Below are 230,686 nucleotides of genomic sequence, written 5' to 3'. Positions count from 1 at the left end.
GTAGGTTTCCAGCTTCAGGCCCAGCTGCTGCTGATAGGCCGCCTGCATGGCAGCCACGAAGCCTGCCACCTGCTCCGGCGCTACCAGGTTGATGGTGCAGCCCCCAAAGCCGCCGCCCATCATGCGGGCGCCGTACACCCCTGGTAGGGCCCGGGCGGCTTCAACCAGTACATCCAGCTCCGAGCAGCTAACGGCGTAATCGTCGCGGAGGCCGGCGTGGGAGGCGTACATGGCCTGCCCGAATGCTACCAGGTTGCCAGCTGCCAGGTGCTGGCAGGCTAGTTCCACGCGCTGGTTTTCTTCTACCACGTAGCGGCAGCGGCGGTATACTACCGCGCTCATCTCGGCTTGGTGGGTTTCCAGCTGGGACAGGGTAGCGTCGCGCAGGCTGGTTACCTCGGGGTAGTACTGCTGCAGTACGCTCACGCCCTGTTCACACTCCTGGCGGCGGGTGTTGTACTCCGAGCTGGCCAGGCTGTGCTTCACCCCGGAGTTGCACAACACAATATGGCAGGCCTGGGTATCGAAAGGGAAGTACGCATACTCCAGGGAGCGGCAATCCAGCCGCACTACCTGGTTGGGCTGGCCAAACAAACTGGCAAACTGATCCATGATACCGCACTGCACGCCGGCAAACTTGTGCTCGGCTAGCTGGGCCATGCGCGCCAGCTCCATGCGGCTCAGCGCGGTGCCCAGCAGCTCATTTAGCGCAAACGCCAGCCCGCACTCCACCGCCGCCGACGACGACATGCCCGCACCGATGGGCACATTGCCCCCAAACACGCAGTCGAAGCCCGGTACCGTAATACCGCGCTGCTGAAACTGGGCCACCACGCCCTTCAGGTAGTTGGCCCAGTGCGGTTTGCCCGGCTGCAGGCCTGTTAGCTCAACGGTGCAATGCGCCTTGTTGTCGTATGAATACAGCCGGGCCTTGCTGGTGTTGTTCAGGGCCACGGCAAACACAATTTCCTTATCAATGGCGGCGGGTAGCACAAAGCCATTGTTATAGTCGGTGTGTTCCCCGATGAGGTTTACGCGCCCTGGAGCGCGCACGAGCAGGGGAGTAGCCGAAAAGTGTTCCTGAAAAGCAGCGAGGATGCGAGTAGACAGCATGAGGCAGAAAGTGGAGCAGGGGTGAAGTGCGTCCGCAACGAGCAATCATATCAGGGGCTCATGCAAACGTTTGCAAATCTACATCAAAATTTCAGAACATATAGTACGGTCGAGCTTGATTTGGGTAGCAGAAATGAGATGTAGCAGGGAGAAATTTGCACTATGGTAGCTGTAAGTGAAGGCAAGATTTTTTTAATTTCTTGACAATTGAGTGAATACTCACTATTCTTACGCAGTCAAATGAGCCCCTGGTTGCTTAATTCGGCGGCTGGTAGCTACTTAGAATACCTTGGCAGGCCGAATTAACGCACTTTTTCTCCCATAGCCGCAAACGTTTGCATTTATTTTCCATGCGCAAACGTTTGCAATTCCCACTTCTTCAACCACCTTTCTACTCCCCATGAAGAACTCCTTACAACGCATGCGTCGGCAAACAGTACCGGCGCTGGTAGCCTGTCTGCCCCTGCTGGCTCCCGTGGCCGGGCAGGCCAGTGAGCTGCCCACCCCGGCCGCCCACCGGGACGCGGTGCTGGCTACTACTATATCCGGCCGCGTGCTGGACGAAAAAGGCCAGGGCATGCCCGGCGTAACGGTGCTGGAACGAGGAACCTCCAATGGCGTTACCACTGACAGTGACGGACGCTACACCTTAGCAGTGGCCGATAACGCTACCCTGGTTTTCTCCTTTGTGGGCTACACTACCCAGGAAGTGCCGGTGAACGGCCGCAGCAGCGTGGATGTGCGCCTGGATGTGGACAGCAAGGTGCTGAACGATGTAGTAGTGGTGGGCTACCTGACCCAGAAGCGGGAGGACGTAACCGGCTCAGTAGCCAGCGTAAGTGCCCGCGAAGCCCAAAAAGCCCCCGTAGCCACCATTGCGGAGGGCATTCAGGGCCGCCTGCCTGGTGTGCAGGTTATCAACTCCGGCGTGCCGGGCCAGGCTCCCCTCGTCAATATCCGGGGCCTGGGCTCCATCAACGGGGGTAGCGGGCCGCTCTACATCATTGATGGGCTGTGGGTAGATAATATCCGCGACTTCAACCCCGCCGATGCCGAATCCATTCAAGTCCTCAAGGACGGGGCTTCCTTGGCGCCGTATGGTTCGCGGGGTGCCAATGGAGTCATCATTATCACCACGAAGAAAGGAAAGGCGGGGCCGCCGGCTATTAGCTTCAATGCCTACCGTGGGGTACAGAAAATTAATAAGACCTACGATTTGATGAATGCCCAGGAGTGGGCCGTTATCAACCGCCAAGCCTACGAAAACGCCGGCCTCTCGGTGCAGCCCTACGTGGCTAACCCCACCGGCGTGAACACCGACTGGCAGAAGGAGCTTATCCAGAAGGGCTCTGTGGAGGATTACAGCCTGGGTTTCTCGGGCGGAGGTCCCAACTCCAATTACCTGGTGTCAGGCGAGTATTTCAACCAGAAAGGCACCGTGGTGGGCCCCAAGTTTGAGCGCTATAGCATACGAATCAATACGGGTTTTAACCGGGGGCGTTTGCGGGTAGGCCAGAACCTGCAAGTGGCCCGCACCAACCAAACGCTGCTCAACGGCCTGCCTTTCCTGGACGTGCTGCGCATGCTGCCCGTTACGCCGGTGTATGACTCGACCAACATCGGGGGCTTCGGGTACGGAAATAACAACGCCAGCACCTTCGGTACCAACCCTATTGCCCTGCAGAAACTGCTCAGCAACACCCGGGTGAACAACCGCCTGCAGGGCAACGTGTACGGGGAAATAGATATTTTCAGCTTCCTGCGCTACCGCCTCAATATGGGCATTGAGTACCTGGGCTACCACGACCGGGAAAAGCGTCAGTACGGTCTCTGGCGTCAAAACGACCCGCTGAACCCCTCGTACTATGCCGAAAACCAGGGAAATAACCTATTTACGCAGGTTGAAAATACTTTGTCTTTTGATAAGAGCTTTGGTGAGCACAACCTGACAGCAGTTGCTGGCTACACGGAGCAGCATCAGCGCTTTGAGTTCACGCGCGGCCGCAACAACGGCTACGGTGTGGGGCCTGTATACTACTGGGCCTTAGACGCGGGCAGCGGCTCGCCCCAGGCATTGGGCTCTACGGTTGTATACAACAAACGCTCTTACTTAGGGCAAATCACGTACGACTACGACCAGCGCTACCTGCTGACCGGGGCTATTCGCCGCGACGGATCTTCCCGGTTTAGTCCCCAGAATCGCTACGGTACCTTTTATGCCGCCTCGGCTGGCTGGCGAGTTTCGCAGGAGCAATTCTTCCAGAACCTGACCGACAAGGTGAGCAACCTGAAGCTGCGTGCCAGCTACGGGGTATTGGGCAATGATTTGCTGGATGGCCCCTACAACGGAGCCTATCTGGGGCAGGGGGTTATCAATCTCAACGTTAACTATCCCTTCGGGGGTGACAATATTCAGACCGGTAGTATCCAGACGCAGCTTGTAAGCCGCGACATTGCCTGGGAAGAGCGCCACACGGCCAACTATGGGTTTGATCTGGGCCTGCTGGAAGACCGGATTACGCTCTCAGCCGATTATTACCGCTCGGAAACACGGAACGCCCTGGTGAACCCGCTGCCGCCGCTGGTGCTGGGCAACGCAGGTACCTACCCCTACCAGCGCGTAGGCCGCATTGCTAACCGGGGGCTTGAATTGTCCTTGGGCTACAACGAGAACCGTAAGGATTTCAAGTACAGCGTTACCGGTAATCTGACCACGCTTACCAACCGCGTAAATGCCCTTAGTGCCGATGGCGGAAACAACCTCTTCCCCGGCGGCCCCGGTGAATCTACCCGCACGGAGGTTGGCTATGAGCTGGGCTCGTTTTTCCTGTACCAATTCGACGGTATCTTCCAGACGGGCGACAATATCGCCAGCAGCGCCCAGCCGAATGCCAAACCCGGCGACGTGCGCTACAAAGACGTGAATGGAGACGGACAGATTACGGCCGCCGACCGGGCCCATGTTGGTCGTGTGTTTCCTAAGCTACAGTACGGGTTAAATCTGTCAGCCAGCTACAAAGGCATTGACTTCTCGGCCTTCTTTCAGGGTGTGCAAGGCAATGATATTCTGAATACCGGCCGGTACTGGCTGGACCGCACCGACGACAACGGCAACTACCGTAAGGGTTTTAGCCCTTGGACGCCCACCAATCCCTCCACTACCACACCCCGCGCCATCATTTCTGGTGCACCTGCGGGCCGGCAGGAAGCCACCGCTGCCGGTGACAACGCCCGTATTAACTCTACCCGCTGGTTGGAGGATGGCTCCTACCTGCGTCTGAAAAATCTGCAGATTGGGTATACCATTCCCAAGTCTTTAACGGAGCAGGTGAAAGGGCTGGGCAGCCTACGCTTCTATGTAACGGGCCAGAACCTGTTCACGGTGACCGACTACACCGGCTACGACCCTGAAGTAGTGGGTGGCGTGCTGAGCCGGGGCGTAGACGAGGGCAGTTACCCCAACATTCGTACGGTTTCCATTGGCGCTCAATTGGGCTTCTAGACCTGGCCGCGTTTCTGCTCATCCTTCCCATCCGACTACGACGACATTCTCATGAAACCACATACTCTCCGCTTGGCCGCCCTAGCTAGCACTCTGCTGCTGACAACGGCCTGCGACAAAGATTTTCTTGACCAGATCAACCCAAACCAAGCCACCACCGAGTCGTTCTGGAAAACGGAGGACGATGCTGTAAAGGGCATTACGGCCTGCTACAGCGGCTTGCAGCAGTTGGGCACTTACCGGCGCTGGCTGCACTTTGCTTATGATCTGCGTTCTGACGACAGCTTTAGCCAGAGCCCGTGGGGTGAGTTGGCTGATTTTACCCGCTTTACGCAGGTAAACTATGACTTTGAGGTGTCGCGGGACCTGTGGCGAGACCATTATCGGGCCATCTGGCGCACCAATCAAGTACTGGCCAATGTACCCGCCATACAGATGGGTGAAACCCAGAAAAAGCGAATTGTGGCCGAAGCCAAGTTTTTGCGGGCCCTGTACTACTACAACTTAGTAACGCTCTACGGGCGGGTGCCGCTGGCCCTTACGCCCTCCGATGCCACCGCTTTGCCGGCCCAGGCTACTTCGGAAGGGCAGGTGTGGGAGCAGATTGTGAAAGACCTGCTGGAAGCTAAGCCCGACCTGGACGTGTCTTACGGGGGCGGCAACGACACTGGCCGCGCTACCCGAGGTGCCGCCACTACGCTGCTGGGCAAAGCCTACATGCAGCAGCGGCTGTGGACGCAGGCCTCGGCGCAGTTTGCCGAAGTTATTAGCTCCAACCGCTACCGGCTCACGGCCAACTTCACCGATAACTTCCGCCATACCACGGAAAACAACTCCGAGTCCATCTTTGAAGTCCAGTTCTCGGATGCCAAGCTGGGCGGTAACGACGGCGACGATGCTACTTCCTCGGAAGGTGGGCAACGCTCCCAATTCTGGGGGGTACCCGGCGCGGGCTTCGTAGATGGCGAGGTGCGGCCCTGGGTGGTAAACGAGTTTCTGCGGGAGCCAACCGCCACCGGAGCCCGCGACCCGCGCCTGGCCTCCACGGTATTCTATAACCGCCGCCAGTTTACCTCCTCGCTGCCCGTGGATGGCGATACGCTGGTGTACGGCAACGGTTTCCTGCGCCGCTTCCGGGGCAACGCCCGCGACCTGAGCCGCGTGTACTGGCGCAAGTACCAAACCGATTACTTCCGCACCTTCGAGAACTTCGACTCGCCCATCAACCACCGCGTGATGCGCTACGCCGATGTGCTGCTGCTGCAGGCCGAGGCGCTTAACGAGCAGGGCGTGACCAGTGATGCTATTCCGTTGATTAACCAGGTGCGCAGCCGCTCTGGCCTGGCCCCGCTTACGGCCGGCAGCTTCACGCGTGAAACGCTTCGGGCCCAGCTTATGCACGAGCGGGTAACGGAGCTGACGGGGGAGGGCCTGCGCTTCTTCGACCTCAAGCGCTGGGGCCTGCTGGATAACCAGGCCGGCATCGACCAGCTAAAAGCGCGGGACACCGATTTTAATGGTTTTCGCCTCGACCGTTCCCGCCTGCTGCCCATTCCGCAAACCGAAATTGACCTGGCCCGCTACCAGCAAAACCCCGGCTGGTAATTGCCAAGTAAATGCCTGAGAATAGAGCCGTTCCGGCCTGGTGCCGGAACGGCTCTATTTTGCTGACGGGGAGCCGGCAGCTTGCGTTCCGCTGCCGGCCTTTTGCGAGTATCTTCCTTACGGCCCTTATCTACTCTGCTAAGCATTTTCCTTTCCAGTTTTTACCTTCCGCATGACCTGGTATCCCGCCCGATTACTGTCTTTGGCGCTGCTGGCCCTGACGTTTTCCTGCAACAGTGGCTCTTCACCCACCCCCGCGCCGCCTACGCCCCCGCCGCCCGCGCCGCCCACCTCTACCACCTTCACTAACCCGCTGCTGAGTGTGGGCCCCGACCCCTGGGTATACCAGAAAGATGGCACGTACTACTACATGAGCACCACCGGCGGCAACATCGTTATCCGGAAAACGGCCAAGATGACCGACCTGGGCTCGTCCGTGAGTACGGTGGTCTGGACACCCCAGCAGGCCGGCATCAACCAGCGCGACCTGTGGGCTCCGGAGCTGTTTTTCCTCGATGGGAAGTGGTACATCTACTACTCCGCCGACCCGCTTTGCTGCGCCGGCCACCGCGTACACGTGCTGGAAAACGCCTCCGCCGACCCCACTACCGGCACCTGGACCTACAAAGGCCGCATTGCCAACCCCACCGCCGATTTGTGGGCCATTGACGGCACCGTGCTGGAGCAGAACGGCAAACGGTACCTGATCTGGTCGGGCCACCAGACGGAGGGCGCCGGCACCCAGCGCCTGTATATCTCGGAGATGAGCAACCCCTGGACGCTGGTGGGCCCCCGGGTAGAACTCTCGCGCCCCGAGTACAACTGGGAAACCATTGGGGAACCCGACGTGAACGAGGGTCCGGAAATTCTGAAACACGGCAACAAAACTTTCCTGGTGTACTCGGGCAGCCACTGCAGCACCGATGACTACGCCCTAGGTATGCTCACGGCCTCCTCCACCGCCGACCCCATGCAGCTCTCTTCCTGGACCAAGTCCAGCACGCCGGTATTTACCAAGAACACCAGCGGGCAGGCATTCGGGCCGGGTCATAACGGCTTCTTTAAGTCCAAGGACGGTACCGAAGACTGGATGATTTACCACGCCAACCCGCTAACGGGCCAGGGCTGCGGCGACAACCGCAGCCCCCGTATCCAGAAAATCACCTGGAAGGCTGATGGTACCCCCGATTTCGGCACGCCCGTGGCCCTGGGTACTGCGCTGACCAAGCCGGCCGGCGAGTAAGGCTGCCCTGATTTCTCGTTTAACGCCTTCACTACCTTGCAACAAAACTCTCTGCGTACTTCCGTGCGGCGGTTTAGCGGCCCGGTGCTGCTGAGCCTGGGCTTGCTGGCGGCCTGCCAGCGGCCGGTTTCTACCTCCACTCGTCCTGCTGAGGCGGGCAGCACCAGCAGCCCAGCCGCTGCAATGGCGCCGGCCGTTATTGCCAACCCCGTGCTGCCCGGCGACTTCCCCGACCCCTCCGTGGTGAAAGTCGGTGACACGTACTGGGCCACGGCTACCAGCTCCAACTGGGGCCCTACATTTCCGCTGCTTAAGTCCAAGGATTTGATGAAGTGGGAGCTGGTGGGCCACGTATTCCCGGGCGAGCGGCCGGCCTGGGCCGACTACTACTTCTGGGCCCCAGAAATCAGTGAGGAAGGCGGCAAAATTTACGTGTACTATACGGCCCACAAGCGTGGCGGCAACCTGGCCGTGGGCGTGGCCAGCGCCCCCAGCCCCGCCGGCCCCTACACCGACCACGGCCCCCTGGTAGGTCAGCCCCACGGCTCCATCGACGGGTTTCCCATGCGCGACGAAAACGGCCAGCTCTACCTCATCTGGAAGGAGGACGGCAACAGCGTGCAACAGCCTACGCCCATCTGGGCCCAGCGCATCAATGAGGCCCGCACGGCCCTGGTAGGGGAGAAGCAGGAGCTGTTCCGCAACGACCCCGCCACCTGGGAGGGCAACCTGGTGGAGGGCGTGTCGATAGTGCGCCGCGAGGGATATTTCTACGCTTTTTACGCCGCCAACGGCTGCTGCGGCTCCGGCTGCACCTACGCCACCGGCGTGGCCCGGGCCAAAACCTTGCTGGGGCCCTGGGAGAAGTACGCCAAAAACCCCATCCTCATCAACAACGACGCCTGGAAGTGCCCCGGCCACGGTACGGCCGTGCAGCACCAGGGCCGCTGGTTTATGCTCCACCATGCCTACGCGACCAACAGCCAGCAGTTTGTGGGCCGGCAAGGTGTGCTAACCGAGTTTACCTGGGCGGCCACCGGCTGGCCCGAGTTCCGGGGGGGCAGTACGGCCATAGCGCCCACGCCCGTGCCCGCCGTGAGCTTCACGGATGAGTACACCAGCAAAACCTTGGCTCCTTCCTGGCAGTGGCCCGTGGAGGAGCGCCCCACTTTCGCGTTGCGCGGCGGCCAGCTTTACCTCACTGCCCGCCCCGAGCACGCCGGGGCTGCCCTGGGCCAGTCGACTACGGCTCCGGCCTACACGGCTACGACCACCCTACTCAACCCCGCCGCCCTGCCTGCTGGCAGCCGCGCCGGCCTAGCCGCCCACGGCGACCCGGACAATACCCTGGCCGTGGTAGCTGGTGGGGGCAAAGTACAGCTGCTGCAAACCGAAAAAGGTCAGACCAAAACCCTGGCCGAAACTCCATTGCCCGCCGCCAAAACCCTGCAACTGCGCCTCCAGGCCCAACAAGGTAGCCAGTTCACCTTCGGGTGGAGCACGGACGGCGGAGCCACCTGGCAGCCGCTGCCCGCTGGCGGCGCGGCCGTAAACGGTAGCTACCTGCCGCCCTGGGACCGGGGCATTCGGGTGGGGCCCCTGGCCCACGGCCCGGCTTCGGCAGTAGCCGTGTTCGAGAACTTCAAGCTGGAGCCCCAGCAGTAAGCTCTTATGCCGGGCGAAGCGATGAAGCTGGATCAATCGTCAAGAGCCACCCCAACTTCTTCGCTTCGTCCGGCCGCTTGCTGCCAACAACCAACAACTACCAACCAACAACCAATATGACTTCATCTTCCCGCGCGGGCTTGGTGGCCAGCGGGCTGGCCAGCCTGTTGCTCACGGCCGCCTGCCAGCAGTCTGACAAGGCTACTACCGCCGAAACTGGTGCTACATCTGCCGCCGCTTCTTCCGATTCCACCCAGTCTTCTTCCGCAACCATGCCTACTTCCAGCGCCTTTGGCAAACTGGCCGATGGTACCGAGGTGCAACTCTACACCCTCACCAACGCCCACGGCCTGAAGGCCACCATCACCCCCTACGGGGGCACGCTCACCAGCCTGCTCGTACCCGACAAGGATGGCAAGATGGGGGATGTCGTGCTGGGTTTCGATGATCTGGCGGGCTATCTGGCCCCGGTGTACAAGCAGGAAGGCCCCTACTTTGGGGCATTGATTGGGCGCTACGGCAACCGCATTGCCCGGGGCAAGTTCACCCTCGACGATAAACAGTATTCCATCCCTACTAACAACGCGCCCAACACCCTTCACGGCGGCAAAGCAGGTTTCGACAAAAAGCTGTGGACGGCCACGCCCGGCACTTCGGCCGAGGGGCAAACGCTCACGCTCACCTACCAGAGCAAGGATGGGGAGGAGGGATACCCCGGCACGCTCGACGTGAAAGTGGTGTACACCCTCACCTCGGACGACGTGCTCCGCCTCGACTACACCGCTACCACCGACAAGCCCACGGTGCTCAACCTCACCAACCACAGCTACTTCAACCTGAACGCGGCCTCCGGTAAGGGCATCCTGGACCACGAGCTGACCCTGAACGCCGACCGGTTTACGCCCGTGGATAACACCCTGATTCCGACGGGCGAGCTGCAGCCAGTGCAGGACACGCCCATGGATTTCCGCCAGCCCCACCGCATTGGGGAGCGGATCAAGCAGGTGCCCGGCGCGGCCCCCGGTGGCTACGACCACAACTGGGTGCTGGCCGATACGCAGCGCCGCAGCCCGGAAAAGGCCGCCACCGTGTACGAGCCCACCACCGGCCGCGTGATGGACGTGTACACCGACCAGCCGGGCGTGCAGTTCTACTCCTCCAACTTCCTGAAGGGCAACCTGAAAGGCAAGGGCGGCATCACCTACAACCAGTACGCCGGCCTCTGCCTGGAAACCCAGCACTTTCCCGACTCGCCTAACCGGCCCAACTTCCCCAGCACCACGCTCAAGCCCGGCGAAACTTTCCGCTCCACCACCGAATACCGCTTCAGCACCCGCAAATAAGCTGTAGCGGCGTCAGATTATCAACAGCCCGTCATTCCGAGCCTCCGAGGAATGACGGGCTGTTTTTCAGCTGGGCCGCGGGGCTTTTTTACCTACTCTTCTTTTCCGATTTTCCTTCATGCGCAACGCATTCAATACGCTGGACCTGGCGGTTTTTCTGTTTTACCTGGTGGTCGTATCGGCTTACGGCTTTTACGTGTACCGCAGCAAGCAGAAAGCCCAGGTTGATTCCAAAGACTATTTCCTGGCCGAAGGCTCGCTGACGTGGTGGGCCATCGGGGCCAGCATGATTGCCTCCAACATTTCGGCCGAGCAGTTCATCGGCATGTCAGGCTCGGGCTTCACGGTGGGCGTGGCCGTGGCCGCTTACGAGTGGGTGGCAGCCATTGTGCTGATTCTGGTGGCCGTGTTCTTCATGCCCATTTACCTGCGCCAGAAGATTTACACCATGCCCCAGTTTCTGGAGCAGCGCTACAACTCCACGCTGAGCCTGGTAATGAGCATTTTCTGGCTGTTTCTGTACGTACTGGTTAATCTCACGGCCATTCTCTACCTGGGCGCGCTGGCCATCAGCAACCTCATTGGGGGCGGGGAGAGTTTCCACCTGATTCTGGTGGCCCTGGCCGTGTTTGCCCTCATCATCACGCTGGGCGGCATGAAAGTAGTGGGCTACACCGATGTAATTCAAGTAACGGTGCTGCTCATCGGGGGACTGGCGACCAGCTACCTGGCCCTCACGCTGGTTAGCCAGAAATTCGGCCTCGGCAACGATGTAGTGGCGGGCTTCAACGTGATGATGCGCGACGCGGGCGACCATTTTCACATGATGTTCGAGAAGCCTGCGCCCGACTCCAACCAAGCCTACATCAACAAGTACCTGGCCCTGCCCGGCCTAGCCATGTACGCCGCCGGCCAGTGGGTAGCCAACCTCAACTACTGGGGCTGCAACCAGTACATCACCCAGCGCGCCCTCGGGGCCGATTTGCCCACGGCCCGCACCGGTATTCTGTTCGCCGCGTTCCTGAAGCTGATCATGCCGGTGATTGTGATGCTGCCCGGCATTGCCGCCTACGTGCTGCACAAAAACGGCTCCTTGCAGGCCGAAATGGCCTCCACCGGCGCCTTCAACCCCGATAATGCCTACTCCGCCATCCTCACCTTTCTGCCCAACGGCCTGAAGGGCTTGTCGTTGGCGGCGCTTACGGCGGCTATTGTGGCCTCGCTGGCCGGTAAGGCCAACTCCATTTCCACCATCTTCACCCTCGACATCTACCACCGCTACCTCAACAAGGAAGCCACCGAACAGAAGCTGGTGTGGGTGGGCCGCGTTACCATCTTCGCCGCTATGTTTATGGCTGTTTTGCTGACCTGGAAAGACCTATTGGGCATCAGCGGGGAAGGCGGATTCCAGTTTATCCAGAAGTATACGGGGTTCATTTCGCCCGGTATTGTGGCCGTGTTCCTGCTGGGCATGTTCTGGAAGCGCACCACTGGCACGGCGGCCGTAGCCGGCATTCTGTCGGGCTTTATCCTGTCGGTGTTCTTCAATAACTACGCCCCGGCAGTATTCGGCCCCGAAACCCTGCTCTACACGGCCTTCCCTAACGGCCAGGGTAGCTACGAAATTCCCTTCCTGATTTGCATGGGCTGGTCGTTCTTCTTCACCGTGCTGCTGATGGTGGCCCTGAGCCTGGCCGGCCCCGCCATCAACCCTAAAGGCCTCAACCTGGATGCCCGCATGTTCCGGGTAGCCCCGCGCCAGCTGGTGCTCATCGTGGTTATCCTGCTGCTGATTTCGGCCCTGTACGTGAAGTTCTGGTAACCGAAACTTGCCTGCGTAACAGAAAAGGGGCCACTCATCTGAGCGGCCCCTTTTCTGTTACGCCCACAGCCAGTGCCCGTTGTTTTTGTGGTGGTACGGGAAGTGGACCTCTGTTTCTTCGGCACCTTGCCGCAACTGAGCCAGGGCGGTGCGCGTCTGGCTGCGGTGCCGAACCCATAGCAGGCGGGTAAATGCTTTGTCAGGGTGATAGTGCTGGTAGGAGAAGCTGCTGTAGAGCCGGGTGCGGCCACGTTGGCGGGGCGTCCAGGCCCAGCGCTTTTTGGGTTGTTTCATGCAAGCTGTAGGTTGAGTACCTACAGCTCATGACAGGTTGCGAAAAAACGAATCATAAGAAAATGACCTGGATATACCAGCCCACCAATATGCTGAAAAGCGGCTAAAACTACTACTGAAGCGTGGCACGCAAGTGCGCACCGCAAGCATAACTCAGGCATAACGCAATAGAAATCAGTTGGCTATTGCGCAAGCGGTGGGCAATCAGTAACTTGATTTCCCCGCAACCTAAAGGCCCGCCGTTATGAAACCAAGCTCTACTGCCGTCCTCTTGATTGAGTTTCAGAACGATTTCACGACCCCGGGCGGCTCCCTGCACGACGCGGTAAAAACCGTTATGAAATCAACCGACATGCTGGCCAACGCCGAGGAACTGGCCCGGCAAGCGCGCAATGCTGGGGCCCTTATTGTGCACGTGCCCATCAGCTTCACCGAAAATTACCGGGAGCTGCACCCCCGGCCCTACGGCATCCTCAAAGGCGTGGTCGAGAGCAACTCCTTCCGCAAAGGCTCCTGGGGTGCCGATATTGTGGACGTGCTCAAACCCCAGCCCGAGGATATTATCATCGAAGGCAAGCGGGGATTGGATGGCTTCGTGAGCACCAACCTGGATTTTGTGCTGCGCCAGCGGGGCATTACTCATCTGGCTTTGGCCGGTTTCCTCACCAACTGCTGCGTGGAGTCGACCATGCGCACGGCCTACGAGTACGGCTACCAGGTATACACCCTCACCGACTGCACCGCCACCGTGAGCGAGGAAGAGCAGCGTCTGGCCTGCGAAAAGAACTTCCCCATGTTCTCCCGGCCCGTTACGCACCGGCAGTTTCTGGAGCAGCTCTCCGCCCTGGAGCAACCCGAAACGATAGACGAAGGGCGGAGCTATTACTAGGAATACTAGTAGTCACCACACAAACTGTCATTCCGAGCAAAGCGAGGAATCTGGATCAACCGCAAGGAGGTTCAACCCAGATTCCTCGTTTTGCTCGGAATGACAATTTATAGCCAGTTACTGCCCGCCGGCGCGGCGCTTTTCATCCTCGGCCCCGCCGCCCCGGCGCTTGGCGGGGGCCAGCTTATCGTTGCCGAAGCGGTAGGTGAAGGCCAGCGTGCCCTGCCGCGAATCTTGGCGCTGGTAAAACCGTTCCACGTACGTATCATACTCCGACACGGCGTGGATGGGGCTGGTGAAGAAAATATCGGCCATGCTCAACTTCAACGTGGCTTTGCGGTTCCAGAAGGTTTTCTGCACGCCGGCGTTTACCTCCCCGTTGGGCCGCACTTTCAGGAAGCCGTAAATGTCGCGGGCCTGGTAGTCGGCGTTCAGCTCGGCGCTCCAGCCCTTGCCCAGCGTGAAGGTGTGGTTGGTGGTGAGGGTAAAGGAGCCCCGGCCCCGGTTCAGGTCGGTACCGGCCAGGCTGCCCTCGAAACGGCTGTAGTAGAACACGGCGTTGTTGTACATCGTCCACCACTTGGCCACTTCCACCGGTACCGTGAGCGTGAGGGCGTAGTAGTGCTGGCGACGCAGGTTTTGGGTAGTGGATAGAACCGTGCTGTCCGTTTCGGGCTGCACTACGCTGATGAGGGGCAAGTTGGTAAGGCTGTAGCTCAGGCCCAGGTTGTATTTCTGCCGGAAGGTGTGGGTGAGTTCCAGGTTGTAGCTGGTTTGGGGCCGCAGGTTGGGGTTGCCACCGCCGGAAGTCGTTTTGTCGATAATCACCCGAAACGGATTTAGCTGCCCGTAGGAAGGCCGGTCGATGCGGCGACTCAGCGAGAGGCTGGTTTCGTGCTTCTCGGAAAACACCCGCTTCAGGGCCGCACTCGGAAACAGCTGGAAATAATGGCGGATAAAATCGGACAGCTGGCCCGCTTGCACCACGTCTTGCCGGCCCTCGGCGTTGGTTTGCTCCCCGCGCAGGCCGGCTTGCAGCGTGTACGTAGGCTGGGTATAATTCAGGTTAATGTAGCCCGCGTTGATGTTCTCATCATAGCGGAAGCGGTTGGAGCGGTTTTGGTCCAGCGTTCCATTCGTGAAAAACTGCACGTCGTTATCCGCCGATACCAGGCTGGTTTTAGCCCCGGCATCCAGCCGGAGCTGCTTGCTCAGAAACTGGGTGTAGTCCACCTTTGCCGATTGGATGGTGAGCGTGCCCTGCTGGTCGCCGGTGATGACCTCGCCCACCTGCTCGGCCCCGTTGAAGCGGGTTTCCAGGCGCTGGTCCCGGCTGGTGCGGTAGCGGGCGTAGTCGGCATCGGCCGTCAGCTCCCGGGTGCCCATTGTATCCTTAAAAGTATGGCGTAGACTGAGGTTGCCGGCTACGTTGGGCGTGCGGCTTACGCGCAGGTTGTTGGAGTTGTACTGCTGGGTCTGGTTGCGCAGTAAGTCGTTGATGGTAGTGCTGTTGCGGCCATTCTGTACGTTGCGGTTAGCCAGCCCGTTCAGGCCCGCACCCAGCACCGTACGCTCCGTGAGGTTATAGTCAATGCCCGCTTTCCAGGTGTGGGCGCGGAGCTGGTAAGGGGACCTGTTGTCCTGGTCCGTCACCTGAATCAGCTGACGGCCGGCCTCCCCGCTAGCGCCGGGTCGGTAAAAGTCTCGGTGAATGGTCAGGCGCGGCTCTCCGGCGCGGTCGGTGTAGTTATAAGAGCCGAACAGGTTGTACTTCTGCTGGCGGTGGTTCAGGCTCAGGCCGGCGTTGTACTTGTTGTATTGCGTGCGGCCGTAGCTGGTATTCAAGCTGCCATTGGTGCCCACCCGCTGGTCTTTCTTGAGGTTAATGGCAATGATGCCGGCCCCGCCCTGGGCGTCGTACTTAGCCGGTGGGTTGGTAATCAGCTCAATGTTCTTAATCTGCTCCGCTGGCAAAGCCCGCAGATAATCGGCTAGCTCGGTACCCGTCATGGGTTGGCGCTTACCATCAATGAGCACCAGCAAGCCTTGTTTGCCGCGCAAAGCCAGGTTGTCGTTGCCATCAATTGTCACGCCCGGGGAGCGGCGCAGCACATCCAGGGAGGTATTGCCGGCCGCCAGGGTCGAGCCCTCCACATTCACAATGGTACGGTCGGCTTCCCGCTCAAAGGTGGGGCGCTGGCCCGTAATAGTGACCTCCTTGAGGGCAGTAGCCGCGTTGGGCTGCAGCGTGAGCTCTACCGGCCGCCCTGCGCCACCCGCCACCAATTCCAGCGGACCGGCCCAGGCGCGCCCAAAACCCACCTGCGAAGCCGAAATCAGGTAGCGGCCCGCGCCCTGCTCAAAACGAAAGTTGCCTTTCGCGTCGCTGAATTCGGTTTTGATGGCTACGGAGTCGGTGGTGCGGTGCAGCACTACTGTGGCGAATTCCACTGGCGCACCTGCCACCGACTTTACCTGCCCATCAATGCTTTGTGCTATTACCGGTGTGCTGCCCAGTAGGCTCAGGCCCACCAGCCACCGTGCCACGTGCCGGTAGTTGCTGCTGCGTATCGTGCTCATAGTTGTAAGGAGGAGAGGGTGAAGCATATGGGCAAAGCTGCGCCAGCGTCCCCGGAGGGTCGTTTTTTGTTCTGCGGGAACAGGCGCTATAAGTACTACGAACTATTTCGTAGTAAACGTACGAAATAGTTCGTATATAAAAATAGTGTTATCAATATTTTATCCGCCGCTGACCTCATCAGGTGCGGAGGTGCAATTTCCGGCAATCTGTTCCAGCAGAAAACGGAGGGTATTCAGGTCGTTTTCGCTCAGGCCTTGCAGGGCTTTGGCCCGGTTGTTAAGTACCACTGGTTCCACGGCTTCCAGCGTCCGTAGGCCTTCGGGGGTTACGCGCAGCTGGGTGCGGCGGCCATCGTGGGGGAGGGGCTCGGCACTCAGCAGCCCCCGCTCCAGTAGCAACCGGATAATGCGCGCCACCGAAGCCTGGTCCTTGAAAACCCGCTCTGCAATTTCAGTTTGGGTTAGGTCGTCGGTTTCCTGAATTACCCGCAGCACCAGCCATTGGTCGATGGTAATGGCAACGCCTGCCTGGTCGATGTTGGCTTGAGCCATGCGGCGGTATTGCCGAATGGCTTTGTCCAGGGAGTAGAATAGAATGGAAGAAAGCATCTTCGATGATATATCATATAGATGCATGATATATCATAATGGTTGCCTGCGCATCAAAATTTGGTGTAAAAACTGGTAGTTCTCAGAGCCGGCTTTGCTTAAAAGTAGCGGAGGGAAGCAGCCTGCAATCAAGCTGCTTCCCTCCGCTACTGGTTACGGTGTGGCCCTTGGGTTATTGTACGCCGGCGGCCCGGCGTTTTTCATCGTCGGCGCTGCCGGCGCGTTTGCGGGCTGCCGCTACCTTGTCGTTGCCGAAGCGGTAACTAACGGAGGCTGTAACTACCCGCGAATCCTGGGCTGAGCGGAAGGTTTCGGTGAGGGGCTGGTAGCGGGAGGTCACGCGCAGGGGCGTGGTGTAGAGGATATCCGTGGCATTCAGCTTCAGCGTAGCCCGCCCCACCGATTTCTGCACGCCCAGGCTTAATTGCCCAAAGGAGCGCACCAGCTGGTAGCCGTAGCGCTCCAAGGAGTTGTAGCTGCCGCTCAACTCGGCGCTCCAGCCCTTGGGCAAGTTAAAGGAGTTGCTCAGGCTCAGAATAGCGCCGGGCTGGCTGGCCGGTAGCTCGGAGCCATTGACCTCACCCTGAAACCGGATATAAAACACCTCGGCATTGGCGTAGAGCTTCCACCACTTGGCGGCCTCCAGCGGCGAGGAAACCGTGAAGCCCCAATAGTCTTGGGCGGCCAGGTTTACGTCGGTAGCGGCCAGCAGGCCCTCCACATCCAGCAGGTACACGCTCAGGATGGGGCGGCGGGTGCGGGTGTAGCGTAGGGCGGTGCTGGTTTTGTGCTGGAATGTGTGGGTAACTTCCACTTGGCTGCTGACTTGGGGCCAGAGGGCCGGGTTGCCCACGCGGTAAGAGGTAGGATCAACGTAGGAGCGGAAGGGGTTGAGCTGGTTGTAGGTGGGGCGGTCTAAGCGGCGACTCAGGGACAGGGCTACCTCGTGCGCCTCGTTTAAAGGCCGCCGCAGCGTAAGGGAGGGGAACAGCTGAAAATAGGTGCGCTCAAACTGCCCTGCGCCCACATCCTGCCGGCCAAAGGTGCTGGTGTGTTCCGCCCGCAGGCCGGCGTTTATGCTCAAGTGGGCCTGGCTGCGGCTCAGGCTTACATACCCAGCCCGGATGTCTTCTGCGTACCGGAACCGGTTGGTCAGGTTGGCATCCACCTGCCGGGGGCGGCCGTTTGTTTCCCGCTCAAACAGCACGTCGTTGTCCGACGTCACCCGGCTCACTTTCACCCCGGCCTCCAGGCGCAAACCGTGGCGCAGAGCCCGGAGGTAATCCATTTTGCCGCTAAGCAAAATCAGCTGCCCGCTTTGGTGGCCGAGCAGGCGGTTGGCCAGGGCAGTGGGGCGTAGCACTGAAGTGGTGCTCAAATCGAGGGTGCGGGTCAGGTTGTAGCGGGCAAGGTCTACATCGGCCGCCAGCTCCGGAGTGCCCAGCGAGTCTTTGGGAAACAGGTGGCGCAGCAGCGCGGTGGCCGTGAGGTTGGGCGTGAGCAGGTTGCGCTGGTTCTGGGCCAGGGCCACCTCCGTGAGTTGGTATTGGGCATCATAGAACCGGGATTCGTTTAACCCTTCCGAGGGCAGCCGGCTGGTTAGGCCACTCAGCACGAGGCCCAAAGTGGTGCGGGCGCTAACCGTTACATCGGCCCCGGTGCGCCAGGTATGGGCCTGCAAGTGGCCGCGGGGGGTATTGTACTGCTCCAGAAACCGCGCCGGGCGGCCATCCTGCAGGTAAGTGCGGCTAATAGCCAGTTCCTGGAAAGTCTGGCGGTCGGCGTAGGCGTAGGTGCCGTAAAGGTTCAGCTTTTTGCGGCGGTAGTTCAGGCTCAGGCCGCTGGTGAATTTGCCGTAGCGCCCCCGGCCGTAAGCGGCATTGGCGCTGCCATTCAGACCCAGGCGCTGGTCTTTTTTCAGGTTGATGCTGATAACTCCGGCCCCGCCCTGGGCATCGTATTTGGCCGGCGGGTTAGTAATCAGCTCCACAGTACTTACTTGTTCGGCCGGAAGAGCCCGCAGCAGCGCCGCCAGCTCCGGGCCGGTAAGGGGCTGACGCTTGCCATCTATCAGCACCAACAAGCCCTGGCGGCCGCGCAGGGCTAGGTTATCGGTGGCATCCAGGGTAACACCGGGGGCGCGGCCCAGCACATCAAGGGTGGTGTTGCCGGCGCTCAGCACGTTGCCTTCCACATTCACCACGGTGCGGTCGGGCAGGCGCTCATACAGGGGGCGCTGCCCAGCCACCGTTACCTCCCTGAGTTGGGTAGCAGCTCCGGCCACCAGCTGAAACTCCAAGGGGGGCAGGGGCTGCGTGCTTACGGCCAGCGGGCCTCGCCAGCTGCGGCCGTACCCAAGCTGACTCACCGACACCAAGTAGCGCCCCTCAGCCGGAACTAGCAATACAAAATGGCCCGCCGCGTCACTAAACTCCGTTTTAACTACCACCGAGTCGGTGGTGCGGTGCAGGGTAACGGTGGCAAACTCCAGGGGGCCCGTCGTGGCACTTACGGTGCCCGAAAGCGGTGCCGGCTGGTTCTGGGCCTGAACCAATCCGGAAACCAGCGTCAGTACTGAGCAAATGGCAAAACCGGCTACTGGCCGGGTAAAGAAACATCGCATGGATACACGTTCCGGGTGGTTGTGAAAATCGGAAAGTGCAATAGGGGTAGGGCAGGATGGCAGTGCAGGTACCATCCAGAAGAGAGCAGTAACTCCTCAAAACCGGTTAAGGCCCTGAACAGTCAACGAAATATAGCAAAGAATACCTGAGAGTTGGGCAAAACAGGCCGCATCTGTCAGGGGGCAGGTTACGGACCAGCGTACCAGCAAAAAGTACTGGCTGACCGAGGTATAATGCCCCGATCAGCCAGTAACAGCAGGATAACCTGTAGCAGAAATTACTGCAACGCTTCCAGGGCCGTGCGCAGTCGGGGCAGAGCTGCCTCAATAGACTCCAGAGAAGCACCCCCCACCGACATGCGGAACCAAGGCGAATTCTCATCGGTGCCGAACGCGCTGAAGGGCACCAGCGCCAGTCGGGCTTCGCTAATCAGATAAGAGGTCAGCTCCTTGGTAGAAGTCAGCACCTGCCCCGCGGGTGTGCGGCGACCCAGCACATCCAGCTTAGCCGTGAGGTAAATGGCCCCCATCGGAACCATCGAATCCACGGGTAGGCCGTCGGCTTTCATGGTTTGCAGGCCTTGGTGCAGTGCTTCCAGACTGTACTGCACTTTCTGCTTGAACGAGCCCAGAAAATCATCTACGGCAGTGGCTTGGGGGAGGTAGTGAGCCGTGGCTACCTGCTCGGCTTTGGGGGCCCAGGCCCCCACGTGGCCCAGAATAGCCTTCATCTTGTCAATCACTGCCGCCGGCCCAAAGGCGTAGCCCACCCGCACGCCGGTGGCGGCCAGGCACTTGGAAATACCGTCGATGTACACGGTGTAGTCGCGCAATTCAGGGCGCAGGTTGACCGGGTCGTAGTGCTCGGTGTTGCCGAAGGTCAGCAGCCAGTAAATCTGGTCGTAGAGCAGGTAGAGCGGCTTTTCCTCCGGGCCCCGGCGCTTGTTTTCGGCCAGCACCAGGTCGCAGATGGCTTCCAGATCTTCGCGGCTGAACACGGTGCCGGTGGGGTTGAGCGGGGAGCATAGGGCCAGCAGCGTAGCCCCGGCCAGGTGGGGGGCCAGCTCGGCGGCCGTGGGCATAAAGTTGTTCTCGGGGCGGGTTTCTACCATCACGGCCTCGGCCGAGGATAGGTGGCAGTAGTGGTTGTTGTTCCAGCTGGGCACCGGAAATACCACCTTGTCGCCGGGGTCAACCAGCGCCAGGTAGGTGGCGTAGATGAGCGGGCGGGAGCCGCCGGCCACCAAAAAGTCGTTGGGCGAGTAGGAGAGGCCCAGCCGGGTTTCGGTGAAGGCCGCGGCGGCCTCGCGCAGGGCGGCCATGCCGTTGGCGGGTGGGTAGTTGGTGTGCCCGGCCTGGTAGGCCGTGGTGATTTCGGCCTCCAGCTCCGCCGGAATGGGGAAAATGGACGGGTCAAAGTCGCCGATGGTGAGGTTGCAGATTTGCTCCCCCTTGCGAATCATGTCGTTTACTTCGTTCCCGATTTTGATGATTTCGGAGCCAATCAGGCTGCCGGCCATTCTCGAAACTTGCATGGGTCGTCGTGGTTTGGATCGGCCAAATATAGAAGGCTGTAGTTGCCGGGCCCGGTATATCCGCCAAAAACCCCGAAAATCGGCGTTTTCAGCGAGGTACTACTTGCACGTTGCGGGGAGCCTCCGGCCAGAAGCGTACCGTTGTAGAGTCGCCGGGGCGGAGCTGTTTCACCCGGTTCCGGTGGTTCTCCGTGTACTGAGCCAGCAGTGTATCGGGGCCGTAGACATAGCGTAGCGTTAGCAGGTGCGCGCTCCGCTCCCGGCGGTTGTGCACGACCAAGGCGGGCCGCGCCAGGCCGTGCAGCCGCTGCCGAGCCTGCTGGTACAACCCGAAAATAAGGAGCCCAAACATCAGGATAGTGCCCACCACCCAAAGGGTAGCCCTGCGGGTATGGATTGCGGATGGAGCCGAAGTAGCAACTATCGGTACGGACATAGTAAAGCCATCTATTCTGCGGCAGATTAACCAAATTTGCGGGCCCAGGTTATTCGGGCGTACTCATACGGCCTTCTTTCAGATGACTAGCCAGACCATCGAAATACCTTCCCTCGACGCTCTGCCCGCCGCGGCGGAGCAGGTGCGAGCCGCCATTCAGGGCCATACCATTCTCTGCTTTGAAGGGGAAATGGGCGCCGGCAAGACCACGTTCATTAAAGCGTTGTGCCGGGCCCTGGGGGTAGCGGAGGAGGTCAGCAGCCCCACCTTCTCGCTGGTGAATGAGTACCGGGACGGGCAGAACCGGCCCGTGTACCACTTTGATTTCTACCGCCTCGACCACCCCCGTGAGGCCGAAGGCATTGGGGCCTTGGAGTACTTTGATTCTGGCTATCTTTGCCTGATAGAGTGGCCCAGCCGCATCGAAAGCCTGCTACCATCGGATCGGCTGCTCATCACCATCACCGTTACCGGACCCTCCTCCAGGGAATTAAGAATTGAGAATTAAGAATTAAAAATGGTTGGTTCTGCTTCCTGCGAAATCAGTCATGTGCTCAATTCATAATTTTTAATTCATAATTTTTAATTCAAGAAAATGCCCGACGCAGTACCCCCCGGATTTGAGCAGCTAGCCACCAGCCGCGCGTATTTCACCCAGGAATCTATGCTGGCCGTGGAAACGCGCAAGCGCAAGCTGTTCATTGGGCTGCCCCGGGAAACCTCCCTGCAGGAAAACCGCATCTGCCTCACGCCCGAGGCCGTGAAGCACCTGGTAGAATCGGGCCACGAAATTCTGCTGGAAAGTGGCGCCGGGGAGCCCAGCAAGTACTCCGACCACGACTACTCCGAAGCCGGCGCCACAGTGGCCTACTCGCAAAAGGAGGTATTTGAGGCCGATATTATTCTGAAAGTGGCCCCGCCCACCTATGATGAAATAGAGTACATGCGGGCCGGCCAGACCCTGATTTCGGCCCTGCAGTTTGGCTCCCTTACGGCCGAGTACATCACAGCCCTGCTGCGCAAGAAGATCAACGCCATCAGCTTTGAGCTGATCAAGGACCCCTCGGGGGCGCGGCCGGTGGTACGGGCCATGTCAGAAATTGCCGGCTCCACCGTCATGCTCATTGCCGCCGAGTACCTGGCCCGCTCCAACGAGGGCAAGGGCATTATTCTGGGCGGCATTACCGGCGTGCCGCCTTCCCAGGTAGTGATTCTGGGAGCGGGCACGGTAGCGGAGTACGCCACCCGGGCCGCCATTGGGCTGGGGGCCGAGGTGAAAGTGTTTGATAATCATCTCTATAAGCTGCGTCGGCTCAAACAACACCTGGGCCAGCCCCAGCTCTACACCAGCACCCTCGACACCTTCGCCCTCAACCAGCAAATCCGCCGCGCCGACGTGGTAATTGGGGCCTTGAATGCCGAAGAGGGCCGCATTCCGTTCATGGTGTCGGAGGATGCCGTGTCGATGATGGCGCCGGGCTCCGTAATTATCGACGTGAGCATTGACCAGGGCGGCTGCTTCGTCACCAGCGAAATGACCAGCCACAGTAAGCCCGTCTTCCGCAAGTACGACGTGATTCACTACTGCGTGCCCAATATTGCCTCGCGGGTACCGCGCACCGCTACCAACGCGCTGAGCAACATTTTCACGCCCATTTTGCAGGAAATCAGCCAGCACGGCGGCATTAACGAGGTGCTGTTCACCAACGAGCATTTCCGCTCGGGCGTGTACGTGTACAAAGGCTCCCTCACCAACGCCAGCATTGCCCGCAAGTTCAACATGCGCTACAAGGAGCTGGCCCTGATGATTGCCGTGCGGAATTAAGGGGGTAGTTTACAGTAAACTTACCGAAGACAGGGTAGAGGTTTTGGCAGATATTACGCTCTATAAACTTCATTTTATACTGGCTAACCGAACGGGGAAGCCTACAAACTGTACTCTTGACCTTATTATGTTCTGCGAATGAAACTATTTGTCTTTGCCTTTCGGTCCGGGCTGCTGGGTTTTAGCTTATTAATAAGCAGTTGCTCCTTATTCGGCACCGGTGGTCATACCACGGCAGAAGGTGTTGTGGTTGATTCCGTTACAGGTGAGCCGATTGGTCAGGCCCAGGTATGCCTGTTCAGCAACAAGCGCAGTAGTTCTTCCTCTGCTTTCAATAAAGTAGGAGACTGTCACGATACAGATGCACAAGGGAAATACTCATTCTCCTTTGAAGCGGACGAAGATCTTGAGTATATCCTGCGCGCTGACTCTAAGAGTGGATACACGGACTTCGTAACAGCGCCCAAGCTCAAGGGTGGCCGCAAAAACAAGGATATTCGGGTACCCATTAATGCTCTCGCCTGGGTTGCAGTACATCTGTTAGATGTACCACCGCGAGCAACTGCGTTAAATGTCACTGTCTGGGGGTTTTATGAACCAGTTATGATCCGTCCCCCACTGGACACAGTATTTTATAGAGAAGTGCCAGTCGGAGACTCGAATATCGTTACCTGGCAATTGAACGGTAGCGTTACGGTGCCTAATCTTAATACAGAGCATCGCATTCCTTTTACAGTGAAGGGTTTAGATACTGCTCGGATAGAAATTCGATATTAATCGCGCCAACAAGCTGGCTCTATACGTCGCGTCTGTAGGCCTTTCGGTTTATGCTGTGTGGACAGGGGCAGGCGAAGTAAATTTCAAGCATAGAAACCTACCCGTCCGCCATCAGCAGCACCTTCCAGGCGTCCAGCAGCCGACCGTCTTCCAGCAGCTGCTTACCCAGTTGCATCAGGGCGTCCTTCTGCTTAACGGCCTCGGGGTGCTTGCTGAGGGTGTAGCTGACAATGGGTTCCTGGCGGAATTGCTGCACCTCGGCGGGCGTTGGGATGGACTGCACCTCGATGTTGGCGAGGCGGCCCAGGTTGTTGCCAGTCAGGATGTCGGAGGTGCGGATGTGCGCCGGGAGCTGGTCGATGCCGATGCCGAGGTTGCGGTTGGGCTTGGGTACCTCGAACAGCGTTTCGGCGGAGCGGCTGTACCAGTCGCCACCGAGACGGGCCACGGCATCCAGCTTCCGTGGGTCGATGCCGATGCCGGAGGGCAGGATGATGTCTTCGCGGAAGTGCGCCAGCACCACCCGGCACAGCACCAGGTTGCCGGCGCCGTTGTTCTGGCCCAGCTCAATCACCTGCTCCACCACGCACTCAAAAGCGGCCGGGGCCTCCAGCACCCGGGGCGGACGCACCTGCTGGCTGGGCACGGCGGTAAACCCGGCTTTCACAAACTCATCCACGCCCTTGGCGTACTCGGTGCTGGCCAACGACATCTGCTCCACCATATCGTAGCTGCAGATGTGCACCACGCACTCGGCCACCTCACGCACGTTTTGCAGGGTGTGTTTCTGGGAGTTGTCGCGCACCCGGTTGGCGGGGGAGAAGGCCAGAATGGGTGGGTTGGAGCCGAAGCAGTTGAAGAAGCTGTAGGGGCTCAGGTTCACGCTGCCATCGGCCGCCACGGTGCTCACGAAGGCCACCGGGCGCGGGGCCACGGCCCCCACCATAAACGGGTGCCAGTCGGTGGGTGAGAGGTCGGAGGGGACGATGCTGCGGAACGGGGTGGAAGTAGGCATGGGGGCGAAGTTCGGCGTTGGCCGGCAAATTAGTCATCGTAGGTCCAGCGGCGGGTATGACTGTTGTAGGTGGCATCTACCAACATTCCTGTGGCATAGCTCAACCCGTAGCTTGTACTGTCCGCCGTGATGCGTGAAGAATAATACAAAAACGGCGCTGGGCTGAGCGTTCCAAAACCTGTAACCGGCACCTTTGGCAGGTATCGAGGTACCAACTGCATCAGGGAATCTGGGTAGTGGTGCTGCTCCTGGTGGTAGGCAGCCAGGGCCCCAATCAGGGTGGCTGCCCGTTGCTTGGAAGTATGATTCTGCCACTGGTGTAGCAGTTGATATTCCGGCACCTGCAAGGCCAGCACGGCTATGCCCACCAACCAGTACTGCCGCCGGGTTGCAGACAGCAAGGTGACGTGGCTTACTCCTAACGGTAGAGCTATCAGGGCAGCTACCCCGCGTACTACCACCGCCAGAAGCGCCAAAAAACCCAGTAGCGGAATGGGCGGAAACAGCCAGGTACTGGTTTCCAGTTGCAGCAGAAATAACAGCGCCAACAGGACCAACCCGTAATACCACAGATGCTTGCGTTGGGAAAGAGGCATAATAGAACAGGATAATTACCGATTCCTGTAGCAGTATAGAGAGTTGATGCGGCCAGTTGATGGGAACGCCTCGCCCGGGTTTGGTAGGGTACAACGTTGGGCCGCGCTCAAAAATACAATTCAGCGCTGATATGGTCTAACGCCTGGATATCGTTGCTATTTTACCGGGCCGTTGCCTGCCCACGCTCGATATTTCTTATACGCTAAGCCTTTCTCTTTCCAATGCAGAATATAGACCTAAGCAAGCTCCTGAGTTATGCCCTGCGCCATAACCCCACCGAGCTAGGCCTCACGCTCGATGCCCAGGGCTGGGTGCCGGTTACGGAACTGCTAACCGCGCTGCAAGCCCGGGACACCAGCATCAGCGCGCAACAGTTGCAGGCGGTAGTGGCCTCCAACGACAAAAAACGGTTTGCCTTCTCCGAAGATGGTCGCCTACTGCGCGCCAGTCAGGGTCACTCCGTGGAAGTTGACTTAGGCCTGACACCGGTACCGCCCCCCGAAACCCTCTACCACGGCACCGCTACCCGGTTTCTTAATGGTATCCTGTTCGAGGGGTTGCGGCCTGGGAGCCGTCAGCATGTGCATCTCTCGCCCGACCAGCCCACGGCCGATGCAGTTGGCCGGCGCCATGGTAAACCCGTAATTCTGCTGGTGAAGGCGGGTGAGTTGCACCGGGCGGGCGGGCAGTTCTTCCTGTCGGCCAACGGGGTGTGGCTGACGGCCGCCGTGCCCCCGCAGTATGTGGCGCTTGAAAATAGTCACTCGGCAGCCCTGTGAGCAGGACGCTGTACTGTGTGGGCCTGTTGGCGCTGCTGGCAGGGGAGCTGCGCGCCCAGCCGCTACCCGCCGATACAGCCCGCCTGCGCCGCCATATCCTGGCCCTCACCACTACGCCCGAGCCCCGCAACTACCTCCACGAAGCCAGCCTCAACCAGGCCGCCGACTACATCAGGGCGGAGCTGGCAGCGGCCGGGGCCCGGCCTACCGAGCAGCCCTACGAAGTACAGGGCCGCGCCTACCGCAACATTCTCGGGCATTTCGGGCCGGAGAATGGGCCGCGTATTGTCATTGGGGCGCACTATGATGTGTGCGGGGAGCAGCCCGGGGCCGACGATAACGGCAGTGGCGTGGCCGCTCTGCTGGAGCTGGCGCGGCTGCTGGGCCGGGAAAAAGCCTTGCCCTACCGCATTGATGTAGTGGCCTACACGCTGGAGGAACCGCCGTTTTTTCGCACCCGGCACATGGGCAGCTACGTGCACGCGCAGTCCTTGCACAAAGCCGGAACAGCCGTGCGCGGCATGGTGGCTCTGGAAACGCTGGGCTATTTTGACGACCGGAAACACACCCAGGACTACCCATTGGGACCATTGAAATGGGTGTATGGCAGCCGGGGCAACTACGTGACGGTGGCCCAGAAATTTGGCAACGGCCACTTCGGGCGGCAGTTTGCCCGGCGCTACCGCACGGCGGCCCACCTGCCAGTAAAGCGGTTCAAAGCGCCCGCCTGGCTGCCCGGAATCGACTTTTCGGACCACCTCAACTACTGGCACTTCGGCTACCCGGCCGTGCTGCTTACCGATACCGCCTTCTACCGCAACCACCACTACCACGAGCCCACCGACACCCTGAACCGCCTGGATATGCGCCGCCTGGGGCTGGCCGTGGATGCGCTACTGGCTACCGTGCTGCAGCCCTGACCCGGCCAACCCGCGCCCAGACACCGGCGTACTGCAGAGCGGCCCCGCTACCACGGGGCCGTTATTGCATGAAGAAATACCTGTGTTTGCTGGGCTGCGGCCTGTTGCCCGTAGTCGGTTTCGGCCAGATACCCCGCCTCCTCGACCACAACACGCTGGCTTGGTTTGTGTACTCCGGCGACAATCAGCTAACTAAAAAGTGGGCCCTGCACACCGAATATCAGTGGCGGCGCATCAACTGGGTGCGGGCTCCGCAGCAGCAGCTGGCCCGGCTGGGCCTGGTGCGCCAGTTGTCGGAGCGGGTGAAGGCTTCGGGCGGATACACCTACTTTCAAACGCACCGCTACGGCGAGTACCCCACGGTGCCCAACCGCCCGGAGCCGGAAAACCGCCTCTACGAAGACCTTTCCCTGAACGACCAGTTGGGCCGCCTGACGCTCACGCACCGGCTGCGGCTGGAGCAACGCTGGCTGGGCACCCGCGCCGAGCAGGGGCAGGGCGAGGTAGAGAAATGGGAGTTCCAAAACCGCATCCGCTACCAGCTCTCGGGGCAGTGGCCGTTGCAGGGCCCCTCGGTAGATGACCGGGAGTGGTACCTGAACGCGTTTGATGAGCTGTTCATCGGCTTCGGGCGCAATGTAGGTGACAACGTATTCAACCAGAACCGCCTATCCGGGGGGCTGGGCTACCAGTTCACGGACAAGGCCAAGGTCGAGCTGAACTACCTCTACCAAGTCAGCCAGCACGCCGAGCCGGAACCGGTTTCGGGGCGGCCGGTATTCGAGATTAACCACGGTTTCCGCCTGAATGTGCTCTACGACCTGGATTTTGCGGGGCGGGAGTAGGTGGTCAGTGCTGGCGGAAGTGTGCCCACCCACACCCAGCCGGTTTGCACCAGTAGGTACTCATCGTTGTCTTCGGGCTGACAGAGGAAATGCGGTTTTTCGAGAGCCCACGCTGGCCAGCCGTTGGGGTAATTGAACGAGTCGACCAGGATGTGCCAGGGGTGCGTCTGCCACGTCAGCTTATTGGCGTTGGGCAGCTCCCGATATTCCGCCGGCAGGGGTGGGCCATCGGGGTCTGCCTCCCCGAAAATAGTCCGGTAGTAAGCGGTTCGTTCGCCGATTCCTGCTACTACCTGGGAGCTATGCGCAAACTCCGGCCCCACCAGCCACACGGCGGCGTAAACGGGGTCGGGTAAGGCGGTCAGAGCCGGTTGCCACGCGAAGAAGGTAGTGAGCAGATGCTGAGCAGCTACCTGCCGTACCAGCTTCGGCGGCTGCCGGTGGTGCCAGTGCCACGGATGCAGGCCCAGCTTGGCGTAGTAATACTGCCGTTCCAGTACAGCATCTATGGAGAGCAGAGCAGCACAAGTACTTTCTGCTTGGAGCCTGCGCAGATGCCGCTTACCGCCGCGTACTCTCTGGTTAGCCCAGTAGCAAATGCCACGACGATGTTTGAGTTGTTGCACGGAAATAAGTAAGTAACGAAACCTATTTTTGTTGCTAAAATACTATATCTTTACTAATTAGCTATAGATTATCTGTAAGTCCTTACTCACCCCAGTATGTCTCAGTTGCGTTGCCCCAAGTGCGAATCGATAGAAGCTACCAAAAGTGGGGTAGTAGGAGGGCGGCAGCGGTTCAAGTGCAAGAACTGCGGCTACCACTACTCGGTGGCCAAAACGGGCAAGGAAACCAGCCCATATTACGTAATAAAGGCCTTGCAGCTGTACGTGGAGGGCGTGAGCTACCGGGAAATTGAGCGGCTGCTGGGCGTGAGTCACGTATCGGTAATGAACTGGGTGAAGAAGTACGGCGTGAAGGCCCCCCGCCAGACGGACTATCACCCCACCTATAAAATCCTCAATCAAAAGGAACTGGCGGAGTTCTTTCAGCACCCCGAAAACCTGAAGGAGGCTGGGTTGATGGTAACCGAGCTAGGGGATAAGTACATGATGATCAAATGGGAGCGGTTTAAACAAGCCTAGTACTATAGGTGATTAGCATTACTATAGCTCCGGTGTGGCTTCTTGGGCAGGATTGCTCTACTTGGGTTACCCCTCCGGCGCCCTGGCAGCGGCGGGTGGGTGCCGCTAACCTATCCCCCTCCCAACATCCACCCAACTCATGCAAAAAGCCCGTTACGCCATCACGCTAAGCGCGCTACTGGCGGCAGCCGGGGCCTCCGCCCAGGTTACCCCGCCGCCACCCGCCGAGGTCCCGGCTCCACCGCCGGCCGCGCCGGTTCCGGTGGTAGCAGCCCCCGCTCCGCCGCCCACCGAGTCGGCACCCTACGGGCCGGGCATGAAGGTGAACATCTCGGCCGACGGCTCCAAGTACATCCGTTTCATTACCTGGCACCAGATCTGGACGCGCTACACGGAGAACAACACGGGCACGCTACGCGCGCCCGGCAAGCCCCAGTCCGACCAGATTGATTTCTCCCTGCGCCGCTCCCGCCTGATTGTATTGTCGCAGCTGAACCCGCGGTTTTTGGTGTACACCCACATCGGCATCAACAACCAGACGGCCGTGAGTGGGGGCACAGCCCCCACCGTGGACGGCAAGAAGCCCCAGCTGTTCGTGCACGAGGCGGTGGTGGAGTACAAGGTGAATAAGTACCTGAACCTGGGGGCCGGGATGCACTACCAGAACGGCCTCTCGCGCATGACGCGCTCCAGCACCATCAACTACCTCACCCTGGACGCGCCGCTCACAAACTGGCCCGTTATTGAGGCCATCGACCAGTTTGTACGGGGCATTGGGGTGTACGGCAAGGGGCGCGTGGGCAAGCTGGACTACGTGCTGTCGGTGAATGAGTCATTCCTGACCAACCAGACCGGCGCATTCAGCACCCCGCTGGGCCTGGGCACTACCACCGGCACCGGCACGGCGCGGGTGAACACGGGCACCAACACGGCCCAGTACAACCCCCAGGGCACCAACCACATCTACCAGGGCTATTTCAGCTACGAGTTCCTGGATCAGGAAGCCAACCTGCTGCCCTTTAACGTGGGTACCTATCTGGGCTCGAAACGAGTGTTCAACATCGGGGCCGGCTTCTTCTACAATAAGGACGGCATGTACTCCCGCTCCACGGGCAGCGTGCTGAATGCGGCCGCCATTGATGCCGCCACTGCCGCCGGCACCGGCTCCCTGAACACCATTGGCACCAACAAGCACGATATTGCCCTGTTCTCGGCCGACGTGTTTTTTGATACGCCCATCAACAAGGAAACCGGCACGGCTTTCACCGCCTACGCCGTGTACTACAACTACAATATGGGCCCCAACCACGTGCGCTTTATTGGGGCGGCCAACCCGGGCTGGGGCACCGATGCCCGCCGCGGCAACGCCGTGCCGCACTCCGGCACCGGCAACGTGGGCTATGTGCAGGCCGGCTATCTGCTGCCCAAAAGCCTGCTGGGCCCCAAGCTGCGGGTGCAGCCCTACGCCTCCCACCTGCTGGCCGGCTACGAGGGCCTGCGCACCAGCGGCGGCGAGCAGAAAAACGTGAACATCTTCGATGCGGGAGCCAACTTCTACATCGATGGGCACAACGCCAAGTTCACGCTCAACTACCGCGCCCGTCCCGATTTTACGAACGTGAACAACGTGAACTACAAGCCGGAAATCACGCTCCAGACGCAGGTAGCCCTGTAACAAAACCCTTAATCCAGGCGGTGGCAACGTAGGAATCGGCGGCTGAAAAGCGGCTGATTCCGGCGCCGTACGTGGTTTGCACGCTTCCTCTGACATCTTCCCACTTTACTGCTCACCCTCTTATGCACCAGAACCTACCGCAGCGCGACGCCTACGCCGGTGCCGCACCCCTGGGCGGCTCGGCTCCCGCCGATGATGCCGTTACCCACGACAACAACGCGGTTTCCTCCAGCAAAATCTGGCAGGTAATTACCGCCTCCTCCGTTGGCACCGTCATTGAGTGGTACGACTTCTACATTTTTGGCTCCTTGGCCGCCATTATCGGGCCGGTGCTGTTCGGCTCCACGGGCAAGCTGGAAGATTCCTTGCTCGGGGCGTTGGCCGTGTTTGGGGCGGGCTTTGTAGTGCGGCCGTTCGGGGCGCTCTTTTTTGGCCGTATCGGCGACATGATTGGCCGCAAGTACACCTTCCTGGTTACGCTGCTTATTATGGGCGGGGCTACCTTCGTAACGGGCCTGGTGCCCAGCTACGATACCATTGGCATTGCCGCCCCCCTGATTGTGGTGGTGCTGCGCCTGTTGCAGGGCCTGGCCCTGGGTGGGGAGTACGGCGGGGCCGCCACCTACGTGGCCGAGCACGCCCCCGATAAAAAACGGGGCTACTTCACCAGCTTTATCCAGATTACGGCTACTGGCGGATTGATTCTGAGCATTTCGGTGATTGTAATTACCCGCAAAATTCTGGGCGAGGATGCCTTCAAGGAGTGGGGCTGGCGCGTGCCGTTCCTGCTGTCGGGTTTGCTGGTAATTGCTTCGTACTACATCCGTCGGAAGCTACATGAGTCGCCGTTGTTTGCCAAGGCCAAAGCCACTGGTACCACCAGCACCAACCCCCTGCGCGACTCCTTCGTGAACCCCGTAAACCGCCGCTTGGTGCTTATTGCCCTGTTCGGGGTGACGATGGGCCAGGGCGTTATCTTCTACACCAGCCAGTTCCAGGCGTATTCGTTTATGAATAACACCCTGAAAATGGACCTCGTGGATTCCAGTACCATTTTGGTTGTGGCCATGCTGCTGGCTACCCCGCTGTTCGTGTACTTCGGGGCCCTCTCGGACCGCATCGGCCGCAAGCGCATCATTATGACGGGCATGATTTGCGGGGCGTTGTTCACCATCCCGCTGTTCTACGGCATCAAAGCGTTTGCCGGCCCGCTCACCGAAATTACTCCCGCTACCGTAGATGCCGCCGGCAAAGCCGTACCGGCCGTCATGAAAGCCCTCACGCCCAACATCCCGGCCATGATTGCGCTGACCTTCATTCTGGTGCTATTCGTGACGATGGTGTACGGACCCATTGCGGCTTACCTGGTAGAACTGTTCCCTACCAAAGTGCGCTACACCAGCCTCTCGGTGCCCTACCACATTGGCAACGGTGTATTCGGGGGCTTCGTGCCGCTGGTGGCTACCTGGATAGGGGTGTGGGCTACCACGCAGCCGGAAGGCACCTTCGCCAAAGACCATAGCAGCCTCATTGGTCTGGCTTACCCCTGTATCATTGCTCTAATTTGCTTCTTTATTGGGGTAGCCTACATGCGTGACGTGCGCAATGTGCGCATTATGGACTAACAGCCAGTTGCTTACCGACGGAAGTCCGCCGCGCCGCTGGTTCGGCGGACTTCTGCGCGAAATAGTTATTCCGTCCACTCTCCAAACGGGTGGAAAAACCGGGTTGCTTGTGTAAACTGGCACTACTTTTCACCTTTCCGAATGGCTGCACCTTCCTCCCCTGAGCGTACTGAGCAGCGCCGCGGGCAGCGGCTGTTGTTTGTGGCCGTACTGTTTGCCGTGTTGCTTAATTTTCCCTTCCTGGGCGTCTTCAACCACGATGCCCGCCTGGCCGGCATTCCGGTGCTCTACCTCTATGTGCTGCTCATCTGGGCACTGTTGGTACTGCTCACCGGCTGGCTGGTTAAGGCGAAGTTGTGAAGTGGTGAAATTGTGAGTTGACGTTCTGTCGGCGCCAACCGCACGGAAAACACATATTACACGACTCCACTGCCTCACCACTTCACGCTTCACAAATTCACCTTCCCCCACGTGCCCACGCTGCTTGTCATCGGCTTTTCCTTCGGCTACCTCGTGCTGCTGTTCGGGGTGGCGTATGCGGCGGAGCGTCGGTCGGCGGAGCGGCGCAGCTTGGTGAGCAACCCCTACGTGTACGCCCTGAGCATGGCCGTGTACTGCACCGCCTGGACGTACTACGGCTCGGTGGGACGGGCCGCGCACTTCGGGCTGGAGTTCATTGGGATTTACCTGGGGCCTACGCTCATGGCCCCGGCCTCGTGGCTGGTGCTGCGCAAAATCATCCGCATCTGCCGCGGGCAGTGCCTCACCTCCATTGCCGATTTCATTTCGGCCCGCTACGGCAAAAGTGCCGGGCTGGGTGCCTTAGTTACGGTAGTATGCGTGCTGGGCGTGGTGCCCTACATTTCCCTGCAAATCAAAGCCATTGCCGCTTCCTTCGACATCCTGACCCGGGATGTGGCTACCCTGAACTTGCCGGTGCAGGATGCTTCGGCGGCGGCGGGCTCGGCCTTTTACACCACGGTGGCGCTGGCGTTTTTTACCATCGTGTTTGGGGTGCGCTCCATTGAAGCCACCGAGCGGCACGAGGGCATGGTGCTGGCCGTAGCCCTGGAAAGTCTGGTGAAGCTGGTGGCGTTTCTGGCCGCCGGCCTGTTCGTCACCTACGGCCTGTTCAACGGCTTTGCCGACGTGTTTGAGCGGGCCGCCGCCCTGCCCGAGTTGCGCCGCCTGTTTACGCTGGAAGGGGCCGGCACCATGCCGGGACAGTGGTTTACGCTGCTGCTACTGAGCATGGCCGCCATTCTGCTGCTGCCCCGGCAGTTTCAGGTGGCCGTGGTGGAAAACGTGAACGAGGACCACCTGCGCAAGGCCATGTGGCTGTTTCCGCTCTACCTCATCGTTATCAACCTGCTGGTGCTGCCCCTGGCCTTCGGGGGCCGCCTGCTTGACCCCACCGGCCGCTTCGATGCCGATACGTTTGTGCTGGCCCTGCCGCTGCAGGCGGGGCATCCGTGGCTGGCGCTGCTCATTTACCTGGGCGGGCTGTCGGCGGCCAGCAGCATGATTATCGTGGAAACCATTGCCCTGAGCGTGATGATGAGCAACCACCTGCTTATGCCTTTGCTGGTGCGCATTCCGGCGGCCCGGGGGCAGGCGGCGCACTGGTTTGCCCGCTTGGGGCAGGTGGCCCTCAACAGCCGCCGCATAGCGGTGGTGCTGGTGCTGCTGCTGGCGTTTGGCTACTACGTGGCGGTGGGCCACCTGCTGCCGCTGGTGAACATCGGACTGGTGTCGTTTGCGGCGGTGGCGCAGTTTGTGCCGGTGGTGCTGGGCGGACTCTACTGGAAAGGCGGCACCCGCCAGGGTGCCACGGCCGGTATTTCGGCTGGCTTTCTGGTGTGGTTTTTCACGCTGGTGCTGCCCACCATGGTCGGGCCCGACATGCTGCCCGATGCGCTGCTGACCAACGGGTTGTTTGGCCAAAGCTGGCTGCGGCCGTTTGCCTTGTTCGGGTTGGAGGGGCTGGATTATCTCTCACACGGCTTGTTCTGGAGCTGGTTTTTCAACCTGGGGCTGTACGTGGGCGTGTCGCTGCGGCGGCAGCCCTCGGTGCTGGAACAGCGTCAAGCCGAGCTGTTCGTAGATGTGTTCCGCCACGGTACCGGCTTCGAGGGACCTACCGGCTGGCACAGCGCCGCCGCCCTGCCCGATGTGCGGACCCTGCTGGTGGGATTCCTCGGAAAAAAACGCACCAACCAGGCCCTGCGGGTATTCGAGACGCGCTTCCCCGATGCCCACGTAACCGATGCCATAGCCCCGCCCCAGGCCGACCCGCGCCTGCTGGCCTACGCCGAAAAGCTGCTGGCCGGCTCCATTGGCCCCGCTTCGGCCCGGCTGCTGCTGCGCTCCTCAGTAGGGGTGGAGGATATCAGCTTCGACAACGTGGTGGGCATTTTGCGCGAAAGTCAACAGCTGCTGGAAGCCAACCGCCAGCTCCAGAAGCAGCAGCGCCAGCTACAGCGCCTCACCCAGGAGTTGCAGCAGGCCTACGACCAACTCCAGGAGCTCGACCACCATAAGGATGAATTCCTTTACACCGTCACCCACGAGCTGCGCACCCCCCTCACCAGCATCCGGGCTCTGGCCGAAATCCTCTCCGACAACCCCGACATTGAGGAAGAGGAACGCCAACGTTTTCTGCTCACCATCACCAAAGAATCGGAAAGGCTGAGCCGGCTGATTACGCTGGTGCTGGATCTGGAAAAGTACGAATCGGGCAAGGCCAGGCTGGAAGTGGAGGCCGTGGATGTGGCCGACGTGGTAACCGATGCCCTGGAGGCGGTGGGCCAGCTGATGCGCGACAAGCAGATTCAGCTGGACCTGGCCGTGCCGCCCGCTCTGCCCCCGCTGCCCGGCGACCGGGACCGGCTGATGCAGGTGCTGGTGAACCTGCTCAGCAACGCCGTAAAATCGTGCCGCCCCGATGGTTCGGGGCGCATTGCGGTGGGCGTGGAAGTGCTGCCGGAGGCCCTGCGCGTCACGGTGCAGGACAACGGCAAAGGCATTGCCCCCGAATTTCACCAGCTCATCTTCGACAAGTTCTTCCAGGCCCGCCACCAAACCATCCGCAAGCCCGAGGGCTCGGGGCTGGGCCTGGCCATCACCCGCAAAATCGTGGAGCTACACGCCGGCCGCATCTGGGTGGAAAGCCAGCCCGAGCAAGGGGCCCGGTTTTCAGTGGAACTGCCTTTCTTAATCGATAATGAAAAATAGAATGAACGTCATGCTGAGCCTGCCGAAGCATCTCTACCGCTTCGTTACAATACTATTTATCTACTCCTGGTAGAGATGCTTCGACAAGCTCAGCATGACGTTCATCCTGCCCAAACTGCCTCATAACTCGCCTTTGCTCAGAATACCGCTCTTTTCCCCGAAAACAAACCCTTCCCATGTCAACGACGCCCCACATTCTCATTGTCGATGACGAACCCAACATCGTCATGTCCCTGGAGTTTCTGATGCGCAAAAGTGGCTACCAGGTCAGCATTGCCCGCAACGGCACCGAGGCCCTGGCCGCCGTGAACGAAACGGCCTTCGACGTAGTGCTGCTGGACGTGATGATGCCCGACGTGGACGGCTACCAGGTGTGCCGCCATCTGCGCCAGCGCCCCGACCGGGCCGGTACCCGCGTCATTTTCCTGTCGGCCAAGAGCAAGGAGGCCGACATTCAGAAGGGCTACGACGCCGGGGCTGACCTGTATATTCCCAAGCCTTTCAGCACCCGCCAACTCATGACCACGGTAAAAAACCTGCTGAATACGCCCGCCTAAGGGCCGCCAGCCATTCCAAACCCGTATCTTTTGCCAACTCAAGCCCCCATCATAACCCCCGTGCCACCCATGCCCGACCACGCCCGCATCCGTAGCATCGAAGGCTACCACGAAGCCTACCACCTCAGTATCAACCATCCCGAAGAGTTTTGGGCCTCAGTGGCCGCCCCCTTCACTTGGCGCCGCAAGTGGGACAAGGTCCTCAGCTCCGACATGCCCGCCGGCCGCAACGAGTGGTTTCAGGGTGCCCGCCTCAACATCACCGAGAACTGCCTGGACCGCCACTTGGCTACGCGCGGTAACAAGCTGGCCCTCATCTGGGAGCCCAACGACCCCAAGCAGCGCCACCTGCGCCTGACCTACCGCGAGCTGCACCAGCAGGTGTGCCAGTTTGCCAATGTGCTGCACAACAACGGCGTGGAGAAAGGCGACCGGGTGTGCATCTACATGCCCATGATTCCGCAGTTGGCCGTGGCCGTGCTGGCCTGCGCCCGCATTGGGGCGGTACACTCGGTGATTTTCGCCGGCTTCTCGGCCACCGCCATTGCCGACCGGGTGAATGATGCCCAGGCCAGCGTGGTGCTGACTGCCGACGGCCTCAACCGCGGCCCCAAGCAGATTCCGGTGAAGCGCGTGGTGGATGAGGCCCTGGAAACCTGCCCCTCGGTGCGCCGCGTGATTGTGGTGGAGCACCTGGGCTGGCCCGTGCAGATGGAGGAAGGCCGCGACGTGTGGTATCACGAGGAAGTGGAGGGCGTGGCCAAAACCTGTCCCGCCGAGGAAATGGACGCCGAAGACCCGCTGTTTATCCTGTACACCTCCGGTAGCACCGGCAAACCCAAAGGCGTCGTGCACAGCACCGCCGGCTACATGGTGTGGGCCGATTACACCTTCCGCAACGTGTTTCAGGTGGAGGAAAACGACATCTACTGGTGCACCGCCGACGTGGGCTGGGTAACGGGCCACAGCTACTTGCTCTATGGCCCGCTGCTGGCCGGCAGCACCTCGCTCATGTTCGAGGGCGTGCCCACCTACCCCGATGCCGGCCGCTTTTGGGAGGTGATTGACAAGCACTCGGTTAGCATTTTTTACACGGCGCCTACGGCCATCCGCAGCCTCATGGCCTCGCCCCTGGATAACGTGCTCAGCTACTCGCTTGATTCGTTGCGGGTGCTGGGCTCGGTGGGGGAGCCCATCAACGAGGAGGCCTGGCACTGGTACCACACCCACGTGGGCAAGGAGCGGTGCCCCATTGTGGATACCTGGTGGCAGACGGAAACTGGCGGCATCATGATTTCGGCGCTGGCTGGCATCACGCCCTCGGTACCCGCTCGGGCCGGCTTGCCGCTGCCTGGCGTACACCCCGTGCTGCTCACTCAAGAAGGCCAGGAAATCGCAGGCAACGACCAGGAAGGTTACCTCGCCATCAAGCAAAGCTGGCCGGCCATCATCCGCACTACCTACGGCGACCATGAGCGGGCCGTGCAGACCTACTTCAGCACCTACCCCGGCTACTACTTCACCGGCGACGGGGCCCGCCGCGACGAAAACGGCCTCTACCGCATCATAGGCCGCGTGGATGATGTGATAAACGTATCGGGCCACCGCTTCGGCACGGCCGAAATCGAAAACGCCATTAACCAGAATTCCCACGTTGTCGAATCGGCTGTGGTGGGTTACCCGCACGATGTGAAGGGCCAGGGCATTTACGCCTACGTTATCTGCCCCGAGGGTGTACCCGAGCGGGAGGCTGACCGCCAGCACATCGAAGCCAGCATTATCGAAACCGTGGTAGCGGAAATCGGCAAGATTGCCAAGCCGGACAAGATTCAGATTGTATCGGGTCTGCCCAAAACCCGCTCCGGCAAAATCATGCGCCGCATCCTGCGCAAAGTAGCCGAAGGCGAAACCGGCTCCTTAGGCGACACCACGACCCTGCTCGACCCCGCTGTAGTAGACGAAATCATCAAGGGCAAGAAGTAACCCTAGTCGGTCTATTGTACAATTACTGCGTCAATAATGGCTAGATAACAACAAAGCCTCAGCTGACAAGCTGAGGCTTTGTTGTTTAAAACACAGCTAAAAGAGCGGTTAGGGCCAACTGTTAAAACCGGCTCAAATAATCTCTTTTATTACGTTTTTTCTTCTTGCCATCCGAGGCCAGCCACACAACTACACCGGCCGTCACGGCCCCAATGATAGACATTTTGGTAATGAAGGCAGTGCGGTTGTGTTTCCACTCCACATCGTAGCCTTTTTCGGCCCAGATGTTGGGTACTTTACCATGGGCTAAGTCTCCTACAATGCCTTCCACCACATTTACCCGGTCGGCCACGATGAGCGGCAGCCAGTGGCGGTAGCGGTTTTCGCTGTAGTGGAAAGCTGCCCGCCGAATCAGGCCACTGAGGCCGCGCGGCGGGGCTGGCGTACCAAACACGGCCGACACGTTGGGCCGCTCGATGGACCGCAGCACTTCCGTTTCTACCGGCTGCAGATGGTCGGGGCGGTGCTTGCTGTCGGGGTCTTCACCCACGTTCATCCGGTCCCGCATGGGGTAAGTGGGGTCGTTTTTGGGGTCGGCATCTATGCCCCAGCCTTTAATCTGGGTGGGGTCGATTCGCTTGTTTTCCATGATAAGGGCAGCGTTACTGGTTAGCGGTGGGAGGGAGCAACACGGTTTTGATGTTGTTGTCCAGCTTAGCGGAGAACATACGGTAGCCGTCGGCCACTTCTTCCAGTGGCAGGCGGTGCGTAATCAGGCCTTTGGGGTTCAACACACCATTCTGCACGTGGTCAATGAGGCGCGGCAGCAGGCGCTTCACCGAGGCTTGGTTGGCCCGGATGGTGAGGCCCTTATTGAGCACGTTACCAATCGGAATCAGGTTGTCGGTGGGGCCGTACACACCCACAATGCTCACTACGCCCCCTTTCTTCACGGAGTTGATGGCCCAGTGCAGGGCCGTGGCCGAACCCGCCTGCAGCAGCAGCTTGCGGCCCGTAATGGTTTGCATGACATTGCCGGCCGCCTCAGCACCCACGGCGTCAATCACGCAGTCGGCCCCCATCCAGTCGGTAATCTTCTTGATGAACACCACCGGGTCGTTCATTTCCCGGAAGTTATAGGCCTCGCAGTAGGAGTAATTGCGGGCAAACTCCAGGCGGTAATCTTCCTGGTCGATGATGATCACGCGGCCGGCCCCGAACAGCCAGGCGCAGCGGGCCGCCATAATGCCAATCGGCCCGGCTCCAAACACCACCACCGTGTCGCCGGTCTGGATACCTGCCATTTCGGCGGCCTGGTAGCCGGTGGGCACCACGTCGGTGAGCAGCACGGCATCATCCAGGTCCATACCTTCCGGAATTACGGTGGGTCCCACGTTGGCATAGGGCACCCGGGTGTATTCGGCCTGGCCACCATCAAAACCACCCGCTGTGTGCGAGTAGCCGAAAATAGCGCCCACGGCCGTGGCCTCCGTGTTGGACTCGTGGCAGTTGCCAAACATGCCCTGACGGCAGAAGTGACACTCACCGCAGGCAATGTTGAAGGGCACAATTACCCGGTCGCCGGTTTTGAGCTTGGTCACTTCGGAGCCAATTTCCACTACCTCGCCCACAAACTCGTGGCCGAAGGTGGAGCCCACGCGGGTATCAGGTACGTTGCCATTATACAGGTGCAAGTCGGAGCCGCAGATGCAGGTGCGCAGCACCCGCACAATGGCATCCTGCGGGTGCTTGATTTCGGGCATGGGCTTTTGCACGGCGCGGACCCTCTTGGGGCCCCGGTATTCCATTGCGAGCATAGAATTGTATTTTAGGGACGGATGGGTTTTTGTTTTCGCCGACTCCACACTTGTCCAAAAGAGCAGGCGCCTTCTGGCCAAGTAGGTAGTCGGTAAGAGAAGTAAAGTGTACTTGCCTCTGCCGGTAAAGTTGTAAATAGGGCAATACGCGAGTTTAAATGGGTATTTATACTAGGTGTTCTGCTATAAATACGTAGTGCAGATGGAAGCTTAATGGTAGGGTAAAGGGCAAAAACAAACTACCCGGCCTCCTGATGGAAACCGGGTAGTTAAGCTGGACTATAAAAAGGTTTTGTACTAGAGTGAGGGGGCTGGCAGCACCTTGCCCGTGACCTCCCCGAAGCCAATCCGCAGCCCATCCTTTTCGCAGTAGCCGCGCATAGTCACGGTGTCGCCGTCGAGCAGAAATTTGCGCTCCGAGCCATCGGCCAGCGGCACCGGGCGGGTGCCGCGCCAGGCCAGCTCCAGCATGGAGCCCAAAGAGTCGGGCGTAGCGCCCGAGATGGTGCCCGAGGCGTATAGGTCGCCGACTTGCAGGTTGCAGCCGTTGGAAGCTTGGTGGGTGAGCTGCTGGGCCATACTCCAGTACATCAGCCCAAAGTTGGAGCGCGACACGGTGGTTTCCGGTCCGCCTTCAGGCTGGATGGCTACCTCCAGGTTCACGTCGAAGTTGTGCTTGTCCAGTTGGCGCAGGTACAGCAGCGGCTCGGGCTCCTGCACCGGCCCGGCCACCCGGAAGGGCTCCAGCGCATCCAGCGTAACCACCCACGGCGACACGCTGCTGCCGAAGCTCTTACCCAGAAACGGCCCCAGCGGCACGTATTCCCAGCTCTGAATATCCCGGGCGCTCCAGTCATTAAACAGCACCAGCCCGAAGATGTGCTCCTCGGCGTACTGAATCGGCACCGTCTCGCCCAGGTTGGTCCCCTTGCCCACGATAAAGCCCACTTCCAGCTCAAAATCCAGCTGCTGCGACGGCCCGAAAGTCGGTGCGGCAGCATCAGGGGCCGTACGCTGCCCGTTGGGCCGGCGGATATCGGTGCCACTCACCACAATGGAGCTGGCCCGGCCGTGGTACCCAATGGGAATGTGGCGCCAGTTGGGCAGCAGCGCATTAGCCGGGTCCCGGAACATGATGCCCACGTTGGTAGCGTGCTCGATGCTGCTGTAAAAATCAGTGTAGTTGTGGGGCTTCACGGGGCGCAGCATCCGCACCTCGCTCTGGCGCAGCAGACACTCGCGCATCACCTCATCGGAGCGCAGCGCGGCGTTGTCGTGGCGCAGCAGTTCCGACACGCGCTGGCGCACGGCCCGCCACGCCGGCCGGCCCAGGGCAATGAACTGGTTGAGGGAGCGGCGGCGGAACACCTTGGGCATCTTGGCGCCCAGTTCCACATCCTCAAAAAAGCCGAACTGCGACACGGCGTACAGATCCAGCACATACTCGCCGATGGCCACGCCCAGCCGGGGGCCCCGCTCCTCCGTCTCAAACACGCCAAACGGCAGGTTTTGAATGGGGAAGTCGCTGCCGGGGGCAATATCAATCCAGGAGTGCAGGGTGGGGTCGTTCGGGTTAGCCATGCGGGCGGGGTGGTTGGTGGTAGGAGCGGCAAAGGTAACGGCGGTGGGCGGAATGCGGCTGGTGGGGTGGAACGGATGAACGAACAGAAGCTGCTATCTTTATGCAAGTGGCTGACAGCTACATTCCGTGGCTTACATCTGAACAGTAACTGATAGAGCGTCGTTGAGGGAGTAAATACTGTAATTTTCAATAGGCTTTTCACTCATGGAAAAACTGACCCGACATACTAGTTTTCTGGCTTTAAAGACAGAAGATAATATGGATACTTCTGCTGCGCCAAGTGAGAAGATGCTTCAGTTTGAGCAACTCATGGCTGCGTTGAGAACTGGCGTTTCGACGAAGAATAAGCGTGTTGGGAGTGGAAAGTAATCTGCTGAAGTCTATTGCAAGAGTCTGTTTAGCATTACAGGAAAATTCTGTAGACTACATGATTGTTGGTGGTGCCGCTGTTGCGTTGCACGGATATTTTAGACATTCCATGCTTCCATCCGGCGCAGTTGCTGCTAAGCCGGACTTGGATTTCTGGTACAATCCATCCTATACAAACTATTTCAATCTGCTGAATGCTCTGGAGGTACTTGGCCAAGATGTTTCAAGCTTCAGAAATGAACAGGAACCTAATCCTAGAAAGTCATTTTTCAAGTATGAATTCGAGGATTTTACACTCGACCTACTACCTGAGCTAAAATCCTTAATGCGGTTTTCCGCCGCTTTTGCGAAGCGAGAAATAGTAGATTTGGGCGGAGTGGAAGTTGCTTTTATCGGTTATGAGGATTTGCTGACTGACAAAGCAACGAGTGCCCGCCCCAAAGACTTAACGGATATTGAAGAGCTAAAGAACAAGCGGGGGAAGGAAGCCGAGTAATACCAGATTCAGCTCCTTTAAACCCACAGCGCCCCGCCCCAACCGGAAAGCCGGCAGGAGCGGGGCGCTGCTGTGTGTAACCTGAAAAGCTTAGAACTGCGGCGTGGGTACCGGCGCGGGCGACTGGGGGTGGCCAGTCTGGCCGGCGGGCTGGGCCGACATGGGCGTGAGGTTGATGGCCTCCACGGCGCGGATTTCGGGCACGGCTTTCTTTACCGATTCCTCCACGCCGGCTTTCAGCGTCATCGGCGACATGGGGCAGGTACCGCAGGCACCGAGCAGCTCCAGGCGCAGCACCATGTCCGGGGTGATATCCAGCACGCGCACGTTGCCCCCGTCGGCGGCCAGGTAAGGCCGGATAGTGTCCAGGGCCTGTTCGATGCGGGGCAGGAGCGGATGGGTTTCCACGGCAGCTGATACGGTCATAACGGGAATTTCACGGGTTGTACGCTGGGTGGGCGGCAAAACGCCTGCCAGCGTCGGCAATACGAAAGCAAAGGTAGAACATTCAGCCGACGCTACGGTAAACCGGCCGAAGCAGGCAGAAGTTCAGGGGAAAGGTGGCTGTGAAGAACGTAAGGGATAGGCCGTCATGCTGAGCGAAGCCGAAGCATCTCTACCTCTGGCTAATTACTAGCATTGCAACGAAGCGGTAGAGATGCTTCGACTGCGGCTCCGCCTTCGCTCAGCATGACGGTCTGACTATTCCGTGTTCAGCCAATTACGACTTCATCTCCACGATGTTCGTTTTGGGGGCCATGGCGTTACGGATGCTTACCTGCCGGGCCAAATCTTCGGCCAGTTGGGCAAAGACTGCGGCGGCCGGGGTGTTCTCCTGCAGGATGGCGGGCGTGCCCAGGTCACCGTTTTCGCGGATGCTCTGCACCAGCGGAATCTGGCCCAGCAGCGGCACCTCGTGCTTGGCTGCTAGTCCTACGCCGCCACTTTCCCCGAAGATGAAGTACTTATTATCGGGCAGCTCGGCGGGCGTAAACCAGGCCATATTCTCCACTATGCCCAGCACCGGCACGTTGATTTGCGGCAAGCGGAACATCTGCAGGCCCTTCTCGGCGTCGGCCAAAGCTACTTTCTGGGGCGTGGTCACGATGAGGGAGCCGGTTACGGGCACCGTCTGCACCATGGTCAGGTGGATGTCGGAGGTTCCGGGGGGCATATCGAGGAGCAGGTAGTCCAGTTCGCCCCAGTCTACTTCCGTGATGAACTGCTTGAGGGCCGAGGACGCCATCGGGCCGCGCCACACAATGGCCGACTCAGCCGGGGCCAGGAAGCCGATGCTCATCAGCTTCACGCCGTGGGCCACTACCGGCTGGATGAGGTTTTTGCCATCGGGGCCCTGGAATACGTGGGGGCGGGCGTCCATCACGCCAAACATCAGCGGCATGCTGGGGCCGGAAATATCGGCGTCCACGAGGCCCACTTTCGCGCCGGTTTTGGCCAGGGCAATGGCCAGGTTGGCCGTGACGGTGCTTTTGCCCACGCCGCCCTTGCCCGAGGCAATGGCAATGATGTTCTTCACGCCGGGCAGCAGGTCACGGTTCTGGCGCATGGTGGTCACGCGCGAAGTCATGACAATCACCACTTCGGCGTCCTTGTCCACCATCGTGTGGATGGCCCGCTCGCAGGCGTCGTGGATAAGCTGCTTGAGGGGGCAGGCGGGCGTGGTAAGAACTACCGTGAACGAGACGCGGCGGCCGTCAATCTGCACGTCCTCAATCATGTTGAGCGTCACGAGGTCTTTGCCCAGGTCGGGTTCCTCCACGTAGCTCAGGGCCTTGAGGACGGCTTCTTTGGTGATGGGTTCCATTATAGTCGGCGAGGAAAATCGGTAAGCAAAGTGCAAAGATAACCCGGAAACCGGGGCGGTGGTTGCGGGTCGTTGGCTTTTGGTAGGGGTGCCACTTCAGTCTGCAATCATGATTTTGTAGCAACTGTCTGTACCTTGCAGCACACAGCGTTTCTTGATTTATGGCTGATAAAGCACTTCCATTTCGGCTCACCCGTTTGCGCATCAAGAACTTCCGCAGTATTGGGGAGGTCGATATTGCTCTGGGGCCACTCACGGTCCTTATCGGGCCAAACGGTTCAGGCAAAAGCAATGTGGTAGACGCTCTGCGCTTCTTGCGGGACTGTTTCACTCGTGGACTGGATCAGGCTATTCTAGACAGAGAGGGCATGACCGTACTGCGCCGTTGGACTTCTGGAAGTAAAACAACTGATATCAGCTTAGGAATAACTGTATCTAATGATGCTGGAAATGAGATGAGCTATGATTTTGTCTTATCATCTCATGCACAGCAAGCTTTTTATGTTAAAAAGGAGGAATTATTATTAGAAGGAAAAACAAGTATACTTATTAGTGTTAGTAAGAATGGAGATAATGTTGCTATCATAAATGGTGGTAAAAAACAAGTGGTTAAGTCAAAATCACCTGTTCGTGCTACATTAACTAGTAAATTGCATGGTCCCTCAGGAATGATGTTCCTTATGGATAATATTGAAAGAAATTCAAGAAAGCCTGAAAAGCAACTTGATTTATTAGACGATAGATTACATGTTAGACGTTATGGATGGACTTTTCAACGATTGATCGATGACTCTTTATTTTATATACTAAATCCTATTCAACTTCGTGCGCCGCAGCGAATGGTCCAAGAAACACCCTTCGACGAGAGTGGCCAAAATTTATCTGCTGTATTGCAGTATCTGCATCGTCATAGGAGGTCAGCTGATGATATGCGTCAAACACTTGCCAGATTAGTGGCTGGTATTACGGATTTTTCCGTTGAGACGACGGGAAGCTACCTCGTAACCTATCTACATTATAAAAACAATGCAGGGTACGTAAGGAAAGCGGATTTAGGCCAAGAATCAGATGGAACTTTAAGAGTTTTGGGGATTTTAGCGGCTCTTAATCAACGAAAAATTGGTAATGCAATCATGCCATTATATCCATTCTTGACTATCGAAGAGCCTGAAGTGAATATTCATCCGGGAATGCTGGCAGTGTTGGCGGAGTTGTTTCAGGAAGCTAGCATTCGTCAACAATTATTGTTGACAACACATAGCCCTGATCTGCTTGATTTTCTGCCGCCTGAATCATTTGTGGTAGTGGAGAAAATAGATGGTGAAACTAAAGCCGGTGAACTGGCTGCTGATCAAGCTGAGATTATTCGGCAGCGACTATTCTCACCCGGTGAGCTACTTCGCTCTGAGGGCCTTCACCGCCAGCCCGAGGCTACTACTGATTCTTCAGCGGCTGTATGAAGCGACTGATTGCACTCGTGGAAGGTCCCGGTGATGTGACAGCCGTGCCCGTGTTACTTCGAAAACTGTTTCAGCAAAATCACGACTTTGATTGGATGCCGGGTGATCCAATGAAAGTAGGGGAGTTGCCCGCCTTGCGTAAGAAGCTGAGGAACTTTGCCGAAGCTCTACGCATCAAAATGAATGATGGTAAATGCCACGGCGTGCTGGTACTGCTTGATATGGAGGATGGATGCCCCCGTGATGAAGCTTGGGCGCTAGCCTCCGACTTTGCAGCTTTTGGACTTCCGTATCCAGTGGCTGTAGTATTTGCTTACCGTGAATATGAAGAGTGGCTCGTGGCTAGTTTGCCTACCATTGCCCCAAACGTGGCCTCCTTGCCTAACGTGTTGGTACGCGACTACCCGATTGAGGGGAAACGTGGCGTGAAAGAATGGCTAACCCGTCAGATGCCAGCAGGCACGATTTACAAGGAAACAACTGACCAAGCTAGTTTCACGGCCTATCTGAATGCTGAACTGGCTTTGGAATGCCGTTCGTTTCAACGACTGACTAAGGCTGTAGCTGAAATTACAAGGGGAAACGTTGCGACTTCAAGAGGTGTGGTAAGTCCAACAGACCCGCAACAAAAATAGCGGCAAGCTTTACGCACTGCCTACCTTTGCGGCCCTATGGCCCGCATCCCCAAGGAAACCGTTGATCAGATTATTCACCACGCCGACATTGTGGAGGTGGTGGGCGACTTTGTTTCCCTGAAGCGCAAGGGCCAGAATATGTGGGCCTGCTGCCCGTTTCACCACGAAAAGTCACCGAGCTTCTCGGTGGCGCCGGCCAAGGGCCTGTACAAGTGCTTTGGCTGCGGCAAGGCGGGCGGGGTGGTGCAGTTCATCATGGATATTGAGGGCACCAGCTACGTGGAAGCCCTGAAATATCTGGCCAAAAAATACGGTATTGATGTGGAGGAGGAAGAAAAAACTCCCGAGCAGCAGCTGGCCCAGAACGAAAAGGACTCCCAGTACATCGTATCCAACTGGGCCAAGGACCACTACCACCGCCTGCTGCTGAATACCGACGAGGGCCAGGGCATCGGGCTGAGCTACCTGCGCCAGCGGGGCCTCAACCAGACCACCATCAAAACCTTTGAGCTGGGCTACTCCCTGGACCAGTGGGATGATTTGCTGAAGTCGGCCACGGCGGCGGGCTTCGAGCAGAAGTACCTGGAGAAAACCGGCCTCGTCATCCGCCGCGAAGACGACCAAGGCCAGGATACCGGCCGGCGCTACGACCGGTTCCGGGGCCGGGTGATGTTCCCGATTCACAACGTATCGGGCCGCGTCATCGGCTTCGGGGCGCGCACGCTCAAGCCCAACGACAAAACGGCCAAGTACCTGAACTCGCCCGAGTCGGATATTTATCATAAGTCGGATGTGCTCTACGGGCTCTACCAGGGGCGGCAGGCCATTCGGACGGAGGAGCTGTGCTACCTGGTGGAGGGCTACCTGGACGTGCTGAGCCTGCACCAGGGCGACATCAAGAACGTGGTGGCCTCCTCGGGAACCTCCCTCACCGATGGGCAAATCCGGCTGCTGAAGCGCTATACCGATAACGTAACGGTGCTCTACGACGGCGACGCGGCGGGTATCCGGGCCTCATTGCGCGGGATTGACATGCTGCTGGAAGGCGGCCTAAACGTGCGCGTGGTGCTGTTTCCGGACGGTGACGACCCCGACAGCTACATCCGTAAAGTGGGCGACCAGCGTTTCCGGGAGCACCTGGAAAACGCCAGCCAGGACTTCATCCAGTTCAAAACTGACCTGGTAAGCCGGGAAGCCGCCCACGATCCGGTGAAGAAGGCCGAGGCCATCCGGGAGGTGCTGCAGAGCATCAGCAAAGTGCCCGATCCAATCAAGCGGCAGGTGTTTCTGCAGCAGACCTCCCAGGCGTTCGGCATTGATGAGCAGGTGCTCATTACGGAGTACAACAAGCTGGTGCGCAACACCACCCAGAAAGCGCCCGGCGGCCAGGGCAGCGGCGGGGCGGCCACCAGTTCTGGCAGCAGCTCCGCTTCAAAACCCAGCTCCCAGTCCTCAGCCCCCAGCAACCGCCAGCTCACCCCCGAGGAAGAAGCCGAAGCCCTGATGTACGGCGCGTCGCCGGAGGATTTGATGGGCGGGGGCGGCGACCTGCAAACGCTCACCCGGGAGGAACTGGAGCCGGTGCCCGACGTGCTGGAGCAGTGTGAGCGGGAGGTGGTGCGCCTGCTGCTGCTGTACTCGCCCCAGCCCCTGGCTCCGGAGGTTTCGGTGGCTCAGTACCTGCTGGAGCAACTGGAGGATACGGCCTTCAAAACCGGCCTCTACGCCGATTTGCTGCACCTGTGCCGGGAGGAACTGGAGCAGGGCCGCTGGCCCGAAGTGCGCACCCTCATCCAGCACGGCCGCTCCGATATCCGCAGTTTAGTGGCCGAGCTGGCTACCGAGAAGTACGAACTCAGCCCCAACTGGACTACCCACCAGATTTACGTGCCCCGGGAGCTGGACTTGCTACAAACCGCCTGCGACAACGCCATTCTGCGCCTGAACAAGGTAAATGTGGAGCGCGCCCTGGCAGAACAGATGAGCGCCTTACAAAAGTCTACTGTGTATGAGGAGATGGTGGAGATAATGAAAACCATCAAGCTACTAAAGCAGATGGACGACCAACTAGGCAACATGCTGGGCACCGTTATTCCGCGCGCTTCCCTATAGCAGGGGCCAGAGTTGCAGGCTGGCCGGCGCGGAATTAGGTTCACGGCCGGCGCTTCGTAGTTTTGTGGGCCTACCAGCTTGCTTTCAGCCCGTGCATATTCTGCAGCTTTGTCCGCGCGTACCGTACCCGCCCCACGACGGGGGCGCCATTGCCATGTACGACGTGGCCGCCGGACTGGCCCGGGCCGGGCACCGCGTAACGGTGCTGGCCCTCAATACGCCCAAGCACCACCAGCCCGCTACCGCCCTCGACCACCTGGGCCCCAACGTGCGCCTGGTTACGGTAGAAGTAGATACCAACCTCTCGCCGGTGAAGGCCCTGCGCAATTTGCTGCTGGGCAAGCTGCCCTACAACGTGGAGCGGTTTGTAAACCCCGCCGTGGAGGCCAAACTAGCCGAGTTGCTGAAGGCGGAGCCGTTTGACGCCGTGCAGGTAGAGGGCACCTTTGTGGCTTGGTACGTGGATACGATAAAGCAGTTGGCCCCTGCGCTGCCGGTGGTGCTGCGGGCTCATAACGTGGAGTACACCATCTGGCAAATGCTGGCCGAGAGGGAAAACAACGTGCTCAAGCGGGTGTATCTGCGCCACCTGGCGCGGCGGCTCCGCCAATTTGAGCACGCCGTATTGCCCCGTTTTAGCGCCGTAGCGGCCATTACCGAGCCCGATCAGAAGCGCCTGCGCCAGTTGGGGTGCCAGGAGCCGGTGGTGTTTGTGCCCGCCGGCGTAGACCTGGGTCGGTTCCAGCGCGACGCCCGTATCCGGCCCCGGCCGCGTACCCTGTTCATGATTGGCTCCTTGAACTGGCTGCCCAACCTGGAAGGCCTCGATTGGTTTTTGCGGGAAGTATGGCCCCAGGCCAAGGCGAACTACCCCGAGCTGGAACTGCACATTGCCGGCAAAGACACGCCGGAGCGCATCCGGCAGCTGCAGTTGCCCGGCGTGACGGTGCACGGCTTCGTGGAGTCAGCCCAGCAGTTTATGCAGGAGTACGAGCTAATGCTGGTACCCTTGCTGAGTGGGGGCGGTATGCGCATCAAAATTATTGAAGGCATGGCCCTAGGCAAGTGCATCATGAGCACGGGCCTGGGCTCGGAGGGTATTCACGTGCGCGACGGCTTTGATATTGTGCTCTGCGACGAGCCCTCGGAGTGGGTAGAGCGCCTGGGCCGCTACTACCGGGGCGAGCTGGACCAGCAGGCCATTGGGGAGGAAGCCGCCCGCACCATTGCCCGCCTCTATGACAACCGGCGCGTGGTGGAGAGCTTTCAGGATTTGTACACTATTCTTCAGCCCGCGCCCCGTGCTACCGCTCGTTGAGGCCGTAGCGGCGGCAGGCCTCTGGGGCGGGCTGGGGCTGGTAGCGCACACTTACGTGCTATTTCCAGTGCTGCTGAGCCGTTTGGCCCGGGGCCGCCGCCAAAATCAGCAGATATATGTGCCCGGCAGCCCCGAGCTACCCCGGGTAGATATTCTGCTGGCCGTGTACAATGAGGAGCAGGTGATAGAGGAGAAAATTCGCTCCACGTTCTCCACCACCTATCCGCTGGAAAAACTCACCTTCTACATCGGCTCCGATAACTCCTCGGACCGCACCAACGCATTGGTGGAGCAACTGGCCCGGCAGTACCCGCAACTGCAGTTTCGCCCGTTTGGGCAGCGCACCGGCAAGCCCGGCGTAATGGAGGCCCTATCTAGGGAGGCAACGGCCCCGGTGCTGGTGCTTACCGATGCCAACGTGTTCTTCACGCCCGATACACTCTACGAGCTAGTGAAGCATTTCCGCAACCCGGCTATTGGGCAGGTGGGCGGCAACATCCTCAACCCCGACCACCGCAAAGAAGGTATTTCGGGGCAGGAAAAGGCCTATCTGGAGCGTGAAAACCTGATTAAGTACCAGGAGGGCATGGTATGGGGCAGCATGATTGGGGCTTTTGGGGGCTGCTTTGCCGTGCGGCGCAGCTGCTACCACCCGGCCCCGGCCTCCTTCATCGTCGATGACTTCTTCATCTCCATGGCCGTGCTGCAGGATGGGTTTCAGGCCATTAATGAGCTGGCGGCCGTCTGCCACGAGGATGTTTCGGACAAGCTGCCGGAAGAATTCCGGCGTAAGGCGCGCATTTCAACGGGCAACTTCCAGAACCTGGTGGCCTTCCGGCGCCTGCTCTGGCCACCCTGGCGGGGCGTGAGTTTTGCCTACTGGTCGCACAAGGTGCTACGTTGGCTTACGCCGCTGCTATTGCTACTTATGCTGCTCTGCAACGCAGTGCTGGTAGTGCGCGGGTCCGGCTGGTTCTACCAACTGCTACTGGCTGGGCAACTGGCCGCACCAGCTTTGCTGCTGTTTGACGGGGCCTTGCACCGGCTGGGTATTCACCTGCGGCCACTGCGCTTCATCACGCACTTCTACAGCATGAATGGGGCCTTGCTGCTGGGACTATGGCGCTTCCTGGGCGGCGTAAAAACCACGGTCTGGGAGCCTACCCAACGCTTTCAGCACAAGCAGTGAAGAGGGAGAGTTGAGAACTGAGAAAGTAGAACCAAGAGGTCAGGGCCAAGCGCTGAACCGTCATTCTGAGCGCAGAAGGACCTTATTACGAAAGCCGTTCATTCGCAATAAGGTCCTTCGCTGCGCTCAGGATGACAGTTCGTCTTTCGGCTCTTAGCTCTAAGTTCTTACTTACAGTTCTGCCAGTTTTTCCAGCTGCATTTGCTTGGCTACCGATTCTACCAGCTTCGTATCTGGCTGCTTATCGGCGGTTACTTTGATGAGAAAGCGGCCCCCTACGGCTAGCATGAGCTCGGCCTGGCGGTCTTTCTTGCGGTAAGTTTCCATGCCGGAGGCTCCGTCGATGCCCAGGGAAGCCGACTTGGTGAGTTGTTCATCATCCTCGCTTTCCAGGCCCAGGCCCAGCATAGCCGAGGCACCCTGGTACAGCTGGTTGGCTCCGTTGTAGTCAATGATTTCCGTTTTCACTGTTACGCTGTCCTTGGTGAACTCGCGGCCGACGGTGGAGAAGGCAATGCCGCTCATTTTCATCGACTGGCCGGTGGGGTTGGCTGCCGTGTAGCCGCTTACATCGGTGGGCAAATAGGCTTGCAACTCTTTGTAAGGCATGGAAAGGGTGTCGCCGCGCTTCACGCGCTCCTCCCGCTGGCTTTTGGCCGCGTCCATGGAAGCTTCCATCTTCTCGCCCGCATCTTTTAGCTTGGAAATGGCCGAGTATGATTCTTTGACTTTCTGCGCCTGGTCGCAGGCGGTGGTGAGTAGGGCGGTGCCAAGCACTGCCAATACCAGTTTGTTCATAGCGTGTGGAAAGAGTGAATATGCGAACCGAAATATATAGGGAAAAACCCGTTGGATTAGTAGCCAATACTCGGGGGTGGGTGCGCAAATCACCATTTTTCAGGGCCTGAGCTGAGCTGGTTACGCTGGTTTTGCCGGATTCCTGCTTATGTTGGGCTGGCTGCCGGGCTCTATTCCAGGTGGCCGCTGCTGCTATGAAACCACTGCGCATTGCTATTCTGGGCTGCGGAAATATGGGCATGGCTTTCGCCAAAGCCTTTCTGCACTACAACCTGGTAGCCCGCCCCGACCTGCTGCTGCTGGGCCGTCACCCCGACCATTGTCAGCGCCTCACCGACACGCACCCGGGCCTACCCGTAGCCGAGCTCAGCCCCGCCGTGGGCGACTACGACGTGGTATTTGTGGCCGTGAAACCCCAGGACTTCGGCAAAGTAGCTCCTAGGCTTCAACCCGTGCTGCGGCCCGGGCAGGTGGTGGTATCCATTATGGCTGGTATTCCTATTGCCCGGCTGCAGCGCGAGCTTGGGCACCGACAGGTGCTGCGGGCTATGCCCAACACGCCGGCACTGCTGGGTATGGGTATCACCGGGTTTTCGGCCTCGCCGGAGGTGGAGCGCAGCCGCCTGCACCAAGTTGAGAACCTGTTGAATGCCACCGGCCGCTCCATTTTTCTGGAAGACGAAAGCCTGCTGGATGCCGTGACGGCCGTGAGCGGCAGCGGCCCGGCCTATTTCTACTACATCGTGCAGGCCATGATGCGGGCCGGGCAGGAACTGGGCTTCTCCGAGTCGGTGGCCGGACTGCTGGTCAAGCAAACCATGCTGGGGGCCTACCACCTGCTCAACACCTCCGATAAAACTCCCGACGAGCTGATTGCCGCCGTGGCCTCCAAAGGCGGCACCACCGAAGCTGCCCTGCGCGAGTTTCGGGCCGGCGGCCTGGCCGAAACCCTCACCGCCGGTATCAAGGCCGCCCAGCACCGCGCCACTGAGCTGGCGAAGGAGTGAAATGGTGATTTAGCGACTGAGTGATTTAGTGAGTTTGATGTTCTAACGGCGCGTAAGGCTCAACAAGAGCGTCAAACTCACTAAATCACTCAGTCGCTAAATCACACTTCGTAACTTCGCGGCACCGCTGCTGGTTGTAGCGGCATTAAGGCGCGGATTCCTGCCCAGGAAATCTGAAATCCGCGCCCTCCACACTCCATCCGTTTAATCCGCGCTCCATGCTGGATTCTATTGAAGACGCCATTGCCGACATCCGCGCCGGCAAAGTTGTAGTAGTCGTTGACGACGAAGACCGTGAAAACGAAGGCGACTTTATCTGCGCCGCCCGCTGCGCCACGCCCGAGGTTATCAACTTTATGGCCACCCACGGCCGCGGCCTCGTATGCGCCCCGCTCATTGAGCAGCGCTGCGAGGAGCTGGGCCTGGAGCTGATGGTGGGCCGCAACACGGCCCTGCACTCCACGCCCTTCACCGTGAGCATTGACTTGCTGAAAAACGGTGTTACCACCGGTATTTCGGCCTCCGACCGGAGCAAAACCATCCTAGCCCTCATCGACCCCGACACCAAACCGGAAGAGCTGGGCAAGCCGGGCCATATTTTTCCGCTCAAAGCCCGTAAGGAAGGCGTGCTGCGCCGCGCCGGCCACACCGAAGCCGCCATCGACCTTTCCCGCCTGGCGGGGTTTGAGCCGGCCGGGGTGCTGGTAGAAATCCTCAGGGAAGATGGGGAAATGGCCCGTTTGCCCGAGTTGCGCGAAATTGCCGACAAGTGGAATCTGAAGTTGATTTCGGTGCAGGACCTGATCAAGTACCGCCTCGAAAAGGAAAGCCTGATTACCCGCGAAATTTCGGTGAAGCTGCCCACCGACTACGGCGACTTCGACCTGATTGCCTACACCCAGCGCACCACTAGTGCTCAGCACCTGGCTCTGGTGAAAGGCGATATTTCGGGCCCCGAGCCGGTGCTGGTGCGCGTGCACAGTTCCTGCGTTACCGGCGACATTTTTGGCTCCTGCCGTTGCGACTGTGGCCCCCAGCTGCACCGCGCCATGCAGCAGATTGAGCGCGAAGGCCGCGGCGTGATTGTGTACATGAACCAGGAGGGTCGCGGAATTGGTCTGCTCAACAAGCTGCGGGCCTACAAGCTGCAGGAGCAGGGCCGCGACACGGTAGAAGCCAACCTGGAGCTGGGCTTTGGTATGGACGAGCGGGACTACGGCGTAGGTGCCCAAATTCTGCGTGACCTGGGCATTAGTAAGATGCGCCTGCTCTCCAACAACCCCCGCAAGCGCACTGGCCTCATCGGCTACGGCCTCGAAATTGTGGACTCCGTAGCCATTGAGGTGGAGCCCAACCAGCACAACGAGCGGTACCTCACCACCAAGCGCGACAAGCTGGGCCACACCATTCTGCACAAGGACCGCACCCCGCACCCGGATACCGCTGCAGCTGAGTAAGACGCCGCCGTAGTGCTACCTCTCTGGGCCCCTGCCGAATGTATTGTTTGGCAGGGGCCTTTTCTTGTGCGGAATAAACAGTAACTATCAGCATTTATTCCACAACCCTACTAAATGTATTTTCCCCTGAAGCGGTACCTCCGTGCCGGGTTATTGCTGCAAGCCGGGCTCCTGCTGTGTTGGGGCGGCCAGGCCCAAGCCCAAACCCACAAAACACCCACCGCCAGTGAGGTAAAAAAAGCAGTGAAGCACTTGGCCAGCTTCCACCAGGGAGAAGCCGATGATGGAGAGATGGCCGGCCGGGTGGCCCGGAAAATAGTAGCGTATTTGAAAACGCACCAGCTGAGCACCGCGGAGGTCACCAAGTTGGGCCTCACGCTGGGGCCGGCTGCCCAAGATGCCGCTCAACTGCGGGTCGGCAGCTTTTCGCATGAATCGGGCGGTACGCGGGGCACAGTGGATAACGTGGTGGTGCAGTGGCGGAATGCGGAAGGGGAGCTATTTGCGTACCACTTACCCATAGAGTGTGCCTTCACCGAATTGTATCCGCTTAGGGCGGTGGGCCGCAACATGTATCTGCTGCTGGGCAACGAAAAAGGCAGCGGCATCTGTCTGGGCTACACGGCTTATGTGCTGGAGCTGAAGGGCAATTATCTGATTCTGGACAACCAGGTCTTCAGCGTCAAAGACCACAGCAACAAGAACGAGCTGACCATCTGTAACGTGGCCATGACGTTCGACACGGGCCGGCAGGTTTTATCCCTGGAGGCAGACGGCGGCCCGGAAAGAGCTGATGTGTATTCGGATGAGCCCTTCACGCCGTTTAAGCTGGCGTTCCGGCAGGGGCGGTTTGTGCGGTTGCCGTAGTCGTTGTTCCATCGAATTTCGTATTCTTCCGATATGAAAAAAATGCTCGGCTGCCTTCTGTTGCTCCTGCTACCCCTGGCTACGCGGGCCCAGCGTGGGGGCGAGGGGTTCACCCAGCAATTCAACCGGGCCACGGTGCTGCTGAGTACCGGCGATACGCTGGTAGGGCCTATTATGCTGCACCGCGCCGAGGAAACCCTCACCATGAGCCTGGCCGACAATACCGTGCGTACCCTGCCGGCCGTGAGTGTGCAGAGCTTTGCCGTGCAGGGTGAGCGGTACGACCGGAGTCGGGAGCGGTTTTACTACGACGATTTTTACGCTATGCGCCAGGGCTACTATTCGGGCAATTCGCTCTATACCATGCCCGTACCCCGCCGCCGGGAGCGACCCGATACAACGCTGGTGCGGGTGTTTCGGGTGTACCGCTGGAACCGGAACAACGACTACAGCGACTTTCGAGCCCCGGGCTTCTTTGAGCAGCTGAGCGGCGGGCCGGTTATTCTGCTGCGGCGGGAGCGGCTGGTGCAGCGGCCTATTTCGGCGGGGGCGAGCCCATACGGTTATGGCTACGGCTACGGCGGGCCCGGACGCACCGTCGGTTTCTATACCGATGTGCAGGATTCCTTTTTCCTGGGCTTGCCCACCGGCACGGTGCTGGCCCTGCGCAGTCCTAAAAAGGATGTGTTGGCCTACTTTCAGGGCCACTCCCGCCGCATTGAGCAGTACGCCAAAGACAATAAGCTGAATTACACGGATGCCCGGGAGCTAGCTTATATCGTGAACTACGCCAACTCATTGGGCGCAGGAAAGAAGTAGATAGGTTTGAGAAGAACGTGATGCAGAGCCGGAGGGGAAGCATCTCATGTGCTGCTGTTGTAACGCTAACCCATCGTCAGCACGCGAGATGCTTCGCCTCCGGCTCTGCATGACAGGTAGCCTTCAGATATCAGCCGAGCGAGACATTCCGCTTCCGCACGCTGCTTTCTTCCGTTAAGAGACACAATCCTATAGCACCCGCAGCACGGGGTAGCGCAGGTGGCTGGCTTCGTAGTGCTCCGACTGGCGGTATACCCAATCCAGCTGGGCGGCCGCGCTGGCGGCAAAGGCGGGGTCGGTTTTCTTCTTCTCCTCTAGCTGGGCACGCAGTTCGGGCTTGCGGCGCAGCAGCTCGGCGGCCACATCCTCAAACACGTAATCCGAGAAATACTCCTTCTGCTGCAGAATGCTGTCAAAAAATCCCCAGGCAAAAAACGAGTCGGTGGCCTGGGGCTCCAGGGTTTCGATGAGGTAGCGCGCGGCCGGCTGGTTCAGGGAAATGACGTAGTCGCCGCGCAGAAAGGGCCGGGGCTGGCGCACGGTGCGCACCTGCACCTGGTTGTGCAGGTAGTGGCCTTCGTAGGGCCGGGCGCCGGTTTTGTAGTCCTGGATGTAATAGGCTTCGCCGTTGATGACGGTATCGGCGGAAAGGGCCCGCATCTGCACGCCCGACAGACGCAGGCGCTCCACCACCTCGCCCCAGGCTTGCGGAATTACGTAGGCGCGGGGCCGCTGCACGGTAGCGGTGGGCCGAAAGGTATTGTAGTAGGGAACAGACTTGGTGTAGGGCGCTTGCCGGTTGTAGGAGAGGCGGGGCAAGCCGCTTACCTCACTGGGCTTCAGGTTGCCCGCGTAGCCCCGAAAGCTGAACCGCTCGGCCTGGGTGGTATCCAGCTTCCAGCCTAGGGTAAATTGCTGCTGAGTGCGGGTTTGTTCGGTGGCGGCGGCCCGGGCTTGGGACAGAGCGGCCCCATCCTGGTGCACCTGGCGGATAAGCAAGTCCAGAAAATCGTAGGTGGCGCGCACCCGGGGCGTGTAGGTTTTGAGCATGTGCGTTTCCGTCACAAACCCAATGGTATTGAACAGGGTGGTGTAGCCGGTAGAGTAGCGGGGCGTTTCCAGGAACCCCACCAGGCCCCGCGCATCGGGCGTGCGACCCTCAAAATCTACGTAGGGCGTCAGATACCACTTCTTTTTATCCATGCCACCGTAGAGGGCTGGTAGCAGCCGCTGCTGCATGTACTGGCTGAGAGCCGGGTGCAGCTTGTCTTTCTGGGTGGCAATGAGCGTCATGGTGTACTGGTAGTCGGCTCCGTTGGAGGTGTGGGTGTCCACGTACACATCGGGCTGCCAGCGCTGAAACAGCTGGGCAAAGCTGCGGGCATTGCGGGAGTCCTGCTTGATGTAGTCCCGGTTTAGGTCGAGGTTGCGGGCGTTGCCCCGGAAGCCGTAGCTTTCGGGGCCATTCTGGTTGGTACGGGTGGTGGAGTTGCGGTTCAGGGAGCCATCCACGTTATAGATGGGAATGAACACCAGCACCACGTCGGCCAACTGGCGGCGCAACTCCTTTTTCTGCACGTAGTCGCGGGCCAGCATCATACTGGCATCAATGCCCTCCGGCTCGCCGGGATGAATGCCATTCTGAATAAACACCACCCGCCGACCTTTGGCCCGCAAGGAAGCCGGGTCAAAATCCCCATCCAATGATACAACTACCTCGTGCAAAGGCCGGCCGCTGTCGGTGAGGCCGGCTTCGCGCAGTTGAATTTCGGGGTAGGCCGCGTCCAGCTGCTGATAGTAGGCAATGCACTCGGCGTGGGTAGTGGTAGTGTTGCCGTTGCCTTTCTCGAAGGGCGTGCGCCAGTCGGGGGCAGGGGCAGCAACAGCGGCGGTAAGGAAAAGAGCGGAGAGGAGAGTAGCCGGCATAGAAACAGGGTTAAGCAGCGCAAAGACGCGGCCAGGGCGCAAAGGTGGCCTAAAAAACAAATGCCACTCCATGCGGCGCACAGAATGGCTTGCTTTTAAGGCTTCAGAAAACCAGGTGGCGCGAACTAGTACAGGCGGCGGGGAGCGGGAAACAGCATCTGGTCGAGGCTGTACTTACCCGGGCCAATAAAGGCCAGGCTCAGAAATAGAATGGCCGATTCCAGGGCGTGGGAGTACTGGTTAAATCCGTCGCCGCTGTGCAGGTGCACGAAGGTGGCCACCAGCATGGTAGCCAGCAGCAGCAGGCAGGTTACCCGGAAAAACAGCCCTATGGCCAGCAACTGGCCGCCTATTGCCTCGGCCGCCGCCGCCATAAATCCCCAGAAAGCCGGCGCAAACTTGATACCCAGCAGGCCCATGGAGCCGCCTATCTGCGTCCAGGCCTCCACGCCGCCCGTAAGCTTGGGGTAGCCATGAATGGTAAACATCACGCCTATTCCAATCCGCAACAGGAGCAAGCCTACATCGTGCGTACGGTAGCGGTTTTCAAACAGGGCCATAGACAGGCAGAATTTCGGACCAGGGGCAACTACAGAAACAAATCCGGCGCCAAACGCACCAGCTTCGCCAAAGTACAATATTTGCAGCTAAATGCAACCCGTAGGTATCAGGCCCTAGCGGTAAAGTAATACCCCGGTGATGCGGGCGGCTGGCGGAATCTCGCTGGATTGAATCTGTTCTGCGGGCTTGTTGGGCAGGGAGTTGGGGTCGACAACCCAGGCCATCTGCACTTGCCCCGATACGGCGGCCAGCCCGGCGGGCGTGTTTCGGATGCGGGTGAGGCCCAGATTCTGGCGGGCGGCCCCGAACGGGGAGCCAACCCCAATGCCCTCGGCCGTGCGGTAGCGGGAGGAGTAAATGCGGATTCGGCGCAGCCGGAAGCCGCCCTTGCCATCCTCTATCATGTGCAGGGTGGAAGCTGGGTCATCGGGGTACTGGGCATCCCGGAGCTGGTAGGCCGGCAGGGTGCGGCCCTGGTCCTGGTAGGTGGTGTCGGTGAGCAGTTGGGCCGGCACCACTCGCTTCAGGCGGCTTTCCGACATGCCCAGCCGCAGGCGGCCAGCCTGGCCGGGGCTTATCAGGTGCAAGGAGTCGGGTAGGGGTGCCCCGCTTTCGGCAGGGGGCAGGGAGGCCGTCCGCGCCACCGAAGCGGAGCCGGGAGTAGTGGGCCCCGGCTTACCGTTGGCGGTGGCAAACGGCGGCGTGCCAGGGTCGGTGGCTGAGCGGGCAGCCGGAGTGGAGTCGCAGCCGGTGAGGCCCGCGCACAAACAAGCCGTAACCGGCAATACAACGGACAAAAAACGGAATTGCATGCAGGCTATACGGGTGTAGTGCCCTGCTTGTTAACAACTCTGGTCCGGCTGCGGGCGTTAGCACAGTTGGCGCTGGCTGCGTACGTAGGCCGTAAGCTTACCTACCTTTGCCCGTACCCATTTGTGCATTTAACTTCCTGTTGCCCGTGACTACAACTGCCCGCAAACCCCTGATTCTGATTTCCAACGACGACGGCATTACCGCTCCCGGTATCGCCATGCTGGTGCGCGTGATGCGCCGCATTGGTGAGGTAGTGGTAGTGGCGCCCAACTCGCCTCAATCGGGCATGGGCCACGCCATAACCATTGGTCACCCCCTGCGCCTGGATGAAAGCCGGATTTTTGAGGGCGTGGAAGCCTATGAGTGCAGCGGCACCCCCGCCGACTGCGTGAAGCTAGCCAAGCACCAGGTACTGAAAAACCGCCGGCCCGACCTGGTAGTGTCCGGCATCAACCACGGCTCCAACTCGGCCGTGAACGTGCTGTACTCCGGTACCATGTCGGCGGCCATTGAGGCAGCCATTGAGGGCCTGCCCGCCATTGGGTTTTCCCTCTGCGACTATGGCCACAACGCCGACTTCTCCCACACGGAGGAGTGGATTGAGCACCTTACCCGCCAGGCGCTGGAGCACGGCATACCGCAGGGTACGGCCCTGAACATCAATATTCCTAAAAACTCGGCTGAGCCCATTGCCGGGGCCCGCTTATGCCGCCAGGCCCGGGCCAAGTGGCAGGAGGAGTTCGACCTGCGCCACGACCCCCACAACCGGCCCTATTACTGGCTGATAGGCTCTTTTGTGAACGAAGACCAGGGCCAGGATACCGATGAATATGCCTTGGCCAATAACTACATTTCCATTGTGCCCTGTCAGTTTGATCTGACGGCTCAGCACGGGCTGCGCGAGATGAACGCCAGTTGGCAGCTGAGTCCCACGCCCAGCGGCCAGCAGGCCCCGGCCCCCAGCCTGGGCAGTGCTGAGCCAGTGCCCGGCGAATCGGCCGAGGGTTTGGGCTAAACCAAGCGGCCTGCTCATGAAACGCGCCCCCGACTGCCTAAAGCGGCCGGGGGCGCGGTGGTTACGGGGTGTTTCCTACCGGCTGGGCAAGGAAACGTGCTTGGGATGAGCGGGCACAGAGTGGCCGGGCTTCTTGACGACTGGCACGGCGGCCAAATGCGGGGTCCTGGGCAGAGCCGGCGGGAGCAGGTAGCCTAGCAGCCATGCCAGCCCCAGCAAAACCATCACCAATAATAGGAGCTTCTTCATAAACGAGGCAGGCAGGTACAAGCCAAACCTACCAGCCCCGGCATGAAGAGCGCGTGAACCTAGCGTTGTGTGGTAGTGGTACGGCGGGCGTTATTCCGCTTCACCACGGCAGTTTTGCGGCTTGCAGCCGGAGCAGGTGTGGTTACGGTGCGGGTTTTATTGGTGGTGTGGTAGTTGCCGCTGGGCGTGGCTACATCGTGGGTGCGCGTGGTGGTGCGTGTGGTGCCGCTGGGGGTAGTTTGCGTGCTGGTGGCAGTGGTTTTCTGCTGCACAGCCTGGGCATGCGCGGTAGTGGCAGCACCAGCCAGTACCAGTAGGGTCAGAAGCTTTTTCATGGGGAATGGAAGAGTGGGAAGTGAATGATAGGCTAAATACGCAGCCTCGTTTCCGGAGTTTAAACTCCACCTTACTACTTCCTCAACGGTGGCCCAGGCCATTACTATGCTGATTAAACCCGTCCTGGAAGGTGCTGCTTCCGAGCCTAGCGGCCCTCGTTCAATTCCGTCATAATCTCGGCAAACAGCCGAGCGGATTTCAGCCGGTCTTCGGGCGCATACATAGTGGAGGCGGTAATAAGCTCATTGGCACCAGTTTCGGCCAGGAAGGCTTGCAGTTGCCGCTTCACAGTCTGTTTGCTGCCCACGAAGGAATATTTCAGCATTTGCTGCACGGCCGGGTGCTGCCACATTTCCTGTAGCTCCTCGCTCATGGCCGTAGGTGGCTGGATGGGTGCCCGCGTGTTGCCAGTCAACAGCCCCACAAACATGCGGATGAGGCTGGTAAACAGCTGCTGGGCCTCCTCATCGGTATCGGCCACGAAGGCATTGAGGGCCACGATGACGTAAGGCTGTTGCAGCACATCCGACGGCGTAAACTCGGCCCGGTAAATCCGCAGAGCGTTGAGCAGGTGAGTAGAGGCAAAGTGGCTGGCAAATGCGTAGGGCAAACCCTGCTGGGCCGCCAGGTGGGCGCTGTCGGTGCTGGAACCCAGGATATAGAGGGGCACGTCGGTACCCTCGGCCACGGGCGCGCGCACAGCCGCCTGCCGATTGGCGGATGAGAAATACGTCTGAATTTTGCCGATTTCCTGAGGAAACGAGTGGGCCGCCTGCATAAAGTCCGAGCGGATGGCCTGCGCGGTTTGCCCATCGGTACCGGCCGCCCGGCCCAGCCCCAAATCAATGCGGCCGGGGTAAAGCTGCGCCAGGGTGCCAAACTGCTCGGCCACAATCAGGGGTGAGTGGTTGGGGAGCATGATGCCCCCGGAGCCCACCCGAATCCGGGTCGTATTCTCGGCTACGTACCCAATGAGCAGGGAGGTGGCGCTGCTGCCCACGTTGTCGGAGTTGTGGTGCTCGGCCAGCCAGAAGCGTTTATAGCCAAGCTCTTCGGCTGCCTGGGCGAGGGCCAGCGAGTGGTGCAGCGTCTGCTGCAGCGTGGTACCCTGCGACACGATGGCCAGCTCCAGCATGGAATACGCCACTGGCTGCGGCTGGCGGCTAGTGTTATTGACGGACGAGGACATGGTTCTGTTTGAAAAGAGAAAGTAAAAATTAGTCGCCTCGGCTGCTTGCATAAAGCGGAAGGCTGCTAGGACAGCTCCAAGCTGCCGCGTAGGGTGTCAGCCGGGTGGTCGTCCTGCAGAACAGGCACCACCAGCTCAATAAGTAGCGCAGGTTATAAAGGTGACTTCCTGCGCCGGCTACACTTGCGGCATGTAAAAGGCTGGGCTCTGGCTAGCGTTGGCGGCTATTGCCGGGTGGTGCCAGCAAGAGTGATTTCACCCCATGCTTTCACTAGTGACGGCCCGCCTCAGCGGCTTTTTTTGCCATATTGGGTGGCTATTGAAGTGTGCAGCGAAGGAATTCTGGCATGAACGGCTTCCCAGGCAGACCCCTGGGAACTAGGGTGTGATGGAGGTGAAATAGCATAAACACATAAGCAATGCCCAATGTTTTGCGTGGCAAAAAAGCCAATCAGACATCGGGGCTGACTGGCGGCTAGAAGGTTTACGTCGTTTTAAGTAGCTGCAGAAAGCTTTCCAGCTCCTGCAGCTTGGCCGGGTTGATGGATAGGTGCTTGGTGCGCCCTTCCTTGGCCGACTCAATCAGCCCTGACTCGACTAAGGCCTTGAGGTGCTGCGACATGGAGGGCTGGCTGATAGGCACGAATTCAAACAAGTCGGCGCACCCCCTGTTCGTTCCTTTGGCAATTTCCTGCAGGATGCGCAGCCGCGTCGGGTCGCTCAGGGCCTTTGCCAATTTAACGAGGGAGTTGGTGTCTACCGGAGCATTTTTTGTATTCATGCGCATGTGCTTATGTGTTGTCAACTGCCGGGGGCACAGAAAAGTTTGGCCTGCTCTGTCGGTCTAATTTGCCAGGCCCGCCAGCTGCCAGGATACCCCGGTTTCTGCAGGGCTAAGCACCCCCTCCAGAATTTACGGCTTCTACGCTCTGTTCGACGACAGCCCGAGCAACTGTTCAACCTGCCTGATTCGACCAACTGATACCGAAACGCATTCTTACAGTGTTGGCTCCAGCTTAACTACAACGGCCAGCCCGTAGGTGGGGCCTAGCTGTCGTGGTTAAGCTGGAGCCAGTACCACAAGGGCGCACGATTATGAACATTGCTGTTACCCTCCGCGTAAACCTGCGCTACTAGGAGGGGACCAGGTGGGTGCAATGCAACCGGAATCAGTAGGGAGGTTACCAGGGAATAATCCAAAGTGGCAACCAGCATTTCCGAGCGGGCACTATTTCCGTTTTTTGCGAGGAAACTCTACGCGAAGTGCAGGGCAAACGTGGTGCCTTGGCCTTCCGAGGAGGTGACAGTAAGCGGGGCCCCATGAAACTCGGCAATGGTTTTGGCAATGGGCAAGCCCAACCCGTAGCCCTCCGGGGCCGAAGCTCCGGCCTGAAACCGCCGAAACCGGTCGAAGAGGTGAGGCAGGTGCTGGGCCGCAATACCCGGTCCCGTGTCCGTTACGGAAAGCCGGTAGCCGCCGTCCGCCATCTTACCCTCAATCAGGATGCTGCCGCCCCAGCGGTTGTACTTCACGGCGTTGCTCACGAGGTTGAACAGCAGCGTGAACAGCAGGGTCCGGTTGGCTTGCGGCACCACGTAATCAGGCTGCAGGTCTTCCAGCAGCTTGATGTCGCGCTGGGCCAGGCGGTCTTCCAGCTCATTCGTCACGTCGGCCAGCACTGAGGCCAGGGATACAGCCTCGTCGCGCAGGTACTGCTCGTTTTCGATGTTGGCAATGAGCAGCAGGGTTTTAACGGTGTTGCGCAGGCGGTACAGAGTCTTCTGCGACTCCACAATTTTGAGGGAGTGGGCGTGGCCCAGGTCCGGGTCCTGGAGCATATTCTCAAACCGGGTTTGCAGAATGCTCACCGGCGTCAGCAGCTCGTGCGAGACGTTGGACATAAACTCCCGCTCCTTTTCAAAGGCCGACTGAATCAGGTGCATCATGTCGCTGAGGCTGTCGTCGAGGCGGCGAAAGTCGGTGGTGCTGGTTTCCAGGGGGGCGAAGGAGAAGCCCGAGGGGTGATGCACGCCCTGGAGCTTGCGCACAATAAGCTGGCGCAGGGGCCGCAGTAGCGCGTGGGCAAACGCCGCATCGGTGAAGATGGTCAGCGCGGCCCCAATCACCAGCACCCACAGGGCCATGCGGCGCAGCGTATCCGTGAGCAGCTCCACGGTGGCCAGGGAGGAGCCGATTTCCAGCCGGTAGTTGCGGCCGGCGGTGGTAAACTGCTGGCTCAGAATGCGAAAATCCTCCACCTGGTTGTCTACCTGCCGGGGCTCGTCGAAGATGCGGGGCGGGTGGGGAGCATGGCGGCCATCGGGGCTGGGCGGCAGGGCCGTAAGGGTAATGTACTCCTGCTTAAGAATGTTGTAGTCGGCGTACTGCTCGCCCTGCACGAAGGCGGAAATACCATTGCGCTCAATCAGCTCCAGCACCTCGGTGCGCTTCTCGTGCAGGCGCTGGTCGGTGTGGGCCACGGCCACCCGGCTCACAATGGGCGGAATCACTACGGCCCCCAGCAGCACCAACAGCAGCTTGGACAGCGCATTGAACAGGGCCAGCTTGGCTTCGAGGCGCATGTAGTTGAAGTGAGAATTATGAAAGAAGCTGGTGAGAAAGACAAAAACCTTATCATCCTGCGCCCGGCTCAGAATGGCAGATTTGCAACCTGAATAGACTTTCCAAGCAGCCGTAAGATGACGCCGTTACAGTAGTCTGCCCGAAGGCAGGTACCAAAGTAAAGTACCCGCAGCTTTAGATTCTCAACAATTAATTGTCTCCGATTACTCGATAGCCAATGCCGCGCACGGTTTCTAGAAAATCGGTGGGGGCGAACTGGGCCAGCTTCTTGCGAATGTTCTTGATGTGCACGTCGATGTAGTTGGAATCCGAATCATCTTCCAGCACATTGCCCCAGAGGTGTTCCCCCAGCTGCAGGCGAGTGAGTACCCGGTTCTTGTGCAGCAGCAGGTAGTGCAGCAGGTCAAACTCTTTCTTGGTGAGGGTTACATTCTGGTCGTGGAAGCGCAGGGTACGGCCGGTGGCATCCAGCTGAAAGCCGCTGCTAAATAGCAGTTCCTGGCGCTTCAGGCCAAACTTGCGGCGGGTAATGGCTTGCATTCGGCTTTGCAGCTCCAGCAATGAAAATGGCTTGGGCAGGTAATCATCGGCCCCCAAATCCAAGCCCTTCACCCGGTCGTCGATGGCGCCGCGGGCCGTAAGAATGATGAAGGATGCCTCCTGCCGCTCGTTGCGGCGGGCCTCCCGCAGCAAATCGAGGCCGTCGCCGCCGGGCAGGCCCAGGTCCAGCAGCACAAAGTCGTAGCTGTTCACGAAAATTTTCTCCGAAGCCTCGGCGTAAGTGTAAGCCGAATCAACGAGGTACTGGGACTGCAGCAGAAACTGCCGGATTTCCTGGTGGAGGCTTTTCTCGTCTTCGACAATGAGCACGTGCATAACAGGGCAGAATGGGCTGATAGATGCTGCAACATACGCACCGGCGCCATGAAGGGCCAATGAAGTTGGCGCGGCAGCTGCGTGGGCCTGGGCACCAGCGGGCCACCTCAGGGCAGGCAAATCAGCGCAGGTAACGGCTTAAATCGGAAATGCTGGCAATGCCCAGCTGCCGGGCCTGCTGGCGGCGCATGAGCAGGGCATACGTATTGTTGAAGCCCAGCGGGGCCAGCCACTCCAGCTGGTAGCGGCGTCGGTACTGCGCCCGTACGTACTGCAGCACTTTCTCCGGATCAGGGCCCAGGGAGTCGAGGACGGCGGCCGAGGGTTGCAGCACTACCAGCAGGCCGGTGCCAGTGTACTCGGGGTACATATCAATGGCGCCGGTGCGTAGGGCTTCGGCGCAGATGGTGGTACCGCCTAGGCCGGTTTTGGCCTCCACGCCCAGGTTGGTGTACCCCCGAATCAGGGCCGTGTACAGCTCCAGCAGAATGTACTGCTCGGCAAAGATTTTGGAGCCCAGCCGGATGGTGGGGCCCTGCACCGGCTGGGCTGGCCGCCACAAGCCGCGCTGCCTGAGGAACCGCAGCGCCACCGCCCGGGGTGTTTCGTGCAGGTAGTCAACCCGGTAATTCAGTTCCGTCATTACTGAGTCGGAAAGCTGCCCGGTAAGCCGGGCCAGGGCGGCACCGAGTTCGGGGTGGGCCCGCAGTACCTGCCGCCGGATAACCGGCACGGCCTGGTAGGGCGGAAATACGTGCTTGTCGTCGCGCAGGGTGAGCAGGTTGTAAGCCCGGATGCGGCCGTCGGTGGAGTAGCCGTCGATAACATCCACGTTGCCGTGGCGGGCCGCCTCGTACACCAATGCGGGGGCCAGCACCACCGAAGCCGGCTGCAGGCCGTAGCGCTGCTGCAGGCCCGGCAGCCCGTCGGAGCGCCCCACGAACTCGGGGCTGAAGCCCGCCAGCAGCCTACTGCCGGCCTGGGGCAGAAAATACAGGCCCACCAGCAGCACCAGCGCCAGCAACCCAACCCGGCCGGCTACCTGCAGGCGGCGGCCCCGCAGGCTCTGGAGGCGGGCCAGCACCACGTCAAACACCAGGGCCAGCAAGGCGGCCGGAATGGCCCCGGCCAGAATCATTGCCGGGTTATTGAGCGCAATGCCCCCGAAAATAAACTCGCCTAAGCCACCCGCCGCAATGTAAGCCGCCAGCGTGGCCACGCCCACGTTAATGACGGCCGCCGTCCGGATGCCGGCCAGCAGCACCGGCAGAGCCAGGGGTAGCTCCACCTGCCGCAGCACCTGCCCATCGGTGAGGCCCAGGCCGCGGGCGGCATCCACCACGGCCGCATCCACGCCCTGAATGCCGGTAAGCGTGTTGCGCACGATGGGCAGCAGGGAGTACAGGAACAGCGCCAGAATAGCCGGGCCCGGCCCAATGCCCAGGGCCGGAATCAGGAACCCGAGCAGGGCAATGCTGGGAATGGTTTGCAGGATGCCGGCCACGCCCAGCACCCAGGGCGCCAGCCGGGGCCGGCGCGTGAGCAGCAGCCCCAGCGGTACACCCACCAGCACACCCAGTACCAGGGAAGCCGCCGTGAGGCCGATGTGCTGGAGCGTCTGCTGCCCCAGCTTATCGGCCTGCGCCTGCCAGAAAGTAAGGAGTTCGGTGAGGATATTCATGCGGCCGAAAGCTGTTGCACCGCCCGGCCGAAAGCCGCCATGAGCGTAGCGTAGGTGAGCGGAATTGGCGGAGTATCCGGTCCGTTTTCCGGGGAGCTTACCCACACCGTTGGCTCCGGCAACGGCCGAGCCGCCGGCGCCGAAATCCGGCTAAGCAGCTCCAAAGCTTCTTGAACTGTTGCAGTAGATGGTAGAATGTTTGTGTCTGAATTATAACTGCTTATGCTATTTGAGTGCGCAGCTGAAAGCTCGGCTGCCAATACGTCAGCCAGCCGTAGCGTGCGGAGCTGCAGGCCCAGGCGTTCCGCCTCGAAGAACTCCCGCACAAACTGGGCGGCCGGCCGGAACAGTAGCTCCCGGGGCGTGCCCAACTGCTGCACCTGCCCGTGGTTGAGCAGCAGAATCCGGTCGGCCAGCTCGAAGGCTTCGGTTACGTCGTGCGTGACCAGCACCACCGTTTTGCGGCGCAGCTCCGGCAACTCCCGAAACTCGCGGCGGATGCTGCTGCGCGTGAGCGGGTCGAGGGCCCCGAAAGGTTCATCCAGCAGCACAATGGGCGGGTCGGCGGCCAGGGCGCGGGCCAGGCCCACCCGCTGCTGCTGCCCCCCCGAGAGCTGGTGGGGATACTGCCCGGCGTAACGGGCCGGCGGCAGGTGCAGGCGCGTGAGCAGCTCCGTGGTACGGCGGCTGATGTGGTCGGCCGTTTGGCCCAGTAGCCGGGGCACAATGGCCACGTTTTCGGCCACGGTGTAGTGGGGCAATAGGCCCACCTGCTGAATCACGTAGCCAATACCCCGGCGCAGCTGCTCGGGTTGCTGCTCGCGCACATCCAGGCCGTTGATGATTACGGTACCACCATCGGGTTCCACCAGGCGGTTGAGCATGCGCAGCAGAGTAGTTTTGCCGCAGCCGCTGGGGCCCAGCAGCACCAGGGTTTCGCCGGCCCCGAGGGTAAAGGAAATATCCTGCACCACGGCCAGGGAGCCGTAGCGGCGGGTGAGGTTGCGGGCCTCAATAACGGGCGGCGGCTGGGTCATCAACGGGTCAGGATAGACGTACATAAACGCAAAAGGCCCTCCCGGGCGGGAGGGCCTTCAAGATACTACCCGCCGAGGGGCCGGATGTTTATTCCTTCACTACTTTCAACACCACCGGCTGACCATCGACCTCTACTTTGGCCAGGTACAAGCCAGCGGGGAGGGCCGATACGTCGGTCAGCTCCAGCACGCCGGCCTGAGTAAGCTGCGCGCCGAAATTCCGGGTGTACACTACGCGGCCGGCCAGGGTAATCAGCTGCACGCTGGCCTGGGAGGGGGCCGGGCCGGTGCTGCTGACCAGTAGCTGCAGCTGCTCCCGGAACGGATTGGGGGCCGCCGTTACGCTGATGCTGCGCGCGGCACTACGGCCGGGGCTCAACGACAACACAGCGCTGTAAGAGCTGGTACCATCCTGGTCGACTTGCCGGAGGCGGTAGTAGCGGATGCCGCTTTGCGTGGTGGCGTGGCGGTAGGTGTAGCGGTGCGCTTGGCTGGAAGTACCGGCCGCGGCCACCTGGCCCACCGGCCGGAAAGTACGCCCGTCCTGGCTGGCCTCTACCTCAAAAGCGGCCGAGTTCAGCTCCTGGGCCGTGTGCCAGGTCAGGTCGGTGTACGTGGCCGCGGCCTGCCCCCCGAAGGACGTGAGCGTAACCGGGAGGGGCGGGTTGGAGAAGCTGGCCGTCTGGGTGTTGTAGGCCACAAACGCCAGGTCACTGTTGCCGCTCAGTAGCACCCGAAACTTGCGGATGGCGCCCACGTTGGCGCTGGTAATGCCGAAAGCACTCAGGTCGGCGGCCCAGAGGCGCAGGTCCCGGTCGGTTTGCCGAAACCCGGCCGTCAGGGACATGGGCCGCTCCGAGGCCTCGTAAAAGTCAGCTGTCCAGCTGCCTACCGGGGTTATACTGGTGAAGGTAACTGTTACCGTACTCCCAATTACCTGGTTGTTGGCATCCAGAAACTGGTACTGGTCCTGGGAACCGGCGGGGTCGGCAATCTGGGTTACCAGAATATCGGGCGTTCCGTCACCCAGGGCCGAGGTTACCACTTCCGAAATAGAGAAATCGAGGGTGCCGCTGGGCACGTTGGCCGCGCCTGTGCCCAGGTTCAGGCCGTTGCGGCCGTCCCGCAGGTAAAACGGAATATCGTTGGCCGGGGCCGGAGAGCTGGCGCCGTTGGCTACCTTGTCGTACAGTTCTCCCAGGCCTACTTTGGTGTTGCCGCCAACGTTGCCGCTGATGGCCAGCACCGGCAGGGCTTTAAACTGGCTGGGCGTAAATGCCAGCTTCTGAGCTTCCAGCAGAGCATCATCTACCCCGGTTGAGTACCGCACGTTGTTCAGCGAAAAAGCCAGTAAGTCGTGCGAGTTATTGGGTTTGGTGGCGTTTTTGGCGGTAGTCGAACTTTGCCAGAAGCCCCCGAAGCTGGTGACGACTTCCGTTACATTGTTGACGGATTGGGCGCGGGCGGTGAGGGCTCCCCCCAGAAGGGCAGCCACCAAAAAAGTACAGTTTCTTAACATAGGAAAAGGTAGAGGCAGGCGTGTAATCAGAGCGTAATTGGTTGCCACACAGAATAGTGGTGGCCGGGCAGGAGTAGGAGTGTGCAAAACTGGGTATTACTGCGGCGCCATCCAACCGGGCAGCTGAAATAACCCGGGAAATTTTTGCCCCACTTTCTGCGGGCGCCGCAAGCCGATATGTGCGGAAAGTCAGTTGCTTTGTAATCAGCCAAGGGTTGTCATGCTTTGGTGTAGAACCAACCATTTTCTGCTTATGAATACGCGTAGCCGTCTGTTGCTCGGTTTATTATCGTTGGTTGTGCTGCTGGTCAGTAGTAACTGCGGCCGTCAGGCCTGGCAGCGGCACTATGCCCAGGGCCTGGATACCCGCGTGTACATTGTGCGCCACGGCGAAAAGGAGCTGACGCCCGGCCTGGCCGACCCGCCCCTGACGGCGGCCGGCCAGCAACGCGCCCTGGCCCTGCGCGACTCGCTGAAGGACAACAGCATGCTGAGCGGCATTTTCAGCACGGCTACCACCCGCACGCGCAGCACCGCCCAGCCCCTGGCCGATAAGCTTAAGCTGCCGGTACAAACCTATGATGCCCGGCAACTGGCCGCCCTGGTCCGCCGCATCCGCCAGGAGTACCAGGGCCGCGCCGTGCTGGTGGTGGGCCACTCCAATACTATTCTGGAAACGGTGGAGGCCTTTGGGGCCGCCCGGCCCCTGGCCATCGTCGGGGACGGAGAATACAACTATCTGCTGGAGGTGCGTATCCCCCGCGACTCCACCCAGCAGCCTGCGGCCACGGCCCGCCGCTATGGCCCGGCTAACCCCTAGCACTCCTTCCTGGGCCGCTTAGCTGCAACCCAACCGCCATTTTTGCCTCTATGAGGCACTCTCGAGTCCCGCTATATTTTCTCTTTCTATGCGTTTTTCTTCCCTTGGCCGGGCACTTGGTCTGGCTACGGTCCTGGTGGCCACTGCGCCCCTGGCCGCCACTGCCCAAACCACCGCCGACTCCGTGGCCATCCGTAAGCTCTATGATGAGGCTCTGAGCCGCGGGCAGAGCTACGAAAACCTGCGTTACCTCACCGGCCAGATTGGGGGCCGCCTCAGTGGCTCACCCCAGGCCGAGCAAGCCGTGCAGTGGGGCAAGGTGGTGATGGAGAAAATGGGCCTCGACCGGGTGTATTTGCAGGAGGTGATGGTGCCGCGCTGGGTGCGCGGGGCCCCGGAAAAGGCGCAGGTGAAAGGCTCCAAAGGCAAAGGCCTGGCCCTGAACGTGTGCGCCCTGGGCGGCTCGGTGGGTACCAACGGCAAGCTGAAGGCTGAGGTAGTAGAAGTGCAAAGTATGCAGGAACTGGCCGCCTTGCCCGCCGAAAAAGTGAAGGGCAAGCTGGTGTTCTTCAACCGCCCCATGAACCCGCTTTATATCGAAACCGGCCGGGCCTACGGGGAGGCCGGTGACCAGCGCCGCAGCGGAGCCGTGGAAGCGGCCAAGCGCGGGGCCGTGGGGGCTTTGGTGCGCAGCCTGTCCCTGGCCCACGACGATTTCCCGCACACCGGCACCATGCGCTACGATGAGCAGGTAGCCAAGGTGCCCGCCGCAGCCCTCAGCACCAACGACGCCGACCGGCTTAGTCAGCTGCTCAAAGCCGATTCTAACCTGACCGTGGAGTTGGAAATGAGCTGCCAGCAGCTGCCCGAAACCAAAAGCTACAACGTGATAGGCGAAATCAAGGGCTCAAAATACCCCGAGCAGATCATCAGTGTGGGCGGCCACCTCGACTCCTGGGACCTGGGCCAGGGTGCCCACGACGATGGAACCGGCTGCACCCAAAGCATGGAAGTATTGCGCCTGCTAAAGGCTACGGGCCTGCGGCCTGAGCGCACGGTGCGTGCCGTGCTGTTTATGAACGAGGAAAACGGCGTGCGGGGCGGCAATAAGTACGCCGAGCAGGCCAAGGTCCTCGGCGAGAAGCACCTGGCCGCTATGGAGTCGGATGGGGGCGGGTTTACGCCGCGCGGCTTCTCCATTGAGGCGGAGCCCGCCGTGGTGCGCAAAATCCAGACCTGGCAGCCACTGTTCCGGCCCTACGGCAGTGGGGAGTTTGTGGCCGGCCACTCTGGCACCGACATTGAACCCCTCAAGGGGCAGGTGAAAGCCCTTATCGGCTACCACTGCGACTCCCAGCGCTACTTCGATATTCACCACACCGCCGCCGATACTTTTGATAAGGTGAATCGCCGGGAGCTGGAGTTAGGTGGAGCCAGTATGGCCGCCCTTATCTACCTGATCAGCAAGTACGGCCTCTAGCCCTACACGCCCCCGCCCTGAGTACCAACGCCCTGCCGCGTGGTGCCGTACTACTGCACGTACGGGTGCTACGCGGCAGGGCGTTGCTGTGGGGCACCCTAGAAACTCTCAACTGCCCACTACATGGAGCTTTACTTGGTTGCGCTGCTACTGCCCGAGCAGGTAAGCCAGCAGGTGTGGGCGCTAAAGCAGGAAGTGCATCAGCTCACCGGTAGCCGCAATGCCATCCGGTTGCCCCCGCACATCACCCTGATTCCGCCGCTGCGGCAGCCCCCTGAGTTTGCCGCGCAGGTTACCCGCCTCCTGGCGTCTTTCGCGGCTGCTCATCACGCCTGCCGCGTTCAGCTTCAGGATTTCAGGTGGTTTCAGCAGCGTACCTTATACGTGGCGGTTACGGAGGCGACGGAACTGCACGAACTACACGGGGCTCTGTACCAGCAATGCCAGCAGCAGCTACCGGTGCCCCAGCCGACTCGCCCGTTCGTGCCGCACGTTACCCTGGCTACCCGCGACCTGCCACCCGCCCAGGTACCCGCCTTGCGGGCGGTTTTCGAGGAGCGCCGGTTACATGCTCCGGCCGTACTGCAGCAGCTGGTGCTATTTCGCCACGATGGACGGGTGTGGCAGCGCGCGGCCGAATTCTACCTTCAGCCTATTGTAGCGTAACCCCTTACAACAGAACCGCCCGACTGCGAGCAGCCGGGCGGTTCTGTTGTATATAGGCGTAGCCGAATTACTCGGCGCTGGCGTTCTTTTTAGGGCGGCCGGGGCGCTTACCGGTAGTGCTTACGGCGCGAGGCTTACGCTCTTTCTTAACAATCTTATATTCGGGGTCCAGCATTTCATTGAGCTCCGTGAGCAACTCATTTACTTTTCCTACTTGCTTCCGAATTTGGGTGAGTAGGGCATCGTTATCCTCGGCGTTTGCCAGAATTTGTTGCAGTTTGTTTAAATCAGCAGTTGCCATGGGCGAGAAATTTATTTAGGGAGAAAAGTAAAGCTCAAATTTGAATATTTTTTTCTGTGATGACAAGCTTGTTTTCCGCTTATTCTTACTATCATCAACAATTAACGGCCAAAAAAGCCGCTGCAAAAGCAGTTGCGTTAAAGAGCACGTAGTTCTTAAAAAGAGTGATTTCGCATACGAGACTATGCGCCAGAAGTTGTAAACGGAGAAATTTTAGTTGCGCAATTATGCATAAGTAAAAAAGGAAGCAGCTACCTGAATCTACGGGCAGCTGCTTCCTTTTTTACTTACGCGTTAACTGTTCTTAATTCTGTTCCAGAATCTGGAATAGCTCATCCAGCTTTGGCGTAAGAATAATTTCGGTCCTTCGGTTAAGTGCCTTATTCATAGCGCCGTCGTTAGTGGCTATTGGGGCATATTCGGCCCGGCCAGAGGGGGTTACCTGCGCCGCTGGTAATCCGGCCTGGGTTAAAATCCGGGTAATTTCCGTCGCGCGTAACACACTCAAGTCCCAGTTGTCGCGCATGCCGGCCGTGCCTTTTGCAATGGGGACATTGTCCGTGTGGCCTTCTACCAGCACATTTACATCCTGATTTCCTTTCAGAGCAATGGCCAGCTTTGTGAGGGCCTCATGGCCTTTGGGGTCAACCTTGGTAGAGCCGGATTTAAACAGCAGCTGTTCGGAAAGCGAAACGTATACCTTTCCATTTCGCACGTTCACCTGTAAATCCTGGGCAGTAAAACCTAATAGCGCATCGCCAACTTTTTGCCGGAGTGCTTTCACGGCCGCATCTTTTTGATCAAGAATACGCTGCATATCCGCAATTCGCTGCTCCTTTCCCCGCAAATCGGCCGAGAGCTGGGAATTTTCTTGCTGGGCTCCGCTTAGGTTGGCATTCAGCTGGTTTACCTGCTGGCTTTTAGATAACAAACTCGTGCGAAGCGCCTCTTCATTCTGACTTTTTTCCTGCTGAAGTGCGGTTTTCTCGACCTGTAACTGGTCGCGCGAACGAGCTGCGTCGGTATATTGGGTTTGCAGCGCGGCGTATTTTTTCTGTGATACGCAGTTGGTAGCTCCAAGAAGCAGACCTACGCCGCACACTGCGTGTAAAAAGTGAGCTGAGAGGAAATATTTCATAGCAGAAATTAAAAGTGTACTGCTTGTAAGCGGGCAGTATAAGTTCAACGCTTGATTTGCCGGCGTAGTTACGGTATCGGTGTCAGAGGTTTAGAACGAGTTAAGAATCAATTTGCCGGGGGAGTTGAATGGTTTGTCGTATTTTGGTGCCCGCCCTATACTTCTTCAATTCTATTCGCTTGCGCTTTTACTACCTCGGTTTATTTTGGCTGTTCTCGTTGGCTGCTCAGGCTCAGGACTCGCCCGCTACGGCGCGCTACTGGGTGAGCTTCCGCAACAAAGCCGGCCAAACCTTCCGGCCGGCTGCCTATTTCAGCGCCCCGGCTCAGGCCCGGCGCCGGCGTCAGCACCTGCCCGCCGCCGACAGCACTGATTTTCCGGTGCGGCCCGATTTTCTGGCCCAGGTGCGCGCCACCACTGATACTATGACGCTGGTAAGCCGCTGGTTTAACGCGGTATCCTGCCGGGCCACGCCGGGCCAGGCCGAGCGGTTGCGCCACCTGCCGGGGGTGCGGAGTGTAGTAGCCTGGCCCGTTATGCCCATGCTGCCGGCTGGTAAAGCCGCCGCCCCGGCCCGCCCGCTCACGGCCGCCGACCGCTCGTTGGCCCGGCGGCAAACAGCTTCCTTGGGAGCCAAGGATTTTCAGAAAGCCAACCTCAGTGGGAAAGGCCTGCGCATTGCCATTTTTGACGTGGGCTTTAACGGAACTGACCAACACGCTGCGTTTGCGCACTTGCGGCGGCGGCAGGCTATTGTGGGTACCTACGATTTTTTGCGCCGCGCTCCCTTCGTGTACCAGGGCGGCAACCACGGCACGGAGGTATTGTCTTGCATTGCCGGGCAGCTGCCGGATAGCACCTACCTGGGGCTGGCACCCGGAGCCGAGTTTCTGCTGGCCCGCACCGAGCAGATGTACCGGGAGCGGTACGCCGAGGAGGAGGCGTGGCTGGCCGCCGCCGAGTGGGCCGACCGCAACGGAGCCGATATCATTAACTCTTCCCTGGGCTATACCGACCGGCGCTATTTTCCGGAGCAGATGAACGGCCGTACCAGCCTGGTGGCCCGCGCCGCCGAAATGGCGGTTCGTAAAGGCATACTGGTGGTAAACGCGGCCGGCAACGACGGCGACGACTCTAAGTGGCGCACGGTAGGTACCCCCGCCGACGGGGACTCGGTACTGGCCGTGGGCGGCCTCGACCCCGATACGTACCTGCACATTGACTTCAGCAGCTACGGGCCGGCTCCGGGCAAGCGCCTCAAGCCTAATGTAGCCGCGTTTGGGGCGGCGGTAGTGGCGTTGCCCGGTGGCTACACCCGCACCCAGGGCACTTCCTTCGCCAGCCCTCTGGTGGCGGGCTTTGCAGCCTGTGTCTGGGAAAAGCAGCGTAGCCTCACGGCTATGGAGCTGTTCCGGCAAATTCAGCAGGCCGGGCAGCTGTACCCGTATTTCGACTACGCCCACGGCTACGGGCTGCCCCAGGCCCGGGCCGTTCTGCAGGCGCGGCCACCGGCCGCCCCAACCTTCGATTTCGTCCGTCAGGATTCCACTCTGCGGGTTGTCATTCGGCCAGAGGCGGCGTTTGTGCCGGCTCGTACCTTGCCTCTCTTCGCCGATTCGGTGCAGGCAACCACTCCGGCCGGCGTGAAATCCGTCGCGCCAGTAGGGCAGGAGCAGGCCCAGGGCCCCCACCTTACGGAGCCAGATGAAGTAGTGGCCCCAGAGCTTCCCCACTACCTGTACTGGCAGGTACTGGACGCCGCCGGTCATCCGCTGCGCTACGAAGTGCTGGAAGTAACCCAGCGCGTGGTTTTGCAGGTGCCTCCGTACCAGTTTGAAGGTGAAAAAGCAGTTCGGGTGCATTACCGGGGCTATACCGCAACGTATCCGGCCAAATGAAGAGGACGCTACTATTAGGTGCATTAGCCACCGGCTGCCTGCTGCTACCCCAGGTGCAGGCCCAACGGGTGCTGCTGCGCGCCACTCCGGCCACCGACTCCATGGAGGTTGGGTACGGACCGAACCGGGCATTTTTTCAGCACCTGTTCCTGGGGTATGCGGCCGTAGCCGGCCGTCCCGCCGGCCCCGGCGCCGACTTACGGTACTGGGCATCCTCTGAGCCATTTGCCGGGGTGCGATATAAGTTTAAGCTCAGCAAGGCACTGGCCACGGGGTTCGATGTGCGCTATGCCCGGCTGGTATATTCGCTGGAGCAAAATAGCCGCAAGCAGCTGCCTACCGCCCAGCTTCACCAACAGGAGTCCATCGTACTTTCGCAGCTGCACTTGGAGCCGTACGTACGGCTTGGTTTCGGGCGTCGGGGCAATGTAATTGGGCGCTACCTGGATGTTAGCGGCTGGGGAGGCTGGGTAATGGCCTCCACGCACCGCACCCAAGACCAGCCCGGCCCAACGGGTAGCAAGCGGATAAACACCGTGGAACACGGCCTGGGCTACGTGCGCCGCTGGCCCTACGGGGTAGGGGCCCGGCTGGGGGCGGGGCGCTATGCTCTGCTGGGCCGCTACCGCCTCTCCGATACCTTTACGGCCTCAGCAAACCCTGCGTATGCGGAACTTCCGCGCTGGTTGGTGGGGTTTGAGCTGGGATTGTTTTAAATACAGTGAAAAAAGTGTGGTAAGTGCATCCCAAGGGGTAGTTCATCCCGTAAAAAGCCGCAGAGGCTATAGTGCCTAAGGCCTCTGCTCTGCTTCCCCACCGGCTAGTCGAGGCTCCTCCCTTCCACTCCTGATTTTGCAGGAAAATACGCTGATTCCGGCTACCACTGGTTTTTGTATTTTGCCGAACTGATTTGATGATGGCTCACTCCCCTTTTATGAAAAAGCTTGTACTCCCTGCCGTGGGGGCCTTGTTTCTGCTCCAGCTTGCTTCCTGTATCAATACCGAGCGGGAGGTAGGGACATCCAAGAACGCTGACCGGGTCTTCACGCCTTCGCCCGAGGCCAACCGGGGCCGTGTGTCGGAGCGCACCGTGTTGCGGACGGTGAATGCGGCGCATACCTTTTCCTCTACCAAAGCCAAGGACAATTTTGTGTTGCAGCTGCGCGGGCCCAAAATTGCTACTTCGCAGGCCTACTTCATGATCATCAGCCCCACCGGGGATACGCTCCGTAAGGAAGTGATGCCGGCCACCGCCCTCATCAACGAGCGGGACCTGGATGACCCCCAGGCGGCCACTTTGCGCGACAAGGAAATTGCCATTCTGCAGGGGATGAACAGCTTCTTCCGCGACGACCGGTTTGTGCAGCCCGCCGTGCCCCGCGCTGCCCCCCAGCCCCAGAATGTAGATGCTCAATCCTGGACTTCAGTGAAGGACGACGCCCGTGCTGTGGGTTTCGATTACCCCTCGGCCGATGGCCGGGAGCGGCGAGTGGCCTACTCTAAAAAGCTGGGCCGCGCCGTAGTTATTGCTGAGTAGGTACTTCGTTTAAGCGCTACAAAAAGCCCCGCCCGATACAGTATCGGGCGGGGCTTTTCGCTGCTTGGTGGGGCTGCCGCTACGGCATAGTAAAAGCCACATCGAAGCTGACCACGCTGGCGTGAAAGTCGATGTTGCGCTGGTAATAAGCGTAGCGCACGTCCAGGGACTTAAACTTGGCCACCTTGCGGCCACCAGCCCCGTTGCCGAACGGCGTTTTAAAGCGCGAAATGCCATACACCGGTGAGTAGCGCAGCCCCAGCCCGTACTTATTGGCCGAGAACTCCGACAGGTCGTAGTCGGAGGTGTAGAACTCGTCGGTGAGGCTGTGCTGGGCGTAGGGGGCGAAATACCGGGCGGCCGTTTGGGTGTGGTAGCGGTAGAAGGGGTACACCACAAAAAAGGGCGTCATCTTTAGGGGAGCTTCCAGCTCCAGAGTATGGGCCGTAATGCCGAAGTTGTCGTTGTAGAAACGGTAGAAGCCGCGTAGCTGCACTAGGTCGGAGGCGTAGTAGCTCACGCGCAGGCCCACTGGGTACTTGAAGCGGCGCTGGGGCAACTGCTCCACTTTCGGCGTGCTGGAGCCCTGAAAGTACACCCGATGGAAAGGGGTGCTCAGCAGCCCGTTCTGGTACACCAGCTCGGTGCTTACAGCTACCTGCAGCCGCTGGCTAATCACCTGCGAGTACACCAGGTTTAGGTTGTAGCTCTGGCGCGTATCGGTGGGCACCAGCATCTGGCCGGTGCGCAGCTCGGTGGGGTAAATCAACTTAGCCTTATCAAAAAACGCCTGCCCGGCCACGCTCAACTCCCGGTTGCCATCCCGGGAGCTTTTGGCCCACGAGGCGGCCACGTTCACCGAGAAGTAGTCGTACTCCTTCGACACGCCGCCGCCCACCCCAATAATGCGGTGTTTGGCCTTGTTCTCACGAGAATAGCCCAGGTCCACGTGGTAGCGGGCATCGTGGGAGGACGGCGTGGAGAGGTACAGCCCTTCTATGCCGTCAATCCGGTCGGTAGAAGCGGAGGCGTAGAAGTCGGCCCCGATGTTGGCCGTCAGGCGGCTGACGGTATCGAGGGGGATATTGAGGATGATGGTGGGCGTCACGTCGGTGAGCTGCTCGGTGCCCTGCCCGCCCTGCACAGCCCCGTGGGAGCCATCCTGCTGGTAGTAGCTACCGAGAATGTTCACCTCCGTCTCGCCAGGCGAGGCCGTGCTGATGTTAGTAGTGATAGGCGTAGCGGGCACGCCGGAGCCATCAATCCGGTTGGGCGTGGGGCCGCCCTGGGCCAGGGCCAGCCCAGGCAGTAGCAGCCCGGCGGCCGCCAGTAGCATCCGGCCACCACGGAAAATCGAGGAGAAGTATATCACAAAATAAGGGGAGTTGTGTAGAAAGGGGGCTTTAGGCTGTCATGCTTCGGCTCTGCTCAGCATGACGTTCTATAAAGCTTTTGGGTAGCTAATTGCAGCCGCAGCCACCTCCAACTTTGCCACCGTTAGCGCCGCCGGCTCCTTCCCGGTAGCTTTCAAAGTTGGTTTCGTACACTTCTACCCGCTTATTGACAAGCTTCATGTCCTCGTCGTTGAGGTAGATTTTCTGGTAAGCGGCCACCGATACGCAGCCCGAAAGGCTGGCCGCCGCGGCCAGTAGCCCGGCCAGCCCCAGCAAAGGGCGGCGTAGGCGCAAAAAAACAAGGGTTCGGTTCACGGGTGAGGGGAGCAAGAGGGCGAAGCAACAGGGCCACCGCTAGAGCCCCGGGGCGGCTGCGGTGGGCACTGGTTGGTTGTTGCGCAGGTAGCGCACCTGCATGTTTTTGGATACCAGCGTGCGGTTATCGTCGGTGATAAGCGTGCAGTCCACGCCTTTTAGCGTGTTGATGAAGGCCAGCCCGTCCACCGGGCCTTTTACAAACACAACCTCATCCAGACAGTCATCCAGCTCCACATCGGGGCAGATGATGGTGACGGAGCGTAGGCCAGTGGCGGGCAGGCCGGTGGTGGGGTTGATAATGTGGCCATACACCCGGCCGGCCGCGGTGAAATACTGCTCGTAGTTGCCGGCCGTCACCACGGCCACGTCGGTTACCTGCACCCAGGAGGAAATGCTGCCAGGGTGGTCCGGGTCGCCGATGGCCACGCGCCACAAGGAGCCGTCGGCCTGCCGGCCCCAGCACAGGATGTCGCCCGAGCCGTTGAGCAGGCCGCCTTTTATGCCGAGCGTATCCAGCACCAGCCGGGCCCGCCGGATGCCGTAGCCCTGCAGCACCCCGGCCAGATTCATTCGCATGCCTTTCTCTTTGAGCAGCACGGTGCGTTTGGTGGGGTCGAGCAGCACGTTGCGGTAGTTGATTCGGGCCACGGCAGCCTTCATCACCTCCAGCGCGGGCAGCGGGTGCTCCTGTCGGTCAAACTTATAAATCTTGTCGGCCGAAGCGAAGGTGATGTCGAAGGCCCCACCGCTCAACTCCGAAATGCGCAGGGTACGCTGAATCAGGTCGAACACCTCCTGATCCACCACCACCGGCCGCAGCCCGGCGGCGCGGTTGATTTGAGTAATCTGTGAGGTAGAATCCCAAAACGACATCAGCCGGTCGATGCGGCGGGTTTCGGCAATGGCGGCGTTGAGGGCGCTCCAGCCCAGCGTATCGTTATCGGCTACCACCGTATAGGTGAAATGGGAGCCCATTAGCCGGGCTTCCTTAGTGAAGTTGCGCGGATGACCGGGGGCGGCGCCAGCGGCCAGCGGCAGCAGGATCAGGAGCCAGAGAAGCTGAGGAAAACGCAGAGGCATAAAGGCAGCAGAACAGAGCAGAAAAAACGGCCGATGCCGCCGAAGAATTGGGCACCGGCTGCCGGTAAGCTACGGGCTATTTCTGCGCCAGCAGCGTGTTCAGATAGGTAGTGTAAGCCGTGGCCCCGCCGGCGCGGTAGCCGGTTTTGGCCAGCACCTTGCCCTCGGGTGAGATGAGCACGACTAGGGGGAAAGCGCCTTCCTTGTTCAGCTTGGCCGCGGCCTGTTCGTTCAGCTTGGTTTGCTCGGCCGGAAGTTTGTTTTTCTTACTGCGCGGGAAATCGAAGCGGGCCAGCACCAGCCTGCTTTGGGCGTACTGCTCAAACTCGGGCTTGTCAAACACTTCCTGCTTGAGCATGATGCAAGGCTTGCACCAGTCGGAACCCGAAAAAACGGCCAGCACGGGCCGGCCGGTAGCTTTGGCCTGCTGCAGAGCCGCATCGAGGGTGGTGTTCCAGGTGACGGCTGTGGTAGCTTGGACAGACCCGGGAGCCTGGGCGAAGGAAACGGGGGCGGAGCCGGTGAACAGCAGGAAAAATGCGGCGACAAAGAGGGGAGTACGCATCAGAAGGGCGGTCTTGAAAAAATAATAGAAAATCCTGCGCCGCGTATGGGGCAACCACCGTGCGGGGGTAAGAAAAACGCGGAACTGCTTCGTTGACAAAGCGGCCCCGCGTTCATTACTCCAATCACCGCATCAAACGTACGGCCCGGCGCATGAAGCCCAGATGAAGAAATAGGCAGATAAGGGAAAATGTATCGGACACGCCTCGGTCCGGAGGCCGTCGGGCCAGTTGTGGGTAGCTGACACCCAAACGGCCACGCCGCAACATCAGCTTGCGGGAACCGGCCCAACAGCTTGCTGCTGCGGACTTCAATCCTACACCGGCCGCACGGCCACCCAGCCAGTGCGACCATCGGCCTGCCGGATCAGGCGGTACCCTCCAAACTCGCCCAGTACCGACACGGCCGTTTGGGCGGGTAAGGACATGATAGCCGGGGCATCTGAAAGCGGGAAGGACCGTAGCTCGGCAACAGCCGATAAGTTTTCCTTGCGCAGAGGGGCGGCCGTTAGTACGGCTTTGGCCAGCACAAAACCGGTACGGCCCGCCGGCAGTTGCACCCGCAGCCACTCGGCCGAGGCTCCCAGCACCAACAGCGGCGTAGTGCGGGTAGCAGCGGCTGCTACACCCGCCGTGGTTGCGGGCATACGGCGCAGGTTCAGCTTGGCCTCGCGGGCCCGTACCCACTGGCCCAAGCGGGTGGGCAGCACTTTCGGGGCGGGAGCCAGCACGTCGGCCCGGCGCACGAAGGGAAACGGGTCCACGGCCCCGTTGCGGTAGATACCGAAGTGCAGGTGAGGTGGGGTAGTTTTGGCGTTGCCAGTATTGCCCACCAGTCCCAGCACGTCGCCGGGCTTCACTTGCTGGCCGGCCTGCACCAGCTGCTTATCCAGGTGAGCGTAGTAGAGGTGCTGGCCGTGGTCGGTGTCAGCGAGCCAGACCACGCGGCCCCCGCGCGGGGTTTCCTGCACCCGGGTAATGTACCCATTAGCGGCGGCCACGGCCGGGGTACCCCGCTGGGCGAAAATGTCGATGCCCTCGTGGCGGCGGGCCCCGCCGTCCCGGTCTACGCCCCAGAACGAGCCCACGGCTACATCCGACTTACCCCGGACCGGAAAGCCCAGGCTGGGCTCCCGCCGGATGCGCAGAGTGTAGCGCCCCCCGCGCAGCAACTCCGGCTGCACCCGCAGCAGGTGCTGGCGGTCGGCATCGGCCACGTAGCGGAAACTCAGGTCGGCGGTATCGGCCGAGGCTACGGGGCGCGGGGCCGTGCGGTCGGCGCTTAGCTCAAACGCATCCACGAACACCTTGGGCGCCTGGGTACCCGGGGCCAGGGTGAGGCTGATATGGATGGCCTCGCCCTGGCGCACCTGGTAGCGCAGGCCAGTGGCCACGGCCCGGTCGGCGGGGAAAAACCCTGCTTCCTGAAACGGCAGCTTTACCACCAGCGAATCCCGCAAAGCTTGGTCGGCGGCCCGGAGCCAGTCGCGGCCCAGGGCGGTTTCGGCTAGGCCGGCCTGCTTCAGCTTGTGGGCGTAGGCCTCGTGCGGGGTGCGGGCCTGAAAGATTCCTTGCAGCGTTTGGCTTTGGCTGCAAGCGGTAAGAAATAGGACAAACAGAACGGCGGGCAGAGCACGAAGGCGGTGCAGCATTGAACGGGGCTAGGTAGATAAGAACAGGTAATAGGATAAACCCCAGCCGCCGCGGAGTAGTTCTTTGGCAAGTGGTGAAGTTGTGAAAGGTGAAAGTGTGAATTGCTGGCCCTGTTGTTCTGCGTCTGGCTTCTGCCTGCGCAAAGGCCTGGTAGGTTCATGTATTGCACTGTCAAACGGCTCGTTATTATTATCTGAGCCTATTTGTGCTGTTCTGCATGACGCGGGTTCTTTCACAATTTCACAACTTCGCAACTTCACCACCCTTCCCACCCATGCTCCACCTTACCGAATGCCCCCGCGACGCCATGCAGGGCTGGCCCACGTTCATCCCTACCACCGACAAAATCAGCTACCTCAACGCCCTGCTGCGGGTGGGGTTCGATACGCTCGACTTCGGCTCCTTCGTGTCGCCCAAAGCCATTCCGCAGCTGGCCGATACGGCCGAGGTGCTGGCGGGCCTCGACCTAAGCCAATCCAAAACGCAGCTGCTGGCCATTGTAGCCAACCTGCGCGGGGCCGAAACGGCTGCCCAGCACCCGCAAATCCGGTTTATCGGCTTTCCCCTGTCCGTGTCCGAAACCTTTCAGCAGCGCAACACCAACAAGAGTATTGCCCAGGCCCTCGACGATGTGGCCCGCATGCAGGAGCTGTGCGCCCGCAGCGGCCAGCAGCAGGTGGTGTACCTGAGTATGGGCTTCGGCAACCCCTACGGCGACGCCTGGAGCCCGGCTGTGCTGGGCGAGTTCACCCAGCAGCTCGACGCCCTGGGCGTGGGCATTGTGGCCCTCTCGGATACCATTGGGGCCAGCACCCCGGCCACCATTGCCCCGGCCTTCCGGGAGCTGACGGCTGCCTACCCCCACATCCGCTTCGGGGCGCACCTGCACACCACGCCCGCCACCTGGCGCGAGAAGGTGCAGGCCGCCTACGAGGCCGGCTGCCGCCATTTCGATGGCGCGCTGGGCGGCTACGGCGGCTGCCCCATGGCGGCCGATGAGCTCACCGGCAACATGCCCACCGAGCGGCTTCTGGACTTCGCCGCCGAAGTTGGTGCCGCGCCGGAGCTGAGTCAGGAAGCCCTAACAGAAGCACTGGTGTGGAATCAGCGCATATTCGCGGGGCATTAGCTTTATAAGAAATGGTTGGAATAGAATTTTATAATCGTCACGCCACGAGGCTGACAATTTGGTTCGAGCCATATTGCCACGAAGTTGAGCTGAAGACAAATACCGAGTATAGAATTGAGTCTGCTGAACAAGAATATAGGCTTGAATTCGATGCTGATACCATTGTGCTATACATACAGTATGCTCTAAATTATCAGGTTTATAGTCGGCCTTACTCTCCAGAAGTAGGGAACCCACATGCCTGGGGTCCACTCAAAAACTACTCTTAACACAACACACAATGCCAGCCCCTCAAGTCGACCTGTTCATTCCCTGCTTTGTTGACCAGCTTTTCCCGCACACGGCCCTGAACATGGTGAAGGTGCTGGAGGCGGTGGGCTGTCAGGTGCACTACAACGCCAACCAGACCTGCTGCGGCCAGCCCGCCTACAACGCCGGCTATAAGGAGCAGAGCTGCGAGGTAGCTCGCAAGTTTCTCACTGATTTCCCCACTGAGCAGGAGCACTACATCGTGAGCCCCTCGGCCTCCTGCATCGGCATGGTGCGCAACACCTACGCCGATTTATTTGAGGGCACTCCCGACTCGGGCCGCTACCACGGGGTGCAGCGGCGGGCCTTCGAACTAACGGAGTTTCTGGTAGACGTGCTGGGCGTAAAGTCGATTCCGCAGGCCCGGCTCAGCGGCAACTACACCTACCACGACTCCTGCTCGGCCCTGCGGGAGTGCGGCATCCGGGAGGCCCCGCGCCAGTTGCTGGATGCTGTGCCGGACTTGAATCGGCTGGAAATGGCCGAAACCGAAACCTGCTGCGGCTTCGGCGGCACCTTCGCCGTGAAGTTCGAGGCCATATCGGTAGCTATGGCCGAGCAGAAAGTGGAACATGCCCTGGCCACCGGCGCCGACTACCTCATCAGCACCGACACGAGCTGCCTCATGCACCTCGACGCCTACATCCGCCGCGAGAAAAAGCCCCTCAAAACCCTACATGTGGCCGATGTGCTGGCTAGTGGTTGGTAAATCATAGGTGCACATGGATTTCTCGGCTTACATGGATTGCCCGGAAGATATATAAAGCTGTAAGTGAGACATAGCAAGCAACTATGGGTTTTGTGGCTAATGGTGTGGGCGGTAATAGGCTGCCGTCAGGAAGCACCCAAGATGCCAGCAACACAGGAAGGGCCTATTTACACTAGGAACAAGGAGTTCGTGTATTTGGTAACGCGCGATACAGCTGGCCAAGCTGCGGCGGTGGACACGGTAATATTAAAGTCAACGGGCCGTGTGTGGGACTCAGACTCTGCACAGAAAGTAATCCGCTGGATTAGCCGCAGGGATAATAGCACTAACTCCAGCGGAGTCAGGGAAAATACGGGCGGTGTCTGGATTCATCCACCGCGTTTCGGCCAGTACGCTATTCTGGAACTGAGCCCATTTCCGGAAATAAGAATGCCCTACACACAGGGGCGGGAATGGCACTGGGAGTTGGAGGTTGGCTCCCAGTGGTCGAGCTCAGCCTGGGCAATTTGGCAGGGCAACATGCTGGTCAAAACCAGGTACCGGACAGTGGGCGAGCAAACCGTCGCTACGCGGCTCGGCCGCCTTACCTGCCAACGAGTAACGGCCGTGACCCGCTGCGCCCAGGGCCGCTCAACGCTGGATGTGCTGTTTCACCCGCGCTACGGCTTTGTAGTGCTGAACTACGTCACTATCGACGGTAAACGAATGCGGTTTGAACTGGTATCGGCGGGCGTAACCAATCAGTTCAATGGGACTGAATATTTCGGACAGAATCTCCCCGATTTCTAATTGTAGTACATGTGCTCCAGCTTTGCAGTAAATAGCATCAAAAAACACCCTGACGTGCGTTGGTCACATCAGGGTGTTTTTACTTTGGCCTTGCAGGGGCGACGCCGTTTACTTCACTGCTATGGCACGATGCGTAGCTACACCAACTTCCTGACACGTTCCTTCAATCCCTCCGAGCCTTCTACCAGGGGCAGGCGCACGGCGTCGGCACACAAGCTTTGGGCGGCTAGGGCGGCTTTTACGCCCACGGGGTTGCTTTCCTCGTACATCAGCGGGTTCAGATCAGTGAAGCCGAAGAGCAGGCGGCTGGCTTCCTGGAAGTCGCCGGCCAGGGCGGCGCGGGTCATGTCGGAGAAACGGCGGGGGAGGGCATTGGCCAGCACCGAGATGATGCCCACGCCCCCGAAGCTGATGAGCGAGGTGGTCATCATATCATCACCCGAAATCAGCAGGAAGTCGGCGGGCTTGGCGGCGGCAATGGCAATGCACTGCTCCAGGTTGCCGCTGGCTTCCTTGATGCCGATGATGTTGGGGTGCTTGGCCAGTTCCAGGGTGGTAGCGGCCGTGAGGTTGGAGCTGGTGCGGCCGGGCACGTTATAGAGCAGTACTGGCACCGGCGAAGCATCGGCCAGGCGCTGGTAATGGGCAATGATGCCGCGCTGGCTGGGCTTGTTATAGTGGGGCGAGGCCGAGAGCAGGGCCGCAATGCCGGAAAGGTCGGTGCTGCGGATGGTGCGCTCCACGGCGGCCGTGTCGTTGCCACCAATGCCGTACACCAGCGGCACGCGGCCGGCTACGTGCTCCTTGGCGACGCGCAGAATTTCCGCTTTTTCCTCGGTGGTGAGGGTCGGCGACTCGGCGGTGGTGCCGTTGATGACGAGGTATTCTACGCCTCCATCAATGGTAAAATCAATGAGGCGGCGCAGGGCCGCGTAGTCCACGGCGCGGTCGGGGGTGGGAGTGAAGGGGGTGACGAGGGCGACGCCGGTACCACGAAGGTTGTCCATGCGAAAAATTAGCGGTTGATTTGTAGAGGGAAGTCCTGGGGCGAAGATACAATGCCCTTGCCCAAGGTCAGCCTCTCATCCTTAAAAGTACGGTCTGAAGCCCCTTGGGCCGCATTATTCCTTTTCATGAACTTCCCCAAGTACCCCGTGCTGGCCGCCGCGCTGGCCACCCTGGCCGCGCTGCCCGCCTGCAACGACGCCAAAAACGCCACCGCTTCCGAAACGGCCGCCGTAGTAAACAAAGCCCAGGATGCGGCCGACTCGGCCAGCACCGCCGCCACGCCCACCGCCGGCAACGCCTCAGCCGTTAGCACCAGCGCCGGCTCCCCGGCCACCATCCCGGCCGGGCAGCGCGCCGACGCCGCTACCATTACGGCCCGCCCCCAGGTGCCCATTTTGTGCTACCACCAAATCCGGGACTGGCGCGCCAAGGACTCGAAAGGAGCTAAGGACTACATCGTGCCGGTAGAGCAATTCCGGGCCCAGATCAAGATGCTGGCCGACTCGGGCTACCACACCATTCTTCCCGACCAGCTGTACGCCTACCTGACCACCGGCGCAGCCCTGCCCAGCAAACCCATCATGCTCACCTTTGATGACACCGACCTGGATCAGTTCACGGTGGCCCGGCCTACGCTGGATAAGTACGGTTTCAAGGCGGTGTATTTCATTATGACGGTGAGCCTGGGCCGGCCCAACTACATGAGCAAGGCGCAGGTAAAGCAGCTCTCGGATGAGGGCAACGTCATCGGCTCCCACACCTGGGACCACCACAATGTGAAGAAGTACGAGGGTAAGGACTGGGTTACCCAGATTGAGGAGCCTACTAAAAAGCTGGAGGAAATTACGGGCAAGAAAATCAACTACTTCGCTTACCCCTTCGGTCTGTGGCGCCCCGAGTCCATCCCCGAGCTGAAGAAGCGCGGCATGGACGCGGCCTTCATCCTGGCCGAAAAGCGCGACCAGCAGGATCCGCTCTACACCATCCGCCGCATTATTGCCAGCGGTTACTGGAGCCCCCGCACCCTGCACAACAGCATTGTGCAGAGCTTTTAGTATGAGTGAATAAACCACTTATAAACAGTGGTTTATATTAGATAAAAGCAAATAAGCGCCCGACTGCCTCGCCTGTGCGAAAGTAGCCGGGCGCTTTTGCTGGCCGCTGTACTCACCGCCGGGCAAACCACGTAGTGGGAGTAGGCTGGCGGTTAATCAGCGCTTTGAGCTCGGGGTAGTGGCTGGCTAGCTGTGGTAACCGGCTACGTAGAACAGCAGTGTCGGTCAGGAGGGCAACGGGCAGTTGGTGAAGCTCCGGATAATGAGCAAGAACGGCTCGTTGGGCTGCGTAACCTGCCTCCCCGTTCGGGCACTCGGCGGCAAGCCAGTTCACGGTGGCTCGGCCCGGGAAGTAGTCGACCACGGGCCGCTGGGCGGGTAGCGTCCAGACCAAAATAATGCTGGACTGCGGGCTAGGCTGGGCAATGCGGGCCAGGCGCTGCCACTGCTGGCGGTGTTGGCTGGCAGTTAGGGCGGGCGGCAATACTGGGCGGAGCAGCACCGGGGAGCCATTGCGCGCCAGCCGCCGGAGCGTGGGGGCCCAGCTGGTATCGGTACGGGCCCGGATAGGCCAGCTGAGCAACGGAATGTAGCCGGCGGCGCTAAGCTCCCGCAGCGCATCGGGGGTGAGCTGCCGCAGCTGCCCGGCAGTAAGCGTCCAGTGCACTAAGGTTGTGTGAGGGGCCGGAGCAGATACATACGCCCCCGCGCGCACCAGCTGCCCAAGGGGCAGGGAGTGCGTCTGGCCGAAATGCAGCACGGAGTCGCCCTGCCACAGCCACTGCTGCGCCAGCTCCGCCTGCTGGAGCTGGGTGTGATGCTGCTGCCAGATACTGCCCCCGATACTTGCGACTCCAACGGCCAGGGCCCCGGGCAACGCGTAGTGGCGCAGAGCCGGCAGCAACCGGGTGTGCAGGGTGGCCCGCAGCCGGGGCAGCAGCACCAGCAGGTGGTTGGCCAAGCTGATAGCGCGTAACTGATGGGCTAGCCGCTGCAGCAGCAACTGCTGGCCCATCAGTATTACCAGCAGCAGACTCAGCACGTTGAAAGCCGCCAGCAGCGTGAGCAGCCAGCCGTAGGTATCATGGTGCATCAGCAGGCCGTAGCTGCCCACCCCAACCGATAATAGCAGTAGTGTAATGTTGGGCAAGCTGAGCCGCCAGTCGTTCTGCAGGGTATCTTCCTTGGGGGTTGGAATGTAGGGTACCCGCACGTTGAGAATGGTATACATCAGACCCAGCAGATATATCCACCAAGTGCCCACGCGCAGCAAGCCGCCCACCAGATGCAGGCCGGTTTCGTGGGGCTCCCGGAGCCAGCGCTGGGCTTGCAACCGGATGAGCAGGGCCGTTACCACAACCGGGCCCATGTGCAGCAGAAAGCCTCCCAGCGGTACATGCCAGGGGAAGCGGTGCAGCCCCAGCCCCAGCAGGGGGACGCTCACGTCCAGCAACGTAATCAGCCCGGAAAGAAAATACAGGGGCAGCAGAAAGTAGTGAATCCGTTGCCGCCAGGTAAACTGCCCGAACAGGCGGGGGTACACGTGCACCAGCAAATCAAAGCACCCGCGCGACCATTTGAGCTGCTGGGCGTAAAAGGCCGCCAACGACACCGGCACCAGCCCTCGGCTCACCACCACCGGCGCATACACGGAGCGCCAGCCGGCCGCGTGCAGGCGCATAGCCGTGTGCATGTCCTCGGTAAGGCCCGCGGCGTGCCCCCCAATGGAGTCGAGGGCACTGCGCCGGAACGTGCAGTTGGCGCCTATGGCCTGCACGGTACCGTAGGCATTCATGCCCATCATCATGGGCCCGTAGAAATGATACGTCTGCTCGGCCGCGCCCCGGGCCACCAGGCTGGCCTGCTGGTTACCGTAGGCCTGTACTACCTGCACAAACCCCACCGTGGGGTCGGCAAAATACGGTAGTACCTCGTCCAGAAACTCGGGCGCCGGCACATGGTCGGGGTCGAGGATGACGCAGAACTCGCCGGTGGCCTGGCGCAAGGCATTGTTGATGTTGCCGGCCTTGGCATTGATTTTCTGCTGCCGCGTCACGTGTACCACGCCCAGGCGTTGGCACTCGGCCCGCAAGAGAGGGTCGTCGCCTTCGTCGCAGAGGTAGCTGGTGTGCGGGTAGCGGATGCGCTGCATAGCCTCCAGGGTCCGGATAATCATGTCGTGGGGTTCTCCTGGGCAGGCCGTGGTCAGAATATCCACCGATGTGGCCGGGGCTGGGCAAGGGGGCAGGGGGGCCTGGGCGTAGCTGATGCTGGCGTAGTGGTACCACTCATGGAGCATGCGCAGCAGCTTAAAGCCAAGGGAGATGCACAGCAGCCAGAACAGCGGAGCATAGCCGATGTGCCGGGCATCAATAAACCACCACCCAAACCAGCCCAGCAGTAACAACCCCAGCACAATCAGCCCCCGTAGCAACCCGGTTCCGGCAGAGCGGTGCACCCTAACGCCCGCAGCATGCGCCCCGGAAACGGCCGGCTGCTTGTGCAGAAAAGAGAAGGTAGAGGTCAACAGCATTGGGCAAGGTAGGTGTGGTAGGATCGGATACTGGAAAGTACACATTTTATGTATTTAAATAATAAAAAATATGAATTATATAATTAAGTTTGAGGTGGGTCTGAATCTGTCTTATTAGCAAGTCCTTTTCCCCACAGCAGCTTATGCTACTCCTTCCTGTTCTGAGCCGGCTTCTTTTCAGTGCGTGGGTACTGGCCACTGTGGGCGGTTTACTGGTTGGCTGCCAGCGGACGGCTACTTCGGAGAGGCTGCCACCCCAGCCAGCCGGAGTGGTACCCGTGCGCGTGGTGGAGCAAGGCGAGTCGGCCCGGCTGCTACGCGGCGGCCGGCCGTACCGGGTTCGGGGGGCCGGGGGGCTTGCCCGACTCGCGGAAGTGCAGCGGGCCGGGGGCAACTCAATTCGGCTCTGGACCACTGATTATGCCGATGCCCTGCTGGATTCAGCTCAGCAGTACCACCTTACGGTCCTGTTGGGTATCTGGCTGGGCCGGGAAGTGGAGGGGTTCGACTATTATGACCCCGCCGCCATTCAGCGCCAGCGCCGGGAGGTGGAGGCCCAGGTGCTGCGCTACCGTCATCACCCGGCCCTGCTGATGTGGAACCTGGGTAACGAAATGGACCAGCAAGCTTCCAATCCCCACGTGATGGCCGAAATAAATGAGCTGGCCCGCCTGATTCATCGCCTCGACCCGTACCACCCCGTCACAACCACTCTGACCGGCCAACTGGGCATGCTACGTAATATCAAAGCCTGGTGCCCCGACCTGGATGTGCTATCGGTGAATGCCTACGGCTCGCTGGCTACCTTGCCCGCCGATCTGCGCCGCCTGGGTTGGACGCGGCCCTATCTGGTTACTGAGTTTGGTGGGCCCGGCTGGTGGGAAGTGCCCCGCACCACTTGGAAAGCCCCCGTGGAGGCCACAAGCACCGAAAAGGCCGCCTTCGCCCGGCAGTGTTACCAGGCGGGCATAGCCCAGGATACGGCCCGGTGCCTGGGCAGCTACATGTTTTACTGGGGCCACAAGTTTGAGCTCACCGATACTTGGCACAGTGCCTTTACCCGGGCCGGTGAACGAACGGAACTAACCGAGCTCATGCAGGAGCTTTGGGCCGGCCCACCCCTCACCAACCGGGCCCCCCGAATTGGGCAGCTGCTGCTGCATAGCCAGCCTGCCACCGCCAGCGTGCGGCTAAAACCCGGCCAGCGGTACCCTGTGCGCCTGTTTGCCACCGACCCCGAAGCCGACCCATTGCACACCCGTTGGGAGGTAACCCCGGAAAAGCCTTTTGCCGAAGAAAACGAGTATCAGCAGCGTAGTACCCCGCCCCTGGCCCTGGCGGGCGTGGTGCCGGCCGCCGCCCGGCTGCATACCACCCTCCGGGCCCCCAGTCAACCCGGCTATTACCGGCTGGCGGTAGTAGTTACTGATGGGCGGGGCAACGCTGCCACGGCCAATTTCCCTTTTGCTGTGGAGCCTTAAATGTGGCCGGAACGCACCCCGGGCCTTGGGCAAAACTCCAGCTGAAGTTTTGCCCAAGGCCCGGGGTGCGTACTATCAACTCCTAGAAGTTAGAGTTGGCGGTCTTCCAGGTTTTTCTCCTGCAAATTGGAGTAAGCGCCGGCGTTTACCACCTTCTTGAAGCCTTTCTCCTGCATCAGTATGCCGGCTTGGTTGCTGCGGCCGCCGGAGCGGCAGTACAGCACGTACGTCTTGCTGGGGTCGAGGCGGGCCAACTGTTCCGCGAAATCCGGGGCCCGAAAGTCGAGGTTTTGGGCGCCTTTCAGGTGGCCGGCCGCAAATTCAGTGGGCGTACGCACATCCAGTAGCACCGTGTTGGGTTGGGTAAGCAGCTTTTGCGCTTCCGGGGTTGGAATGGTGGGTACGGTTGGGGTGGTTATAGCTCCCACGCTCATCGGTTTGGGCGGCGTGCCGGGGGTAGTTTGCAGAGTCTGGGCCGGGGCAGCGCTGCCATAGGCCATAAGGGCAAGAACGAACAGGCAAAGACGCATATACCAACGAATTAAAAATGAGCGGATACTGAATAGACTACGCGTGGGCCGGGAAAGTTGCAACATCTGGCTCGACGCTGGGATGCAACACTTCACGTCCCGGCATCAAGTCACACAGAACGGCACTATACTCCGGCGGCTTAGCGTCAGCAACCATAAACCGCACCGTGCCGCGTTTCTGCACCACGCTTAGAATAAGGAGCCTTGTTGGCCGGCGGCTGGGGCGGCTGGTTGTGCTTGCTCCTCCGGGGTTTCGGCTTCATCGGTAGCAGTGGGCAGCATGGCCAGCAGGTCATCTTCCCCAATGATAGGCACGTTCAGGGAGGTAGCTTTTTCGCGCTTGGCGGGGCCCATTTTGTCGCCGGCCACCAGGTAGCTGAGCTTCTTGCTGATGCTGCCCGTAATTTTGCCGCCGTGCTGCTCAATCAAGTGCTGCAGCTCCTCGCGGCTGTGCTGCTCAAACACCCCCGACAGCACGAAGGTGAGCCCCGCCAGCCGGTCGCTTTGGGGCTGGGGTGCCTCGCCGGTGAGGGCCAGCTGCAGGCCCGCCGCCCGCAGGCGCTCCAGCATCGCGCGGTTTTCGGGCTCCTGAAACCACGCCGCCGCCGATTCGGCAATAACACCGCCCACCTCGGGCACGGCGGCCAGCTCGGTGGCCGTGGCGGCTTCCAAGCCCTCAATGGTGCGGTAATGGTTCACCAGCTTCTCGGCCACCGTTTCGCCCACGTACCGGATGCCCAGCCCAAAAAGCACCCGGTCGAATGGCACCTGCTTGCTCTGCTCCAGGCCCGCCAGCAGCCGCTGCACCGATTTTTCGCCCATGCGGTCCAGCTGGGCCAGCTCCGGGGCCTTGGTCGGTAGGTCGTAGAGGGAAGCGGCATCGGTTACCAGTCCCAGGTCGAAGAAGCGGCCCACGGTTTCAGCTCCCAGCCCGTCGATGTTCAGGGCCTTGCGCGACACAAAATGCTCTAGCTTGGCCTTGCGCTGGGGTGGGCAACCCCGGTCGTTGGGGCAGCGGAAGTGGGCTTCCCCCTCGGGCCGAATCAGGGGCGTACCGCAGGCCGGGCACTCCGTCGGGTACACAATCGGCTGGCTGTCGGCGGGACGGGCGGCCACATCCACGCCGGTTATTTTGGGAATAATTTCGCCGCCTTTCTCCACGAACACCATGTCGCCCAAGCGCAAATCGAGGGCGGCAATCTGGTTGGCGTTGTGCACCGAAGCGCGTTTTACGACTGTACCAGCCAGGGGTACCGGGTCGAGTAGGGCGACGGGCGTAACCGCGCCGGTGCGCCCTACTTGGTACTGAATGGCTTGTAAACGGGTACGGCCGGCCTCGGCGGGGTACTTGTAGGCAATAGCCCAACGGGGACTTTTGGATGTGAAACCCAGTAGCTCCTGCTGGCGAAAGTCATCTACTTTGATAACAATGCCATCGGTAGCCACCGGCAGCTCAAACCGCTTTTTGTCCCATTGGTGCACAAAGTCCAGCACTTCCTCAATAGTCCCGCACAGCCGCCACGTATCCGATACGGGCAGGCCCCAGGCGCGCAACGCCTCCAGCGCGGCGCTGTGCGTGGGGAACTGGTTGCGGCCGGGCATCAAAAATGAATAGGCGTAGAAGCGCAGCCGCCGCGCCGCTACCAGCGTCGAGTCCTGCAATTTGAGGGCGCCGCTGGCGGCGTTGCGGGGGTTAGCCAGCAGGGCTTCGCCGTTGGCTTCCCGCTCCTGGTTTAGCTCCGTAAACACGGGCAAGGGCATGAAAATCTCTCCGCGCACCTCAAAGTCGGGGGGCTGGGGGGCGCCCTCGGCCCGCAGGTGCAAAGGCAGGTTGCGGATGGTGCGCACGTTGCTGGTTACTACGTCGCCGCGGGTGCCGTCGCCGCGGGTCACGCCCTGGGTAAGCTGGCCCTGCTGGTAGGTGAGGCTCATGGCCACGCCGTCAAACTTTAGCTCACACACGTAGGCCACACCGGCTCCTTCCAGGCCCCGGCGCACCCGCTCGTCAAACTCGCGCAGGTCGGCTTCGGAGTAGGTGTTGCCCAGGCTCAGCATGGGGTAGCGGTGCTCGGCCGTGGGAAACTGCTTGGTGATGGTGCCACCCACGCGCTGGGTGGGGGAGTTAGGGTGGGCCAGCTCGGGGTACTGCTTTTCCAGCTGAGCCAGCTGGGCCAGGAGCTGATCAAACTCCTGGTCGGAAACCTCCGAAATATCGCGCTGATAATACTGGTAGTTGAGGTGGTGAAGCCGCTCGGTCAGGGCCGTTATCTGCTGCTGAATATCAGGCATGGCGGGTAAGTTCGGGTGGAAAGTGACGGGCCGCGGCACGGTGCGGGAAGCAGCTGCCAGCGTAGGGCGCAAGCTACGGCTTTCTACGCATCCGAAACAGAAAAACCCGCCAGCTATAAAGCACGGCGGGTTTTTCCGGGGAAAATGGAGCGGCGTAAATTACAGCCGGCCCTGAATCAGAACGCCGTCGGCCTCAAAGTTGAGCTGCTCCTGAGGCTTGGTAATGGCCGCAATTTCCTGGGCCGACTTGCCAGCATCTTTGGCGTAGTGCTGCTGGGCTGCCACCGATACTACCTCGCGCTGGGCTACTCCGTTCACTACTACCGTGCGGCCGGCAATGTCCTTGGGCACGAAGAAGGCGTAATCCTTGAACTTAACGCGCATCTTCTGGCCATCGGGTAGCGCCAGGGTCAGCCAGCAGCCTTTGGCCTGGCACACGGCCTCGGCTTTGCCTACCAGCGTGAGGGGGGCGGTATTGCGGGTGCCCAGCAGCTGCCGAACTTCGCCCACCGGACGGGCAGAGGCTGCCGCGAAACTGGTACCGTAGATTGTGCCGGGCGCTACCGTTTGGGCCTTGGCCTGGGCTGCCGTTTCGGCTTTGTTGTCGCAGGCTTCGGCTACTTTAACCGGCTTTTTCGAAGTTTTCTGAGCAACAACGCTCAGCGGCAGGCTCAGGGCCAGTGCGGCGGCTGATACAGCCAGGAGGTTGGAAGGGCGCATAACGGCAAAGGAGTGGTTGGAAGCCCTGAAATTACGACTTTTTTACCTTGGTCTTCTGCTTGGCTTCTGAGCGGCTTTCGGCGGCGCTGCCAGAGCCGCTGGAAGTAAGTAGCTGCACCTCAGTTAGCTTGCCCTTCTTGTCGTAGCGCTCTGCCTTTACAATGCCTACCTCCGGCGAGTAATACTCCACCGTCCGCACCGCGTTGCGCATCACCAGATCTGCGCGGGCCACGGTGGAGGACAACTGTTCACCCTCTACTTTGTAGCACTGGAAGGTGCCGGCCGGGGTGGTAACTGTTTCGGTTCCGGTAACCTTGCGGTTCTGCGCCAGCGCACTCACAGTGGCAATGCTCACGGCCGTGCTGCTCACCTGCACCGTGACCCCGCCCCCGGGCAGGCTGGTGCCCACCGTAGGCTGGTTGGGCCAGGCAATAGGCACCGGGGTAAACGCAAACAACCGGTCCCGGAAGGAGCGAAGGGCAGTGGGGTCCAGCAAGGCCATACCGTCGGTGAAGGTGGTATCCTGGCGGCAGCGGATGGTGTAATCCTGCTGGTGCTGGAGGCGGTTTTTAACGTCGTACACTCCGTGTTTGAGCAGTACAGTGCTGGTAGTCAGGGTCTTTTTCTTGTTCTGCTCCGTGCCCAGGCTTACTACCCGCTGCCGAATGGTGCCGCTGGGTTTGCCGGCCGCATCCTGCAGCTGGTACACGCGTTCCATATTGTCTTGGAGGCCGAAGGGGTGAGGGCATTCGGTGGGGGAGGCCGGCGTTTGGGCGGCAACGGCCGCCGGCAGCAAAGCCGCCAGCACGGCAAGTAATCGAGTCATAGAGGGTGCAAATGGGTGGAAAACCAACCGTTGAGCCTGCATACGCAGCCAGTCAGTTTTGGATTTTTGGGGAAGCTGTACAGTGCGCAGCGGCTTCGCAGGCAAATGCCTTGCCAGACGAAGCATGTAACTTGCTCCCGCCGCGGCCGTTTGTCGGGAGGCGGCCCTGCTGGCCCGCCGGGTTGGTGCCTTTGGTGCTGGTCCGGCCACAGGGCGGCCCTGTGGCGCGCTTGTTTCCTTGTTTTCTCACTGTTTGCACTCTGTACCTATGCCTGAACAACCAACTTCCTGGGCCGATACCGCAGCTTCTCTGCTCTCCAAGCTTTCGGGTGGGGTAGAGCTGGCCCTCAACTTCGAACAAATGGAATTGCAGGTGCCCAACCCCCAGAATCCGGCAGCTCCCACCACCTGGCGGCTGAACGGCTCGTTGCGGGTGCGTACCCGGGGCGAGAACCCGCCCAGCCCCACCTTGCCGCCCGCCAACCCCTCGTCCGTTGGCTAGGGGGCTTGATGTAGAGGCCCGCTTGGTTATCAGCTTCGACGGGGATGATATTCAGGTGGCGGGTTCGGGGGGCTATCTGATCATCAACCTGCCCAGCCAGCGCGTGCTGGACAAGCTTACCAGCGGCCCGCCCAAAGACCCTAACGCCCCGGCCGTGCCCCGCACTGGCCCTAAACCCGACCCCATGCAGCAGCTCAACGACCTGGCCCACCAGCTGGGCTTGGTGCTGGACCTGCGCGTGGGCGGCAAAACCTACGTAACCTTCGGAACCGGACGCTCCGCCAAAATTTCGCTGAATGCCGTGCTGGGCAAAATCGGCTCCTTCTTCCGCAACGACTAACCGGTGCCTGAGCTAGCCACCCGCTAAAGCAGCCCCGTCCCCGGCTCTATACTACCCCAAAAGTCGTACGCCGGGGATGGGCGCAACTACGTATCCTGCTCGGAAGCCTACGGTTGGGTTTCAGGCGCCCGCCCCCGGAACTAATGGGTGCTTAATTGGTTTGCAACCACGTACGCACTACCATTTTATAGCATGAATTCCGACTTTGAACGCAGCAACAAAATAGGCTCCAACCGCCCCGCCTCCTCCTTCCGGCGACTGGAGCGGGTGCCCATGCTGCTGCTGATGCTGTACGTGGGGCTGGCGGGGGTAGCGGCCTTGTTTGTGGTGCTTATTGGGGCATACACGTACACGCGGCTGCACAACGGCGAAGCGGCCGGCGTATACCCATTGCCGCGCTATTTCTCACTCAGTACCATTGTATTGCTGGTCAGTAGCTACGTGGTAGCCCAGAGCCCGCGCCTGTACGCCCAGGACGACCTCTCAGGCCTTTCGCGCTGCTTAGGCGCAACCCTGCTGCTGAGTAGCATATTTGCCGGCCTGCAATTGCTGGGCTGGCAGGAGCTGGTCCGCCAGGGACTAACTATTACTGGCGACACCAGTGTCCGGTTCCTGTTCCTAATTTCGGGGATGCACGTGGCCCACGTGCTGGGGGGTATGCTGTTTCTGCTGGTGCTGCTGGTACGCACCCACCAGGCCGCCCGCGACGCGGTGCGCGGGCTAGTGTTTATCCGCAACCCCTACCGCCGCCTTCAGTTGCGCATGATTACGCTCTACTGGCATTTCATTGATGGGGTATGGCTGGCGCTGTTTGCCGCTTTTCTTTTCTTGTACTAAAGGTGAGAGAATAGCGTACTCGGCAGGCTATAAGCTTGGGCAACGGGTGCTAAACAGCCCCCTGGTAGTGGTTTGATGCCACTGCCAGGGGGCTGTTTAGTATAGGAACTCCGTCAAGCATGGGAGAAGTCATTCCCCAAGAGGCGCCGTTCAGCTCGCATATGTTCAGCTGCTATACCTTAGTTGGCAATGGTTACGGTGCCTTTGTATTTCTTGCCGTCCGTGAATTCAATCAGGTAGAAATATACGCCGGCCGGGAGCCGGCCCCCATCCCAGCGGAAGCTGCGGTTGGCTGAGCGGTACACTTGGTTACCCCAGCGGGAAAAAATCAGGATATCGGCAAACCGGGAGTCGCAGAAGTCGGGCGGGAGGTTGGCCTGGGCATTGTCGAGCGTGAACTCGTCGTTTTTGCCATCCACGGTGTAGGGCGTAATGATATTGGGCGGCAGAAAGGGCTGAGCCTGGGGCGGTTCTACCTCAAAGCGGACGGTGCGGGTACGAGGCTGGGGCCGGCAGGTAGTTTCCTGGAGCTGAAACATTACTTCCAGCCCGTTGCGCCGCACGGCCTCACAGTCGCTCACCCACCGGAACGTGGCGGTGGCCGTACCCGCGCCGTTGCGGGGCGTAAACGTCATGCCGGCCGCTGCCAGGTCGAAGCCATTGCCGGCCGCCGACAGCACCAGGCCATCCTGCTCCAGGTCGGTGCCGCCCAGCGTGGCCTCAAACACCCCTCCAATTGGTCGCCGCACTACCGTGATGGAGTCAGCGGCTACGGGGGGGCTAAAAGAGGTAGTGAGGGCTGGAGGCGTGTTGCGGTAGTCGATTTGAATTGGTATGACTACCGTAGTTGGTTGCAACTCATTGCAGGGGGAGGCAGCGGCCGTAAACTCGAATTCGTAGAGCGGCTTGTCCACGGCCCGGCAGTCTACGCGCCAGCTGAAGCGCCCATTCAGCCCAGTTCCCGCCGAACCCTGGCTGAGGGTAGCACCCAGGCCAGCGGGCGCAAATCCCCGGCCCGTCATGGTCAGGGTCAGCGGGTCGCCGTCGGGGTCAGTGGCGCTCAGGTCGAAGGTAATCAGGTCGCCCACGCGGGCGCGCAGGGGTAGGGCCGCCGTGGTTTTCAGCTGGGGTGGGCCGTTGGGGTTGGGCACCGAGATAAAGGCAATGCGCACCGTGTCGCGCTTGGGCAAGCTGCAGCCGTTGTCGGCCACCATCACATCCAGCAGGTACACCCCTTGCTTGGAGCTCAGGCATTCCGGAAAGCACAGCCGCGAAACTAGTGTATCGGGCTGGCCAGGGGCCCGCACGGTGCCTTGCAGGACGCTAAGCGTAGGTAGCGGCCCCGTAAAGTTTACGGGCCGCAACGAAAGGGTGAGGGCGGAAGTGGGGTCGGCATCGGTGAAGCGCAGGGTAACACAGCGGTTGTTGCCGGGCGTTAGGCGCAGGGTGTCGCGGCCCGGCAAGTAGGCCCGGGTAGTGCCCGGCAGCTGCATGAGCACCTTGGGGCGGGCATTGGTAGGGCAGGTAATGACTTTCAGCTGAAAATCACGCCTTACTTCGCCCAGGCGCACGCCCTTGCGGTACTCGGTGCAGCGGATGGCGAATACAAACAGCCCTACCTGGGTGGGGCGCACCTCCAGCCGCCCGCTCAGCCGCCCAATACTGAGGCCAGGCGCCCCCGGAATCTGGTTGGTAGCACTCAGGCCCGGCAGCCAGGAGATGGGGGCGTAGGGGGCGGGGTCAGCAAACCCCGGGTTGGGAAAAGCGGCGGTGGTATGGCCGTTGAGGGGCGTTACCAGGTCGTACACCAGCGAGTCCCCGTCGATATCCTGGCCGCCAAAGTTGTAGTAAAACAGCTCACCCCGGCAGGCATAGTCGCTGAGGGGCGGGAAGATGCGGGGCGTAGAGTTGCGCATGGCTGCGCCATTGCGGGTAACGGGCGGAATTTCCAGATAAAAGGTTTGGGCCGCTCCGCTGGGGTTGAGGATGTTGTTGATGCCATTGTTGCGGCAGCACCGCTCCACGGCAATGTAGTAGCCGGCCGCATTGGCGTAGGTTTGGGGCGGCAGGGTAATCAGGCGGCTGTATACGATGCGGCGCGTGACCAAATCGGGGTTGGTACAGGCGGGGCTGGTATAGGCTACCAGGGTGTTGCTGGTTTGGCGCAGGGCCACGTTCAGCATGCGGCGGTTCGAGCCTTTTTCGAACAGGCTGGCTACCATTTCAGGATCCAGGGCGCCGGGCTGCCCGTTCACGGCGTCAAAATACAGGTTGAGGGTGAGCTGGTAGTCGTTGCCGCTGAGGTACTGCAAATCCAGCTCTCCGCCCACAATGTGCGTGGCTTGCACCGGCCGCGCCAGGGCCAGCACCAACATCAACGACGCCAACAGGCCTCTGAACAGGTAACGAAACGTAGAAGTGGGCATAGAAGAAGGTAAAGTAGCTGCCTGTCAGGAAGGTACAACAGCTTTACACAATTACGGCTCTGCCCGGCCATAATCAGTACCAGTCACGTATTTTCGCATATCTGCCCACCCACCCATTTCTACCCACCTATGTGCCTGAAATTCTACCGCTTGCTATTTGGTAGCTTACTATTGAGCTTGCCCCTGGCTGCCCAGATTCCGGCCTACCGCCCCACCACCGCCGACCTGACCGGAGCTGCCGCCGATGCCTGCGTGCAAACCCACGCCCGGGCGGCTGCCCGCCCCGCCTACGCCAGCCTCAGCCACCGCCAGAAGATGGCTCGCTACGATGTCAAGTACTATAAGCTCGACCTCAACCTGACCAATACCGCCCGCACCGTCAGCGGGGCCGTAACCATGCGGGCCCGCACCAACGCGCAACCCCTCGATTCTCTGGCCTTCGAGCTGTACTCCACCTACACCATTGATTCGGTGGTGGTGAACGGGCGGCGCAGCCTGGGTTTCCGGCGCGTGGGCCTGGGCGATGTGACCGTGGGTCTCAGCCAGGCAGTGGCCCCGGCTACGCTGTTCAATGCCATCATCTACTACCGGGGTACGGCCCCCAACGGCAACTCGGCCGCCATCGGCAATGCCCTGGACACCCGCGTGGCCCCCACCTACGGGGTGAGTACCACTTGGAGCCTCTCCGAGCCTTACAATGCCTACGAGTGGTGGCCCTGCAAACAGGTGCTCACTGACAAGGCCGATTCGTCGGATGTCTGGGTCTCCACGGCCGCTACCAACAAGGTTGGCTCCAATGGCGTGCTGGTCAATACTACCCCGCTCCCCGGTGGGCAGGTGCGCTACGAATGGAAGTCGCGCCATCCCATTGATTACTACCTGATTTCGGTGGCCGTGGGGCCGTACGTGGAGTACGTAAACTACGCCAGCCCCGCCGGCGGCCCGCGTATTCCCATCGTCAACTATGTCTACAATCAGGCGGCTCTGAACGCGTTTCGCACGGAAATTGACCGCACGCCCGGTTTTCTAGAGTACTTCTCGGAGGTAGCGGGGCTGTACCCGTTTGCCGATGAGAAGTACGGCCACAGCATGGCCCCCATTGGCGGCGGTATGGAACACCAGACCATGACTACTCAGGATGGGTTCACCTTCACGCTGACGGCTCACGAGCTGTTTCACCAGTGGTTCGGCGACCATGTAACCTGTGGAGCCTGGGAGGATATCTGGCTGAATGAGGGCTTTGCTTCCTACGGCGAGTACCTTTCGCTAAACCGGTTCAGTACCCCGGCGGCGGCCCTCGCCTGGATGAACCAAGCCCACACCTCCGCCATGAGCCAGCCTGGTGGCAGCGTATTTGTAACGGATACCACGAGCGTGAGCCGAATTTTTAGCTCCCGCCTTAGCTACAAGAAAGGGGCTGCCGTGGTGCACATGCTGCGCTACCTGCTCAACGACGACGTGAAGTTCTTCCGGGCTCTGCGCACTTACCAGAGTACCTATGGCGGCCGTACCGCCCGCACCCGCGACCTGCAGCGCGTGTTTGAGGCCGAAGCCGGCCGCTCGTTACAGTACTTCTTCGACCAGTGGTTTCGGGGCGAAGGGTACCCCACGTTTACCGTACGCTGGAACCAGGCCAACGGACTGGTGTACATTCAGAACACCGAAACTACCTCCATGCCCGCTGTAACCCCGTTTTTCTCCACGGAGGTAGATTACCGGCTCACTTTCACCGATGGCAGCACCCGCACCATTCGCCTGCCCCAGTACCAACCGGTAGTTTCGGCCGCCGTGGCCGAGTCGCGTACCATCAGCAGTATCACCGTCGACCCCGACCAGTGGCTGCTCAACGGCACCGGCACCATCACCCGCGACAATGGGCTGGTAACCGGTACCCGCCAGGGGGCCAGCCTGGCCGCCATTACCGTATACCCCAACCCTTGCCGCGACCAGCTCCGCCTCGCCGACTTTAGTGAAATACAGGCCACCGCCGAGGTTACGGATGCCACCGGCCGGATAGTGCTGCGCCAGCCCATAACTGCGGCCGCTCCCGTGCTCTACACGGCGGTGCTGGCTCCCGGTATCTACCATCTGCGCTTGATAGGCCAAAGTGGCGTGGTGGCGCAGGCCCGTTTCGTGCGCGCCGCTGAGTAAAGCACTATCAGGTTACGGCAGCAAACCACCTTACAACTACGCCCCCGACATAAGTTGCCGGGGGCGTGGTTGTAAGGTGGCGTACGTTGGATATTCAGAGTTTGGCGTATTGCTTTACGCGTTGTTGCACCTCGATAGGAGCAGCGGGCTGGTTGAAAACCGCATCAATCAGTTCGTCAAAAGAGGCCGCCGGTGTGAAAATAGCATCCGTGAAAGGGTTGCTGAATAGCCGAATAAAGCCGGGTTGCCCATTGATGCTCACCAAATCCACGGTGACGTTGCCATACTGCTGGTTGCACCGGCCCGAGCTGGTGCAGTCGTTGGGCCGGGGCTTTAGGAAATACTTCTGGGTGGATTCCGTAAACGTATCGTGCCGCACGGTGCGGTGGTCGGCCGCGGCCAAGTGGTAGCCCAGCGCCAGCACCCGGTCCCGGATGTAGTCGAACAGGTGCTGGAAGTTACCGGGGCCAATGCTGGGGTCGTACAGGAACACGGCGGCCTGGCGGTGAGGCTCCCGGGCCAGCTGCACCCGGAAAGGGGCACTAGGCAAGCCCGCCTTCTGGTAATGATACGCTTTAAAGTACGGCCCCATCCAGTTTAGGTACACCTGCTGCGCCAGCCACTGCTGGCGCACCCGCTCCTGCGCCGCGCTGCGCTGCAGGGGCTGCCACTCGTCGGAAGCGGGCGGGGAGCCGGAAAAAAGCCGTTTGAGAAAGTTAGACAAAGCGTGCAGGGTGGTTTCAATGGTAACACGGCGCCCGCCGAATGGTTTAGGTAGCGCGGCCCGGTTGGGTGCTCAACGTGCCTCCAAAGCGGGGCCCGGTTGCGTACCGCGCCCAACGCCACCCGTGGTATAACAAATAGAAAAGGCTTCCCTTGCCAGCAAGGGAAGCCTTTTCTGTGTGCTTAAAGCGCCTATTTTACCCGCGTCCAGGTCTGCGACTTGCCGATGAGGGAGAAGCCGATGTACCCTTTCACTTCCATGGTATTGGCGTTTTCCATTTTCATGTAGCAGGAGTACGTTTTGCCGCTTTCCGGGTCGTAGATCTTGCCATCATCCCACTTGTTGTCACTGTCGTACTCGAAGCCCTGCATGAACACCATGCCCAGGCGAGGACGGCTGCGCAGCTTGGGGTCGGGGTTTACGGTATCAGTTTTGGGCTTGCCGGTTTTGGGGTCGTTAGGCACGGTCAGGCTCACAATTTTACCGCACAGCTTGTTGCCGCACTTATAGATTTCAAACGTGGCCTTCTTCTCCGAGTTTGTCCAAATGCCCAGCGGGGAGAGGGTTTGGGCCGAGGCCGCGCCAGCCAGGGTCAGGAACAGGCCCAGACACAGGAACAGAAATTTTTTCATGGTGATGATGAAGTAAATGTGGGGTTTTCGGGAAAAAGATAGAGGAAAACTCAGTAACAACGGCAAAATGTAGCTGAGCTATTTCCTGAGCTCAGGTGGCAAGTTTGGGGCCAGGCTTTTATAACCAGTTGTCGGCAAAAAATATAGCTAATTAAAGTCTTTGATGATCAAGCAGATGAGATAACAATAGGGTGGGAGGCCCAGAAAAAGGGGTTTTTATTTTGAACCATCCCCCAGGCTTTTAACTTTACTAACCGTAGCGAGTGCTACAGCCCCCGCCAAGCCGCCCTAAGGTGCTGGGAAGCGCGGCCGGGGTTATGTCGGATCTAAAGAAAGGAGGTACAAAATGTCTAGTAGTCCCAAACAAATCCTGCCAAGCCTGTCGAATGTAGTCCGCTTCACCGCCGGACGCGCTTAACAACAGCTTTCGCGCGGAACTCGCTCTTACCTGAGTTATTTCCCGCATTCTGGCAAGGTCTTACAAGTAGATGGCGGGCCTGTACCCCAGGCCAGTCGCTTGGTAAGATTTGAAGGATTAGATGCCCGGTTCACCCAGCAGCCTCACATCGGAGGACTTGCATAGGTGACCGGGCATCGTTGCGTTTATAAAGTTGTGAACTTGCAAAGGGCGAACTTGCAACCGAGCACCTTTACTGACTTGAGATAGGGAAAATTGGAGATATAGCTGACATGTGAATGCCTGACAACTCATTAGGAATTGTCAGGCATCCACAACTTCACTCTTCACAACTTCACCTCTCACAGCACCCGCCGCACCTGCATGAAGCGCCGCTCGTAGTCGGTGCCTTCCACCTGACTAATTTTGACACCGGACTCCCGGCGGGCCGAGGAAGAGTGGATGAAACGGAGTGGCTCACCGGGCTTACTGAGCACGATGCCCGCGTGGCCTGGCGTGGTAGCCGTTTGGGCCGTGCCCGTGAATACCACTATGTCGCCGGGGCGGGCCTGGGTGCGGGGAACGGGCCGGCCCACATCAATGAGCAAAGCCGTAGAGTGAGGTACGGGTACTTTATGGCGGGCAAATACGTAGTTCACGAAGCCGGAGCAGTCGAAGCCAGTTTCGGGGGTGCTGCCAGCGTAGCAGTAGTTGGTACCCAGCTGGCGCAGGGCAAACGCCACGATGCTGTCGGCGCGCGGGGTAGCCTTGTTACTGATTACGTAGGCCATTGCCTTGGCCGGCAATGGTGCACTGGGCTCGGGCGCGGCGGCTGGCGGGCCACCCCACACAGCCCAGCCTACCAACCCAGCCACTAACCCCAGAAATACAAGCCAGACGATACGCATAGAAGCAGGAGCCAAAGTTGAGCTGCTTCCGTAACGGGAGAGGCTGCGGGCGGGTTCGAAGGGCAAGAAGGATAAATCCGGCTGAAGCTGCATGGGGGCAGATGAAGTAATGGGTGAGGTACGCGGTAGGGGGCGAGTGGGCAATTTTGCGGCCAGGTTTGCAGCCTTTAAGGCTTTTCCCCGTTCTTTGGCGGCCCGGCTGTTGCAGCCGCCACCTACTCATCTACCTCTCACCCCACTCCCTGATGCACCTGATTCGTACCCGCCGCTTGGCGGCCGTGGCCTTTGGCGGCCTGTTGACCCTGGCCGTTTCGGCGGCCTCGGCTGCCCCCGTGCTGCGCTACACGCTTTCCATGCCCGCCCCGCAAACCCACTATTTTGAGGTGGATATGCAGCTCGACGGCTTCAGCAAAGCCTATACCGACGTAAAAATGCCCGTATGGGCCCCAGGCTCCTATCTGGTGCGGGAGTTTGCCAAAAACGTGGAGGGCTTCGAGGCCACGGCCGGCTCGGAAAAGCTGCGCACCGAGAAAATCAGCAAGAACACTTGGCGGATATACCACAGCGGCGCCAAAAACTTCCGGGTGCATTACCGCGTGTACGCCTTCGAGCTGAGCGTGCGCACCAGCTTCATTGATGGGGCGCACGGTTACGTAAATGGTACCAGCGTGTTCATGTACCCGGCTGAGGCCAAAATGCTGCCCAGCACCTTGGAAGTGAAACCCGCTGCTGGCTGGGGCCAGGTGAGCACCAGCCTGAAGCCCGCCGGCGGCACTTTCACCTACCGCTCCGCGAGCTACGATGAACTGGCCGACTCGCCCATCGAAATCGGCAACCAGAAAATCTACTCCTTCACTGCCAACGGCACGCCCCACACAGTGGCCATGTTCGGCGACCCGAAAGTGGACGAGCAGCGCCTCACCCGTGATATGCAGCGCGTGTGCGAGGAGGCCCATCAGGTAGTCGGCAAGAACCCCCTGGACCGCTACGTATTCATCGTGCACAACATTGACCGGGGCACGGGCGGGCTGGAGCACCTATTTTCCACCACGCTGTCGGTGTCGCGCAATGCGTATTCCTCGGAAGCGGGCTGGAAGGGTTTCCTGGGCCTCGTGGCCCACGAGTATTTCCACCTCTGGAACGTGAAGCGCATCCGCCCGGTGGCGCTGGGGCCTTTTGACTACGATAACGAGAATTATACCCGCATGCTGTGGGTAAGCGAAGGGGGCACCGAGTATTTCTCCAACCTGATTGTGCAGCGCGCCGGCTTCGTGAGCCCCGATGAGTACCTGGGTGATTTGAGCAACGGCATCACGCGGGTAGAAAACACGCCCGGCAACAGGCAGCAGTCGGCCGCCGAGTCGAGCTTCGATGCCTGGATTAAGTATTACCGCCCCAACGAAAACTCCTCCAACACCGGCATCAGCTACTACGACAAAGGGGAGGTAATCGGGGCCGTGCTGGACCTGATGATCATCAACGAAACCAAGGGGCAGAAGCACCTGGACGACGTGATGCGCTACCTCTACGACCAGTATTACACCAAGCTAGGCCGGGGCTTCACCGACCAGGAGTACCAGGATGCCGTGGCCAAAGTAGCCGGCCGCCGCTTCGATGATTTCTTCCGCCGCTACGTGTACGGCACCGAAATGCTGCCCTACGAGCAGGCCCTAGGCTACGCCGGCCTCAAGCTGAACACCACCTCGGCCGCCGCTACCGATGCTGCGCTGGGGGCCAGCATCAGCCCCGCCGGTGGCCGCCAGACGGTAACCAGCGTGCTGCGCGACGGTAGCGCCTGGCAGGGTGGCCTGAGCGTGGGCGACGAAATCCTGAGCCTCGACGGAGCCCGCGTAACCGACGACCTCAACAAGCTGCTGGCTGGCCGGGCCGTGGGCTCCACGGTGAAGCTGCTGGTAACCCGCGACGGGCAGATTCGGGAGGTGAGCTTCCCGCTGCTGGCCTCAGCGGCGCGCCGCTACCGCATTGAGCGGCAGGCTAACCCCACCGCCGAGCAGCAAGCCGTACTGGCCAAATGGCTGCCCGTGAAGAAGTAACAACCGGATGAGCCGAAACAAAGAAGGCCCCTCACCAGAGGGGCCTTCTTTTATTGATGGAAGCTGCGCTTTTCGGCGGAAGTTCTTTTTGCAAACCTTCCAGCACACGGCCGCTTACCGCACGCGCTTGAGGGCTACATCGCGCACGGGCGTAATCACCAGGGGCACTTTTTCCACTTTCACGGAACTGGTGTCGAGGCCGAAATACTTGTCTTCGGAGGCAATGAATTGCTTGATGTAGAAGTAGGCCTGCATTACCAGCTTCTCTACCATCGGAAACTCGTTTTCTACCGACAGGAACTTCTCTAGTACCACGAAGCGGAAGTCGCCGGTAACGTGCTGCTTGCTCAGGGACTCGTAGCGGGAGGTAATGTCCACTTCCTTGTTGCGCACCAGGTCTTCCACCACTTTGCGGAAGTAGAGGTTGATGCGCTGCTCCACCCGGAAACCCAGTCGGAACGTGATGCGGAACACGTCATCCTTCGCCAGCTCGGTTACCTTATACTCCATGGTGTACGGCTCGTCGGTGGTATCCACGTGCACAAACCAGTAGATGTCGGCGCGCTTGGGCCGCTTCTGAAAGATGGAATAGATGATCTTGGACTCGATTTCCGACTGCCGCTCCGCCGACGACATAAACACGAGGTGGGTGGCGTACTTGGACACCGTTTCGTCGTTGCTGAGCTCTTTGAGGGCTTCCACGTAGGGCTCAATCTTCACAAACTCCGTGAGGCGGCGCTTGATGTAGAAGGCCCGCAGCCACACGTACATCACGCCCATAAGGGTGATGCCGATGGCCAGAGAAACCCAGCCGCCGTGGGGAAATTTGATGAGGTTGGCAATCAGGAAGGAGCCTTCAATAGCCCCGTATACCAAGGCAAACAGCACAATGGCCGGCAGCGGTACCCGTTTGGAGCGCAACCACATGATGAGCAGAATGGTGGTCATCAACATGGTTAGTGTAATAGCCAGACCGTAAGCCGCTTCCATATTTTCTGACTTGCGGAAGTATAGCACCACGGCAATGCAGCCCAGCAGCAGCAGGCGGTTCATGCTGGGCACGTAGAGTTGGCCCTTTACGTCGGTCGGGTAGTTGAGCTTCACCTTGGGCCACATGTTGAGGCGAATGGCCTCGGCCACCAGCGTGAACGAGCCCGTGATGAGGGCCTGGGAGGCAATGATGGCCGCAATGGTGGCAATACCGATGCCGATGAGCAGAAACCACTCGGGCATCAGCTCATAGAAGGGGTTGCGCTTGTTGAGCATCTGGCCCTGGTGCGCCAGTAGCCAGCCGCCCTGGCCCAAGTAGTTCAGCACCAGGCACGACTTCACGAAAATCCAGCTGATGCGGATGTTGCCCTTGCCGCAGTGGCCCAGGTCGGAGTACAGGGCCTCGGCCCCAGTGGTGCAGAGGAACACCGCGCCCAGCAGCCAGAAGCCGCCGGGGTAGTTTACCAGCAAGTCGTAGGCGTAGTAGGGGTTGAGGGCCTTCAGGATTTCCGGGTGCTGCATCACGCCGCTTACGCCCAGCACCGCCAGCATGGAAAACCACACGAACATAATCGGCCCGAAGGCTTTGCCCACAATCTGAGTACCAAAGCTTTGTAGTAGAAATAACCCCGCAATAATACCGATAACAATGGGCACCGTTGGAATGCTGGGGTACACGGCTTCCAGCCCTTCGATGGCCGAGGAAACCGAAATGGGCGGCGTAATCACCCCATCGGCCAGCAAGGCCGAGCCCCCGATGATGGCAATAGCCGACAACCAGGCCCCGCGCCGCCGCACCAGGGCGTAGAGCGAGAAAATGCCGCCCTCCCCGTTGTTATCGGCGTTGAGGGTGAGCATCACGTACTTGATGGTCGTTTGCAGGGTGAGCGTCCAGAAAACGCAGGAGATGCCCCCCAGCACGAGCATCGGGTTGATCTGCTCCGGAACAATGGCCTTCATTACGTACAGCGGCGAGGTGCCGATGTCGCCGTAGATAATGCCGAGGGCAATGAGCAAGCCAGCCGAAGAAATGGCGGTGTGCTGGTGTTTGGCGTCCATGAGAGGAGTACTAGTGAGAGAATAGCTGGTTTTTTACAGGCGGGGCCAAAGGTAGTAGTTGAACCCGAATGCAGGCTCCAACCTCAGCCGCGCTTACGCAGGTCCCAGAGAAAAGGGTAAGGCCAAGCAAAGAATCAGGGCGCGAGGCCCGCCGCTGGCGCTGCCTGCTGGCTACGCCAGTCGGCTAAAGCCAGCCAGTAGGCAGCCGTGGCGGCCGCCTCGTCGTGGCGCTGCCGGATACGGTGGTTAGCCTCCTGCGCCAGTTGCTGCCAGCTGCGGGCCGGCCCCGCCAAGGCAAAGTGGCGGGTTTCCTGGCCCGGGCGGTGCAGGCGCCACCGGTTGGTGCCCCGCGCGCCCCAGGCTAGCAGGGCCACGCCCAACCCCATGCCCAGGGCGGCCGGCACTGAGCGCAACCAGTACTGCAGAAACCCCAACAAAAAGGCACACAGAATAAACGCCCCCAGCAACACCCCCAGCAGCCAGCGCACCGGGCGCACATCCACGCCTTCCAGCTCCCGCCAGCCAAATATTTCCCCGTTCAGCTCCAGCCCCTCATTGGTCAGGGCCACGCGGCTGTCCTCACTGCGCAGGGTGGCAAACTGCACGGGTGGGGCGGGCGGTTGCGGCGGGGGCACCGGCTGGCTGAACGTACCGGGCTGGTCGTTGGGCTCGGGGCCGGCCGAATGGTGGGGAGAAGGAGTAGAGTGGTCCATAGCCGAAAAAGCCCCGCTGCCGGTGGTGGTCCGTACCCAGTTGGGGGGCACGAAGCGCACGGGTGGCAGCGGGACTTGCATGTAAGCGGGTAGAAAAGAAGTGCTTTTCCGGCTTCCGGCTAGCGGTTTACCTTCAGCAGCTCCACGTCAAAAATCAGGGCCGAATCGGGGCCAATGTCACGGCCGGCGCCGCGCTTGCCGTAGGCCATGTCAGAGGGAATGTACAGGCGCCACTTCGAGCCTTCGGGCATCAGCTGTAGGGCTTCTGTCCAGCCCGCAATTACCTGGTTTACGCCAAACGTAGCCGGCTGGCCGCGCTGGTAGCTGCTGTCGAACACGTTGCCGTTGAGGAGCGTGCCGTGGTAGTGCGTGGTTACCGAGGAGGAGGGGCCGGGCTTGGGGCCGGTGCCTTCCGTCAGTACCTCGTACTGCAGGCCGCTGGGCAGGGTGGTTACGCCGGGTTTGTTGGCGTTTTCTTTCAGGAAGGCTTCGCCTTCGGCTTTGTTGTTGCTCATATCGGTAGCGTCTTGAGTGTCGTCCTGGTCTTCGCCGCCCAGCTGCTCCTGCAGCTGCTGCATGGCACCCTGCATCTGCTCGGGGGTGAGGCGGCTGGGCTCACCGGCAATAGCCTCTTTCATGCTCTGGGCAAACACGTCAATGTCCAGATCAAGGCCCTGCTGGGCGAAGTTGCGGGCCATGTCGCGGCCGATGATGTAGCTGATTTGCTCTTTCAAGCCGTTCAGGTTCATAAATCATGGGTTTTGCTGCCTGGCCTGATGCGTGAAGCGGCCCGGTAACAGGGCCAGTCGCACCAAGCTGGGCAGTGATGGGAGAGATAAAGCGGCCCACCGTGGGCCACTCCAGCAGTGAAGTACCGAAAACCGCCGCGAATGGATATAGTTTTTTTCGCCTCACCCTGGTAATGCCCTGATTTTGAACCTCAGTTTAAATGGCCCCGAAAACACAACACCCCGCCGTAGGGCAGGGTGCAGATGAAAACCAGGTAGCGGGCTGCCTAGCAGAAGTGCAGTTCTTCCTCGTCGCGCAGATCAAAAAACAGGTTCAGGTCGCGTACGTGAGCGGCCAGGAAGCTCAACGAGCCCAAGCCCCCCAAAACCAGCAGCGAAGAAACGGCGGCAGTGCGCTTTTTCATAGGAAGTAGTATGTATGGTGGTGCAAATCAGTTTGTTGGTTGCAAAGATACTACGCAGGAGCTAAGAAATTGTTATGCAAGCATCATTTATTTGTGGTAACTGGCTGCCCCGACGCGGGGGTATGTGCCCGCAGGCAAGCCAGATGTTGCGGTCAATAGGTAAACGGCAACTTATCAGCGGCTGGCCTGCCCCGCACTCAGCGGGAAAGCTCATCCAGTTGCTGTTTCTCCCACTTGCTGAGGCTTTCCAGCCCCGTGAGGCTGATTTTTTCCAGCAACTCGTCCAGCGCCGCTTCTTCCTCGCGTTTGCGCGCGTGGTATCGGTCGTCGGTGGTTTGATAGTGAGCGGTAGCGGCAAATAGGTTACCCAGGCGGCGGCCCGCCGGCCGGCTGACCAGCAGGTAGAGGAACACGGCGGCCGGTACCACAATAGCCAGAATAGGTAGGTAGTTCACCCGCAGAATTTCGGGCACAAGTAATACGGCCGTGGCCAGGCCTACCAGACCGCCGCCCAAATGGGCATCGTGGCCGATGTTGCTGTGGCGGGTGACGATGCCGTAGGCCGCCACGATGACGTACAAAGCCCCGTACAGCCAGCCCGGCAGGTACAGCCCGAATAAGCCTACCTCAATGCCCGGAAATAGGGCAATACTGGCGAAAATAAGTCCGCTGATGGCCCCCGATGCCCCGGCCGCCGTGTAGCGGGGCTCGTGTCGGTGCAGCCAGAGAGAAAACAGGTTGCCCCCTATCATGCTACCGAAATACAGCAGCAGAAAATTCTGCATACCCACCACCGCTTCCAGTGCCCCGCCAAAGCACCACAGCGTAAGCATGTTGAACCCTAAATGCCACCAGCCCACGTGCAAAAAGCCCGACGACAGTAGCCGCTGATACTGCCGCCCGTGCCGGATGGGGCCCACCTCAAAAGCGTATCGGTCGAAGTACGCAGCATCCTGCATGCCCCGGTACGAAACCAATCCCGTCGCCACTACCAACCCCAGGCCAATAATGCCTAAGTCATCCATACAAGTATTGCTAAAAATGTGCGTTGAGCTAGCCCGGCCAGGCTGTGTGGACCTACGTCATGCAGAGCATGTGGCGCCTCGAGCCAGTGACGAAGCATCTCGCATACTGACGTTGCAGTAGTAATCAGACAGCAGCACGCGAGCTGCTTCGCCTGCGGCTCTGCATGACGTTCCAGTTGGCAGTAAGAAGCGGTACTGTCTATCAAAATTTGCCTGGAGGAAGCCAGGCAAATGCGGAAATTGTAAGAACTACTTTTTCAGAACCAGCTCGGCTTTACGGAGCTTGAGGCTGGGGTTGGGGGCGGCTATCAGGCGGGCTTTGAAGGTGTAGTCGGCGTTTTCCGGAACGGTAAGCTCTGTGTTTTTGCCGCTAAAGCTCCAGCTGATGTTGCCGTTCAGATCGGTCTTTACCTCATTCATGCTCACGTTTTTCTGCGTGGGGTCGAACTCCAGCTGGTTGAAGGGCCGCCCGTTTTTGAGCACTACCACCTGAAACCGGAGCGGCGCCTCGCCCTGGTACTCCATGTCCATCTCCGACCAGATGGCCACCTTGTCTTCCTTCTGCAGTTTTACGGTAGTTTCCTTCGCTACCTCTTGTTGCGGGGTGCTGATCTGGTTGACCGGTAGGCGGGCTATTTCCTTGCCGAGCAGCGCATCACAGGCTCCCAGCGGAGCAGTCAGCAGGAGGGTGGCCAGCAGCGGGCGGCTGGTGCGAATGGTAGAAAGCATACAGAGGGGTAAGTGGCTAAGCCAGTGAATTGAGGTAAAAGACAACTGCAACAGGATAGGGCAAGTTGAAGCTGCCAGGGCTACACCTGGGCCAGAAGAAGTATGGTGCAGTTTGCTAGTGCTCGAATACCTTGCGTAGAAAGGTCACGGTGTACTCCAGCGTGGGCGCAAACCAGGGGTTGAACAGCGGGAACGGATGGGGAGCCTCCGGGAAAGTGTGCTCTTCGGAGTAGATGCCCAGGGCCGTAAGCTGGCGGCGCGCATCGTCGCGGCCGGCGTGCATGCGGGCCACACCACTGTTGATGAACAGCATGGGCGGTGTGCCGGGACCTATGTGGCTGAGGGCCGAAGCTTGCTGCCACAGTTCGGGGTTGCTGAGCTTGCTGCTACCCAGCCACTGCGTAGCCGCCGAAAGGCCCTTGCTGTCGTCGCCTTCCCCTGATTCGGGGTGGATAAAGGCCAGAATTCCGTCTACATCCACAATAGCCTGCACCTGGCTGGAGCGGCTGCGGAAGCAGGTACCGGTTTCATAAAGCGGATTACCATTGGTGGTGCCAACGAGGGCGGCCAACTGCCCACCCGCCGAAAACCCCCATACGGCTACCCGCGCGGTATCCAGCCCGTAGGGGTGAGCGTGGGCGCGCAGCCAGCGCAGGGCGGCTTTGAGGTTTTGCACTGCCGCCGGGTAGGGGGCTTCCTGACTTAGCTGGTACTCGGCCGTAACTGCCACGAACCCCCGGGCTGCCAGCTGCTGGGCCATGGCGTGGTGCTGGGTTTTGTCGCCGGAGCGCCAGCCGCCGCCGTGCACCAGCAGCACGGCCGGGTAGGGCCGCTGCCGCCGCGCCTTGGGGTAAAACACATCCAGCCGCAGCTCCCGCCCTTCCGGCAGCCGGCAGTACGGCACGTTGGTGCGGCTGCGGATGCTGGCGGGTACCGGCGGCCGGGCAATGCTGCTGGTAGGGTGCTGCTTGCGGGCCTTGGCGTAGGCGCTGTAGGTGGTAAAAGAGGTGTCGCGCAGCATAGCGGGCTGCTGTGCTTGGGCCGGGGCTACTGTCAGTAGCAGGATAACGGCCAGGGGCAGCCAACCCGCCGCCGGCCGCCGGTCCGACCAGGGAGCTTGCTTGCTTACGGAAAATGTCATCAGCGTAGAATCCAAAGGCCCTGACTAAACGGAAGGCTCCATACGGCTATGCCAGTCATGCAGGAGCCGCTCGTCGGGTTGTATCGGTTACTTTCGGCGTAAGCCACGTACGGCCACGAAAATTCCTCCCACAAAAAGTAGGGCCGCCACAATCAGCGGGCCGGCACTGGCCCCGAAGGCCGCCCCGACCACCAGAAACGCGCCGGCAACGGTGGCCACCAGTATCCCCAGTATTACCAGCACCGATGAGCCCAGGGAAGAGGTCTGCGTGCGAGCCGCCGTTTCGGCGCGGTGGTTGGGGAGCAGCTTGCGCACCACGGGGCGGAGGGGGGCCGTGGCGGTAGTGGCAGCGGCCGTCAACGAACGGCCACGCGCTAGAGTAAGGGCGCGGCCAGCAGCCGGCCGCGTTGGGCGCGCCTGGGAGTGGGATGCGGCCGGCGCGGCGGGCATTGCCGGGGCGGGGGCAACGGAAGCCGGTGCAGAAGCTGAAACCGGGGAACCCGTGTGAGTGGTGGTAACGCCCGAGTGGTGGTAGGCCGGTGACTGGGGCAGCGCGGTGTAAGGAGTACGGCTGCACGAGGCCAGACAGCCTAGGGAGATTAGGGCTGATACAAGAAAAGAGCGCATGAAAAGGGTAGAGGATTAGGCCAAAGAGAAAGGATAGGATGGAGCGTAAGCAAGGTAGGTAAAGCAAACCGGTGCTGCCAACGCAACAAGCCTCGCGGGCCGTTATTTCAGCATTGCTGAAAGGGCCGTTGCGGCACCTTCCGGCGCGCTGGGGTGGTCAGTATTTCCAAGGGGCGGGCGGCGGTAGCAGCTGATACAGACTGGAACGGGGAAGTTCGTCGTTCAGCCTTAGCCGGGGTTATTCCTCCAGGGCCTGCACTTCTACGCGGCGGTTGCGGGCATCGGGGGAGGCATAAAGGGGGCGGGCGTCGCCATACCCAACGGTTTGAATGCGCTGCGAAGCCACGCCACTTTTTATCAGGTAGGTTTTCACGGCCTCGGCCCGCTGCTCGCTCAGGACCTGGTTTTTCTGGGGCTCACCTACCTTGTCGGTGTGGCCGGCCACCAGAATGGTAAGTGCGGGATTGGCCTTTAGCTGAGCAGCCAGCTGAGCCAGCGCTGGCAGGCCGTCGGCCAGGAGCTCGGGGGTACCCAGTTTGAACAGCACCGTAGGCAGTATCACCGCTTTGGTAGGAATTACCGGAGCGGCAGTCGGGGGCCTGAGCGTGGGCGGCAAACTAGGCAAGTCATCCGTATGCAGACGCGCCAGTGGGGGCGGGGGCAGTAGCGCAACGGGTAGCGGCTGCGCAACCGGGGTGGCTGCATCTACCCGAATAGTAATTGGCATGGCGGCGCTTTCGCGGGTGGGGTAATAGCCCTGCACGAGGTAGAACGTGGTAGTGGTGGCCAGGCGGGTGCGGTAGGCGTTACCGGTAGCCACAGGCTGCTTGAGCTCAGCATCTGTGTACCAGAGTACGTTGCGGCCCGACACGCGAATGGTGGTTTCGGCGTTGGCCGGCACCGTGGCGGCCGATTTTAGTTTTATCCGGTAGAGTGTAAAGGTGCCATGGTCACAGTCGCCCACGGGGCGGTAAGCGGCCCGGCCGGTTAGCTTCTCCTGGGCAGGATCATAGGTGAAGGTAATGGCCCCATCGCACCAGTAGCTGAACAGGGAGCGTCCGGTTTCGGCCAGCTTGCCCTCGTGGGTCAGCTGCAGGCCGCCCCCGGTGCGCGTAGCCCGAATCTGGAAGGTAACACTAACCTGGGGTGCGCCGCCTACCTCCTGATACAACACCCCTAACACCTTGCCCGATTTACTTTGCTGCACCCGCAGCAGCGTAGGCCAATACCCGTCCCGGTCGCCGGTATCCGTTTCTACTCCTTGCCAGCTACCAGATAAGGATTGGGCTTGCGCCGGCCCACCCAGCAGGGCCAGCAGCAGAGCGTAGCAATACTCACGTTTCATCGCGCCTACTAAGTTTGGTCAGCAGAATAGAGTCGGGAAGTCAGGTAGGAGTTGCGTGCTGGGCGGTAGCCCAGTAGCGCATGCGCCCCCACGCCGCTAGTATAGATGTCGTCCTGGGGCGTGAGCTGCAACGGGTTGGGTTGCTACTGCCGGGCCCGACTCATGATGCGCCGTTCCCAGCGCTTGCGCTTGGGTGCAATGTAGCCACGCAGGTGCTTTTCCATAACCATTACGGCGCAGGGCGCGGCGGCCGTGGCCCCGAAGCCACCGTTTTCCAGGTACACGGCCACGGCTATTTGGGGGTTGTCAGCCGGAGCGAAACCCACGAAAGCGGCGTGGTCGTCGCCCTCATCGTTCTGCACGGTGCCGGTTTTGCCCGCTACTGTAATACCCACGTCGGCTAGGCTAGAGGCGTCGGCGGTGCCGCCGCGCTGCATCACGGCCACCATGCCGGGCACTAGGGCCGCAAAGTGGGCGCTGTCGATGAGCGTATGGCGCTTCCGGGTAAAGCGGGGCAGTGGACCATTCTTCCCGATGCCGCTTACTAAATGGGGCGGGTAATACCAACCCCGGTTGGCAATAATGGCCGCCATGTTGGCCATTTGCAGCCCCGTTAGGTTGATTTCGCCCTGGCCGATGCTGAGGGAGTAGATGGAGCGGTAGGTCCAGTTGCGGGTGCGGCGGGCCTTATCGTAGTAGGCGGGGGTGGGCAGAAAGCCGGGAGCTTCGCGGGGCAGATCAATACCCAACACTGAGTCGAGGCCGAACGAGCGCACGTAGCGCCGCCACTGGGCCAGGTTGGCGTGGCGGGCCGCTACGGTATCCTGCACCAGGGAGTCGGGCACGCAGTCGATGAGGTTCTGCATCACCTGGTAGAAGTAGGGGTTGCAGCTGTATTTGAGGCCCAGCGTGAGGCTGCGGCCCGGCGGGTGGTGGTGTACGCAGCTCACCAGGCTCTGGTCGCAGCGGAAGCTGGAGGCGGGGCTGATGGCGTGCATCTGCAGGGCCACGGCGGCATTCACCAGCTTGAACACCGAGCCGGGCGGATTGGCCAGCATGGCGGGGCGGTTGAGCAGGGGCATATCCTCGTGCTCCAGCAGCTCGGTCCTCAGCCCAGCCTGGTCGGGCGCGGTAATAGTGGCGGCCGGGTACACCGGCCCCGATACGTACGCCAGAATTTCGCCGGTGCGCGGGTCGAGGGCCACGAGGTAGCCCCGGCGGCCACCCAGCAGCTTTTCGGCGTAGGCTTGCAGCTTCACATCCAGCGTGAGCCGCAAATCTTGGCCCTGCTGGAAGGCCGTGTCTTTAGCCCAGGAGCCGTGGGTGTTGCCCTGAGCATCTACCAGCGGGTGTAGGTACCCCCGGTGGCCTTTCAGCAAACCGTTGTAGTAGCTTTCCACGCCCCCATTGCGCAGACGGTAGAAACGGCCGCGTCGGTAGCGTTGGGCCTGGCGGTAGAACGCCTGGGCCTCGGCGCTGAGGTAGCCCAACACCGGCGCAGCGGCCGGGGTAGTATATACGCGTCGTTTTTGCTGGATTAGCGCCAATTGCGGCCAGGCGGCGCTATCCTGGCGCACCCGCGCCACTTCGGCGGCGGTGAGGCGCAGCTGCACCGGGTACCCGCGCGTGCCAGGATAAGGCAGAGCTTCCTGAATGCGGCGGCGCACGGTAGTAGAATCCCAGCCCAGCAGTTCCCCTAGCTTTAGCGTATCGAGCTGGCGGGGCAGCTTTAACAGGTATTGCATGCGCGTATCCACCAGCACTGAGTCGTGCCGGTCAAGAATACGGCCGCGCTGGGGTACCTCGGGCAGGGCTACCCGGCGGGCGGTGTAGCGCACCCGCACATCCTCGTTGTGAGTGGGCGTGGTGGGCTGGTCGGGCGAGGAGCAGGCGGCCAGCCCAGCCAGCAGTGCCAGCAGGCCCACCCGCCACCTGATAGGAGCAGTGCGCATGGGGTAAAGCTAGATAATTGCCGGGAGTAGATGGCGCGGGTTTCGGCCAACTGCACCCGGAGCCAGTTGGGTAGCTGTGGGCCTGGTCAAGCGTCTGGCTCCGTTCGGACTATGCACCTACAAAAAACGCCGCCCGGATTTCTCCAGGCGGCGGGTAGTAGCGGGCGGCGCTTGGCGCTTTACTCGTCGGTGTTGCTGGCTTTTTGAGGGCTGCCAAACATCAGCGCCATGGATTGCGCCCCAATCTGCATGGCATCTTTAGCGTAGTCGAGCACGGGCGCGGTGGTATTGACTTTGAGGTCCAGGTCGGTAACGGGCTTTACCTGCACTGCGGCAAACTCATAGCGCATCTGCTGCTTGCGCTCCTTATCAAAGTAGACGACCAAACGGGTGATGCCATGAGCCTCGTTCACGTACACTGGGTGGGCAAAATTCAGGCTCTGCGGAATCTGCCGGGAGGTCCACACATCCAGGGCCACGGGTTTGGAGGGCAATTGGCCGGGCTGCGCAGGAGCAGTTTCAGTGGCCCCGGGCTTCAGCGTGTAGGTGGTTTTCTGGCTGGGGTAACCCGCAATCAGGGCTGTTTCAGTGGTGGGGCGCAGGGTGTAGTCGGTGGTGGTTACCACAATAGTCTGCCAGGTTTTTTCCACCGAGGCAGCATCGTAGGTGTAGTTTACGCTTTGGGGGCTCGACTGAGAAGCCATACGCAGCAAGCCTTTATTGGTGCCGCTGTTGAAGTAGTTTTCGAGGTGGTAGGTGAGGGCGTCGGTAGTCGCCCGCACTTCCTTGCCCCGGCAATACAGGGTGCCTTTGCGCGGCAGCATCAGGGCCCCAATGGTCATGGCCGGACTGAGGTTGGCGGCTGCCGCCTGAAACTGCTGCTGTTCGGCGGCCGTCAGGCTGCCCGCCAGCTGCTGCATCTGCGCCTGAATATTGCCCTTGGCCGGATCTATCCGGCTGAGCAACTTGTCATAGGGGTTGCCGGGCAACGATACCTGAGTGGTGATAACGCCCTGGGTAAAATCGGCTACTGGCGCTGAAACACTTGTTGGCACAGGCGTATGGGCCGCTGCAGCCAGCAACATCGAAATCGGAAGAAGTGACCAGGCAACGGAACGGGAAAGGCGCATAGCAGAATGGAATGGGTTTATTGGCTCAAATCTATATGGATTTTCTAGCGCCCCGGTATCTCATTCGCAACAACCCATAGCCGTCAGCATTCAGGGTGACTTATCCGCTTCAGCTAGCTTAACAACAGCATCAGAGCCACCTTACAATTCTAACTTGCGCGCCTACTCTTACTCGATGCCTCCGCTCCTGATTTCCGCAATAGTCCTAGCTCCGCTGCTAATGCTGGGAGCCTGCTCATCTCACCCCGAGCACCCAGCCACCGTAGTGCCAGCTTCGGCTACTACTGCACTGCATGCAGTGGCTCCTTCAACTGCCGCACCAGCTACCACCGCTACTCCCGATACTGCCGCCGTGCTTGCCGCGCTAGTGAAACAGCAGTACCCCAGCTATGCGGTGGAGGAATTCAGCGCCGGTGACCTCAACGCCGATGGAAGCCTGGACCTACTAGTTGTGCTGCGCGGCCTGCAGCCCTGCACTACGCTGAGCGAACCTACTTACTGCCGCAAAACCTTGCTAGTCCTCAACGAGGGCTTTCCGCGCATGCGCGTAGCCGCCAGCAACGATAATGTGGTGGCCTGTAGCAACTGCGGTGGCGCGGGCGTCGGCGACCCACATCGGGGCATCATTATCAAAGGCAATTATTTCTCCTTCGAAAGCCTGTACGGAGCCTGCGACAAAACCTACTTTACCGTCACCTTCCATTACAGCCGTACCCGGCGCAACTGGTTCCTGCACCGCCGCAGTAGCCTCGATTATTCCTGTCAGGATACCACCAATACCGTGGATGAAAATCAGGAAAGTACCAGAGACTTTGGCGTCGTCAGCTTCTCAGATTTTGGCGGAGTTGAGGTAGCTGAATAAGCCTTGAAATGACCTGCGCCGCCCGGACGATTCCAAGCGGCGCGGTTCTTATTTGCATCGTTGCAGCAGTGGGGGTACACCCTCGATATAGCTGGTCGCGTGTTATGGCTATGCCTAAACTTGCGCTAGTTCAGGTCGGTGGCTTACTGGGCCGCTGGGTACCAGTTACGCAGCCGCACGTCGATTTTCTTGTTGACCTGATTCACGGTTTTCTTGAAGCCGTCCACGTCGCTCAGGCCGTTTTGGCCCCGGTAGTGATACGGATACACAATGCCGGGCTTGAAGGCCAGGACGCCCTGGGCGGCTTGCTGCACGTCCATGGTGTATGGCAGGTTCATGCACACGAAGGCCACGTCGATGCCTTTGAGGGCGCGCATTTCGGCAATGTCTTCGGTGTCGCCGGAGAGGTACACGTTCTTACCGCCCAGGTTCAGCACGTAGCCGTTGCCCCGGCCTTTGGTGTGCGGCGCGTCGGGGGCTTCGGGCAGGTTGTACATCGGAATGGCCGAAACCGCCATGCCCAGCGTGTCGAGCTTCTGCCCGTTGCCCAGCACGCGAACCTGGGCCTTGTACTCGGCGGGCAGCTTATCGGCCACGGCCTGGGGCACGATCATCAAGGCCTTGCCCACGGAAAGGCCCGCCAGCGTCTTCGCGTCCAGGTGGTCACCGTGAATGTCGGTGATAAGGATAACATCGGGGGCGGCCAGGCCGGCGTAGGCGGCGGCTCCGCCGTAGGGGTCCACGTAAATGGTTTTGCCGTTCCAGGTAAACACCACGCTGCCGTGGGTGATGGGCTGCACCGTGAGCGGGCCTTTCTTGGTGGCAATCTGGTCGGCGGCCACGCGAGGGGCGGTTTGGGCCTGCGCTTGAACGATAAACGCTAGGGCCGCCGCGAGGATAAGAGTGGACTTCATTAGGTATTGTGCTTGTTGGTTGGGTAGAAGGGAATACGTTGCTAACCCAGGGTGGGGGGGAAAGTTCTGGGGAGGCATTTGCAGCGGTTAGCCACTGTGCCGCTGGCCTGTAATGTATGGGTGAGCATAGAAAACGCCGTCCGGATTGCTTCGGGCGGAGTAGATGCAAGTTGTGTCAGTATAGAATGTAGAGATGCAAGTGTGCGTCATTACATCCTATACAACCAGTTGGCTTTGGTAATCATACATTATCTGTCCAATAGATTTAGTTCTAGAGTTATCCGTGAACTTCCCCATCTCTTTTAATCTGTTTATTATAGATGTTTTAGATAGATCGAGTCTTATAGACATAGCACTGATTATTCTTGAAAAGCTTTTAATGTTACTTGGCTGGTCATCTACGTATAGGTGGCCCTCCCGTGCGTCAAATCTTCTTTGGTACTGCAATAATATGGCCATCAGTGGAATCCTGGGCATAGTTAAACAGGCTGCAAAATAATTTGCTTGCCACTCTATCCATTGCTTTTCGTTCTGTAAGCTGTGTTTATTTGTTCTAAAATTATACTCTGAATCAGGTAATGTATTTATAAGTTCACTATCTATGATTGCTCCGTCGTGAATTAGATAATGACCTATTTCATGTGCTAAAACAAATTTATATCTTTTTGCTTTGTACAATTTATGGTTAACCTGAATAGTTTGATTGTTGACGTCAAAGCATCCAAAAGTATCTGAATTTTTGGTGTTCTTGATCTTAAGACCTAATATTTTGTTTGTGTATTTAACTAAGTCGTCTATAGATACAACTCTTTCACATTTTAATATTCCTGGATCAATAAGATTAAGAACTTCGTCGGCTATTAATTCTATATCTTCTTTAGAATAATTTTTAATATTGTTCTTAACGCCTTTTATGTTCTGAAATGCCTTGATTAACGTTGTGTCTATCTCTTTTTCTAAGTATTCTTCCCCTTGATCTAGCTTAACTTTATTTTTGTTGTAAAATTCTATAATTGTATCTGATTTCAATTTATTATACAATAAAATATTATATTGATTACTTGTGTCTACGCCAATAAGCATTATACCTTGTGATTCAGCGAAATTATGAGCAGATTTTTGAAATCTACTTGTGGTAATGAATACCGCCTTTGAGTTCCTAGGTGCGACTTGTTCAATCTTTTTGGAAAAAGCTTCGAGCCTATCTATTGATATAGGTGTCTTGTAGTCCTTGCACTCTATAATGTATATAAGAGAATATCTGTCAGCGCCAGGAGGTTGAACTTCTACTGTTAAATCAAAAATAATATTTCCTTTTCTGGCGTGCGAATAGTATGGTGTCTTTTTCTTAATTGTATATGCATCAGCCATGACAGAGATTCTCTTTTCCTCTATCATGGTTTCAACAATGCGCAAAGCTCTTTCTTCAAAAGCATCTCCTTTTGCGGTTGTATTCATAGTATCAGATTTTTACAAGTAATAGCTAATATAAAAAAAGAATGGTTTTATACGCGGCTGACGGATGTCAATTCGTGTATAAAACCATTCTTATATAATGGCTTTGTCCAGCCAAAACGGTCTCAGCTTACATATTCCGGCGGTACTGCCCGCCGACCTCAAACAGCGCGTTCGTCACCTGGCCCAGGGAGCAGAACTTCACGGTTTCCATGAGGGCCTCGAAGAGGTTGCCGTTGGCCACGGCCACCTGCTGCAGCTGTTTCAGGCGCTGCTCGGTAGTGGCGTGGTTGCGGGCGTGCAGGGCCTGCAGCATCGTAATCTGGTACTGCTTCTCCTCCTCCGTGGCGCGGATAACCTCGGCGGGTACCACCGTGGGGGAGCCGGAGGAGGAGAGAAAGGTATTCACGCCGATGATGGGATACTCGCCCGTGTGCTTGAGCATCTCGTAGTGCATGCTCTCCTCCTGAATCTTGCCGCGCTGGTACATGGTTTCCATGGCCCCCAGCACGCCGCCGCGTTCCGTAATCCGGTCGAATTCGGTGAGTACGGCCTCTTCCACCAGGTCGGTCAGTTCCTCAATGATGAAGGAGCCTTGCAGCGGGTTTTCGTTTTTGGCCAGGCCCAGCTCCCGGTTGATGATGAGCTGGATGGCCATGGCCCGGCGCACCGAGGCCTCGGTGGGCGTGGTAATGGCCTCGTCGTAGGCGTTGGTGTGCAGGGAGTTGCAGTTGTCGTAGATGGCGTAGAGGGCCTGCAGGGTGGTGCGGATATCGTTGAAGTCGATTTCCTGGGCGTGCAGGCTCCGGCCGCTGGTCTGGATGTGGTACTTCAGCATCTGTGAGCGGGCGTCGGCACCGTACTTCAGCTTCATGGCCTTGGCCCAGATGCGGCGCGCCACGCGGCCAATTACGGCGTACTCGGGGTCGATGCCGTTGGAGAAGAAGAACGAGAGGTTGGGGGCGAAGTCGTTCACGTTCATGCCCCGGCTCACGTAGTACTCCACAAACGTGAAGCCGTTGCTGAGCGTGAGGGCCAGCTGGGTAATCGGGTTGGCCCCGGCCTCGGCAATGTGGTAGCCCGAAATGGAGACGGAGTAGAAGTTCCGCACCTTGTTGGTGATGAAGTACTGCTGCACGTCGCCCATCAGGCGCAGGCTGAACTCGGTGGAGAAAATGCAGGTGTTCTGGGCCTGGTCTTCCTTCAGGATATCGGCCTGCACCGTGCCGCGCACCTGGCTCAGGGTGCGGGTTTTAATAGTGTGGTACACCTCCTGGGGCAGCACCTGTTCGCCAGTTACGCCCAGCAGCATGAGGCCCAGGCCGTCGTTGCCCTGGGGCAGCTCGCCCTGGTAGCGGGGGCGGGGCTGGCCCAGCTCCCGGTAAATGGCCTCAATCTTCTGGTTGACCTCGTCTTCCAGCCCATTTTCCTTGATGTACAGCTCGCACTGCTGGTCGATGGCCGCGTTCATGAAGAAGGCGGCAATGGTGGCGGCCGGGCCGTTGATGGTCATCGACACCGAGGTCATCGGGTCGGCCAGGTTGAAGCCGGAGTAGAGCTTCTTGGCGTCATCGAGGCAGCACACGCTCACGCCCGAGTTGCCGATTTTGCCGTAGATGTCGGGCCGGTGGTCGGGGTCTTCGCCGTAGAGCGTCACCGAGTCGAAAGCCGTGCTCAGACGCTTGGCGGGCAGGCCCATGCTCACGTAATGGAAGCGGCGGTTGGTGCGCTCGGGGCCGCCTTCGCCGGCAAACATGCGGGTGGGGTCTTCGCCCTCGCGCTTGAAGGGGAATACGCCGGCCGTGTAGGGGAACTCGCCGGGCACGTTTTCCTGGAGCTGCCACTTCAGCAAATCACCCCAAGCGGTGTAGCGCGGCAGGGAAATCTTGGGAATCTGCTGATGGGAGAGGCTGGTGGTGTGCGTCTGGATGCGGATTTCCTTGTCGCGCACCTTGAAGATGAACTCGGGGGCTTTGTAGGCGGCTACCTTCTGCGGCCAGGTCTCCAGGAGCTTCCAATTTTGCCCGTCCAGACGGAGCTTGATTTCCTGGAAGGTGCTCTCCAGGCCGGCCAGGAGGCTTCCTGCTCCGGGTGTGTGGCTGCCGTGCCCGCTGCCAGGTCCGTTAGCGGTGTTTCCGAGACTTTCAACGGCTCCGACGGCTTGTCGGATTCCATAGAGCTGCTGAGCAACGTCAGCTTGTTTTTGAACCCACTGATCATACTGGCGGTTGGTTTCGGCAATTTCAGACAAATACCGCGTGCGGTGCGGCGGAATGATGTAAATCTTCTCCGAATCCTCCTGGGAGGTTTCGAGGTGGGAGGCGAAGGGCACGCCGGTTCGGGCTTCTACGGTAGAAAGCACGGCGCGGTACAGGCGGTTCATGCCCGGGTCGTTGAACTGGGAGGCGATGGTGCCGAACACGGGCATCGAATCCAGGGGCTTTTCCCAGTGGCCGTGGTTGCGCTGGTACTGCTTGCGCACGTCGCGCAGCGCGTCGAGGGCGCCGCGCTTGTCAAACTTGTTGAGGGCAATAACGTCGGCGAAGTCGAGCATGTCGATTTTCTCCAGTTGGGTGGCGGCGCCGTACTCGGGCGTCATCACATAGAGGCTGGTATCGGAGTGCTCGATGATTTCGGTGTCACTCTGCCCGATGCCGGAGGTTTCGAGGATGATCAGGTCGAAACCGGCGGCGCGCACCACGTCCACGGCGTCCTGCACGTACTTGCTCAAGGCCAGGTTGCTCTGGCGCGTGGCCAGGCTGCGCATGTACACCCGGGGCGAGTTGATGGCGTTCATCCGAATCCGGTCGCCCAAGAGGGCCCCGCCGGTTTTGCGCTTGCTGGGGTCGACGGAGATGATGGCAATGGTCTTCTCGGGGAAGTCCAGCAGAAAGCGCCGCACCAGCTCATCCACCAGCGACGATTTGCCCGCGCCGCCGGTGCCGGTGATGCCGAGGATGGGAGTCGTAGGCTGAGAGGGTGAGAGGGTAGGAGCTTGGGAGTTAGTGGCGTCGGCTCCGTTTTCGCTCTGCTGAAAGTCAGCCACTAGCTGGCTTTTCACCCGCTCGAACTCCTCAGGGAAGTTTTCGGCGGCCGATATCAGGCGGCCGATACTACGGGCATCCTTCTCTTTAACGTGCTTGACTTCACCGTTCAGGTGTTGGCCGGTGGGGAAGTCCGACTGCTGAAGCAGGTCATTGATCATGCCCTGAAGGCCGAGGGCGCGGCCGTCGTCGGGGGAGTAGATGCGGGTGATGCCGTAACCTTGCAGCTCCGCAATTTCGGTGGGTAGAATGACGCCGCCGCCGCCGCCGAAGATTTTGACGTGACCCGCGCCGCGCTCCTGCAGCAGGTCATACATGTACTTGAAGTACTCGTTGTGGCCCCCCTGGTAGGAGGTAATGGCAATGGCCTGGGCATCTTCCTGAATGGCGCAGTCCACAATTTCCTGCACCGAGCGGTTGTGGCCGAGGTGAATTACTTCGGCCCCACTGCTCTGGATAATGCGGCGCATGATATTGATGGCCGCGTCGTGCCCATCAAACAGGGCAGCGGCCGTGACGATGCGGACGTGGTTCTGGGGCTTATAGGGAGCTACGGGAGCTGGGTGCATACGCGCAGTACAAAGTGGGTGGAATTCGAGGGGTGAAGGTACAAAAAAAGCCCCGGCGGGGGAGGCGCGGGGCTTCTTGTTGAACGCGAGGCAGACCTGTCTATCTTCGCTCCTGAAGAAACTAGCTATATGATTCGTATTCTGCTTATCGGGGTGATTGTACTGGCAGCCAGTGTGTGGTTATACGCCAGCTTTATGCCGGCTTTCAAAGACGGGTCCATAAAAACAGAAGCAGACCTGCGTCAAGGATTATACAATGAGCCCAAGAGTACCTACTATAAACGCGAGGCGGAACTGCGCACTAATCGTAACGAGCTGCTCGACGTGAGTTCGGGCATTACCCTTGCCGGTCTGACTATGCTACTATTTGTTACCGTACGCCGCATTCGTCATATGCAGGGCTTTCTAGAGTTGCGTACTCCTACAAAACGCCAGTTTTTCATTTGGTTTAATATTGGCTGGATAGTTTTGTTTGGAGCTTTGCACTGGTACTACTTGTATCGAGGTGCGCGGGGTGATTATCCGCCTTTTGCTGATTCTATCGGTATACCTCTGTACTATGGACAAGCAACTCTTCTCGTTTGCTGGCCTGTACTCAATATGTTGTTACTACTGGCAATCTGGCCGGCGAAGATGGGCGGCTATTTATTTGAGAAACCACTCATCTATACATGGTGGGTACTGTTGATAGAAGTTTTCAATGGTATCTGGCTAGTTCTAGTGGTCCTCTACTTACTCGTCTCAGTACTTGATGGTGACCATCTGACGGCTCCGGTAATTATGTTGTTCTTGTACTTATTGCTGGTGCTAAGAGCCGGGCACGTAGAGGCTATTAACGCAAGAATTAACAGATTGAAGCTATCCGAGTAGCAGTGACAAACTGAAGAGATGTGCCATACGTTGCAGTAGCTTGGAAGAACTTATACTAATTGAAATGCTGCTATACGATGCCTGAAACCAATAAACGCGTTGCTTCCTTCGCCGAGTTCAGGGAGATTATAGAGAAACTGAAAAATCAGCCGGTGTGGCACAGCCGGGCCGGGAGTGGTACCGGATCCATTTTCACACTGTAATTCGGCACGGCATCGTCTCGTGACGAAAAACAGGGCGAATTCTCGTTGATGGTTTTTTGCGCGTGGCGGATTGTAACGGCTGAGCGCGTCATCTGCACTTGGCGCGAGGATGTCGATACCAGCCTAGCTCCTGCCTTACAGACACTGGAAAATAGTGTGGTTGCCAATGCTGCTTTCACAGCGTGGGGTGATCTAACCATTGATTTCTCGAATGGCTACTCACTACATATCTGGAACGACGCTCCTTATACAGATTCTGACAGTTGGAGCATCATCTGCGAAGGAGTAGGAAGTTATTGGGTGGACCCCCGCAATGCTTTCATCCATGAGCCGGCAGCTGATTAGCCAGGGATGGAAAAAGGCAAGCTACCTGAGTGTCATTAGCCGCTGCCGAGACGGCAAGGGGTGGTGACGGGGTGGCAATGCGTGATGACCTAATAACAATGGGCTCTGACCGGATAGCAATGCCCCGTGACGAGGTGACAATGCCTCGTGACTTCGTGGTAACGCCTTGTGGCAGAGTGGCAAGAGTTGCGGATTAGGTGACAATGCTCCGCGACTTGCTCACAACAGCATCTGCCCCCCTACACAATGTGTTCTGACCGCTTCACAACGCCATCTAACTTGCCTGAAGAGGTGCAAAACGGCTACCGCTTCTCCACTTCCTCCAGCACCGAGAAGTACAGGCTGGGCTGCATGGCGCTGACCGTCCAGATGGCCTGGCTGTTCTCGCGCTCCACCATCACCTGCTTGTTCTGCCGCGTCACCGGAATGGAAAAGTACTTGTCCCAGGGCTCGGTCTTCTCGCTTTGCAGCCATTGGATAGTGGCTACCACCGGTTGGGCTTCCAGCTTGATGCCATAACTGCTCAGGTCCACGTTCACCCAGCCGCGCTGCTTGTCGTGGCAAGTCAGCTGCACATCCTGGGAGAGCAGGGCCCGGCCCGGCCGGCCGGCCTCCAGGGCATACAGGTTCAGGCGAAACCGGAGCTGCTGGTAGGTGTTGGTGGCCAGGTACACGTGAAAAGCATCCAGGTAGGCCGGGCGTTTGGGCGTGAGGACGGTGCCCAACTCCCAGCCCCATTCATCGTCTACGGTTTCCTTGCCGCTGGAGCCGGCGGTCCAGAGTACGTCGCCGGTTGGCTTGTTGCGGCCCAGCAGGGCAGGATGCACCGGTTTGCGTTCCACCACCACATCGGGCAGGGCCTGCTCCTGGGGGGTAAGTACAAAGGCCCGCTGACCGGCCAGGAGGGCGGCCGGGGCTACGGCCGTGCGCAAAAAGCCTACGCTGGTAATAATGAGCGTATCGGTAGGAGTGGCCGGAAAGCGCAGGGTGTAGTGGCCCTGCTCATCAGCTACGGTACCGATGTTACGGCCCACCACGCCCAGCGTGGCAAACGGCACCGGCTCCCCGGTACGGGCATTGCGTACCTGACCTTCCAGAACAAGAGCCTGGGCCAGAAGGGCAGCCGGGGCAATGCTTAACAACAGGCTAACAAACAGCCAACGAACCATGGGTGGAGTAGAAACAGTGCGGATAACCATCCGAAGATAGGGCGGTGCCGGGGAAAGTAAGGCGGGCTTGCTTGGAGCGGCCGGCGAGGTGGGGGCCTAATCCCTTGAATGGGTGAAGTATGGTATTTTATGCTTGCCCATAATTCGGTACGGCATTCTGCAAATACGGTCGACCAAGTATTCCCCAGCTCAGGCCCCAAACCGGACCGACAAGCTACCTCTTTGCGCGGCCTGGGGCCTCGGTCACGTAGAGGCGGGGAATACCGATGGAGCCGCCCACGCGGGGGACTCCTATAAGGCAGTCGGGCATGGATGGCCATTGGTACTTCTGTCTTGGAGGTAGGCCGTGGTTGCTGGCTTTAAAGCTCGCGCACTTACTGTCCACACAGCCTAGCGCATGTCCACACAGCCTAGCGTAGTTGATTCCCGGTCCGACCAGAAGCTGGGTGATTGGCGCAATGCATCAGCGGCATTAGCCGATGAATGTAGCAGCCCCGAATTTGCTACTCTGCTGCCCCACCGCCAAACAGCCGCCTGAACGGGGCTGCAGGGGCGCATATTAGCTTTTATAAGGCCTTTGCCGTACCTTCGCCTCTGGAAAAAACCGCCTCTAGTGAAGAACATCCGCAATTTCTGCATCATCGCCCACATCGACCACGGTAAGAGCACCCTGGCCGACCGCCTCCTGGAATTTACCAGCACCGTGGCCAAGCGCGATATGCAAGCTCAGCTGCTCGACAATATGGATCTGGAGCGGGAGCGGGGCATCACCATCAAAAGCCACGCCATCCAGATGCAGTATCAGTACAAGGGCGAGCAATACACGCTCAACCTGATTGATACGCCCGGCCACGTCGATTTTAGCTACGAAGTATCCCGCTCCATTGCTGCCTGTGAAGGCGCTCTGCTGATTGTGGATTCCTCGCAGGGTATCGAAGCCCAGACGATTTCCAACCTCTACCTGGCCATCGGCTCCGACCTGACCATTATTCCGGTGCTCAACAAAATTGACCTGCCCCACTCCATGCCGGAGGAGGTATCGGACGAAATTGTGGACCTCATCGGCTGCGACCGGGACGAAATTATCCATGCTTCGGGTAAGGCCGGTATCGGTATCGAAAACATCCTGAATGCCATCTGTGAGCGGGTTCCGGCCCCCCAGGGCGACCCTGCTGCCCCATTGCAGGCCCTGATCTTCGACTCGGTGTTCAACTCCTACCGGGGTATCGAAGTGCTGTTCCGCATCAAGAACGGGACAATGAAGAAGGGCGACAAACTCCGCTTTATGGCGACTGGCAAGGAGTACGGCGCCGATGAAATCGGTATCCTCGGCCTGAACCAGGAGCCCCGGCCCGAAATTGGCGCCGGCAACGTGGGCTACCTGATTTCGGGTATCAAAGAAGCCCGGGAGGTAAAAGTAGGCGACACCATCACGCACGTAGCCCGGCCCACGGCCGAAGCCATTGTCGGTTTTGAGGACGTGAAGCCGATGGTATTCGCCGGTATTTATCCGGTAGATACTACTGAGTATGAGGAGCTTCGATCCTGCATGGAGAAGCTGCAGTTGAACGATGCTTCCCTGGTATGGGAACCCGAAACTTCGGTGGCCCTGGGCTTCGGCTTCCGCTGCGGCTTCCTGGGCATGCTGCACATGGAAATTGTGCAGGAGCGCTTGGAGCGGGAGTTCAATATGACGGTGATTACCACCGTACCCTCGGTGCAGTTCCACGCTACCGGCACCAAAGACCAACTGCTGACCATCAACGCGCCGAGCGAAATGCCCGAGCCGAACATGATCAAGCACATTGAGGAGCCCTACATCAAAGCCCAGATCATCACGGCGGCCGATTACGTGGGGCCCATTATCACGTTGTGCATGGAAAAGCGCGGCATCATCAAAGGCCAGAGCTACCTCACCTCCGAGCGGGTAGAGCTGTCGTTTGAGCTGCCGCTGTCGGAAATTGTGTTTGACTTCTTCGACAAGCTCAAAACCATCAGCCGCGGTTACGCCTCGCTGGACTACGAGCTGATTGGCTTCCGCGAATCGGACATGGTGAAGCTGGACGTGATGCTGAACGGGGAGAAGGTGGATGCGCTGTCGGCCATCGTGCACCGCAGCAAGAGCTACGACTGGGGCCGCCGCCTCTGCGAAAAGCTCCGGGAGCTGCTGCCCCGCCAGCAGTTCGAAATTGCCATTCAGGCCTCCATCGGGCAGAAAATCATTGCCCGGGAAACCGTGAAGGCCCTGCGTAAAAACGTAATTGCCAAGTGCTACGGCGGCGACATTTCGCGCAAGCGTAAGCTACTGGAAAAGCAAAAGGAAGGTAAGAAACGGATGCGCCAAGTGGGCTCCGTGGAAATTCCGCAAGAGGCCTTCCTGGCCGTTCTCAAAATCGACTAACGCACTGAAACGCGGCTCCGGAAACGGGCCGCGTTTTTTGTTGGCTACTATGGAGTCACGAGATAACGAAAGCCTGATAGCCTTACCTGATTTCTGGCACGTGCTTGACCGATGCGTTGGAATGATTGTCAGTGATACCAAGGTTGGAAAACCCTTTGATAAGCTGATGCTTGGTCAAGAACATTGGGTGCAAGTGCATCAGGATAACAGGCGTTGGACTGAGGAACCCTGTTTCGACTGCGAAATAACCATGGTAGCTTCTTGGAAGCTTACTAAACATGGGCGTTCGGTTAGCCGGTCAAACATGCTATTCACTTATTCCATTGGTCCTTTCAAACATTACCCGTCACTGAACTCGTTGCAGCAGGCGGCAGTGTCAGGAATTACGGTAGGGCCGCAAATGGAACTCATCATACGCTTTACCAATGAGCAGCAATTGGTAATTGGTGGCTTACGAGCCGATAAAGACGGCAAAGAGTACCCCAATTGGCTCCTGCAAATACCCGGCACCATGTACGTACCGTCAGCAGGCGGCAATATTAAAGCCATTCCTTATGGCAGTATTCGTTTCAAGTAGCCTCCTTAAGACACTTCAACCCCTTTCCATATGACCACGGCCCCCAACGCCACCTACCAGCTTATCGACGGCAAGCAGACTGCCGAGAATATTAAGGAAGAAATTGCCGCCGAAGTAGCCCAGCGCAAAGCCGCCGGCCAGAAAACGCCGCACCTGGCCGCTATCCTCGTGGGCCACGATGGGGGCTCCGAGACCTACGTGCGCAACAAGGTGCTGGCCTGCGAGCGGGTGGGGTTCGGCTCCACGCTGCTGCGCTTCGAGGACGACATCACCGAAGCCGAGCTGCTGGCCCAGGTAGACAAGCTGAACAATGACTCGGAAATTGATGGCTTCATCGTGCAGCTGCCCTTGCCCCGCCATATCGACACAAATAAGGTAATCGAAGCCGTGCGGCCCGAGAAGGACGTGGACGGCTTTCACCCCATGAACATTGGGCGGATGGTAGCCGGACTGCCCGCGTTGCTGCCCGCTACGCCCTCGGGTATCGTGGAGCTGCTGCGCCGCTACGAGCTGCCGACGGATGGTAAACACTGCGTGGTTATTGGCCGCAGTAACATTGTGGGTACGCCGGTTAGCATTTTGTTGGCTAAGAACTTAGAACCCGGTAACTGCACCGTTACTTTATGTCACTCGCGTACCCGGAACCTGGCCGAAATTACTCGCACTGCCGATATCCTGGTAGCTGCCCTGGGCCGGCCGGAGTTCGTAACGGCTGATATGGTGAAGCCTGGAGCCGTAGTGATTGACGTGGGCACTACGCGGGTAGAGGACGCCAGCAAAAAATCGGGGTGGGCGCTGAAAGGTGATGTGCACTTTGCCGAAGTAGCCCCGCTGGCCTCTCACATTACCCCCGTACCAGGGGGCGTTGGGCCCATGACCATTGCCATGTTGCTACTCAATACCTTACGGGCCGCAAAAGGGGAAGTATACCCAAAATAATGGGTAACAACCCGCTAACTATAGATAGGGCCAGGAGCGTGAAGCTACCGGCCTTCAACCAGTAGTGAGCCTTGTTAAATCCAAGTAAAACCGCCTCAGGCTTTTAGTTTTCGAGGAAGTGTACTACTTTTAAAGTCGGGCCGTTAGGAGAGGAGGTAGCCGTCAAGGCAAAAAACTCCCCCGGCGGCCCGGCTTTCCGTTTTTCCGAATACACTGTTTTGCTGCACGAACTACCTGTTACGTCGGCGCCCCCGGCCCAGGGGACGGCGGCCCCCGAACTGCCCGTGATGGAGCAGTTCTACACCATTCAGGGCGAAGGCTTCAACACCGGCCGGGCGGCTTATTTTATCCGCCTGGGTGGCTGTGATGTGGGCTGCGTCTGGTGTGATGTGAAAGAATCCTGGCCCGTGGATGCGCACCCCCGCCAGTCGCTGACCCGCCTGGTTGACGCGGTAACGGAGCACCCCGGCCGCAACGTGGTCATCACCGGCGGCGAGCCGCTTATGCACGACTTGGGCCCCCTAACGGCTGCCTTGCATCAAGCCGGCTGCCAAACCTGGATTGAAACCAGCGGCGCCTACCCTCTGAGTGGTAGCTGGGACTGGATTTGCGTGTCGCCGAAAAAATTTAAAGCCCCATTGCCCTCCGTGCTGGCCGCCGCCCACGAGTTGAAGATTATTGTTTTCAACAAGAGTGACTTCGCCTGGGCCGAGCAGCACGCCGCCCTGGTTGGGCCAGCCTGCCGCCTCTACCTGCAGCCAGAATGGAGCAAGGCTGCTGATATGATGCCGCTGCTAGTGGAGTATGTGAAAAACAACCCGCAGTGGCAGGTCTCGTTGCAAACGCATAAGTTTCTCGATATTCCCTAGCGCCCCACTTCTTCCCTATGCGCCGTTCGCTAGTTGTTCCGGTTGTACTGCTTTTGACCGCGGGCGGGCTGCTGCCACTCTCGGCAGCGGCTCAGGCCAAGCTCAGTTCTACCAACACCAAAGCCCGCAACCTGTGGGAGAAAGCCCAAGGCCAGGCCAAAAGCCGGGACTTTGCAAAGGCTATTGAAACGCTGAGCCAGCTCAACGAGAAGTTTCCCTCGCTGGGGGAGCCGTATGTGCTGAAAGGGTCCCTGCTGAAAGCTATGGGCGAAAACCAGCAGGCGTTTGAAGCGTACCGCGACGGGCTGATCAAGCTGCCAGTGGACGCCACTCGCTCCAACGACTACTTCACGCTGGGGGAGTTGGCTATGACGTTCGGCGAGTACCAAACGGCCGCTGATAGCTACCGGAAGTACCTGAAAACGGCCGCTAAAACGCAGCGGAATACGCCCCGGGCCCAGCGTCAGTTACTCAACTGCGACTTCGCCCAGAAGGCTATGGCTGCACCCACTGGCACACAGCCCGCCCCACTGCCCCAACCCCTGAATACATTCCGGTTTCAGTACTTCCCGGTGCTGACCGCCGACAGCCGCTTCATGCTGTTTACTGGCCGGCCCACGGCGGAAAGCGGGGAGGATTTGTTTGTGAGTCGGCAGAATACGGACGGCACGATGGGGGAGCCGGTATCTATTTCACCGGCTATCAACACCTCCTATAATGAGGGCGCCGGCGCCATTTCCGGCGACGGCAAAACGCTGGTATTTGCCTCCTGCGACCGACCCAGCTCGGTGGGCAATTGCGACCTGTACATTTCGCGCCGGACCGGCAACGTATGGAGCAAGCCCCAGAACCTGGGCCGTAACGTGAACTCGCCGGAGTGGGACTCTCAGCCCTCCCTTTCGGCCGATGGCCGCACACTGTATTTCACCAGCACCCGTCGCGGGGGTAAGGGCCAGGAAGATATCTACATGACCACTTTAGGCACGGATGGCAACTGGACGCCCGCCCGCAACCTGGGCAGCCCCGTCAATACTTCCGGCAAGGATATGGCCCCGTTCGTGCACGCCAGCGGTAGCACGCTATATTACGTGACGGATGGCCTGGTGGGTATGGGCGGGCTGGATGTGTACCGCTGCGAGCAGCTGGCCGCCGACAAGTGGAGCATTCCGCAAAACCTGGGCTATCCGCTGAACACGTACGAGAACGAGGCGTCCATCTACATCACCTCCGATAACCGCCGCGGGTTGTGCTCCCGCTCCAAGGCCACCGTGGCCGGCGTCAAGCAGGAGCGGGACCGGCCGGTGGAGCTGTTCGGCTTTGAAGTGCCCAAAGAGGTGCGCGCCCGCGAAACCAGCACCTATACCCAAGGCCGCGTGTACGATGCCTTCACTAAAAAGCCCATCAAAGCCGATGTGCAGCTCTACGACCTGAATACCGACGAGCTGGTGCAGTACGTGGGCTCTGATGCCGAAAACGGTGAGTATACGGTGGTCCTGAACGAAGGCCGGCAGTATGCCATGTACGCCGCCGCCGATAAATACTTGATGCGTAGCCTGAGCTTCGACTACAGCGACAAACGCCGCTTCGACCCCCTCACGCTGGATATTTACCTGGAGCCCGTGCGCTCCGGTCGCAGCATTGTACTCAATAATCTGTTTTTTGACAGCAAGGAGTTTGCCCTCAAGCCCAAGTCACGCACGGAGCTGAACCGTTTGGTTGCCTTTATGAAGCAGTACCCTGATGTGCAGGTGGAAATTTCCGGGCATACAGATGATGTGGGCTCCGATGATGACAACTTGGGACTTTCCCAGAACCGGGCGAAGTCAGTGTACACCTACTTGTTGAGTCAGGGAGTAAAGGCTCAGCGCCTGCGCTACAAAGGCTACGGTGAAGCCAAGCCCATTCACCCAAACGACACTGATGAGCACCGGCAGCAGAACCGGCGCATTGAGCTACGAATTCTCTGATTTTCTGCCTGGCCTTTGCCTTGTTCGCCCCACTCGCACTGCGCGAGTGGGGCTTTTTTTGGATATTTTCTGTCAGTGCTTGGCTATAAGTAATTGTCAGTCAGAATGTTGTAAACACGGTTTAGTGAAAATAAATCAAAAAATTTATAAAAAATCTTTGTATTATTAAATAAACAGGATTATGTTTGGCCATTCTCACCTCCCCTACCGGGTAGGATAGCCCAGCAGAGCGAGTTCAATCAGAGCTTGCAAAAGTGGACGAACGGAATGCTTTTCAACTGCTTTAACTGTACACCTCATATTCCTCCACCATGAAAAAAATTACTCTTCTCGTTGCCCTGCTACTTGTTCTGCAGGGCGTAAGCCAAGCCGATGAACGAAGCGAGGGCACCAGTCTGCAGGCCCGGGCCACCGCCCTCACGCGTTCCATTGCCGATAAAGCCCATTTGGATGAGGGGCAGATTGTGCGCGTAAAGCAGCTGAATCTGCGGATGCTCACCGAAATCGAAGATTTGAAAGCCCGGTTTGTCGCCGATCCTACCTTATTGGATGAACGTCTGGCACAGGCGCAGGCACAATACGAAAACAACCTGACCGCCTTGCTCCGGCCCGCTCAGCTGGCGCTGTTCCAGCAGAACAGGGCCAATATGACGGCCTTGGGCCAACACTAGCATTTGCTCCTTTTCCCATCACTCCACTTCTCAACCCATGAAAAAGCTAACGATTCCTTTGCTTCTGGCAGTTCTCACGTTGGCCTCGCACCGGTTGTTGGCCGCGCCCGGCAATGGCAACCGGGATTTGCAGCTCCGCGCATCTGCCATGACGCGCTCCTTGGCCGAGCAGGTTCATCTTAATGAGGGTCAGTACGTGCAGGTGAAAGCCCTCAACCTCCGCTTGCTGCAGGAAATGCTTGCTGCCAAGGCTGTATTCACGCATGATGCGGATCTGCAAAACCGCGCTATTGCGGATGCCCAGCAGCACTATGAGTACCAACTATCGTCTCTGCTCCAGCCGGCTCAGCTTGCCCTCTACCAGCAGAACCGTGCCAGCCGTACGGCGCTGAACGTAGCGCCTTAACCCAGAGCCCCGGTCTACGCAAAGTAGATCGGGGCTCATGGTAATCCTTTAATTGTCAAGTTTATGTTGGTTTATTGCTAAATACTCCTATCTTCAACTACTCGATCTGGTTATATTTTTTCTTCTTTCCATCAAACCACCACTACCATGAAAAAAGTATTCGCTTCCATTGTATGCATCGCCTTATTCACCGCTGGTTATATCCAGCCCGCCGCGGCTGGTGATGGAACCACTAAAACGGCTGTCCGGGCAACGGAGATGACCCGGCGTATGGCCGAGCAAACGAAGCTCACGGAAGGACAATATGTGAAAGTACGGGCCCTGAACATGCGTCTGCTGACCGAAATGGCCGAGTTGCGCCGCCAGCTTTCCAGCGACGCTACCAAGCTGGACGAAGCTGTGGCTGAAACCCAGCTTCGTTACGAGTGGGACTTGGCCAACATATTACGCCCTAAGCAAATGGTAGCGTATGATGAAATGAAATCAAACTTCACCGCCGTTAATGTACGGTAGTTTACAGCTACTTATGGGTTGTGTCATCAAGTAGTTGTAGAACTAAAAAAGGCCCGCATTTGCGGGCCTTTTTTAGTTCTATGCCTATCCTAGAAGACTAGGCGCGGGCGTCGATGGTAACGTAGTCACGTTCCGTTTCGCCGGTGTAAATCTGACGGGGGCGGCCGATGGGCTCCTTGTTCTCACGCATTTCTTTCCACTGAGCAATCCAGCCGGGAAGGCGGCCCAGGGCAAACATCACCGTGAACATCTCAGTAGGAATGCCCAGGGCTTTGTAGATGATGCCGGAGTAGAAGTCAACGTTGGGGTAGAGCTTGCGCTGGATGAAATACTCATCGGTCAGGGCCGCCTGCTCCAGTTCCTGCGCAATCTTCAGCAGAGGGCTATCCTGCAAGCCGAGGGCAGTCAGCACTTCGTCGGCGGCCTTCTTGATGATTTTGGCGCGGGGGTCGAAGTTCTTGTACACGCGGTGCCCGAAGCCCATCAGGCGGAAGGAGTCGTTTTTGTCCTTGGCCTTAGCAATGAACTTGCTAGTGTCGCCGCCGTCCTGCTCAATGGCCTCCAGCATCTCAATCACCTCCTGGTTAGCACCGCCGTGCAGCGGGCCCCACAGGGCGTTGATACCGGCCGAAACCGAGCCGTACAAGCTGGCGTTGGCCGAGCCTACTAGGCGTACCGTGGAAGTAGAGCAGTTCTGCTCGTGGTCGGCGTGCAGGATGAGCAGCTTGTTGAGGGCGCTTACTACCACCGGGTCGATGTCGTACTTCTCCGTGGGGAAGCTGAACATCATGTACAGGAAGTTTGCGCAGTAGTCGAGGTCATTGCGCGGGTAGTTCAGCGGGTGACCCATATTGTTTTTGTAGGTCCAGGCCGCAATGGTAGGCATCTTCGCCAGCAGGCGGATGATGTTCAGTTCCATTTCCTCGGGGCTCAGATCCGGCGACACGCTCTGGGGGTAAAAGCCAGTGAGGGCGCAAATCAGCGAGGACAAAATGGCCATGGGGTGCGTAGCCGACGGGAAACCGTCGAAAATCTTCCGCATGTCCTCGTGTACCAGCGTGTGCTTGGTAATCTGGCCGGAGAAGTCCTTCAGCTCAGCTTCGGTGGGCAGCTTGCCGTAAATCAGCAGGTAGGCCACTTCCAGAAAGCTCGATTTCTCGGCCAACTGCTCAATCGGATAACCGCGGTAGCGCAGAATGCCTTCCTCGCCGTCCAGGAACGTAATGGCGCTTTTGGTGGCGCCAGTGTTCTTGTAGCCCGAGTCGAGGGTTACGTAGCCAGACTGGTCGCGCAGCTTGCCAATGTCAAAGGCTTTTTCGTGCTCGGTGCCTTCAATGACGGGAAGAGAGAAGGATTTCCCGTCGAGGATCAGTTCAGCAGATTCTGCCATAAATGTGGAGTGAAGGGTGGGTTGTAGGGCGAAACTAAAGAATAACCGGACAGCCGGAAACCCCGTGAGAGTTTGATGCCTATACTACAACTTGGCCCAGGTTGTTGTTTGAGATGGGGAAAGCGCAAAGAAAGGGCCCCCCGCTTAAAAGTTTGGCATATTGGGCAAGGTTTTTCCTCGACAGTGCAGATTATTTGTACCGGTAACGATGCCAGGAGGCCAGGCGGATTTATTTACCGATGCAGAATTGGGTGAAGATGCTGGTGAGCAGGTCGTCGTTGCTGATTTCGCCCGTTATCTGACCCAGAGCTGCCAGGGCGTGGCGTAGGTCGGCAGCTAATAACTCGGTGCCCGCGCCCATGCTCAGGCCCGTTAGCACGGCATCGAGGTGATGGGCGGCCTGCTCCAGGCTTTGGGCGTGGCGCAGGTTGGTTACGATGGTACTGGCCCCGGTTCGGTCCAGGCCTCCACCGCGCACTTTGGCCAGGAGCGTTTCACGCAACTCATCCAAGCCGTCGCCGCGGGAGGCGGCAATCAACACGGTGTCGGGGTGATGCTGGAAAGCCAACAGTTCGGGGTCGGAGGCTACATCGAGCTTGTTGCCTACGGCCAGCACGGGTATACCAGCGGGCAAGGACAGGCCTTGAATCTCCGCTTTAAGCTGAGTAGGGGTAGTTGCGGTAATATCAAACAGATATACAACTAAAGCGGCTTGCTGAACTCGCTTGCGGGTGCGCTCAACCCCGATGGATTCTACCACGTCAGTGGTATCACGCAGCCCGGCCGTATCCACAAACCGGAACCGGATACCGTCGATGCTGACCTCGTCCTCAATCAGGTCGCGGGTGGTGCCAGCCACCTCCGATACAATGGCACGCTCCTCGTTCAGCAGCGCGTTGAGCAGGGTGCTTTTGCCGGCATTGGGGCGGCCGGCAATAACGGTAGTAACGCCGTTTTTGATGACGTTGCCCAACTCAAAGGAGCGAAGCAGCCGGCGTACCAGTTGCTGTACTTCTTGCAGGAGTTGTACCAGCCCAGTGCGGTCGGCAAACTCCACGTCTTCTTCTCCAAAGTCCAGCTCCAACTCCAACAGCGCGGCAAACTGCACCAGCCGACCCCGGAGGTCTTTCAGCTCCTGGGAAAAGCCGCCGCGCATCTGCTGCAACGCTACTTGGTGCGAGAGGGCCGAATCGGCGGCAATCAGGTCGGCTACGGCCTCGGCCTGGGCCAGATCAAAAGCTCCGTGCAGAAAAGCGCGCTTGGTAAACTCGCCGGCCTCCGCCAAACGGGCCCCCCGCCGGGTCAGTAGCGCCATTACTTCCTGCACGATGTAGTCGGAGCCGTGGGTACTGATTTCCACCACGTCCTCGCGGGTATAGGAGTGCGGCCCCCGAAACAGCGACACCACTACTTCATCCAAAATTCGTGCTCCGTCGCGCACGGTACCGTAGTGCAGGGTGTGACCGGGCTGGTCGCGCAGGCGTTTACCGGCAAATACTTCATCGGTGAGCCGCACAGCATCGGGGCCGGAGAGGCGGATGAGGGCAATAGCCCCGGCGCCGGGCGGCGTGGACAGGGCAATGATGGTATCGGTAAGGGAAACGGGAAGAGCTAGGGCCACAGCACGAAGGAAATGATGCAGGCGCAAAGGTAGCGCTATCCGGGCAGGCAGTGCCAGGGCTCTTCGCGCCAACTGCCGTTCTGGCCAAAACGAGGGTGCTGGCTTAACCTCCGTAAGTGTCCCTTCGGCTTCCTCCTTTACTTGAAACAATAAAAGTTACCTGCCTAATCGGTAACCAGTAAGTTGCGGCTTACCTCAGCGGAAATCAGGTATTTAATCTTGTTATTTATCTTGATTTCTAAGGAATTATCAAACGTGACTTTGTCTACTACTTCAATCTGAGTGCCCAGATTTACCCCTACTTTATCCAGGTATTGGAGGAAGGAAGCGGAAGTGTTTTTAACGGCAATTACCCTGCCTTGCTCGCCGGGACGGAGGTCGGAAAGCAGGCGGTGCTGGGGGCGGTGGAGCACCCCGTCGGCCGTCGGGATAGGGTCACCGTGCGGGTCGAGTTGGGGGAAGCCCAGAAACTCATCGAGGCGGCGTACCAGCAGGTCGGAGTCGATGTGCTCCATCTGTTCGGCTACATCGTGCACCTCGTCCCAGTTGAAGCCCAGGTGCTGCACCAGGAATACCTCCCACAGCCGGTGCTTGCGAATGGTGAGTAGCGCCAGCCGCCGGCCTTCCTGGGTGAGCGTAACGCCCCGGTAGCGGGTGTAGTGTAGCAGGCCTTTTTCACCCAGGCGGCGCAACATATCAGTAACCGAGGCGGGCCGGGTCTGCAACTCATCGGCCACACTGTTGGTACTGACCTCGGTGCCGGGTTGGGCTTCCGCCAGTTTGTAAACGGCTTTCAGGTAGTTTTCCTCGGTGTAGCTGGGCATGAATGGGAAGTAAAAAGTAAAAGTTAAAAAGTCAAAGGTCCGAGCCGCTTCCGTATTCTGAAAGACAGAACCCGGGGCAGCTTTGACTTTTGACTTTTTAACTTTTCTTTATCTGGAAAGCTACCACTTAATCAGGGCGGAAGCCCAGGTGAAGCCAGAGCCAAAGGCCGCCAGGCACACCAAGTCGCCGCGCTTGATGCGGCCTTCCTGCACGGCTTCGCTCAGGGCAATGGGTACGGAAGCTGCCGTGGTGTTGCCGTAGCGCTGAATATTGCTGAAGATCTTCTCATCCGGCAAGCCCATTTTCTGCTGCACGTACTGCGTAATGCGCAGGTTGGCCTGGTGCGGAATCAGCATGTCGATGTCCTGGGGCTGGTAGCCGTTCTGGTCGAGGGCCTCCTTGATAACCTGGGGGAAGCGCACTACTGCGTGCTTGAACACGTTCTGGCCGTTCATGTAAGGGTACATGTCCAGGTGGTTCTCAACTACGTAGTCTACCCGGTTGTTGCGGTTGGAGCCGGGCTCTTTCACAATCAGCTCCTCGGCGTGCTCGCCCTGGGAGTGCAGGTGGGTGCTCAGGATACCGTGGCCCTCCTGAGAACTAGGCCGTAGCACTACCGCGCCGGCGCCATCCCCAAAAATGACGGATACGGCCCGTCCGCGGGTGCTGATATCCAAACCCGAAGAATGAATTTCGGAGCCGACCACCAATACCGTATCATACATACCGGTCTTGATGAACTGGTCAGCCATGCTCAGGGCGTAGACAAACCCTGAGCACTGGTTGCGGACATCGAAGGCCGGAATAGGAGCGGCAATGCCTAATTCGCGCTGGAGCAATACCCCGGAGCCCGGGAAGAAATAGTCAGGCGACAACGTGGCAAACACAATCATTTGCACATCGTTGGGCGTGAGGCCAGCCATTTCCAAGGCTTTGCGGGAGGCATTAGCGGCCATGTTAGCGGTGGTGTCCTTGCCTTCCTCAAACCAGCGCCGCTCCCGGATGCCGGTGCGTTCCTGAATCCACTCGTCGGTGGTATCAATCAGTTGAGTTAGGTCGGCGTTAGTTACCACTCGGTCGGGCACATAATGGCCAACGCCGGCAATTTCGGAGTGTCGGAGAGAGTTGCTCATGAGTAGGGGAATTTACGGGCAGGGCAGTTACTGAATGGGAGAGCCGAAGGTAGAAAAAATCGGTACCCTGCTCCGTAAACGGGCCGCAAAGGTCGGTAGTTACCCAATAGAATCCATAAGGTGAAGCAACTTTCCTGCTTCGCTGCTCCACAGGGCACTCGAAGGTGGCCCAGCGGAGTAAAAAAGCGCATTCTGCAACTGCTGGGCAAGCCTCGGTGCGGAAGGATAGTCGCCTTGCTGAAAGTCGAAGATGATGCCAGCTTCGGCGTCGGCCACCAGCGGCACCCACAGCGGATTGGGCGGTACCACCACGGGTAAGGTGGTAGCCTGGTATTCGAACAGCTTTGTGGGTACGCACCGGGCCGTGCTGGGATGAGGCCGGTAGGGCAGTAGCCCCACGTGGCTTCGCCGGATTTCCGCCACCACTTCAGCGTGCGGCACCAGCTCGGGGCCGCCCCGTAGCGTGAGGGCCTGGGGGGCGGCAGCCACGGCGGCTTGCAGGCGCGCCAGCAGGCCCGGCTGCTGACACGCCCCAATAATGGTCAGGTGAGCCTGGGGCCAGGCCTCCCGCAAGTGCAACGTAAACCGAATAGCTTCCCACACGCCGTTCAGCTCCGAAATGGTACCGGAATACAGCAGCCGCAGCGGCTCCGAAACGGTGGGTAGGCGGCGCGGGTACACGGGCGGCGCGCCATTATAAGGCTGGTACTTATTCTCCAGAATAAGGGTGCGGGCCTTGGCGGCAAAGGGAAGCTCCTCGGCGTAGCTGCGTTCCGCCAGCAGAATGGCCGCCGCCCGGCGGGCAGCCCGGTCTTCTAGGTGGCGTACCAGTCCGGCCAGCAGCCCTCTGGCCCAGGCCGGGTACACGGCCTGGGTCTGGATGTTGAGCGCATAGTTCTCCCGCACATCATACATGAAGCGGCAACCGGGGTGCCAAAACTGCCAGAGCACAGTCATCGGCAGTAGCTCCGGCGCATGGACCACCACTACCTGGGGCCGGAGTCGGCGCAGCAGTTGCCAGTAGCGCCACTGAGCCAGCAGCCGGGCCAGGCTCAGGCGGGAGCCGTGTAGTAGGGCGTGCGTGTGCAGGTTGGGCGGTAATTGGGCCGGGCCCGGAGCCCAACGCCCGGCTACGTGCACCTGCGTAGGCCGCTGCCCGGCCAGAGTGCGCCCAAACTTGCCCAGCATCCGGGTGTCATCCAGGGGCTTGAGCACGGAGGCCAGTAAAATGGTAAGGGGCGGCGGCATATTGGACGCGAAGATGGTACTTTTGCGCCGCTTGCGTTGTCTGGTTCCGGTGGTCAGGTGTCAGTGTGAACTGAACCGGGGCTACCCGTAACGGACAACCAGTACCTGACACCCGATAACTCATTTGCATGTCTGAACTACAAACCCTGATTGAAGCGGCCTGGAACGACCGGAGCCTGCTGCAACAACCCGCCACTACCGAGGCTATCCAGCACGTTATTGAAGAGCTCGACAAAGGCCGTTTGCGCGTGGCCCAGCCCGGCGCCACCGAAGGTGCCGATTGGCAGGTGAACGACTGGGTGAAGAAGGCCGTCATCCTGTATTTCCCCATCCGCCAGATGGCAACCATTGAAGTGGGCCCCTTTGAGTTCCGCGACAAAATGCAGCTCAAAAGCAACTATGAGCAGCAGGGCGTGCGCGTGGTGCCCCCGGCCGTAGCCCGATACGGGGCCTACCTGGCCCCCGGCGTTATCATGATGCCGAGCTACGTGAACATTGGCGCTTGGGTAGGCGAGGGTACTATGGTGGACACCTGGGCCACCGTGGGCTCGTGCGCTCAAATTGGGGCGGGGGTGCATTTGAGCGGGGGCGTGGGTATTGGCGGCGTACTGGAACCAGTGCAGGCCGCCCCGGTTATCGTAGAAGATGGCGCTTTTGTCGGTTCCCGTAGTATTCTGGTAGAAGGCTGCTTCGTAGGAAAAGAAGCCGTTATTGGGGCAGGCGTTACCATCACGGGCAGCACCCGCATCATTGATGTAACCGGCCCCGAGCCCAAGGAGTACCGCGGCTACGTGCCGGCCCGCTCGGTGGTAATTCCGGGTTCCTTGCCCAAACAGTTCCCCGCCGGCGAGTACCACGTGCCCTGCGCCCTCATCATTGGGCAGCGCAAACCCAGCACCGACCTCAAAACGTCCCTCAACGACGCCCTGCGCGAGCATAACGTGGCAGTATAGTACGTACCAAGCTGCCTTTGTAATGAGTGGCCCTGTCGGCTCAGTAGGTAGTTGACAGGGCTGCTTTGCGTATGCACTGGCCGCTAAATTGGCAGGAGCAAGGGGCAAAACCCACTATCTTCGTAGGAACGCCCAGGCAAATCTGCTAACATTGTAGGCTGCGGCCCTCACCTCTATAATTCCCTGCCGGGCTGCCGGACTATTCTTTCTTTTTGCTTGATGAGTACCCACAAATCAGTTGTTTCGGCCGCTCAGGCCCGCGAGGAAGTGCGCGACTACGTTGCTCAGGAACTGGGCGTTGACTCCGAAGCCATTCAAACCCGGGTGGCCTTCAACCGGGAACTGCCCTGGGTAGATGGCCGCGTCCGGCCCTGCTTTCTGGTGGAGTGGGCCGAACCCAACGGCCGCGACGGAGTAGCCATTGCGGGACCGTATACGCACAACTTCTTTGAATTCAGCCGCGCCGATGCCTATCAACTGGGCGCGCAGAACGCTTGGCGCCAGCAGCTGCTGAACCTCTACGCCGGCTGCGAGCTGGTAGCCCAGGCCCGCCTCACCCAGCCCCTGACCGATACGCCCGACCCCACGCGCCTAGCTATCATCAAGCAGAGCCTGGAGGAGCGGACTAACTGGCGCATTGCGGTAAATGTGTCGTTGCGCGACTTTCTGCGTCTGGGCACCGATGAATACTACATCTTCAACGGTAGCTGGGTCTGGAACCCGAACTACCGCTACTCTCATTTGAAAGGCTTTATTCCGTACGGCGAAAAGACGCTGATGGAACTGCCCAAAAGCGAATTTTTGCCGGTAAAGAACTTCTCACCCTTCGAAGCCATTCCTCCTTTGGGGGAGGACGGGGCTTACCCCGGGGAGCTGGTGAGCTTCATTATTGTGAAGAACAACCAGATTCTGGAAACCCGCGCCCTCGACCTCTACGCCCGCACCCTCATGAACCAGGTAGCCATGTTCTACGCCCTGGGCCGGGAAAACGGCCCCTTCCAGATTGATTTGGTAGAGCAGCAGTAGAGGCAACAAAGCCAAGCAACGAAAAAGGGGCTCTGCGGATAGCAGAGCCCCTTTTTCGTTGCTTGATACGAGCCAGTGTTTAGCGCACGGAAGCCTTTTCGGTTTTCAGCTTGTCGGCGAAAACCTGCCGTACTTTGTCCACCTTCGGTTTTACCACAAATTGACAGTAAGGCTGCTGCCCGTTCTGGTTGTAGTAGTTCTGATGGTAATCCTCGGCGGCGTAAAACGTCACGGCTGGTACAATCTCCGTCACAATAGGATTGGGGAAGGCATGAACCGCATCGAGCTTCTGCTTGTACTCCGCCGCGAGGCGGTGTTGCTCCTCGTTGTGATAAAATACGGCCGAGCGGTACTGGGTGCCGGCATCAGCTCCCTGGCGGTTGAGAGTAGTCGGGTCGTGAGTTTTCCAGAATACCTCCAGCAGCTCCGCAAAGCTGATAACACTGGGGTCGTAGGTAATTTGCGCTACCTCAGCGTGGCCCGTGAGGCCGCTGCACACTTCCTTATAGGTAGGGTTGGCAATGCGGCCACCCATGTAGCCGGATACTACTTTTTCGACGCCTTTGAGGTCCTGAAAAACGGCTTCGACGCACCAGAAGCAGCCGGCACCAAATGTTGCCTGTTCCATTCGAGTTGATTTCTTGGTAGAGGTGGAGGGAGAGGTTTTTTGGGCGAAGGCCGCCGTGAGCAGGCCCACACTCAATAACACCGTTGTAATAGCTCGTAGCATACGGGTATAAGGCTTTTGCGGTGAAAAAAGTTTAACCCAAGGGCTCAACAATAGAGGCCCTCCGGTTCCGGCTCAGTACCTAGCTACGCGGGGTACTGAGCCGGAACCGGAGGGCCTGAATGGAAGGGCCGCTGCAGGAAAAAGTTATGAAAAGTTATTTCGTGAAGCGTTCAGCTACTACCAGCTCTTTGGTGCCGTGGCTCCAGCTATAGAACCCTTCGCCTGACTTTACGCCGAGGCGGCCGGCCGTTACCATATTTACCAGCAAAGGGCAGGGGGCATATTTGGGGTTGCCCAGGCCCTCGTGCAGCACCCGCAGAATAGCCAAGCATACATCCAGCCCAATAAAATCAGCCAGCTGCAGGGGGCCCATTGGGTGGGCCATGCCCAGCTTCATCACGGTGTCAATTTCCTCTACGCCGGCCACGCCCTCGAACAGCGAATAGATGGCCTCATTAATCATGGGCATGAGGATGCGGTTGGCCACAAAACCGGGGTAGTCGTTGACCTCGGTAGGGGTTTTGCCCAGCTGCCGCGACAGTTCCATTACCTGCGCCGTTACCTCGTCGGAGGTAGCGTAGCCCCGGATGACCTCCACCAGCTTCATCACCGGAACCGGGTTCATAAAGTGCATGCCAATCACCTGGGCGGGGCGCTTGGTAACGGCCGCAATTTTGGTGATGGAAATAGAAGAGGTGTTAGAGGCCAGAATAGCCGAGGAGGGTGCGTGCTGGTCCAGCTCCCGGAAGATGTTCAGCTTGAGCTCTACATTCTCGGTGGCGGCTTCCACCACCAGCTCGGCATTGCGCACGCCCTCGGCAATGCTGGTAAAAGAAACCAGGCGGCCCAGCGTGGCCGTTTTGTCTTCCGCCGAAAGGCTGCCTTTGCTTACCTGCCGGTCCAGGTTTTTGCCAATGGTAGCCATGCCCTTATCCAGGGCTGCTTGGTTAACGTCAATCAGGGAGACTGAAAATCCGTGTTGGGCAAACACGTGGGCAATACCATTGCCCATAGTGCCCGAGCCAATAACAGCTACGTGGTGCATATGCAGAAAACAAAAGGGTGGGAAAAGACCTGTACTTCAGGCCTGGGTAGCTGCAAAGCTACGCCGAAACTCGGCCTGCCCAAGTGGCCAGCTGGCATACAGTAGCGTGGTAATGTATAGTTTTTTTCAGATACTAAAATGCCTTTTCCAGCCCGTACGACGCCTTTAACACGATTGGTTTGGGCTGGTACGAAAAAAAGCTGATGAGTTTTTAAACCTTTTGCCGGAAGTGCCGCGTACAAAACCGCAGATCCGCTTCCGAACACAGTTCACCCAGTTCGTTCGGAAATCGATTTATTTCTCTCCCTTTTTCACCAACTCTCTCCTCACCATCATGGGTAATCTACTGTATATCATCGCCGTAATTTTGATCATCATCTGGGCCCTGGGCTACTTTGGTGTAATGGGTGCCGGCATGCAGGGCAACAACCTGATTCACATTTTGCTGGTAATTGCCATTATTGCCATCCTGCTGCGCGTGATTCGCGGCGGCCGGGTAGTGTAACTGGCGCCATTTCCACGCTAGTAGGTGGAAATCAAAATCCGAAAAACACAAAAAGCCCCGCTCATACTATGAGCGGGGCTTTTTGTGTTGAAGCCTACCGTTAAACGGGTATCTACTTAAGATCAAACAGGAAGCTAAAGCGGATAACAGGCTGCCCGTAGATGTCATTAATGCCGTCGTTGAAGTTGTAGAGCACAACAATGTCGGCGGCGGCCCGGTCGCTGAAACGGTTGCGGTAGCCGGCTCCCGCCAGGGGTGTGCGCACCGTAAGCTTGCCGGGGTAGAGGTAGCCGGTACTCGGGTCCTGGAACAGTACTTCTGCTTTGGTTACCTCGTATTCGGCATGCAGAAAAAACTGCTTATACACGATGTACTGCGCAAAAGCTTTTAAGCCCAAGCTGTTGGTTTTGATGCTCTGGAAGCCCCGGGCAGAGTAGCTGTTATACGCGTAGGAAATACCCGGACCCGCTGCAAACTTCTCCGTAAACCGGTAGCCGATGGCGGGGGCAATGCTCCCGCTGAATTGGCTGTAGCCACCGTAGCTGCTGAAGCCTAACCCGAAATTGGTATACAGGAAGTATTTCCGCAATGGGGGAGGCGGGGCCGCTACGCCCGGTCGCTCCGGCAAACTCAGCCCCGACGGCCGGTTTGGGTCGTAGGGCATGTTGGAGGCCGGTACGTTGGGGTCGGGCGCAGTTGGAACTGTGGGAGCCGGAGCCGGCTGATAGACCGGCTGCTGAGGGCGGGGCGTGGGGGCTGTGCCGGGTGGGGCTGTGTTCAGCTGCGGCTTTACCGTACGGGTGGTATCCGTGGTTTGAGCCGAAACGGTAGGGGCCAGCCCAACCAGGCCGGCCCCACTCATCAGCATCAGAAAAAAGAGTCGTTTCATAATGCCTGCAGTAACGTAATTACGATACCAACTGATACATGCGCTGACGCTGAGCCCGAATGTTTTCGTCGGCTAGGTACTCCTCGTAGCTCATGCGGCGGTCAATGATACCATCGGGGGTAAGCTCAATGATGCGGTTGGCCACCGACTGAATTACCTGCAAATCGTGGGAGGCAAATAGCAGCGTGCCGTTGAAATCCCGCAGGGAGTTATCCAGCGCCGTAATGCTTTCCAGGTCCAGGTGGTTCGTCGGGTCGTCGAGTACCAGTACGTTGCCACCTTCCATCATCATTTTGGAGAGCATGCAGCGTACCTTCTCGCCCCCGCTCAGCACGTTCGACTTCTTCTGCGACTCCTCACCCGAGAACAGCATCCGGCCCAAGAAGCCCCGGATAAACGATTCATCTTTTTCGGTGCTGTACTGGCGCAGCCAGTCTACCAGGTTCAGGTTGGTGTCGAAGAACTCGGTATTTTCCTTGGGGAAGTAGCTAGGCGTGATGGTGGTGCCCCATTTAAAATCACCGGTATCAGCCTTAATCTGCTCAAACAGGACGTCGAACAGGAGGGAGGCTGCCCGGTCGTCGCGGCCGATGATGGCCACCTTGTCCTTCTTATCAAGGGAGAAGGACACGTTGCGGAAAATCACCTGCCCATCAACCGATTTGCTGAGGTTCTCCACCGTGAGCAGCTGGTTGCCAGCTTCCCGCTCGGGTTTGAAAGCAATGTACGGGTACTTGCGCGAGCTAGGCTTAATCTCCTCCAAGGTCAGCTTTTGTAGCAGTTTCTGGCGGGAGGTAGCCTGCTTGGATTTGGAGGCGTTGGCCGAAAAGCGGCGCACGAATTCTTCCAGTTCCTTGCGCTTATCCTCTGTTTTCTTGTTCACCTCCTGGCGCTGGCGCAGGGCCAGCTGGCTGCTCTCGTACCAGAACGAGTAGTTGCCGGGGTACATGGTAATTTTAGAGAAGTCGAGGTCGGCCATGTAGTTACACACCGCGTCGAGGAAGTGACGGTCGTGGCTCACCACAATCACCGTGTTCTGGAACGAGTCGAGGAAATTTTCCAGCCACAGTACCGTTTCCGCGTCCAGACCGTTAGTCGGTTCGTCCAGCAGCAGCACGTCGGGGTTGCCAAACAGGGCCTGGGCCAGCAGCACCCGCACTTTGTCGGAAGTACCCAAATCAGCCATTAGGGTGTGGTGCTTATCTTCGCCAATGCCAAGCCCGGAAAGCAATTCAGCGGCTTCGTACTCGGCATTCCAGCCCTCCAGATCAGCAAACTCACCTTCCAGCTCAGCCGCCCGCTCCCCGTCGGCATCCGAGAAATCGGCTTTGGCGTAGAGGGCATCCTTTTCCTCCATTACTTTCCACAGGCGCGTGTGGCCCATAATTACGGTTTGGAGCACCGGGAAGGCATCGGCCGCAAACTGATCCTGCTTTAGCACCGAGAGGCGGGCGCCCTTGGGCATGTCCACTGAGCCGGTGTTGGGCTCAATCTCGCCCGACAGGATCTTGAGAAACGTGGACTTGCCGGCGCCATTGGCTCCAATGAGGCCGTACACGTTGCCGGGCATGAATTTGATGGTAACGTCTTCAAACAGAACGCGCTTACCGTAGCGCAGACTTACGTTGGAGGTGCTGATCATATAAAAAGTAGGGCCAAAAATCTTTAAAAAGGGCAGCCAAAAGCCAACCAGCCGCAAAAGTACGCAAAATGGTCTGCCCAACCGGAATAGGCAGCCAGTGCCCGAAAAAAAACGGCTGATTTCACAACCGGTTCGCCCTCAAGCTGGTATAGAAGCAAGGGCAGAAGCCAAGTCGGGAAAAGTGCGCTAGTTAGCAAGCCCAAGAAACAGTCCAGTAGCTACACTTGGTTCCGGCCCGAGTCTCTCCGTGGTTTCTCTTTCATCACACCCCTTCTTCTCTTTGTATGGCAACTACCCACATTACGCCCGAAACCAACGGTGTCCGCTACGGTCTGTTTACGGCTGGGGGCATTATCCTGTACTTTCTGGTAGCCTCCCTTTTCGGGTTGGCTGAACGGATTGAACTGAGCTTTCTGAACGGTATTATTCTCGCAGTTGGCATTTGCATGGCCATTGTGAACTACAAGAACTCCCGGCATGGGCGCATGCCTTACCTGCACGGGTTTGGCACAGGTATTATTACTGGCGCTGTGGCCGCCATTGTCTTTGGCCTCTTCTTTATTGTGTACGCGGGCGTACTGAACCGTCACATCATGGACGGCATCCGGGCCCAAGACTTGTTCGGGTTTGATCTGTCCGTCACTATTGCCTTCTTAGCTATTATTCTGCAAGGTGCCATGTCGGGGGTTATCATCTCGCTAATTGCTATGCAGTACTATAAAAGTCCCGACCATAAGCCATTGACGGGGCTGGAGTAGGGCTTGACGACCCCGACGCCGCCTGCGCCCAATTTTCATCCTCGGTTTGGGCGGCTTCGGAATTACTCAACCTTGCAGTATTACTATATATGGTGTTTTACTTGTAAATAGTTTAACAAAACTTAGGGTTGTGGCTTGTATTTATGAATAAAATGGTATTAATTTGTATAAATACGTAGCTCGAGCAGTGGAATTTTATTCAGGTAAAATTGGTTTTGCTTCTCAACTACACCTATTTGTTTTCCGCACCTGCTGCTTTCCAACCGTTTATGAAAGCTTTTTTTGTTCTCCTACTCCTTGTAGGGCTTAGTTTCGGGGCTCAGGCCCAAATGAAAGACCGGCACTCTGAGCGTCCTGGACCTCCAGAATTCTTTTCGGCTCAGGCAGAAGAGGTAACCCGCCTAATGAGCGACCAACTCCATCTGAATGAAGCTCAAATCATTCAGATGCGGGCTATTAACAAAATCAAGCTTTGCCGTGCCGATGAGATTCAATGGCAGTACCAAGACAACCTCGCGGAGCGAAACGCCCACTTGGCTGAACTGGAAACTCAATTTGAATCGGAATGCAGCCGTATTCTGACGCCTTCCCAACTCAGCCTGCTGCGGGATGATAAGCAGTTGGATGCCGCGCCAGTCCCAGTAAATACCACTGAGGGAGGCTTGGGCTAGTCGGACACGCCATAAAGCCAAAAGCCGCTTTCCATTTATGGAAAGTGGCTTTTGGCTTTATGGCGTGTCCTTACAAGGCTGTGTGTACAGTAAGCAAGGCTACATAACGCCACGTCATGCAGAGCGCAGCGAAGCATCTCGCGTGCTGACGTTGCGGTAATATCCATACATCAGCACGCGAGATGCTTCGCTGCGCTCTGCATGACGTTCCGCTTGGTAGTAAGAAGCGTCACTGTCCACAGACCCTAGATGAATCAGAAAGCAGTTGTGCAGGAGCCCGTAGCAAGTAATGGCCAGTATAGTTGAAAAATTTATATTTTCTATTTACTCAGTACAGGGATTATTAATTCCGTGACGGTGCCCGTAGCCCCGCTTCTGATTAGTAGGCGGTTCTGGGTAGACCGGGGGTGGCCAGGGCCGCATTGGGTGCCGGGGGTGATGTAGTAGATATATACCTTGTCGCTTTGCTCTCCTAACTCTTCCTCGTCAGGGTGGCCCAGCAAGGCGGTTACATCGTTGATTCGGGCTCCGTATACCTCGTTTCGGTGCTTTTCAATAACGGGCAGCAACGCCTGGCGCTGGTTATTACACCCGTACGAATCGGCGCGCCAAGTGGCAGAATTGAAATCTGGCAAAGTGGGGAGAGAATGGCCGCAACCAGCCAGAGCAAAGCCAAGCGCTAGAAAAGCTGGTACCCGACGAAAGAAAAAGGAAACGATTTGCACAGGTAAGTAGTTGAGCGGGACGAGGTTGTTTGAAGCAAAAGTACTATTTTTGGCCAGCCCACAGCAGTGCCAGTGCTCAGGCTCCTTCGTTTTCCTTCGCCCCGACTACTTTAGCCGATGACGAGTTTGCCGACGTTTGCTGCCGGATTATTATTCACTTGCCTCACCAGTTTGCTGCCATTGCGGGCCAGCAGCGGAGCTTCACCATCATTTATCGCCCTAGTAGCTGCCAAAGACGCGCCGGAACCAGTAGTACTGAGTGCGGCAGAGCGAGCTTACTACACGGCTGCCTTTGAGCAACAGATAGTTGCCACCTATACGCAGGCCCGCTTACTACCGGCTGGGCTCCCGTTGGAAACATTTCGGAAGGCCGTAATTGGTTTTTATAGCCTGCAGCAGCGGGGAGCCATTGCGGCCAGTTGCCACACCGTAACTATTATCGACTTTGGGCGTTCCAGCACGCAGGAGCGTTTTTGGGTGGTAGATATGGCTCAAAACCGTTTGGTGCACCGCTCATTGGTGGCCCACGGCAAAAACACCGGCGCCGATTACGCCCGTACCTTTTCAAACCGGGAGGGCTCCGAAATGAGCAGCCTGGGCTTTTATGTAACTGGCGAAACCTACCAGGGCAAGCACGGACTTTCCCTGAAGCTGCGCGGCGTGGATGCTGGTTATAATACCAATGCCTTGAGCCGGGCCGTGGTAGTACACGGCGCCGAGTATGTAAGCCAGGATTTTGTGCGGCAACACGGGCGTTTGGGGCGGAGCCAGGGCTGCCCGGCCTTGCCAGTAACTCAGGCACCGGCCATCATTCGTACCATCAAAGGCGGTACAGTGCTGTTTGCCAACGCGCCGGGCAGTGTGCTCTACCACTCAGAACTGCTCAAGCTGGATCAGGCATTGCTGGCCTTTGCGCAGCTCAAGCATTTAGCAGTAAGCGCCGGGTAATTTTAGCCTTATAACACATGAGCGCCCCGTTCCTGGCCAGCAGGAGCGGGGCGCTCATGTGTTTCTGTTACAGCCCAGAGCGGAGGTTAGGCCCGGTCACTGGTAGTACGTACCAGGTTGATACCGGCAAAGAAGAAAATCAAGCCGACAATGAAGGGTACCAAGGAGTTGACCTTACTTAGGCCGAGGCCACCAATACCCAGGAAGGCCATGGCAGCAATGATGATACCAACGATACCGAGAATAGTGAGGATGCTGCCGAAGGTGCGTTTCTGGTTCATGACGTAGAGAGGTTTCAGTGGAGGAGAGAAGCTGCCGGTTGGGGCCGGCGGCCGGGATACGCCCTCATACGAGCCCCGTCAAAATTTGGGTGCGGCCGTACAGGCAACCCTACTCAAAGCGCCGCGTTACAAGGCCAGACAGGCTTTTTGCCTGGTTAAACTCCCCTCACTCCCTTTCCCTACACTCATCATGCGAGGCAACCTTCGATACATAATAGCCCTGGTGATGGCCGCTTTTGCGTTCATCCCCTACTACTGCAACACCCAGAAGAACGACGTAACCGGCGAAGTACAACACGTGGATATGTCGGCCGATCAGGAAATAGCTCTGGGCTTGCAGGCCGCTCCCGAAATGGCTCAGCAATATGGCGGTATCCACCCCGATAAGCAGGCCGGTGCGGCTTTGGAGCGTATAGGCCAGCAGGTAGTGCGGAGTACGAAAGCCGGCCAGTCGCCTTATAAGTTTCAATTTCACTTACTGGCCGATGAAAACACGATTAATGCGTTTGCCCTGCCCGGCGGACAAGTGTTTATTACGGCTGGGCTGCTGAAAAACCTGACAACGGAAGGCCAGGTAGCCGGGGTGCTAGCGCATGAAATTGGTCACGTAGTAGCCCGGCACTCGGCTGAGCAAATTGCCAAATCCCGCCTGACCAGCGGCCTGACCGGAGCCGCCGCCATTGGCCTCTACGACCCGGAGCGGCCCGGCACCGCCGCCAGCGCCGCCGCCGCCGCCATGGTGGGCAAGCTGCTGACCCTGCGCTACGGCCGGGAAGATGAGCTGGAGGCCGACCGCTTGGCCGTGGATTTCACCCCAGCCGCCGGCTATGACCCTCGGGCCATGATTCAGGTGATGCAGGTGCTGGAGCGCAACAGCCAGGGCAGCACCCCCCCGGAGTTTCTGAGCACGCACCCCAACCCGGGCAACCGGATTCAGGAGTTGCAGCAGGATATTGCCGCCGACTACCCGCAGGGGCTACCGGCTAATCTGAAGCCCTAGTTGTTGTTGTTTTGCCCGCATAGCCAGCCATCTGCTGGCTATGCTCGTTTAGGGCCCCTGGTTTCATTGTAGCTACCATACTTTTTTCGGTTATGCCTGCTCAGCTTCGGCAACTACTATTCGTACTGAACCCCATTTCCGGCGACATTGATAAAACGGCGCTAGAGGCTACTATTGCCGCGTATTGCACGGAGCGGGGCCGCACAGCTACCTTCTTCCATACCAACGGGCACGATGACTTGGCCCGGCTCCGCCGCCAGCTGATGCAGCCCTATGACGCGGCCTTTGCGGCCGGCGGAGACGGTACTGCCAGCCTGGTAGCCGAGGCCGTCAGTGGCACTCCGGTACCGCTGGGCATTATCCCGCTGGGCTCGGGCAACGGCTTATCCAAGGATTTGGGTATTCCGCAGAGTGTAGAGGAAGCCCTGCGCCTAACCTGGGACTACACGCTGCGCACCCTGGATACGCTGCGCGTGGGCGGGCTATTTGCTGCTCATTTGGCTGATATTGGTTTCAATGCCCTGATAGTGGAGCGCTTTGACCAGGGTGATGCCCGGGGGCCGGCTGCGTATGTGCGCATTGCCACCCAGGAGTACGCGGCTTATCAACCCGCTACCTACCGCATTGAAACTGACCGGGAAACCTGGGAGGGGGAGGCGTTTATGCTGACGATTGCCAATGCCAATACCTTTGGCAGTAATGTGGTCATCAACCCCCAGGGGCAGCTGGACGACGGCAAATTTGAAATCTGCCTGATTGCGCCGTTTCCCAATACCGCCGCGCCGGGCTTGCTCTACCGGTTATACACCAGTGACTTCGACGCTTCGGACTACACCAAGCGGCTACAGTGTGAGCGGGCCAGCATCAGCGTGCCCGGCGCTACCGAGGTATTGGTACAGCTGGATGGGGAGCCTCATCACCTGCCCAATCCGGTAGAGGTAGAAATCAGGCCCGGTAGCCTGCGGGTGCTAGTACCGCCCGCTGCCGCCCGCTGCCGCTCGCTAGCTGCCCAGAAACTGCTCCAAGCGCTTGGGTAGGGCAACCACGGCCGGCTCCACTGCGGGCTTGGGGTATAGCCGTAAATGGAAAACCTCCGTTTCGGTACCTGGCTCCAGGGTCCGAAGCCAGGTTTGATGGGTATAAAAGTCGAGGCTGAAAAATCCGGTGTGCTCGTGTACAAAGCTGGCCTGGCCCCCCTTCTGCACGAAAGCCGTTTTGCTGCCCGACCCACTCACCAGATAATGCCCCCCGTGCCGCTGAAAGTACTGTAGGTTGTGGTCGTGGCCGGCGGCGTACACTACATCCGGAAAATCGTGGAGCACCCTTAGCAGGCGGCGGCGCATTTTGCGGTAGCGCGGGTGGGCCATGTCCTCGGCGGCACCCACCACCTTGCGGTATAGCGGTAACAAGGAGCCAATGAACGGCAACGGCACGTACGCCTGCTTGTGGACTGTAGTGAGCGGAAAAACGTGCTGCTTGGCCGTGAATTTGCCGCCATGCAGGGCGTTGGAATAGAGTGGGTGGTGCCCGGCTACCAGCACCCGCTGGTGGCGGTTGGCTTCCAGAATGGTGCGCAACTGCCGGAACGGCTCCTTGGCATCGGCAACGGGCTTGGGGCCCCGTTGCACCCACCATTGTGTATTTATCACAACCAATAGCACGCCAGCGGCGAGTTGCAGGGTAACGGGGCCAGGAGCACCATTTACCGGCAGAAAGTGCGCCGTGGGTAAGTGCTGCTTTACGTAGGCTTCCTGCCGCTGCAAGTATTCCCAGCCATCTGGCCGGCCCTTGTTCCAGTCGTGGTTGCCGCCCAGCAGCACCACTTGCCCCTGAAACTGGCTAAGGGCTCCCAGCAATGCATCGAAACGAGCCTCCGCCAGAGGACGCTTAGCGTGGTCAGGAGCAGGCATACCCACGGGGTAAATATTGTCGCCGAGGATAATAATAGTTCCGGCTGGGCCGGTTTGAGCCTGCCACGCAGCCAGTAGGCTCAACACTGGGTCAGAGCCGGAAGTAGCCACGGCACCCGGGTCGCCAAGCAGAGCCACGCGGTGCAAGGGCGCTTCCGGGGGCAGCGGGGCAGCGGCCCAGTTGTTGTGGGCCGGGGCTACGTAGGGGCGGCGGCGGTAGCGGCGCTCCTGCAGGTAGCGGCGCAGTAGCCACAACAACAGGACTCCAACCGCCAGAGCCAGGGCGTAAGCAAAAACGGAAGAAGCCGGCACAAGCAAGAAGTTAGTCAGTCGGTGCCTATTACGTAAACAAGCAGCATGCTGCTGTGCAAGAACTGGAAAATCCTGCTGTGCCAGGAGAGCTATGAGTAGGCTAGAAGGCTGGCGGAGTTAGGTTTTTGAAGTGGCCGTTAAGCCGCACCCGTTCCTTGAGCCGCTCAGTTTCCTGCAGCACGGGCAGTACAGTTTCCAGATGCGTAAGTACCAGCTGCTGGCGCTCCAGCTCAGTAGCAGCCTCCAGCAACTGGTATTCCTGCTCGGTGCTCATGCCCAGATGGTGGGCCACGTCATAGGCCCGGAAGTTTTCGGGCAACTCCAGCAGCAGGCGCTGCAGCCCCAGAATAGCATACAACTGCCGGATAAGATGGCGGGTTTGCTGGTACATCACCAGGTCGGCGGCAGTGTCATCGGGGAGAGGCTCCACGGTGGCGCCGGCATACAGCTTGCCGGGCAGCTCATGAAAAAACTCCCGCACCCGGAACACCCCCACGGCCTTGGTGCGAATGTCGGTTTCGCCCGAGGCATAGGTTTTCTCGATGTGCAGCAGCTTCATTTCCGTGCCCAGAGTGCTTACGCTCCCGTTGATGTAGGGCGGAATTCCGAAGGTGATACCCTCCTGTACGCAGTCCTGTACCAGTTGCCGGTAGCGGGGCTCGAAGATGTGCAGGTTGAGCTTTTCGCCGGGAAAAACCACCAGATTAAGCGGGAAAAGTGCCAGCTGGCGCATGCGTAGGGTGGGTAAGGATGGGAGCGGAACGCGGAAGAAGGGTAGAGCACCAGAAGTGCCCCACGGCCAATATGCGCAAAATATCCTGAGGCACCCCGTAGCTGGCCTTCCTGGCTTCGGCCAGCCTGGGCCGGTGCGGCGGCCGCCCCTGGCCCGTAACCAACAGAAATGACAGCCCCGGCCCGCTGATTATGCGGGAACTGCATCTACTTTTACGGCAGATTATGCAGAAGCCTCTCGAACAACAGCAGCACACAAGCGCGTGACGGATTACAAAAAAACAGCCCGCCGGGTGAGCCGGATAGCTATTCAGGTGGTAGCCGCCCTGTTTCTGACCTCAGTGGCGTGGGTGCTGGTGTACCGCTGGGTAAGCCCCCCCGCCACCTGGCTCATGCTGGACCGCCGCGCCCACGCCCCGGTCGGGAAAGGCTATTACGGCATACAGGAAGATGACCGCCGCATCCGCTACACCTTTCGCGGCCTTGAGGAAGTATCACCGCAATTGCCCCTGGCCCTGGTAGCGGCCGAAGACCAGCGTTTTCTGGTGCACCACGGCTTCGATGGGGAGGCGTTGCTGAAGGCGGCCAAATCCAATATGAGCGGGAGCAAGCAGCTGCGGGGGGGCAGCACCATCTCGCAGCAGGTAGCCAAAAACGTATTTCTGTGGCACGGCCGCAGCTATGTGCGCAAAGCTGCCGAGGCCTACTTTACCCTGCTCATTGAGCTGCTCTGGAACAAGCGCCGCATCATGGAAATGTACCTGAACGTGGCCGAAATGGGCGACTGTATTTTCGGGGCGGAAGCGGCTTCCCAGCGGTATTTTCATAAGTCGGCCAGTAAGCTCAACCCCCAGGAGGCGGCGCTGCTGGCGGGTGTGCTGCCCAACCCGCTACGGTTTCGGGCCAGCAACCCCGGCCCCCAGGCCCGGGCCAAGCAGCGCCGCGTGCTGCGCCGCATGCGCCAGTTGCGCGGCTCGGTGTACGTGCGGGAACTGATGAGTCAGGAGTAACTTGACTGTCAAAGTTGGTATACGCACAAAAAATCCCCGCAGACAGCGGGGATTTTTTTGTAATGTTAAAAGAGCTGGAGCGAAGTGAAATACCTTACTGCCAGTCTAGTGCGGTGTAGATGTTAACGTTATCGATTATGGTTGAGGTAGTGTCGTTCATGAGGGCTGTGGATAAGATAAAAAATGAAAGGCAGATGATTTCACAAGGAGCCAGAATGCAAGTAGGCCGATAACTTTAAGCCACCGGCCTACGAGCCTTGTTACCGCACTACAAACGCGTAAGACCCTTCCTGTTCATAGTTAATATTGCTATTATCAGGGTAATTGAGTGACGCGTATAAGCTGTTGGCCTTTACGAGATAAAAATTTGTATGCTTATCGTTTATATAGTAGTAAACAGATTGGTATACTGCTTGTCTATTCATATTGTCTTTTGATGAGTCTAGCTTTATAAATGATAAATCTGGTTTTGGCTTAGAATTAGAAGAAATATTCCAATTGTCACCAAAGTTGAAGGCGTATATTCCTTTTTGTTTCGGGATTATTCCTATTTTACAAGTGTAAATTTTGTTAATATACTCGTATCTTAAATCGGAAAACGTATTATTTGGTTTAATTGTTCCGATTTTATTGATATAAGAAAAATTATTAGCAGCTGCTAATTGGTTTCCTAAATATTGATTCGAATAAACTAATTTTCTCATTGCAATACTAGTCATCCAGTCAAACTGGGTAGGTTTAACAGTATAGTATTTACCACTGTAGAATTCTCGCACTGTATCTGGGAAACTTGCTTTCAGCCAGAGGGTGTCTCCTACTGATACAGTATCTTTAGAGGGCGAGATAGTAAGCGGAATTTGAAAAATGAAAGGTACCTGTTCAGGAATAGGCCTTTCTTCCCGCTCACAGCTGCAAAGTAGGGCGATTAAGACAAATAAATACGTTTTCATTGCCTTACCACCGATAGCTGGTTACTAATTGCTCCATCTGTGGAGCCTGTCGGCCACCGTTCTGCTGCACTACCCGTTGCTGATATTCGCGTACCGTTTTCACATCTGGCTGAAGCGCCTGAAATAATTGCGGTGTTGTGTAGCTGTTGACGTTGTCGATTATGGTTGAGTTAGTAGCGTGCACGAAGCTTATGAATGAGGTGAAGGAATGAGAAAGAAAAGGCAAACGTCTTCATAGGAAATCTGAGCGCAAGTAGGCCGGTAACTTCAAGCTACCGGCCTAAAAGGCTTGTTACTGCACTACGAAAGTGAAACAGGCTCTCTGCTCAGTATTAGTATTGCTTGTAGATGGGTAGGCTATTGAAGCAAGTAGAATGTGTTGCTGTAATATATTAAAATTTGTTCGTCCATTATTTATAGAATAGAATATAGTTCTAAATATTAACTCCCGCTTAACTCCATTTGGGGTTATTCCTGCGTCAATGTATGATAAATCAGGTCCAGGCTCATTGGTATTTTTGCTGAGCCACCCATCTCCGATATATATTGTATATATGCCCTTGTGTTTTGGTATAATTCCTGTTTTTAACAAATATTTATCTTGTTTATAATCATACGAAATATTTCCAAAAGTTTGACTAGTGATGACTGTTTTGCCTGTTTTATTAGTTACGACAAAATGAGAGACGCTTCCCTCTTGAGTGGCAAGAGATTTAAGTGGGGGAGTTAATTTAAAAAAAGCAATGCTCGTTTTAATCGAAAAATTAGATGGAGTAACTCGGTACGAATTACCGCTATTAAGTTCCTGCAGTTGATTCGAAAAATCAGCTGTCAGCCAGAGTGTATCACCAATGGAAACAGAATCTTTTTCAGGTGTAATGGATAGAGGAATTTGCAGGATAACGTCTGCAAATTCCCGCTTTTCTTCTTGATGACATGCAGTCAGCAGTAGCAGGCAAGCGAATAGTGATTTCATTTTACCACAAATAACTGGTGACCAATTGTTCGACTTGGGTGGCCTGTCGGCCACTGTTCTGTTGCGCCACGCGCTGCTGGTACTCACGCACTGTTTTTACATCTGGCTGCAATGCCTGAAACAGCTGTGGTGTGGTGTAGCTATTTACGTTGTCAACTACTCCTGTTCGCGCGAAGTCTTCGCCATTATCTGTCATATCATGTAGCATGCCATACACAATCCAACCATCATCATCGTCAGGGTCATTATTAGGACGTTGATTTTCTAATCTATTACGATTAGCTGTAGCTATATCAGCATTGATTAAATCAAAATTCCTGGCCGTGAACGTATTGCCGATATAAGTTCCCCACGCCTCGCTAATGGCAATCAGGCCCGCGCCATTATCCGTTTTGCGGCCGTAGGTACTGGGCCGGTTATTCACACTGGCAGAAATGATGTGCCCGATATAAGAAGTCCAGAAGTTATTGCCCACCTGGTTATAGTGCATGGTATGCGCCAGCTCGTGAAAGAATGTGTTGTTCAGGTCGTCGGTGAGGCGGGTTATGCGGGTTGTACTGTTCTTATCATCAAAACGCAGGGTGATATCAGGTAGCTGCCGTTGCAAAATTATTTTGGCGGTGGATGCCGTTGGGGGCAGCAGCACATTCAGCATATTCGAGGCCAGAGACGTTTCCGCGATACGCCGGAGCATGGGGGCGGAAGCACTGCTCGTGAACGTATTGAACAGGGCCACGTTGATGCCGCCCGGCGGGTTGGGCAGGCTGTTGGCCGCGCAATACGCGTACATGTCGTCCAGGAAGTTAAACAAGGTGGCCGCCGTCCAGGCTAGTGCCCCCTGGCTGCGGTCATCTGCCTGGTAGGTGAAGGTGTAGTTCAGGTTCTGCATGGCCGTACGGTTGTAGGAGCCCAACTGATGCTGGATGGGCAGTACCAGGTCCCAGGAATAAGCATCCCGGACAAGGCCCCGGGTGGTGGCCCGCTCGGTTTTGAACTCTACGGTCACTTTCGCCTCTTTCAAATATCCGCTGCCGATGTAGAAATAGCCGGCGGAATTGGTGTGGGTATGGTCCAGGTTAAACCAGCGACGTGATTTTACCTCCACGTTGCGCAGGGGCACTACCCGGCCGCCGCCGGTGGTGTAGCGCTCCTCCACCCGAATGGTACCGCTGGGGTTGTAGCGGCGGGCCATCTGCATGGGCGTTGGTGAACTGCCGGGCAGCGCCTCATCGGGGTTGCCGGTCAGGCGCATGGCCTCATTGTACAGAGCCACCGGCGAAATACCGGCCTTTTCCAGGCGCTCGGTATTCTCCCGAACGGAGTTGCGCCGCTTGCCGCCGGGCCGTGGCAGCTGCTTATTCGGGGTGCCTGCCGCAGTCCGGCAGGAGGTGTAGCACTGGCAGCCCGCATTCCACTGCGGGGCGCAAGGGTCAGTGGGGTCGGGCTCCCAGGGGTCTTCATCGGCCAGGTCGCCGTCTTCGGTGGAAAACAGGAACAGCTCTTCCAAACGCTCCTGCTGGATGTGGGTGGGCAGCGGCAGACCAACGGGTACGGCCGTGTACAGCCACGGAATATCCTCGGTAGTGGCGGCAGTGGCGGTAGTGCGGGAGTAGGGGCGGCTGGCGGCGGCGTTTTCATCCAGGGGCTCAAACGACAGCTCCATGCCCGTGTCGCCCAGATCGGCCAGCTGATCGGCCGAGGCGGGCTTGAAGCGCACGTAGTAGTGCGTGGGCCCGAACGCATCGGTGGGGCGGGCTGCCGGCGGGCCCTGGCCAGGTTTTCGGGTGGCGGGTTTGGAGAAGGTTTTCAGGTTGTGAAGCGCGGCAGTCATCACGGCTACCGAAAACGGATTCCGCCCGTCGTTTTTTGCGGCGGTAGCCTCCTGGCTGGAGCTGCCGCCGCCCGCCAGGGGCTGCGGCTCCTCCGGTTTCACCTCACAGCCAGCCAGTAGCATAGCCGTGGCAAGAGGTAACCAGGGTGCGGCGCGTCGGGAGCGGAGCCAGCGGGGGGGGGGATAAGGAAAGTAAGCATACACGGTAAGATAAAGATGAAACAATAGCGGCAATGTACTACAATTCCGGAGCTGAACAATAGGGCCCGCAGTCCGGAGCAACCCGCTGGCATAGACCACCAACGAGAGCCGCCTACCTGTTGGCAGCTAGGGATTTAAATAGCTAGAAATTTGCCAGCCAGGGCAGTTTCGTGAGTGGTAAGGCTGCTCTGGAAGGCCGATGCGCAGAGCGGATAGCTTCCGCAAAACGCAAAATATTCCGGTGCTGAGGGGTGGGCTAGTAGCCACCGGCCCGGGAGTTTTGAAACTGCCGGGCCGGTACCGTATTCGGGCGGTTTTGGGGCGGGTGGCTGCCTGCGCACGGGTTTCACAAACTGCCGTACCTTGGGAGCTATGCACCGTTTTCTACTTTTTCTGCTGCTGGGCACCTGCGCCTGCTCAGCATCCCGGCCGCCCACTGTGGCCCAAAGCACCGCCGCCCGGCAGGCTATTCTGCGGGTACTGACCACGCAAACGGCCGCCTGGAACCGGGGCGACGTGGCCGGGTTCATGCAGGGCTACTGGCAAAATGACTCACTGGTATTCATCGGTAAAAGCGGCCTGACCTACGGCTGGCAGCGCACCCTCGACAACTACCGCCGCAGCTACCCCACGCCCGCCGCTATGGGTCAGCTCGATTTCTCGCATCTGCAAGTGCAGCCTCTCAGCCCCGATGCCGCCCAGGTAATAGGCCGCTGGCACCTGGCGCGCCCCACGGCCGGCGACTTGCAGGGGCATTTTCTGCTGGTGATGCGCCGTATTAATGGGCAATGGGTAGTGGTAGCCGACCATTCCAGCTGAAGCAAAGTAGGCCGGACTCCTAGTCAGGGTTCATTTAGTGTACACCGGCCTTATTGGGCAAGTAGCCACGAAGCTACCACTAGCAGGAGCACTCCCCCCGCACGTAGTAGCCCCAGACCCAGCCGAATAACCGTGGTTACACCCGAGTCAGGCAGCTGCAGGCTAGCAAGCAGGACAACTCTTACTAGGCTGTGTGGACAGCAAGCAGAAAGACCGTCATGCTGAGCTTGCCGAAGCATCTCTACTGCTTCGTTGTTCGGTAGAGATGCTTCGGCAAGCTCAGCAGGACGGTCTGAATAGCATCAGAATGCCGTTGGAAATTCCTGTCCACAGAGCCTAGTATAAAGGCTGCATAATACGACACAATAGGCCACGCCCGGTAAGGCGTGGCCTATAAGTTGGCGCCCGTATTCTACTGCATTACGGGTTGCCCGGTCGTTTCGCCGTCCAGACCTTCATCCTCAGAGGCGGCTTCATCTTTCTGTTTTTCCTGCTCCACGGCTGGTACGGCCTCCTGGAATACCAGGCCCGCGCTGGCCGCATGCTCGGCGGCCTGTACCGTATCCTTTACCAGCAGCATTTCCACCTTTTCCCCGCGCAACTCCTCTGCCACTTTGGTCACCATGGCTGAGCGGTCGGGCAGGTTCACGTCGCGGATGTAGATGGCCAATACGCGGCCGGGGTGGCGGCGCACCACTTCCCGGTAAATGTTGGCATCCTCCTGACCCGAGTCGCCAATGAGCACAAAGGGCAGCTTGGGGTACGTGAGTAGCAGGTTGTCAATTTCCTTGAGCTTGTGGCCGTGGTGCTCGGAGGTAGCACCGGCCTCCTTGCGCTTCAGGGCCATGTCGCGGAGCAGCAGGGGGCCAGGCGGAATATCGTTCAGGTTCAGGAAGTCCTCCAGCAGGTCGTAGAGGTTCCAGGGCGAGCTGCTGACGTAGAAAAACGGGTTGTTCCGCTTGCCGTTGCGGCCCAGCTGCAGCTGCCGATAAAACTCAGCTACGCCCTTGAAAGGCAGGCGGGAGCGGGCATTGCGCAGCAGCACCGTACGGGCCATGCGCAACAAATCCGTGGCCGATGTCTGAATAACCGTGTCATCGAGGTCGGAAATGATACCGTACTCGGCGTCGGCGGGCGGAATCAGCACCATGGCCCGGGTATCGAGGCGGGGCGGGGCCACAAAAGGGGCCGGTGCCTGGCGCAGCAGTACCTCCACCGGGTACCACAAGTAATCTACGGGCTCCGGCAGCTGCTGCGGGGCCAGGTTCAGGGTAAAATAGCCCTCCTCGTCCGTTACCACGGTGTGGTCGGTGCCATCGGCGGGCACTACGCTTAGTTGGGCCCCGCTAATTTCGTTGCTGTCGAAGCGCCGGTACATATTCAGCAAGTTGTGCCAGCGTGAGTCGGAGGGGTCAGGCTCGCTAATGCCCTTGTCGGTGAGCAGGCGCCCCTTCACGTACAGACGCTCGGGGGTGCCGTAGCTGCGGTAGGAGAGCAGCTGCAAGGGATGCAGCAGGCCCAGGCGGGCACGGGTGCGCGTGAGGACATCATCGGCTCGCTCGGCCCAGTCGTTTAGCTTGTTTAAAAGAGAGGCCATGCAGCGGGCTAAAAGGGTGTTTGGAAGGTCTGCCTACGAGGAAATACCCCCTGCTTGTTGCCTGAACGGTAGCAAAGGCGCTGGCCCTACCAAGCAAAAACTCCCAGGCCAAACGGCCCGGGAGTTAGGTAAGTAGCTGCCGATAAGCCTACAAGGCGTTCCTCAGGGCCGTGAAGTCGTTGCTGCCGGCCGTGCGGTTGCGGCAGTTCAGCTGGTCGGCTTTGGCCTGTATGTTCTGGATGCGGGAACCTGGATCGGGGTGGGTACTCAGGAACTCGGGCGTGCCTTGCTGGCCTTCATTCTGGGCTTTGATAAAGAAACCAGCGGCCCCGTCGCAGGCGTAATAGTTGGTGCCATTGAGGTACTCTACCGAGTACGTGTCGGCGTCCGTTTCAAAGTCACGGCTGAATTTAAGCTGGCCCAGGCTGGAGGCTACATCTACCAGTGTGTTCTGGTTTTCGCCCAGCAGCAGGCTGAGCAGCACGCTGATGCCGTACTGGTTCTGGAGCTGGCGGGAGGTATGGCGCCGGTCGGCGTGGGCAATTTCGTGGCCCAATACGCCGGCCAGCTGCGTCTCATTGTCCAGGTACTTAATCAGCCCCGAGTACACGTAAATGTGGCCGCCGGGCGTAGCAAACGCATTCTGGGTAGCATCGTCTCGGATAATCTTAACGTCCCAGGGAAACTCATTACGGTACTGCAGCTTGCCATTATCCAGTACCCGCGTTACAATGCGGCCCAGGGCGGCGTAGGCCTGGGGGTTGCTGCCGGGCTCTACCAGCTGGCCCTTGGCCCGGAAGGTGGAATCAGTTTGGGCGGCCACTTTCTCGCCCAGGGCTTTATCGTCTTCAATGGAAAACAGGAGTACTCCGTCGCCATCTTTGGAGCAGGAAGCCGCCCCACCCAGCGTGAGAGCAAGGCCCGCCAGCAGCCCGGTTTTTTGCAGAAGGTTTCGCATGGTGCGCGAGGAAATAGAAAGGAAAGAAGTAGGACAGATGCCGGCCCGCAAGAAAAAACAGTGCCAGACCCGGCAGGGACCTAACGCACTTCCTCCTGGGGGTGTTGCAAGTACCACTCGAGCTTACTCCGTAGCACGCAGGCAATCAGACAGAAAAAAGCCTGCTATAACCCCACAAAGCGCCCTGCTGCCCCGGCAGCGGTTTTTGTGGCAACACCCCCGGGAGCAGAACTGTACCCCAGCCAGCTTTCCTGCGTAGAACTCAGGGCCGCCACTATTAGCGGCTGTTCTGTTGCTCGTTCCTGATGGCCACCGCCACTGCCTCCGCCCGCCCGAAAACCAAAAAAAAGCGCCTCAGCCCCCTGGATGAGGCGCACACTCTGTACAAAGACCCTGCCCGCCAAGCTGAGCTAGCCGGCTTGCGCTACCTCACTGATACCAAACCCGGCCTCACCCGCACCGCCACCAAAGCCGGCGACTTTCACTACCTGAACGCCAAGGGGGAGCCGGTGCAGGATGAAAAAACCCTTGGCCGGATTCAGGGCTTTGTGATTCCGCCGGCCTGGACGGATGTCTGGATTTCGCCTTCCGCTACTACCCACTTGCAGGTAACCGGCCGCGACGCCAAGGGCCGGAAGCAATACCTCTACCACCCGGCCTGGGACCAGGCCCGCGCCCTCACCAAGTTCAGCCGCCTGCGGGCGTTTGGGGAGAAACTGGCCGAATTGCGGGCCCAACTTCACAAGGACCTGGCCCGCCCGCAGCTGGACAAGCAGAAGGTGGTGGCCTTGGTGCTTACACTCATGGATCAGTCGTTTATTCGGGTGGGCAACAAGGAATACGCCAAGAAAAACAAAACCTACGGCCTCACTACCCTGCGCGACAAACACGTGCAGGTATCCGGCTCCGATGTGCGCTTTAGCTTTGTGGGCAAGAAAGGCGTGCCCCACGACCTAACGATTCATGACCGCAAGCTGGCGCGGCTGGTACAGAAGTGCAAAGAAATACCGGGACAGCACCTGTTTCAGTACTACGCCACCGACGGGCACCGCCAGGAGCTGGAATCAGGTGATGTGAACGAGTACCTGCACACGGTAACCGGCATGGCGCTTTCAGCCAAGGATTTCCGCACGTGGGGCGGCACAGTGAAGATGGTAGAGTGCCTGGAGCGCATTCTGGACGAGGAACCGGAGTTTCCCAAGCCCAAAACCCTGAAACGCGCCATCAAGGACGTAGCCGAGAGCCTGGGCAATACCCCCACAGTGTGCTCCAAGTACTACATTCATCCCCAGGTTACCGAGCTGTTCAACTCCGATAAGCTCATCGAATACCTGCGTCGCCACGATGCCGACCCCGCCGAAAACGACTTGCTAACCCCCACCGAACATATGGTGCTGGATATGCTGGCGGAGTTGGAAAAGGTGAAATAGTGAGATGGTGAGTTTGACGTTCTGTTTGCGCTATCTGCGCCACTAGAACGTCAAACTCACCATTTCACCATCTCGCTATTTCACTACTTACCGCCCCGAGCCGTCCCGGTCGAAGGCGTGGGAGAGGACGTTGTGCTCGGTGCGGTCCTTGGTCTCGGAGCTGGGCTCCAGCACGTTGTTGCGGTAGGTGTCAAAAAAGCGGGTGCGCTTGCGCAGGCCAGCCACGCGGGAAGAGTCGCGCACTGTATCCTCACCGGGCCCGCCGTATATATCTATGAACGGAGAGCGGCGCACCCGGCCCGAAACCAGAAACTCATCTTTGCCCTCAAGGCCGTGCAGCACCACCGTGCGGGTATCGGTGGGGTTGAAGCTGCGTTGGTACAGCAGGGAAGAGGCCGGATTTTTCTTATTGAGGGGCAGTGCATACACCGATACGACCGTGGCCGTATCATTGCGACGCTCCACTATAAACCGCTCGGCCTCATCGGAGCCAGCTACCAGTACCTGCCGGGATTTAAGCCGGTAGAACTCCTCAGCGGCCTGGGGCAGCATGCTCCGGCGGGATTTTAAGGAGGCAATGATGGTAGCCCCCTCCAACGCGTACACCTCCCGGGGCAAACCCTGACGCACGGCTTGCTCAATTACGGCATCGGTCAGGCGTTGCTGTAGGCTGAGCGCGGCGCGCTGGTAGGCAGTCCGGGGCACGGCGGCCAGGGCGCGCTCATCAATAAAAGCGGCATTGCGGGTATAGCCTTCCACACTTTCAATCCGGGGGCCAAAGGTGCGAAATTTGGCTACTGCCTTGCTGCCCAGCCAAGGCAGCAGGCCATCATCAAACCTAAAAAAAACCTGGTCCCGATCCTGGGGGATGGGTTTCCAGAGGATGCGGCCGCTGGGCTGGGCGTAGGCTGCCCAGTTCCACTGGCCCTCGTGCCGGTCCCAGTCACCCAGCCAGAGGTCCAGCAGGCGGGCCCGCACAAACGACTCCCCATCCAACTGGTGCTTAGCGGAGGCATACCGCTCCTCCAGCACATCCTCCGATTCTTCCAGGTCCTGGGCACCGGCCAGCGAACCGGCAATGTTCTGCTTGCCCTCAAATTTTTCTTCCAGCAACACCACCTTGCCCTGGAGTCGCTCGGAGGCTGCGCCCAGGCCAGTTTCGTCGTTGCGCACGTAAAACACCCGCGGCGAGGTGTGAGGCAAACCGGCGGCTTCCACCAAAGCGGGCACCACCAAAGCCCCATAAGGCATTCCGGCCGAGGTTGCGTCGCGCACGGTGGTCAAAATAAAGCCTTGGCGCAGCACTTTGGGCAGGGTGCGGTAGGGGTCTTTATCCAAGCTGCGCAGGGCGTAGCTCCGGCCGTCGGAACCCGTCATAGTCACGCTGGTTGTTTGAAAGCCGCCGCCCACTTTGCCAAACTTCAGCCCGCCCGCCACGGCCGTCTGTGGGTTGAATACCGGCACGGTAACCGGCTGGGCCCATACGCGCCGATAGTGCCGGCCCAGCAGCAAGCGGCCTAGCGGGCCTCGTTGGTAGTGCCGACCGGCCGTTACGCGGGCACTATCGGCGTTGGCCGGCAGGGGCGAGGCAAAGTCAATTCGGGCATCGGGCTGGAAATACGTATCACGACTGCAGGAGGCAGCAGCGGGTAACAGCAGCAGAAGGAAGGCGTAAGGACGAATCATGCAGGGCGGAACAGCGCAGCTAGGAGTCCTTCAACGCAACTCCAGCAGAAAAGTCAATGCCCAGCTAACAACCGCCGGCCCTGGCTTTGCGCTATAAGGGGGGATTGCTCTGGTTAGAGTCCCCGTTTCTCCGATAAAAACGCCGTTCGTGCTCCTTTCTCCTTCCGCTTTTTGGTTGGCCGTTGGCGTCAGCAGTGGGTTGCTTCTTGCTTCCTGCCAAGCCCCGGCCCAGCCTCAGCCCGCTACTCAAAGGCCAGTTATCAGCCCCGACTCAACGGTGCAGGTAGCGGCCGGCCCGCAGTATGATAGGGGCGCAGTCCACCGGTTTTTCTGGGGTACGCATTACCGGGCGTTGTGGGGGCTGCCGGTTACGGTACCCGTGTTCAACCTGCGCACGGCCATACCGGGAGGCCTGACGCCCGTGCGGGAGGGGGGCTCATTTCAAACCAAAAATCTGCGGCTGGTAGACCGTAGCGGCGTGCAATACGTGCTGCGTTCCGTAGATAAGGATGCCACCAAGGCCCTGCCGGAGGGCCTGCAGGACGGACCCATTGGCCGGTTGATGAAGGACCAGACCAGCGTAATCCATCCGTACGGAGCTTACATTGTGGCACCGCTGGCCGAGGCTGCGGGCTTATACCATACTAACCCTCGTTTGGTGTACGTTGCCGACGACCCGGCCCTGGGGGAATTCCGGGAGGCGTTTGGCCATGCGCTCTACCTGTTTGAGGAGCGGCCCGAGGGCGACCAGCGCGCCGTGCGCAGCTTCGGCAACTCAGAGGCCGTGGAAAGCTCCCGCAAGGTGTTTACCAACCTGGTAGCCAGCTCCCGCTTTCGGGTTGATGCCCGCCAGTACCTGCGCAGCCGCTTGTTTGATATGTGGCTGGGCGACTGGAGCCGGCGGGAAGACCAGTGGCGCTGGGCCAGCTTTGCGGCGGCCGATGGCAGCACCGTGTACCGGGCCATTCCGCGCGACCGGGACCACGCCTTTTTTAAGTTTGATGACGGCCTGCTCACCCATATGATTGGCTGGGTGAAATCCAACTACCAAAGCTTCCACGAAACCATCCGGCTAGCCGATGTTGAAGGCCTGAACCGCGCCGCCCGGCCCATGGACAAATCGTTGCTGGCTTATCTGAGCCGGGAGGATTTCCGGCAGGTGGCCGACTCCTTGCGCAACTCACTTACTGATGCGGCTATTGCCCGCGCCCTGGCCGTGTGGCCCCGGGAAGTGGAGCAGGTAAGCACCGCCGACTTCACCCGTAAACTAAGCCGCCGCCGCGAGCAGTTGCCGGCCGTAGCTGAGAAGTTCTATCAGTTGCTGGCCCGTGATATAGAGCTGCCGGGCACGGACGAGGCGGAGCGGTTTGTGGTAGAGCCCACCGACAACGGGCAGGTACGCGTGCAGCTATTCCGGCTTAGCCCGCAAGGTGCTACCCTGCAGCAGCAGCGTACGTTCAACCCCGCCGAAACCCGTTCTATCAAGCTGTTTGGGCTGGGAGGCAATGATGCCTTTGAGCTACGCGGAGAGCTGAATCCGCGGCTGGAAATTGGCGTGTACGACGGAGCCGGTCAGGATTTGATTGAAGCTGCTCCCGTCCCACTCAAGCGCGTGCGCAGCCGCGTAACCGTGTATGACAGCGGCGACGGTAATACGTTGCGCATTGGCAAACTCACCCTAGACAAATACCAGCCCCGGGCGGAGGAATTTGACGCCGCTGGCTGGCTGTTGCGCCACCGGTTGTTTTAACCTTTCCGGTACAACTATTATTGATCAGGCTGCAATCTGCATTTACCACGTGCGCCGCTGCAAGCAAGAAAATACCGCCATGTACTGGCTCAAACAGGAGCAAACCAATAATTGGCGCTAACCGGCTCCGTGTCTTGGGTGCTGCGGGGACTAGCTGAATACTTTCACCTTGTCCTTGTGCGAGGTGCGCAGGTACTGGCGGATAATCTGTTGCACGTCCTTGTTGTCGTTGTAGCGCGTAATGGCATCCCGGAAATCAGGAAAGCGCCGGGCCGTGAAAGCTTCATCCACGTAGCCAAAGCCCATATACCGGCCGTTTTCTACCACTACCAGGCTCTTTTCGTCGGGACGGCGACCCTGCCCAATTACCACGAATGAGCCATGCTCATAGGTAAACGACTCAATAGCTTCCTCAACCCGCTTGTTGTACTCCTCGGCCGGCTCCAAACCCAGGCAGGCACCCTTACAGCGGTGTACCTGGTAGTCAAAGCAGGCCCCCTGGGTTTTGTACAGGTCGCAGAGCTTCTGGCACAGGTTAAACTTGGCCACTTTATGAAACAGGAAGCCCTTGGCTTTATACTGGTTGCCCAGCGCTATGAGCGGGTGGGATTCAGCGTGGTCGTCGGCCCGCCCGTAGTAGAGGCGTTTGTAGCCCTGCTCATCAGTGCGCAGAAAAATGCCCGCCGGAAATACGGAGCGGCGTTGCGCGCGGTTGTACAGGGGCTTGAGCCGCTTAATTTCGTGCGACTCATAAAGCAGAGCGACCAGCTCCGAACCCGTTAGCTCCCAGGTAATGTCCGAAATAGAGTTCTTGAACTCAATACTTTTTCTCGACTTGTAATCAACGGCGAAGTGCTGCTGAATACGCTTGTAGATGTTAATGCTCTTCCCCACGTATATCACCTCCCCCTGCTCATCATGAAAGTAGTATACCCCGGCTTCCTGGGGCAAAGAGGCTACTTTTTCGGGCGTAATATTAGGTGGCAGCAAGGCCGTTTTGATGGCTTCCTGTACCGCCTTGATCTTACGGGGCGAGGGTTGCTTGCCCGCTGTACCGGGCTTCCGGCCAGCCGGAGCCGCCGCATCCACGGCGGCCAAGGCATCAGCGGGGCTCAACTCAGGGTCGGTGCCCGCCTCTGGCTGCTGGCTAATGGCTAGTAGGCGTCCGAACAGGATGGCCGTGGCGGCCGCGTCGCCGGTAGCCCGGTGCCGGTCCTGCAATGGAATCCCAATGTTCTGGCAGAGCTTACCCAGGCTGTAGCTGGGCTGCCCCGGCATCAGGGAGCGGCTCAGGCGAACCGTGCACAGTGTTTTGCGCGAGTAGTTGTAACCCAGGTCAGCGAATTCCTTTTTGAGAAAAGAGTAATCGAACCGCACATTGTGCGCCACAAACACGCAGCCCTCCGTTATTTCCACAATCTTGCGGGCCACCTCGTGAAACTTGGGCGCATTCCGCACCATATCATCAGAAATGCCTGTGAGTTGGGTGATGAAAAACGGGATGTTGCGGCCGGGGTTGAGTAGGGTACTGAACTCGTCCACCACTTTCTCGCCATCATGAATGTAAATGGCTATTTCCGTGATGCGGTCTTGGGCGGGCTGGCCCCCGGTAGTTTCAAGGTCGATGATGGCGTACAAAGGCGGTGGGCTATACGAGCAGCTTAACGGGCTAAACAGATTGCTAACAAAGATACCGGGTTAGAAGGTTGCAGCCGCTAATCGTTTTGGCAAACTCACCTAGGCTTGCTTATTCTATCCACACAGCCTAAAACAATAAGGCCCGCCATGTGGCGGGCCTTATTGGTGCAAAGCTTATAAGCAGCTTAGCGGGTGCCTTTTTGCTGAGTAACCCAGTTTTTGGCCGACAGAATTTCGCCGTGCTGCTTCTGCAGTACATTGCGAGCCTCTGCGGGTAGCTCAGTGGAGCGCAGAGCGGTTTCGTAGCTCTGCAGGGCTACTGCGTCGCCAGTTTCACACTCGCCCAGAATAGCCGAGTCGTCCTGGCCGGTTACGGCCGACTTCAGGTTGATCCAGCCACGGTGTACGGCAGCGGCGGCATCGGCCACCACGCTCTCTACCGTGGTTTCGTTTTCGGTGTTGATGCCGTACTGCTGAGCGTGCTGGCTGAGTTCCGAAACAAACTGAGCGCGCTGCTGGCTCAGCTCACTGAGCTTGGATTTCAGATCGGGGCTGCTTACGCCTTCAGCGGCTTCCTGGTAGCCTTTAGCGGCCGTTTTATTGATTTCTACGAGGTCGTTGTATGCGCGGGCGGTTTCGCCGGTGATAGTTGCCATGGGAAAGAAATTAGGATGGTTAAGGTCAGATATCAGCAGGAATAAAGTAGCTGCTGATGGGGTGTATATCGTGCCGAGCTTACACGGGGTTACGTACAAAATTTGGGTTGCCTCCTGAAGTGTGCCTATCGTCCGAAGCAAAAAGAGCTTCCGAGCACAGCTGCTCGGAAGCTCTTCCTCAAGTTCCCCTGGGTGGGTTAGGCTGCCCGGCCCAGCATGCGGTTCCAGAGTTTCTGAATTCCTCCCGGCGACTTATTATCGGGCTTGGTAGAGTCTTCACCCTCGGCGGTGTCGCCCAGCAGGAAGCCCCAGGGCTCCGTGGTTTTGTTGGCATCCAGCACCACCTTGGCTACCGCCATCAGCGGAATGCTCAGAATCATGCCCGGCGTACCCCACAGCTCGCCACCCAAAATCAGGGCCAGAATGGCGGCCAGTGGGTTGATGCTTACCTGGGAGCCGGTAATCATGGGAGTAATGAAGTTGCCTTCCAGAAATTGCACCACCACAAATACCCCAATTACCAGCGCTGCCTGTACCACCGAGCCAGTTTCTACCAGCGTAATAATGGCCGGTACGGTAGCCCCAATCATAATACCGATATAAGGAATTACGGCCAAAACGGAGGCGAAAATGGCGAAGAAGATGGCGAACTTGACGCCCAGAGCCAGTAGCCCGATACCGTTGAGAATGGACACGATGACAATGACCTTGAACAGGCCCGAAATATAGGCTTGCACCACCGTCTGGATATTGTCTACGGTGTGCAGCACGGAAGTGCGCTTGTCGGGGGCCACAAACCGGAACATAAACTGCCGCAGGTGGTCCCGGTAATACAGGAAGCAGAAAACGTAAATCAGTACCTGCGCTAAGTTGCTTAGTACCGCCGTGGTCGTGTTCAGGGTGGTGCCCAGGTAAGTGCCGCCCGATTTTTTCAGGGCCTTCACCGTCGTCTCCTTCAAGTCGTCGATGCTCATGGGTTGGTACCCAAACTTAAGGTGGGCCCATTCCTGCGTCTCGTTGAAGAACTGCATGAGTTTGGTCTGCAGCTTGGGAATTTCATTTTTGAACTGCGCTAACTGGGAGCCAAAACCCAGAATGACGCCCACAAAAATGGCTATAACCAGCAGCAGACACACCACAATGGCCAGTACCCGGGGCAGCCCCTTCAACTCCAGCCACCGGCAGATGGGGAGAAGCAGCAGAGTGAAAACGGCGGAAAACAGCAGGGGCAGCAAAATATCATCGAGCACCTTCAGCGTGTAGACGAGCAATACCAGCCCCACCATGAAAAATGCAAACTGAATAACGGGCGTCTGCTTGACTACCGCGCTGGGCTTATGCCCGGAGGGCGGTAAATTATGTTGCGTGTTGGTGTGTAGCATTTGCTAAAATGGTTGGCGTTAAGGGGAGGAGGGGAATGCGCTTTTCGAAAGCTGAGCGAGATTTGTGCGGAATTAAAAAGACAATGGGCTGGTTTTACTGCTGGTGTTTTGCTAATTTTACTAGCGAAACAAAGCGTGGAAATGGGTAATTTCTACGTTATTTTACCCTGAATCTGATTTCTGGTTTTCCTAATGGCTGAACAGCAAGTTCCTTCCGCTTCCCACGCATACACCGAAGACAGCATCCGCTCCCTGGATTGGCGGGAGCACATCCGGCTGCGTCCTGGTATGTACATCGGCAAGCTCGGCGACGGCTCTAGCTACGACGACGGGATTTACGTGCTGGTAAAGGAGGTAATTGACAACTCCATTGATGAGCACGTAATGGGCTATGGCCGCACCATCGATATCAAAATATCCGACAGCCGCGTGCAAGTGCGCGACTATGGCCGGGGCATCCCGCTGGGTAAGGTGGTAGACGTAGTCAGCAAGATTAACACGGGCGGTAAATACGACAGCAAAGTCTTTCAGAAATCTGTGGGCTTGAACGGCGTAGGCACCAAGGCGGTTAATGCGCTGAGCAATTATTTTCTGGTGCAGAGCGTGCGTGAGGGCCAGTTGAAGGCCGCGGAGTTTGCCCAGGGCGTACTTACCAACGACCCCAAACCGCAGGCAACCAGCCAGCGCAACGGTACGCTGATGGTATTTCAGCCCGACGACAGCATTTTCCGCAACTACCGCTTCATCCCGGAATATCTGGAAAACCAGATATGGAACTACGTGTACCTGAATGCGGGGCTTACTATCAATTTCAACGGCCAGAAATACTTTTCTGAGAACGGCCTGGCGGATTTGCTGGCCCGCAAAGCCGACCCCGACAGCCTGCGGTATCCCACTATTCACCTGAAAGGGGAGGATATTGAGTTGGCCATGACTCACGGCAACGACTACGGCGAGGAGTATTACAGCTTCGTGAATGGGCAGTACACTACCCAGGGCGGTACCCATTTGGCGGCTTTCCGGGAGGCCGTGGTGAAAACCGTGCAGGAGTTTTTCGCCAAAACCAACAAAAACAAGAAGTACGAAGCCTCCGACATTCGGGCCTCCATCATTGCCGCCATTTCGGTACGGGTGCAGGAGCCAGTGTTTGAAAGCCAGACCAAAACCAAGCTTGGTTCCTTCAATATGGGCCCCGATGGGCCTACTGTGCGGGGATTCGTACTTGATTTTGTGAAGGAGCAGCTGGATAACTACCTGCACAAAAACCCGCTGGTAGCCGAGGCCCTCAAAAAGCGAATTGACCAGAGTGAGCGGGAGCGCACCGATATGGCCGGGGTGAAAAAGCTGGCCAACCAGCGCGCCAAAAAAGCCAACCTGCACAACCGCAAGCTGCGGGACTGCCGCCTGCACCTGGGCGAAACCAAGGACGAGGAAAAAGCCTTGCTCACTACCTTATTCATCACCGAGGGCGACTCCGCCTCGGGCTCCATTACCAAGAGCCGCAACGTGGAAACGGAGGCCGTGTTCAGTTTGCGTGGTAAGCCCCTGAACTGCTTTGGGCTGAAGAAGAAAATCGTGTACGAAAATGAGGAGCTGAACCTGCTCCAGCACGCCCTTAATATCGAGGAAGGCATTGAAAACCTGCGCTACAACCGCGTGGTAGTGGCTACTGATGCCGACGTGGACGGTATGCACATTCGGCTGTTGCTGCTCACGTTCTTCCTGCAGTTCTTCCCCGATTTGGTGCGTAACGGCCACGTGTTCATCTTGGAAACGCCGCTGTTCCGGGTGCGCAACAAGAAAACCACCATTTACTGCTACAACGAGCAGGAAAAGCAGGCCGCCATGCGGCAGCTGGGCCGCAACCCCGAGGTAACCCGCTTCAAAGGCTTGGGTGAAATCAGCCCCGATGAGTTCGGCAAATTCATTGGCGACAACATCAAGCTGGAGCCTGTTATTCTGCAGTCTGACCGCTCTATTCAGCAGGTACTGACCTACTACATGGGCAAAAACACACCCGCCCGTCAGGAGTTCATCATTGATAACTTGCGCCAGGAAAAAGACCTGGTAACCTCCGACGTGCTGCCCCTGGCAGAAGTACCGGAAGCTGAACTGGCGTAGCTGCTACTCTGCCTGAGCTTCTAGAGGCCCTCCTGATGCACTCGGGAGGGCTTTTTTGCGGGGTTTGGTTAGGAGTGAGGATAAGTATCTATGATGTGCTGGGGCCGTTAACCGTGCCCGAGTGATTCAGGGAAATTTGGCTTTTAAATCGGTATCGGACTAAAAATGATAGAGATACGCACCGTATCTTGTGCAACTGCTCCCTTGCCTGTCCTCTGCTTTCATGGTTCGTATTCTGGTTTGCTGCGCGTTATTGCTGGGAGGAAGAGGAATTACCTTGGCGGCGGGCGTTGCCGGTAAGCAACCACTGCACCGGTTGGCGGCGGCGGCTTCTGCCGTGCGGGTGCAGCAAACCAGCCAGCGGCGCATCGACAGCCTGCGGGCCCTAATCAAGGCCCGGGTGGTGCTGGATACTCCTAAGGTAATACTGGTAACCAGACTGGCCTGGGAAGTTCAGCAGCGGGATGTACGGGCGGGGCTACCACTGCTGCGGCAGGCAGTAGCCCTGGCCCGCACCCTCAACTACCGCGACTACGAGGCCGAAACCCTGTTGGACCTAGCGGACGGCTACATTTCGCTGGGTGACTACGAGGAAGCTACAAAGTGGCTTAATAAAGCTGATGCCGAGTTTACGCGCATTCACAACGTGGGCGGGCAGATTCGCTGTCTGGGTCGCCGGGCCAGAATTGCCTCCCAACAGGGCCAGTACATCAAAGCCCTGACCTACTGCCTGAAAGTGCCGCCTTCCTTTGACTACGGCGACACCCGACGGTTCTATACCAGCCTGCAAATTCAGATTGCCAGCACGTATCGGCAGTTGGGCGAGCTGGGTACGGCCGAGCAGTACCTGCGCCATGCCCTGAAAGTATCTTTGCACCATGACTATCCTGACCGCCTGAATTTAATTTATGAGGAGTTGGGGGAGGTGCGCCGGCAGCAACAACGCTGGCAGGAGGCCAGCAGCTACTACGCCCAGAGCATGGCCATCAGCAAGCAGTTGAACCTGGCCCAGGAAATCTGGCGCATGGAAATCAACCTGGCGGAGATGGAGGAGGAACTGGGCCAGAGCGAGTCCGCCCTGAGTCGCGCCCATCCGGCGCTGCCGCAGGCCCGTAAGGTGCTGCCCATACTAGTGCCCCGGGTGCTGGTGCTGCTGGCCCGGGCCAACCTGAGCCGCCACCGGCCCGACAGCGCCGCCCACTACGCGCAAATGAGCCTATCTGCCAGTAAGCCGGCCCGTGCTCAGGCCGATATCCAGGCCGGCAACGAAGTATTGGCCCAGGCATATGCCCAGCTAGGTGATTTTGCCCGCGCCTACCAAGCGCAGCAAGCATTTATGGTGGCCCGCGACAGTCTTACCGGAGCGGAAGTAAGAAGGCGCACGGCAGCCCTGCAGTTTCGCAACGAGCTAAGCCAGCAGCAGGCCGAAATCCGGCTGCTGACTCAGCAAAACCGCTTGCAGCAGCAGCAGCAACAGCTAGGCCGCTTAAAGCAGCAGCGGCATGCTGCCCTGCTGGTTGGGTTGGGCCTGGGGCTTATACTACTGGCTGGTGCCGGGCTCTGGCAATACCGGCGGCGGCAGGCCCGGCGGGAAGCTGCTTTGCGCACCAGCCTCGCCGCCGACCTGCACGACGACGTAGGCTCGTTGTTGACCCAAATTTCCCTGCAGAGTACCATGTTGCGTGAGGGCCTGTACCCGGTAGAGCAGCAGCGCAGCCACCTCGACCACATGGCCGAAACCAGCCGGATGGCTGCCCGCCAAATGAGCGACGTGGTATGGGGGATTGATGCGCGCAACGATTCCTTTACCAGCATGCTGAACCGCATGCACGACCACGCGCATCAGGTACTGCCGCCCGCTGGCCTGGAGCTTGATTTCCACGCCGACCCTGCCCTGGCAGCTTCCTCCGTATCCTTGGGTACCCGGCAGGCGCTGTACCTGATTTACAAAGAGGCCCTGCACAATGCCGTGAAACACGCCCGCGCCACCCAGGTAACCGTGCGGCTGCGGCAGCAGGGCCGGCAGCTGGAACTCATGGTGCTGGACGATGGGCAAGCTGCTCCTGCCCGGCCGGCAGTAGGTGGGCAGGGCTTGCGCAATATGCGCGCCCGGGCAGCGGCGGCCGCTGGCACAGTTACGTATGAAACCCAGGGGCCGGGCTTTCGGGTTACGGCCCGCTTGCCGCTGGGTTAGGTGAGTGGTGCCCACCCCCAGGCACCGGCGCCCAAAGCATGGGCGTTACGGCTATTTAATTTCACATATTCATGCTATAGCCCCGGCTGCTGGCAAATCAGACCTTTGACGCGTGATTACCCTCGGCATTATCGAAGACCAGCCAACTATCCGCGAGGCCTTACTGGGCTACTTGTGCGCGCAGTCAGAGTTTAGCTGCGTGCTGAGCGCCGCCTCCGTGGAGGAGTTTTTAGCTGGTATTCCCGCGCTGCCCGTCACCCCTCGTTTGGTGCTCTCCGATATTGGTCTGCCCGGCATGTCGGGTATTGAGGGGCTAGCCCACTTGCGGCAGTTGCTGCCGGCGGTAGAGGTAGTCATGCTTAGCGTATACACCGATGCTGAGCGGGTATTTGAGGCCCTGCGCGCTGGGGCGGTTGGCTACCTGGAAAAGGATACGCCTCTGCCGTTGCTAAAGGAGCACTTACTACAGGTGGCCGCCGGGGGCTCACCCATGTCGCCCAGTATTGCCCGGCACGTCATTCGTCACTTCCAGCCCGCCCCGCGCCCAGCCCTGGAGCCCCTTACGGCCCGGGAGCAGGATATTGTGCGCGGCATTGAGGATGGACTCAGCTATCAGCGCATCGCCGACCGCCTCTTTCTCAGCATTGATACCGTGCGTAGCCACATCCGGCAGGTCTACCGTAAGCTGCAAGTAAATTCCAAGGCGGAGCTGCTGGCCCGGGGCTATCGGCGGTAGGCTGCTGCTACCTGTAGATTCGCATATTCATGCTATACCGCGGTATAGTACCAATGGGTACCTTGCTGACATGAAACCAACGCTGGCCATCATAGAGGCACACCCCGCCCTGCGGGAAGTCTGGCAGATGTATTTCTGCATTCAGCCGGAGTTTGAAGTAGTAGTAGCCGCCGAGTCGATGGAGGAACTCGTGGCCATGCTCCTTGATGGGGGCCGCAAACCGCACCTAATTCTGGTCGACGGGAGCTACCTCCGCCCGGTGTACGGGGAAGACCTGAGCCTGCTGCGCAAGTTGGCGCCGCAGGCCGGGCTAGTGCTTATGCAGGAGGTTCAGAGTACGGTAACACCGTTAGCCAACGTTTCGGAGCACCTGAATAAGCACACGTCACCTCCAGTAATCAAGCAAACGCTACTCCGAATGTCAACAAGCTCTGGGGCTGCGTCGGCCGCAATGCGTGCCCGATAGGTTGGCCATCTGCTGATCTGCAGCCTTCCACCAATTGAGAAGAGCCACTGCCCCTTTCTGGAGTAGTGGCTCTTTCGTTTATCTATTCGGCCCACCAGTGTCAGGATCAACTGTGGTACATAATATCATTTTACTAAATAAAGTAGTAAAATTCTGCTTCGCTAAGTAGCGTGTTGAACTTTTTAGGCTGGTTTTCCTATTGATTAGTGTACGCTGTGTACTTGTTTTTAGCTAAAAATATTAGGATATTTGTAACGCTACCTGTCAGGATAAACTGTTGCGTTCTGCGCGGCTTACCGGTACTTTTGACGTCCGCAGAGCTGCCAGCGTCAATTCAGGGTGCTGCTGAATTTCTTCGTAGCTTTTCCCCTGCTTCCTCGCAGCAACGGATGGGTGTACGTGGCCATCCTATTGAATAAGCCTTCCGCCTGAGCGGCCGGAAGAGAGGTACAAGAACAATAACCGTGGCAAGCGCCATACGCAACCGTGTCAGAAGAAAATACCCCCCAGGACCCGAATTCCGAAGAACAGCCCAACGTATTTGGTGCCGGCGACTCCTTTGAATTCGGGGCTGCCTCAGCCGATGAGGATTCCACCCAGCTCAGCGTAAGCGAAACCGGCGAGCTGCTGCTGGAAATGGCCGCCGCTGAAGCTACCACCCTCGAGGCTGCCGAGGAAGAAGCTACGCCCGAGGAGGAACCCAAATTCGCGCCCGGCGAGATGATTCATGACGTGGCTACCGTGAATGGCATGTACCAGAACTGGTTTCTGGACTACGCCAGCTACGTGATTCTGGAGCGGGCGGTACCGGCCATTGAGGACGGCCTCAAGCCCGTACAGCGGCGCATCCTGCACGCTATGAAGGAAATGGACGATGGCCGCTTCAACAAAGTGGCCAACGTCATCGGGCAAACCATGCAGTACCACCCCCACGGCGACGCCAGCATCGGGGATGCCATGGTGAACCTGGGCCAGAAGGATTTGCTGATTGAAACCCAGGGCAACTGGGGCGACATCCGGACCGGCGACGGCGCGGCGGCCCCACGCTACATAGAAGCGCGGCTAAGCAAGTTTGCCCTGGATGTGGTATTCAACCCCGACATTACGGAGTGGCAGATGAGCTACGACGGCCGCAAGCGCGAGCCCACTACGCTGCCCGTGAAGTTCCCCTTACTGCTGGCCCAGGGTGTGGAGGGCATTGCCGTAGGCCTGAGCACCAAGATCATGCCCCACAACTTCCGGGAGTTGTGCAAGGCCAGTATTGATGTGCTGCGGGGCCGGGATATTCAGCTGTTTCCGGACTTTCCCACCGGTGGCCTCTGCGACGTAACCAACTACAACGGCGGCCTGCGCGGGGCCAAAATCCGGCTGCGCGCCACCATCGAGAAGGTCGACAAGACCATGCTCGTCATCCGCGACATTCCCTACGGCACCACCACCACGGCGCTGATGGAAAGCATCGTGAAGGCTTCGGAAGCCAACAAAATCAAGATCAAAAAGGTGGTCGATAATACGGCTGCTGAGGTGGAAATTCAGGTGCATTTGCCGGCCGGGGTAAGCCCCGACCTCACCATGGATGCCCTTTACGCCTTCACGGACTGCGAAATCAGCATCTCGCCCAACACCTGCGTGATTATTGAGGAAAAGCCGCGGTTTGTGGGAGTGGAGGACATGCTGCGCCTGAGCACCCAAAAAACACTGCGCCTACTGGAGCGGGAATTGGAAATCCGCCAGGAGGAGTTGCAGGAAAAGTGGCATTCGGCTTCGCTGGAAAAGATTTTCATCGAAAACCGCATCTACCGCAAAATTGAGGAGTGCGAAACCTGGGAAGAAATTCTGCAGACCATTGATGCCGGCCTGCGCAAATTTGTGCGCATTGAGGGCGAAAAGCCGAAAGCCAACGATACCCGCATTGTGCTGGCCCGCGCCATTACGGAGGACGACCTGACCCGCCTGACGGAAATCCGCATCAAGCGCATCAGCAAGTTCGACGGCTTCAAGGCCGAGGAGTACATCCAGCGGCTGGAAGCGGAGTTGGCCGAGGTAGCCGACCATTTGGCTAATCTCACGCGCTACGCCATCAATTACTTCGAGGGCCTGCTGAAAAAGTACGGTCAGCACCGGGAGCGGAAAACCCAGCTGCGCACTTTCGATGTGGTAACGGCCCAGAAAGTGGCGGTAGCCAACCAGAAGCTGTACGTGAATTACCAGGATGGCTTTGTGGGCTACGGCCTCAAGAAGGACGAAAAGGCCGTAATGGTCTGCGACTGCTCGGACCTGGACGACATCATTGCCATCAAGCGCGACGGCACGTTCACAGTGAGCCGCATTGCCGAAAAGACGTTCGTGGGCAAGGACATCCTACATGTGGGCGTCTATAATAAAAACGACGACCGGCTGGTATACAACATGATTTACCAGGATGGTGCCTCGGGCATCAGCTTTGCCAAGCGCTTCCTGGTAACGGGCATCACCCGCGACAAATCCTACGACCTGACCAAGGGCACCAAGGGCACCAAAACGCTCTACCTCACGGCCAACCCCAACTCCGAGTCGGAGGTGGTAGGCATACAGCTGGCCGATAAGGCCCCGGCCCGCGTCAAGCAGTTTGACTTTGATTTTGCCGAGCTGGCCATTAAAGGCAAGGGCTCTATGGGCAACATCGTAACCAAGCAACCCATCAAGAAAATCACCCAGAAAAGCCTTGGCGACTCCACGCTGGGCGGCCGGGAGCTATTTTTTGACAGCGTGGTGGGCCGCCTCAACCACGCCGGCCACGGCCGTTACCTGGGTACCTTCGACACCGATGATACGCTGCTGCGCGTGTTCCGGGACGGGAGCTACGACGTGCAGTCGCCGGACCTTTCCCTGCACTTCGACACGGCTAATATGGTGGTGCTACGCAAGCTGGAGCCCGATACGGTTATCAGCGCGGTGTACATAGAGGGCGAGTCGAAAGCGCACTACGTCAAGCGGTTCAAAGTTGAAACCAGCACTTTGGACAAGCGTTTTACCTTTATCGCCGAAACCAAAGGCTCCAAGCTGCTGGTTGCTACGGCTTTCACGGAGCCGCAGGTGGAGGTGAAGCTGCAGCGCGACAAGAAGGCCGACAAGGAAACCGAAAAAATCCTGCTCCACGAGTTCATTGACGTGAAGGGCTGGAAGGCCATGGGCAACAAGCTCAACTACTTCAAAATCCACTCGCTGGCCCTGCTCACCGATGAAGGCCCCGAGCCCCAGCGCCGAGAAGCCAAGAAAAAAGCCGGCCCCGCCACCATTCCGCGCCCTGCGGCGGCCCCGGAGGAGCCGCTGCCGGAGCACAACGGCGACGTAGATATTTCTGCCGCCGAGGTGGCCCAGGCCCAGGCCGTGCTCAAAACGCCCAAGTCGCAGCTTAAGCTGTTCTAGCAGCCCTGGCTTCGGATACAAATTTTGGCCGCTCATCGTTAGGTGAGCGGCCATTTTGCGTTTGAATGCCCACCTTTGCAGCTATCCGGGCCTTTTTGTAAGTACGCAGCCTTTCTAGTTATTCCCCAATGCCTGTTGGTATCCCCCGTTTGTTGTGCACTGCGGCCCGCTGGGGGGTATTAAGTTGGTGGCTGCTGCTGGCCTTGCCTGGGTGGGCGCAGTCATCGGCCCGATCCATAAAATCTGCTCCCACCACTGCTGAGTCCCCGGATCCGGCCATTCGAAAATTGCTGGAAGAGGCGCGGACTCTGCAGGCAGATTACCACGAGTCGGAGGCGCTGGCCAAGTTTGAGCAGGTGCTCAGCAAAGCGCCGGCCACCTACGAGGCCTTGTGGCAGGCAGCCGTACTTAGCATCCGCATTGGTAGCCGCTACACCGATGAAACCCGGAAAACAGCCTACTTCGCGGCGGCCCGTTTGTATGCTAACCGGGCGCTGGTGGTGCAGCCCGAAGGAGCCGAGGGGCATTACGCCGAGGCCCTGACTCTGGCTACTCAGGCCACCCTGCTCAGCGCCCGGGGCCGGCTGCTGGCGTACCGGGAAATGCGCGACCATGTGTTTCGGGCCACGGAGCTGCGCCCGGAGTGGGCGGAGGCCTGGCAGCTGCTGGGCCGCTGGCACTACCGCGTCGACCATTACAACATTCTGGAGCAGATATACAGCCGCGTCTTTTTGGGGGGGCGGCCCTACGGCGCCAGTACCTTCATGGCCCTTGATGCCCTACGAAAAGCCCACGAGCTGGAGCCCAAGCGTATCCAGTTTGCCTATGATCTGGCCCGAGTATACCTCAACCGCAGCCAGCAAACCCGCGCTACCGCCGTTCTGCAGGAAGCCGTGGCCCTTACGCCCGTTACGGCCGATGAGCTGGAAATTAGCCGCCGTTGCCGCCGCATGCTGGAGCAGCTGAACCGGCAGTTGCGGCGGCAGGTGCACCGCCACCTCCGCAAGCTCTAGCCCACCGGCCTGTATCTTTGTACTCTGTTCTGATCTCCTTCTAGTATTATATGCCTGCTGCCAGCCGTTTCTGGATTTCTTCATTGCTCCTGGCCAGCAGCCTGTCGGCCTGCTCCGATGCGCCTGAGGAACGGCCCGAGAAGATGGTAAACCTCAAAACGGTGCAGAGCGGGCCCCGTATTCAGGCGGAAGAACTGGATGGGGCTATTACCCGTCAGCCTCGGAACGCCTCCTTGTACGCTCGCCGGGCTGCTTTCCGCCTGGATGCCGGCCAGGCAGATGCCGCCCTGCGTGACATCGACCAGGCCTTGGAGCTGGATGATTCCCCCGGGGAGTTCTACTTCACCAAAGCCCGTGCCCTGCGCACTCAGGGCCGCATCAAATCGGCGCTGGCCGCCACCGACGAGGCTGCGCGCCGGGGCTTCGCCTCCCCGGAACTCAACCTGCTGGTAGGGGAGATGCACTTGGCCTCGCGCCGCTACCAGGACGCCCTCGACCAGCTGGACCGCGCCCTGCAGCAGGAGCCTGACCTGGCGGCGGCCTTGTTTTACAAGGGTGTTGCGTACGTGGGGCTGCAGGATACGGTGCAGGCGCTGGATTACTTGCGCGCTAGCCTGGCCCGTGACCCCCGCCAGCCCGAAACCCTGCACCAGCTGGCCTTCCTGTTGAATGCCTTCCGCCAGCCCGCTCAGGCCGCTATGTACGCCGCCAGGGGGCTAAAATTGGCTCCCGGTTACGGCCCGCTACTGTACGACTACGGCCGCCAGTTTGAGCTGCAAAACCTGCCCGACAGCGCCGCCCGCATTTACTCGCGCACCGTGCAGCTGGACACCACCTTTTACCGCGCCGATTACCGCCTGGGCCTAACGGCCTACAAAAGCCGGCAGTACGCCCGGGCCATACCGCACCTGCAGCGGGCCCTGCGCCGGGCCCCGCGCCTGGAAAACGCCCGCGAAATGCTGGCTGAAAGCCTAGAAAGCCTGGGCCGCTACCCTGAAGCCGCCGACCAGTACCGCCTACTGGTAGCCGAATATCCTGGCAACCGCCACTGGACCTACAAAGCCTGGAAAGTGGGGAACCGCGCCCGGGGCGTAATTGTAAACGAAACCCCGCGCCCCGCGCCCGTGGAAGCCATTGAACCCATTCAGGCCCAGCGGCCGGGGCTGTAGGGTAAGGAAGTAGTATGGTGAGTTTGCTGTTCTAGCGGCCGTAGTGTGAGCAAGCCGCGCAACTGGTGCCAGTTGCGCCTGCTGAATGGCAAACTCGCAACTTCACCTTTCACAACTTCACCCTTTCCGTAACTTGCGGCCTCACGGCTGTTTGTATAGCCATTAACCCCCTTGTATGCTTAACATCACCCTCCCCGACGGTTCGGTGCGCCAGTTTGTAGATGGCGCCACGGGCTACGACGTTGCCGCCGGCATCAGCGAAGGCCTTGCCCGCAATGCCCTCGGTGTGCGCGTCAACGGCGAAGTGCGCGACCTGCACCGCCCCATTGAACAAGATGCGCAGGTGGCCATCCTGACCTGGAATGACCCCGAAGGCAAGTCAGCCTTCTGGCACTCATCCGCCCACCTGATGGCCGAGGCCCTGGAAGCGCTGTATCCCGGCGTGAAGCTGGGTATCGGCCCCAGTATCGAAAACGGCTTCTACTACGACATTGACTTGGGCGAAGGCCGCACCATCTCCACCGACGACCTGCCGGAGGTGGAGAAGAAGATGCTGGAGCTGGCCAAGAAGAAAAGCCAGTTTGAGCGCCGCGAAGTAAGCAAAGCCGACGCCATTGCCTACTTCACCGAGAAGCAGGACCCCTACAAGCTGGACCTTCTGGAGCGCCTCGAAGACGGCTCTATCACCTTCTACAACCAAGGCGACTTCACCGACCTCTGCCGCGGCCCCCACATCCCCGATACTTCACCCATTAAAGCGGTGAAGCTGCTGAACGTGGCCGGGGCCTACTGGCGCGGCGACGAGAAGAACAAGCAGCTCACCCGCATCTACGGCATCACCTTCCCCAAGGCCAAGGAGCTGACCGAGTACTTGGAGCGCCTGGAGGAAGCCAAGCGCCGCGACCACCGCAAGCTGGGTAAGGAGCTGGAGCTGTTCACGTTTTCGGACAAGGTAGGAGCCGGGCTGCCCCTGTGGCTGCCCAAGGGCACTGCCCTGCGCGAGAAGCTGGAGCAGTTTCTGCGCCGCGCGCAGCTCAAGGCGGGCTACCAGCCCGTGGTAACGCCCCACATCGGCTCCAAGGAGCTGTACGTGACCAGCGGCCACTACGAGAAGTACGGTGCCGATTCCTTCCAGCCCATTAAAACGCCGAACCCGGGCGAGGAATTCTTCCTCAAGCCCATGAACTGCCCCCACCACTGCGAAATCTACAAAACCAAGCCCCGCTCGTACCGCGACCTGCCGGTACGCCTTGCCGAGTTTGGTACCGTGTACCGCTATGAGCAGTCGGGTGAGTTGCACGGCCTGACCCGCGTGCGGGGCTTTACCCAGGATGACGCCCACATCTTCTGCCGTCCTGACCAGGTGAAGGAGGAGTTCACCAAGGTAATTGACATCGTACTCTACGTGTTGCGCGCCCTGGATTTCCCCGACTTCACGGCCCAGATCAGCCTGCGCGACCCGGAAAACAAAACCAAGTACATCGGCACGGATGAGAACTGGGCCCGCGCTGAGCAGGCCATCATTGAAGCCGCCGCCGAGAAGGGCCTGAACACCGTAACGGAGTTGGGCGAAGCGGCTTTCTACGGTCCCAAGCTCGATTTCATGGTGCGTGATGCCCTGGGCCGCAAGTGGCAGCTGGGTACCATTCAGGTAGATTACAATCTGCCCGAGCGGTTCGACCTGGAATACGTGGCCCCAGACAACTCCCGCCAGCGCCCTGTGATGATTCACCGCGCGCCTTTCGGCTCGCTGGAGCGTTTCGTGGCCGTACTGATTGAGCACTGCGGCGGCAACTTCCCCCTTTGGCTCTCGCCCGAGCAATTTGCCGTCCTGCCCATTTCGGAAAAGTACCACGACTACGCCCAGCAAGTGTACGACGCGCTGATGCAGGCCGAACTGCGCGGCACCGTAGACCACCGCGACGAGAAAATTGGCCGCAAAATCCGTGACGCCGAAGTTGCCAAGATTCCCTACATGCTCATTGTAGGGGAGAAGGAGCAGGCCGAAGGCGTGGTATCTGTGCGCCGCCACGGCCAGGGAGACGTCGGTAGCATGCCCATTGCCGAGTTTATCAGCAGCTTCCAGCAGCAAGTAAATGATATGATGGACGGCAAATAAACTGGCTTCCCAGAGTTCAGATACTGTGCCGCCTGGGCCCAGTAACGCCTAGCCTGCCCAAATACCCAACTCTGATTTACCGCAAAGCCCCTGACTTCTACTACGGAAGTCAGGGGCTTTGCTTATGAATACTGTTGACTGGCTCTGTAAAATGCAGACTTTTTTTGGCCTTGGGCGCCTTCGAGACAGGCTGCAGGCTGCAATTTTATATAGCCTTTTTTGAGCGTTTGGAAAAAATGCCGGATATTCGCACGCTGATTGAACCCCGTAGGGCCATTTCGTGTCCTGGCAATCAGCCCCGAATCCGACTTTCACCCTAAGGAGAAACCGCCATAGCTACCCCTAACCGCCGCTATATCCCTCGCACCCAGGTCGAGGAGCCGTTCAAAATCAACCAGAAGATTACGGCCCGTGAAGTGCGCCTCGTTGGCGACAACGTGGAGCAAGGCATCTATTCTACCGACCAGGCTCGCCGCATGGCGCAGGAGCAAAACCTGGACCTAGTAGAAATTTCGCCCACGGCTGTGCCGCCCGTATGCCGCGTTATCGACTACTCGAAATTTAAGTACGAGCAGAAGAAGAAAACTCGCGAGCTGAAGGCTAAGCAGACTAAAGTTGTCATTAAGGAAATTCGTTTCGGTCCCAATACTGATGACCACGATTTTGCCTTCAAGCTCAAGCACGCCCAGGAGTTTCTGAAAGAAGGAGCTAAAATCAAGGCGTACGTGCACTTTGTAGGTCGTAGCATCGTGTTCAAAGAGCGGGGCGAGATCCTGCTGCTCAAGTTTGCTCAGGCGCTGGAAGATCTGGCTAAAGTAGAGCAACTCCCCAAGCTGGAAGGCAAGCGCATGTTCCTGTACTTGGCGCCCAAAGCAGTAGTTGTGCCGAAGAAGGCCGCTCCTGCCGCTTCAGGTAAAGAAGCTCCCAAGGAAGCTAAGCCCGCACCCGCCGACCAAGCTCAGGCCGCTGAATAGTTTTTTCGGAGCACTTGCTCCTTGTTCACGCTGGCGCACCGGCCCTAGGCAGCCGACCGCCGCAGTTTTTCACCTTTTATCACCACCACAATGCCGAAAATGAAGACCAAGTCCGGCGCCAAAAAGCGTTTCTCGCTGACCGGCACGGGCAAGATCAAGCGTAAGCACGCCTTCAAAAGCCACATTCTGACCAAGAAAACCACCAAGCAGAAGCGTGCCCTCACGCACGTTGGCCTGGTTTCCTCGGCTGATATGAACCGCGTAAAAGACATGCTTACCATCTAATTAAAAATTGAGAATTAAGAATTAAAAATGGTGCTGCTTTCACTGCAGTCAGTCATTTCCCTAATGCTTGATTCTGTGATTTTTGATTTCTAATTTTTTTACCAGGCGTCCGGTAGGAAGTAAGCTGCGGCAGTAAATCCGCCGCCGGCCGCCAAAAACAACCCAGGTTATGCCAAGAAGTGTAAACCACGCGGCCTCGCGCCACCGTCGGAAAAAAGTAATGCGTTTGGCGAAAGGCTATTATGGCCGTCGCAAAAACGTATGGACCGTTGCTAAAAACGCCGTTGAAAAAGGTCTGCTCTATGCTTACCGTGACCGTAAGGTTAAGAAGCGTGAGTTCCGGGCCCTTTGGATTCAGCGTATCAACGCCGGTGCTCGTGAGCACGGCCTGTCGTACTCGCAGTTTATGGGTGGCTTGAAGAAGGCCGGTATCGAGCTGAACCGCAAGGTTCTGGCCGACCTCGCCCTGAATCACCCCGAGGCTTTCAAAGGCATCGTGGAGAAAATCAAGTAGGCTTACTTATTCAGTAGCCAGTAAAAAGGTCAACTCCGCGAGGGGTTGGCCTTTTTGCGTGAAGCAGGTAACAGTAAGATTAATTGTACTGGCGTATCAATACCAGACAGATCGAAAAAGAATGCATAATTCACCCTTCCCCTGATCTGGTTTGCCTATATACCAAGCTGACAAACTAAATCAGGTGGCAGCTATGAAGGTAGTGGACATCATCAGGGTAAGATAATAGTTGGCGCAGTGTACCGCCACCAGCATCAATATATCCTTCGAGGCCAAGGCCTCAAATCTTTCAGTAGAGAAGAGCGTGAAATCAAAAGTGCTGTTTTTCCACTTGAAGCCAGGCTGGATAACGAGCAACTCCCGGTCTTGGTCGTCAGTAAGCATGTATTGATTCTTAAATACGCCCTTCTGTTTAAAAATGAAGTTTTGCTGAGGCTGTTGAGGAAAGGCCGCGTGCAGTAGAATATTGCCGTTCCAGCCCACAGTGAAATGCAGCAAGGTGTTGCCGTGCTGCTCGAGCTCAATGGTAGTACCCCAGAAGCCCTTGGGTTTAATCTGGAATGGAGGCTGGTCCAGTAGGCTCAGGGTAGCATCAAACGTAAACCAGCTAGGGTAAGTGAGTTCACCAACAGCGCGTAGCCCTTCGGCTAGACGAAAATAGTGGCTACTATCGGGAGTTACGGTATACTCAGCCATAGCAATACAGGAAAAGGAACGTGGACAATATAAGGCCTTCCGGGAGAGACAAGGAATAGCAAGTAAGCTGCCAGCGTGCGTACCGCCGCCAAGCCGCAGCAAAAAACAATATGGGTAAACTGACTAATCGGGGGATTCTAGCAGGAGGCCAGCTGTTTTAGTGAGAATCCAGCTAAGCATGTTGAGGGGTATATTATCAAGCAAGTAGTAAGCAGGCATCCTAGGTGTGGCTTGCAGCGTGTGGGTAGCAGACGAGAATATGCTAACTGTGAGTGGTGACTGAAACCGTCTTGGTGATAGTTATGGATGGGGCAGCGCCCGGTGTAAGTAGTTCGTCGTTTCGGCATCATCGTCGAGCGGGATACAAAAAAATACCCAGAAGCTAGGCGCGCCCAGCCGCCGCTGAAGTAGAGACTACAACCTGGGGCAGGTGAACGGATAATGTACAGATAATGTGCTGCCACAGCACAGAAAACAAAAACGGCCTTTCCAGTGCGGAAAGGCCGTTTTCGAATGTAGCGGGGACGAGAGTTGAACTCGTGACCTCAGGGTTATGAATCCTGTGCTCTAACCAACTGAGCTACCCCGCCCTGTTTTGGTGGTGCAAAGGTAGGAACAACATTTAATGTAATGCAAGTGTTGCGCAAAAAAAAACCCGCGTATATTGGCTGCCGGGGCGCTTTTCCTCATCGGAAAGTGTCGCTAAATTCTTTACTCTGTTCTGCTTATGCCGCTTTCCGCTACTCGTCTCAAACACCGTTTTACGGTGGAATTTCCCGTCAACGCCTCGCCTAAAATCCTGTACCCATACTTGGCCTCAGCCTCGGGCTTGTCCCACTGGTTCTGCCAGGATGTAAGAATTGAGGGTGGGCATCTGTACAATTTCATCTGGGATAATCAGCCCCATTACGCCGAAATGGCTTCGCACCGCACCAACCGCTCCGTCAGGTTTGTGTTCCTGGATGATAATAAGCGCCACCAGCCCGACGCCAACTACCTGGATTTTCTTATCGAGGAGTCGCAATTAACCCAGGAGGTGTACCTACGAGTTATTGACTACTCGGAAGAAACGGACACTGTTGAACTGCAGGAAATGTGGGATAGTCTGATGCAGAAATTGCGCGAACAGGTAGGCGGATAAACACCCCGCAGCTTTCCTTGGTAAGGAGCAGGCACGAAACGAACCGTATCTTCGTTTTCGGTTTGCTCCTTTTCTTTTTGGCGGTTTCAGGCCGCTGGCCCGCCGCGTGAGTTGTTATGAAAAAACTTGATAAGCTGATTCTACGGGCCTTTGCGGGGCCTTTTTTGCTAACCTTCGCCGTAGTGGAGTTCATATTTCTGACGCAGTACATGCTCAAGTATATGGACGACCTGGTGGGCAAGGACTTGGGCCTGGGAGTTATTGGGCAGCTGCTGTTCTACTTTGCCGTGATGCTAGTGCCCATTGCCCTGCCCTTGGCCGTGTTGCTTTCCTCATTGATGACCTACGGCACGCTGGGGGAACACCATGAGCTAACGGCCATCAAAACGGCGGGTATCTCCCTTACCCGCATTCTGCGGCCCGTAATGCTGGTAAGCACATTGCTGGCCGGCGGGGTTTTCTGGTACAACAACGTGATAGTGCCCAAGGCCAACCTGGAAGCATTTAGCCTGCTTTGGGATGTGCGCCAGCAGAAACTGGCGCTGGATATTCGGGAAGGCGTGTTCTACAACGGTATTCCGGGTTTTACTATCAAAGTCAATCAGAAAATGGGCGAGAATGGCGACTTGCTCAAGGGCGTTATGATTTATGACCACACCCAGAGCCGGGGTGGCAGCACCGTTATTCTGGCCGACTCAGGACGGATGTTTACCCGGTTTGGGGGGCAGTATCTGGGGTTGGAGCTATTTCGGGGGCGCACGTACGTGGAGCAGCCCAGCGCCCAGAGTGGTTCGGGAGCCAGCTTCATCCGTCAGAACTTCGACCGCAACCTGATTACCTTCTCCTTGGCTTCCTTCGGGATGGACCGCACAAAGAAGGAACTGTTTAACACGAATAAGATGATGCTTGACCTGAATCAATTGGCTTACTACACCGATTCCCTGCACAGCCGCCTGGGCCGGGAACGTCGCCAGCTGATTCCGCAACTAAACCCTTACTACACTTTTCTGCGCCTGGACACTACCGGCCGCGTGGCGGTGCAGCGCGTAGAAAACTGGCAGGTGCCCGTGGCCAAGCTAAAGCCCATAACCTACAACACGACCCAGCAAGCGGCTAACCGGGCCCGTAACGTGCGCTCCTTTCTGGGAACTGCGGCCGAGCGGCTGACTAATCTTTCCCGGGAAACGGCCAACTACCGCATCGAGAGCTACCGCAAATACAGCCAGTCGGCCGCCATTCTGCTGATGTTCTTGATTGGCGCACCGCTGGGGGCCATCATTAAGAAGGGGGGTATTGGGGTGCCTATTCTGGTGTCCATCGTGTTCTTCATCATTTACTATGTGATATCCATCATGGGCGAGAAGTACGGCCGGGAAATGGTGATGCCAGTGGGGGTGGGCATGTGGCTGTCGGCAGCCACCTTGCTGCCCATTGGCTTATTCTTCCTGTACCAGGCCCGCCACGACTCTGGCTTGCTGGATGTCAACTGGGGCCGTTTTATTCCCACTCGTTTGCGTTGGCCGTTGCGCGGCTACAAGAAATCAGCTTAATAAGCAGCTAGGACGCAACCACCTCTCAAAAGAATTCGGAAAGCGTGTAAAAAACGCCTACCTTTGCGGCCACCCCGAAATGCGGGGTGGCTTTCTTTTTCACAATTTTTAATCCAAGACGGGGAAACCTATCTGCCGATGCAACTCACCACTGAAGCAAAACAGGCTATTTTCGAAAAAAACAGCCTGCAAAAGTCCTCTAACGACACCGGTTCGGCCGAGTCGCAGATTGCCCTGTTCACGCACCGCATTGCTCACCTGACCGAGCACCTGAAAGTGAACAAAAAGGACTACTCGACCCGTCTGGGTCTGCTCAAACTCGTTGGTAAGCGCCGTCGCATGCTGGACTACCTCCAGCACCGCGAAATCAACCGCTACCGCGCCATCATCAAGGAGCTGGGCATTCGTAAGTAAGCCCACCGCCTGGAGCAGGGGACCTTCCACCACGGAAGGTTCCCTGCTCTTTTTTTGTCCGAAGCGGAGCGCACCATTTACCGGCTTCGGGCGTTGACTTTCCCAAAGAAGAATTTTTAGAGCAAAATATGGCCGCTGTCGGCCCTGTTTTTACGGCTGCTCGCCCGCTGCACGCTTTCCATAAGCAACTCTCTCAGATGCCCAATTACAACGCGGTTACCAAACACATTACGCTGCCCGATGGTCGGCAGATTTCCATTGAAACTGGCAAGCTGGCCAAATTCGCCGACGGTGCCGTAGTGGTACGCCTCGGTGACGCCATGCTGCTGGCTACCGTTGTGTCGCAGCCCAGCGCCCGCGGCGACGTGGATTTCCTGCCCCTGTCGGTTGACTACCAGGAGAAATTCGGTGGTGCCGGCAACATTCCCGGCTCGTTCCAGCGCCGCGAAGGCCGCCTCTCGGATTATGAAATCCTGGTGTGCCGCATCGTAGACCGCATCCTGCGCCCGATGTTCCCCAAGGACTATCACTACGAGGTGCAGGTAATGATTACCCTGATTTCGGCCGATAAGACGGTACAGCCCGATGCTTTGGCCGCCCTGGCTGCTTCGGCTGCCCTGTCGATTTCTGATATTCCCTTCGCCGGCCCCATCTCGGAGGTTCGCGTAGCCCGCATCGACGGCAAGCTGCAAATCAACCCTCTCACCGCCGATATTGCCCGCGCCGACATTGACCTGATTGTAGGTGCTACGGCTGATTCGGTAGCCATGGTGGAAGGCGAGATGAACGAAGTGAGTGAGGAAGAAATGGTGGAAGCCATTGCCTTCGCCCACGAAGCCATCAAGGAGCAGGTGCGCGTGCAGCTGGAGCTGGCTGCTGAAGTGGAGAAATCCCACACCAAGCGCGAGTATCCGAAGTACGAGGAAAATGACGATCTGAAGAAGCGTATTCAGGAAGGTGTGTACGAGCAGGCCTACAAGATTGCGCACTCGGGAAACCCCAGCAAAGCCGGCCGCAAGGAAGGCTTTGGTGCCATCAAAAAAACGCTGACCGCCCAACTGCTGGAAGAGCAGCCCGAACTGGACATGAAGATGTTCGGCCGCTACTACTCTTCGGCGGAGAAGAAAGCTATCCGCGACATGATGATCAAGGAGCGTACCCGCCTCGATGGTCGCCAGCTCACCGAAATTCGCCCCATCTGGAGCGAAGTGAACTACCTGCCCGGTGCCCACGGCTCGGCCCTGTTCACCCGCGGCGAAACCCAGTCGCTGACCACCGTAGCCCTCGGCACCAAGCTCGATGAGCAGATCATTGATACGGCCATGACTTCGGGTTACAGCAAGTTCATGCTGCACTACAACTTCCCGGCCTTCTCGACCGGCGAGGTGAAGCCCAACCGCGGCCCCGGCCGCCGCGAAATCGGCCACGGCAACCTGGCCCAACGCTCCCTGAAGAAGGTAATGCCTTCGGATGATGAGAACCCTTACACCGTACGCATCGTGTCTGACATTCTGGAGTCGAATGGCTCCAGTTCGATGGCCACGGTTTGCGCCGGCTCGATGGCGCTGATGGACGCTGGTATTCCGGTGCGCGCGGCCGTTTCGGGTATTGCCATGGGCCTCGTGCAGGACAAAGAAACCGGCGAATACGCTGTGCTTTCGGACATTCTGGGTGATGAGGACCACCTCGGCGACATGGACTTTAAAGTAACCGGCACCGAGAAAGGTATCGTGGCTTGCCAGATGGACATCAAAATCCAGGGGCTGAGCGCCGAAATCATGACGGCTGCCCTGCACCAGGCCCGCGAAGGCCGCCTGCATATTTTGCGCGAAATGGCCAAGACCATCAGCCAGCCGGCTGCCGAGCTGAAGCCGCATACGCCCCGCTCGCACAAAATGCTGATTGACAAGGAGTTCATCGGTGCCGTAATCGGGCCTGGTGGCAAAGTGATTCAGCAGATCCAGAAGGATACCAACGCCACGGTTATCATCGAGGAGAAGGACGAGAAAGGCCACGTAAGCATCTACGCTTCCAACCAGGAAGACATGCAAGCTGCCATCGGCCGCATCCAGGCTATTGCTGCAGTGCCGGAAGTTGGGGCTACTTACAAAGGCAAAGTGCGCAGCATTCAGCCCTACGGTGCCTTCGTAGAAATCATGCCGGGCAAGGACGGCCTGTTGCACATTTCGGAGGTATCGCATGAGCGTCTGGCGGCCCTGGAAGGCGTGCTGGAAGTAGGTCAGGAGATTGACGTGAAGCTGCTCGATATCGACAAGAAAACCGGTAAATACCGTCTGTCGCGCAAGGTGCTGCTGCCCAAGCCCGAACGTGCTGCCGACTCCAACGGCGCCGCATAAGTAGGCCTTCCCGAACTTTCGCGGGTACCGGTGTGTTGGACACAATCAATGCCGGTACCCGCGTTTGGGTATCCTCCGTATACCGGAGTAAACACGACGTTAGTAGCATCAACACTTCATTTCTCTCGCGCCCGCAATGAGACAGCTAAAAATCAGCAAGCAGATCACCAACCGCGAAAGTCAGTCGCTGGATAAATACCTCCAGGAGATTGGCAAAGTGGATCTGCTCACCCCCGACGAGGAGGTGACGCTGGCGCAACGCATCAAAGAAGGTGACCAGCAAGCGCTGGAAAAACTCACCAAAGCCAACCTTCGCTTCGTGGTGTCGGTGGCCAAGCAATACCAGAACCAGGGTCTGAGCCTGGGTGACCTGATCAACGAGGGCAACCTTGGTCTGATCAAAGCCGCCAAGCGCTTCGACGAAACCCGGGGCTTTAAATTCATTTCCTACGCTGTTTGGTGGATTCGTCAGTCGATTCTGCAGGCCTTGGCTGAGCAGTCTCGTATCGTGCGTTTGCCTTTGAACCGGGTAGGTTCTCTGAATAAAATCAGTAAATCCTTCTCCGAACTGGAGCAAAAATTCGAGCGGGAGCCCTCGCCCGAAGAAATTGCCGAAGTTCTGGAACTGACCACTTCGGAAGTGGTGGACACGCTCAAGATTTCGGGCCGTCACGTATCCGTGGATGCTCCCTTCGTGCAGGGTGAGGAAAACCGCCTGCTCGACGTGCTTGAAAACGAGGACGAAGAATCGCCCGACACCGGCCTGATGAACGACTCGCTCCGCAAGGAGGTGCAGCGCGCCCTGAGCACGCTCACTAAGCGCGAAGCCGACGTAATCACGCTGTATTTTGGCCTGAACGGGGAACACTCGCTCACGCTGGAAGAAATCGGGGAGAAGTTTAACCTGACCAGGGAACGGGTTCGTCAGATCAAGGAAAAGGCTATTCGTCGGTTGCGCCACACCTCGCGCAGCAAAGCACTGAAACCATATCTGGGGTAATTTTTTCTACCCCGTCGCAGAAAACCCTGACCATTGGTTGGGGTTTTTTGTTGAGACAGGACCGGGGTGGTCGGACGAGTTGCCCGCAGGGCCTCGTTCGACCACTCTCCATGACCAACTGCTCAGCCCCCATATTGGAATCTAGAAGTCAGCAACGATAGTGGTCGGATGAGGCCCTGCGGGCAACTCGTCCGACCACTGACCACAGACTACGGCGACGCTGTTACCTTTGCACCCCAACTTAACTCTACACGGCGCGGGTAGTACCCAGCGCTTCGAACTTTCTCATGGCGACTCCCACTCCAGAGCACATCAAGTGTCTGATTATTGGTTCCGGTCCGGCTGGCTATACGGCTGCCATTTATGCCGCTCGTGCGAACCTCAAGCCGGTAATGTACCAGGGCCTGCAGCCCGGCGGCCAGTTGACTATTACCAACGACGTAGAAAACTTCCCCGGTTACCCCGACGGTATTATGGGCCCGGAAATGATGGAGGACCTGAAAAAGCAGGCCGCTCGTTTCGGTACTGATATCCGTTACGGCATTGCCACATCGGTGGACTTCTCAGGCCACCCGCACCGCGTGACCATCGATGAGCACCTAGAACTGACGGCTGACACGGTGATTATTGCCACCGGGGCTTCGGCTAAGTGGTTGGGTCTGCCCTCAGAGCAGCGCCTGAACGGCTCGGGGGTATCGGCCTGCGCCGTGTGCGACGGGTTCTTCTACCGGGGCAAAGACGTGGTGATTGTAGGCGCCGGCGACACGGCAGCCGAGGAAGCTACGTACTTGGCTAATCTGTGCAACAAGGTGTACATGATTGTGCGGAAAGGCGAGATGCGCGCTTCGAAAATCATGCAGAAGCGGGTGCTGGATAACCCCAAGATTGAGGTACTCTGGAACACGGTAACGGACGAAATTCTGGGCGAGCACGCTGTGGAAGCGGCCCGCGTGAAGAACGTACTGACCCACGAAACCCGGAAGCTGCCCATCGAAGGTTTCTTCGTGGCTATCGGGCACGAGCCTAACTCCAAAATCTTCCAGCCTTATCTGCACCACGACGAACAGGGGTATCTGAAAACTATTCCTGGTACCGCTAAAACCAACGTGGATGGGGTATTCGCCTGCGGCGACGTGCAGGACTTTACCTACCGGCAGGCCGTAACGGCCGCTGGCTCCGGCTGCATGGCCGCCCTCGACGCCGAGCGGTACCTGGCCGCGCTAGGGGACCATTAATGTGAATGAGTGAATGCGTGAATGAATGATGTAGCGGGTTGACACACTATCCAAAATGGTGAAGCGTTCAGCCAGCTACTTCTTTCATTTCACGCATTCACTCATTTGCTTACTCACTTATTAAACTTTTGCCCTTGCTGCATTTTGTGAAACACTGGCTGCTGCCGCTGCTACTGATCGGGCTGTTTATTGGCTTGCCCGGCCAGCTGCAGGCGCAGCGGCGCAAAACACCGGGCCCGAAGGCGAAAGCCGGTTCGGCTGGCAAGCGGAAGGATTTTTTCCGCATCAAGTCGCCCACCATCCGCTACGTGCGGCCCGATACCACCATCCTAATTGAGACGGAGGAGCTGCCCGAAGAAAACTCCGATGCGGCTAAATCTATCTTCTTCAACCCTGCTAAAAAGCTCTCCATTGTGAGCGAGGATACCAGCACGCTGAACGAGGGTGGGCAGGAGATTGTAGAGGTATCAGAGCAGGTAAAAATCGACTCCTCCTGGATTAAAGTGGCCGGGTATTACGCCATTTGGGATACGCACAACATCAACCCGTACCGGGTAGATGGCCGCCGCATCAAGGATACGCTGAACCTGAAGCTGACGGAGCCCGAGAAGCAGCGCTACGCCAAAATGCCCCTAACCAAAACGCCGATGACCTCGGACTTCGGCTTTCGAGGCTACCGCTGGCACTACGGCGTGGACCTGGACCTGGAAACCGGCGACTCGGTAAAAGCGGCTTTCGACGGGGTAGTGCGTATTGTGAAGTGGGATGGCTCGGGCTATGGCAATTATATCATGGTGCGTCACTACAACGGTATCGAAACGCTGTATGGCCACTTGCAGAAGGCTTTGGTAACGCCCGGCACGTTTGTGAAGGCCGGGGAGCTGATTGGACGGGGCGGCAGCACGGGGCGCAGCAGCGGCTCGCACCTGCACTTTGAAGTCCGGTACGAGGGCAATCCCATCGACCCGGAGCGGATGTACGACTTCCCCGATTATCGCCTCATCAAGGACAACTTCCAGATTACCTCGGGCCTGTTTGCGTACTACAGCAAATCGTTGCGGTACCGGGGCGGCAGCGTACCGGGCGCGGGGAGTGGCAGCAGTAGCCGGAGCAGCAGTGCCGGTAAGCCTACCCAGGCGCGGCGTATTGTGTCGCACAAAATCCGGAGCGGGGATACCCTGTCGGAAATTGCCGACAAATATGGTGTGTCGCAGGCCCAAATTCGACGCCTAAACGGCGGTACTGCCGTATTGCGTGTGGGCCGGACGTTACGGATTAAATAAATAGCGTACTAGCTGAATGGTTAGGTAGCTGGTTGTTCACCGAGGTATCGGAACAGCTAACTATTTAACCATTTCGCTTTTAATACTTCGTTCAATGAAACTTGATATTCTGGCCCTCGGGGCACACCCTGATGATGTGGAAATGTCGGCTGCCGGTACCTTGCTGGCCGCTGCAGCGGCTGGTAAGAAAATAGGTATTGTCGATTTTACCCGGGGTGAGCTGGGGACGCGCGGTACTCCGGCTACCCGGGCCCAGGAAGCGGAAGCCGCCAGCCGCATTCTGGGTCTGAGTGCCCGCGAAAATCTGGGGTTGCCCGATGGCTTCTTCCGCAACGACCGGGAGCATCAGCTACCCGTTATTGCCGCCATCCGCCGCTACCAGCCCGATATCATTCTCTGCAACGCCATTCACGACCGGCACCCCGACCACGGCCGGGGCGCGCAGCTGGCTTCGGAATCCTGCTTTTTGAGTGGGCTGCGGATGATTGAAACCTTCGGCGCCGACGGACAACCTCAGCAACCCTGGCGGCCCCGGTTGGTATTCCACTATATTCAGGACCGCCAGATTCCGGCCGATTTCGTGGTGGATATTTCGGCTCACTGGCCCAAGAAGTGGGAGAGTATCCAGGCGTACCGAACCCAGTTCCACGACCCCGAAAGCACCGAGCCGGGTACTTACCTGTCCACGCCGGTGTTCAGCAACTTCATGGAAGCTCGTGCCCGGGAGTTTGGCCACTTGATAGGGGTAGAGTTCGGGGAAGGGTTTACCCGGGAACGGCCTCTGGGCGTCCGGGAAATTACCGAACTGTTGTAGGTCCGCTCAGCAGATAAAAGCACGAAAGCTCCGCCGGACTGGTGGAGCTTTTCATGCTTTTATAGGTATATATTCGCCTCTGATCCGGTATTTATAAAGTCTAAATATAGGCTGATAAATACGCTTAAATTATACTTGAGCGAAGGTTTTGAATTGAATAAGAAATCAGATAGGTGGTAGAGTTGTGCTGGCGAAGCCGGATTTGTCGTGCTACTTCGGGCATCCTCTCAGCGCAACGCCATGAGCCAAGTAGCTGGGGGCCGACTGTTGTTTCGCACTTCACTTTGCTCCGCTTATGAAACGTGTCCCTGCTCATTTACCGCTTTGGTTGAAACTGGTGTTTACCGCCTTCCTGCTGGTGATGGTGCCGGTGTACTGGGTGAATTACGGCCCCACTAACTTTCTGTACTTCTGCGACGTGTCGCTGCTGCTGTGCCTGGTGAGCGTGTGGACGGAGCGCCGCCTGCCGGCCTCCATGGCCGCCGTGGGCATCCTGCTGCCCCAGGTGCTGTGGTGCGCCGATTTTGTGGGGGAGTTGTGCGGCCACCATTTGCTGGGCATGACGTCCTACATGTTTGATGAAAACCGCTCCTTATTTCTGCGCGGGCTTTCATTCTTCCACGGCTGGCTGCCCTTCCTCATCCTGTTCCTGGTGAAGCGCCTGGGCTACGACCGGCGCGCCCTGCCCGCCTGGACGCTGCTGGCCTGGGCGCTGTGCCTGGTGGCCTACTTCTGGCTGCCGCCTGCCGGTACTGTACTGCCCGACCCCAAGATTCCGGTGAACATCAACTACGTGTTTGGCTTCGATGATGCCCACCCCCAAACCTGGCTGCCCGCCCCGCTCTACCTGGTAGGCTGGATGCTCACGCTGCTGCTGGTGATTTACCTACCCACGCACTGGGCCCTGCGCCGCTGGCTGGCCCCGAAATCTGCCGGAGCTACGGAGCCGGCTACGCCTTCGGGCCAGTTGGCCTGGGAGCGGGTGTAGGATTCGGTAATTGTTAGCTGAACCAGTATCTTGTTATGAAAATCACGCGTGTTATCCGCCCCATTACCCGGTTATTTCTGATGTCTGTCTTTGGTCCTAAGCCATCCACCGATGCCGCTTGCCAGCCCGCTGCCCGCCCCGGCCGCCGCCAACGCCTGGTAGGAGCCACTGCGACGCAACTGCTGCCCCTGCTGAAGCTACTCGACACTATCCAGCCCCAGGTCTGCAGCGACTCGGTTTTTCACCTGCGGCGGCTGAAAATTCAGGCCCACTTTGCCGAGGTGCGCCAGGAGCTGCGCACTGAGCGGCCCCGGCGCGAAGCCGTGCAGCATGCCCTCCACGCCCTCACCGAGCTGGTGCGCGAAGAAGTGCGTGACATTCACCGCGACGAGCTGCAGCAAGCCGCCAAGGAAGTCGTGCTGGCTACCCTCAAAAATGCCCCAGCGTTAATTAACGTGGCCAATCAGGCGCGACTGCTGGCGTGAAGAGTTATGCAAGCCAATTGGCTGCTGAGGTGATTTTTTCTTACATGTTTAACAAACTACTGCTTAATGCCTGTCGACAGTTTTATTCCGCAAAACAGAGTTCTAAAACTGCTAAGCTATTACAATCTGATAGGTGGCATTGCTGGTCTATTTATACTGGCATCTCATCTATCTGAGTTAGATCAATCAGTCCTACAAATTAGCGGTGGCATATATGCGGCATTGGCCTTCGTGCTCTCCATTCTCTCGTTCATCACATATCAGAAGCTGCAAGACCCTACATTGATGGGTGTTATGGCCATCCTGCAGTTACCAGTCATCCGATATGGAGGGCTGAAGTATGTGCTCAGTAATGGAGTATTAGCCGTCTTCGGCCTTGATGCCTCAAGTAATATCGGCCTGACTCTAGATGCTCTCTATGAGGTCAAGTTTAGCTTTGCCGTAGCTAATCAGGAAGAGTGGTTTTTTGGCGTAAATGTAGTGCCGGCAATTATGCTGTGGTACCTGATGGTACGCTACAAGCCCACAGATTCAGCAGAAATTACAAAGCCAAAAGCAGGGTAATTATGAGCCCAATAGAATAGTTTTTATTTCCGCTTCCCAATCAGGTAAATCATCCAAATACACATAAAGCCAAACGCCCGGCCAGATGGCCGGGCGTTTGGCTTTATGTGTATAAACTACTTTCTCTACCGCACCCCCAACCGGTTCCGCTTCCAGGCCGAGCCGGTAGCGGCCGGCGCATCAGCTGTGGCGGCGGTGGCGGGCTTTTTCTCCGTCAGGAGCATGGCGGTGAGCACGGCGGCCAGCTTGGCGATGGCTTCATCCGGGGCAGCGGGCTTCAGCGACTCGGACGTGAAGTGGTCCTTGATGAAGTTGGTGTCAAAGTTGCCGCTCACGAAGGCCGGGTGCTGCAGCACGTAGCGGCCGAAGCCCAGCGTGGTTTCGATGCCGGTAATCTGGTACTCGTCGATGGCACGCAGCATCCGGGCAATGGCCTCCTCGCGGGTAGCCCCGAAGGTGACGAGCTTGGCAATCATCGGGTCGTAGTAAATCGGAATGTCCATGCCCTGCTCGAAGCCGTCATCCACCCGCACGCCGGGGCCCTGGGGGCGCACGTAGGTGGTCAGCGTCCCGATGTCGGGCAGGAAGTTGTTCTGCGGGTCTTCGGCGTACACGCGCAGCTCCAGGGCGTGGCCGGTGATGGTGAGGTCTTCCTGCCGGAAGGTGAGGGGCTGGCCCTGGGCTACTTTAATCTGCTCCTTCACCAGGTCGAGGCCGGTAATCTGCTCCGTTACGGGGTGCTCTACCTGCAGGCGGGTGTTCATCTCCAGGAAGTAGAAGTTGCGCTGGTCGTCCAGCAGAAACTCGACGGTGCCGGCTCCGGTGTAGTTGCAGGCCCGGGCCACGTCCACGGCGCAGCGGCCCATTTCGGCGCGTAGCTCGGGCGTGAGCACCGAGGAAGGCGCTTCCTCAATTACCTTCTGGTGGCGGCGCTGAATGGAGCATTCCCGCTCAAACAGGTGCACGATGTTGCCGTGCTCGTCGCCCAGCACCTGAATTTCGATGTGGCGCGGGCCGGTCACGAACTTCTCAATAAACACGGCCCCGTCGCCGAAGGCCGACACGGCCTCATTCACGGCCAGCTGCATCTGCTCCTCAAACTCCTCGGGCTGGTACACCAGGCGCATGCCCTTGCCACCGCCCCCGGCCGAAGCCTTAATCAGCACCGGAAAGCCTACCTGCTCGGCTACGCGCTTGGCCTCCTGCACATCGGAAATAGCCTCGTCCAGGCCCGGCACCAGCGGAATATCGTAGGCTTTCACCGCCTGCTTGGCCGAGAGCTTGTCGCCCATCACGTCCATGGCTTCGGGTGAAGGCCCCACGAAAATCAGCCCCGCTTCCTTCACCATGCGGGCAAACTCGGCGTTTTCGCTCAGGAAGCCGTAGCCGGGGTGAATGGCATCCACGCCCAGCTGGCGGCATACTTCCAGAATTTTGTCGCCGCGCAGGTAGCTGTCTTTGCTGGCGGGCGGGCCTACGCACACGGCCTCGTCGGCGTAGCGCACATGTAGGGCGTTGCGGTCGGCTTCAGAGTAGATGGCCACGGTTTGCAGGCCCATTTCCTTGGCGGAGCGCAGCACGCGCAGGGCAATTTCGCCGCGGTTGGCCACGAGCAGCTTGGTGATTTTCTTCATGTAGGAGAGGGTAGGCGGGTGGGAGAGGTGGGCTTTACTGTAAATTGGAAAGAACGGTCATGCTGAGCTTGCCGAAGCATCTCTACCGCTTTGTTGAATGATGCAGGCGAAGCGGTAGAGATGCTTCGGCAAGCTCAGCATGACGCTCCAATTATATGCAACGAACAGTTCCAATACCCAAAGAAACGCCATTCTAGCCGCACCAGAAAACGCGCCAGGCCAATTCCTATAAGGTTGGATGCCTGCCCGCTTACGGCTACCTTTGCGGATTGCCATAACTTTGTACATTCCCCGAGCGTTACGCCCCCAAGCGTAACTGCTTGTTTTCGTTTCACATTCAACCCGTTCCCTCGTGGATCTATTTGAGAAGATTGCCGCCAACCGCGGCCCGCTGGGTAGCCATTCACACTACGCGCACGGCTATTTCACCTTCCCTAAGCTGGAAGGCGAGATTAAGCCCCGCATGATTTTCCGCGGCAAAGAGGTCCTCACCTGGAGCCTGAACAACTACCTGGGCCTGGCCAACCACCCCGAGGTGCGCAAGGCCGACGCCGACGCTGCTGCCGAGTACGGTATGGCCCTGCCTATGGGCGCGCGCATGATGAGCGGCAACTCCAACCTGCACGAGCAGCTGGAAAATGAGCTGGCCGAGTTTGTGATGAAGCCCGACTGCATGCTGCTGAACTTCGGTTACCAGGGTGTGGTGTCGATTATCGACGCTATGGTGGGTCGTCACGATGTAATTGTGTACGACGCCGAGTCGCACGCCTGCATCATCGACGGGGTGCGCCTGCACGCCGGAAAGCGCTTTGTGTACGTGCACAACGACATGGCCAGCCTGGAGAAGCAGCTGGAGCGCGCCCAGCGCATCATTGACGAAACCGGCGGCGGCATTCTGGTGATTACCGAGGGCGTATTCGGCATGTCGGGCAACCAGGGTGACCTGCGCGGCGTGGTGGCGCTGAAGGAAAAATATCAGTTCCGTTTGTTCGTGGATGACGCCCACGGCTTCGGCACGATGGGTACTACGGGTGCCGGTACGGGCGAAGAACAGGGCGTACAGGACGGTATCGACCTTTATTTTTCGACGTTTGCGAAGAGCATGGCCAGCATTGGTGCCTTCGTAGCCGGCCCTGAGAACGTAATTGAATATTTGCGCTACAACATGCGCAGCCAGATTTTCGCCAAAAGTCTGCCCATGCCGCTTGTGGTGGGCGCTTTGAAGCGTTTGGAGCTGCTGCGCACCTGCCCCGAGCTCAAGGAAAACCTCTGGACCGTGGTACGCGCCCTGCAAAGCGGCCTGCGCGAAAAAGGCTTCAACATTGGCACCACGACCTCGCCGGTTACGCCGGTGCTGCTGGAGGGCCAGATTCCGGATGCCACGCAGGTAACCTTCGATCTGCGTGAGAATCACGGCATTTTCTGCTCTATCGTGGTGTATCCGGTGGTGCCCAAGGGCGTCATCATGCTCCGCATCATCCCCACGGCCGTGCATACGCTCGATGATGTGGCCATCACCATCAAGGCCTTCGAGGCCGTGCAGGAGAAGCTGGCCAAAGGGCTTTATTCCAAAGCAGAAGTTCCCGAGGGCCTGCAACGCTAATTCAGGCTTCGCTAAATACAAAAGTCAGCTTTCGAAAGAGGGCTGACTTTTGTATTTAGGATTATTCCGATAGTAAAGCGTGGCTGATGGGGAGCATTTAGTAGGGGCAATGTAGGAAAATCGGCCCGTGGGTGCTGGAAAAGGGCATTAGAAAAAAAATAGGGCAACTTGCTTGTATTTGAAATCCCTGTATATTAGAGCCGGTTAAATACTTTTTCCACACCATACAACCCCTCCCAACCATGAGCAATTTCGCCCAACTGAAAGACCTCGTTATGTCGCTGGAAGCTGACTTCGAGAAATTCTACGACAAAGGCAACTCGGCCGCTGGTACCCGCGTGCGTAAAGGCATGCAGGAACTGAAGAACATGGCCCAGACCATCCGTACCGAGGTTCAGAACAAGAAAAACGACGGCGGCGAAGCCGCTCCCGCTGCTAAAGCTGCTCCTGCCAAAAAGGCTGCCGCTCCCGCTGCTAAGAAAGCTGCTCCCGCTAAAAAGAAGTAATTGGGCGCTACGCCCGGCGTAGCGAACCTGCTTACACCTAAGAGGCCCTGCTGACTATCAGCAGGGCCTCTTTCGTTATGGAGCTGGTGTGCCGGTCCGGCGGGCGCAGCCTGTCGGACCGGTTGCCGCGTGCTGATGTTGTTATGCCGTCGTCCGGGTGTCAGCGGGCTTCAACCGGCCCGACGGGCTGCGCCCGCCGGACCGGACGTACTGCCGTATCGTGCGGAAAACCGCCGTGACCTGTGTCAGCGCATGATACTCTACGCACGATTCTGGCAGCTTACACTAGCTTGATGAGGAAGTAGCTCTTACCCTTCTGGGCTACCAGGTACTTATCCAGCAACGGCGCTACGGCCGTGGCCGACTGGTCGAGGGTTACTTTCTGGCGGTTGAGCTTCACGCCGTTGTTTTGCACCATTTTACGGGCTTCGCCTTTGCTGGAGAAAATGACGCTGCCGGCCGCCGTGCTCAGCAGCGTAAGGGCATCCTGACCTTCCAATTCGGCTCGGGAAACCTCTACGTGAGGTACGCCGGCAAACACGTCGAGCAGGGTGGCCTCGTCGAGGGTGCTCAACTCGCCGCCGCCGAACAGCACCTGGGAGGCCGCCAGTGCGGCTTCGAAGGCTGCTTCACCGTGCACGCGGATGGTGACGTCTTTGGCCAAGGCTTTCTGCAGCACCCGCAGGTGGGGGGCAGCGGCGTGCTCGGCTTCCAGAGCTTCAATTTCGGGCTGGCTCAGCAGCGTGAACACGCGGATGAGGCGGGGCACGTCGGCGTCGGCGGCGTTCAGGAAGAACTGGTAGAACTGGTAGGGCGAGGTCATGGAGCCATCCAGCCACACGGTGCCGGTTTCGCTCTTGCCATACTTGGTGCCGTCGGCTTTGGTGATGAGCTGGCCGGTGAGGGCGTAGGCCTTGCCCTCGCCGCCCGACATGCGCCGGATCAGCTCGGTGCCGGTGGTGATGTTGCCCCACTGGTCGGAGGCGCCCATCTGCAGGGTGGTGCCCAGCTCTTTGTAGAGGTGGTAGAAGTCGTAGCCCTGCAGCAGCTGGTAGCTGAACTCGGTGTAGCTGATGCCCTCAGCCCCGGTTTCCTCATTGCCACTGATGCGGCGCTTCACCGAATCCTTAGCCATCATGTAGTTCACGGTGAGGTGCTTGCCTACCTCGCGCAGAAACTGCAGGAAGCCAAACTCCTTGAACCAGTCGTAGTTGTTCACTACCCGGGCCCCGGTGGGTGAGTCGTCGAACACCAAGAACTTCTCCAGCTGGGCCTGAATGCCGGCCTGGTTGCGGCGCAGGGCTTCCTCATCGAGCAGGTTGCGCTCCGCGGATTTGCCCGAGGGGTCACCAATCATGCCAGTGGCACCACCCACCAGGGCCAGGGGCCGGTGGCCGGCCCGCTGCAAATGCACCAGCAGCATAATAGTGGCCAGGTTGCCGATGTGCAGGGAAGGCGCGGTGGGGTCGAAGCCGATGTAGCCGGTGATGGGCGCGTTCTTCAGCAGGTGCTCCTCGGTACCGGGCATCATGTCGTGAAACATGCCCCGCCAGCGCAGTTCGTCTAGTAGGTTCAAGGGTGAAGTTGTGAAGTTGTGAAGTTGTGAGCCGGGCGGTGGTTGTAGGAAAAGACACGACAGACACGGCCAACTCACGCAAGTAAGAGGTGCAAAGGTAAAAAGGCCTGTGGTACATTTGCAGTCCCAGTGGAAGCTGCGGCGGAATAGCGCCGTGGGCTCTTCACAATTTCACAATTTCACAACTTCACCTCTTGACCCTCACGCCCGACGAAATCCTGAAGCAGCTCCAGCAGCGGCAGTTTGCGCCCGTGTACTTTCTGCAGGGGGAGGAGCCATACTATATTGACCTGATTGCCGATTTGCTGGAAAAGCACGTGCTGCCTGAGCACGAGAAAGGCTTCAACCAGGTAGTGATGTATGGCAAGGACACCGATGTGGTCGGTATTCTGGGGCAGGCCAAGCGCTTCCCCATGATGGCGGAACGCTCGGTGGTGATTGTGAAAGAGGCGCAAGCTGTGGCCGATCTGGAAAACGAGAAGTCGTGGCCGTTTCTGGAGGCCTACCTGAAAAATCCGCTGCAAAGCACGGTGCTGGTGTTCTGCTACAAGCACAAGACTCTGGATGCGCGCAAGAAGCTGGGCAAGCTGCTGGCCGGCGACAAAAAGGAGCCCGCGCCCGCCGGTACGGTGCTCATGACCAGCAAGAAGCTCTACGACAACCAGGTGGCACCCTGGATTCAGCAGTACGTGCGCAGCAAAAACCAGCAGATTACGCCCCAGGCCACCGCCATGCTGGCCGAGTATATTGGTACGGAGCTGGGCCGCCTCACCAACGAGGTGGACAAAATGCTGATTAACCTGCTGCCCGGCCACAGCATCGACGAGGACCTGGTGCAGCGCATGGTGGGCATCAGTAAAGAGTATAACATCTTCGAGCTCCAGAGTGCCTTGGTGCGCCGCGACGTGCTCAAGGCCAACCGCATTCTGCTCTACTTCGAGGCTAACCCCAAGAACAACCCGCTCATCCCGAACCTGACGCTGCTGTTCAACTACTTCTCCCGCCTGCTGGTGCTGCACCAGCTGCCCAACCCCACGGAGGCCGACTGGCTTAAAATGGGCCTGCGCTTTCCCATTCAGCGCAAAGACTACCAGACCGGCCTGAAAGTATTCGACTTCCACCGCACCCGCGACATCGTGCACCTCATCCGCCGCGCCGACGCCCAGAGCAAAGGCATCGACAGCGGCTCCATGACCGACGGCGAAATCCTGCGGGAGCTGATCTGGCTCATCATCCACCCAGTGCCGCTACACGCGGTGGTGGGGCAGTAGCGTGCAACTTCTGTTTAGCTCCGGTTTTGTAACGCATTTACCTTGTACTCCAAGTGATAAACCCAGAATCAATACATCCGCTGATTGTTCCGCGTGAGTATATTAAAGACAGTGCTTGGGACCTGCCTCACTTGCCACTTCCCAACGACGAGTTTATTTTATGCTGGGTTGAATACGGTGAGGCAATGGTGTATTTGGACCGAGCCGGATATACTGAGTTGGAGCAGTCCGGTGTGAACTGGCAGCAGCAAGCAATAGAGAATGTTCGACAGTCAGCGTTTTTTCACCAGTACCGTAAGAACGATGCCGTTACCGGGCAGCCGGAGTGGATTGCTTTCCTGAATGATGAAGATACTATCAGTTCCAGCAAGATATTATTACACTACGAGCTCGAAAGAATATTCCCGACTGGATACTCAGTTGTAATTCCTGACAGAGCTTGTGGTATAGTTGTGTCAAACGAATGCTCTGACGAAACGCTTGATGCCCTAGTAGAGATGGTAAGAGGCATGTACACGGGGGCTGGCGCTCCAATGTCGCAGGCGTTTTTTGAAAGTTCTGCTTTTGCTTTACCGCCCGATTGGACATTGCCGATAGATAAGGAAACAACAGCTTTAATTCTGCAGCTTTTCCAAGCAACAGAATAAGTGAGTGGCGTGTGGATATAGAACCCAAAGAAAAATTTCCGCGTTAAATGGAAAAATTTCTATATGTTCGCTCCATCAAACGCACACCTATGGCTACCGCTGCACACCAACCGAAAATAACGGCCGTTATGCCGGCGGCCCTGCGCAAGAAATGGGCGGCCTGGGGCCGAACCGGGCAGGACGCCTACGCCCTGGTGATGGAGGCCCGCAAGGGCGTGCCGGCCGCCACCGCCTTTGAGGTGGCCGAGGCCTACCAGCTGCAGGCCCAGGAGCTGGAGGCCATCTACGAGCTATCCACCAAAACCCTGCGCACGTACTCCCAGGAGAAGAAAAACCTGAGCGCCGCCAGCAGCGAGAAGACCCTCAAAATCATCAGCCTCTACAACCTGGGGGTGGAAGTATTCGGAGAAGCCGCCGCATTTTTGCGCTGGCTGGATAAACCGGCCCACGGCCTTGACGGCGAGATTCCGCTGCGGCTGCTGGAAACCAGCGGGGGTATTGACCTGGTAGCCGAGGAGCTCACGCGCATTGCCTACGGCGACTTATCCTAGGGCCCCGAGTATGCTGGTGTACCGCATCTGCCTGGCCAAATACGCCGACGACCTGTTTGCCTCGGGCTACCGGGCACGCTGGAATTACAAGGATCAGTTTGTGATTTACACGGCCGCCACCCGGGCCCTGGCCTGCCTCGAAAACGTGGTACACCGCAGCGGGGAAGGCCTCACCGGACAGTTTCGGGTGCTGGTGATTGACGTGCCCGATGATTTGCTGGTAGAAGAAATTCCGCTGGCCCAGCTACCCCGGGACTGGGAACAGGCCAGCCGCTATGCCGTGTGCCAGCCCATTGGGGCCGAATGGTACACGCGCCGCAGCTCGGCCGTGCTGCGGGTGCCCTCGTTCATTGTGCCCCAGGAGTTCAACTACGTGCTGCACAGCCGCCACCCCGATTTCAATCGTATCCAGATTGTGAGCCGGGAGGAATTTCGGTTTGATGCACGGATTAAGGCGGATGAGGTAGGGTAGCTTGGAATAAGGCTAGTGGCAATAATTGTCATTCCGAACGAAGTGAGGAATCTGGGTTAACCATCTGACGGATAACCCAGATTCCTCACTTCGTTCGGAATGACAGTTGAAACAATGTCGGCAAGCAGCAACCCGACAGGAAATACTCGGCCGCTGCAACTGCAGAATGTGCCCTGCTTGGTGTAATTTCCTGCCCCTGTATAGTTCACTGTGCCGCATACCGTTCATCTCTCCAAGCAGCTCCCGGACCTGACGTTGCCTCAGCTATTGCAGCTGGCCCCGCGCAGCTTTGTGCCGGATACACGCCAGTACCGGGCCGTGACGCCGCTGGAGTTGGCCGTGGATAACGGGCAGTTTTCGACTGGGGTGGTAGTAGGAGGAATTGCCGGGCCGGAAGTGGGAGTGAGTCAAACTGCAACTGGCTTGGCCTTGACCTGTGCCTGCACAGCTGGCGCAGACAACGAACTATGCGAAAATCAGGCACTGACGCTGCTGGCAGTGCTGCACCGACCGGAGCTGCGGGTGTTCTTTGATGCGGAGCTGCGCGAACAAAAGCTGCGCGTTGCGGCCCGAGAGTACGGCTTGGAACAGGCTCCCGATTTGGAGATTCACTTCCATCTAACGTTTGCCAATGGAGCCGTGGCCGTAGCTCCGCGCCGGGCGGATTTGCTGCCCGTTACGCCGGCTTCCAAGCAGGAACTAATACGGCAGCTGCTACCTACCAAGCCGGAGCCGGTAGTGCCGGGAGCGGGTGGGCAGCGGCTGCTGGTGCTGGCCCGGCACCGCTACTACAGCCACCTCACCCTGCACCTAGCCGAGGCCAGCCTCACGGCAGCGGGCAAGCCCAAGAACCCGCTGACGCTGCTGAACCCCCTGGACGGTATCTGGCAGCTGACCAATGCGGCGGAGCTGAAGTTCTACACCGGCCTGGCCCGCTTCCAGCATAATTACGAGGAGAACCGCACGCCGGCGGCCGTAGAAGCGTTACGGGCGGTGGTGCAGAACCCGTTTCGGCTACCAGTATTTGCCCACCGCGGCCCCCAAGGCGACAAGCTCACAGCCGCGGCTTTGGTGCCAGTGCGCCTGCACAGTGCCCGGCTGCAATTGCGCCTGCAGGTAACCCAGGAAGACGAATTCTACCAGATAACCGGCCAGCTCCTGCTTCACGACCAAGCCCTGCCCCTGGAACAGCTCACCGTGCACTATGACTACTTCGTGGCCCTGCACGACGACCTGTACCTGCTCGACGACCTGGATGTGTGGCGGGTGGTGGAGTTCTTCAAAAAGCGCAATAACGCCCTGCTGATTCACCAGTCGCAGTTTGCGGAGTTCCGGGAAGACGTGCTGTCCAACCTGGAAAATCGCCTGCAGATTCACTACGCTTACCTGCGCCCCGCCACCCGCCAGCAACTGGCGGCCGAGGGCTTCAATGAAGCGCCTGAGCCGGTGCTCTACCTTTCCGATGTCGGTCCCCACGTGGAGCTGCTGCCGGTGATGCGCTACGGGGAGCGGGAAGTATCAGTGCTAAGCAAGCAGCAGCTCCAAGCCACCGACGCCCGGGGCCGGGCCTTCACCGTCGCCCGCAACGCCCTAGCCGAGGACCGGCTGGTGGCGGCGCTGCTCCGGCACTGGCCCGAGCTGGCCGGGCAGCAAATACCTGATTCCTTTTACCTGGCCCGGCGCGAGTTTCTGAAAGCCGACCGGGTGTTACCGGCTTTAGCCGACTGGCGGGAGGAAGGTATTCGGATATTGGGCTTTCGGCAGCTCAAGGACAACCGCCTTAACCCGCACCCCGCCCGGGTATCGGTGCAGGTGAGCAGTGAAACCAACTGGTTTGATACCAAGCTGGCAGTACGGTTTGGCAAGCAACACGCCACGCTGCCCCAAATCAGCCAAGCCCTGCGCAACCGCCGCCGCTACGTGGTGCTGGATGATGGCAGCCACGGCGTGCTGCCCCAGCAATGGTTGGAGAAGTTTGCCCGCTACTTTGCCGCCGCCGAGCTTATCGACGGCCAGCTGCGCACCTCGCACAGCCAGTTTGCGGCGGTGGAGGAACTGTACGCCGAGAATGAGCTGCTGCCCTCAGCCCGGCAGCGGCTGAACGAAACCCGCGCTGCCGTAGCCAATTTTACCGGCATTGCGCCCGTGCCGGTGCCCGCCGGTCTGCGGGCCACCCTGCGCGACTACCAGCAGGAGGGCCTCAACTGGCTGAATTTCCTGGATACGTTCGGCTTCGGCGGCTGCCTGGCCGATGATATGGGCCTGGGCAAAACGCTGCAGGTGCTGGCCTTCGTGCTGCACCTGCGCGCCACCGGCCGCACCGGGCCCTGCCTGGTAGTGGTGCCTACGTCCCTGGTATTCAACTGGCAGGCCGAAGCAGCCCGCTTTGCGCCCGGCCTGCGGGTGCTGACCTGGCACGGCGCGGGCCGCAAGCGGAACCAGCCGGATTTCGCCAGTTACGACCTGGTGCTGACCACCTACGGCACGCTGGTATCGGATCTGCGCCGGCTGAAAGCGGCGGAGTTCGAGTATGTGTTTCTGGATGAGGCCCAGGCTATCAAAAATCCGGCTTCGTTGCGTTACCGGGCCGCTTGCCAGCTGCGGAGCCGGGGCCGGGTAGTGCTGACGGGCACACCGTTGGAAAACAACACCTACGATATTTTCGCTTTGCTGTCGTTTGCCTGTCCAGGGTTGTTGGGCACGCTGCGGCAGTTCCGGGCCCAGTATGCCACGCGCATTGACAAGTTCGGGGATGAGCAGAAGGCCCGGGAGCTGCAGCAGAAAATCCGGCCGTTTGTGCTGCGCCGTACCAAGTCCCAGGTAGCCACTGAATTGCCCGAAAAGACGGAAATGGTGCTCTACTGCGAGATGCCGCCTGAGCAGCGCCGCGTGTACGAGGCCTGCCGTCAGGATTTTCGCAACCTGCTGCTGGGGCAGCGAGAGGACGTATCGGCCCGCAACCATGCCTCGGTGCTGCGAGGCCTCACGCGCCTGCGGCAAATCTGCGACTCGCCCGCATTGTTGCCCGATCTGGAGGATTATGGCTCCACTTCGGCCAAGCTGGCGGTGCTGCTGGAGGAAATCCAGAACCACGCCCCAGACCACAAAATCCTGGTGTTTTCGCAGTTTGTGGGCATGCTGAACCTAGTGCGGCCCATGCTGGACGCCCACGATATTCCCTACCAGTACCTCACGGGCCAGACCCGGCAGCGCGGGGCCGCCGTGCAGGCATTCCAGCAGCGCGACGATGTTCGGGTGTTTCTCATCAGCCTGAAAGCCGGCGGCACTGGCCTCAATCTCACTGGGGCCGACTACGTGTACCTACTGGACCCTTGGTGGAATCCCGCCGTAGAAAACCAGGCCATCGACCGGGCGTACCGCATCGGCCAAACCAAGCCCGTAGTGGCAGTGCGCCTCATCTGCCCCAGCACCGTGGAGGAGAAAATCCAGCACCTGCAGCAGTCCAAGCGGGAACTGGCTCAGGGCCTCATCCGCACCGATACTGCTCTGCTCAAATCCCTCACGCCCCAGGAATTGCTGGCGTTGGTGGGTGAGGAGGATAGCGTGAGGTGATTGCTAAATAGGTATTTGTCATTCCGAACGAAGTGAGGAATCTGGTTCAAGCCACTTTGGTGTTAAACTCAGATTCCTCACTTCGTTCGGAATGACAGTTGAAACGCTTCCCCCATAAAATCCGCAGCTTTACGCTTCCGCAACCAAGCCCACCATGTTCCAGACCTCGCCCGATATGCAAGTCGTTGATATTATCCAGATGTCGCCCAAAGAGGTGTTTGTCGTCGGGTATTTGACTGGGGAGGTGAAGACAGGGACCTGGGAGCTGCGGCGCAACGGGGAGGCGGTAGTTACGCTGCAGGCCACCGGCGAGGTGCAGGTGGAAGCCGGCCGCAAAGGCAAGCTGGCCCCGCCCCGGGTAATCAGCTGCCAGGGCCAGGTAGATAAAAAACAGTTTGATTTCACCCAAGACGAGGTAACGCTGGCGCGGGTAGAGGCCTAGGGCTGCCGGAAAAACTGCAGCACTTCCCGGTTAAATACGTCCGGCACTTCCTGCGGGGCGTAATGCGTGGCTCCTTCCAGCAGCCGCAACCGGCTGTGCGGCAATGTCCGGGCAATAATCTGCGTGTGTGCCTCCCGAATCACGTCGCGCTGCCCGGCCATTACCAACACCGGGGCCTGAATAGTGCTGATTTGCGGCAGGGTGAAATGCGGCTCCTGCACCAGCAGCCGGAGCAGCCGGGTTGCGGTGGAGGTAGTGCTTTGGGCCTGAGCCTGCTGCAACTGGCGCTGAAACCGGGCCAGCACGGCCGGCTCGATGGCTTCGGGAGTCGGGAAGAGGTTGGCTCCCATAATGGCCAGGCGGCCCACGTACTCCGGGTGGTGCAGGGCGAGGCTCAAGGCTGTGTTGCCCCCGTCGCTCCAGCCCACAATATTCACTTGGCGCAGGTGCAGGGTGTCCAGCAGCTGGCGCACGTCGTCGGCAAACAGCTCGTAGCTGTAGTCCTGGGTGGTGAAATCCTGGCTGCGGCCCTGGCCTCGGGTATCGAGGGCAATGACGGTGAAGTGCCGGGCCAGCTCGGGAATCTGGAGCTGAAAATTGGCAATGGACTGCCCGTTGCCGTGCAGCAACAGCAGCGGTGGGCCTTGCCCGTACCGCTCATAGTAAAGCCGGCCGCCCCGGGCCTGCAGGTAGTGGCCGGCGGCGGGGTTGCTGCCGTAGTGCTGCGGGTTGGGGAGCAGAGCAGCTGTTGAGCCGCTAAAAAGCAAAGGTTTCAGGCTATCCGCCACCACGTAGTTTTCGGGAACATCTTCAGCTGCGGCGGCCACGGGCTCCGGCTCGGAATGTTTGCCGGCCGTTTGATAGGTATCGGCGGTGAGGTAGATACTCAGGTAGCCGGGCGTGACTTTCTGCCAGCGAGCCTGGCTTTTGTCGCGGGTGAACACGCTGTGGCCCGGCAGCGGCACGGCGGCAATGCCGAAGGCTTTGGGGCTGCCTTCCTGCGCTGCACTCTGCAGCCACTGCACCGTTACGGCTACTTCCTTCAGGCCCTGCAGATACAGGTTGTAGGGCAGCAAATCAACCCGCACCCAGCCTCGGGGCTGGGTCACGGTGAAGCGGATATCGGGCTGGGACAGAGGCTCGGCGGGCTGGCCATGGCGCACCCTGTACAGCAGCAGCCGCAGCGTTACGGACCGGAACCGGTTGAAGGCCACGAACAGGTTCACGTCGCACAGGCGGCAATCCGTAGTCAGCGGAATGATGGTGCCCTGCTCTTTGCCCAGCTCGTCGCTCACCAGGCCGGGCTCAGTATAGAGGCGGGCCGTCATGAACGAGGACGCGGCCGAGCGCCCGAACGTGCGGGTGCGCACCTTGCCGGGCCGCACCGTTACGCCCCCAAGCTGCTGGCCCAGCGGCTTCAACCGAACAGCGCCCCCGGCCTGCACCGCCGCCACCGGTACCCGCTGGGTAGCGTAGCCCACGCAGGAAACCAGCACAGGCCCGGCCACCGAATCGGGCAGGGCAAACCGGAACCGGCCGGCGCTATCGGCCACCGTCCCGAAGGGCTTACCCGCCACGCCCACCGAGGCAAACGGTACCGGCGCCTGCGTAGCGGCATCCTGCACGGTGCCCCGCAGCTGGCGGGTCTGGGCGAAAATGGAAAAGGGAATCAGCAGGAATAAAAACGCGGAAGAGAGCAGGCGCATCAGCCGGGAATACGTGGAAAGTACCCCAGAGAGGCGCGGGACCGGCTAATGGTTGCGTTTACGGTGCTACTACCGATCCTCTTTTCGGGCCGAGCTCAGGTCCAGCAGATACTCGCAGGCCCGGCGGAAATTATCCTGTTTTTCCGGGCTGTGGCGGAATACTGCGTGGTAGCCGCTGGCCTTGTGGGCTTCCAGCAGCCAATATGCGCCATCCAGCGTCATCGACTCCTCATAAGTGGGCAGTTGCTGAAATGCACTGTTCTGCAGCAACTGCGCAAAACGCCCCCACTGTGCCGGGCTTACAGGATGTGTTGTTTCCAGTGCCACCAACTGAATTGGAGGGCGGTTGACCCTGGCTCTTGCCTGCTGCATGGCCGGGTCAGCCTGACGCTTTTGAAACTCCTGCTGTAGTTTTCTTTCCTGCGTTGCGGATGTACCCGGCGGGATAAACAGGATGGCGGACAGCTGCGGGCTGCAGGCGGGCTTGTCCAGAAACTGCGTCCGCAATATTGCGCCAGTGGCCCGTTGGGTTAGCGTAAGCAGCACTGGTCGGCTAAAAGACCGTAGCCACAGGAACCGGTACCGATTAGCCCCGAGGTAGTAGTTCGACAGCACCGGAGCCCCGAAATGCCACAGGTTGCAGGAGGCCAGTAGGAGTTCATGAGGCGGAGTGCTGGTTGTGTGTGCCGTGATAGAGTCGATATAGGAGGAATCTGCAGCGGGGAAGTACAACGTGCTGGAATCCCGTGGGTAGCCCTGCGCATCGGATATAGCCGGATTCTGCGGGTAGGCCGACTGATTGTCAGCAGGCGAGGAGCAGGCCGCCAGCAGCAGGACCAGCAAAAGGGCGCGTAGCATACCAAACAGGCTAATATCGTTCCTCATTCCGCGCCGAACTCAAATCAATCAGATACTCACAGGCCTGGCGGAAACTGTCCTGCTCCTCCGGGCTGTGGCGGAATACCGCGTGGTAGCCGCTGGCCGTATGGGATTCTAGAATCCAGTAGGCACCGTCCATTACAGTATGCGGCCCGCATGTTACCAACTGTTGAAAATTACCCTGCTGCAGCAACTGCTCAAACTGCTGCCACTGTAGCAGCGTGATGGTGCGGGTTGTTTCCAGCTGCGGTAGCCGCTCGGCCGGGCGGTTACGCTCGGCCAGATTGCGCTGCACTTCAGGGTCGGCGCGGTGGGCTCGATCAGCCGCTCTCAGCCGCTCCCGTTTAGCCAGTGGCAGATCAAGAGAAGTGAAATCAATACTGCTGAGCTGGATTTTCGGAAGCCCGGCCCATTTGCTCAGCCATTGGGTGCGTAGCACGGCCCCGCTGCCCTGGCGGGTAAGTGTAATAAGCACGGGCTTCTCAAAGGAGCGCAGCCACAGAAACCGGTAGGTGTCGTGCCCCAGGTAATAATTCGACAGCACCGGAGCCCCGAAGAAAATCAGATTGGTTGAGGCATTGCGGAGCGTAAACTGGCAGTCTTTGGCCTGGGTGGTCTGCTCATCGGCTTCCAGGGAGTCGATAGGAGATGAGGGCTTAGGTAAAGTGGCTGCCGCCGGGAAGTAGAACGTGCTGGAATCTCGCGGCTGGCCCTGGGTATCCGAAATAGCCGGGTTCTGCGGGTAGTTGGTGCGCTCAGCAGTAGGCGAGGAGCAGGCCGCCAGCAACAGCGGGAGTAGTAAACGGATGCGGCGCATAGATGTAAGGATTGGGCGTAAACCAGCCGGCCGCAAGGTAACGGTGTGAAACGTCAGCGGTAAAGCGCCTATATTTCGCCGGTAGCTATACCCGTTGCCTTATTCCATATGCCTGTTTCTACTCTATCCTTCCAGCGCATCCTGGGCCTGGCCGTAGTGGCTGTGGGCGCTGCCTGTCAGAAACCTGCCCCCGAGCCGGAGTCGGTACTCCTGCCGGCCGGGTTGAAGGCCTACACGCTGTTCGAGCCCGGTACCTACTGGATTTACCGGGACTCCGTTACCCGGCAGTTGGATAGCGTGTGGGTAGTTTCGACGCAGAAGGATATTCTGCGAATAGGCGCTGGAGGAACATTTGATAGGGTAGCGCTGAAATATGAAGCATTTACTGTCCGGACAAGCTCAACAATAAGCGGCAGCCATTACTATACAATTCATAGGGAGTGCGACTTGCCTTATCGGGAAAGCCAGAGCACAAAAGGTCCCTGCTGGGTGTTGGAACGAGGCCGCTACCTTCCCAACAGTACCGCTGACGCAGGCGGTGAGCTAGTGTTTCCCTACAGTATCGATAAAGACAAACCCACGTTTCTGATAGCCTATACGGCTGTGATGTACCCATACTGGTATTCGCAGCCGACAATTCTTAACGGTGCCACCTACGCGGGCTTGCTACAGGTAAAGCTCACGACGGATATTTCGGAAGGTGGCTGGCCGACGCACTACTACTGGGTGCCCGGTCAGGGTGTTGTACTCCGCCGCATTAACCGCAACGGCCAGTGGCGCACGTGGCACTTGGTGCGCAACCACATTGTACAGTGAGGCTTCGGTAGTGCCCTCGTGAAGGGTATAACAATACGTGATGTAAAGACCAGCAATATCGGTACAAGGATACTGTTATAGATTGCGTTACTACCTTGTTCTGCTATGGGATACTACATGGGTTGCCACCTTCTGTCGATAGGAGCCATGTTGTTTAGCAAGGGGTGCCAACAACCTATCCGCTTCACTGAAACCCTGCCGACAGTTGCCGTGCAGGCGCCGGATACGTGCACCCAGGCTGCAGCTGCCGCCCGCCGCGACTTTGCCGCCAGGCGCTACGAGTTACACAGCATAGAAACGCTACCAGTAGAAAATGCCTACCACGACGTACTCCGTATGGACTATAACATCCAGTGGAGCTTCGTCGGTGAGGATGGGCCCGGCAGCTACTGGCAGTGCTATGACTCCGCGCTCTGGCCGCTGCTGGAGCAGAAGTATGGGGCTGGTTTCGGTGCCCACGTAAGCCACAAAGCCGATAGCCTGGATAAAACCGGCCGCTGGAATAGATACCCGGAGTTTCCTGGTGGTACAGAAGCCATGTTCCTGTTTTTTCAGCGGAGCATCAACTGGCAAACAGCGAAACCCAACGGGAAACGGGTATTTATGGGCTTCACGATTCAGGCCAACGGGCAAGTGACCAATGTGGTGCTGATGAAAGGAATCGGGAATCCTTACGACAACGAAGCCCTACGCGTAGTGCGCCAAATGCCCCGGTGGAAGCCAGCGTATCGGCAGGGGCAGGCGTGTCCAATACAGTTTACGGTGCCTGTCAAATTTGAGCGGCAAAGCCCAATGGGTTCTGAATAAGAAGGCCAGGTAGAGAGAGCATTCAGCGCTACCGCACACCAAACCCACCCCGTTGCGCGTTAAAACCCGCAGAAAGGCCCATTCCGGGGCAACCCCGCCCGAACTTTTCGCTACTTTTGGCTACCCCCGTTGCGGCTTGCCGCCGCGGCTCCTCTTCCGCGTAACGCTTTCTGATGAAACTATTCCCCCGCCTGGCGCTGGCCGCCTCCCTTTCCGCTGCCGCCCCGCTGGCAGCCTCGGCCCAGCAAACGCAGGTGTTCACCGCTGATGAACGCCACTTCCAGGAAGGCCTCGAACTATTCGACCGTGGCAAGTACGGCGCGGCCCAGCAGGCTTTCCAACGCTACCTCGACCTCACCCAGCGCCGCACCGGCGAGCTAGCCCCCGGCCGCACCCAGGATGCCGAGTACTACTACGCCGTAGCCGGCCTCTACCTGTTCCACCCCGACGCCGAGGACCGCATCCTGGCCTTCGCCACCCAGAACCCGGCCCACCCCAAGGCCGCCCAGGCCTATTTCGAGCTGGGCAAGTTCTACTTCGATAAGAAAGACTACGTGCGGGCCATCGACTACCTGCAGAAGGTGGGCCCCGACAACCTCACCGACGACCAGCGGGCCGAGGCCGAGTTCAAGCTCGGCTACGCCTATTTCGCCCAAAAGGAGTTCGATAAGGCTAAGCTGCAATTCGACCGCAACAAAGCCGGCAACCACCAGTACCGCTTTGCCAGCTCCTACTACGCCGGCTACCTGGCCTACCGCGCCGGCGACTACGCCGGGGCCCGCAAGGATCTGGCCGTAGCCGAGCAGAACGATGCCTACAAGCCCGTGGTGCCGGCCGTTATGTCGCAGATTTACTACAAGGAAGGCGACTACGACGGGCTGATTGCCTACGCCACCCCGGCCCTGCAGCAAACCCCGCCGCCCCAAAGCGCCGACGAAATTCAGCTGCTGGTGGGCGACGCCTACTACCAGAAGGAGGACTTCAAGCAGGCCGCCGAGTACTTTGATAAGTACGCCGCCGGCCGCAAGAAGATTGAGCCCGAGGTGCAGTACAAAATCGGGTACGCCAACTTCAAGCAGGGCGACTTCAAGGGCGCCATTGGCAACCTGAAGGGCGTGGCCGCCCGCCGCGACTCGCTGGGCCAGAATGCCGCCTACCACCTGGGCCTGAGCTACCTCAAAACCAACCAGAAGCCTTTGGCGCTGAACTCGTTTGACGCGGCCCGCAAGCTCACCTTCGACAAGGTGATTACCGAAAACGCTACGCTGAAATACGCCCAGGTCAGCTACGAGCTGGGCAACACCCAGGAAGTCATCAACTCCCTGCGCGACTTTGGCAAGCGGTACCCCCGCTCCAAGAACCGCGCCGCCGCCGACGACATTCTGAGCCAGAGTTTTCTTAATTCCTCCGACTACGCCCAGGCCCTGGGCTACCTCGATAACCTCGACGACCGGAGCCAGAAGCTGAACGCCACCTACCAGCGCGTGGCCTACCTGCAGGCGGCCACCCTCTACAACGACAACCGCTACCAGGACGCTTTGCCGGTGCTGGATAAGAGCCTGAAATACCCCGAGGACGAGGCCCTGCGCGCCGCAGCTCAGGTATTGAAGGGCGAAATCTACAGCATTGGGCAGCAGTATCAGCCCGCCATTACAGCCTACACCGCCGCCGCTCGCACGGCCCGCACCGGCACGGCCTCCGAAACCGACTTCGACCAGAAGGCCCGCTACGGCCTGGGTTACGCCTACTACAACACCAAGCAGTACGACCGGGCCCGGCAGCAGTTCCAGGCCTGGCTACAGGACCCCGTAGCCAAGCCAACTAGCCCGAATTATTACGATGTGACCTTGCGCCTGGGCGACACCTACTACATCAGCAAGCAGTACCAGCAGGCCCTCGACCAGTATAACAAAGTCATTCAGGCCAACGCCGCCGACAAGGACTACGCCTACTACCAGAAAAGCGTGGTGCTAGGGCTGCTGGGCAAGCGGGAGGAAGCCAGTGCCACCCTCAGCACCCTGCTCAAAACCTCGCCCAACTCGCGCTACGCCGATGACGCGGTGTACCAGCAGGCACAACTTGATTATGAGGCCGGCTCCTTCCAACCCGCCGTGGATGGCTTCACCAAGCTTATCAACAACCGCCCCAACTCGGCCCTCATTCCGCAGGCTTTGCAGAAGCGCGGTGTGGCCTACCAGAACCTGGACCAGCACGATAAAGCCGCCGAGGATTTCAAGCGGGTGCTCACCCAATTTCCGCGCACCAAGTCGGCCAGCAGCGCCATCTACAGCCTGCAGGAAAGCCTGAGCGCCCAGGGCAAAACGGAGGAATTCGACCAGTACCTGGCACAGTTCAAGCAGCAGAACCCCGACAGCAAAGCCACCGAAAGCGTGGAGTTTGAGGCCGCCAAGTCCTTGTACCTGGCTGAGAAATACGCCCAGGCCATTCCGCGCCTCGAAGGCTACCTGCAGCAGTACCCCAGCACCGCCCTGGCCGCCGACGGCCGCTACTTCCTGGCCGACTCTTACCTGCGCACGGGCCGCAAAACCGACGCGCTGCCCCGCCTGAAAGCGGTGGTGGAAGAAGGCAAAAGCGAGTTTGTGAACCGGGCCGTGGGCCGGGTGGCCGACCTGGAGTTTGAAAACAAGAACTACGCCGAGGCCGCCAAATACTACAGCCGTCTGCGCGAGGTGTCGCAGAACAAGCGCGAGGTGGCCAACGCCAGCATCGGGCTGATGAAGAGCTACTACGAGGCCGGCGACCTGGAAGGCACCCGCCGGGTGGCCCAGGAGCTGCAGGCCCAAGGCGGCGCTTCGCTCAACGCCACCAACCTGGCCCTGCTGTACCTGGGCAAAGCCAGCTACAAAGCCGGCAGCCTGGAGCAGGCCATCGGGGAGCTGACCACGGCCGCCGCCACCGCCAAGGATGAGAGCGGGGCCGAGGCGCAGTACCTGATTGCCAGCGCCCTCTACCAGCAAAAGAAGTACCCCGAAGCCCTGGATGCGGCCTACAAGAGCAATTCCGACTTCGCCAACTACGACCTGTGGCTGGGCCGGGCCTTCCTGCTGATTTCCGACATCTACGTGGCCCAGAACGAGGTATTCCAGGCCCGGGCCACGCTCAATTCCATCATCGACAACAAATTTCCGGTAGCCGAGGTGGTGGCCGGGGCCAAGGAGCGCCTCGCCGCCCTTCCCGCCGACCCGGCCACCGCGCCGGCCCCAAGCCCGCCCAAAACTACGCCGAAGTCGGCCCCGGCTACTACGCCCAAATCAACCACTAAACCCGCTCCGACTACTAAGCCGACCGGCAAAACCACTACGGGCAAAACGCCGGTGCGCAACTCGTTGGCTCCCTCGGAGGCGCAACCCGCCGACACCACCAGCAACCCCAGCACCACACCCCGGGAGGAATAGCGGCGCAGCAACAATAGCTACAAGCACTGCTTGAGGCAAAGCGCAATAATTGGTTGATAATAAGAAATAAACCCTGAGTAATAGGAGAGAGGCTGCCAGCAGCTTACAGGCCTAGACCCCAGCTTTTCTCCTTACTTGAGTTTCCCAGATAGAATGACAAATTCGTCGAAACTGCTGGCCGCTGCGGCCCTGCTGACTGCCACCGCCCACGGTACTGATTCCTGGGCACAGAAGACGCGCGGCAAGATTGAGGACGCGGAAATTGAGATTGTAAAGGAGCGGGTGAACGAGCTGCCCGAGGCCACCCGCAACTTCGAAAAAGTAAAGATTGAGGCCCCGGCCAAATCCACCGAGCCCGTCAACTACTCCTTCTCCGATTTCCGCCTGCCCGCCGATAAGCTGAATCCCTCGGTGCGGGTACTCACCATCCGCCAGGAGGAGTTGGCCCCCCTCACCGGTAACTACCTGAAGGCGGCCCTGGGCAACTACGGCACCGCCTACGGCCGGGCCTACCTGCACAACACCCGCTCCGAAGCCGGCAGCTACGGCCTCGACTTCAAGCACCTCTCGTCGGCCAACGGCCCGGTGGACCGCCGCAACTCCGGCCAGAGCCAGACCAGCTTGGGCCTGAACGGCGAAACCTACCAAGGCCCGCTGGTGCTGGGCGCGAAGGTGGACGTGGGCCGGGAGCGGTACAACTTCTACGGCTACAATAGCAATGTGCTGCGTGAGCTGCCCAAAGCCGACAGCATCAAGCAGGTGTTCAAACGCGCAGCCATCAAGGTGTATGCCCGCAACCGAGCCAAGGACGCGGCTTTCCAGTACGACTTGGGCCTGGGCTTCAACTACTGGTCTGACTTCTACAACGCCCGGGAAAGCAACGTGTACGCCACCCTGCGCTCCGGCTACAAGCTGGGCGAAACCAGCCGCGTAAGCGTGAACGGCGACGTCTCGTTCATCTCCCACAAGGACTCGCTCACCGTGAGCCGACCCTTCGTGCAGGTAACGCCCGCCTACGAGCTGACCCTGGACCGGCTGGCCGTCTCGGTGGGGGCCACGCTGGGCTATACCGGCGACACCATCGGCAACGCCCGGCAGTTCAATGTGTATCCGGCTGTGCGGGCGGGATACACGGTCACGGAGGACAAGTTCGTGGTGTACGCGGGCTTGGGCGGCGCTATTCAGCGCGTAACGATGTACGACCTGACCACCGAAAACCCCTGGCTGGCTCCCAACGTGCGCGTGGCCGATACCCGTCGCGGACCCACGGTATACTTCGGGTTCCAGGCCGCGCCGGCCCGGGCTCTGGAGTTGAACGCCCGGGTTACGCTGAGTAACGACCGGAACCTGTACTTCTACAACAACTCCCGCCGCGACTCCAGCAAGTTCGACTTGGTGTACGACCCCAAAGCCACCCAGCTGGTCAACGTGCACGGCGAAATCATCTACAACGCCGCCGAGCAATTTCGCCTGGGTTTCAAGGCCGATTATAACGGCTACAACGTGAAGACGCTGGCCGAAGCCTTCCATCGTCCGGCCTTCCAGGGTGTACTATTTGGCTCCTACAACTTCTACAACAAGCTGCTGGTGGGGGGTGAGCTCTACACCTACAGCTCCAGCTACGGCACGGGTCGGGTCGGTACTCCCTCTTCGCCCATTCCCGAATCCGGCTACCGCTATGTTGTGCGCCCCACCGACTCGGTAATCGACCTGAATCTGCGGGCTGATTACCGGATTATGGAAAATCTGAGCATCTTTGCTTTAGGCAACAACCTCATTGGCCGCAAGTATGAGCGGTTCCTGAACTATCCGGTGAAGGGAATCAACGTGCTGGCTGGCGTAACGTATGACTTTTAATTCGGCGCTGATTTAATGCGGAACCAACCAGCTAATCATCTGTCATCCTGAGCACAGCGAAGGACCTTGCCCCGCCTGAACGCATAACCAGATTGGTTGTGAAAGCGGGGCAAGGTCCTTCGCTGTGCTCAGGATGCGGGGTGTTTTAGCTGTTTTCCGCCCGGCGTTTTTTCTGTACCAGTACCCGCAACCGAATGCTTTCTGACCATATCCGCACCTTGCTACGGGACCATGACTGCGTCATTATTCCTGATTTTGGTGGCCTGATTGCTGACTATGCGCCCGCCCAAATTCACCCGGTGCGGCACACGCTGGCTCCGCCGGCCAAGCGCGTAGCCTTCAACCAGTCGCTCACCCGCAACGACGGGTTGCTGGTAGATGCCCTGAGCGCCCAACTCAGCATTAGCACCGCCCAGGCCCGCCAGTTGGTGCGCGAGGCAGTGCTGCGCATGGAGCAGGAGCTGGAAAGCGGTGCGCGCACCGAGCTGAACGGGGTAGGCGTTTTCCGCCGCACCCCCGGTCGGGGCCTGGAGTTTGAGTATGCCGGCGGCCAGAACCTGTTGAGTTCCAGCTTCGGTTTGCCCGAGCTCGTGTCGCGCCCCGTGCGCGCTACGGACGCCCTGCTGGCCCGGGAGCGCCCTACTCCGGCACCCTTGCTGGCCGCATCCCGCTCGAAAAAAGTGGCCCGCGCTTTCCGCACGGTAGGCACCGTGGTTATTGCCGGGCTGGTACTATCAGCCAATTACTTCTTCGCCGATATGTTCGGCTACCTGCCCGAGCAGCTGCGCCTGCCGCTGCCGGCCGTAACGGCCACAGCTCCGGCCGCGGAGGTGGTGGCACCCCCGGTACGTAGCCAGCAGGCCACTTTGGCCAACCCTTCGTCGGAGCTAACTGCTACCCCCACGCCCAGCGTGGCCCCCGAGCCAGCCGCCGCGGCAGTGGCTACAGCTCCGGCCGCCACGCCAGTTGTCGTGAGCCGCCCCGCCGTAGTAGCTACGGTCGTGGTTAAGCCAATTGTTAAGCCAGCGGTGCAAACCGTAAAAGGCAAAGCAGCCGCCAAGCCGGCCGCTAAAGCGCCGGGCTGGGAAAAAGCTGCCGCCACCAATGCAACCAATGGAGCCGCTTCTTCGACAATTAAAAGCCGCACGGGTCGTTATTACATCGTAGCCGGTTCCTACACCAGTCTCGCCAATGCCGAGAAGGGTCGGCAGGCACTGGTGCGGTTGGGGCACCCGGCCCGCGTGATTCTGCCGGCTGCCGGTAGCCGCCAGTATATGCTGTCGGCCGCCGACTATCCAGACCGCGCTTCGGCCGACCGCCAGGCCAGCATTCTGCGCAAGCGCCTTGGCGACTTGTGGATCAAAAATTACTAACCTCCCACTTGACGTACTACTACGCATTTGTGAAAAGCTAAAATACTCAGGGCTACCTAATTAAGGTCCTGGTGTTTTAGCTTTTCTTTTGCTTCTCACTTTCTCTCCCGCATGACGCACCTGCTTTCCTTGCTGCTGCAACTCCAGGTTGGCGACGCGGCCCCCGCCGCTACGCCCGCCGCCGCTGCTGACTCCGCTGCTACGGCTGCCAACGCCGCGGCAGCTGCCGCGCCCGGCCTCTCGCTCATCGACCTGATTCTGGCCGGGGGCTGGATTATGGTGCCGTTGTTTTTGCTCTCGTTTATTTCCATTTACATCATTCTGGAGCGCTACATCACTATCCGCAAAGCGGGAGCGGTGCCCGAGTCGTTCATGCCCGGCATCCGCAACCTGATGGTAAAGGGTGATTTGCAGGGGGCCAAGATGCTGTGCGCCCAAAACTCCACGCCGCTGGCCCGCATGATTGAGAAAGGTATCCGCCGGATTGGCCTGCCGCTCAAGGAAATCGAAACCAGCGTGGAAAACGTGGGCAAGATTGAAATTGCCCGCCTTGAAAAGAATATCAACGTGCTGGGCATTATTGCGGGCGTGGCCCCCATGCTCGGTTTCGTGGGTACCATCATCGGGGTAATCAAGATTTTCTACGCCATTAGCTCCACCGGCGACTTTGGTATTGCCCAGATTTCGGGCGGTCTGTACACCAAAATGGTGACCTCGGCGGCGGGCCTCATCGTGGGTATCATTGCCCACGTCGGCTACCACTGGCTCAGCATCATGGTGGAACGCATGGTGTTCCGCATGGAAAACTCGGCCATCGAGTTCATGGACATTCTTCAGGACAACTAGAGGTGAACTTGTGAAAGGTGAAGTTGTGAATCGATTCTCGGCTCATTCGGCACTTTTACCCTTCACAACTTCACCTTTCACAATTTCACCGCAATGGACCTCAGCCGGCGTCGTAAGCTTTCCTCCCACGTCGAGACCAGCTCGATGAACGACATCATGTTCTTCCTGATGCTGTTCTTCCTGATTGTGTCGACGATGGTGAACCCTAACATCATCAAGCTCATGCTGCCCAGTGCCAAAAGCAGCAAGCAGATGATGAAGCAGCCCATTACCATCTCCGTGGATGCTGGCGGCTCGTACTTCATTGACCGCCAGCCTACCACGGCCCAGCAGCTGGAAGCTGAGCTGCAGCGCCGCACCCAGGGCCTGGAAAGCCCCACGGCCGTGCTGCGGGTAGATGCTTCCCTGAACGTGCAGAAGCTGGTGGACATTCTCGAAATCGGCAACCGGCTCAAGATTAAGATGGTTATGGCCACTCAGGCCCAGCAGGCCGCCAGCAAGTAGCCGGCCCCACGTCCCTGAACCAGGAACGGTCGTTTTGTCGTTCAGGATTATAGCATACGCCCCGTCTACCGCCTTGCGGAGCGGGGCGTCCGGTTTACCGGAACAGGATACCGCCTTGAGGCCGCGCCCTTACACTAACAACAACATGGCAACTGACTATCGGGAAGAACACCGGCGCGAGGCCCTGATTGGCACCGTGGCCCTGCACGCGGTTCTGGCGGCGCTATTCATCTTTACCGTGTTCAAGGGCCCCGATCCGCCGCTGGAAGCCCTGGGTGGCGACGGGGTGGAACTGAACTACGGGGTGGATGAGGTAGGCTCCGGCGACATTCAGAGTCAGGCGCCGGCCAACGAGTCGCAGAACCGGGAAGACAGCCGCCCGCCCGCCGCCCAGCCCGACCCCACGCCGCCCCAGCCCACCGCCCAACCCGACCCCACGCCGCCCAGCGAGACGCGCGTAGTCACCAGTGAGGCCGAGGAAAGCCCCGTAACGGCTCCGCCCGCTGAAAAACCCGCCCCGCCCCGGGAGGAAGTGAAGCCCACGCCCCCCAAACCCAAGGTTGACCAGCGCGCCGTATTCACGCCCCGGGCCAACAGCAACGCGGGCGGCGGCAACGGCGTGAACGGCACCAGCAACGCGCCCACCGGCAACAACAACGGCGACAACCCCGGCACCGTGGGCGACAAAGGCGACCCGCGCGGCACCTACGGTGGCACGGCCTACTCCGGCGAGCCGGGCAGCGGCGGCCGCGGCACCAGCCCCGGCAGCGGCGGCCTGGAAATGGCCGGCTGGGCCGTGGTCAGCAAACCGGATGTGGCGGGGGTTGATAATAACTCCGGCTTCGTGCGCTACAAAATCAAAATCAACGCCGACGGTGAGGTAGAAGCCGTAACCAAGGTTTCCGGCAACGTATCACCGGCCCAGGACAGGTTGTGCCGGGATGCCTTGGAGAAGGTAGAGTTCCGGCGCACCAGCTCGGCCGAGGGCGGAGCCACCGGCTTCTACACGTTCCGCTTCACGGTGCGGTAGGCTTGCTCGAAACGCAGTAACAACACGCCACCCTGGCCACAGGGTGGCATGTTGCTTTTCAGGGCATGTCTGCCAGTGGTGGAGTTGCTACCTTTGTAGTCTGCCCATTGCTACCCCTCATGACCTACCAGCAAACCCTCGACTTTCTCTACCAGCAGCTGCCCATGTTTCAGCGGGTGGGCGAGGCGGGGTACAAGCCGGGGTTGCAGCGCACGGAGGAGCTGGCAGCGGCCATGGGTAACCCCGAGCGGCAGCTGCGCTGCGTGCATGTGGCCGGTACCAACGGCAAGGGCAGCTCCTCGAACATGCTGGCCGCGGTGTTGCAAGCGGCGGGCTATAAGGTGGGCCTCTACACCTCTCCCCACCTCAAGGAATTCACGGAGCGCATCAAAGTAAACGGTCAGGACCTGGACCCCGATTACCTGGTGCAGTGGGTGGCAAAGTGGCGCGGACTGTTTGATGAGGTGCAGCCCTCGTTTTTTGAGATGTGCGTGGCGTTGTGCTTTGATTACTTTGCCCAGCAACAGGTTGACGTGGCCGTAGTGGAAGTGGGCCTGGGCGGCCGGCTGGACTCCACCAACATCATCCGCCCGCTGGTTTCGCTCATCACCAACATCAGCCTCGACCACCAGAACCTGCTGGGCGAGACGCTGCCGCTCATTGCGGCCGAAAAAGCCGGCATCATCAAGCCCGGCGTGCCCGCCATCATCAGCCAGACCCAGCCCGCAGTAGCCGACGTATTCCGGCTGAAAGCGGAAGCGGAAGGTGCCCCGCTGCTATTTGCCGATGCGCGGTTTCGTGTGGAGCTAGCACAGCAGCCGGCTCCCGACGAGCCCACCCAGCACCTGCGCGTGCTGCACAACAACGCGGCCTACGTGGATGATGTGGAACTGGGCTTAGTAGGCGACTACCAGCGTCTGAACCTGCCCGGCGTGCTGGCTACCGTGGAAGAGCTGCGCCGCCAGGGCTACCACATCAGCGAGCAGGCCCTGCGCCGCGGCCTGCGCGACGTGCGGGCACTGACCGGTTTCAAGGGCCGCTGGACGATACTGGGCCTCCAGCCGCTGGTAATCTGCGACACGGGGCATAACGAGGCGGGCATCCGTTTCATAACCGAACAGCTGGCGCGGCTACCGTACCGGCGGCTGCACGTTGTGCTGGGGGTGGTGCAGGACAAGGATGTGAGTAAGATGCTGAGCCTGCTGCCCCGGGAGGCTACGTATTATTTTTGCCAGGCCACTATTCCGCGGGCTTTGTCGGCCGATGAGCTGGCGGCCAAAGCTGCGGCGGTCGGCTTGTTTGGAGCCGTGCACGGCCCGGTGTCCCAGGCCGTGGCGGCTGCCCGCGCTGCCGCTCAGCCCGATGATGTAGTCTTCATCGGGGGCAGTACCTTTGTGGTGGCGGAAATTGAGGAGCTGTAAAGTCGTTGTTCGTTTTTGGTTGTTGGTTTTTCGTTGGTGGCAGAACGCATCAACGGCTTCCAACCACTGAAATCGAGCAACGAACAACCAAAAACCAACCACGAAAAACCAACCCAGTGAGTCGCGTAAAACTGAAGCGCTTTGCCGATAATGCCGAACGGCCCGATGTAGTAGAACCCGGTAAAGCCACCTATCAGCAGCTCGGCGGCCGCTGGCACCAGGAGTTCTTTTACCACCCACACCCGATTACCCTGGAAGTAGGCTGCGGCAAGGGCGAGTACACGGTGGGCCTGGCCGAGCGGTACCCGGAGCGCAACTTTCTGGGGCTGGATATCAAGGGCGAAAGAATCTGGCGGGGCAGCACCCGGGCCGAAGCGTTGGGCCTGAAAAACGTGGGCTTTATCCGCACCCGCGCCCACGACCTGCTCACCCACTTTGCCCCCGGCGAGTTGCACGAAATCTGGATTACCTTCCCCGACCCGCGCCCCCGCGACCGGGACATTAAGCGCCGCCTCACCGCCCCGCGCTTCCTGGATTTGTACCAGCAGATTCTGCGCTCCGGCGGCCTGATTCACCTCAAAACCGACAACGAGGACCTGTTCGACTACTCCCTGGAAACCGTGCAGCAGCGTCTCGGTGCTACCGTGGTGGCCCACACCAAGGACCTCTACGCCACGCCCGAATTGCTGCCCCACGCCGAGGACATCCAAACCACCTTTGAGCGCAAATACCGCACCTTGGGCGTTCCTATCAAATACCTGCAGTTTCGGGTAAGCTAAACTCGGTAGCCGCCTGGAAAGCAGCAGAAAGGGCGCAGCCAATGCAGGCTGCGCCCTTTCTGCTATACTTGGCCCGCAAATAACCTGCCTGATGGAGCCGGTTGCTATACCTCAAACTCTACCGCTCTTCCCGGAACTGGATAACCGCCTGCTGGAAGTACTGCGCAGCCTAAACTCCACTGATTGGCAGCGGCCCTGGCGGGGCTGGGGCTGGACGGTGCATGATGTGGCGCTGCACTTGCTGGATGGCAGCTTACGCAGCGTATCCATGCTGCGGGACGGGCATTTTGTTGGTGCCGGCCCCGCCAGCGGTGCGTATGCGGATGTGGTAACCTACCTCAACCAGCTCAATAAAAGCTGGGTGGAGGCCGGGCGGCGGCTCAGCCCGGCCGTGCTGATTGGGTTGCTAGAATACGCCGGCCCGCAGTACACGGCCTTGCTACACCACCTGAATCCGGCCGCACCGGCGGCTTTTTCGGTGGCTTGGGCCGGGGAGGAGCATTCTACCAACCATTTCCACATAGCCCGCGAGTACACCGAAAAATGGCATCATCAACAGCAAATCCGGCAGGCAGTGGGGCAGCAAGATGCCCTGCTGCAAGTAGGGCTGTACCGGCCGTTTCTGGAAACCTGCCTGCAAGCACTGCCTCACCACTACCGGGAGGTTGCCGCCCCCGTCGGCACGCTGCTGCGGGTGGCGGTTACCGGGCAGGGGCACTGGGAACTGCGGCGGGAAGAAGCTGGCTGGAGGCTGGGGCATCTGCCCGGGGCTGCCGCCACCGCCACCATAGAGTTGCC

Annotated in this window: 197 protein-coding genes, 1 tRNA gene and 2 pseudogenes (2 of these 200 only partly in view); 111 read left to right on the top strand and 89 right to left on the bottom strand. The window is 58.9% G+C overall.

The features are described from left to right. Nucleotides 1–1,113 carry the 5' portion of a galactokinase gene (gene galK, locus ABIB60_RS01810; protein ID WP_354577300.1) on the bottom strand. 57 nt of this gene lie to the left of the window's left edge, so the window shows 1,113 of its 1,170 coding nt (coding positions 1–1,113); its start codon is at nt 1,111–1,113; its stop codon lies beyond the left edge, outside the window. A gap of 400 nt (nt 1,114–1,513) precedes the next feature. On the opposite strand from galK, the gene ABIB60_RS01805 reads away from it, so the two are divergent. From ABIB60_RS01805 to ABIB60_RS01780, 6 genes are all read left to right on the top strand, one after another. Beyond that, on the top strand, nt 1,514–4,615 hold the full coding sequence (locus ABIB60_RS01805) for a SusC/RagA family TonB-linked outer membrane protein (protein WP_354577298.1): 3,102 nt from the start codon (nt 1,514–1,516) through the stop codon (nt 4,613–4,615). A 51-nt stretch (nt 4,616–4,666) separates the two neighbouring features. Next, a complete protein-coding gene (locus tag ABIB60_RS01800; protein ID WP_354577296.1) occupies nt 4,667–6,220 on the top strand; it encodes a RagB/SusD family nutrient uptake outer membrane protein in 1,554 nt (517 codons plus the stop codon). A 172-nt stretch (nt 6,221–6,392) separates the two neighbouring features. After that, nucleotides 6,393–7,463: a glycoside hydrolase family 43 protein gene (locus ABIB60_RS01795; RefSeq protein ID WP_354577295.1), complete on the top strand. Its 1,071-nt coding sequence runs from the start codon at nt 6,393–6,395 to the stop codon at nt 7,461–7,463. A gap of 36 nt (nt 7,464–7,499) precedes the next feature. Continuing rightward, nucleotides 7,500–9,128, top strand: coding sequence for a family 43 glycosylhydrolase (locus ABIB60_RS01790; protein WP_354577294.1), 1,629 nt, complete (start codon nt 7,500–7,502; stop codon nt 9,126–9,128). Nucleotides 9,129–9,244: 116 nt separating this feature from the next. Next, complete coding sequence (locus ABIB60_RS01785) at nt 9,245–10,471, top strand: aldose epimerase family protein (protein ID WP_354577293.1); 1,227 nt, start codon at nt 9,245–9,247, stop codon at nt 10,469–10,471. Nucleotides 10,472–10,589: 118 nt separating this feature from the next. Next, entirely contained in the window at nt 10,590–12,293 is a 1,704-nt protein-coding gene (locus tag ABIB60_RS01780; protein ID WP_354577292.1) for a sodium:solute symporter family transporter, read from the top strand. Between the two features lie 57 nt (nt 12,294–12,350). On the opposite strand, the gene ABIB60_RS01775 is transcribed toward ABIB60_RS01780, so the two are convergent. Next, nucleotides 12,351–12,587 carry a hypothetical protein gene (locus tag ABIB60_RS01775; protein ID WP_354577290.1) on the bottom strand — a complete coding sequence of 79 codons (237 nt, stop codon included), beginning with the start codon at nt 12,585–12,587 and terminating at the stop codon, nt 12,351–12,353. A 244-nt stretch (nt 12,588–12,831) separates the two neighbouring features. Here ABIB60_RS01775 and ABIB60_RS01770 point away from each other — a divergent pair, with 244 nt between their 5' ends. Beyond that, nucleotides 12,832–13,476 carry a cysteine hydrolase family protein gene (locus tag ABIB60_RS01770; RefSeq protein WP_354577288.1) on the top strand — a complete coding sequence of 215 codons (645 nt, stop codon included), beginning with the start codon at nt 12,832–12,834 and terminating at the stop codon, nt 13,474–13,476. Nucleotides 13,477–13,593: 117 nt separating this feature from the next. Here the strand turns inward: ABIB60_RS01770 and ABIB60_RS01765 are convergent, their stop codons facing one another. The 5 genes from ABIB60_RS01765 to ABIB60_RS01745 form a co-directional block, all read right to left on the bottom strand. After that, nucleotides 13,594–16,056, bottom strand: coding sequence for an outer membrane beta-barrel protein (locus ABIB60_RS01765; RefSeq protein WP_354577287.1), 2,463 nt, complete (start codon nt 16,054–16,056; stop codon nt 13,594–13,596). Nucleotides 16,057–16,215: 159 nt separating this feature from the next. Continuing rightward, nucleotides 16,216–16,665, bottom strand: coding sequence for a MarR family winged helix-turn-helix transcriptional regulator (locus ABIB60_RS01760; RefSeq protein WP_354577286.1), 450 nt, complete (start codon nt 16,663–16,665; stop codon nt 16,216–16,218). Between the two features lie 172 nt (nt 16,666–16,837). Next, nucleotides 16,838–19,288 carry an outer membrane beta-barrel protein gene (locus tag ABIB60_RS01755; protein ID WP_354577284.1) on the bottom strand — a complete coding sequence of 817 codons (2,451 nt, stop codon included), beginning with the start codon at nt 19,286–19,288 and terminating at the stop codon, nt 16,838–16,840. Between the two features lie 278 nt (nt 19,289–19,566). After that, nucleotides 19,567–20,823, bottom strand: coding sequence for a pyridoxal phosphate-dependent aminotransferase (locus ABIB60_RS01750; RefSeq protein ID WP_354577283.1), 1,257 nt, complete (start codon nt 20,821–20,823; stop codon nt 19,567–19,569). An 88-nt stretch (nt 20,824–20,911) separates the two neighbouring features. Beyond that, nucleotides 20,912–21,259 (bottom strand): hypothetical protein, encoded by a 348-nt coding sequence (locus ABIB60_RS01745; RefSeq protein ID WP_354577281.1) that lies wholly within the window; start codon nt 21,257–21,259, stop codon nt 20,912–20,914. Between the two features lie 82 nt (nt 21,260–21,341). Between ABIB60_RS01745 and tsaE the strand changes: the two genes are divergently transcribed. The 3 genes from tsaE (at nt 21,342) to ABIB60_RS01730 (ending at nt 23,861) form a co-directional block, all read left to right on the top strand. Continuing rightward, nucleotides 21,342–21,767 (top strand): tRNA (adenosine(37)-N6)-threonylcarbamoyltransferase complex ATPase subunit type 1 TsaE, encoded by a 426-nt coding sequence (gene tsaE, locus ABIB60_RS01740; RefSeq protein ID WP_354577280.1) that lies wholly within the window; start codon nt 21,342–21,344, stop codon nt 21,765–21,767. Between the two features lie 87 nt (nt 21,768–21,854). After that, the gene (locus ABIB60_RS01735; RefSeq protein ID WP_354577279.1) at nt 21,855–23,084 is read left to right on the top strand and encodes an alanine dehydrogenase; all 1,230 of its coding nucleotides are present in this window, start codon (nt 21,855–21,857) and stop codon (nt 23,082–23,084) included. 138 nt (nt 23,085–23,222) lie between these two features. After that, the gene (locus ABIB60_RS01730) at nt 23,223–23,861 is read left to right on the top strand and encodes a hypothetical protein (protein ID WP_354577278.1); all 639 of its coding nucleotides are present in this window, start codon (nt 23,223–23,225) and stop codon (nt 23,859–23,861) included. Between the two features lie 97 nt (nt 23,862–23,958). Here ABIB60_RS01730 and ABIB60_RS01725 read toward each other — a convergent pair whose 3' ends face one another. Next, a complete protein-coding gene (locus tag ABIB60_RS01725) occupies nt 23,959–24,876 on the bottom strand; it encodes a flavin reductase family protein (protein WP_354577277.1) in 918 nt (305 codons plus the stop codon). A gap of 29 nt (nt 24,877–24,905) precedes the next feature. Then, nucleotides 24,906–25,472 (bottom strand): hypothetical protein, encoded by a 567-nt coding sequence (locus tag ABIB60_RS01720; protein ID WP_354577276.1) that lies wholly within the window; start codon nt 25,470–25,472, stop codon nt 24,906–24,908. A 222-nt stretch (nt 25,473–25,694) separates the two neighbouring features. Here ABIB60_RS01720 and ABIB60_RS01715 point away from each other — a divergent pair, with 222 nt between their 5' ends. The 3 genes from ABIB60_RS01715 to ABIB60_RS01705 all read left to right on the top strand — a co-directional run bounded on the left by ABIB60_RS01715 (nt 25,695) and on the right by ABIB60_RS01705 (nt 28,017). Continuing rightward, complete coding sequence (locus tag ABIB60_RS01715) at nt 25,695–26,252, top strand: RNA 2'-phosphotransferase (RefSeq protein WP_354577275.1); 558 nt, start codon at nt 25,695–25,697, stop codon at nt 26,250–26,252. Next, on the top strand, nt 26,249–27,172 hold the full coding sequence (locus tag ABIB60_RS01710) for a M28 family peptidase (protein WP_354577274.1): 924 nt from the start codon (nt 26,249–26,251) through the stop codon (nt 27,170–27,172). The genes ABIB60_RS01715 and ABIB60_RS01710 overlap by 4 nt, the downstream gene beginning before the upstream one ends. 68 nt (nt 27,173–27,240) lie before the next feature. Next, the gene (locus tag ABIB60_RS01705) at nt 27,241–28,017 is read left to right on the top strand and encodes a DUF2490 domain-containing protein (protein WP_354577273.1); all 777 of its coding nucleotides are present in this window, start codon (nt 27,241–27,243) and stop codon (nt 28,015–28,017) included. Here ABIB60_RS01705 and ABIB60_RS01700 read toward each other — a convergent pair. Continuing rightward, the gene (locus ABIB60_RS01700) at nt 27,987–28,643 is read right to left on the bottom strand and encodes a hypothetical protein (RefSeq protein WP_354577272.1); all 657 of its coding nucleotides are present in this window, start codon (nt 28,641–28,643) and stop codon (nt 27,987–27,989) included. The two genes, ABIB60_RS01705 and ABIB60_RS01700, sit on opposite strands and share 31 nt — an antisense overlap. Before the next feature lie 96 nt (nt 28,644–28,739). On the opposite strand from ABIB60_RS01700, the gene ABIB60_RS01695 reads away from it, so the two are divergent. The 7 genes from ABIB60_RS01695 to acs all read left to right on the top strand — a co-directional run bounded on the left by ABIB60_RS01695 (nt 28,740) and on the right by acs (nt 38,236). Next, nucleotides 28,740–29,162 (top strand): IS1/IS1595 family N-terminal zinc-binding domain-containing protein, encoded by a 423-nt coding sequence (locus ABIB60_RS01695; RefSeq protein WP_354577271.1) that lies wholly within the window; start codon nt 28,740–28,742, stop codon nt 29,160–29,162. 139 nt (nt 29,163–29,301) lie between these two features. Next, nucleotides 29,302–30,837: a hypothetical protein gene (locus ABIB60_RS01690; RefSeq protein WP_354577270.1), complete on the top strand. Its 1,536-nt coding sequence runs from the start codon at nt 29,302–29,304 to the stop codon at nt 30,835–30,837. Nucleotides 30,838–30,959: 122 nt separating this feature from the next. Continuing rightward, nucleotides 30,960–32,462: an MFS transporter gene (locus ABIB60_RS01685; RefSeq protein WP_354577269.1), complete on the top strand. Its 1,503-nt coding sequence runs from the start codon at nt 30,960–30,962 to the stop codon at nt 32,460–32,462. Between the two features lie 141 nt (nt 32,463–32,603). Further along, on the top strand, nt 32,604–32,822 hold the full coding sequence (locus tag ABIB60_RS01680) for a hypothetical protein (protein ID WP_354577268.1): 219 nt from the start codon (nt 32,604–32,606) through the stop codon (nt 32,820–32,822). A 111-nt stretch (nt 32,823–32,933) separates the two neighbouring features. Next, nucleotides 32,934–35,696 carry an ATP-binding protein gene (locus tag ABIB60_RS01675; protein WP_354577267.1) on the top strand — a complete coding sequence of 921 codons (2,763 nt, stop codon included), beginning with the start codon at nt 32,934–32,936 and terminating at the stop codon, nt 35,694–35,696. Nucleotides 35,697–35,872: 176 nt separating this feature from the next. Beyond that, nucleotides 35,873–36,253: a response regulator transcription factor gene (locus tag ABIB60_RS01670; protein ID WP_354577266.1), complete on the top strand. Its 381-nt coding sequence runs from the start codon at nt 35,873–35,875 to the stop codon at nt 36,251–36,253. A gap of 69 nt (nt 36,254–36,322) precedes the next feature. Further along, complete coding sequence (acs, locus tag ABIB60_RS01665; protein WP_354577265.1) at nt 36,323–38,236, top strand: acetate--CoA ligase; 1,914 nt, start codon at nt 36,323–36,325, stop codon at nt 38,234–38,236. 121 nt (nt 38,237–38,357) lie between these two features. Here acs and ABIB60_RS01660 read toward each other — a convergent pair whose 3' ends face one another. The 3 genes from ABIB60_RS01660 to fahA form a co-directional block, all read right to left on the bottom strand. Further along, nucleotides 38,358–38,885 (bottom strand): hypothetical protein, encoded by a 528-nt coding sequence (locus ABIB60_RS01660; RefSeq protein ID WP_354577264.1) that lies wholly within the window; start codon nt 38,883–38,885, stop codon nt 38,358–38,360. A gap of 13 nt (nt 38,886–38,898) precedes the next feature. After that, the gene (locus tag ABIB60_RS01655) at nt 38,899–40,053 is read right to left on the bottom strand and encodes a zinc-dependent alcohol dehydrogenase (protein ID WP_354577262.1); all 1,155 of its coding nucleotides are present in this window, start codon (nt 40,051–40,053) and stop codon (nt 38,899–38,901) included. A 297-nt stretch (nt 40,054–40,350) separates the two neighbouring features. Further along, nucleotides 40,351–41,634 carry a fumarylacetoacetase gene (gene fahA / locus ABIB60_RS01650; RefSeq protein ID WP_354577261.1) on the bottom strand — a complete coding sequence of 428 codons (1,284 nt, stop codon included), beginning with the start codon at nt 41,632–41,634 and terminating at the stop codon, nt 40,351–40,353. 205 nt (nt 41,635–41,839) lie between these two features. On the opposite strand from fahA, the gene ABIB60_RS01645 reads away from it, so the two are divergent. Then, nucleotides 41,840–42,004 (top strand): hypothetical protein, encoded by a 165-nt coding sequence (locus ABIB60_RS01645; RefSeq protein ID WP_354577260.1) that lies wholly within the window; start codon nt 41,840–41,842, stop codon nt 42,002–42,004. Then, nucleotides 41,994–42,500, top strand: a complete 507-nt coding sequence (locus ABIB60_RS01640; RefSeq protein ID WP_354577259.1) for a hypothetical protein — start codon at nt 41,994–41,996, stop codon at nt 42,498–42,500. Before ABIB60_RS01645 ends, ABIB60_RS01640 begins: the two co-directional genes overlap by 11 nt. A gap of 90 nt (nt 42,501–42,590) precedes the next feature. On the opposite strand, the gene ABIB60_RS01635 is transcribed toward ABIB60_RS01640, so the two are convergent. Together ABIB60_RS01635 and ABIB60_RS01630 are read right to left on the bottom strand one after the other, a co-directional pair. Next, nucleotides 42,591–42,926 carry a NifU family protein gene (locus tag ABIB60_RS01635; protein WP_354577258.1) on the bottom strand — a complete coding sequence of 112 codons (336 nt, stop codon included), beginning with the start codon at nt 42,924–42,926 and terminating at the stop codon, nt 42,591–42,593. A 295-nt stretch (nt 42,927–43,221) separates the two neighbouring features. Next, nucleotides 43,222–44,325, bottom strand: a complete 1,104-nt coding sequence (locus tag ABIB60_RS01630; protein ID WP_354577256.1) for an Mrp/NBP35 family ATP-binding protein — start codon at nt 44,323–44,325, stop codon at nt 43,222–43,224. A gap of 161 nt (nt 44,326–44,486) precedes the next feature. Between ABIB60_RS01630 and ABIB60_RS01625 the strand changes: the two genes are divergently transcribed. From ABIB60_RS01625 to ABIB60_RS01605, 5 genes are all read left to right on the top strand, one after another. Next, a complete protein-coding gene (locus ABIB60_RS01625) occupies nt 44,487–45,785 on the top strand; it encodes an AAA family ATPase (protein ID WP_354577254.1) in 1,299 nt (432 codons plus the stop codon). Next, nucleotides 45,782–46,420, top strand: coding sequence for a DUF4276 family protein (locus ABIB60_RS01620; protein ID WP_354577252.1), 639 nt, complete (start codon nt 45,782–45,784; stop codon nt 46,418–46,420). The genes ABIB60_RS01625 and ABIB60_RS01620 overlap by 4 nt, the downstream gene beginning before the upstream one ends. Before the next feature lie 36 nt (nt 46,421–46,456). After that, entirely contained in the window at nt 46,457–48,532 is a 2,076-nt protein-coding gene (gene dnaG, locus ABIB60_RS01615; protein WP_354577250.1) for a DNA primase, read from the top strand. Between the two features lie 91 nt (nt 48,533–48,623). Next, entirely contained in the window at nt 48,624–49,850 is a 1,227-nt protein-coding gene (locus ABIB60_RS01610; RefSeq protein ID WP_354577248.1) for a glycosyltransferase family 4 protein, read from the top strand. Then, nucleotides 49,834–51,039: a glycosyltransferase gene (locus ABIB60_RS01605; RefSeq protein ID WP_354577246.1), complete on the top strand. Its 1,206-nt coding sequence runs from the start codon at nt 49,834–49,836 to the stop codon at nt 51,037–51,039. The genes ABIB60_RS01610 and ABIB60_RS01605 overlap by 17 nt, the downstream gene beginning before the upstream one ends. Before the next feature lie 171 nt (nt 51,040–51,210). On the opposite strand, the gene ABIB60_RS01600 is transcribed toward ABIB60_RS01605, so the two are convergent. Further along, nucleotides 51,211–51,837 (bottom strand): hypothetical protein, encoded by a 627-nt coding sequence (locus ABIB60_RS01600; RefSeq protein ID WP_354577244.1) that lies wholly within the window; start codon nt 51,835–51,837, stop codon nt 51,211–51,213. A gap of 203 nt (nt 51,838–52,040) precedes the next feature. Between ABIB60_RS01600 and proC the strand changes: the two genes are divergently transcribed. From proC to ABIB60_RS01580, 4 genes are all read left to right on the top strand, one after another. Beyond that, nucleotides 52,041–52,844 (top strand): pyrroline-5-carboxylate reductase, encoded by an 804-nt coding sequence (gene proC, locus ABIB60_RS01595; protein ID WP_354577753.1) that lies wholly within the window; start codon nt 52,041–52,043, stop codon nt 52,842–52,844. A 218-nt stretch (nt 52,845–53,062) separates the two neighbouring features. After that, nucleotides 53,063–54,301 (top strand): bifunctional 3,4-dihydroxy-2-butanone-4-phosphate synthase/GTP cyclohydrolase II, encoded by a 1,239-nt coding sequence (locus ABIB60_RS01590; protein WP_354577242.1) that lies wholly within the window; start codon nt 53,063–53,065, stop codon nt 54,299–54,301. Between the two features lie 114 nt (nt 54,302–54,415). Next, nucleotides 54,416–55,168 carry a hypothetical protein gene (locus ABIB60_RS01585; protein WP_354577241.1) on the top strand — a complete coding sequence of 251 codons (753 nt, stop codon included), beginning with the start codon at nt 54,416–54,418 and terminating at the stop codon, nt 55,166–55,168. A gap of 33 nt (nt 55,169–55,201) precedes the next feature. Continuing rightward, a complete protein-coding gene (locus ABIB60_RS01580; protein ID WP_354577239.1) occupies nt 55,202–55,987 on the top strand; it encodes a hypothetical protein in 786 nt (261 codons plus the stop codon). A 189-nt stretch (nt 55,988–56,176) separates the two neighbouring features. Here the strand turns inward: ABIB60_RS01580 and ABIB60_RS01575 are convergent, their stop codons facing one another. The 3 genes from ABIB60_RS01575 to ABIB60_RS01565 all read right to left on the bottom strand — a co-directional run bounded on the left by ABIB60_RS01575 (nt 56,177) and on the right by ABIB60_RS01565 (nt 59,286). Continuing rightward, nucleotides 56,177–57,913: a M14 family metallopeptidase gene (locus tag ABIB60_RS01575; protein WP_354577237.1), complete on the bottom strand. Its 1,737-nt coding sequence runs from the start codon at nt 57,911–57,913 to the stop codon at nt 56,177–56,179. Between the two features lie 125 nt (nt 57,914–58,038). Continuing rightward, the gene (locus ABIB60_RS01570) at nt 58,039–58,473 is read right to left on the bottom strand and encodes a DoxX family protein (RefSeq protein ID WP_354577236.1); all 435 of its coding nucleotides are present in this window, start codon (nt 58,471–58,473) and stop codon (nt 58,039–58,041) included. Nucleotides 58,474–58,587: 114 nt separating this feature from the next. Then, nucleotides 58,588–59,286, bottom strand: a complete 699-nt coding sequence (locus ABIB60_RS01565; protein ID WP_354577235.1) for a hypothetical protein — start codon at nt 59,284–59,286, stop codon at nt 58,588–58,590. Between the two features lie 146 nt (nt 59,287–59,432). Here ABIB60_RS01565 and surE point away from each other — a divergent pair, with 146 nt between their 5' ends. Continuing rightward, a complete protein-coding gene (surE, locus tag ABIB60_RS01560) occupies nt 59,433–60,302 on the top strand; it encodes a 5'/3'-nucleotidase SurE (protein WP_354577233.1) in 870 nt (289 codons plus the stop codon). A 75-nt stretch (nt 60,303–60,377) separates the two neighbouring features. Here surE and ABIB60_RS01555 read toward each other — a convergent pair whose 3' ends face one another. The 9 genes from ABIB60_RS01555 to ABIB60_RS01515 all read right to left on the bottom strand — a co-directional run bounded on the left by ABIB60_RS01555 (nt 60,378) and on the right by ABIB60_RS01515 (nt 69,749). Then, nucleotides 60,378–60,551 (bottom strand): hypothetical protein, encoded by a 174-nt coding sequence (locus ABIB60_RS01555; protein WP_354577231.1) that lies wholly within the window; start codon nt 60,549–60,551, stop codon nt 60,378–60,380. Between the two features lie 59 nt (nt 60,552–60,610). Beyond that, nucleotides 60,611–60,886, bottom strand: coding sequence for a hypothetical protein (locus tag ABIB60_RS01550; protein WP_354577230.1), 276 nt, complete (start codon nt 60,884–60,886; stop codon nt 60,611–60,613). Nucleotides 60,887–61,032: 146 nt separating this feature from the next. After that, nucleotides 61,033–62,076, bottom strand: coding sequence for an LLM class flavin-dependent oxidoreductase (locus ABIB60_RS01545; RefSeq protein ID WP_354577229.1), 1,044 nt, complete (start codon nt 62,074–62,076; stop codon nt 61,033–61,035). Between the two features lie 484 nt (nt 62,077–62,560). Beyond that, a complete protein-coding gene (locus tag ABIB60_RS01540) occupies nt 62,561–62,857 on the bottom strand; it encodes an ArsR/SmtB family transcription factor (protein ID WP_354577228.1) in 297 nt (98 codons plus the stop codon). Between the two features lie 473 nt (nt 62,858–63,330). Further along, nucleotides 63,331–64,659 carry an ATP-binding protein gene (locus ABIB60_RS01535; RefSeq protein ID WP_354577227.1) on the bottom strand — a complete coding sequence of 443 codons (1,329 nt, stop codon included), beginning with the start codon at nt 64,657–64,659 and terminating at the stop codon, nt 63,331–63,333. A gap of 190 nt (nt 64,660–64,849) precedes the next feature. Beyond that, complete coding sequence (locus ABIB60_RS01530; RefSeq protein WP_354577226.1) at nt 64,850–65,536, bottom strand: response regulator transcription factor; 687 nt, start codon at nt 65,534–65,536, stop codon at nt 64,850–64,852. 121 nt (nt 65,537–65,657) lie between these two features. Beyond that, nucleotides 65,658–67,217, bottom strand: a complete 1,560-nt coding sequence (locus ABIB60_RS01525; RefSeq protein ID WP_354577225.1) for a glycine betaine ABC transporter substrate-binding protein — start codon at nt 67,215–67,217, stop codon at nt 65,658–65,660. Then, nucleotides 67,214–68,278, bottom strand: coding sequence for an ABC transporter ATP-binding protein (locus ABIB60_RS01520; RefSeq protein WP_354577224.1), 1,065 nt, complete (start codon nt 68,276–68,278; stop codon nt 67,214–67,216). The genes ABIB60_RS01525 and ABIB60_RS01520 overlap by 4 nt, the downstream gene beginning before the upstream one ends. 64 nt (nt 68,279–68,342) lie before the next feature. After that, complete coding sequence (locus ABIB60_RS01515; RefSeq protein WP_354577223.1) at nt 68,343–69,749, bottom strand: T9SS type A sorting domain-containing protein; 1,407 nt, start codon at nt 69,747–69,749, stop codon at nt 68,343–68,345. 277 nt (nt 69,750–70,026) lie between these two features. Here ABIB60_RS01515 and ABIB60_RS01510 point away from each other — a divergent pair, with 277 nt between their 5' ends. From ABIB60_RS01510 to ABIB60_RS01500, 3 genes are all read left to right on the top strand, one after another. Beyond that, the gene (locus ABIB60_RS01510) at nt 70,027–70,593 is read left to right on the top strand and encodes a phosphoglycerate mutase family protein (protein ID WP_354577222.1); all 567 of its coding nucleotides are present in this window, start codon (nt 70,027–70,029) and stop codon (nt 70,591–70,593) included. Between the two features lie 88 nt (nt 70,594–70,681). Then, nucleotides 70,682–72,073 carry a M28 family peptidase gene (locus ABIB60_RS01505; protein ID WP_354577220.1) on the top strand — a complete coding sequence of 464 codons (1,392 nt, stop codon included), beginning with the start codon at nt 70,682–70,684 and terminating at the stop codon, nt 72,071–72,073. Between the two features lie 123 nt (nt 72,074–72,196). After that, nucleotides 72,197–72,739, top strand: a complete 543-nt coding sequence (locus ABIB60_RS01500) for a 2'-5' RNA ligase family protein (protein ID WP_354577218.1) — start codon at nt 72,197–72,199, stop codon at nt 72,737–72,739. Nucleotides 72,740–72,806: 67 nt separating this feature from the next. On the opposite strand, the gene ABIB60_RS01495 is transcribed toward ABIB60_RS01500, so the two are convergent. Both ABIB60_RS01495 and ABIB60_RS01490 read right to left on the bottom strand, forming a co-directional pair. Next, entirely contained in the window at nt 72,807–73,040 is a 234-nt protein-coding gene (locus ABIB60_RS01495) for an SICA family protein (protein WP_354577217.1), read from the bottom strand. 304 nt (nt 73,041–73,344) lie between these two features. After that, entirely contained in the window at nt 73,345–74,178 is an 834-nt protein-coding gene (locus ABIB60_RS01490; RefSeq protein ID WP_354577216.1) for an OmpA/MotB family protein, read from the bottom strand. Nucleotides 74,179–74,306: 128 nt separating this feature from the next. Between ABIB60_RS01490 and ABIB60_RS01485 the strand changes: the two genes are divergently transcribed. The 3 genes from ABIB60_RS01485 to ABIB60_RS01475 all read left to right on the top strand — a co-directional run bounded on the left by ABIB60_RS01485 (nt 74,307) and on the right by ABIB60_RS01475 (nt 77,613). Beyond that, the gene (locus ABIB60_RS01485; RefSeq protein WP_354577214.1) at nt 74,307–76,076 is read left to right on the top strand and encodes a S8 family serine peptidase; all 1,770 of its coding nucleotides are present in this window, start codon (nt 74,307–74,309) and stop codon (nt 76,074–76,076) included. After that, on the top strand, nt 76,073–76,792 hold the full coding sequence (locus ABIB60_RS01480; protein WP_354577212.1) for a hypothetical protein: 720 nt from the start codon (nt 76,073–76,075) through the stop codon (nt 76,790–76,792). Before ABIB60_RS01485 ends, ABIB60_RS01480 begins: the two co-directional genes overlap by 4 nt. Nucleotides 76,793–77,010: 218 nt before the next feature. Then, nucleotides 77,011–77,613 (top strand): hypothetical protein, encoded by a 603-nt coding sequence (locus ABIB60_RS01475; protein ID WP_354577210.1) that lies wholly within the window; start codon nt 77,011–77,013, stop codon nt 77,611–77,613. A 79-nt stretch (nt 77,614–77,692) separates the two neighbouring features. Here ABIB60_RS01475 and ABIB60_RS01470 read toward each other — a convergent pair whose 3' ends face one another. The 5 genes from ABIB60_RS01470 to ABIB60_RS01450 form a co-directional block, all read right to left on the bottom strand. Further along, nucleotides 77,693–78,985 (bottom strand): DUF3570 domain-containing protein, encoded by a 1,293-nt coding sequence (locus ABIB60_RS01470; RefSeq protein ID WP_354577209.1) that lies wholly within the window; start codon nt 78,983–78,985, stop codon nt 77,693–77,695. A gap of 88 nt (nt 78,986–79,073) precedes the next feature. Further along, nucleotides 79,074–79,274 carry a DUF4266 domain-containing protein gene (locus ABIB60_RS01465; RefSeq protein WP_502915098.1) on the bottom strand — a complete coding sequence of 67 codons (201 nt, stop codon included), beginning with the start codon at nt 79,272–79,274 and terminating at the stop codon, nt 79,074–79,076. Nucleotides 79,275–79,361: 87 nt separating this feature from the next. After that, entirely contained in the window at nt 79,362–80,405 is a 1,044-nt protein-coding gene (locus ABIB60_RS01460; protein ID WP_354577207.1) for an FAD:protein FMN transferase, read from the bottom strand. Between the two features lie 76 nt (nt 80,406–80,481). Continuing rightward, nucleotides 80,482–80,970, bottom strand: coding sequence for a thioredoxin family protein (locus ABIB60_RS01455; RefSeq protein WP_354577205.1), 489 nt, complete (start codon nt 80,968–80,970; stop codon nt 80,482–80,484). 315 nt (nt 80,971–81,285) lie between these two features. Continuing rightward, a complete protein-coding gene (locus tag ABIB60_RS01450) occupies nt 81,286–82,620 on the bottom strand; it encodes a peptidoglycan DD-metalloendopeptidase family protein (protein ID WP_354577204.1) in 1,335 nt (444 codons plus the stop codon). A 275-nt stretch (nt 82,621–82,895) separates the two neighbouring features. Between ABIB60_RS01450 and ABIB60_RS01445 the strand changes: the two genes are divergently transcribed. The 3 genes from ABIB60_RS01445 (at nt 82,896) to ABIB60_RS01435 (ending at nt 85,557) form a co-directional block, all read left to right on the top strand. Beyond that, nucleotides 82,896–83,750 (top strand): hydroxymethylglutaryl-CoA lyase, encoded by an 855-nt coding sequence (locus ABIB60_RS01445; RefSeq protein ID WP_354577202.1) that lies wholly within the window; start codon nt 82,896–82,898, stop codon nt 83,748–83,750. 280 nt (nt 83,751–84,030) lie between these two features. After that, nucleotides 84,031–84,768 (top strand): (Fe-S)-binding protein, encoded by a 738-nt coding sequence (locus tag ABIB60_RS01440; protein WP_354577201.1) that lies wholly within the window; start codon nt 84,031–84,033, stop codon nt 84,766–84,768. 429 nt (nt 84,769–85,197) lie between these two features. Beyond that, nucleotides 85,198–85,557, top strand: a complete 360-nt coding sequence (locus ABIB60_RS01435; RefSeq protein WP_354577199.1) for a hypothetical protein — start codon at nt 85,198–85,200, stop codon at nt 85,555–85,557. A gap of 137 nt (nt 85,558–85,694) precedes the next feature. Here ABIB60_RS01435 and dapA read toward each other — a convergent pair whose 3' ends face one another. Next, nucleotides 85,695–86,564 (bottom strand): 4-hydroxy-tetrahydrodipicolinate synthase, encoded by an 870-nt coding sequence (gene dapA / locus ABIB60_RS01430; protein WP_354577198.1) that lies wholly within the window; start codon nt 86,562–86,564, stop codon nt 85,695–85,697. Nucleotides 86,565–86,690: 126 nt separating this feature from the next. On the opposite strand from dapA, the gene ABIB60_RS01425 reads away from it, so the two are divergent. After that, on the top strand, nt 86,691–87,620 hold the full coding sequence (locus tag ABIB60_RS01425; protein ID WP_354577196.1) for a polysaccharide deacetylase family protein: 930 nt from the start codon (nt 86,691–86,693) through the stop codon (nt 87,618–87,620). 112 nt (nt 87,621–87,732) lie between these two features. Here the strand turns inward: ABIB60_RS01425 and ABIB60_RS01420 are convergent, their stop codons facing one another. After that, nucleotides 87,733–90,153 (bottom strand): glycosyltransferase family 2 protein, encoded by a 2,421-nt coding sequence (locus tag ABIB60_RS01420; RefSeq protein ID WP_354577195.1) that lies wholly within the window; start codon nt 90,151–90,153, stop codon nt 87,733–87,735. A gap of 143 nt (nt 90,154–90,296) precedes the next feature. On the opposite strand from ABIB60_RS01420, the gene ABIB60_RS01415 reads away from it, so the two are divergent. Then, on the top strand, nt 90,297–91,634 hold the full coding sequence (locus ABIB60_RS01415; RefSeq protein ID WP_354577193.1) for a glycoside hydrolase family 2 TIM barrel-domain containing protein: 1,338 nt from the start codon (nt 90,297–90,299) through the stop codon (nt 91,632–91,634). A gap of 89 nt (nt 91,635–91,723) precedes the next feature. On the opposite strand, the gene ABIB60_RS01410 is transcribed toward ABIB60_RS01415, so the two are convergent. The 4 genes from ABIB60_RS01410 to ABIB60_RS01395 all read right to left on the bottom strand — a co-directional run bounded on the left by ABIB60_RS01410 (nt 91,724) and on the right by ABIB60_RS01395 (nt 95,999). Beyond that, entirely contained in the window at nt 91,724–92,164 is a 441-nt protein-coding gene (locus ABIB60_RS01410; protein WP_354577191.1) for a rhodanese-like domain-containing protein, read from the bottom strand. Nucleotides 92,165–92,353: 189 nt separating this feature from the next. Beyond that, nucleotides 92,354–94,453, bottom strand: a complete 2,100-nt coding sequence (gene ligA / locus ABIB60_RS01405; RefSeq protein WP_354577190.1) for an NAD-dependent DNA ligase LigA — start codon at nt 94,451–94,453, stop codon at nt 92,354–92,356. Between the two features lie 159 nt (nt 94,454–94,612). Beyond that, on the bottom strand, nt 94,613–95,173 hold the full coding sequence (locus ABIB60_RS01400; RefSeq protein ID WP_354577188.1) for a DUF4920 domain-containing protein: 561 nt from the start codon (nt 95,171–95,173) through the stop codon (nt 94,613–94,615). Nucleotides 95,174–95,204: 31 nt separating this feature from the next. Continuing rightward, complete coding sequence (locus ABIB60_RS01395; protein WP_354577187.1) at nt 95,205–95,999, bottom strand: TapB family protein; 795 nt, start codon at nt 95,997–95,999, stop codon at nt 95,205–95,207. 268 nt (nt 96,000–96,267) lie between these two features. On the opposite strand from ABIB60_RS01395, the gene ABIB60_RS01390 reads away from it, so the two are divergent. From ABIB60_RS01390 to ABIB60_RS01380, 3 genes are all read left to right on the top strand, one after another. After that, nucleotides 96,268–96,501 carry a hypothetical protein gene (locus ABIB60_RS01390; protein WP_354577185.1) on the top strand — a complete coding sequence of 78 codons (234 nt, stop codon included), beginning with the start codon at nt 96,268–96,270 and terminating at the stop codon, nt 96,499–96,501. After that, nucleotides 96,494–96,841, top strand: a complete 348-nt coding sequence (locus tag ABIB60_RS01385) for a hypothetical protein (protein WP_354577184.1) — start codon at nt 96,494–96,496, stop codon at nt 96,839–96,841. Before ABIB60_RS01390 ends, ABIB60_RS01385 begins: the two co-directional genes overlap by 8 nt. Nucleotides 96,842–97,033: 192 nt before the next feature. Then, the gene (locus ABIB60_RS01380) at nt 97,034–97,678 is read left to right on the top strand and encodes a cytochrome c oxidase subunit 3 (protein WP_354577182.1); all 645 of its coding nucleotides are present in this window, start codon (nt 97,034–97,036) and stop codon (nt 97,676–97,678) included. A 179-nt stretch (nt 97,679–97,857) separates the two neighbouring features. Here the strand turns inward: ABIB60_RS01380 and ABIB60_RS01375 are convergent, their stop codons facing one another. Continuing rightward, nucleotides 97,858–100,104 carry a T9SS type B sorting domain-containing protein gene (locus ABIB60_RS01375; protein WP_354577181.1) on the bottom strand — a complete coding sequence of 749 codons (2,247 nt, stop codon included), beginning with the start codon at nt 100,102–100,104 and terminating at the stop codon, nt 97,858–97,860. A 129-nt stretch (nt 100,105–100,233) separates the two neighbouring features. Between ABIB60_RS01375 and ABIB60_RS01370 the strand changes: the two genes are divergently transcribed. Further along, complete coding sequence (locus tag ABIB60_RS01370) at nt 100,234–102,255, top strand: M1 family metallopeptidase (protein ID WP_354577179.1); 2,022 nt, start codon at nt 100,234–100,236, stop codon at nt 102,253–102,255. Between the two features lie 94 nt (nt 102,256–102,349). Here ABIB60_RS01370 and ABIB60_RS01365 read toward each other — a convergent pair whose 3' ends face one another. The 3 genes from ABIB60_RS01365 to ABIB60_RS01355 form a co-directional block, all read right to left on the bottom strand. Beyond that, complete coding sequence (locus ABIB60_RS01365; protein WP_354577178.1) at nt 102,350–102,979, bottom strand: hypothetical protein; 630 nt, start codon at nt 102,977–102,979, stop codon at nt 102,350–102,352. 191 nt (nt 102,980–103,170) lie between these two features. Continuing rightward, nucleotides 103,171–103,611: a DUF2147 domain-containing protein gene (locus tag ABIB60_RS01360; protein ID WP_354577177.1), complete on the bottom strand. Its 441-nt coding sequence runs from the start codon at nt 103,609–103,611 to the stop codon at nt 103,171–103,173. 759 nt (nt 103,612–104,370) lie between these two features. Next, nucleotides 104,371–104,916 (bottom strand): C40 family peptidase, encoded by a 546-nt coding sequence (locus tag ABIB60_RS01355; protein ID WP_354577175.1) that lies wholly within the window; start codon nt 104,914–104,916, stop codon nt 104,371–104,373. A gap of 245 nt (nt 104,917–105,161) precedes the next feature. On the opposite strand from ABIB60_RS01355, the gene ABIB60_RS01350 reads away from it, so the two are divergent. After that, nucleotides 105,162–106,970 (top strand): M61 family metallopeptidase, encoded by a 1,809-nt coding sequence (locus tag ABIB60_RS01350; RefSeq protein ID WP_354577174.1) that lies wholly within the window; start codon nt 105,162–105,164, stop codon nt 106,968–106,970. Nucleotides 106,971–107,084: 114 nt separating this feature from the next. On the opposite strand, the gene ABIB60_RS01345 is transcribed toward ABIB60_RS01350, so the two are convergent. The 11 genes from ABIB60_RS01345 to ABIB60_RS01295 form a co-directional block, all read right to left on the bottom strand. Beyond that, entirely contained in the window at nt 107,085–109,019 is a 1,935-nt protein-coding gene (locus ABIB60_RS01345) for a KUP/HAK/KT family potassium transporter (protein WP_354577173.1), read from the bottom strand. Nucleotides 109,020–109,153: 134 nt separating this feature from the next. Further along, the gene (locus tag ABIB60_RS01340; protein ID WP_354577171.1) at nt 109,154–109,813 is read right to left on the bottom strand and encodes a hypothetical protein; all 660 of its coding nucleotides are present in this window, start codon (nt 109,811–109,813) and stop codon (nt 109,154–109,156) included. Nucleotides 109,814–109,851: 38 nt separating this feature from the next. Beyond that, a complete protein-coding gene (bamJ, locus tag ABIB60_RS01335) occupies nt 109,852–110,481 on the bottom strand; it encodes a BamJ family beta-barrel-assembly machinery protein (protein ID WP_354577170.1) in 630 nt (209 codons plus the stop codon). 266 nt (nt 110,482–110,747) lie between these two features. Beyond that, nucleotides 110,748–110,885, bottom strand: coding sequence for a hypothetical protein (locus ABIB60_RS01330; RefSeq protein ID WP_315997695.1), 138 nt, complete (start codon nt 110,883–110,885; stop codon nt 110,748–110,750). A gap of 197 nt (nt 110,886–111,082) precedes the next feature. Next, nucleotides 111,083–111,910: a rhomboid family intramembrane serine protease gene (locus ABIB60_RS01325; protein WP_354577169.1), complete on the bottom strand. Its 828-nt coding sequence runs from the start codon at nt 111,908–111,910 to the stop codon at nt 111,083–111,085. 249 nt (nt 111,911–112,159) lie between these two features. Beyond that, nucleotides 112,160–112,639, bottom strand: a complete 480-nt coding sequence (locus tag ABIB60_RS01320) for a hypothetical protein (RefSeq protein ID WP_354577167.1) — start codon at nt 112,637–112,639, stop codon at nt 112,160–112,162. A gap of 115 nt (nt 112,640–112,754) precedes the next feature. Continuing rightward, nucleotides 112,755–113,780: an alpha/beta hydrolase fold domain-containing protein gene (locus tag ABIB60_RS01315; protein WP_354577165.1), complete on the bottom strand. Its 1,026-nt coding sequence runs from the start codon at nt 113,778–113,780 to the stop codon at nt 112,755–112,757. Nucleotides 113,781–113,867: 87 nt separating this feature from the next. Next, nucleotides 113,868–114,407 (bottom strand): hypothetical protein, encoded by a 540-nt coding sequence (locus ABIB60_RS01310; protein ID WP_354577163.1) that lies wholly within the window; start codon nt 114,405–114,407, stop codon nt 113,868–113,870. Between the two features lie 238 nt (nt 114,408–114,645). Then, the gene (locus tag ABIB60_RS01305) at nt 114,646–115,752 is read right to left on the bottom strand and encodes an OmpA family protein (protein WP_354577162.1); all 1,107 of its coding nucleotides are present in this window, start codon (nt 115,750–115,752) and stop codon (nt 114,646–114,648) included. Between the two features lie 143 nt (nt 115,753–115,895). Next, on the bottom strand, nt 115,896–117,704 hold the full coding sequence (locus ABIB60_RS01300; RefSeq protein WP_354577161.1) for a peptidoglycan D,D-transpeptidase FtsI family protein: 1,809 nt from the start codon (nt 117,702–117,704) through the stop codon (nt 115,896–115,898). Nucleotides 117,705–117,883: 179 nt separating this feature from the next. Continuing rightward, nucleotides 117,884–118,834: a hypothetical protein gene (locus ABIB60_RS01295; RefSeq protein ID WP_354577159.1), complete on the bottom strand. Its 951-nt coding sequence runs from the start codon at nt 118,832–118,834 to the stop codon at nt 117,884–117,886. Nucleotides 118,835–119,009: 175 nt separating this feature from the next. Here ABIB60_RS01295 and ABIB60_RS01290 point away from each other — a divergent pair, with 175 nt between their 5' ends. Then, nucleotides 119,010–119,696 (top strand): hypothetical protein, encoded by a 687-nt coding sequence (locus tag ABIB60_RS01290; protein ID WP_354577157.1) that lies wholly within the window; start codon nt 119,010–119,012, stop codon nt 119,694–119,696. Between the two features lie 143 nt (nt 119,697–119,839). Here the strand turns inward: ABIB60_RS01290 and ABIB60_RS01285 are convergent, their stop codons facing one another. The 3 genes from ABIB60_RS01285 to ABIB60_RS01275 all read right to left on the bottom strand — a co-directional run bounded on the left by ABIB60_RS01285 (nt 119,840) and on the right by ABIB60_RS01275 (nt 125,678). Further along, nucleotides 119,840–120,610: an MBL fold metallo-hydrolase gene (locus ABIB60_RS01285; protein WP_354577156.1), complete on the bottom strand. Its 771-nt coding sequence runs from the start codon at nt 120,608–120,610 to the stop codon at nt 119,840–119,842. 216 nt (nt 120,611–120,826) lie between these two features. Then, entirely contained in the window at nt 120,827–122,068 is a 1,242-nt protein-coding gene (locus tag ABIB60_RS01280) for an ImmA/IrrE family metallo-endopeptidase (RefSeq protein WP_354577154.1), read from the bottom strand. Between the two features lie 127 nt (nt 122,069–122,195). Further along, a complete protein-coding gene (locus tag ABIB60_RS01275) occupies nt 122,196–125,678 on the bottom strand; it encodes a methylmalonyl-CoA mutase family protein (protein WP_354577152.1) in 3,483 nt (1,160 codons plus the stop codon). Nucleotides 125,679–125,807: 129 nt separating this feature from the next. Here ABIB60_RS01275 and ABIB60_RS01270 point away from each other — a divergent pair, with 129 nt between their 5' ends. Continuing rightward, complete coding sequence (locus ABIB60_RS01270) at nt 125,808–126,548, top strand: hypothetical protein (protein WP_354577151.1); 741 nt, start codon at nt 125,808–125,810, stop codon at nt 126,546–126,548. 850 nt (nt 126,549–127,398) lie between these two features. Here the strand turns inward: ABIB60_RS01270 and ABIB60_RS01265 are convergent. Then, complete coding sequence (locus ABIB60_RS01265) at nt 127,399–128,265, bottom strand: carboxypeptidase-like regulatory domain-containing protein (protein ID WP_354577149.1); 867 nt, start codon at nt 128,263–128,265, stop codon at nt 127,399–127,401. A 613-nt stretch (nt 128,266–128,878) separates the two neighbouring features. On the opposite strand from ABIB60_RS01265, the gene lepA reads away from it, so the two are divergent. The 8 genes from lepA to ABIB60_RS01225 all read left to right on the top strand — a co-directional run bounded on the left by lepA (nt 128,879) and on the right by ABIB60_RS01225 (nt 136,608). Continuing rightward, entirely contained in the window at nt 128,879–130,666 is a 1,788-nt protein-coding gene (gene lepA, locus ABIB60_RS01260; RefSeq protein ID WP_354577148.1) for a translation elongation factor 4, read from the top strand. Between the two features lie 49 nt (nt 130,667–130,715). Further along, complete coding sequence (locus ABIB60_RS01255; protein WP_354577146.1) at nt 130,716–131,243, top strand: hypothetical protein; 528 nt, start codon at nt 130,716–130,718, stop codon at nt 131,241–131,243. 30 nt (nt 131,244–131,273) lie between these two features. Beyond that, nucleotides 131,274–132,182: a bifunctional 5,10-methylenetetrahydrofolate dehydrogenase/5,10-methenyltetrahydrofolate cyclohydrolase gene (locus ABIB60_RS01250; protein WP_354577145.1), complete on the top strand. Its 909-nt coding sequence runs from the start codon at nt 131,274–131,276 to the stop codon at nt 132,180–132,182. A gap of 287 nt (nt 132,183–132,469) precedes the next feature. Continuing rightward, nucleotides 132,470–133,051, top strand: a complete 582-nt coding sequence (locus ABIB60_RS01245) for a 7-carboxy-7-deazaguanine synthase QueE (RefSeq protein ID WP_354577750.1) — start codon at nt 132,470–132,472, stop codon at nt 133,049–133,051. A gap of 17 nt (nt 133,052–133,068) precedes the next feature. Next, the gene (locus tag ABIB60_RS01240; RefSeq protein ID WP_354577144.1) at nt 133,069–135,018 is read left to right on the top strand and encodes an OmpA family protein; all 1,950 of its coding nucleotides are present in this window, start codon (nt 133,069–133,071) and stop codon (nt 135,016–135,018) included. A gap of 311 nt (nt 135,019–135,329) precedes the next feature. Continuing rightward, on the top strand, nt 135,330–135,689 hold the full coding sequence (locus ABIB60_RS01235; RefSeq protein WP_354577142.1) for a hypothetical protein: 360 nt from the start codon (nt 135,330–135,332) through the stop codon (nt 135,687–135,689). 37 nt (nt 135,690–135,726) lie between these two features. Further along, a complete protein-coding gene (locus tag ABIB60_RS01230) occupies nt 135,727–136,095 on the top strand; it encodes a hypothetical protein (protein ID WP_315997677.1) in 369 nt (122 codons plus the stop codon). 147 nt (nt 136,096–136,242) lie between these two features. Then, on the top strand, nt 136,243–136,608 hold the full coding sequence (locus ABIB60_RS01225) for a DUF4890 domain-containing protein (protein ID WP_354577141.1): 366 nt from the start codon (nt 136,243–136,245) through the stop codon (nt 136,606–136,608). A gap of 97 nt (nt 136,609–136,705) precedes the next feature. On the opposite strand, the gene ABIB60_RS01220 is transcribed toward ABIB60_RS01225, so the two are convergent. From ABIB60_RS01220 to ABIB60_RS01200, 5 genes are all read right to left on the bottom strand, one after another. Continuing rightward, nucleotides 136,706–137,998 carry a citrate synthase gene (locus ABIB60_RS01220; protein WP_354577139.1) on the bottom strand — a complete coding sequence of 431 codons (1,293 nt, stop codon included), beginning with the start codon at nt 137,996–137,998 and terminating at the stop codon, nt 136,706–136,708. Between the two features lie 229 nt (nt 137,999–138,227). Next, entirely contained in the window at nt 138,228–139,619 is a 1,392-nt protein-coding gene (gene mnmE, locus ABIB60_RS01215) for a tRNA uridine-5-carboxymethylaminomethyl(34) synthesis GTPase MnmE (protein ID WP_354577137.1), read from the bottom strand. A 164-nt stretch (nt 139,620–139,783) separates the two neighbouring features. Next, entirely contained in the window at nt 139,784–140,443 is a 660-nt protein-coding gene (locus ABIB60_RS01210; protein ID WP_354577135.1) for a metal-dependent transcriptional regulator, read from the bottom strand. 120 nt (nt 140,444–140,563) lie between these two features. Then, on the bottom strand, nt 140,564–141,577 hold the full coding sequence (locus ABIB60_RS01205; protein ID WP_354577134.1) for a 3-oxoacyl-ACP synthase III family protein: 1,014 nt from the start codon (nt 141,575–141,577) through the stop codon (nt 140,564–140,566). Nucleotides 141,578–141,676: 99 nt separating this feature from the next. Beyond that, a complete protein-coding gene (locus tag ABIB60_RS01200; RefSeq protein ID WP_354577132.1) occupies nt 141,677–142,825 on the bottom strand; it encodes a glycosyltransferase family protein in 1,149 nt (382 codons plus the stop codon). Between the two features lie 128 nt (nt 142,826–142,953). On the opposite strand from ABIB60_RS01200, the gene ABIB60_RS01195 reads away from it, so the two are divergent. After that, on the top strand, nt 142,954–143,778 hold the full coding sequence (locus ABIB60_RS01195) for a 2,3,4,5-tetrahydropyridine-2,6-dicarboxylate N-succinyltransferase (RefSeq protein WP_354577131.1): 825 nt from the start codon (nt 142,954–142,956) through the stop codon (nt 143,776–143,778). Between the two features lie 219 nt (nt 143,779–143,997). Further along, nucleotides 143,998–144,804, top strand: coding sequence for a hypothetical protein (locus ABIB60_RS01190; RefSeq protein ID WP_354577130.1), 807 nt, complete (start codon nt 143,998–144,000; stop codon nt 144,802–144,804). A gap of 79 nt (nt 144,805–144,883) precedes the next feature. On the opposite strand, the gene msrA is transcribed toward ABIB60_RS01190, so the two are convergent. Both msrA and ABIB60_RS01180 read right to left on the bottom strand, forming a co-directional pair. Further along, nucleotides 144,884–145,432, bottom strand: a complete 549-nt coding sequence (gene msrA, locus ABIB60_RS01185) for a peptide-methionine (S)-S-oxide reductase MsrA (protein WP_354577749.1) — start codon at nt 145,430–145,432, stop codon at nt 144,884–144,886. 256 nt (nt 145,433–145,688) lie between these two features. Then, the gene (locus tag ABIB60_RS01180; protein ID WP_354577129.1) at nt 145,689–146,579 is read right to left on the bottom strand and encodes a 3-hydroxyacyl-CoA dehydrogenase family protein; all 891 of its coding nucleotides are present in this window, start codon (nt 146,577–146,579) and stop codon (nt 145,689–145,691) included. 334 nt (nt 146,580–146,913) lie between these two features. Between ABIB60_RS01180 and ABIB60_RS01175 the strand changes: the two genes are divergently transcribed. Then, nucleotides 146,914–147,084: a lmo0937 family membrane protein gene (locus ABIB60_RS01175; protein WP_315997667.1), complete on the top strand. Its 171-nt coding sequence runs from the start codon at nt 146,914–146,916 to the stop codon at nt 147,082–147,084. Nucleotides 147,085–147,196: 112 nt separating this feature from the next. Here ABIB60_RS01175 and ABIB60_RS01170 read toward each other — a convergent pair whose 3' ends face one another. Then, nucleotides 147,197–147,973, bottom strand: coding sequence for a hypothetical protein (locus ABIB60_RS01170; RefSeq protein ID WP_354577128.1), 777 nt, complete (start codon nt 147,971–147,973; stop codon nt 147,197–147,199). 19 nt (nt 147,974–147,992) lie between these two features. Beyond that, complete coding sequence (locus ABIB60_RS01165) at nt 147,993–149,615, bottom strand: ABC-F family ATP-binding cassette domain-containing protein (protein ID WP_354577126.1); 1,623 nt, start codon at nt 149,613–149,615, stop codon at nt 147,993–147,995. A 284-nt stretch (nt 149,616–149,899) separates the two neighbouring features. Here ABIB60_RS01165 and ABIB60_RS01160 point away from each other — a divergent pair, with 284 nt between their 5' ends. Continuing rightward, nucleotides 149,900–150,373, top strand: a complete 474-nt coding sequence (locus ABIB60_RS01160) for a DUF4199 domain-containing protein (protein WP_354577124.1) — start codon at nt 149,900–149,902, stop codon at nt 150,371–150,373. A gap of 215 nt (nt 150,374–150,588) precedes the next feature. After that, complete coding sequence (locus ABIB60_RS01155; RefSeq protein ID WP_354577123.1) at nt 150,589–151,044, top strand: hypothetical protein; 456 nt, start codon at nt 150,589–150,591, stop codon at nt 151,042–151,044. Nucleotides 151,045–151,364: 320 nt separating this feature from the next. Here ABIB60_RS01155 and ABIB60_RS01150 read toward each other — a convergent pair whose 3' ends face one another. Beyond that, a complete protein-coding gene (locus tag ABIB60_RS01150) occupies nt 151,365–151,679 on the bottom strand; it encodes a hypothetical protein (protein WP_354577121.1) in 315 nt (104 codons plus the stop codon). 261 nt (nt 151,680–151,940) lie between these two features. Between ABIB60_RS01150 and ABIB60_RS01145 the strand changes: the two genes are divergently transcribed. Beyond that, nucleotides 151,941–152,717, top strand: a complete 777-nt coding sequence (locus ABIB60_RS01145; RefSeq protein ID WP_354577120.1) for a murein L,D-transpeptidase catalytic domain family protein — start codon at nt 151,941–151,943, stop codon at nt 152,715–152,717. 86 nt (nt 152,718–152,803) lie between these two features. Here the strand turns inward: ABIB60_RS01145 and ABIB60_RS01140 are convergent, their stop codons facing one another. Further along, the gene (locus ABIB60_RS01140; RefSeq protein ID WP_354577119.1) at nt 152,804–152,998 is read right to left on the bottom strand and encodes a hypothetical protein; all 195 of its coding nucleotides are present in this window, start codon (nt 152,996–152,998) and stop codon (nt 152,804–152,806) included. Nucleotides 152,999–153,188: 190 nt separating this feature from the next. Between ABIB60_RS01140 and ABIB60_RS01135 the strand changes: the two genes are divergently transcribed. Both ABIB60_RS01135 and ABIB60_RS01130 read left to right on the top strand, forming a co-directional pair. Next, nucleotides 153,189–153,998 carry a M48 family metalloprotease gene (locus ABIB60_RS01135; RefSeq protein ID WP_354577117.1) on the top strand — a complete coding sequence of 270 codons (810 nt, stop codon included), beginning with the start codon at nt 153,189–153,191 and terminating at the stop codon, nt 153,996–153,998. Between the two features lie 92 nt (nt 153,999–154,090). After that, nucleotides 154,091–155,035, top strand: a complete 945-nt coding sequence (locus tag ABIB60_RS01130; RefSeq protein WP_354577116.1) for a diacylglycerol/lipid kinase family protein — start codon at nt 154,091–154,093, stop codon at nt 155,033–155,035. Here ABIB60_RS01130 and ABIB60_RS01125 read toward each other — a convergent pair. Next, a complete protein-coding gene (locus tag ABIB60_RS01125) occupies nt 155,000–156,220 on the bottom strand; it encodes a metallophosphoesterase (protein ID WP_354577114.1) in 1,221 nt (406 codons plus the stop codon). The two genes, ABIB60_RS01130 and ABIB60_RS01125, sit on opposite strands and share 36 nt — an antisense overlap. Before the next feature lie 100 nt (nt 156,221–156,320). Further along, the gene (locus tag ABIB60_RS01120; protein ID WP_354577112.1) at nt 156,321–156,953 is read right to left on the bottom strand and encodes an LON peptidase substrate-binding domain-containing protein; all 633 of its coding nucleotides are present in this window, start codon (nt 156,951–156,953) and stop codon (nt 156,321–156,323) included. Between the two features lie 262 nt (nt 156,954–157,215). On the opposite strand from ABIB60_RS01120, the gene mtgA reads away from it, so the two are divergent. Continuing rightward, the gene (mtgA, locus tag ABIB60_RS01115) at nt 157,216–157,962 is read left to right on the top strand and encodes a monofunctional biosynthetic peptidoglycan transglycosylase (protein WP_354577110.1); all 747 of its coding nucleotides are present in this window, start codon (nt 157,216–157,218) and stop codon (nt 157,960–157,962) included. Between the two features lie 260 nt (nt 157,963–158,222). Here mtgA and ABIB60_RS01110 read toward each other — a convergent pair whose 3' ends face one another. From ABIB60_RS01110 to ABIB60_RS01100, 3 genes are all read right to left on the bottom strand, one after another. Beyond that, nucleotides 158,223–158,912 (bottom strand): hypothetical protein, encoded by a 690-nt coding sequence (locus ABIB60_RS01110; protein WP_354577109.1) that lies wholly within the window; start codon nt 158,910–158,912, stop codon nt 158,223–158,225. Nucleotides 158,913–159,204: 292 nt separating this feature from the next. Continuing rightward, nucleotides 159,205–159,888, bottom strand: coding sequence for a hypothetical protein (locus tag ABIB60_RS01105; protein WP_354577108.1), 684 nt, complete (start codon nt 159,886–159,888; stop codon nt 159,205–159,207). Nucleotide 159,889: 1 nt separating this feature from the next. Then, nucleotides 159,890–161,842, bottom strand: coding sequence for a hypothetical protein (locus tag ABIB60_RS01100; protein ID WP_354577107.1), 1,953 nt, complete (start codon nt 161,840–161,842; stop codon nt 159,890–159,892). A gap of 450 nt (nt 161,843–162,292) precedes the next feature. Between ABIB60_RS01100 and ABIB60_RS01095 the strand changes: the two genes are divergently transcribed. Further along, on the top strand, nt 162,293–162,739 hold the full coding sequence (locus ABIB60_RS01095) for a YybH family protein (RefSeq protein WP_354577106.1): 447 nt from the start codon (nt 162,293–162,295) through the stop codon (nt 162,737–162,739). A 412-nt stretch (nt 162,740–163,151) separates the two neighbouring features. On the opposite strand, the gene ABIB60_RS01090 is transcribed toward ABIB60_RS01095, so the two are convergent. Then, on the bottom strand, nt 163,152–164,336 hold the full coding sequence (locus tag ABIB60_RS01090) for an App1 family protein phosphatidate phosphatase (protein WP_354577105.1): 1,185 nt from the start codon (nt 164,334–164,336) through the stop codon (nt 163,152–163,154). Between the two features lie 148 nt (nt 164,337–164,484). Beyond that, nucleotides 164,485–165,294, bottom strand: coding sequence for a M48 family metalloprotease (locus ABIB60_RS01085; protein ID WP_354577104.1), 810 nt, complete (start codon nt 165,292–165,294; stop codon nt 164,485–164,487). 305 nt (nt 165,295–165,599) lie between these two features. Between ABIB60_RS01085 and ABIB60_RS01080 the strand changes: the two genes are divergently transcribed. Next, nucleotides 165,600–166,724, top strand: coding sequence for a DNA topoisomerase IB (locus ABIB60_RS01080; RefSeq protein ID WP_354577103.1), 1,125 nt, complete (start codon nt 165,600–165,602; stop codon nt 166,722–166,724). An 87-nt stretch (nt 166,725–166,811) separates the two neighbouring features. Here the strand turns inward: ABIB60_RS01080 and ABIB60_RS01075 are convergent, their stop codons facing one another. Next, nucleotides 166,812–168,410, bottom strand: a complete 1,599-nt coding sequence (locus ABIB60_RS01075) for a hypothetical protein (RefSeq protein ID WP_354577101.1) — start codon at nt 168,408–168,410, stop codon at nt 166,812–166,814. 199 nt (nt 168,411–168,609) lie between these two features. Here ABIB60_RS01075 and ABIB60_RS01070 point away from each other — a divergent pair, with 199 nt between their 5' ends. Then, nucleotides 168,610–170,160, top strand: a complete 1,551-nt coding sequence (locus tag ABIB60_RS01070; protein ID WP_354577100.1) for a hypothetical protein — start codon at nt 168,610–168,612, stop codon at nt 170,158–170,160. 150 nt (nt 170,161–170,310) lie between these two features. Here ABIB60_RS01070 and ABIB60_RS01065 read toward each other — a convergent pair whose 3' ends face one another. The 3 genes from ABIB60_RS01065 to ABIB60_RS01055 form a co-directional block, all read right to left on the bottom strand. After that, entirely contained in the window at nt 170,311–171,798 is a 1,488-nt protein-coding gene (locus ABIB60_RS01065) for an exonuclease domain-containing protein (RefSeq protein WP_354577099.1), read from the bottom strand. 185 nt (nt 171,799–171,983) lie between these two features. After that, on the bottom strand, nt 171,984–172,454 hold the full coding sequence (locus ABIB60_RS01060) for a PA2169 family four-helix-bundle protein (RefSeq protein WP_315997647.1): 471 nt from the start codon (nt 172,452–172,454) through the stop codon (nt 171,984–171,986). Between the two features lie 197 nt (nt 172,455–172,651). Continuing rightward, nucleotides 172,652–173,836, bottom strand: coding sequence for an AI-2E family transporter (locus ABIB60_RS01055; RefSeq protein ID WP_354577098.1), 1,185 nt, complete (start codon nt 173,834–173,836; stop codon nt 172,652–172,654). A gap of 192 nt (nt 173,837–174,028) precedes the next feature. Here ABIB60_RS01055 and ABIB60_RS01050 point away from each other — a divergent pair, with 192 nt between their 5' ends. The 11 genes and pseudogenes from ABIB60_RS01050 to rplT all read left to right on the top strand — a co-directional run bounded on the left by ABIB60_RS01050 (nt 174,029) and on the right by rplT (nt 188,835). Continuing rightward, nucleotides 174,029–175,957, top strand: a complete 1,929-nt coding sequence (locus ABIB60_RS01050; RefSeq protein WP_354577097.1) for a DNA topoisomerase IV subunit B — start codon at nt 174,029–174,031, stop codon at nt 175,955–175,957. Between the two features lie 223 nt (nt 175,958–176,180). After that, complete coding sequence (locus ABIB60_RS01045; RefSeq protein WP_354577095.1) at nt 176,181–178,151, top strand: tetratricopeptide repeat-containing sensor histidine kinase; 1,971 nt, start codon at nt 176,181–176,183, stop codon at nt 178,149–178,151. 112 nt (nt 178,152–178,263) lie between these two features. Then, the gene (locus ABIB60_RS01040; RefSeq protein WP_354577093.1) at nt 178,264–178,887 is read left to right on the top strand and encodes a response regulator; all 624 of its coding nucleotides are present in this window, start codon (nt 178,264–178,266) and stop codon (nt 178,885–178,887) included. A 70-nt stretch (nt 178,888–178,957) separates the two neighbouring features. Next, on the top strand, nt 178,958–179,353 hold the full coding sequence (locus ABIB60_RS01035; protein WP_354577091.1) for a response regulator: 396 nt from the start codon (nt 178,958–178,960) through the stop codon (nt 179,351–179,353). A 636-nt stretch (nt 179,354–179,989) separates the two neighbouring features. Continuing rightward, complete coding sequence (locus tag ABIB60_RS01030; RefSeq protein WP_354577747.1) at nt 179,990–182,761, top strand: DNA gyrase/topoisomerase IV subunit A; 2,772 nt, start codon at nt 179,990–179,992, stop codon at nt 182,759–182,761. A gap of 128 nt (nt 182,762–182,889) precedes the next feature. Continuing rightward, nucleotides 182,890–183,774: a tetratricopeptide repeat protein gene (locus ABIB60_RS01025; protein WP_354577090.1), complete on the top strand. Its 885-nt coding sequence runs from the start codon at nt 182,890–182,892 to the stop codon at nt 183,772–183,774. A 50-nt stretch (nt 183,775–183,824) separates the two neighbouring features. Beyond that, nucleotides 183,825–184,943 (top strand): tetratricopeptide repeat protein, encoded by a 1,119-nt coding sequence (locus tag ABIB60_RS01020; RefSeq protein ID WP_354577088.1) that lies wholly within the window; start codon nt 183,825–183,827, stop codon nt 184,941–184,943. 175 nt (nt 184,944–185,118) lie between these two features. Further along, on the top strand, nt 185,119–187,062 hold the full coding sequence (gene thrS / locus ABIB60_RS01015; RefSeq protein WP_354577087.1) for a threonine--tRNA ligase: 1,944 nt from the start codon (nt 185,119–185,121) through the stop codon (nt 187,060–187,062). A 332-nt stretch (nt 187,063–187,394) separates the two neighbouring features. Further along, a pseudogene (gene infC / locus ABIB60_RS01010) lies at nt 187,395–187,955 on the top strand (translation initiation factor IF-3); the annotation flags it as partial. Nucleotides 187,956–188,126: 171 nt separating this feature from the next. Continuing rightward, the gene (rpmI, locus tag ABIB60_RS01005; RefSeq protein ID WP_354577085.1) at nt 188,127–188,321 is read left to right on the top strand and encodes a 50S ribosomal protein L35; all 195 of its coding nucleotides are present in this window, start codon (nt 188,127–188,129) and stop codon (nt 188,319–188,321) included. A 169-nt stretch (nt 188,322–188,490) separates the two neighbouring features. Beyond that, nucleotides 188,491–188,835: a 50S ribosomal protein L20 gene (gene rplT / locus ABIB60_RS01000; protein WP_125432987.1), complete on the top strand. Its 345-nt coding sequence runs from the start codon at nt 188,491–188,493 to the stop codon at nt 188,833–188,835. Nucleotides 188,836–189,015: 180 nt separating this feature from the next. On the opposite strand, the gene ABIB60_RS00995 is transcribed toward rplT, so the two are convergent. Then, a complete protein-coding gene (locus ABIB60_RS00995; protein ID WP_354577083.1) occupies nt 189,016–189,531 on the bottom strand; it encodes a hypothetical protein in 516 nt (171 codons plus the stop codon). A 516-nt stretch (nt 189,532–190,047) separates the two neighbouring features. Further along, nucleotides 190,048–190,121, bottom strand: a tRNA-Met gene (locus ABIB60_RS00990). 137 nt (nt 190,122–190,258) lie between these two features. Between ABIB60_RS00990 and ABIB60_RS00985 the strand changes: the two genes are divergently transcribed. From ABIB60_RS00985 to ABIB60_RS00935, 11 genes are all read left to right on the top strand, one after another. Then, nucleotides 190,259–190,672, top strand: coding sequence for an START-like domain-containing protein (locus ABIB60_RS00985; RefSeq protein ID WP_315997635.1), 414 nt, complete (start codon nt 190,259–190,261; stop codon nt 190,670–190,672). Nucleotides 190,673–190,788: 116 nt separating this feature from the next. Continuing rightward, nucleotides 190,789–192,222 (top strand): LptF/LptG family permease, encoded by a 1,434-nt coding sequence (locus ABIB60_RS00980; protein WP_354577082.1) that lies wholly within the window; start codon nt 190,789–190,791, stop codon nt 192,220–192,222. A gap of 138 nt (nt 192,223–192,360) precedes the next feature. Beyond that, nucleotides 192,361–192,636: a 30S ribosomal protein S15 gene (rpsO, locus tag ABIB60_RS00975; RefSeq protein ID WP_354577081.1), complete on the top strand. Its 276-nt coding sequence runs from the start codon at nt 192,361–192,363 to the stop codon at nt 192,634–192,636. 197 nt (nt 192,637–192,833) lie between these two features. Further along, nucleotides 192,834–194,993 carry a polyribonucleotide nucleotidyltransferase gene (gene pnp / locus ABIB60_RS00970; protein ID WP_354577080.1) on the top strand — a complete coding sequence of 720 codons (2,160 nt, stop codon included), beginning with the start codon at nt 192,834–192,836 and terminating at the stop codon, nt 194,991–194,993. Nucleotides 194,994–195,129: 136 nt separating this feature from the next. Continuing rightward, on the top strand, nt 195,130–195,993 hold the full coding sequence (locus tag ABIB60_RS00965; RefSeq protein WP_022823752.1) for a sigma-70 family RNA polymerase sigma factor: 864 nt from the start codon (nt 195,130–195,132) through the stop codon (nt 195,991–195,993). 287 nt (nt 195,994–196,280) lie between these two features. Further along, nucleotides 196,281–197,228 (top strand): thioredoxin-disulfide reductase, encoded by a 948-nt coding sequence (gene trxB / locus ABIB60_RS00960; RefSeq protein ID WP_354577078.1) that lies wholly within the window; start codon nt 196,281–196,283, stop codon nt 197,226–197,228. Nucleotides 197,229–197,374: 146 nt separating this feature from the next. Next, complete coding sequence (locus ABIB60_RS00955) at nt 197,375–198,511, top strand: peptidoglycan DD-metalloendopeptidase family protein (RefSeq protein WP_354577077.1); 1,137 nt, start codon at nt 197,375–197,377, stop codon at nt 198,509–198,511. A 94-nt stretch (nt 198,512–198,605) separates the two neighbouring features. Further along, complete coding sequence (bshB1, locus tag ABIB60_RS00950; RefSeq protein WP_354577075.1) at nt 198,606–199,325, top strand: bacillithiol biosynthesis deacetylase BshB1; 720 nt, start codon at nt 198,606–198,608, stop codon at nt 199,323–199,325. A 295-nt stretch (nt 199,326–199,620) separates the two neighbouring features. Further along, nucleotides 199,621–200,313: a membrane-associated protein gene (locus ABIB60_RS00945; protein WP_354577073.1), complete on the top strand. Its 693-nt coding sequence runs from the start codon at nt 199,621–199,623 to the stop codon at nt 200,311–200,313. Nucleotides 200,314–200,348: 35 nt separating this feature from the next. Further along, the gene (locus ABIB60_RS00940; protein WP_354577072.1) at nt 200,349–200,798 is read left to right on the top strand and encodes a hypothetical protein; all 450 of its coding nucleotides are present in this window, start codon (nt 200,349–200,351) and stop codon (nt 200,796–200,798) included. A gap of 66 nt (nt 200,799–200,864) precedes the next feature. Beyond that, nucleotides 200,865–201,362 carry a hypothetical protein gene (locus ABIB60_RS00935; RefSeq protein WP_354577071.1) on the top strand — a complete coding sequence of 166 codons (498 nt, stop codon included), beginning with the start codon at nt 200,865–200,867 and terminating at the stop codon, nt 201,360–201,362. A gap of 125 nt (nt 201,363–201,487) precedes the next feature. On the opposite strand, the gene accC is transcribed toward ABIB60_RS00935, so the two are convergent. Beyond that, nucleotides 201,488–202,996: an acetyl-CoA carboxylase biotin carboxylase subunit gene (gene accC / locus ABIB60_RS00930; protein WP_354577070.1), complete on the bottom strand. Its 1,509-nt coding sequence runs from the start codon at nt 202,994–202,996 to the stop codon at nt 201,488–201,490. Nucleotides 202,997–203,348: 352 nt separating this feature from the next. Here accC and ABIB60_RS00925 point away from each other — a divergent pair, with 352 nt between their 5' ends. After that, nucleotides 203,349–204,599: an aminotransferase class I/II-fold pyridoxal phosphate-dependent enzyme gene (locus tag ABIB60_RS00925; RefSeq protein ID WP_354577068.1), complete on the top strand. Its 1,251-nt coding sequence runs from the start codon at nt 203,349–203,351 to the stop codon at nt 204,597–204,599. 242 nt (nt 204,600–204,841) lie between these two features. Further along, nucleotides 204,842–205,015, top strand: a pseudogene (locus ABIB60_RS00920) (BF3379 family histone-like protein); the annotation flags it as partial. 370 nt (nt 205,016–205,385) lie between these two features. Here ABIB60_RS00920 and tyrS read toward each other — a convergent pair. Continuing rightward, nucleotides 205,386–206,681: a tyrosine--tRNA ligase gene (gene tyrS / locus ABIB60_RS00915; protein ID WP_354577067.1), complete on the bottom strand. Its 1,296-nt coding sequence runs from the start codon at nt 206,679–206,681 to the stop codon at nt 205,386–205,388. Between the two features lie 194 nt (nt 206,682–206,875). On the opposite strand from tyrS, the gene holA reads away from it, so the two are divergent. The 6 genes from holA (at nt 206,876) to ABIB60_RS00885 (ending at nt 213,637) form a co-directional block, all read left to right on the top strand. After that, complete coding sequence (gene holA, locus ABIB60_RS00910; protein WP_354577066.1) at nt 206,876–207,952, top strand: DNA polymerase III subunit delta; 1,077 nt, start codon at nt 206,876–206,878, stop codon at nt 207,950–207,952. A 53-nt stretch (nt 207,953–208,005) separates the two neighbouring features. After that, on the top strand, nt 208,006–208,599 hold the full coding sequence (locus tag ABIB60_RS00905) for a hypothetical protein (RefSeq protein ID WP_354577064.1): 594 nt from the start codon (nt 208,006–208,008) through the stop codon (nt 208,597–208,599). An 89-nt stretch (nt 208,600–208,688) separates the two neighbouring features. After that, complete coding sequence (locus ABIB60_RS00900; RefSeq protein ID WP_354577063.1) at nt 208,689–209,150, top strand: Xre family toxin-antitoxin system antitoxin; 462 nt, start codon at nt 208,689–208,691, stop codon at nt 209,148–209,150. Nucleotides 209,151–209,160: 10 nt separating this feature from the next. Beyond that, the gene (locus ABIB60_RS00895; protein WP_354577061.1) at nt 209,161–209,622 is read left to right on the top strand and encodes an RES family NAD+ phosphorylase; all 462 of its coding nucleotides are present in this window, start codon (nt 209,161–209,163) and stop codon (nt 209,620–209,622) included. A gap of 210 nt (nt 209,623–209,832) precedes the next feature. Beyond that, nucleotides 209,833–213,195: a DEAD/DEAH box helicase gene (locus tag ABIB60_RS00890; protein WP_354577060.1), complete on the top strand. Its 3,363-nt coding sequence runs from the start codon at nt 209,833–209,835 to the stop codon at nt 213,193–213,195. Nucleotides 213,196–213,349: 154 nt separating this feature from the next. Further along, nucleotides 213,350–213,637, top strand: coding sequence for a hypothetical protein (locus ABIB60_RS00885; RefSeq protein WP_354577058.1), 288 nt, complete (start codon nt 213,350–213,352; stop codon nt 213,635–213,637). Here the strand turns inward: ABIB60_RS00885 and ABIB60_RS00880 are convergent. The 3 genes from ABIB60_RS00880 to ABIB60_RS00870 all read right to left on the bottom strand — a co-directional run bounded on the left by ABIB60_RS00880 (nt 213,634) and on the right by ABIB60_RS00870 (nt 217,039). Next, nucleotides 213,634–215,343, bottom strand: a complete 1,710-nt coding sequence (locus tag ABIB60_RS00880) for an alpha/beta fold hydrolase (protein WP_354577056.1) — start codon at nt 215,341–215,343, stop codon at nt 213,634–213,636. The two genes, ABIB60_RS00885 and ABIB60_RS00880, sit on opposite strands and share 4 nt — an antisense overlap. A 69-nt stretch (nt 215,344–215,412) precedes the next feature. Next, nucleotides 215,413–216,201, bottom strand: coding sequence for a hypothetical protein (locus ABIB60_RS00875; RefSeq protein ID WP_354577054.1), 789 nt, complete (start codon nt 216,199–216,201; stop codon nt 215,413–215,415). A 10-nt stretch (nt 216,202–216,211) separates the two neighbouring features. Next, nucleotides 216,212–217,039: a hypothetical protein gene (locus tag ABIB60_RS00870; RefSeq protein ID WP_354577053.1), complete on the bottom strand. Its 828-nt coding sequence runs from the start codon at nt 217,037–217,039 to the stop codon at nt 216,212–216,214. Nucleotides 217,040–217,147: 108 nt separating this feature from the next. On the opposite strand from ABIB60_RS00870, the gene ABIB60_RS00865 reads away from it, so the two are divergent. The 11 genes from ABIB60_RS00865 to ABIB60_RS00815 form a co-directional block, all read left to right on the top strand. After that, nucleotides 217,148–217,855, top strand: coding sequence for a hypothetical protein (locus tag ABIB60_RS00865; protein WP_354577051.1), 708 nt, complete (start codon nt 217,148–217,150; stop codon nt 217,853–217,855). Between the two features lie 117 nt (nt 217,856–217,972). Then, nucleotides 217,973–218,662 (top strand): energy transducer TonB, encoded by a 690-nt coding sequence (locus tag ABIB60_RS00860; RefSeq protein ID WP_354577050.1) that lies wholly within the window; start codon nt 217,973–217,975, stop codon nt 218,660–218,662. A 173-nt stretch (nt 218,663–218,835) separates the two neighbouring features. After that, nucleotides 218,836–222,078: a tetratricopeptide repeat protein gene (locus ABIB60_RS00855; RefSeq protein ID WP_354577049.1), complete on the top strand. Its 3,243-nt coding sequence runs from the start codon at nt 218,836–218,838 to the stop codon at nt 222,076–222,078. Nucleotides 222,079–222,231: 153 nt separating this feature from the next. Continuing rightward, nucleotides 222,232–223,935 (top strand): TonB-dependent receptor, encoded by a 1,704-nt coding sequence (locus ABIB60_RS00850; protein ID WP_354577048.1) that lies wholly within the window; start codon nt 222,232–222,234, stop codon nt 223,933–223,935. Between the two features lie 194 nt (nt 223,936–224,129). Continuing rightward, nucleotides 224,130–225,308 (top strand): HU domain-containing protein, encoded by a 1,179-nt coding sequence (locus ABIB60_RS00845; protein WP_354577047.1) that lies wholly within the window; start codon nt 224,130–224,132, stop codon nt 225,306–225,308. Between the two features lie 111 nt (nt 225,309–225,419). Continuing rightward, nucleotides 225,420–226,154, top strand: coding sequence for a MotA/TolQ/ExbB proton channel family protein (locus tag ABIB60_RS00840; RefSeq protein ID WP_315997611.1), 735 nt, complete (start codon nt 225,420–225,422; stop codon nt 226,152–226,154). A gap of 93 nt (nt 226,155–226,247) precedes the next feature. Continuing rightward, entirely contained in the window at nt 226,248–226,658 is a 411-nt protein-coding gene (locus ABIB60_RS00835; protein WP_315997610.1) for an ExbD/TolR family protein, read from the top strand. A gap of 145 nt (nt 226,659–226,803) precedes the next feature. Beyond that, entirely contained in the window at nt 226,804–227,688 is an 885-nt protein-coding gene (locus ABIB60_RS00830; protein ID WP_354577045.1) for a hypothetical protein, read from the top strand. A 119-nt stretch (nt 227,689–227,807) separates the two neighbouring features. Continuing rightward, complete coding sequence (locus ABIB60_RS00825) at nt 227,808–229,109, top strand: bifunctional folylpolyglutamate synthase/dihydrofolate synthase (RefSeq protein ID WP_354577044.1); 1,302 nt, start codon at nt 227,808–227,810, stop codon at nt 229,107–229,109. A gap of 116 nt (nt 229,110–229,225) precedes the next feature. Next, on the top strand, nt 229,226–229,888 hold the full coding sequence (gene trmB / locus ABIB60_RS00820; protein ID WP_354577043.1) for a tRNA (guanosine(46)-N7)-methyltransferase TrmB: 663 nt from the start codon (nt 229,226–229,228) through the stop codon (nt 229,886–229,888). Between the two features lie 91 nt (nt 229,889–229,979). Then, nucleotides 229,980–230,686, top strand: partial view of a maleylpyruvate isomerase N-terminal domain-containing protein gene (locus ABIB60_RS00815; protein WP_354577042.1) — the 5' portion only. It continues 127 nt past the right edge of the window; 707 of the gene's 834 nt are visible here — the first part of the coding sequence; its start codon is at nt 229,980–229,982; its stop codon lies beyond the right edge, outside the window.

The sequence above is a fragment of the Hymenobacter sp. UYP22 genome (assembly GCF_040547285.1).
In the GTDB taxonomy this organism is placed as follows: domain Bacteria; phylum Bacteroidota; class Bacteroidia; order Cytophagales; family Hymenobacteraceae; genus Hymenobacter.
The sequence above is the reverse complement of the archived record's forward strand: the minus strand, read 5'-3'. Positions and strand labels throughout refer to the sequence as shown.

What these genes read in the sequence shown, in the direction of transcription:
- ABIB60_RS01715 (WP_354577275.1), top strand. Translation starts at nt 25,695, where the DNA reads ATGCAGAATATAGACCTAAGCAAGCTCCTGAGTTATGCCCTGCGCCAT.
- ABIB60_RS01390 (WP_354577185.1), top strand. Translation starts at nt 96,268, where the DNA reads ATGCCTGAACAACCAACTTCCTGGGCCGATACCGCAGCTTCTCTGCTC.
- ABIB60_RS01090 (WP_354577105.1), bottom strand. Translation starts at nt 164,336, where the DNA reads ATGGCCTCTCTTTTAAACAAGCTAAACGACTGGGCCGAGCGAGCCGAT.
- ABIB60_RS00985 (WP_315997635.1), top strand. Translation starts at nt 190,259, where the DNA reads ATGCCGCTTTCCGCTACTCGTCTCAAACACCGTTTTACGGTGGAATTT.
- ABIB60_RS01100 (WP_354577107.1), bottom strand. Translation starts at nt 161,842, where the DNA reads ATGCTACTGGCTGGCTGTGAGGTGAAACCGGAGGAGCCGCAGCCCCTG.
- ABIB60_RS01500 (WP_354577218.1), top strand. Translation starts at nt 72,197, where the DNA reads ATGGAGCTTTACTTGGTTGCGCTGCTACTGCCCGAGCAGGTAAGCCAG.
- ABIB60_RS01725 (WP_354577277.1), bottom strand. Translation starts at nt 24,876, where the DNA reads ATGCCTACTTCCACCCCGTTCCGCAGCATCGTCCCCTCCGACCTCTCA.
- fahA (WP_354577261.1), bottom strand. Translation starts at nt 41,634, where the DNA reads ATGGCTAACCCGAACGACCCCACCCTGCACTCCTGGATTGATATTGCC.
- ABIB60_RS00895 (WP_354577061.1), top strand. Translation starts at nt 209,161, where the DNA reads ATGCTGGTGTACCGCATCTGCCTGGCCAAATACGCCGACGACCTGTTT.
- ABIB60_RS00835 (WP_315997610.1), top strand. Translation starts at nt 226,248, where the DNA reads ATGGACCTCAGCCGGCGTCGTAAGCTTTCCTCCCACGTCGAGACCAGC.
- ABIB60_RS00825 (WP_354577044.1), top strand. Translation starts at nt 227,808, where the DNA reads ATGACCTACCAGCAAACCCTCGACTTTCTCTACCAGCAGCTGCCCATG.
- ABIB60_RS01565 (WP_354577235.1), bottom strand. Translation starts at nt 59,286, where the DNA reads ATGCAATTCCGTTTTTTGTCCGTTGTATTGCCGGTTACGGCTTGTTTG.
- ABIB60_RS01770 (WP_354577288.1), top strand. Translation starts at nt 12,832, where the DNA reads ATGAAACCAAGCTCTACTGCCGTCCTCTTGATTGAGTTTCAGAACGAT.
- ABIB60_RS01135 (WP_354577117.1), top strand. Translation starts at nt 153,189, where the DNA reads ATGCGAGGCAACCTTCGATACATAATAGCCCTGGTGATGGCCGCTTTT.
- rpsO (WP_354577081.1), top strand. Translation starts at nt 192,361, where the DNA reads ATGCAACTCACCACTGAAGCAAAACAGGCTATTTTCGAAAAAAACAGC.
- ABIB60_RS01600 (WP_354577244.1), bottom strand. Translation starts at nt 51,837, where the DNA reads ATGAACAAACTGGTATTGGCAGTGCTTGGCACCGCCCTACTCACCACC.
- ABIB60_RS01540 (WP_354577228.1), bottom strand. Translation starts at nt 62,857, where the DNA reads ATGAATACAAAAAATGCTCCGGTAGACACCAACTCCCTCGTTAAATTG.
- ABIB60_RS01360 (WP_354577177.1), bottom strand. Translation starts at nt 103,611, where the DNA reads ATGAAAAAATTTCTGTTCCTGTGTCTGGGCCTGTTCCTGACCCTGGCT.
- ABIB60_RS01530 (WP_354577226.1), bottom strand. Translation starts at nt 65,536, where the DNA reads ATGCACGTGCTCATTGTCGAAGACGAGAAAAGCCTCCACCAGGAAATC.
- pnp (WP_354577080.1), top strand. Translation starts at nt 192,834, where the DNA reads ATGCCCAATTACAACGCGGTTACCAAACACATTACGCTGCCCGATGGT.
- ABIB60_RS00980 (WP_354577082.1), top strand. Translation starts at nt 190,789, where the DNA reads ATGAAAAAACTTGATAAGCTGATTCTACGGGCCTTTGCGGGGCCTTTT.
- ABIB60_RS00875 (WP_354577054.1), bottom strand. Translation starts at nt 216,201, where the DNA reads ATGCTACGCGCCCTTTTGCTGGTCCTGCTGCTGGCGGCCTGCTCCTCG.
- ABIB60_RS01480 (WP_354577212.1), top strand. Translation starts at nt 76,073, where the DNA reads ATGAAGAGGACGCTACTATTAGGTGCATTAGCCACCGGCTGCCTGCTG.
- ABIB60_RS01775 (WP_354577290.1), bottom strand. Translation starts at nt 12,587, where the DNA reads ATGAAACAACCCAAAAAGCGCTGGGCCTGGACGCCCCGCCAACGTGGC.
- ABIB60_RS01625 (WP_354577254.1), top strand. Translation starts at nt 44,487, where the DNA reads ATGGCTGATAAAGCACTTCCATTTCGGCTCACCCGTTTGCGCATCAAG.
- ABIB60_RS00940 (WP_354577072.1), top strand. Translation starts at nt 200,349, where the DNA reads ATGAAAATCACGCGTGTTATCCGCCCCATTACCCGGTTATTTCTGATG.
- ABIB60_RS01410 (WP_354577191.1), bottom strand. Translation starts at nt 92,164, where the DNA reads ATGCGTCTTTGCCTGTTCGTTCTTGCCCTTATGGCCTATGGCAGCGCT.
- dnaG (WP_354577250.1), top strand. Translation starts at nt 46,457, where the DNA reads ATGGCCCGCATCCCCAAGGAAACCGTTGATCAGATTATTCACCACGCC.
- ABIB60_RS01435 (WP_354577199.1), top strand. Translation starts at nt 85,198, where the DNA reads ATGCCCTACACACAGGGGCGGGAATGGCACTGGGAGTTGGAGGTTGGC.
- ABIB60_RS01535 (WP_354577227.1), bottom strand. Translation starts at nt 64,659, where the DNA reads ATGCGCCTCGAAGCCAAGCTGGCCCTGTTCAATGCGCTGTCCAAGCTG.
- ABIB60_RS01305 (WP_354577162.1), bottom strand. Translation starts at nt 115,752, where the DNA reads ATGAAACGTGAGTATTGCTACGCTCTGCTGCTGGCCCTGCTGGGTGGG.
- ABIB60_RS00855 (WP_354577049.1), top strand. Translation starts at nt 218,836, where the DNA reads ATGAAACTATTCCCCCGCCTGGCGCTGGCCGCCTCCCTTTCCGCTGCC.
- ABIB60_RS00850 (WP_354577048.1), top strand. Translation starts at nt 222,232, where the DNA reads ATGACAAATTCGTCGAAACTGCTGGCCGCTGCGGCCCTGCTGACTGCC.
- ABIB60_RS01805 (WP_354577298.1), top strand. Translation starts at nt 1,514, where the DNA reads ATGAAGAACTCCTTACAACGCATGCGTCGGCAAACAGTACCGGCGCTG.
- ligA (WP_354577190.1), bottom strand. Translation starts at nt 94,453, where the DNA reads ATGCCTGATATTCAGCAGCAGATAACGGCCCTGACCGAGCGGCTTCAC.
- ABIB60_RS01300 (WP_354577161.1), bottom strand. Translation starts at nt 117,704, where the DNA reads ATGCGCACTGCTCCTATCAGGTGGCGGGTGGGCCTGCTGGCACTGCTG.
- ABIB60_RS01265 (WP_354577149.1), bottom strand. Translation starts at nt 128,265, where the DNA reads ATGGTTCGTTGGCTGTTTGTTAGCCTGTTGTTAAGCATTGCCCCGGCT.
- ABIB60_RS01055 (WP_354577098.1), bottom strand. Translation starts at nt 173,836, where the DNA reads ATGCTACACACCAACACGCAACATAATTTACCGCCCTCCGGGCATAAG.
- ABIB60_RS01110 (WP_354577109.1), bottom strand. Translation starts at nt 158,912, where the DNA reads ATGAAAACGTATTTATTTGTCTTAATCGCCCTACTTTGCAGCTGTGAG.
- ABIB60_RS01745 (WP_354577281.1), bottom strand. Translation starts at nt 21,259, where the DNA reads ATGTCCGTACCGATAGTTGCTACTTCGGCTCCATCCGCAATCCATACC.
- ABIB60_RS01285 (WP_354577156.1), bottom strand. Translation starts at nt 120,610, where the DNA reads ATGAAGTCCACTCTTATCCTCGCGGCGGCCCTAGCGTTTATCGTTCAA.
- dapA (WP_354577198.1), bottom strand. Translation starts at nt 86,564, where the DNA reads ATGGACAACCTTCGTGGTACCGGCGTCGCCCTCGTCACCCCCTTCACT.
- ABIB60_RS01570 (WP_354577236.1), bottom strand. Translation starts at nt 58,473, where the DNA reads ATGGCCCTGTTTGAAAACCGCTACCGTACGCACGATGTAGGCTTGCTC.
- ABIB60_RS01620 (WP_354577252.1), top strand. Translation starts at nt 45,782, where the DNA reads ATGAAGCGACTGATTGCACTCGTGGAAGGTCCCGGTGATGTGACAGCC.
- ABIB60_RS01720 (WP_354577276.1), bottom strand. Translation starts at nt 25,472, where the DNA reads ATGCCTCTTTCCCAACGCAAGCATCTGTGGTATTACGGGTTGGTCCTG.
- ABIB60_RS01555 (WP_354577231.1), bottom strand. Translation starts at nt 60,551, where the DNA reads ATGAAGAAGCTCCTATTATTGGTGATGGTTTTGCTGGGGCTGGCATGG.
- ABIB60_RS00945 (WP_354577073.1), top strand. Translation starts at nt 199,621, where the DNA reads ATGAAACGTGTCCCTGCTCATTTACCGCTTTGGTTGAAACTGGTGTTT.
- ABIB60_RS01230 (WP_315997677.1), top strand. Translation starts at nt 135,727, where the DNA reads ATGAAAAAGCTAACGATTCCTTTGCTTCTGGCAGTTCTCACGTTGGCC.
- ABIB60_RS00860 (WP_354577050.1), top strand. Translation starts at nt 217,973, where the DNA reads ATGGGTTGCCACCTTCTGTCGATAGGAGCCATGTTGTTTAGCAAGGGG.
- ABIB60_RS01225 (WP_354577141.1), top strand. Translation starts at nt 136,243, where the DNA reads ATGAAAAAAGTATTCGCTTCCATTGTATGCATCGCCTTATTCACCGCT.
- ABIB60_RS01275 (WP_354577152.1), bottom strand. Translation starts at nt 125,678, where the DNA reads ATGCACCCAGCTCCCGTAGCTCCCTATAAGCCCCAGAACCACGTCCGC.
- ABIB60_RS01660 (WP_354577264.1), bottom strand. Translation starts at nt 38,885, where the DNA reads ATGGAAAACAAGCGAATCGACCCCACCCAGATTAAAGGCTGGGGCATA.
- ABIB60_RS01085 (WP_354577104.1), bottom strand. Translation starts at nt 165,294, where the DNA reads ATGCGAAACCTTCTGCAAAAAACCGGGCTGCTGGCGGGCCTTGCTCTC.
- ABIB60_RS01235 (WP_354577142.1), top strand. Translation starts at nt 135,330, where the DNA reads ATGAAAAAAATTACTCTTCTCGTTGCCCTGCTACTTGTTCTGCAGGGC.
- ABIB60_RS01425 (WP_354577196.1), top strand. Translation starts at nt 86,691, where the DNA reads ATGAACTTCCCCAAGTACCCCGTGCTGGCCGCCGCGCTGGCCACCCTG.
- ABIB60_RS01060 (WP_315997647.1), bottom strand. Translation starts at nt 172,454, where the DNA reads ATGGCAACTATCACCGGCGAAACCGCCCGCGCATACAACGACCTCGTA.
- ABIB60_RS00965 (WP_022823752.1), top strand. Translation starts at nt 195,130, where the DNA reads ATGAGACAGCTAAAAATCAGCAAGCAGATCACCAACCGCGAAAGTCAG.
- ABIB60_RS00845 (WP_354577047.1), top strand. Translation starts at nt 224,130, where the DNA reads ATGCTTTCTGACCATATCCGCACCTTGCTACGGGACCATGACTGCGTC.
- ABIB60_RS01080 (WP_354577103.1), top strand. Translation starts at nt 165,600, where the DNA reads ATGGCCACCGCCACTGCCTCCGCCCGCCCGAAAACCAAAAAAAAGCGC.
- ABIB60_RS01175 (WP_315997667.1), top strand. Translation starts at nt 146,914, where the DNA reads ATGGGTAATCTACTGTATATCATCGCCGTAATTTTGATCATCATCTGG.
- ABIB60_RS01510 (WP_354577222.1), top strand. Translation starts at nt 70,027, where the DNA reads ATGAATACGCGTAGCCGTCTGTTGCTCGGTTTATTATCGTTGGTTGTG.
- trxB (WP_354577078.1), top strand. Translation starts at nt 196,281, where the DNA reads ATGGCGACTCCCACTCCAGAGCACATCAAGTGTCTGATTATTGGTTCC.
- ABIB60_RS01490 (WP_354577216.1), bottom strand. Translation starts at nt 74,178, where the DNA reads ATGAAATATTTCCTCTCAGCTCACTTTTTACACGCAGTGTGCGGCGTA.
- tsaE (WP_354577280.1), top strand. Translation starts at nt 21,342, where the DNA reads ATGACTAGCCAGACCATCGAAATACCTTCCCTCGACGCTCTGCCCGCC.
- ABIB60_RS01200 (WP_354577132.1), bottom strand. Translation starts at nt 142,825, where the DNA reads ATGCCGCCGCCCCTTACCATTTTACTGGCCTCCGTGCTCAAGCCCCTG.
- ABIB60_RS01370 (WP_354577179.1), top strand. Translation starts at nt 100,234, where the DNA reads ATGTGCCTGAAATTCTACCGCTTGCTATTTGGTAGCTTACTATTGAGC.
- ABIB60_RS01505 (WP_354577220.1), top strand. Translation starts at nt 70,682, where the DNA reads ATGCGTTTTTCTTCCCTTGGCCGGGCACTTGGTCTGGCTACGGTCCTG.
- ABIB60_RS01450 (WP_354577204.1), bottom strand. Translation starts at nt 82,620, where the DNA reads ATGCTGCACCGCCTTCGTGCTCTGCCCGCCGTTCTGTTTGTCCTATTT.
- ABIB60_RS01020 (WP_354577088.1), top strand. Translation starts at nt 183,825, where the DNA reads ATGCCTGCTGCCAGCCGTTTCTGGATTTCTTCATTGCTCCTGGCCAGC.
- ABIB60_RS01585 (WP_354577241.1), top strand. Translation starts at nt 54,416, where the DNA reads ATGTATTTTCCCCTGAAGCGGTACCTCCGTGCCGGGTTATTGCTGCAA.
- ABIB60_RS01320 (WP_354577167.1), bottom strand. Translation starts at nt 112,639, where the DNA reads ATGCTTTCTACCATTCGCACCAGCCGCCCGCTGCTGGCCACCCTCCTG.
- ABIB60_RS01785 (WP_354577293.1), top strand. Translation starts at nt 9,245, where the DNA reads ATGACTTCATCTTCCCGCGCGGGCTTGGTGGCCAGCGGGCTGGCCAGC.
- ABIB60_RS01695 (WP_354577271.1), top strand. Translation starts at nt 28,740, where the DNA reads ATGTCTCAGTTGCGTTGCCCCAAGTGCGAATCGATAGAAGCTACCAAA.
- ABIB60_RS01105 (WP_354577108.1), bottom strand. Translation starts at nt 159,888, where the DNA reads ATGAAATCACTATTCGCTTGCCTGCTACTGCTGACTGCATGTCATCAA.
- ABIB60_RS01330 (WP_315997695.1), bottom strand. Translation starts at nt 110,885, where the DNA reads ATGAAAAAGCGCACTGCCGCCGTTTCTTCGCTGCTGGTTTTGGGGGGC.
- thrS (WP_354577087.1), top strand. Translation starts at nt 185,119, where the DNA reads ATGCTTAACATCACCCTCCCCGACGGTTCGGTGCGCCAGTTTGTAGAT.
- ABIB60_RS01780 (WP_354577292.1), top strand. Translation starts at nt 10,590, where the DNA reads ATGCGCAACGCATTCAATACGCTGGACCTGGCGGTTTTTCTGTTTTAC.
- ABIB60_RS01680 (WP_354577268.1), top strand. Translation starts at nt 32,604, where the DNA reads ATGGCTGCACCTTCCTCCCCTGAGCGTACTGAGCAGCGCCGCGGGCAG.
- ABIB60_RS01280 (WP_354577154.1), bottom strand. Translation starts at nt 122,068, where the DNA reads ATGAATACAACCGCAAAAGGAGATGCTTTTGAAGAAAGAGCTTTGCGC.
- ABIB60_RS01255 (WP_354577146.1), top strand. Translation starts at nt 130,716, where the DNA reads ATGGAGTCACGAGATAACGAAAGCCTGATAGCCTTACCTGATTTCTGG.
- ABIB60_RS01395 (WP_354577187.1), bottom strand. Translation starts at nt 95,999, where the DNA reads ATGACTCGATTACTTGCCGTGCTGGCGGCTTTGCTGCCGGCGGCCGTT.
- ABIB60_RS01755 (WP_354577284.1), bottom strand. Translation starts at nt 19,288, where the DNA reads ATGCGATGTTTCTTTACCCGGCCAGTAGCCGGTTTTGCCATTTGCTCA.
- ABIB60_RS01685 (WP_354577269.1), top strand. Translation starts at nt 30,960, where the DNA reads ATGCACCAGAACCTACCGCAGCGCGACGCCTACGCCGGTGCCGCACCC.
- ABIB60_RS01460 (WP_354577207.1), bottom strand. Translation starts at nt 80,405, where the DNA reads ATGCCTCTGCGTTTTCCTCAGCTTCTCTGGCTCCTGATCCTGCTGCCG.
- ABIB60_RS01095 (WP_354577106.1), top strand. Translation starts at nt 162,293, where the DNA reads ATGCACCGTTTTCTACTTTTTCTGCTGCTGGGCACCTGCGCCTGCTCA.
- ABIB60_RS01050 (WP_354577097.1), top strand. Translation starts at nt 174,029, where the DNA reads ATGGCTGAACAGCAAGTTCCTTCCGCTTCCCACGCATACACCGAAGAC.
- ABIB60_RS01690 (WP_354577270.1), top strand. Translation starts at nt 29,302, where the DNA reads ATGCAAAAAGCCCGTTACGCCATCACGCTAAGCGCGCTACTGGCGGCA.
- ABIB60_RS01220 (WP_354577139.1), bottom strand. Translation starts at nt 137,998, where the DNA reads ATGGCAGAATCTGCTGAACTGATCCTCGACGGGAAATCCTTCTCTCTT.
- accC (WP_354577070.1), bottom strand. Translation starts at nt 202,996, where the DNA reads ATGAAGAAAATCACCAAGCTGCTCGTGGCCAACCGCGGCGAAATTGCC.
- ABIB60_RS01380 (WP_354577182.1), top strand. Translation starts at nt 97,034, where the DNA reads ATGAATTCCGACTTTGAACGCAGCAACAAAATAGGCTCCAACCGCCCC.
- ABIB60_RS00885 (WP_354577058.1), top strand. Translation starts at nt 213,350, where the DNA reads ATGTTCCAGACCTCGCCCGATATGCAAGTCGTTGATATTATCCAGATG.
- ABIB60_RS01795 (WP_354577295.1), top strand. Translation starts at nt 6,393, where the DNA reads ATGACCTGGTATCCCGCCCGATTACTGTCTTTGGCGCTGCTGGCCCTG.
- ABIB60_RS01195 (WP_354577131.1), top strand. Translation starts at nt 142,954, where the DNA reads ATGTCTGAACTACAAACCCTGATTGAAGCGGCCTGGAACGACCGGAGC.
- ABIB60_RS01735 (WP_354577279.1), top strand. Translation starts at nt 21,855, where the DNA reads ATGCCCGACGCAGTACCCCCCGGATTTGAGCAGCTAGCCACCAGCCGC.
- ABIB60_RS00880 (WP_354577056.1), bottom strand. Translation starts at nt 215,343, where the DNA reads ATGCGCCTGCTCTCTTCCGCGTTTTTATTCCTGCTGATTCCCTTTTCC.
- ABIB60_RS01415 (WP_354577193.1), top strand. Translation starts at nt 90,297, where the DNA reads ATGCTACTCCTTCCTGTTCTGAGCCGGCTTCTTTTCAGTGCGTGGGTA.
- ABIB60_RS01575 (WP_354577237.1), bottom strand. Translation starts at nt 57,913, where the DNA reads ATGCCGGCTACTCTCCTCTCCGCTCTTTTCCTTACCGCCGCTGTTGCT.
- ABIB60_RS01295 (WP_354577159.1), bottom strand. Translation starts at nt 118,834, where the DNA reads ATGCGCCTTTCCCGTTCCGTTGCCTGGTCACTTCTTCCGATTTCGATG.
- ABIB60_RS01120 (WP_354577112.1), bottom strand. Translation starts at nt 156,953, where the DNA reads ATGCGCCAGCTGGCACTTTTCCCGCTTAATCTGGTGGTTTTTCCCGGC.
- ABIB60_RS01325 (WP_354577169.1), bottom strand. Translation starts at nt 111,910, where the DNA reads ATGGATGACTTAGGCATTATTGGCCTGGGGTTGGTAGTGGCGACGGGA.
- ABIB60_RS01025 (WP_354577090.1), top strand. Translation starts at nt 182,890, where the DNA reads ATGCCTGTTGGTATCCCCCGTTTGTTGTGCACTGCGGCCCGCTGGGGG.
- rplT (WP_125432987.1), top strand. Translation starts at nt 188,491, where the DNA reads ATGCCAAGAAGTGTAAACCACGCGGCCTCGCGCCACCGTCGGAAAAAA.
- bshB1 (WP_354577075.1), top strand. Translation starts at nt 198,606, where the DNA reads ATGAAACTTGATATTCTGGCCCTCGGGGCACACCCTGATGATGTGGAA.
- ABIB60_RS01455 (WP_354577205.1), bottom strand. Translation starts at nt 80,970, where the DNA reads ATGCGTACTCCCCTCTTTGTCGCCGCATTTTTCCTGCTGTTCACCGGC.
- ABIB60_RS01165 (WP_354577126.1), bottom strand. Translation starts at nt 149,615, where the DNA reads ATGATCAGCACCTCCAACGTAAGTCTGCGCTACGGTAAGCGCGTTCTG.
- ABIB60_RS01310 (WP_354577163.1), bottom strand. Translation starts at nt 114,407, where the DNA reads ATGCGCTCTTTTCTTGTATCAGCCCTAATCTCCCTAGGCTGTCTGGCC.
- msrA (WP_354577749.1), bottom strand. Translation starts at nt 145,432, where the DNA reads ATGGAACAGGCAACATTTGGTGCCGGCTGCTTCTGGTGCGTCGAAGCC.
- ABIB60_RS00870 (WP_354577053.1), bottom strand. Translation starts at nt 217,039, where the DNA reads ATGCGCCGCATCCGTTTACTACTCCCGCTGTTGCTGGCGGCCTGCTCC.
- ABIB60_RS01315 (WP_354577165.1), bottom strand. Translation starts at nt 113,780, where the DNA reads ATGACATTTTCCGTAAGCAAGCAAGCTCCCTGGTCGGACCGGCGGCCG.
- ABIB60_RS01340 (WP_354577171.1), bottom strand. Translation starts at nt 109,813, where the DNA reads ATGCAAGTCCCGCTGCCACCCGTGCGCTTCGTGCCCCCCAACTGGGTA.
- ABIB60_RS01045 (WP_354577095.1), top strand. Translation starts at nt 176,181, where the DNA reads ATGGTTCGTATTCTGGTTTGCTGCGCGTTATTGCTGGGAGGAAGAGGA.
- ABIB60_RS01375 (WP_354577181.1), bottom strand. Translation starts at nt 100,104, where the DNA reads ATGCCCACTTCTACGTTTCGTTACCTGTTCAGAGGCCTGTTGGCGTCG.
- ABIB60_RS01475 (WP_354577210.1), top strand. Translation starts at nt 77,011, where the DNA reads ATGAAAAAGCTTGTACTCCCTGCCGTGGGGGCCTTGTTTCTGCTCCAG.
- ABIB60_RS01590 (WP_354577242.1), top strand. Translation starts at nt 53,063, where the DNA reads ATGCTGGATTCTATTGAAGACGCCATTGCCGACATCCGCGCCGGCAAA.
- ABIB60_RS01190 (WP_354577130.1), top strand. Translation starts at nt 143,998, where the DNA reads ATGAGTACCCACAAATCAGTTGTTTCGGCCGCTCAGGCCCGCGAGGAA.
- ABIB60_RS01355 (WP_354577175.1), bottom strand. Translation starts at nt 104,916, where the DNA reads ATGCGTATCGTCTGGCTTGTATTTCTGGGGTTAGTGGCTGGGTTGGTA.
- ABIB60_RS01655 (WP_354577262.1), bottom strand. Translation starts at nt 40,053, where the DNA reads ATGCTCGCAATGGAATACCGGGGCCCCAAGAGGGTCCGCGCCGTGCAA.
- ABIB60_RS01210 (WP_354577135.1), bottom strand. Translation starts at nt 140,443, where the DNA reads ATGCCCAGCTACACCGAGGAAAACTACCTGAAAGCCGTTTACAAACTG.
- ABIB60_RS01670 (WP_354577266.1), top strand. Translation starts at nt 35,873, where the DNA reads ATGTCAACGACGCCCCACATTCTCATTGTCGATGACGAACCCAACATC.
- ABIB60_RS01765 (WP_354577287.1), bottom strand. Translation starts at nt 16,056, where the DNA reads ATGAGCACGATACGCAGCAGCAACTACCGGCACGTGGCACGGTGGCTG.
- ABIB60_RS01130 (WP_354577116.1), top strand. Translation starts at nt 154,091, where the DNA reads ATGCCTGCTCAGCTTCGGCAACTACTATTCGTACTGAACCCCATTTCC.
- ABIB60_RS01035 (WP_354577091.1), top strand. Translation starts at nt 178,958, where the DNA reads ATGAAACCAACGCTGGCCATCATAGAGGCACACCCCGCCCTGCGGGAA.
- ABIB60_RS01240 (WP_354577144.1), top strand. Translation starts at nt 133,069, where the DNA reads ATGCGCCGTTCGCTAGTTGTTCCGGTTGTACTGCTTTTGACCGCGGGC.
- ABIB60_RS01495 (WP_354577217.1), bottom strand. Translation starts at nt 73,040, where the DNA reads ATGGCAACTGCTGATTTAAACAAACTGCAACAAATTCTGGCAAACGCC.
- ABIB60_RS00840 (WP_315997611.1), top strand. Translation starts at nt 225,420, where the DNA reads ATGACGCACCTGCTTTCCTTGCTGCTGCAACTCCAGGTTGGCGACGCG.
- ABIB60_RS00830 (WP_354577045.1), top strand. Translation starts at nt 226,804, where the DNA reads ATGGCAACTGACTATCGGGAAGAACACCGGCGCGAGGCCCTGATTGGC.
- ABIB60_RS01630 (WP_354577256.1), bottom strand. Translation starts at nt 44,325, where the DNA reads ATGGAACCCATCACCAAAGAAGCCGTCCTCAAGGCCCTGAGCTACGTG.
- rpmI (WP_354577085.1), top strand. Translation starts at nt 188,127, where the DNA reads ATGCCGAAAATGAAGACCAAGTCCGGCGCCAAAAAGCGTTTCTCGCTG.
- ABIB60_RS00935 (WP_354577071.1), top strand. Translation starts at nt 200,865, where the DNA reads ATGCCTGTCGACAGTTTTATTCCGCAAAACAGAGTTCTAAAACTGCTA.
- bamJ (WP_354577170.1), bottom strand. Translation starts at nt 110,481, where the DNA reads ATGAACCTGAACGGCTTGAAAGAGCAAATCAGCTACATCATCGGCCGC.
- ABIB60_RS01400 (WP_354577188.1), bottom strand. Translation starts at nt 95,173, where the DNA reads ATGCGCCCTTCCAACCTCCTGGCTGTATCAGCCGCCGCACTGGCCCTG.
- ABIB60_RS01750 (WP_354577283.1), bottom strand. Translation starts at nt 20,823, where the DNA reads ATGCAAGTTTCGAGAATGGCCGGCAGCCTGATTGGCTCCGAAATCATC.
- ABIB60_RS01350 (WP_354577174.1), top strand. Translation starts at nt 105,162, where the DNA reads ATGCACCTGATTCGTACCCGCCGCTTGGCGGCCGTGGCCTTTGGCGGC.
- ABIB60_RS01420 (WP_354577195.1), bottom strand. Translation starts at nt 90,153, where the DNA reads ATGCTGTTGACCTCTACCTTCTCTTTTCTGCACAAGCAGCCGGCCGTT.
- ABIB60_RS01635 (WP_354577258.1), bottom strand. Translation starts at nt 42,926, where the DNA reads ATGACCGTATCAGCTGCCGTGGAAACCCATCCGCTCCTGCCCCGCATC.
- ABIB60_RS01550 (WP_354577230.1), bottom strand. Translation starts at nt 60,886, where the DNA reads ATGAAAAAGCTTCTGACCCTACTGGTACTGGCTGGTGCTGCCACTACC.
- ABIB60_RS00995 (WP_354577083.1), bottom strand. Translation starts at nt 189,531, where the DNA reads ATGGCTGAGTATACCGTAACTCCCGATAGTAGCCACTATTTTCGTCTA.
- ABIB60_RS01250 (WP_354577145.1), top strand. Translation starts at nt 131,274, where the DNA reads ATGACCACGGCCCCCAACGCCACCTACCAGCTTATCGACGGCAAGCAG.
- ABIB60_RS01245 (WP_354577750.1), top strand. Translation starts at nt 132,470, where the DNA reads ATGGAGCAGTTCTACACCATTCAGGGCGAAGGCTTCAACACCGGCCGG.
- ABIB60_RS01170 (WP_354577128.1), bottom strand. Translation starts at nt 147,973, where the DNA reads ATGAAACGACTCTTTTTTCTGATGCTGATGAGTGGGGCCGGCCTGGTT.
- ABIB60_RS01205 (WP_354577134.1), bottom strand. Translation starts at nt 141,577, where the DNA reads ATGAGCAACTCTCTCCGACACTCCGAAATTGCCGGCGTTGGCCATTAT.
- ABIB60_RS01270 (WP_354577151.1), top strand. Translation starts at nt 125,808, where the DNA reads ATGATTCGTATTCTGCTTATCGGGGTGATTGTACTGGCAGCCAGTGTG.
- ABIB60_RS01075 (WP_354577101.1), bottom strand. Translation starts at nt 168,410, where the DNA reads ATGATTCGTCCTTACGCCTTCCTTCTGCTGCTGTTACCCGCTGCTGCC.
- ABIB60_RS01645 (WP_354577260.1), top strand. Translation starts at nt 41,840, where the DNA reads ATGGAAAAACTGACCCGACATACTAGTTTTCTGGCTTTAAAGACAGAA.
- ABIB60_RS01580 (WP_354577239.1), top strand. Translation starts at nt 55,202, where the DNA reads ATGAAAAAAATGCTCGGCTGCCTTCTGTTGCTCCTGCTACCCCTGGCT.
- ABIB60_RS01030 (WP_354577747.1), top strand. Translation starts at nt 179,990, where the DNA reads ATGGCCGCCGCTGAAGCTACCACCCTCGAGGCTGCCGAGGAAGAAGCT.
- ABIB60_RS01180 (WP_354577129.1), bottom strand. Translation starts at nt 146,579, where the DNA reads ATGCACCACGTAGCTGTTATTGGCTCGGGCACTATGGGCAATGGTATT.
- ABIB60_RS01525 (WP_354577225.1), bottom strand. Translation starts at nt 67,217, where the DNA reads ATGAATATCCTCACCGAACTCCTTACTTTCTGGCAGGCGCAGGCCGAT.
- ABIB60_RS01485 (WP_354577214.1), top strand. Translation starts at nt 74,307, where the DNA reads ATGGTTTGTCGTATTTTGGTGCCCGCCCTATACTTCTTCAATTCTATT.
- ABIB60_RS01545 (WP_354577229.1), bottom strand. Translation starts at nt 62,076, where the DNA reads ATGTCCTCGTCCGTCAATAACACTAGCCGCCAGCCGCAGCCAGTGGCG.
- ABIB60_RS01520 (WP_354577224.1), bottom strand. Translation starts at nt 68,278, where the DNA reads ATGTACGTCTATCCTGACCCGTTGATGACCCAGCCGCCGCCCGTTATT.
- ABIB60_RS00865 (WP_354577051.1), top strand. Translation starts at nt 217,148, where the DNA reads ATGCCTGTTTCTACTCTATCCTTCCAGCGCATCCTGGGCCTGGCCGTA.
- ABIB60_RS01140 (WP_354577119.1), bottom strand. Translation starts at nt 152,998, where the DNA reads ATGAACCAGAAACGCACCTTCGGCAGCATCCTCACTATTCTCGGTATC.
- ABIB60_RS01345 (WP_354577173.1), bottom strand. Translation starts at nt 109,019, where the DNA reads ATGGACGCCAAACACCAGCACACCGCCATTTCTTCGGCTGGCTTGCTC.
- ABIB60_RS01705 (WP_354577273.1), top strand. Translation starts at nt 27,241, where the DNA reads ATGAAGAAATACCTGTGTTTGCTGGGCTGCGGCCTGTTGCCCGTAGTC.
- ABIB60_RS01440 (WP_354577201.1), top strand. Translation starts at nt 84,031, where the DNA reads ATGCCAGCCCCTCAAGTCGACCTGTTCATTCCCTGCTTTGTTGACCAG.
- ABIB60_RS01760 (WP_354577286.1), bottom strand. Translation starts at nt 16,665, where the DNA reads ATGCTTTCTTCCATTCTATTCTACTCCCTGGACAAAGCCATTCGGCAA.
- ABIB60_RS01800 (WP_354577296.1), top strand. Translation starts at nt 4,667, where the DNA reads ATGAAACCACATACTCTCCGCTTGGCCGCCCTAGCTAGCACTCTGCTG.
- acs (WP_354577265.1), top strand. Translation starts at nt 36,323, where the DNA reads ATGCCCGACCACGCCCGCATCCGTAGCATCGAAGGCTACCACGAAGCC.
- ABIB60_RS01730 (WP_354577278.1), top strand. Translation starts at nt 23,223, where the DNA reads ATGAAACTATTTGTCTTTGCCTTTCGGTCCGGGCTGCTGGGTTTTAGC.
- ABIB60_RS01160 (WP_354577124.1), top strand. Translation starts at nt 149,900, where the DNA reads ATGGCAACTACCCACATTACGCCCGAAACCAACGGTGTCCGCTACGGT.
- ABIB60_RS00900 (WP_354577063.1), top strand. Translation starts at nt 208,689, where the DNA reads ATGGCTACCGCTGCACACCAACCGAAAATAACGGCCGTTATGCCGGCG.
- ABIB60_RS01290 (WP_354577157.1), top strand. Translation starts at nt 119,010, where the DNA reads ATGCCTCCGCTCCTGATTTCCGCAATAGTCCTAGCTCCGCTGCTAATG.
- ABIB60_RS01445 (WP_354577202.1), top strand. Translation starts at nt 82,896, where the DNA reads ATGCTCCACCTTACCGAATGCCCCCGCGACGCCATGCAGGGCTGGCCC.